General features: G+C 61.3%; 210 protein-coding genes, 1 tRNA gene and 1 pseudogene (2 of these 212 only partly in view). 124 read left to right on the forward strand and 88 right to left on the reverse strand.

Annotated features, from left to right (window positions below; genetic code table 11):
• The 4 genes from V6607_RS04970 to V6607_RS04985 all read left to right on the forward strand — a co-directional run.
• On the forward strand, positions 1 to 741 hold the 3' portion of the coding sequence (locus V6607_RS04970) for an SDR family oxidoreductase (protein ID WP_338743331.1). Its footprint begins 171 nt before the window's first position; the window shows 741 of its 912 coding nt (coding positions 172–912); its start codon lies beyond the left edge, outside the window; its stop codon occupies positions 739 to 741.
• A gap of 485 nt (positions 742 to 1226) precedes the next feature.
• The gene (locus V6607_RS04975; RefSeq protein WP_023659149.1) at positions 1227 to 3017 is read left to right on the forward strand and encodes a DUF1302 domain-containing protein; all 1791 of its coding nucleotides are present in this window, start codon (positions 1227 to 1229) and stop codon (positions 3015 to 3017) included.
• A 26-nt stretch (positions 3018 to 3043) separates the two neighbouring features.
• Positions 3044 to 4411: a DUF1329 domain-containing protein gene (locus tag V6607_RS04980; protein WP_003212808.1), complete on the forward strand. Its 1368-nt coding sequence runs from the start codon at positions 3044 to 3046 to the stop codon at positions 4409 to 4411.
• 272 nt (positions 4412 to 4683) lie between these two features.
• Complete coding sequence (locus tag V6607_RS04985; RefSeq protein ID WP_134325763.1) at positions 4684 to 7173, forward strand: LuxR C-terminal-related transcriptional regulator; 2490 nt, start codon at positions 4684 to 4686, stop codon at positions 7171 to 7173.
• A 155-nt stretch (positions 7174 to 7328) separates the two neighbouring features.
• On the opposite strand, the gene V6607_RS04990 is transcribed toward V6607_RS04985, so the two are convergent.
• Positions 7329 to 8117 (reverse strand): IclR family transcriptional regulator, encoded by a 789-nt coding sequence (locus V6607_RS04990; protein ID WP_008438587.1) that lies wholly within the window; start codon positions 8115 to 8117, stop codon positions 7329 to 7331.
• A gap of 119 nt (positions 8118 to 8236) precedes the next feature.
• Between V6607_RS04990 and hmgA the strand changes: the two genes are divergently transcribed.
• The 4 genes from hmgA to V6607_RS05010 all read left to right on the forward strand — a co-directional run bounded on the left by hmgA (position 8237) and on the right by V6607_RS05010 (position 12991).
• Entirely contained in the window at positions 8237 to 9520 is a 1284-nt protein-coding gene (hmgA, locus tag V6607_RS04995; RefSeq protein ID WP_134325764.1) for a homogentisate 1,2-dioxygenase, read from the forward strand.
• Between the two features lie 3 nt (positions 9521 to 9523).
• A complete protein-coding gene (fahA, locus tag V6607_RS05000) occupies positions 9524 to 10810 on the forward strand; it encodes a fumarylacetoacetase (RefSeq protein WP_008438582.1) in 1287 nt (428 codons plus the stop codon).
• A gap of 12 nt (positions 10811 to 10822) precedes the next feature.
• Entirely contained in the window at positions 10823 to 11458 is a 636-nt protein-coding gene (gene maiA, locus V6607_RS05005) for a maleylacetoacetate isomerase (RefSeq protein ID WP_134325765.1), read from the forward strand.
• A gap of 165 nt (positions 11459 to 11623) precedes the next feature.
• Positions 11624 to 12991 carry an aromatic acid/H+ symport family MFS transporter gene (locus tag V6607_RS05010; protein ID WP_134325766.1) on the forward strand — a complete coding sequence of 456 codons (1368 nt, stop codon included), beginning with the start codon at positions 11624 to 11626 and terminating at the stop codon, positions 12989 to 12991.
• On the opposite strand, the gene V6607_RS05015 is transcribed toward V6607_RS05010, so the two are convergent.
• On the reverse strand, positions 12962 to 13786 hold the full coding sequence (locus V6607_RS05015; protein WP_008438574.1) for a class I SAM-dependent methyltransferase: 825 nt from the start codon (positions 13784 to 13786) through the stop codon (positions 12962 to 12964). The two genes, V6607_RS05010 and V6607_RS05015, sit on opposite strands and share 30 nt — an antisense overlap.
• Before the next feature lie 42 nt (positions 13787 to 13828).
• Positions 13829 to 14632: a transglutaminase family protein gene (locus V6607_RS05020; RefSeq protein WP_003212796.1), complete on the reverse strand. Its 804-nt coding sequence runs from the start codon at positions 14630 to 14632 to the stop codon at positions 13829 to 13831.
• A gap of 186 nt (positions 14633 to 14818) precedes the next feature.
• Between V6607_RS05020 and V6607_RS05025 the strand changes: the two genes are divergently transcribed.
• Positions 14819 to 15838, forward strand: coding sequence for a Glu/Leu/Phe/Val dehydrogenase dimerization domain-containing protein (locus tag V6607_RS05025; protein WP_338743344.1), 1020 nt, complete (start codon positions 14819 to 14821; stop codon positions 15836 to 15838).
• A 6-nt stretch (positions 15839 to 15844) separates the two neighbouring features.
• On the opposite strand, the gene V6607_RS05030 is transcribed toward V6607_RS05025, so the two are convergent.
• Positions 15845 to 17152, reverse strand: a complete 1308-nt coding sequence (locus tag V6607_RS05030) for an acetamidase/formamidase family protein (protein WP_134325767.1) — start codon at positions 17150 to 17152, stop codon at positions 15845 to 15847.
• A 217-nt stretch (positions 17153 to 17369) separates the two neighbouring features.
• On the opposite strand from V6607_RS05030, the gene V6607_RS05035 reads away from it, so the two are divergent.
• Positions 17370 to 18095 (forward strand): dienelactone hydrolase family protein, encoded by a 726-nt coding sequence (locus V6607_RS05035; protein WP_087695180.1) that lies wholly within the window; start codon positions 17370 to 17372, stop codon positions 18093 to 18095.
• Between the two features lie 100 nt (positions 18096 to 18195).
• Here V6607_RS05035 and V6607_RS05040 read toward each other — a convergent pair whose 3' ends face one another.
• Entirely contained in the window at positions 18196 to 18456 is a 261-nt protein-coding gene (locus tag V6607_RS05040) for a YebG family protein (protein ID WP_134325768.1), read from the reverse strand.
• Positions 18457 to 18761: 305 nt separating this feature from the next.
• Here V6607_RS05040 and V6607_RS05045 point away from each other — a divergent pair, with 305 nt between their 5' ends.
• On the forward strand, positions 18762 to 19019 hold the full coding sequence (locus V6607_RS05045) for a DUF6124 family protein (protein ID WP_134325769.1): 258 nt from the start codon (positions 18762 to 18764) through the stop codon (positions 19017 to 19019).
• Between the two features lie 283 nt (positions 19020 to 19302).
• Positions 19303 to 19791 (forward strand): phosphate-starvation-inducible PsiE family protein, encoded by a 489-nt coding sequence (locus V6607_RS05050; RefSeq protein WP_003212783.1) that lies wholly within the window; start codon positions 19303 to 19305, stop codon positions 19789 to 19791.
• Here the strand turns inward: V6607_RS05050 and V6607_RS05055 are convergent.
• From V6607_RS05055 to V6607_RS05065, 3 genes are all read right to left on the reverse strand, one after another.
• On the reverse strand, positions 19788 to 20105 hold the full coding sequence (locus V6607_RS05055; protein WP_003212781.1) for a DUF3509 domain-containing protein: 318 nt from the start codon (positions 20103 to 20105) through the stop codon (positions 19788 to 19790). The genes V6607_RS05050 and V6607_RS05055 overlap by 4 nt on opposite strands.
• Before the next feature lie 300 nt (positions 20106 to 20405).
• The gene (locus V6607_RS05060) at positions 20406 to 21701 is read right to left on the reverse strand and encodes a serine/threonine transporter (RefSeq protein ID WP_134325770.1); all 1296 of its coding nucleotides are present in this window, start codon (positions 21699 to 21701) and stop codon (positions 20406 to 20408) included.
• A 60-nt stretch (positions 21702 to 21761) separates the two neighbouring features.
• Complete coding sequence (locus tag V6607_RS05065) at positions 21762 to 23138, reverse strand: L-serine ammonia-lyase (RefSeq protein WP_134325771.1); 1377 nt, start codon at positions 23136 to 23138, stop codon at positions 21762 to 21764.
• Between the two features lie 137 nt (positions 23139 to 23275).
• Between V6607_RS05065 and V6607_RS05070 the strand changes: the two genes are divergently transcribed.
• A complete protein-coding gene (locus V6607_RS05070; protein ID WP_003212775.1) occupies positions 23276 to 24223 on the forward strand; it encodes a LysR substrate-binding domain-containing protein in 948 nt (315 codons plus the stop codon).
• Between the two features lie 211 nt (positions 24224 to 24434).
• Complete coding sequence (locus V6607_RS05075) at positions 24435 to 24845, forward strand: HPF/RaiA family ribosome-associated protein (RefSeq protein WP_003212772.1); 411 nt, start codon at positions 24435 to 24437, stop codon at positions 24843 to 24845.
• 71 nt (positions 24846 to 24916) lie between these two features.
• Here V6607_RS05075 and V6607_RS05080 read toward each other — a convergent pair whose 3' ends face one another.
• Entirely contained in the window at positions 24917 to 26425 is a 1509-nt protein-coding gene (locus V6607_RS05080; RefSeq protein WP_134325772.1) for an MFS transporter, read from the reverse strand.
• A gap of 104 nt (positions 26426 to 26529) precedes the next feature.
• Between V6607_RS05080 and V6607_RS05085 the strand changes: the two genes are divergently transcribed.
• The gene (locus tag V6607_RS05085) at positions 26530 to 27402 is read left to right on the forward strand and encodes a LysR family transcriptional regulator (protein WP_008438547.1); all 873 of its coding nucleotides are present in this window, start codon (positions 26530 to 26532) and stop codon (positions 27400 to 27402) included.
• Here the strand turns inward: V6607_RS05085 and fecA are convergent, their stop codons facing one another.
• The 3 genes from fecA to V6607_RS05100 form a co-directional block, all read right to left on the reverse strand.
• Positions 27403 to 29748 (reverse strand): TonB-dependent Fe(3+) dicitrate receptor FecA, encoded by a 2346-nt coding sequence (fecA, locus tag V6607_RS05090; RefSeq protein WP_134325773.1) that lies wholly within the window; start codon positions 29746 to 29748, stop codon positions 27403 to 27405.
• Between the two features lie 90 nt (positions 29749 to 29838).
• Positions 29839 to 30780: a FecR domain-containing protein gene (locus V6607_RS05095; protein WP_134325774.1), complete on the reverse strand. Its 942-nt coding sequence runs from the start codon at positions 30778 to 30780 to the stop codon at positions 29839 to 29841.
• Positions 30777 to 31265 (reverse strand): sigma-70 family RNA polymerase sigma factor, encoded by a 489-nt coding sequence (locus V6607_RS05100; RefSeq protein WP_134325775.1) that lies wholly within the window; start codon positions 31263 to 31265, stop codon positions 30777 to 30779. The genes V6607_RS05095 and V6607_RS05100 overlap by 4 nt, the downstream gene beginning before the upstream one ends.
• Positions 31266 to 31424: 159 nt before the next feature.
• Here V6607_RS05100 and V6607_RS05105 point away from each other — a divergent pair, with 159 nt between their 5' ends.
• From V6607_RS05105 to V6607_RS05130, 6 genes are all read left to right on the forward strand, one after another.
• A complete protein-coding gene (locus tag V6607_RS05105; RefSeq protein WP_003212759.1) occupies positions 31425 to 31727 on the forward strand; it encodes a DUF3649 domain-containing protein in 303 nt (100 codons plus the stop codon).
• A complete protein-coding gene (locus tag V6607_RS05110; RefSeq protein WP_134325776.1) occupies positions 31724 to 33298 on the forward strand; it encodes a PepSY-associated TM helix domain-containing protein in 1575 nt (524 codons plus the stop codon). Before V6607_RS05105 ends, V6607_RS05110 begins: the two co-directional genes overlap by 4 nt.
• Positions 33299 to 33625, forward strand: coding sequence for a DUF3325 domain-containing protein (locus V6607_RS05115; protein WP_003212755.1), 327 nt, complete (start codon positions 33299 to 33301; stop codon positions 33623 to 33625).
• A gap of 11 nt (positions 33626 to 33636) precedes the next feature.
• Entirely contained in the window at positions 33637 to 34197 is a 561-nt protein-coding gene (locus V6607_RS05120; RefSeq protein WP_003212753.1) for an RNA polymerase sigma factor, read from the forward strand.
• Positions 34194 to 35183: a FecR family protein gene (locus V6607_RS05125; RefSeq protein ID WP_003212751.1), complete on the forward strand. Its 990-nt coding sequence runs from the start codon at positions 34194 to 34196 to the stop codon at positions 35181 to 35183. Before V6607_RS05120 ends, V6607_RS05125 begins: the two co-directional genes overlap by 4 nt.
• A 273-nt stretch (positions 35184 to 35456) precedes the next feature.
• Positions 35457 to 37697 (forward strand): TonB-dependent receptor, encoded by a 2241-nt coding sequence (locus V6607_RS05130; protein WP_008438524.1) that lies wholly within the window; start codon positions 35457 to 35459, stop codon positions 37695 to 37697.
• A 135-nt stretch (positions 37698 to 37832) separates the two neighbouring features.
• On the opposite strand, the gene V6607_RS05135 is transcribed toward V6607_RS05130, so the two are convergent.
• Both V6607_RS05135 and yejK read right to left on the reverse strand, forming a co-directional pair.
• Positions 37833 to 38183, reverse strand: coding sequence for a glutaredoxin family protein (locus V6607_RS05135; protein WP_003212747.1), 351 nt, complete (start codon positions 38181 to 38183; stop codon positions 37833 to 37835).
• A complete protein-coding gene (yejK, locus tag V6607_RS05140) occupies positions 38183 to 39187 on the reverse strand; it encodes a nucleoid-associated protein YejK (protein ID WP_003212745.1) in 1005 nt (334 codons plus the stop codon). The genes V6607_RS05135 and yejK overlap by 1 nt, the downstream gene beginning before the upstream one ends.
• A 397-nt stretch (positions 39188 to 39584) precedes the next feature.
• On the opposite strand from yejK, the gene V6607_RS05145 reads away from it, so the two are divergent.
• Positions 39585 to 39866: an HU family DNA-binding protein gene (locus V6607_RS05145; RefSeq protein ID WP_003212743.1), complete on the forward strand. Its 282-nt coding sequence runs from the start codon at positions 39585 to 39587 to the stop codon at positions 39864 to 39866.
• A 64-nt stretch (positions 39867 to 39930) separates the two neighbouring features.
• On the opposite strand, the gene rlmF is transcribed toward V6607_RS05145, so the two are convergent.
• From rlmF to V6607_RS05170, 5 genes are all read right to left on the reverse strand, one after another.
• Positions 39931 to 40953 (reverse strand): 23S rRNA (adenine(1618)-N(6))-methyltransferase RlmF, encoded by a 1023-nt coding sequence (gene rlmF, locus V6607_RS05150; protein WP_087695168.1) that lies wholly within the window; start codon positions 40951 to 40953, stop codon positions 39931 to 39933.
• A 248-nt stretch (positions 40954 to 41201) separates the two neighbouring features.
• Positions 41202 to 44048: a valine--tRNA ligase gene (locus tag V6607_RS05155; RefSeq protein ID WP_134325778.1), complete on the reverse strand. Its 2847-nt coding sequence runs from the start codon at positions 44046 to 44048 to the stop codon at positions 41202 to 41204.
• A 185-nt stretch (positions 44049 to 44233) separates the two neighbouring features.
• Positions 44234 to 44638: a hypothetical protein gene (locus V6607_RS05160; RefSeq protein WP_008438517.1), complete on the reverse strand. Its 405-nt coding sequence runs from the start codon at positions 44636 to 44638 to the stop codon at positions 44234 to 44236.
• Between the two features lie 7 nt (positions 44639 to 44645).
• Complete coding sequence (locus tag V6607_RS05165; protein WP_008438516.1) at positions 44646 to 45074, reverse strand: DNA polymerase III subunit chi; 429 nt, start codon at positions 45072 to 45074, stop codon at positions 44646 to 44648.
• A gap of 51 nt (positions 45075 to 45125) precedes the next feature.
• Positions 45126 to 46616, reverse strand: a complete 1491-nt coding sequence (locus V6607_RS05170; RefSeq protein WP_134325779.1) for a leucyl aminopeptidase — start codon at positions 46614 to 46616, stop codon at positions 45126 to 45128.
• A 282-nt stretch (positions 46617 to 46898) separates the two neighbouring features.
• On the opposite strand from V6607_RS05170, the gene lptF reads away from it, so the two are divergent.
• From lptF to tadA, 10 genes are all read left to right on the forward strand, one after another.
• The gene (gene lptF / locus V6607_RS05175; protein ID WP_134325780.1) at positions 46899 to 48017 is read left to right on the forward strand and encodes an LPS export ABC transporter permease LptF; all 1119 of its coding nucleotides are present in this window, start codon (positions 46899 to 46901) and stop codon (positions 48015 to 48017) included.
• Entirely contained in the window at positions 48010 to 49089 is a 1080-nt protein-coding gene (gene lptG, locus V6607_RS05180) for an LPS export ABC transporter permease LptG (protein ID WP_003210440.1), read from the forward strand. The genes lptF and lptG overlap by 8 nt, the downstream gene beginning before the upstream one ends.
• Positions 49090 to 49241: 152 nt before the next feature.
• Complete coding sequence (gene lepA, locus V6607_RS05185; RefSeq protein WP_003210439.1) at positions 49242 to 51041, forward strand: translation elongation factor 4; 1800 nt, start codon at positions 49242 to 49244, stop codon at positions 51039 to 51041.
• A gap of 5 nt (positions 51042 to 51046) precedes the next feature.
• On the forward strand, positions 51047 to 51901 hold the full coding sequence (gene lepB, locus V6607_RS05190) for a signal peptidase I (RefSeq protein ID WP_003210437.1): 855 nt from the start codon (positions 51047 to 51049) through the stop codon (positions 51899 to 51901).
• Between the two features lie 147 nt (positions 51902 to 52048).
• Positions 52049 to 52738 carry a ribonuclease III gene (gene rnc / locus V6607_RS05195; RefSeq protein WP_003210434.1) on the forward strand — a complete coding sequence of 230 codons (690 nt, stop codon included), beginning with the start codon at positions 52049 to 52051 and terminating at the stop codon, positions 52736 to 52738.
• Entirely contained in the window at positions 52731 to 53633 is a 903-nt protein-coding gene (gene era / locus V6607_RS05200) for a GTPase Era (RefSeq protein ID WP_003210432.1), read from the forward strand. The genes rnc and era overlap by 8 nt, the downstream gene beginning before the upstream one ends.
• A 164-nt stretch (positions 53634 to 53797) precedes the next feature.
• Positions 53798 to 54487, forward strand: a complete 690-nt coding sequence (gene recO, locus V6607_RS05205; RefSeq protein ID WP_003210428.1) for a DNA repair protein RecO — start codon at positions 53798 to 53800, stop codon at positions 54485 to 54487.
• 52 nt (positions 54488 to 54539) lie between these two features.
• The gene (gene pdxJ, locus V6607_RS05210; RefSeq protein WP_003210427.1) at positions 54540 to 55283 is read left to right on the forward strand and encodes a pyridoxine 5'-phosphate synthase; all 744 of its coding nucleotides are present in this window, start codon (positions 54540 to 54542) and stop codon (positions 55281 to 55283) included.
• A 218-nt stretch (positions 55284 to 55501) separates the two neighbouring features.
• Positions 55502 to 56881, forward strand: coding sequence for a multicopper oxidase family protein (locus tag V6607_RS05215; protein ID WP_087695164.1), 1380 nt, complete (start codon positions 55502 to 55504; stop codon positions 56879 to 56881).
• Complete coding sequence (gene tadA / locus V6607_RS05220; RefSeq protein ID WP_003210422.1) at positions 56881 to 57372, forward strand: tRNA adenosine(34) deaminase TadA; 492 nt, start codon at positions 56881 to 56883, stop codon at positions 57370 to 57372. The genes V6607_RS05215 and tadA overlap by 1 nt, the downstream gene beginning before the upstream one ends.
• A gap of 138 nt (positions 57373 to 57510) precedes the next feature.
• Here tadA and cmoB read toward each other — a convergent pair whose 3' ends face one another.
• The 6 genes from cmoB to V6607_RS05250 all read right to left on the reverse strand — a co-directional run bounded on the left by cmoB (position 57511) and on the right by V6607_RS05250 (position 64214).
• Complete coding sequence (gene cmoB / locus V6607_RS05225) at positions 57511 to 58467, reverse strand: tRNA 5-methoxyuridine(34)/uridine 5-oxyacetic acid(34) synthase CmoB (protein ID WP_003210420.1); 957 nt, start codon at positions 58465 to 58467, stop codon at positions 57511 to 57513.
• Positions 58464 to 59207, reverse strand: a complete 744-nt coding sequence (gene cmoA, locus V6607_RS05230; RefSeq protein WP_003210418.1) for a carboxy-S-adenosyl-L-methionine synthase CmoA — start codon at positions 59205 to 59207, stop codon at positions 58464 to 58466. The genes cmoB and cmoA overlap by 4 nt, the downstream gene beginning before the upstream one ends.
• Positions 59208 to 59343: 136 nt before the next feature.
• The gene (locus V6607_RS05235) at positions 59344 to 59988 is read right to left on the reverse strand and encodes a lysoplasmalogenase (protein ID WP_003210415.1); all 645 of its coding nucleotides are present in this window, start codon (positions 59986 to 59988) and stop codon (positions 59344 to 59346) included.
• Between the two features lies 1 nt (position 59989).
• Positions 59990 to 60382: a protease inhibitor I42 family protein gene (locus V6607_RS05240; protein WP_003210413.1), complete on the reverse strand. Its 393-nt coding sequence runs from the start codon at positions 60380 to 60382 to the stop codon at positions 59990 to 59992.
• A 199-nt stretch (positions 60383 to 60581) separates the two neighbouring features.
• Positions 60582 to 63002 (reverse strand): endopeptidase La, encoded by a 2421-nt coding sequence (gene lon, locus V6607_RS05245; protein WP_003210412.1) that lies wholly within the window; start codon positions 63000 to 63002, stop codon positions 60582 to 60584.
• A gap of 222 nt (positions 63003 to 63224) precedes the next feature.
• Complete coding sequence (locus V6607_RS05250; RefSeq protein WP_003210410.1) at positions 63225 to 64214, reverse strand: GntR family transcriptional regulator; 990 nt, start codon at positions 64212 to 64214, stop codon at positions 63225 to 63227.
• 336 nt (positions 64215 to 64550) lie between these two features.
• On the opposite strand from V6607_RS05250, the gene V6607_RS05255 reads away from it, so the two are divergent.
• The 9 genes from V6607_RS05255 (at position 64551) to V6607_RS05295 (ending at position 74944) form a co-directional block, all read left to right on the forward strand.
• On the forward strand, positions 64551 to 65894 hold the full coding sequence (locus V6607_RS05255) for an amidase (RefSeq protein WP_134325781.1): 1344 nt from the start codon (positions 64551 to 64553) through the stop codon (positions 65892 to 65894).
• An 11-nt stretch (positions 65895 to 65905) separates the two neighbouring features.
• On the forward strand, positions 65906 to 66784 hold the full coding sequence (locus tag V6607_RS05260; RefSeq protein ID WP_003210406.1) for a polysaccharide deacetylase: 879 nt from the start codon (positions 65906 to 65908) through the stop codon (positions 66782 to 66784).
• A 42-nt stretch (positions 66785 to 66826) separates the two neighbouring features.
• Positions 66827 to 68167, forward strand: coding sequence for an MFS transporter (locus tag V6607_RS05265; RefSeq protein ID WP_003210404.1), 1341 nt, complete (start codon positions 66827 to 66829; stop codon positions 68165 to 68167).
• Positions 68168 to 68179: 12 nt separating this feature from the next.
• Positions 68180 to 68941: an SDR family NAD(P)-dependent oxidoreductase gene (locus V6607_RS05270; protein ID WP_003210402.1), complete on the forward strand. Its 762-nt coding sequence runs from the start codon at positions 68180 to 68182 to the stop codon at positions 68939 to 68941.
• 176 nt (positions 68942 to 69117) lie between these two features.
• Entirely contained in the window at positions 69118 to 69867 is a 750-nt protein-coding gene (locus V6607_RS05275) for an SDR family NAD(P)-dependent oxidoreductase (protein ID WP_134325782.1), read from the forward strand.
• Positions 69868 to 69880: 13 nt separating this feature from the next.
• On the forward strand, positions 69881 to 70174 hold the full coding sequence (locus V6607_RS05280) for a hypothetical protein (protein WP_003210398.1): 294 nt from the start codon (positions 69881 to 69883) through the stop codon (positions 70172 to 70174).
• A gap of 85 nt (positions 70175 to 70259) precedes the next feature.
• Positions 70260 to 71234 carry a GTP-binding protein gene (locus tag V6607_RS05285; RefSeq protein WP_134325783.1) on the forward strand — a complete coding sequence of 325 codons (975 nt, stop codon included), beginning with the start codon at positions 70260 to 70262 and terminating at the stop codon, positions 71232 to 71234.
• Complete coding sequence (locus V6607_RS05290) at positions 71231 to 72406, forward strand: PotD/PotF family extracellular solute-binding protein (protein ID WP_134325784.1); 1176 nt, start codon at positions 71231 to 71233, stop codon at positions 72404 to 72406. Before V6607_RS05285 ends, V6607_RS05290 begins: the two co-directional genes overlap by 4 nt.
• 201 nt (positions 72407 to 72607) lie before the next feature.
• Positions 72608 to 74944, forward strand: coding sequence for an EAL domain-containing protein (locus tag V6607_RS05295; RefSeq protein WP_008438502.1), 2337 nt, complete (start codon positions 72608 to 72610; stop codon positions 74942 to 74944).
• A 30-nt stretch (positions 74945 to 74974) separates the two neighbouring features.
• On the opposite strand, the gene V6607_RS05300 is transcribed toward V6607_RS05295, so the two are convergent.
• The 4 genes from V6607_RS05300 to V6607_RS05315 all read right to left on the reverse strand — a co-directional run bounded on the left by V6607_RS05300 (position 74975) and on the right by V6607_RS05315 (position 81404).
• Entirely contained in the window at positions 74975 to 76399 is a 1425-nt protein-coding gene (locus V6607_RS05300; RefSeq protein ID WP_134325785.1) for a pyridoxal-dependent decarboxylase, read from the reverse strand.
• A gap of 34 nt (positions 76400 to 76433) precedes the next feature.
• Positions 76434 to 77291: a 2OG-Fe(II) oxygenase gene (locus V6607_RS05305; RefSeq protein WP_102368166.1), complete on the reverse strand. Its 858-nt coding sequence runs from the start codon at positions 77289 to 77291 to the stop codon at positions 76434 to 76436.
• 244 nt (positions 77292 to 77535) lie between these two features.
• A complete protein-coding gene (locus tag V6607_RS05310) occupies positions 77536 to 79953 on the reverse strand; it encodes a glucose/quinate/shikimate family membrane-bound PQQ-dependent dehydrogenase (RefSeq protein WP_008438499.1) in 2418 nt (805 codons plus the stop codon).
• A gap of 113 nt (positions 79954 to 80066) precedes the next feature.
• Positions 80067 to 81404: a carbohydrate porin gene (locus tag V6607_RS05315; RefSeq protein WP_134325786.1), complete on the reverse strand. Its 1338-nt coding sequence runs from the start codon at positions 81402 to 81404 to the stop codon at positions 80067 to 80069.
• Positions 81405 to 81493: 89 nt separating this feature from the next.
• Between V6607_RS05315 and V6607_RS05320 the strand changes: the two genes are divergently transcribed.
• Positions 81494 to 81955 (forward strand): hypothetical protein, encoded by a 462-nt coding sequence (locus V6607_RS05320; RefSeq protein ID WP_177437392.1) that lies wholly within the window; start codon positions 81494 to 81496, stop codon positions 81953 to 81955.
• Position 81956: 1 nt separating this feature from the next.
• Positions 81957 to 82340 carry a DUF1640 domain-containing protein gene (locus V6607_RS05325; RefSeq protein ID WP_134325787.1) on the forward strand — a complete coding sequence of 128 codons (384 nt, stop codon included), beginning with the start codon at positions 81957 to 81959 and terminating at the stop codon, positions 82338 to 82340.
• 44 nt (positions 82341 to 82384) lie between these two features.
• On the opposite strand, the gene V6607_RS05330 is transcribed toward V6607_RS05325, so the two are convergent.
• Both V6607_RS05330 and V6607_RS05335 read right to left on the reverse strand, forming a co-directional pair.
• Positions 82385 to 83635 (reverse strand): aspartate aminotransferase family protein, encoded by a 1251-nt coding sequence (locus tag V6607_RS05330; protein WP_134325788.1) that lies wholly within the window; start codon positions 83633 to 83635, stop codon positions 82385 to 82387.
• A gap of 106 nt (positions 83636 to 83741) precedes the next feature.
• On the reverse strand, positions 83742 to 84638 hold the full coding sequence (locus tag V6607_RS05335; RefSeq protein ID WP_003210377.1) for a LysR substrate-binding domain-containing protein: 897 nt from the start codon (positions 84636 to 84638) through the stop codon (positions 83742 to 83744).
• A 144-nt stretch (positions 84639 to 84782) separates the two neighbouring features.
• Here V6607_RS05335 and V6607_RS05340 point away from each other — a divergent pair, with 144 nt between their 5' ends.
• Positions 84783 to 85811, forward strand: coding sequence for an amino acid ABC transporter substrate-binding protein (locus tag V6607_RS05340; RefSeq protein WP_008438485.1), 1029 nt, complete (start codon positions 84783 to 84785; stop codon positions 85809 to 85811).
• A gap of 4 nt (positions 85812 to 85815) precedes the next feature.
• Here the strand turns inward: V6607_RS05340 and V6607_RS05345 are convergent, their stop codons facing one another.
• From V6607_RS05345 to V6607_RS05360, 4 genes are all read right to left on the reverse strand, one after another.
• Positions 85816 to 86829, reverse strand: a complete 1014-nt coding sequence (locus V6607_RS05345; RefSeq protein ID WP_023659140.1) for a diguanylate cyclase — start codon at positions 86827 to 86829, stop codon at positions 85816 to 85818.
• 137 nt (positions 86830 to 86966) lie between these two features.
• Positions 86967 to 88886 carry an alkaline phosphatase D family protein gene (locus V6607_RS05350; RefSeq protein WP_134325789.1) on the reverse strand — a complete coding sequence of 640 codons (1920 nt, stop codon included), beginning with the start codon at positions 88884 to 88886 and terminating at the stop codon, positions 86967 to 86969.
• Positions 88887 to 89023: 137 nt separating this feature from the next.
• Positions 89024 to 89269, reverse strand: coding sequence for a hypothetical protein (locus tag V6607_RS05355; protein ID WP_003210371.1), 246 nt, complete (start codon positions 89267 to 89269; stop codon positions 89024 to 89026).
• On the reverse strand, positions 89259 to 90047 hold the full coding sequence (locus V6607_RS05360) for a VacJ family lipoprotein (protein ID WP_003210369.1): 789 nt from the start codon (positions 90045 to 90047) through the stop codon (positions 89259 to 89261). The genes V6607_RS05355 and V6607_RS05360 overlap by 11 nt, the downstream gene beginning before the upstream one ends.
• 164 nt (positions 90048 to 90211) lie before the next feature.
• Here V6607_RS05360 and V6607_RS05365 point away from each other — a divergent pair, with 164 nt between their 5' ends.
• Positions 90212 to 90922: a response regulator gene (locus tag V6607_RS05365; protein ID WP_023659139.1), complete on the forward strand. Its 711-nt coding sequence runs from the start codon at positions 90212 to 90214 to the stop codon at positions 90920 to 90922.
• Complete coding sequence (locus tag V6607_RS05370; RefSeq protein ID WP_134325790.1) at positions 90919 to 92238, forward strand: ATP-binding protein; 1320 nt, start codon at positions 90919 to 90921, stop codon at positions 92236 to 92238. The genes V6607_RS05365 and V6607_RS05370 overlap by 4 nt, the downstream gene beginning before the upstream one ends.
• A gap of 356 nt (positions 92239 to 92594) precedes the next feature.
• Here the strand turns inward: V6607_RS05370 and V6607_RS05375 are convergent, their stop codons facing one another.
• The 4 genes from V6607_RS05375 to V6607_RS05390 all read right to left on the reverse strand — a co-directional run bounded on the left by V6607_RS05375 (position 92595) and on the right by V6607_RS05390 (position 96775).
• Positions 92595 to 94823 carry an ATP-binding protein gene (locus V6607_RS05375; RefSeq protein ID WP_134325791.1) on the reverse strand — a complete coding sequence of 743 codons (2229 nt, stop codon included), beginning with the start codon at positions 94821 to 94823 and terminating at the stop codon, positions 92595 to 92597.
• Entirely contained in the window at positions 94820 to 95434 is a 615-nt protein-coding gene (locus tag V6607_RS05380; RefSeq protein WP_003210363.1) for a biliverdin-producing heme oxygenase, read from the reverse strand. Before V6607_RS05380 ends, V6607_RS05375 begins: the two co-directional genes overlap by 4 nt.
• A 101-nt stretch (positions 95435 to 95535) precedes the next feature.
• The gene (locus V6607_RS05385; protein ID WP_003210361.1) at positions 95536 to 95913 is read right to left on the reverse strand and encodes a response regulator; all 378 of its coding nucleotides are present in this window, start codon (positions 95911 to 95913) and stop codon (positions 95536 to 95538) included.
• Between the two features lie 142 nt (positions 95914 to 96055).
• Positions 96056 to 96775: an SDR family oxidoreductase gene (locus tag V6607_RS05390; protein ID WP_003210358.1), complete on the reverse strand. Its 720-nt coding sequence runs from the start codon at positions 96773 to 96775 to the stop codon at positions 96056 to 96058.
• A 124-nt stretch (positions 96776 to 96899) separates the two neighbouring features.
• On the opposite strand from V6607_RS05390, the gene V6607_RS05395 reads away from it, so the two are divergent.
• The 4 genes from V6607_RS05395 to V6607_RS05410 are packed head-to-tail and all read left to right on the forward strand — an operon-like array spanning position 96900 to position 98739.
• Positions 96900 to 97424 (forward strand): GNAT family N-acetyltransferase, encoded by a 525-nt coding sequence (locus V6607_RS05395; RefSeq protein WP_134325792.1) that lies wholly within the window; start codon positions 96900 to 96902, stop codon positions 97422 to 97424.
• Between the two features lie 23 nt (positions 97425 to 97447).
• Entirely contained in the window at positions 97448 to 97882 is a 435-nt protein-coding gene (locus V6607_RS05400; RefSeq protein WP_087695151.1) for a VOC family protein, read from the forward strand.
• Positions 97879 to 98262 (forward strand): cytochrome c family protein, encoded by a 384-nt coding sequence (locus V6607_RS05405; protein WP_087695150.1) that lies wholly within the window; start codon positions 97879 to 97881, stop codon positions 98260 to 98262. Before V6607_RS05400 ends, V6607_RS05405 begins: the two co-directional genes overlap by 4 nt.
• Positions 98263 to 98292: 30 nt before the next feature.
• Positions 98293 to 98739, forward strand: a complete 447-nt coding sequence (locus tag V6607_RS05410; protein ID WP_087695149.1) for an NUDIX hydrolase — start codon at positions 98293 to 98295, stop codon at positions 98737 to 98739.
• On the opposite strand, the gene V6607_RS05415 is transcribed toward V6607_RS05410, so the two are convergent.
• Positions 98703 to 99665: an AraC family transcriptional regulator gene (locus tag V6607_RS05415; protein WP_256347040.1), complete on the reverse strand. Its 963-nt coding sequence runs from the start codon at positions 99663 to 99665 to the stop codon at positions 98703 to 98705. The genes V6607_RS05410 and V6607_RS05415 overlap by 37 nt on opposite strands.
• Before the next feature lie 79 nt (positions 99666 to 99744).
• On the opposite strand from V6607_RS05415, the gene V6607_RS05420 reads away from it, so the two are divergent.
• The gene (locus V6607_RS05420) at positions 99745 to 100710 is read left to right on the forward strand and encodes an oxidoreductase (RefSeq protein ID WP_134325793.1); all 966 of its coding nucleotides are present in this window, start codon (positions 99745 to 99747) and stop codon (positions 100708 to 100710) included.
• Positions 100711 to 100749: 39 nt separating this feature from the next.
• Here V6607_RS05420 and phnX read toward each other — a convergent pair whose 3' ends face one another.
• The 9 genes from phnX to V6607_RS05465 all read right to left on the reverse strand — a co-directional run bounded on the left by phnX (position 100750) and on the right by V6607_RS05465 (position 109902).
• Positions 100750 to 101577, reverse strand: a complete 828-nt coding sequence (phnX, locus tag V6607_RS05425; protein ID WP_003210349.1) for a phosphonoacetaldehyde hydrolase — start codon at positions 101575 to 101577, stop codon at positions 100750 to 100752.
• Between the two features lie 88 nt (positions 101578 to 101665).
• A complete protein-coding gene (locus V6607_RS05430; protein ID WP_087695146.1) occupies positions 101666 to 102538 on the reverse strand; it encodes a LysR substrate-binding domain-containing protein in 873 nt (290 codons plus the stop codon).
• Positions 102539 to 102574: 36 nt separating this feature from the next.
• Entirely contained in the window at positions 102575 to 103870 is a 1296-nt protein-coding gene (locus tag V6607_RS05435) for an MFS transporter (RefSeq protein ID WP_003210345.1), read from the reverse strand.
• A 93-nt stretch (positions 103871 to 103963) separates the two neighbouring features.
• A complete protein-coding gene (gene psrA / locus V6607_RS05440) occupies positions 103964 to 105055 on the reverse strand; it encodes an iron-containing alcohol dehydrogenase PsrA (protein ID WP_003210343.1) in 1092 nt (363 codons plus the stop codon).
• Between the two features lie 126 nt (positions 105056 to 105181).
• Positions 105182 to 107200 (reverse strand): LTA synthase family protein, encoded by a 2019-nt coding sequence (locus V6607_RS05445; protein ID WP_134325794.1) that lies wholly within the window; start codon positions 107198 to 107200, stop codon positions 105182 to 105184.
• On the reverse strand, positions 107200 to 107799 hold the full coding sequence (locus tag V6607_RS05450; RefSeq protein WP_087695143.1) for a hypothetical protein: 600 nt from the start codon (positions 107797 to 107799) through the stop codon (positions 107200 to 107202). The genes V6607_RS05445 and V6607_RS05450 overlap by 1 nt, the downstream gene beginning before the upstream one ends.
• On the reverse strand, positions 107799 to 109067 hold the full coding sequence (locus V6607_RS05455) for a sialidase family protein (protein ID WP_134325795.1): 1269 nt from the start codon (positions 109065 to 109067) through the stop codon (positions 107799 to 107801). The genes V6607_RS05450 and V6607_RS05455 overlap by 1 nt, the downstream gene beginning before the upstream one ends.
• Before the next feature lie 23 nt (positions 109068 to 109090).
• Complete coding sequence (locus V6607_RS05460) at positions 109091 to 109636, reverse strand: cytochrome b/b6 domain-containing protein (RefSeq protein ID WP_003210336.1); 546 nt, start codon at positions 109634 to 109636, stop codon at positions 109091 to 109093.
• Positions 109636 to 109902, reverse strand: coding sequence for a PepSY domain-containing protein (locus V6607_RS05465; RefSeq protein ID WP_003210334.1), 267 nt, complete (start codon positions 109900 to 109902; stop codon positions 109636 to 109638). The genes V6607_RS05460 and V6607_RS05465 overlap by 1 nt, the downstream gene beginning before the upstream one ends.
• Before the next feature lie 147 nt (positions 109903 to 110049).
• Here V6607_RS05465 and V6607_RS05470 point away from each other — a divergent pair, with 147 nt between their 5' ends.
• Both V6607_RS05470 and V6607_RS05475 read left to right on the forward strand, forming a co-directional pair.
• Positions 110050 to 110712 (forward strand): response regulator, encoded by a 663-nt coding sequence (locus V6607_RS05470; RefSeq protein ID WP_008438452.1) that lies wholly within the window; start codon positions 110050 to 110052, stop codon positions 110710 to 110712.
• Positions 110709 to 112106: a sensor histidine kinase gene (locus V6607_RS05475; protein WP_134325796.1), complete on the forward strand. Its 1398-nt coding sequence runs from the start codon at positions 110709 to 110711 to the stop codon at positions 112104 to 112106. The genes V6607_RS05470 and V6607_RS05475 overlap by 4 nt, the downstream gene beginning before the upstream one ends.
• Here the strand turns inward: V6607_RS05475 and V6607_RS05480 are convergent.
• From V6607_RS05480 to V6607_RS05490, 3 genes are read right to left on the reverse strand one after another with little or no spacing between them, the layout of a single operon-like run.
• Positions 112063 to 112533 (reverse strand): hypothetical protein, encoded by a 471-nt coding sequence (locus V6607_RS05480; protein WP_003210329.1) that lies wholly within the window; start codon positions 112531 to 112533, stop codon positions 112063 to 112065. The two genes, V6607_RS05475 and V6607_RS05480, sit on opposite strands and share 44 nt — an antisense overlap.
• Positions 112534 to 112542: 9 nt before the next feature.
• Positions 112543 to 112821: a colicin E3-like toxin immunity protein gene (locus V6607_RS05485; protein ID WP_134325797.1), complete on the reverse strand. Its 279-nt coding sequence runs from the start codon at positions 112819 to 112821 to the stop codon at positions 112543 to 112545.
• Between the two features lie 14 nt (positions 112822 to 112835).
• On the reverse strand, positions 112836 to 113984 hold the full coding sequence (locus V6607_RS05490; RefSeq protein WP_338743397.1) for an S-type pyocin domain-containing protein: 1149 nt from the start codon (positions 113982 to 113984) through the stop codon (positions 112836 to 112838).
• A 105-nt stretch (positions 113985 to 114089) separates the two neighbouring features.
• Between V6607_RS05490 and istA the strand changes: the two genes are divergently transcribed.
• A complete protein-coding gene (istA, locus tag V6607_RS05495) occupies positions 114090 to 115604 on the forward strand; it encodes an IS21 family transposase (protein WP_338741807.1) in 1515 nt (504 codons plus the stop codon).
• 20 nt (positions 115605 to 115624) lie between these two features.
• A complete protein-coding gene (gene istB, locus V6607_RS05500) occupies positions 115625 to 116380 on the forward strand; it encodes an IS21-like element ISPsy14 family helper ATPase IstB (protein WP_027976742.1) in 756 nt (251 codons plus the stop codon).
• 105 nt (positions 116381 to 116485) lie between these two features.
• Here the strand turns inward: istB and V6607_RS05505 are convergent.
• From V6607_RS05505 to V6607_RS05515, 3 genes and pseudogenes are all read right to left on the reverse strand, one after another.
• Positions 116486 to 116584 (reverse strand): annotated as a pseudogene (locus V6607_RS05505) (detoxification); the annotation flags it as partial.
• Between the two features lie 125 nt (positions 116585 to 116709).
• The gene (locus tag V6607_RS05510; protein WP_134325799.1) at positions 116710 to 117030 is read right to left on the reverse strand and encodes a hypothetical protein; all 321 of its coding nucleotides are present in this window, start codon (positions 117028 to 117030) and stop codon (positions 116710 to 116712) included.
• A 37-nt stretch (positions 117031 to 117067) separates the two neighbouring features.
• On the reverse strand, positions 117068 to 117436 hold the full coding sequence (locus V6607_RS05515; RefSeq protein ID WP_003210321.1) for a PH domain-containing protein: 369 nt from the start codon (positions 117434 to 117436) through the stop codon (positions 117068 to 117070).
• Positions 117437 to 117593: 157 nt separating this feature from the next.
• Between V6607_RS05515 and V6607_RS05520 the strand changes: the two genes are divergently transcribed.
• On the forward strand, positions 117594 to 118229 hold the full coding sequence (locus tag V6607_RS05520; RefSeq protein WP_134325800.1) for a LysE family translocator: 636 nt from the start codon (positions 117594 to 117596) through the stop codon (positions 118227 to 118229).
• 8 nt (positions 118230 to 118237) lie between these two features.
• Here the strand turns inward: V6607_RS05520 and V6607_RS05525 are convergent, their stop codons facing one another.
• Positions 118238 to 118567: a hypothetical protein gene (locus tag V6607_RS05525; RefSeq protein WP_134325801.1), complete on the reverse strand. Its 330-nt coding sequence runs from the start codon at positions 118565 to 118567 to the stop codon at positions 118238 to 118240.
• Positions 118568 to 118661: 94 nt separating this feature from the next.
• Positions 118662 to 118746: transfer RNA gene (locus V6607_RS05530), tRNA-Leu, on the reverse strand.
• Between the two features lie 108 nt (positions 118747 to 118854).
• Here V6607_RS05530 and queA point away from each other — a divergent pair.
• The 6 genes from queA (at position 118855) to V6607_RS05560 (ending at position 124934) form a co-directional block, all read left to right on the forward strand.
• Entirely contained in the window at positions 118855 to 119904 is a 1050-nt protein-coding gene (gene queA / locus V6607_RS05535) for a tRNA preQ1(34) S-adenosylmethionine ribosyltransferase-isomerase QueA (protein ID WP_008438293.1), read from the forward strand.
• A gap of 5 nt (positions 119905 to 119909) precedes the next feature.
• Positions 119910 to 121025: a tRNA guanosine(34) transglycosylase Tgt gene (tgt, locus tag V6607_RS05540; protein WP_166742186.1), complete on the forward strand. Its 1116-nt coding sequence runs from the start codon at positions 119910 to 119912 to the stop codon at positions 121023 to 121025.
• 43 nt (positions 121026 to 121068) lie between these two features.
• Entirely contained in the window at positions 121069 to 121407 is a 339-nt protein-coding gene (yajC, locus tag V6607_RS05545; RefSeq protein ID WP_003175975.1) for a preprotein translocase subunit YajC, read from the forward strand.
• Positions 121408 to 121469: 62 nt separating this feature from the next.
• A complete protein-coding gene (gene secD, locus V6607_RS05550) occupies positions 121470 to 123338 on the forward strand; it encodes a protein translocase subunit SecD (protein WP_003210312.1) in 1869 nt (622 codons plus the stop codon).
• A 9-nt stretch (positions 123339 to 123347) separates the two neighbouring features.
• Positions 123348 to 124262 carry a protein translocase subunit SecF gene (secF, locus tag V6607_RS05555; protein WP_003210311.1) on the forward strand — a complete coding sequence of 305 codons (915 nt, stop codon included), beginning with the start codon at positions 123348 to 123350 and terminating at the stop codon, positions 124260 to 124262.
• 123 nt (positions 124263 to 124385) lie between these two features.
• The gene (locus tag V6607_RS05560; protein ID WP_003210309.1) at positions 124386 to 124934 is read left to right on the forward strand and encodes a glycine zipper 2TM domain-containing protein; all 549 of its coding nucleotides are present in this window, start codon (positions 124386 to 124388) and stop codon (positions 124932 to 124934) included.
• A gap of 51 nt (positions 124935 to 124985) precedes the next feature.
• On the opposite strand, the gene suhB is transcribed toward V6607_RS05560, so the two are convergent.
• A complete protein-coding gene (suhB, locus tag V6607_RS05565; RefSeq protein ID WP_003175971.1) occupies positions 124986 to 125801 on the reverse strand; it encodes an inositol-phosphate phosphatase in 816 nt (271 codons plus the stop codon).
• Between the two features lie 145 nt (positions 125802 to 125946).
• On the opposite strand from suhB, the gene trmJ reads away from it, so the two are divergent.
• From trmJ to V6607_RS05670, 21 genes are all read left to right on the forward strand, one after another.
• Complete coding sequence (gene trmJ, locus V6607_RS05570; RefSeq protein ID WP_003210307.1) at positions 125947 to 126717, forward strand: tRNA (cytosine(32)/uridine(32)-2'-O)-methyltransferase TrmJ; 771 nt, start codon at positions 125947 to 125949, stop codon at positions 126715 to 126717.
• A gap of 2 nt (positions 126718 to 126719) precedes the next feature.
• The gene (gene cysE / locus V6607_RS05575; RefSeq protein ID WP_003210306.1) at positions 126720 to 127502 is read left to right on the forward strand and encodes a serine O-acetyltransferase; all 783 of its coding nucleotides are present in this window, start codon (positions 126720 to 126722) and stop codon (positions 127500 to 127502) included.
• A gap of 299 nt (positions 127503 to 127801) precedes the next feature.
• On the forward strand, positions 127802 to 128293 hold the full coding sequence (gene iscR / locus V6607_RS05580) for a Fe-S cluster assembly transcriptional regulator IscR (protein ID WP_003210305.1): 492 nt from the start codon (positions 127802 to 127804) through the stop codon (positions 128291 to 128293).
• Positions 128294 to 128343: 50 nt separating this feature from the next.
• Positions 128344 to 129558, forward strand: coding sequence for an IscS subfamily cysteine desulfurase (locus V6607_RS05585; RefSeq protein WP_008438290.1), 1215 nt, complete (start codon positions 128344 to 128346; stop codon positions 129556 to 129558).
• A 102-nt stretch (positions 129559 to 129660) separates the two neighbouring features.
• Positions 129661 to 130047: a Fe-S cluster assembly scaffold IscU gene (iscU, locus tag V6607_RS05590; RefSeq protein ID WP_003209682.1), complete on the forward strand. Its 387-nt coding sequence runs from the start codon at positions 129661 to 129663 to the stop codon at positions 130045 to 130047.
• Positions 130048 to 130075: 28 nt separating this feature from the next.
• Complete coding sequence (iscA, locus tag V6607_RS05595) at positions 130076 to 130399, forward strand: iron-sulfur cluster assembly protein IscA (protein ID WP_003209680.1); 324 nt, start codon at positions 130076 to 130078, stop codon at positions 130397 to 130399.
• An 8-nt stretch (positions 130400 to 130407) separates the two neighbouring features.
• Positions 130408 to 130929 carry a co-chaperone HscB gene (gene hscB / locus V6607_RS05600; RefSeq protein ID WP_008438289.1) on the forward strand — a complete coding sequence of 174 codons (522 nt, stop codon included), beginning with the start codon at positions 130408 to 130410 and terminating at the stop codon, positions 130927 to 130929.
• Between the two features lie 51 nt (positions 130930 to 130980).
• The gene (gene hscA, locus V6607_RS05605; protein WP_003209676.1) at positions 130981 to 132843 is read left to right on the forward strand and encodes a Fe-S protein assembly chaperone HscA; all 1863 of its coding nucleotides are present in this window, start codon (positions 130981 to 130983) and stop codon (positions 132841 to 132843) included.
• 3 nt (positions 132844 to 132846) lie between these two features.
• Positions 132847 to 133188 (forward strand): ISC system 2Fe-2S type ferredoxin, encoded by a 342-nt coding sequence (gene fdx, locus V6607_RS05610; RefSeq protein WP_003209674.1) that lies wholly within the window; start codon positions 132847 to 132849, stop codon positions 133186 to 133188.
• A gap of 14 nt (positions 133189 to 133202) precedes the next feature.
• Entirely contained in the window at positions 133203 to 133403 is a 201-nt protein-coding gene (gene iscX, locus V6607_RS05615; protein WP_003209673.1) for a Fe-S cluster assembly protein IscX, read from the forward strand.
• Positions 133404 to 133495: 92 nt separating this feature from the next.
• The gene (gene ndk, locus V6607_RS05620; protein WP_003175956.1) at positions 133496 to 133921 is read left to right on the forward strand and encodes a nucleoside-diphosphate kinase; all 426 of its coding nucleotides are present in this window, start codon (positions 133496 to 133498) and stop codon (positions 133919 to 133921) included.
• A gap of 30 nt (positions 133922 to 133951) precedes the next feature.
• Positions 133952 to 135100: a 23S rRNA (adenine(2503)-C(2))-methyltransferase RlmN gene (rlmN, locus tag V6607_RS05625; RefSeq protein WP_003209670.1), complete on the forward strand. Its 1149-nt coding sequence runs from the start codon at positions 133952 to 133954 to the stop codon at positions 135098 to 135100.
• A gap of 12 nt (positions 135101 to 135112) precedes the next feature.
• A complete protein-coding gene (gene pilW, locus V6607_RS05630; RefSeq protein ID WP_003209669.1) occupies positions 135113 to 135871 on the forward strand; it encodes a type IV pilus biogenesis/stability protein PilW in 759 nt (252 codons plus the stop codon).
• The gene (locus tag V6607_RS05635) at positions 135871 to 136863 is read left to right on the forward strand and encodes a RodZ family helix-turn-helix domain-containing protein (protein ID WP_003209667.1); all 993 of its coding nucleotides are present in this window, start codon (positions 135871 to 135873) and stop codon (positions 136861 to 136863) included. The genes pilW and V6607_RS05635 overlap by 1 nt, the downstream gene beginning before the upstream one ends.
• 4 nt (positions 136864 to 136867) lie before the next feature.
• A complete protein-coding gene (gene ispG, locus V6607_RS05640; protein WP_003209666.1) occupies positions 136868 to 137977 on the forward strand; it encodes a flavodoxin-dependent (E)-4-hydroxy-3-methylbut-2-enyl-diphosphate synthase in 1110 nt (369 codons plus the stop codon).
• A gap of 23 nt (positions 137978 to 138000) precedes the next feature.
• On the forward strand, positions 138001 to 139290 hold the full coding sequence (hisS, locus tag V6607_RS05645; RefSeq protein WP_003209664.1) for a histidine--tRNA ligase: 1290 nt from the start codon (positions 138001 to 138003) through the stop codon (positions 139288 to 139290).
• A gap of 40 nt (positions 139291 to 139330) precedes the next feature.
• Complete coding sequence (locus V6607_RS05650; protein ID WP_003209663.1) at positions 139331 to 139972, forward strand: tetratricopeptide repeat protein; 642 nt, start codon at positions 139331 to 139333, stop codon at positions 139970 to 139972.
• Positions 139965 to 141116, forward strand: coding sequence for an outer membrane protein assembly factor BamB (gene bamB / locus V6607_RS05655; RefSeq protein WP_003209662.1), 1152 nt, complete (start codon positions 139965 to 139967; stop codon positions 141114 to 141116). Before V6607_RS05650 ends, bamB begins: the two co-directional genes overlap by 8 nt.
• 139 nt (positions 141117 to 141255) lie before the next feature.
• Positions 141256 to 142725, forward strand: a complete 1470-nt coding sequence (der, locus tag V6607_RS05660) for a ribosome biogenesis GTPase Der (RefSeq protein WP_003209661.1) — start codon at positions 141256 to 141258, stop codon at positions 142723 to 142725.
• A gap of 108 nt (positions 142726 to 142833) precedes the next feature.
• Positions 142834 to 143982, forward strand: a complete 1149-nt coding sequence (locus V6607_RS05665) for a pyridoxal phosphate-dependent aminotransferase (protein WP_003209660.1) — start codon at positions 142834 to 142836, stop codon at positions 143980 to 143982.
• Positions 143970 to 144761, forward strand: coding sequence for an amidohydrolase (locus tag V6607_RS05670; RefSeq protein WP_008438274.1), 792 nt, complete (start codon positions 143970 to 143972; stop codon positions 144759 to 144761). The genes V6607_RS05665 and V6607_RS05670 overlap by 13 nt, the downstream gene beginning before the upstream one ends.
• A gap of 194 nt (positions 144762 to 144955) precedes the next feature.
• Here the strand turns inward: V6607_RS05670 and leuA are convergent, their stop codons facing one another.
• The 4 genes from leuA to V6607_RS05690 form a co-directional block, all read right to left on the reverse strand.
• Positions 144956 to 146635 carry a 2-isopropylmalate synthase gene (gene leuA, locus V6607_RS05675; protein ID WP_102605673.1) on the reverse strand — a complete coding sequence of 560 codons (1680 nt, stop codon included), beginning with the start codon at positions 146633 to 146635 and terminating at the stop codon, positions 144956 to 144958.
• A gap of 320 nt (positions 146636 to 146955) precedes the next feature.
• On the reverse strand, positions 146956 to 147777 hold the full coding sequence (locus V6607_RS05680) for a peptidoglycan DD-metalloendopeptidase family protein (RefSeq protein ID WP_134325803.1): 822 nt from the start codon (positions 147775 to 147777) through the stop codon (positions 146956 to 146958).
• A gap of 3 nt (positions 147778 to 147780) precedes the next feature.
• The gene (gene xseA, locus V6607_RS05685; RefSeq protein ID WP_003209653.1) at positions 147781 to 149160 is read right to left on the reverse strand and encodes an exodeoxyribonuclease VII large subunit; all 1380 of its coding nucleotides are present in this window, start codon (positions 149158 to 149160) and stop codon (positions 147781 to 147783) included.
• 10 nt (positions 149161 to 149170) lie between these two features.
• Positions 149171 to 150061, reverse strand: coding sequence for a LysR family transcriptional regulator (locus V6607_RS05690; RefSeq protein WP_003209651.1), 891 nt, complete (start codon positions 150059 to 150061; stop codon positions 149171 to 149173).
• 99 nt (positions 150062 to 150160) lie between these two features.
• Between V6607_RS05690 and V6607_RS05695 the strand changes: the two genes are divergently transcribed.
• The 4 genes from V6607_RS05695 (at position 150161) to guaA (ending at position 154903) form a co-directional block, all read left to right on the forward strand.
• Positions 150161 to 150928 carry a sulfite exporter TauE/SafE family protein gene (locus tag V6607_RS05695; protein ID WP_003209649.1) on the forward strand — a complete coding sequence of 256 codons (768 nt, stop codon included), beginning with the start codon at positions 150161 to 150163 and terminating at the stop codon, positions 150926 to 150928.
• Between the two features lie 137 nt (positions 150929 to 151065).
• Positions 151066 to 151614, forward strand: coding sequence for a hypothetical protein (locus tag V6607_RS05700; RefSeq protein WP_003209647.1), 549 nt, complete (start codon positions 151066 to 151068; stop codon positions 151612 to 151614).
• Between the two features lie 159 nt (positions 151615 to 151773).
• The gene (gene guaB, locus V6607_RS05705; RefSeq protein WP_003209646.1) at positions 151774 to 153243 is read left to right on the forward strand and encodes an IMP dehydrogenase; all 1470 of its coding nucleotides are present in this window, start codon (positions 151774 to 151776) and stop codon (positions 153241 to 153243) included.
• An 82-nt stretch (positions 153244 to 153325) separates the two neighbouring features.
• The gene (gene guaA, locus V6607_RS05710; protein ID WP_003209644.1) at positions 153326 to 154903 is read left to right on the forward strand and encodes a glutamine-hydrolyzing GMP synthase; all 1578 of its coding nucleotides are present in this window, start codon (positions 153326 to 153328) and stop codon (positions 154901 to 154903) included.
• 74 nt (positions 154904 to 154977) lie between these two features.
• On the opposite strand, the gene treR is transcribed toward guaA, so the two are convergent.
• On the reverse strand, positions 154978 to 155682 hold the full coding sequence (treR, locus tag V6607_RS05715) for a trehalose operon repressor (RefSeq protein ID WP_003209636.1): 705 nt from the start codon (positions 155680 to 155682) through the stop codon (positions 154978 to 154980).
• 235 nt (positions 155683 to 155917) lie between these two features.
• Between treR and treP the strand changes: the two genes are divergently transcribed.
• The 5 genes from treP (at position 155918) to V6607_RS05740 (ending at position 163247) form a co-directional block, all read left to right on the forward strand.
• Positions 155918 to 157360 (forward strand): PTS system trehalose-specific EIIBC component, encoded by a 1443-nt coding sequence (gene treP / locus V6607_RS05720; protein WP_003209632.1) that lies wholly within the window; start codon positions 155918 to 155920, stop codon positions 157358 to 157360.
• Positions 157361 to 157426: 66 nt separating this feature from the next.
• On the forward strand, positions 157427 to 159073 hold the full coding sequence (treC, locus tag V6607_RS05725) for an alpha,alpha-phosphotrehalase (RefSeq protein ID WP_134325804.1): 1647 nt from the start codon (positions 157427 to 157429) through the stop codon (positions 159071 to 159073).
• Positions 159074 to 159147: 74 nt separating this feature from the next.
• Positions 159148 to 160368 carry a carbohydrate porin gene (locus V6607_RS05730; RefSeq protein ID WP_087695126.1) on the forward strand — a complete coding sequence of 407 codons (1221 nt, stop codon included), beginning with the start codon at positions 159148 to 159150 and terminating at the stop codon, positions 160366 to 160368.
• Between the two features lie 49 nt (positions 160369 to 160417).
• Positions 160418 to 162949, forward strand: a complete 2532-nt coding sequence (gene ptsP / locus V6607_RS05735) for a phosphoenolpyruvate--protein phosphotransferase (RefSeq protein WP_134325805.1) — start codon at positions 160418 to 160420, stop codon at positions 162947 to 162949.
• 1 nt (position 162950) lies between these two features.
• Positions 162951 to 163247, forward strand: coding sequence for a PTS transporter subunit EIIB (locus tag V6607_RS05740; RefSeq protein WP_003209625.1), 297 nt, complete (start codon positions 162951 to 162953; stop codon positions 163245 to 163247).
• A 137-nt stretch (positions 163248 to 163384) separates the two neighbouring features.
• Here the strand turns inward: V6607_RS05740 and mltF are convergent, their stop codons facing one another.
• Complete coding sequence (mltF, locus tag V6607_RS05745; RefSeq protein WP_087695124.1) at positions 163385 to 164845, reverse strand: membrane-bound lytic murein transglycosylase MltF; 1461 nt, start codon at positions 164843 to 164845, stop codon at positions 163385 to 163387.
• 287 nt (positions 164846 to 165132) lie between these two features.
• Between mltF and purL the strand changes: the two genes are divergently transcribed.
• From purL to V6607_RS05760, 3 genes are all read left to right on the forward strand, one after another.
• Positions 165133 to 169029 carry a phosphoribosylformylglycinamidine synthase gene (gene purL, locus V6607_RS05750; RefSeq protein WP_134325806.1) on the forward strand — a complete coding sequence of 1299 codons (3897 nt, stop codon included), beginning with the start codon at positions 165133 to 165135 and terminating at the stop codon, positions 169027 to 169029.
• A 4-nt stretch (positions 169030 to 169033) separates the two neighbouring features.
• On the forward strand, positions 169034 to 169345 hold the full coding sequence (locus V6607_RS05755) for an NGG1p interacting factor NIF3 (protein WP_087695123.1): 312 nt from the start codon (positions 169034 to 169036) through the stop codon (positions 169343 to 169345).
• A gap of 294 nt (positions 169346 to 169639) precedes the next feature.
• Positions 169640 to 169933 (forward strand): DUF6124 family protein, encoded by a 294-nt coding sequence (locus V6607_RS05760; RefSeq protein WP_256662393.1) that lies wholly within the window; start codon positions 169640 to 169642, stop codon positions 169931 to 169933.
• A gap of 127 nt (positions 169934 to 170060) precedes the next feature.
• On the opposite strand, the gene nagE is transcribed toward V6607_RS05760, so the two are convergent.
• The 7 genes from nagE to V6607_RS05795 all read right to left on the reverse strand — a co-directional run bounded on the left by nagE (position 170061) and on the right by V6607_RS05795 (position 178574).
• The gene (gene nagE, locus V6607_RS05765) at positions 170061 to 171767 is read right to left on the reverse strand and encodes an N-acetylglucosamine-specific PTS transporter subunit IIBC (RefSeq protein WP_134325807.1); all 1707 of its coding nucleotides are present in this window, start codon (positions 171765 to 171767) and stop codon (positions 170061 to 170063) included.
• Positions 171768 to 171793: 26 nt separating this feature from the next.
• On the reverse strand, positions 171794 to 174301 hold the full coding sequence (ptsP, locus tag V6607_RS05770; protein ID WP_134325808.1) for a phosphoenolpyruvate--protein phosphotransferase: 2508 nt from the start codon (positions 174299 to 174301) through the stop codon (positions 171794 to 171796).
• Between the two features lie 36 nt (positions 174302 to 174337).
• Positions 174338 to 175360, reverse strand: a complete 1023-nt coding sequence (locus tag V6607_RS05775) for an SIS domain-containing protein (protein ID WP_023659131.1) — start codon at positions 175358 to 175360, stop codon at positions 174338 to 174340.
• Entirely contained in the window at positions 175341 to 176447 is a 1107-nt protein-coding gene (nagA, locus tag V6607_RS05780; RefSeq protein ID WP_087695120.1) for an N-acetylglucosamine-6-phosphate deacetylase, read from the reverse strand. The genes V6607_RS05775 and nagA overlap by 20 nt, the downstream gene beginning before the upstream one ends.
• A gap of 10 nt (positions 176448 to 176457) precedes the next feature.
• Positions 176458 to 177216 carry a GntR family transcriptional regulator gene (locus tag V6607_RS05785; protein ID WP_003209609.1) on the reverse strand — a complete coding sequence of 253 codons (759 nt, stop codon included), beginning with the start codon at positions 177214 to 177216 and terminating at the stop codon, positions 176458 to 176460.
• Positions 177217 to 177479: 263 nt separating this feature from the next.
• Positions 177480 to 177983, reverse strand: coding sequence for a L,D-transpeptidase family protein (locus V6607_RS05790; protein WP_003209608.1), 504 nt, complete (start codon positions 177981 to 177983; stop codon positions 177480 to 177482).
• A gap of 42 nt (positions 177984 to 178025) precedes the next feature.
• Positions 178026 to 178574, reverse strand: coding sequence for an NUDIX hydrolase (locus tag V6607_RS05795; protein ID WP_003209606.1), 549 nt, complete (start codon positions 178572 to 178574; stop codon positions 178026 to 178028).
• 146 nt (positions 178575 to 178720) lie between these two features.
• Here V6607_RS05795 and V6607_RS05800 point away from each other — a divergent pair, with 146 nt between their 5' ends.
• The 5 genes from V6607_RS05800 (at position 178721) to purT (ending at position 181982) form a co-directional block, all read left to right on the forward strand.
• The gene (locus V6607_RS05800) at positions 178721 to 179323 is read left to right on the forward strand and encodes a CoA pyrophosphatase (protein WP_003209605.1); all 603 of its coding nucleotides are present in this window, start codon (positions 178721 to 178723) and stop codon (positions 179321 to 179323) included.
• Positions 179324 to 179362: 39 nt separating this feature from the next.
• A complete protein-coding gene (locus tag V6607_RS05805) occupies positions 179363 to 179887 on the forward strand; it encodes a gamma carbonic anhydrase family protein (protein ID WP_134325809.1) in 525 nt (174 codons plus the stop codon).
• Positions 179884 to 180099: a DUF1289 domain-containing protein gene (locus tag V6607_RS05810; protein WP_008438244.1), complete on the forward strand. Its 216-nt coding sequence runs from the start codon at positions 179884 to 179886 to the stop codon at positions 180097 to 180099. The genes V6607_RS05805 and V6607_RS05810 overlap by 4 nt, the downstream gene beginning before the upstream one ends.
• Positions 180100 to 180263: 164 nt before the next feature.
• The gene (locus V6607_RS05815; protein WP_003209599.1) at positions 180264 to 180731 is read left to right on the forward strand and encodes a hypothetical protein; all 468 of its coding nucleotides are present in this window, start codon (positions 180264 to 180266) and stop codon (positions 180729 to 180731) included.
• Positions 180732 to 180800: 69 nt separating this feature from the next.
• Positions 180801 to 181982 carry a formate-dependent phosphoribosylglycinamide formyltransferase gene (gene purT, locus V6607_RS05820; RefSeq protein WP_023659130.1) on the forward strand — a complete coding sequence of 394 codons (1182 nt, stop codon included), beginning with the start codon at positions 180801 to 180803 and terminating at the stop codon, positions 181980 to 181982.
• A gap of 126 nt (positions 181983 to 182108) precedes the next feature.
• Here the strand turns inward: purT and V6607_RS05825 are convergent, their stop codons facing one another.
• The 3 genes from V6607_RS05825 to ccsA form a co-directional block, all read right to left on the reverse strand.
• A complete protein-coding gene (locus V6607_RS05825) occupies positions 182109 to 183419 on the reverse strand; it encodes an MFS transporter (protein WP_003209595.1) in 1311 nt (436 codons plus the stop codon).
• A gap of 221 nt (positions 183420 to 183640) precedes the next feature.
• Positions 183641 to 184879 carry a transporter associated domain-containing protein gene (locus V6607_RS05830; RefSeq protein WP_134325810.1) on the reverse strand — a complete coding sequence of 413 codons (1239 nt, stop codon included), beginning with the start codon at positions 184877 to 184879 and terminating at the stop codon, positions 183641 to 183643.
• 12 nt (positions 184880 to 184891) lie between these two features.
• Positions 184892 to 185695, reverse strand: a complete 804-nt coding sequence (ccsA, locus tag V6607_RS05835; protein WP_003209591.1) for a cytochrome c biogenesis protein CcsA — start codon at positions 185693 to 185695, stop codon at positions 184892 to 184894.
• Between the two features lie 243 nt (positions 185696 to 185938).
• Between ccsA and ffh the strand changes: the two genes are divergently transcribed.
• The 11 genes from ffh (at position 185939) to V6607_RS05890 (ending at position 199571) form a co-directional block, all read left to right on the forward strand.
• The gene (ffh, locus tag V6607_RS05840; protein WP_003209589.1) at positions 185939 to 187315 is read left to right on the forward strand and encodes a signal recognition particle protein; all 1377 of its coding nucleotides are present in this window, start codon (positions 185939 to 185941) and stop codon (positions 187313 to 187315) included.
• A gap of 250 nt (positions 187316 to 187565) precedes the next feature.
• Positions 187566 to 187817 carry a 30S ribosomal protein S16 gene (gene rpsP / locus V6607_RS05845; protein ID WP_003209587.1) on the forward strand — a complete coding sequence of 84 codons (252 nt, stop codon included), beginning with the start codon at positions 187566 to 187568 and terminating at the stop codon, positions 187815 to 187817.
• Positions 187818 to 187822: 5 nt separating this feature from the next.
• A complete protein-coding gene (gene rimM, locus V6607_RS05850; RefSeq protein WP_003175898.1) occupies positions 187823 to 188359 on the forward strand; it encodes a ribosome maturation factor RimM in 537 nt (178 codons plus the stop codon).
• A 43-nt stretch (positions 188360 to 188402) separates the two neighbouring features.
• Positions 188403 to 189113 carry a tRNA (guanosine(37)-N1)-methyltransferase TrmD gene (gene trmD / locus V6607_RS05855; protein WP_231988895.1) on the forward strand — a complete coding sequence of 237 codons (711 nt, stop codon included), beginning with the start codon at positions 188403 to 188405 and terminating at the stop codon, positions 189111 to 189113.
• Between the two features lie 45 nt (positions 189114 to 189158).
• Positions 189159 to 189509 carry a 50S ribosomal protein L19 gene (gene rplS, locus V6607_RS05860; RefSeq protein WP_003175895.1) on the forward strand — a complete coding sequence of 117 codons (351 nt, stop codon included), beginning with the start codon at positions 189159 to 189161 and terminating at the stop codon, positions 189507 to 189509.
• Between the two features lie 362 nt (positions 189510 to 189871).
• Positions 189872 to 190768, forward strand: coding sequence for a site-specific tyrosine recombinase XerD (xerD, locus tag V6607_RS05865; protein WP_134325812.1), 897 nt, complete (start codon positions 189872 to 189874; stop codon positions 190766 to 190768).
• Positions 190769 to 190922: 154 nt separating this feature from the next.
• Positions 190923 to 191654 (forward strand): bifunctional protein-disulfide isomerase/oxidoreductase DsbC, encoded by a 732-nt coding sequence (dsbC, locus tag V6607_RS05870; RefSeq protein ID WP_003209582.1) that lies wholly within the window; start codon positions 190923 to 190925, stop codon positions 191652 to 191654.
• Positions 191655 to 191780: 126 nt separating this feature from the next.
• Positions 191781 to 193085: a homoserine dehydrogenase gene (locus V6607_RS05875; protein ID WP_003209580.1), complete on the forward strand. Its 1305-nt coding sequence runs from the start codon at positions 191781 to 191783 to the stop codon at positions 193083 to 193085.
• A gap of 67 nt (positions 193086 to 193152) precedes the next feature.
• Positions 193153 to 194562 carry a threonine synthase gene (gene thrC, locus V6607_RS05880; RefSeq protein WP_003209579.1) on the forward strand — a complete coding sequence of 470 codons (1410 nt, stop codon included), beginning with the start codon at positions 193153 to 193155 and terminating at the stop codon, positions 194560 to 194562.
• A 109-nt stretch (positions 194563 to 194671) separates the two neighbouring features.
• Entirely contained in the window at positions 194672 to 198253 is a 3582-nt protein-coding gene (locus V6607_RS05885) for a transporter substrate-binding domain-containing protein (protein ID WP_134325813.1), read from the forward strand.
• Between the two features lie 73 nt (positions 198254 to 198326).
• Positions 198327 to 199571 carry an EAL domain-containing response regulator gene (locus V6607_RS05890; protein ID WP_134325814.1) on the forward strand — a complete coding sequence of 415 codons (1245 nt, stop codon included), beginning with the start codon at positions 198327 to 198329 and terminating at the stop codon, positions 199569 to 199571.
• On the opposite strand, the gene V6607_RS05895 is transcribed toward V6607_RS05890, so the two are convergent.
• A complete protein-coding gene (locus tag V6607_RS05895) occupies positions 199540 to 200193 on the reverse strand; it encodes a response regulator transcription factor (protein ID WP_003209573.1) in 654 nt (217 codons plus the stop codon). The two genes, V6607_RS05890 and V6607_RS05895, sit on opposite strands and share 32 nt — an antisense overlap.
• Before the next feature lie 150 nt (positions 200194 to 200343).
• Positions 200344 to 200544 (reverse strand): hypothetical protein, encoded by a 201-nt coding sequence (locus tag V6607_RS05900; protein WP_003209572.1) that lies wholly within the window; start codon positions 200542 to 200544, stop codon positions 200344 to 200346.
• A 302-nt stretch (positions 200545 to 200846) separates the two neighbouring features.
• Between V6607_RS05900 and V6607_RS05905 the strand changes: the two genes are divergently transcribed.
• Positions 200847 to 201131, forward strand: a complete 285-nt coding sequence (locus V6607_RS05905; protein WP_003209570.1) for a DUF3509 domain-containing protein — start codon at positions 200847 to 200849, stop codon at positions 201129 to 201131.
• A 171-nt stretch (positions 201132 to 201302) separates the two neighbouring features.
• Here V6607_RS05905 and V6607_RS05910 read toward each other — a convergent pair whose 3' ends face one another.
• Positions 201303 to 202181, reverse strand: coding sequence for a TIGR02285 family protein (locus V6607_RS05910; RefSeq protein ID WP_134325815.1), 879 nt, complete (start codon positions 202179 to 202181; stop codon positions 201303 to 201305).
• Positions 202181 to 203380, reverse strand: a complete 1200-nt coding sequence (locus V6607_RS05915; protein ID WP_134325816.1) for a CaiB/BaiF CoA-transferase family protein — start codon at positions 203378 to 203380, stop codon at positions 202181 to 202183. The genes V6607_RS05910 and V6607_RS05915 overlap by 1 nt, the downstream gene beginning before the upstream one ends.
• A gap of 145 nt (positions 203381 to 203525) precedes the next feature.
• On the opposite strand from V6607_RS05915, the gene V6607_RS05920 reads away from it, so the two are divergent.
• From V6607_RS05920 to V6607_RS05945, 6 genes are all read left to right on the forward strand, one after another.
• Positions 203526 to 204068, forward strand: coding sequence for a YaeQ family protein (locus V6607_RS05920; protein WP_003209567.1), 543 nt, complete (start codon positions 203526 to 203528; stop codon positions 204066 to 204068).
• A gap of 186 nt (positions 204069 to 204254) precedes the next feature.
• Complete coding sequence (gene recJ, locus V6607_RS05925; RefSeq protein WP_008438230.1) at positions 204255 to 205964, forward strand: single-stranded-DNA-specific exonuclease RecJ; 1710 nt, start codon at positions 204255 to 204257, stop codon at positions 205962 to 205964.
• Positions 205965 to 206115: 151 nt separating this feature from the next.
• Positions 206116 to 207222 (forward strand): NADH:flavin oxidoreductase/NADH oxidase, encoded by a 1107-nt coding sequence (locus V6607_RS05930; RefSeq protein WP_003209564.1) that lies wholly within the window; start codon positions 206116 to 206118, stop codon positions 207220 to 207222.
• 192 nt (positions 207223 to 207414) lie between these two features.
• Positions 207415 to 207915 carry an ATP-binding protein gene (locus tag V6607_RS05935; protein WP_032899788.1) on the forward strand — a complete coding sequence of 167 codons (501 nt, stop codon included), beginning with the start codon at positions 207415 to 207417 and terminating at the stop codon, positions 207913 to 207915.
• The gene (locus V6607_RS05940) at positions 207899 to 208435 is read left to right on the forward strand and encodes a GNAT family N-acetyltransferase (RefSeq protein ID WP_102605530.1); all 537 of its coding nucleotides are present in this window, start codon (positions 207899 to 207901) and stop codon (positions 208433 to 208435) included. Before V6607_RS05935 ends, V6607_RS05940 begins: the two co-directional genes overlap by 17 nt.
• Positions 208436 to 208632: 197 nt before the next feature.
• The gene (locus V6607_RS05945; RefSeq protein WP_003209560.1) at positions 208633 to 208818 is read left to right on the forward strand and encodes a hypothetical protein; all 186 of its coding nucleotides are present in this window, start codon (positions 208633 to 208635) and stop codon (positions 208816 to 208818) included.
• 45 nt (positions 208819 to 208863) lie between these two features.
• Here the strand turns inward: V6607_RS05945 and V6607_RS05950 are convergent, their stop codons facing one another.
• From V6607_RS05950 to V6607_RS05990, 9 genes are all read right to left on the reverse strand, one after another.
• Entirely contained in the window at positions 208864 to 210489 is a 1626-nt protein-coding gene (locus V6607_RS05950; protein ID WP_102368202.1) for a glucan biosynthesis protein D, read from the reverse strand.
• 361 nt (positions 210490 to 210850) lie between these two features.
• A complete protein-coding gene (locus V6607_RS05955) occupies positions 210851 to 212713 on the reverse strand; it encodes an NAD(P)/FAD-dependent oxidoreductase (protein ID WP_134325817.1) in 1863 nt (620 codons plus the stop codon).
• A gap of 174 nt (positions 212714 to 212887) precedes the next feature.
• The gene (locus V6607_RS05960) at positions 212888 to 214312 is read right to left on the reverse strand and encodes a gamma-aminobutyraldehyde dehydrogenase (protein ID WP_134325818.1); all 1425 of its coding nucleotides are present in this window, start codon (positions 214310 to 214312) and stop codon (positions 212888 to 212890) included.
• A 116-nt stretch (positions 214313 to 214428) separates the two neighbouring features.
• Positions 214429 to 215238: an ABC transporter permease gene (locus tag V6607_RS05965; protein WP_003209553.1), complete on the reverse strand. Its 810-nt coding sequence runs from the start codon at positions 215236 to 215238 to the stop codon at positions 214429 to 214431.
• Positions 215228 to 216157, reverse strand: a complete 930-nt coding sequence (locus V6607_RS05970; RefSeq protein ID WP_003209552.1) for an ABC transporter permease — start codon at positions 216155 to 216157, stop codon at positions 215228 to 215230. The genes V6607_RS05965 and V6607_RS05970 overlap by 11 nt, the downstream gene beginning before the upstream one ends.
• A gap of 1 nt (position 216158) precedes the next feature.
• Complete coding sequence (locus tag V6607_RS05975) at positions 216159 to 217193, reverse strand: ABC transporter ATP-binding protein (RefSeq protein WP_003209551.1); 1035 nt, start codon at positions 217191 to 217193, stop codon at positions 216159 to 216161.
• A 180-nt stretch (positions 217194 to 217373) separates the two neighbouring features.
• Positions 217374 to 218525 (reverse strand): putative ABC transporter substrate-binding protein YdcS, encoded by a 1152-nt coding sequence (gene ydcS, locus V6607_RS05980; protein WP_003209550.1) that lies wholly within the window; start codon positions 218523 to 218525, stop codon positions 217374 to 217376.
• A gap of 72 nt (positions 218526 to 218597) precedes the next feature.
• Complete coding sequence (locus V6607_RS05985) at positions 218598 to 220055, reverse strand: gamma-aminobutyraldehyde dehydrogenase (RefSeq protein WP_338743435.1); 1458 nt, start codon at positions 220053 to 220055, stop codon at positions 218598 to 218600.
• Positions 220056 to 220188: 133 nt separating this feature from the next.
• Positions 220189 to 221100 (reverse strand): LysR family transcriptional regulator, encoded by a 912-nt coding sequence (locus V6607_RS05990; protein ID WP_003209548.1) that lies wholly within the window; start codon positions 221098 to 221100, stop codon positions 220189 to 220191.
• 168 nt (positions 221101 to 221268) lie between these two features.
• On the opposite strand from V6607_RS05990, the gene V6607_RS05995 reads away from it, so the two are divergent.
• Positions 221269 to 221982, forward strand: coding sequence for a tellurite resistance TerB family protein (locus V6607_RS05995; RefSeq protein WP_134325819.1), 714 nt, complete (start codon positions 221269 to 221271; stop codon positions 221980 to 221982).
• A 125-nt stretch (positions 221983 to 222107) separates the two neighbouring features.
• On the opposite strand, the gene V6607_RS06000 is transcribed toward V6607_RS05995, so the two are convergent.
• Positions 222108 to 223235, reverse strand: coding sequence for an IS481 family transposase (locus V6607_RS06000; RefSeq protein WP_338739149.1), 1128 nt, complete (start codon positions 223233 to 223235; stop codon positions 222108 to 222110).
• Between the two features lie 943 nt (positions 223236 to 224178).
• Between V6607_RS06000 and V6607_RS06005 the strand changes: the two genes are divergently transcribed.
• The 5 genes in view from V6607_RS06005 to V6607_RS06025 are tightly spaced (each overlapping or abutting the next) and all read left to right on the forward strand, a layout consistent with a single transcriptional unit that may run on beyond the window.
• Positions 224179 to 225801: a methyl-accepting chemotaxis protein gene (locus V6607_RS06005; RefSeq protein ID WP_003219261.1), complete on the forward strand. Its 1623-nt coding sequence runs from the start codon at positions 224179 to 224181 to the stop codon at positions 225799 to 225801.
• Entirely contained in the window at positions 225801 to 226313 is a 513-nt protein-coding gene (locus tag V6607_RS06010; protein ID WP_102368206.1) for a chemotaxis protein CheW, read from the forward strand. The genes V6607_RS06005 and V6607_RS06010 overlap by 1 nt, the downstream gene beginning before the upstream one ends.
• Positions 226313 to 227575 carry a protein-glutamate O-methyltransferase CheR gene (locus V6607_RS06015; protein WP_134325821.1) on the forward strand — a complete coding sequence of 421 codons (1263 nt, stop codon included), beginning with the start codon at positions 226313 to 226315 and terminating at the stop codon, positions 227573 to 227575. Before V6607_RS06010 ends, V6607_RS06015 begins: the two co-directional genes overlap by 1 nt.
• The gene (locus tag V6607_RS06020) at positions 227572 to 228258 is read left to right on the forward strand and encodes a chemotaxis protein CheW (protein WP_008431115.1); all 687 of its coding nucleotides are present in this window, start codon (positions 227572 to 227574) and stop codon (positions 228256 to 228258) included. Before V6607_RS06015 ends, V6607_RS06020 begins: the two co-directional genes overlap by 4 nt.
• On the forward strand, positions 228255 to 228377 hold the 5' end (the start) of the coding sequence (locus tag V6607_RS06025) for a hybrid sensor histidine kinase/response regulator (RefSeq protein WP_134325822.1). It continues 2181 nt past the right edge of the window; only the first 123 of its 2304 coding nucleotides appear in the window; the start codon lies at positions 228255 to 228257; the stop codon falls past the right edge of the window. The genes V6607_RS06020 and V6607_RS06025 overlap by 4 nt, the downstream gene beginning before the upstream one ends.

A 228377-nucleotide genomic window follows, 5' to 3' on the forward strand; every position in this document is an offset into this window, starting at 1 on the left:
GTAGTGGCCGAAATCCGCGAAGCCGGCGGCATCGCCGAGGCCAACCACGACTCCGTCACCGACGGTGACAAGATCGTCCAGAACGCCCTCGACGCCTTCGGCCGCATCGACGTCGTGGTCAACAACGCCGGGATCCTGCGGGACAAAACCTTCCACAAAATGGAAGACAGCGACTGGGACCTGGTCTACCGCGTACACGTCGAAGGCGCCTACAAAGTAACCCGCGCCGCCTGGCCCCACCTGCGTGAACAAGCCTACGGCCGGGTGATCTTCACCGCCTCCACCTCCGGTGTCTACGGCAACTTCGGCCAGTCCAACTACGGCATGGCCAAGCTCGGCCTGTACGGCCTGACCCGCACCCTGGCGCTGGAAGGCCGCAAGAACAACATCCTGGTCAACGCCATCGCCCCCACCGGCGGTACACGCATGACCGAAGGCCTGATCCCGCCGCAAGTCTTCGAACGCCTCAAGCCGGAATTGATCAGCCCGCTGGTGGTGTACCTTGGCAGCGAGGCGTGTCAGGAAACCTCCGGGCTGTTTGAGGTGGGCGGCGGCTGGATCGGCAAGACCCGCTGGGAGCGCAGCCTGGGGGTGGGGTTCGACCCTGAAGCCGGGTTCTCCCCGGATGATGTCGCCGCCCACTGGCAGCAAATCTGTGACTTCGACGGGGCCGCTCACCCCAAGGACAACATCGAGGCCTTGAAGGAGATGATGGCCAACCTGCAGAAGTACAGCCTGTGATCATTACGTGAAAAAGTTTTAATCAAGCGGGGCGCCATGGCGCCCCGCTTTATTTCAGGCATAAAAAAAGCCGCTGCAAAGGCAGCGGCTGAAGTAAGACGTTTGATCAAGGAGCAATAAATCAACGTCAGTGAACACCGGTAACAGATTGAAAATATTGATCAATCCATAAAAAACTGGCTGTTCTTCCAGACTCTGGAAGCGGGCGGTTTGCCCTGAAAGCCAGGCAAGAATAGGCTTTTGTTACAAAATGAAAAATAGCGATTCGAGACAAGGACTGTTACCAAACCCGCAACAGTGGCAATAACACCTCATCCATCCTCCTGATAATCCTTCATCCATCTCGTCCATGGCCTCTCCAAAACCCCGGCCAGAGCGCCCTCTCATCCTTTCGAGCGACAACACGAATACCTCCTTGGTGCGCTTATCGCTCCTGATCGCGGGCAGTAGGGTGGGGCCTTCTGTCACACCACCGGGGAAGACGCATGACAAAAACAACAATGCGCGCCATCTTCAGGCCACAGGCGCTGGCCGCTGCGGTTGCTTTGGGTTGCTGTGCCCAGGCGCAGGCTGTTTCGTTCAACATCGGCGAGATCGAAGGGCAATTCGATTCCTCGCTGTCGGTCGGTGCCAGCTGGGGCATGCGCGATGCCGACAAGAAGCTGGTGGGCATTCCCAACGGCGGAACGGGCCAGGCTTCCACCGGCGATGATGGTCGCCTGAACTTCAAGAAGGGCGAGACCTTCTCCAAGATCTTCAAGGGCATCCACGACCTGGAACTCAAGTACGGCGACAGCGGCGTGTTCGTGCGCGGCAAGTACTGGTACGACTTCGAACTGCAGGACGAAGACCGCGAATTCAAGCAGATCAGCAATAACCACCGCGACGAAGGCGCGCGCTCTTCCGGCTACGAATTACTCGATGCATTTGTCTATCACAACTATTCCATCGGCGATTTGCCGGGCAACGTGCGCGTCGGTAAACAGGTGGTCAGTTGGGGGGAAAGTACGTTCATCGGCAACTCCATCAACAGCATCAACCCCATCGACGTTTCCGCGTTCCGCCGCCCTGGCGCCGAGATCAAGGAGGGCCTGATTCCGGTCAACATGGTGTTCGCCTCCCAAAGCCTCACCAACCAGTTGAGCGTGGAAGGTTTCTACCAGTTGAACTGGGAAAACACCGTGGTGGACAACTGCGGCACCTTCTTCGGTAACGACGTGGTGGCCCACGGCTGCAACGGCAACTACACCGTCGGCAGCCCGGCGATTGCACCATTGCAACCGGTAGCGGCGGCGTTTGGCCAGGGCTTCCAGGTTACGAAAGAAGGCGTAGTGGTGCAGCGTGCAAAAGACCGCGAGGCGCGCGATGGCGGCCAGTTCGGCATGGCGTTGCGCTGGCTGGGGGATGACACCGAGTACGGCCTGTACTTCATGAACTATCACAGCCGCACGCCCACCGTCGGTACCATCACCGCCAACACCAACCTGGCAACCATTGGCGCTATTGCCAACGCGGCCAACGGGATTGCACCGGGTACCGGGGCCGGCCTGGCGCAAAGCACGATGCTCGGTCGCGGCCAGTATTACCTCGACTACCCGGAAAATATCCGCCTGTTCGGTGCCAGTTTCTCCACCACCTTGCCCACCGGCACCGCCTGGACCGGCGAAATCAGCTACCGCCCGAATGCTCCCGTACAACTCAACACCACCGACCTGACGCTGGCCCTGGTCAACCCGATTGCCGGCAACGCCGCTTCACCGATCAGCAGTTCCTTCGGTGCCGACAACGCCGGCTACCGCCGCAAGGAAATCACCCAGATCCAGAGCACCATGACCCAATTCTTCGACCAGGTACTGGGCGCCGAACGCCTGACCCTGGTGGGCGAGGCGGCCTTTGTGCACGTCGGCGGGCTGGAGGCGAAATCCAAGCTGCGTTATGGCCGTGACTCGGTCTACGGCCAGTACGGCTTCGGCGGCGACACTGATGGGTTTGTCACGGCCAACTCCTGGGGTTATCGCGCCCGGGCCATCCTCGATTACAACAACGTATTCGCCGGGGTCAACCTCAAGCCCAACGTGTCGTGGTCCCAGGACGTCAGCGGCTACGGCCCCAACGGCCTGTTCAACGAAGGCGCCAAGGCCATCAGCGTCGGCGTGGATGCGGACTACCGCAACACCTACACCGCGAGCCTGAGCTACACCGACTTTTTTGGCGGTGACTACAACACCCTCACCGACCGCGACTTCATCGCCCTCAGCTTTGGCGTGAACTTCTGATTTGGCTTAAGTAAGGACAAGAGACTATGCGCAAAATGATTCTGCAATGCGGGGTGTTGGCCCTGAGCCTGTTGGCCGCCAACGTGATGGCCGCAGTGTCGCCGGAAGAAGCGGCCAAGCTCGGCACTACCCTGACCCCGGTGGGCGCCGAGAAGGCCGGTAACGCCGATGGTTCGATCCCGGCATGGACCGGTGGTATCCCGAAAAACGCCGGGGCGGTGGACAGCAAGGGTTTCCTCGCTGACCCGTTCGCCAATGAAAAGCCGCTGTTCGTGATCACCGCCGCCACGGTCGACAAGTACAAGGACAAACTGTCCGAAGGCCAGGTGGCGATGTTCAAGCGCTACCCGCAAACCTACAAGATCCCCGTGTACCCGACCCACCGCACGGTCAACCTGCCGCCGGAGATCTACGAGTCGATCAAGCGCAGCGCGCTCAACGTGCATGCGATCAACGACGGCAATGGCCTGGAGAACTTCACCGGCAACCGCTACTACGCGTTCCCGATTCCGAAGAACGGCGTTGAGGTGCTGTGGAACCACATCACGCGTTACCACGGCGGCAACCTGCGCCGCATCATCACCCAAGCCACGCCGCAGACCAACGGCAGCTACACGCCGATCCGTTTCGAGGAAGAAGTGGCCGTGCCGCAACTGATCCCGGATATGGATCCGGTCAAGGGCGCCAACGTACTGACCTTCTTCAAGCAATCGGTGACCGCCCCGGCGCGCCTGGCCGGCAACGTACTGTTGGTGCATGAGACGCTCGACCAGGTGAAGGAACCGCGCCTGGCCTGGGTCTACAACGCCGGCCAGCGCCGGGTACGCCGTGCGCCGCAAGTGGCCTACGACGGGCCGGGCACTGCGGCCGACGGCCTGCGCACCTCGGATAACTTCGACATGTTCTCCGGCGCCCCCGACCGCTACGACTGGAAGCTGGTGGGCAAGAAGGAGATGTACATTCCCTACAACAGCTACAAGCTCGATTCGCCGACTCTCAAGTACGACGACATCATCAAGGCCGGCCACATCAACCAGGACCTGACCCGCTACGAGCTGCACCGGGTCTGGGAAGTGATCGGCACGGTCAAGCCGAGCGAGCGGCACATCTACGCCAAGCGCCACATGTACATCGACGAAGACAGCTGGCAGGTGGCGCTGGTGGACCACTACGACGGCCGCGGCCAGCTGTGGCGTGTTGCTGAAGGTCACGCGCAGTTCTACTACGACCATCAGGTGCCGGCCTACACCGTCGAAACCCTGTACGACATCATCGCCGGGCGCTACATCGCCCTGGGCATGAAGAACGAAGAGAAGAGCAGCTTTGTGTTCGGCTTTGCGGCCAAGGCGGCCGACTACACGCCGGCAGCATTGCGCTCGGAAGGCGTGCGCTAAAACCTGATTGAAATGCGATGAAACTGTGGGAGCGGGCTTGCTCGCGAAGGCGGTCTGTCAGTTAAAGCATCAGTGACTGATACACCGCCTTCGCGAGCAAGCCCGCTCCCACATTTACGGTGTTCCACCTTTAGAACGAGTGCCGGGTGGCCTTTTGGCTCCCGGCTTTTTTATGCCCGCCAATCAGCCTGCTGAATACTCCTCAACAACCGCCAGCCACAGGACTAGGGTAGGGCGCACGCCGCCTAATAATAAAAAACAGGGACGCAGTAATGACCGCCATGACCCGTTGTCTGGATCGTCCTGGATTCATGCCACGCTTGTCTCCCCATCATCTGTTGCGCCCGCGCCTGGCCGTGCCGCTGCTCAACGCCACCGCGCGGGTGAAGTTGCTCTGCGCCCCGGCCGGCAGTGGCAAGAGTGCATTGCTCGCCGAGTGCGCGTTGCAGGCGCCTTCGCAGTGCCAGGTGTACTGGTTGCCGCTGAATGGCGTGGCCTCGGATTTGTGTCAGCGCCTGGCGCAAAGCCTTGGCCTCGACTTTGTTGATGAGCCCACCTTGCTGCTGGCCCTGAACCGCTGGCAAGCGCCGGCCTGGTTGTTTCTCGATGACTTCTGCCGCGTGCCGGCGCCTGAACTGGATGGGTTGCTTGACCGCATTCTGGCCGCCAGCAGCCCGGCCTTGACCTGGTGGATCGGCGCGCGGCGGCGGCCGGCCTGCAACTGGCCCCGGCTGTTGCTTGATGATGAACTGTGGGAATGCAGCGCTGCCGAGTTGGCGTTTGACCCCAGCGAAATCCAGCACTTGGCCGGGCCCAGCGCCGACAAGGTATTGCAGTTCAGCGCCGGCTGGTGCGCCGGAGTGCGTATCGGATTGCTTGAAGGCGACGGGCACCCGGACAAAACCTTGCTCGACTACCTGCAACACGAACTGTTCACGGGCCTGGCGCCGGAATTGGCTGAGGCCTGGCGCGTGCTCGCGCACCTGCCACGCTTCAACCCGAGCTTGTGTGACCACCTGTTCGGCTTTGGTGACGGTGGCGACTACCTGCGAGACTTGCAGACGCTGGGCGCCTTTATCGAGCCCTGGGAAGAGTCCACCGACTGGCTGCAAGTCTTCCCGCCACTGGCCCAACTGATGCGCGCCGAACCCTGGCCAGCCAGGCGCTCCTGGCACCGGCGCGCGTGCCAATGGTTTACCGCCGCCGAGGACTGGCAAGCAGCGTTTGAGCAAGCGTTGCAGGCCGAAGAGTACGAAGTGGCTGTAAGCCTGTTGCAGCATTTCAGTTTTGAAGACCTGTTCCGCCAGCAAAATGCGGTGCTGTTGTTGCGCCTGCATGAGCAGCATGGCGATGAATTGATGCTGGGCTCGGCGCAACTGGTGGGCTTGGTAACGGCGGCGTTGCTGTTTGCCGGGCGTTTCGACCAGGCGGCGTTGTGCATTGACCAACTGGCGCGTTTCACTCCGCAACCGACCGCGCACCTGCAGCGTTATCTGCTGGCCCGCTGGCAGGCGCAATGGGGCTGGCTGTTGCATCTGGGCGGCGAAGCCGCACGGGCCCGGGAACATTTTCTCGAAGCCCTGCAAGACTTGCCCGAGAGCGCCTGGACGTCGCGCCTGATGTGCCTGTCGGGCCTGACCCAGCAAGCCTTGCTGCGTGGCGAGCTGGATGTGGCCCAGGCGCTGAACCGCGAGGCGTTGTGCCTGGCGCGCTCCCACGGCTCACTGCTGTTGGAGGCATTGTTGGAGCTCGATCATGCGCAGTTGCTGGAGCAGCGCGGCGCGCCGTATCGGGCCCAAAGCCTGCTGGAGAATGTGCAGCGCATGCTGGTGCAACAGCGGCTTAAAGCCGGGCCGTTGATGGGACGGATTTGCTTGCGACGTGGGCACCTGGCGCTGCGCCAGGGCCACGACGCCGTGGCCGCCGAATGCTTCGAATCCGGCCTGGGCATGTGCCTGCACAGCCAGGACAAACGCGTGCTCTACGGCTACCTGGGACTGGCGCTATTGGCCGCCAACAAGGGCGATTACGCCCAGGCGTTTATCCAGTTGCGCGACGCTGAACGCCTGATGCAGCAACGCCAGGTGCCCGACACCGTCTATCGCGCCGTATTGCTGTTGCTCAGCGGGCATTTCTGGCTGCAACAGGGTCGCGCCGAACTGACCCTGGAGGCGGTGACCCGGGTGCTGCGGCACTACCGTGGCCCCAAGGCGAAACAAGCACCGCCGGCCACCCTGGAGTTGATCCCCAGGCTTGAATATTTGCAGGTGCTGGCCGAAGTGAAATTGCATCGCGCCGAAGAGCCTGTCGCCCGCCTGAGTGCGTTACTGGAGGCCGCCCGTCAGCGGGGCATGCTGTGCCTGGAAGCGGAGTTGCACTTGGTGCTGGGGGAAGTGGCCTGGCAAGTCGGCGATCGCCCGTTGGCCGTGCGCTCGCTGGAAGCCGGATTGGAACTGGCGGGGCGTTGCCAGGTACAGCAGGCGATTCGCGAGCTGCGCCTCAGGCAGCCGGGGTTGTTGAGTGCATTGGGGCTGGAACCGCAGGAATGCCCGGCGGCGGCGGGGGAAAATCCCCTGAGCCAGCGCGAACTTGAGGTGCTGCAACTGATTGCCCAGGGCAATTCCAATCTGGAAATTGCCAGCCAATTGTTTATCTCGCTGCACACGGTAAAAACCCATGCGCGGAGGATTCACAGCAAATTGGGGGTGGAGCGGCGCACCCAGGCAGTGGCCAAGGCCAAGACGCTGGGCTTGATGGCTTGAAGCCATGCACTATTCGTCAAACAATGACGATCAAATGTGGGAGCGGGCTTGCTCGCGAATGCGGTGTATCAGTCACTGATGCTTTAACTGACAGACTGCATTCGCGAGCAAGCCCGCTCCCACATTTTGTTCTGTTGGGTGCCTGATACTGAGCGTTACGGCTGATAACCCATGCGCCAACTCACCGCCTGGGTCGCCGCCAGCAAACGCTTCGCCGCCGGGCCGTCTTCATCGGCATGGAACAGCGACGTCGGCCCCACCACGGTCAACACCGCCGCCACTTGCCCGACCGCGTTGAACACCGGCGCCGACAACGCGTCCACACCCGGCATCAGCAAGCCATGCACAAAGTGCAAGCCGCGCTGGCGGATCTGCTCACAGGTGGTCGCGTATTCCTGGTCATCCGCCAACGCATGGGCAACGCCCGCCTGAATCTCCCGCTCGCGCAACTCCACGGTTTCCCGCGACGGCAGGAACGCACTGAACACCAGCCCGGTGGACGAACTGAGCAACGGCAACACCGAGCCCAATTGCGTGACCACCGTCACCGCGCGCACCGCCGGCTCGATATGCACCACCGTCGCGCCCTGGTTACCCCAGACGGCCAGGAAGCAGGTTTCATTCAACTCATCCCGCAGTTCCGCCAGGGGCAGGGCGGCGACTTTCAGCACGTCCATGCTGCCCAGCGCGGCAAGGCCCACGCGCAAGGCTTCGCGGCCCAGGCCGTAATGGTTGGTGGCGGTGTTCTGTTCGGCAAAACCGGAGGCAATCAGTGCCTGCAAATAGCGGTGGACCTTGCTTGCCGGCATTTGCACATGTTCGGCCAGGCGCGACAACGAGGTGGCCGGCGACAGTTCTGCCAGGGCCTTGAGGATGTCGGTGCCCACTTCAGCCGAGCGGACTTTCTGTTTACCGGTGTCGCGAGGGGCGGGCGGCTTTTCCATGGAAGGCATGAATCCGAAAGACGAATGGGCGTCTTTATAGCTTGACGGTCAACAGGTATCAAATTACGTTATGCGTAACTGGATTACGATAAAAACAACTTCCGCTCAGAGGACGATCCATGACCCTCGAATACCAATCAGGCTTCGGCAATGAATTTGCCAGCGAAGCCTTGCCCGGCGCACTGCCGGTCGGCCAGAACGCTCCGCAAAAAGCGCCCTACGGGCTGTACACCGAACTCTTCTCCGGCACTGCCTTCACCATGGCCCGCAGCGAAGCCCGGCGCACCTGGTTGTACCGCATCCAGCCGTCGGCCAATCACCCGGCGTTCGTCAAGCTGGAACGGCAATTGGCCGGTGGACCGCTGGGCGCTGTGACGCCCAACCGCCTGCGCTGGAACCCGCTGGATATTCCGGGTGAGCCGACAGATTTCATCGATGGCCTTGTAGGCATGGTCGCCAATTCCGGATCGGAAAAACCCTCGGGCATCAGCATCTACAACTACCGCGCCAACCGTTCGATGGACCGCGTGTTCTTCAACGCGGACGGCGAACTGTTGATCGTTCCCGAGCAGGGCCGCCTGCGCATTGCGACCGAACTGGGTGTGCTGGAAGTCGAGCCACTGGAAATCGTCGTGCTGCCCCGCGGCCTGAAATTCCGCGTCGAACTGCTGGATGCCCTGGCCCGCGGTTACGTCGCCGAGAACCATGGCGCGCCACTGCGCCTGCCGGACCTTGGTCCTATCGGCAGTAACGGCCTGGCCAACCCACGGGATTTCCTCACGCCCGTCGCCCATTACGAAGACCTCAAGCAACCGACCACGCTGGTGCAGAAATTCCTCGGTGAACTGTGGGGCTGCCAGCTCGACCATTCGCCGCTGAACGTGGTGGCGTGGCACGGCAACAACGTGCCGTACAAATACGACCTGCGTCGTTTCAACACCATCGGCACCGTGAGCTTCGATCACCCGGACCCGTCGATCTTCACCGTATTGACCTCGCCCACCAGCGTGCACGGCCTGGCCAACCTCGACTTCGTGATCTTCCCGCCCCGCTGGATGGTCGCCGAAAACACCTTCCGGCCACCGTGGTTCCACCGCAACCTGATGAACGAATACATGGGCCTGATCCAGGGTGCCTACGACGCCAAGGCCGAAGGCTTCGTGCCCGGCGGCGCGTCGTTGCACAGCTGCATGAGCGCCCACGGCCCGGATGGCGAGACTTGCACCAAAGCCATCAACGCGACGCTTGAGCCCCACAAGATTGATAACACCATGGCGTTCATGTTCGAGACCAGCCAAGTGCTGCGTCCTACACAGTTCGCGCTGGAATGCCCGCAACTGCAACCTTCCTACGACGCTTGCTGGGCCTCGCTCCCTGCAACCTTCAACCCGAATCGGAGATAACCCATGACTCAGCCTAATCTCACCCGCAGTTGGGTGGCTTCCGCCAACGGTCACCGGGATTTCCCGCTGCAAAACCTGCCATTGGGTGTGTTCAGCGTTGACGGCGCTACGCCGCGCAGTGGCGTGGCGATTGGCGACCATGTTTTCGATCTGCAGGCCGCGTTGGAGTTTTTTGACGGCGAAGCCCGCCGTGCCGTTGAAGCCACCGCTGGCGGCCAACTGAACGCGTTTTTCGAGCTGGGTCGCGGCTCGCGTGTGGCCCTGCGTGAACGCCTGCTGGAGCTGCTGGCGGAAGGCAGCGACCTGCAAGGCAAACTGCAATCAGCGCTGCACCCGGCTGCCGATTGCCAGATGCACCTGCCGGCCAAAATCAATGATTACACCGACTTCTACGTCGGCATCGAGCACGCACAAAACGTCGGCAAACTGTTCCGTCCCGATAACCCGCTGCTGCCCAACTACAAATATGTGCCGATCGGTTATCACGGCCGTGCGTCGACCATTCGCCCATCGGGCACCGACGTGCGCCGCCCTAAAGGCCAGACGCTGCCAGCCGGTCAAACCGAGCCGACCTTCGGCCCCTGCGCACGCCTGGACTACGAGCTGGAGCTGGGCATCTGGATCGGCCAGGGCAATGCCATGGGCGACTCGATTGCCATCGGCGACGCGGCTGATCACATCGCCGGTTTCTGCCTGCTCAACGACTGGTCGGCGCGGGATATCCAGGCCTGGGAATACCAGCCGCTGGGCCCGTTCCTGTCGAAGAGTTTCATCACCAGCATTTCGCCATGGGTGGTGACGGCTGAAGCCCTGGAACCGTTCCGCAAGGCACAGCCGGCGCGCCCTGAAGGCGACCCGCAACCACTGCCATACCTGCTGGACAAGCGCGACCAGGCTGCCGGTGGTTTTGATATCGAACTGGAAGTGCTGCTGACCACCGCCTCGATGCGTGAGCAGAACCTGCCGGCCCATCGCTTGACCCTGAGCAACACCCAACACATGTACTGGACCGTCGCGCAGATGGTTGCGCACCACAGCGTCAATGGCTGCCAGTTGCAGGCGGGTGACCTGTTTGGTTCGGGCACCTTGTCGGGGCCTGAAGCCGGACAATTCGGCAGTCTGCTGGAAATCACCGAGGGCGGTAAAAAGCCGATCGAACTGGCCTCCGGCGAGGTGCGGAAATTCCTTGAAGATGGCGACGAAATCATCCTGCGTGCCCGCTGCACCCGCGACGGTTTTGCCTCCATCGGCTTCGGCGAATGCCGGGGTACCGTGGTCGCGGCGCGCTGAGAGGGCAGGGCCATGGAACTCTATACCTACTACCGCTCCACTTCGTCCTACCGGGTGCGGATCGCGCTGGCCCTCAAGGGCCTGGACTTCACCGCCGTGCCGGTCAACCTGCTGGTGCCCAAGGGCGGCGCCAACCATCAGCCGGAGTATCTGGCGATCAACCCGCAAGGTCGCGTGCCGGCCTTGCGCACCGATGAGGGTGATGTGTTGATTCAGTCGCCGGCGATCATCGAGTACCTGGAGGAACGTTATCCACAGGTGCCGTTGCTCTCCACGGATCTGGCAACCCGCGCCCATGAGCGCGCGGTGGCGTCGGTCATCGGTTGCGACATCCACCCGCTGCACAACTCCAGTACCCAGAATCTGCTCAAGCAATGGGGGCACGATGAAGCGCAGGTGCTGGAGTGGATCGGGCACTGGATCAGCCAGGGGCTGGCGGCGGTTGAGCAGTTGATCGGTGATCAGGGTTACTGCTTTGGCGAGCAGCCGGGGATGGCGGATACGTTCTTGATTCCTCAGTTGTATGCGGCCGAGCGGTTCAAGGTGTCGCTGGCGGCATACCCGCGCATTCAGCGGGTGGCGGGGTTGGCGGCGCAGCATCCGGCGTTCATGGCGGCTCATCCCGCCAACCAACCGGATACCCCATAAATCTCCAGGCTCACACCGGCCAAATGTGGGAGCGGGCTTGCTCGCGAATACGGTGTATCAGTCAGCAGATGTATTGACTGGCGTACCGCTTTCGCGAGCAAGCCCGCTCCCACATGTGATCTTCAGCGTGTCCAAAATATATAAAAACAATACAGGTCCCTTGCGATGCACAATCAGATTGCCAGCTTTCGTGCGGCACTCGACGCCCGTCCGGTGTCGCGCTATCAGTGGTTGATTCTCCTGTTGCTGGCACTGTTGCTGGTCACCGATGGCTACGACGCCCAGGTCCTGGGCTACGTAGTACCGGCGCTGGCCAAGGACTGGGGCCTTGAAAAAGCCGCGTTCGGCCCGGTGTTCAGCGCCAACCTGTTGGGGCTGACGCTGGGCTCCCTGGCCGTCACGCCGCTGGCGGATCGCTTCGGGGTGCGACGCATCCTGCTGTGCTGTGTGTTGATCTACGCCAGCCTCACGGTGCTGATGGTGTTCGCCAATTCCCTGAATACCCTCATGGCCGCGCGCTTTATCTGCGGCATCGGCATGGGCGGCGCGATGCCCAGCGCCATGGCCCTCATGTCGGAATACTCACCACCCCGCCTGCGAACATTGATGGTGACGCTCGCCGCCTGTGGCTTCTCTTTCGGCGGTGCGGCCGGTGGTTTTGTCGCGGCCGGGTTTATCGACAGTTTCGGCTGGCAGGCGGTGTTCCTCGCCGGTGGTGTGACGCCATTGCTGTTGTTTCCGTTTCTTGCCTGGATGTTGCCCGAATCCCTGCCACGCCTGCTGCGTGATGCACCGCCGTATGCGCGCCTGCAAAAAGTCACCGCGCGAATGCTGCCAGGCTGGCAACCGCCGCCAGCGAGCGAGGCAGAAAACCGCCAGGAGCAAGGCAGCAAACTGACGGTGGTGGAGCTGTTCCGCCATGGTTATGCGCGCCCGACATTACTGCTGTGGGCGACGTTTTTTGTCAGCCTGATCCTGCTGTATTTCATGATCAGCTGGCTGCCTTCGCTGTTGCTGGAAAGCGGCCTGGGCCTGAATGAGGCCAACCTGGTGACCTCGATGTTCCTGTTCGCCGGGACACTGGGCGCCATCGGCATGGCCTGGTTTGCCGACCGGCTCAAAAGCAAAGTGCGCCTACTGTCCGGCGTGCTGGCAGCGGCTGCGGTGTGCACCATCCTGCTGGGGCTGAATCACGACAATCCGCGCTATCTGGTGGCCTGCGTGTTTGCGGCGGGCTTCTGCATCATCGGCGGTCAACTGACCCTGAACGCGTTCGCCAGTAACTTCTACCCGGCTCACGTACGGGCGACCGGTACTGGCTGGGCGTTGGGCGTCGGGCGGTTCGGTTCGATCCTGGGGCCGTTGTTCGGCAGCCTGTTGCTGGCGATGCACATTCCGGTGCAGCAGATTTTCTTCTTCTGCGCGATTCCGGCGGTGATTGCGGCGTTGTTGATTATCCAAGTGCGCTCGCCCAAGGGCGCAGCACCACAAGGCCCTGATGCGTTATTGGCGCCGGGCGCTGATAACGCGTAATCCCCAGCCGGTGGACACGCTGCCATCACTCTGCTGAAGGTGAGCGATGGCGGCCAGGAAGCGTTCTTTCAGGCGGGCCTTGGCAGGGATTGTCAGCCGGTCGATATCGTAGGTTTCTTTCAATGACGTCCACAGTGCGGCTGGCTGAGGCTGCCAGTGGACGTCGATGTCTTCGAAGCGGATGTCAGTGAAATGATCTGCCAGCAAGGTTCGCCAGCCGTCTTCGGTGCGCGTGCGCGGGTCGCCCATTGGCAAGTGGGGCAGTTGGTCTTGCTTGGCGATTGGACGAAACGCGTCCAGAAACGCGTCGCCGACAGGGCCGAGTAGAAACGTCCTGCCGATCAGCACCGCCAACGTGCCGCCGCTGCGCAATACCCGCTGTACCTCTTGCAGTACCTGTTCAAGATCATCCATCAGCATGATTGCCATGTGCGACAGCAGCACGTCGACGCTGCCCGTGGCCATACTCAATGCCTGGGCGCGTTCCTTGAGCAGCGTTACATCAGATGGGAGACGCAAGCGGGCGGCGTCCAGCTCCGCCTGGCTCATGTCGACACCGGTCAGTTGCAAGCCGGGTTGCTGGCGGGCAGCCAGCAATTTGAGCAGATAACCATCGCCGCAGGCCAGGTCCAGCACGTTCATCGGGCTTTGTGCGGTGGGCACGTGCGCAGTCAAGGCAGCATAGGATGAGCTGTATTTCACCGCCGGCAGTTCGGCGAATGCCGCGCTGGTGGTGCCGGGCTGGCGCTGGTGAAAATCTTCGAGGTAACGTTCGGCGGGGGAGCGCAGGGGCATGACAACCTCATCCATGGGGCGGTACAGCTTACGCCAAGCGGGTCAATGCACCACAGAGTTCGGCGGCAAATGGCCCAGCCGTTCGGTCAGGCGTAGACGCTGGATCGGGTCTTCGCTGAGCATCAACGCGTGTTCCAGGTCAAAACGCTCGGCGTTCGGGCAATCCAGGCGCTGATACAAACTGGCCCGGGCCAGGTAATCGGCGGCGCTGGCATTGCCCAGCTCCAGCACGCGTTCGGCGTCCACCAGAGCGGCCAGGTGGTCGTCGTTGGACAGGTGCAACTGGCGCAGATTACGCGACAGCCGTTGCAGGATCGATCGCGGCTCGGCGGTGTGCAGGTGGTCGGCCTGCAACTTGAGATTGGGCCCGTACTGGCGGGTCAGCAGGTCGCGGCAATCGTTGGGGTACAGGCGTCGGCCGCCGCAGGGGTCGAGCAGGTGATCGGCGCCCGGCACGCGCAACAGGAAGTGCCCCGGGAAGTTGACGCCGACCAAGGGGATGTCCAGGCGCCGCGCCAGCTCCAGGGCAATCAGCCCCAATGCCAGTGGCTGGCCGCGTTTACGCTTCAACACCTTGTCCAGCAGCGCGGCGGCGGGGCGCAGCGGGGTGTGGTCATCCTGGGCGAACCCCAGGTCGTTCATGCGCCGCAACAACGGTTGTCCGAGTTCATCCGCCGGCAGCATCGGCATGCTGAGGCTGACCAATTGCTGCAGTACCTTGAAGTCCTGCAGGATGGCCAAGGGGTCCACCGCCGGGTCGTGCTCGGCCGCCATCCACAGCGCGGCTTCAAACAGCGCGGGCGGTGAGCGTTCCAGGCAGGCAAAAAAGGCGTCGCGGGGCTTCATTGGGTTCTCCGGCGGATGTCTCGTTTTAGCCTTGCTGTGAACTTTCGTCCAGTGCCTTAAGACAGGTCCTACCTGTTTATGTCGCAAACCCTTTAAAACCGGTGGTCTTATTCCTGCGCGCTTCAGCAGGGTTTCGCTGGCAGTCCTATACTTGGCGCCTACCAGAAGTGATTCGGGAGCTTGACGATGTTTGCGCTCATGCACAGCACCCGCCTTGAATCGCTGCACCTGAGCGTTGACCCGGCCACCGGGTTGAAGGCGGTCATTGCCATCCACAACAGCCGCCTGGGTCCCGCCCTTGGAGGCTGCCGCTACCTCTCTTACCCCGACGATGAAAGTGCCGTGGCGGATGCCGCGCGCCTGGCGCAGGGCATGAGCTACAAGGCCGCGCTGGCCGGTTTGCCGGTGGGTGGCGGCAACGCGGTGATCATCCGCCCCGCCCATGTGGAAAGCCGCGCGGCATTGTTTGAAGCCTTCGGCCGCTGCATCGAGCAGTTGGATGGCCGCTACATCACCGCCATCGACAGCGGCACCTCGGTGGCCGACATGGATTGCATCGCCCAGCAGACCCGCTATGTCACCAGCACCACGGCGGCCGGCGATCCCTCGCCCCACGCGGCGATGGGCGTGTTCGCCGGCATCCGCACCACCGCGATGGCTCGCCTGGGCAGCGATAACCTGGAAGGTCTGCGCGTGGCGATCCAGGGCCTGGGCAACGTCGGTTATGCCCTGGCCGAGCAACTGCACGCCGCCGGGGCTGAATTGCTGGTGAGCGACATCGACCACGGCAAGGTGCAACTGGCGATGGAACAACTGGGTGCGCACCCGATTGCCAACGAAGCCTTGCTCATCACCCCATGCGATATCCTTGCGCCCTGCGGTGTGGGCGCGGTGTTCAACCGCTACACGGTCGCGCAGTTGCGATGCGCAGCGGTGGCCGGCTCCGCCAGTGCGCAACTGACCAACCTGCAAGTGGCCGATCAGTTGGAAGGGCGTGGGATTCTTTACGCGCCGGACTACGTGATCAACTCCGGTGGGCTGATCTACGTGGCCCTCAAGCACGGCGGCGCGGAGCTGGAAACCATCACCGCGCACCTGTCGAACATCGGCACGCGCCTGACCGAAATCTTCGCCCATGCCCAGGCTGAAAAACGCTCACCCGCGCGGGTAGCGGATGAGCTGGCGGAGCGCTTGCTGTACCGCTGAGGCGGGTCAAAGCTGATATTTCTCCCGGGCCAGTTGGCCCACGCCCATACGATCAAGGATGTGCATCGGGCACAGAATCGTGACCCGCACGGTTCCCGGCAGGCGGCTGATTTCAATCGAGCCGTTGATGGTCGCGCGGTTGCGCACTTCGTCGAGCGGCAGCCCGGTCACGGCGGCTGCGCGTTCCAGTCCGTTGTCTGTCGCGACGTTGAGATTGGTCCCACTGCCGATGAAGGTGATAGGCGCGTTCTCCTCGATCTCCACCTGGCCCCAGCGCTCCCCCAGTGCCTTCACTCGCAGGCGTTGTTCCGCGGTCATCGGGCGCGCCATGGGCGGCAGGTCATCGAGGTTTTGCAGCAGGATCGGCCCGTCCAGGCTCAGGCCCTTGATCACCTGCACCGTCAGTTCGGTTTCCCCCGACACATCGGTGGCATGCCCGGCAATTTCGCCATTGCCCTGTTGAGCATGCATATCGCCCATGTACACCCCGGCGCCGGGGACCTTCACCGGGCAGATCAGGATGCAGCCTTCGCGCACGGAATTGGTGTCCATGTGGCCATCGGTTTTCGCGGCGTGCAGTTCATCGTGGGTCATGCTGTAGCGATGGGGCGCGCCCACCAGGTACTGGCCGAAGTCGCCGCAGTTGTGGGAATCCGGCAGATCCCGTGAAGGCGTGGTGCCGATGTTGCCCAGGAATGGGCGCATATGCGCGGCCAGGCCCGGGATATCGGCGCGGGCCAGGGACAGGATCGAGTGCTGGGCAGACAATTCGGGCAGCGCCGACATGTCCGATGCCTTGCCGGCCAGGCGATCCGCCACGGCCTGGTTGACCGTCAGGCTCACCTGATGCTCGGCATCCAGAACGATCACGTAACCATTGCTGAAGCGAAACGCACTGACCTCGGCGCCACAGGCATCGCAACGAATGGCGTCATCGCCAATGCCTTCGACGTGGCTGGCGGGATGCTCTTGCCCGCAGTTGGAGCAGAACTTCGCGACGAACGGGTCGCCGTGGTAACGCCCTTCGACAAAACTCATGACCCCCGAGGACGTGGCCAGGGAGGTGACGCGCATGCGCTTGATCTTCAGCGCCACCGCGTCGCCGATTTCGGCGCCGGCGATGAACACGGGCTGGGTCACTTCATGGCCACCCTCAAAGGCCGGCGTGATCATCGGGCCCCAGCAACCGGGCGGGGTGCCGGTGATCAAGGTGCCACCGTCGGCCAGCGGGCCGAGCATTTTCTGGCTGGGGCCGAGCAGCCCATTGGTGTAGGAGGTGACGGTGAGACGGTCGACAGAAGGGAGGTTATTCATTTTATTTTCCGGGCCCTGGGTGATTGAATGTTGAACAGGCTTCATCACTTAAGCGCCGATGTGTATCTGTCGTGTGTCGCGCTGCCGCGATTGCCGGTACGTGTGTATCTCAGGGGCATCCATACACACTCTGATACACCCGCAGTGGCGGACACGTGCAAATACAGATATCTCTGTTATCGGCTTATTTTTTCAAACCCATCAGAACGAGGTTGGCATGTCCAAACAAACAGCAGGGCGCTCCAGCGGGCGCATGATTACCTTCAAACGCCCGGATGGCGCTGACGTCAACGGCTACCTGGCCAGCCCGGCGGTACTCGAAGGCGCGCCGGCGATCGTGGTGATCCAGGAATGGTGGGGCGTAAACGATCAGATCAAGGGCGTGGCCAATCGACTGGCCGAATGCGGTTACCGCGTGTTGGTGCCGGACCTTTATCGCGGCGCGTCGACCGTGGAAGAGGAAGAGGCTCACCACCTGATGGATGGGCTGGATTTTGGTGACGCGGTTTCCCAGGACATCAAGGGTGCTGTGCAGTACTTGCAGGCAGATTCGAAAAAAGTCGGTGTGACCGGTTACTGCATGGGCGGGGCGTTGACGTTGCTGGCGTTGAACGCGATTCCGGAAGTGGCTGCGGGCGTGGTGTGGTACGGCTTCCCGCCGCTGGAGTATCTGGATGCTTCGAAGATCAAGGCGCCGCTGATCGGGCATTGGGGCACGCAGGATGCCTTCTTCAATATCGACACCGTGGCGGAGCTGGAGTCAAAACTGCATGCTGCGGGTGTAGACGCGACTTTCCATCGCTACCTGGCGCGCCATGCGTTTGCCAACGAGACGGCGATTGGTGATGGTCGGATTGCAGACACGCAATACGATGCCGCCTGGTCGCAACTGGCGTGGGACCGCACGTTGACGTTCTTCGGCAAGACCTTGTGGCAGGCATGACACATGTGAAAGGCATCAACGCATAACCTGTGGCGAGGGAGCTTGCTCAAAGCAAGCTCCCTCGGCCACAGCAAGCCCTTTCGCCACTACAGGCACTGCATCACTCAGCCGTTGGCTGCCCAATCTCCGCCAATGCACTCGCATTGTTCTTGAACGCCGCCGCAAACGCCGCGCGGTTCTTGGCCATGAAAATACCGGCATCTTCAGCCTGCTTCTCGCTCAAGCCTTCGACGTTTTTCAACAGCACTTCCATCAGGGACTCTGCCAGTTCAAGCATCTGGTCGTGTGCGTCGGCAAGTTTGCGATCCACGAATGTAGTCTCCAGGTCACGGGTACTGCGATACAGGGTTTCAACAGCCATTTTTCGGCCTCGTCATCGGTGCAGTATTGAAGGGAGTTGCCCTTGGTTCGAGTGTCGCCAAGCGTTTTTGCGACTACTGTATTTATATACAGCTAAAAGCATAAGCCAATCCATGGGGTTTGGGTAGTGGCTTTTTAATGTAGCTGGCAAATGCTGGTTTGCCCTATCGGAAACTTCTCACAGGTTGGTGGGGTTGCAGGAGCGTCATTCAGTGGCTTACCTTCTCCGGGCTTCGCTTATGCGGTACACGAGTTTGGCGGCTCGAATTTAAGGAGCAAACATCTTGTAAATCCAAGGAATGCACCATGGTAAAAATGACTGCCTGTTTTTCTGAATCGCCTATAAAGCCGCCTACCGCGCTTTTCGCTGTGACCCCAAATACTGACACTGAAACATTACTCGCCAATGCCAGCGAAACCTTGAACAGTGCCCGTGAAATGGCCTGTAGCCTTGCTTTTGAGCTTGAGGGGCCACAGCGCAGCTTGTTGCTGGCGATCCATCAACTGCTGGAAATGAGTGGTTTATTGGTCGATCAAGCGTTGGATCAAGTCGCCCCGACCTGACCTGAATCACCCGGTCACCTGGATCGTTCCCACGCTCTGCGTGGGAATGCATACCGTGACGCTCCGCGTCACCTCTACCCGAAACCCTGGGGCATGGGACGCGGAGCGTCCGGGGCGGCATTCCCACGCGGAGCGTGGGAACGATCATCAAGCAGCAAGATAAGTGCCTCATATCACCCCGCCACCATCTCACTTCCTGTTCCCTGGCCTTTTTTCTGCATGCAGAGAAACCGTCACGTCCAACCCGCATTATCCGGTCGAGCCGACCTAAGGAAGCATCATCGTGAAAATCAACTGGGCTGAAAACCTGCGCAAGACCGTGCACCAACTGGCCGAGTCCTTGGGAAATCTGTTCGTCGAGACGTTCCACTACCTGGCGTTGTTCGCCATTGGTGCGGTGACCGCCTATGCCGCGGTGATGGAATTTCTGGGGATGCTGGAGACGGGGCACATCAAGATCGATGACATCTTGCTGCTGTTCATCTACCTGGAACTGGGGGCGATGGTCGGGATTTATTTCAAGACCAACCACATGCCGGTGCGTTTCCTGATCTACGTGGCGATCACGGCGCTGACCCGTCTGCTGATTTCCAACGTGTCCCACCACAACCCGCCCGACATCGGCATCATCTACCTGTGCGGTGGGATTCTGCTGCTGGCGTTCGCGATTCTGGTGGTGCGGTATGCGTCGTCGGCATTTCCGTCGGTGAAGGTCGAAGGCCCGCGCCGCAAGGGTGAAGCGAGCCTTGAAACAGAGAAGGGCGAGCTCTAGAACCCTGCGTTGAGCGGCGGCCTGCTGACCGGCGGCCGCTGCAGTACCTGGTGGCTGTCCCCATCGGTCATCACCGCCAATATCTCCATCGCGCTGTGCCCCTGCTCGATCGCAATCCCGAATTGCACACTCTGCACCAGCCGTTTCAGGCGCTGGGGGTCGTTGCGTTGTTCGGCGCTGATCATGCGTTTGGCCACGACGCCGTCTTCATCGGACAGGGTCAGCATGATGCTGCCGTCCAGCCGCTGGATGCTTAAATTGACCCGGTATTTCGGGGCGAAGGTGTCGGTGATGATCTGAAAAGGGTTGTCCATGGTGCGTTACCGCCTGATAAGAACATGCAGTCATTGACGACCGGTGTCGGGATTAGTTCGCGTTTCCTGACCACTGGCCATTCGCTCGCTGAGGTTTTCACAAGGTCCGTTTTCCTCAAGTGCTGTACAGCAAGGGGCGTGCCGTACAGCAATCTGCCTGCCATCGAATGACCTTTGTGGGAGCGGGCTTGCTCGCGAATACGATGTGTCAGCCAATGATTATTCAGCTGAAGGGCCGTTTTCGCGAGCAAGCCCGCTCCCACATTGGGTGGGTGGTGTTTTTGAGTTCGGTGATCCGTTTCAGGGCATGACCGAAAAAACGATCGCAGACAGCGCAATCAAACCGATCAACACCACAAACACGTTGGACGCTTGGCCCGAGTACTGGTGCAAAGATGGCACTCGGCGGATGGCGTACATCGGCATCAGGAACAACAAGCAGGCGATGATCGGCCCACCCATGGTTTCGATCATGCCGAGGATGCTCGGGTTGAAGGTGGCCACGGCCCAGCAGGTCAGGACCATGAACAGCGCGGTGCAGCGCTCCAGCCACTTGGCGGACATCGAACGGTTACGCCCTCGCAGGGATTTGACGATCAGGCCCTGGAAGCCTTCGCTGGCGCCGATGTAGTGGCCCAGGAAGGATTTGGTGATTGCCACCAGCGCGATCAGCGGTGCGGCGTAGGCGATGACCGGGGTCTGGAAGTGGTTCGCCAGGTACGACAGGATCGAGATGTTCTGCGCCTTGGCAGCGGCCAGGTCAGCCGGCGACAGGGCCAGCACGCAGCTGAAGCAGAAGAACATCACCGTCAGCACCATCATGCTGTGGGCCATGGCCAGGATGCCGCTGCTTTTGCGTTCGGCTTGCGGGCCGTACACGCGTTTCTGGTCGACGGCGAAGGCGGAGATGATCGGCGAGTGGTTGAAGGAAAACACCATCACCGGGATCGCCAGCCACAAGGTCTTGAAGAAGGCCGGCAGGGGCATGCCTTCGCTGGCGGAGGCGAAGAATGCGCCGTTCCAGTTGGGGATCAGGCTCACCGCCAACAGCAGCAGGGCGGCGACGAAGGGGTACACCAGCACGCTCATGGCCTTGACGATCACGCCCTGGCCGCAGCGCACAATGGCCATCAGGCCGAGGATCAGCACCAGCGACAGGATTGCCCGGGGCGGTGCTGCCTGGTGCAGTTGGTGTTCCATAAAGCTGGTCAGGGTGTTGGTCAGCGCCACGCTGTACACCAGCAAAATCGGGAAGATCGCGAAGAAGTACAGCAGGGTGATCAGCTTGCCGGCGCCGATGCCGAAGTGTTCTTCCACCACTTCGGTGATGTCGCCGGATTTGCCCGACAACACAAAGCGCGTCAGCCCACGGTGGGCGAAGAAGGTCATAGGGAAGGCCAGCAGCGCCAGCACGATCAACGGCCAGAAGCCGCCCACGCCAGCGTTGATCGGCAGGAACAAGGTGCCGGCACCGATGGCGGTGCCGTAGAGGCCGAGCATCCAGGTGGTGTCGTGTTTGTTCCAGCCTTGTGTAACGGTGGTCGGCGTCAGGTCTACAGCGGGATTTTCGGCAGCAGGTGTACGTACATCGGTCATCGTTATTGCCTCGTTATTATTTTTGCGCGGGCTCACGTTGGGGCGATCAGGGAATGCTCCTCAGCACTCCACCCAGCTGACGGCCAGGCCGCCCCGTGAAGTTTCTTTGTATTTGTCGTGCATGTCGGCGCCGGTGTCGCGCATGGTGCGGATCACGCGGTCCAGGGAGATGAAGTGTTTGCCGTCGCCGCGCAGGGCCATTTGCGTGGCGTTGATCGCCTTGACCGCGGCGATGGCGTTGCGCTCGATGCACGGCACTTGGACCAACCCGCCAACCGGGTCGCAGGTCAACCCCAGGTTATGTTCCAGGCCGATTTCGGCGGCGTTTTCCAGTTGCTCCGGGGATGCGCCGAGCACGTCCGCAAGGCCGGCAGCGGCCATGGCGCAGGCGGAACCCACTTCGCCCTGGCAGCCGACTTCGGCGCCGGAGATCGAGGCGTTTTTCTTGCAGAGGATGCCGACGGCGGCGGCAGCCAGGAAGAAATTCACCACGTCATCGTCGGACGCGTCCGGGTTGAACTTCATGTAGTAGTGCAGCACCGCCGGGATGATTCCCGCCGCGCCATTGGTCGGCGCCGTCACCATGCGCCCGCCGGCGGCGTTTTCTTCGTTGACGGCGAGGGCGAACAGGTTGACCCATTCCATGGCCGACAGGGTCGATGTGATGACGTTGGGTTTGCCGATTTCCAGCAGGCTGCGGTGCAATTTCGCGGCGCGCCGTGGCACATCCAGACCGCCGGGCAGGATGCCTTCGTGGCGCAGGCCTTGTTCGACGCATTCACGCATCACCGACCAGATATGCAGCAGGCCGCTGCGGATCTCGGCATCGCTGCGCCAGGCCCGCTCGTTGGCCATCATCAGCTCGGAAACCCGCAGGCCGTGCTTGTTGCACAAGGCCAGCAGTTCGACGGCGCTCGAAAAGTCGTAGGGCAATTGCACTTCGTTGGTAGGCGCGATGCCGGACTCGGCTTCTGCCGCTTCGATGATGAAACCGCCGCCCACCGAGTAGTACGTTTGCTCGCTTAACGGGCCGTTTTCGCCGTAGGCATGCAGGGACATGGCGTTGGGGTGGTAGGGCAGGCTTTCGTCCAGCAGCAGGAGGTCGTGTTGCCAATTGAAGGCAATCGACATGCGGCCGCCGAGCAGCAATTGGCCGGACTCGCGCAGTTGCTGGGTGCGTGGGCCGATGCTGGTGGGGTCGATGCTGTCTGGCCATTCGCCCATCAGGCCCATCACACAGGCGCGGTCGGTGGCGTGGCCGACACCGGTGGCGGACAGCGAGCCGTACAAACGCACTTCTACCCGACGGGTTTCGTCGAGCAATTGCTGGTCGATCAGCGCTTGGACGAAGGTCGCCGCGGCCCGCATCGGGCCGACGGTATGGGAGCTGGAAGGACCGATGCCCACTTTGAATAGATCGAAAACACTGATAGCCATGCTAAACCCTTACAAGCAATGGAGTAGGAATCGCTGCCATGTTTTGTAGGACAAGCGGAATTGGCGCGATACTGAGCTTCTGGATCGGCACTGACCAACGAATTATCCTAAGACACCCTTTAGCAGGACTAAACCCTATGGCTCGCCCGCTTCATGGCCAGACCTACGTCTGGCTGCACGTTTTTTCCTGCGCGGCACGGCATTTGTCGTTCACCCGCTGCGCCGAGGAACTGCACATCACCCCGGGCGCAGTCAGCCAGCAAATCCGTCAGTTGGAGGAGCGCCTGGGCTTTCGCCTGTTCCATCGGCGCGCACGCGGGGTTGAGCTGAGCGCAGAGGGCCAGCGGTTGGCGATCACCGTGGGCGAGGCCTATGGCAGCATCGATGCCGAGTTGCAGCGGCTGGACGCCGGGATGATCAGCGGCACCTTGCGCCTGCGCTCGATCCCGTCGTTTCTCGGCAAATGGCTGACCCCGCGTTTGCCGCGTTTGCAGCAGCGCTTCCCGGATATCCAGCTGCGCATGGTTGCCGAAGACAGCAGCGTCGCCCTGCACGAGGGCGACTTCGACCTGGCCATCGACCTTAACGACGGCAGCTATCCCGGCTTGTTGTCCACAGCCTTGCTGGACGAGCAGATTTTCCCGGTGTGCGCACCGAGCCTGCTGCGGGGGCGACCGCCACTGCATGGCCCCGCTGACCTGGTGCATTTCCCGCTGCTGCACGACATCACTGCCTGGCGTGGGAGTTATGAGTACGCAGAGTGGGAGTTCTACCTGAATGCCATCGGCTATGACGCCGCCGACGTACGGCGCGGGCATACCTTCAACCGCAACCACCTGACTATCGAGGCGGCGATTGCGGGCATGGGCGTGGCGATTGCCCGGCGAACCTTGCTCAATGACGAACTGGAACGCGGCACCTTGATCGTGCCATTCGGCCTCGCCGTTCCCAACCACAAACGCTATGTGCTGCTGTACGCGCCGGGTGCGTTGAGCCATCCGGGCGTGCGGGCGGTGCATGACTGGCTGGTGGAGGAAGCGGAGATTTTTCGCGGATTGCACCCGTTGGGAGAGGGGCAATTGTAAGGAAGTTGGCGGTAAGAAGATGTAACCAACTCCCCACCCTAACAGCGTTTTTGGTTGTAGTCAGAGTTAATTTGTAATGTGGGATTTATCTTTGCAAAGGGGTTGAAATGTTCCTCTGTCTGCTCAATTGTGTAATCAGGAGGTCATGGTTTTCACCCATCCGGTGAAGCAGGAATGGCCTTCGGCGAGCTAGCTGAAATAAGGGAAAACTATGCAAATCCAAGTCAATAGCGATAACCATATTGAAAGCAGCATCCGACTGGAGGAGTGGGTACGTACCACCATTGAGAGCACGCTCGAACGTTACGAAGAAGATCTGACCCGCGTCGAGGTTTACCTGCGGGACGAGAACGGTGACAAGCCCGGCCCACACGATCTGAGTTGCCGACTGGAAGCACGGCCAAAAGGCCATCAACCGCTTTCGGTCCTCCATAAAGCCGATACGCTGGAACAGGCGATCGATGGCGCAGCGACCAAGCTGGAGCATGCCCTGGAGCATCTGTACGGCAAACTGCGCGGCAAACCACGCGCCGCGGGTCAGAGCCTGCCCAATACCAAGGCCGACGAGGCCGAGCTAGAAGAGGAATTCCTGGAAAACGAACAGGCTGCGCTTAACGGCTGATAGCTGATACTTTTTCAACCCCACTGAAAACGGGCCTGCAGATGCAGGCCCGTTTTTTTATGCGCAAAAGGTCAGCGCGGGCTGCGCCGGAAAAAACAGGCGCTCAAGGCCGCCAGTGCGCACGCTCCAACGCCGGCATACAACATGGCCCAGCCCGCACCGTTGCGCAGCGCGGCCTGGGCGATCAGTGGGCCCTGCGGCAACACGTCCAGCTTGCCGGCGGCGATGTCCTGACTGAGGGTGGCCAACTGTGCCGTGCCAGGCAATATGCCAGCCAGGTAGTGAGCGATCCCGAGTATCAACACCAACCCCATCAACGCGATATTCAGCGCCAGGGTGATCAGCCGTGCACTGAAGTCGATGCCCGAGGCCATCCCCGCGCGGTCGGATGAAACTGATCCGGTGGTGGTGTTGGTGGTGGGCGAGTTGGTAAACGCCAAGCCGCTGCCGGCAATCCCACAGGCGATCAGGACCCATACCACACTGGGCTGGCCGCTATGATTGATCGCCGCCATTGTCACAAACCCCACGCCCATCAGGCCCAGGCCCAATGGAATGATGCGTTCGGCGCCATAGCGCAGGGCCAGGCGTTCAGCCAGCGGCGGCACCACCAACGTGGGCAGGGTATAGGCGAGCAGGGCGAGCCCGGTGAGCATGGTGTCGTAGCCCAGGCCGGCCTGGAAATACAGCGGCAGGTAGATCATGAAGGGCCAGAAGCTGAAGTTCATGCCGATCGAGCCCATCAGCGCGCCGTTGAAGCGCGGGATGCGAAACACCGAGAAGTCGAACATCGGATGAGGGCTGCGCTGCTCGATAACCACGAACAACAGCAGGCTGCCCACCGACAACCCGGCCCAACCGAGCATGGCCGGGGTGGCAAAGCCGCTCTCGGTGCCCTGGGTGATGAAATAGACCAGGGCGAACACTGCCAGGGTGAGGGTGACCATACCGGCTATATCGAGGCGATGGGCCGCCGGGTCACGGGATTCCTGCACGCTGATGCGCAGCAGCACCAGGGTGAACAAGGTCAACGGCACATGCACCAGGAACACCCAGCGCCAATCCGCCACCGCCAGGATCAATGCCCCCACCATCGGCCCGAAACCCAGGCCCACCCCGGCGATCACGCCCCACACCGCAAAGGCCCGGGCCCGGGTCGCCGGCTCGCGGAACTGGTGCGACAGGATCGCGAACTGGCAGATCATCATCGCCCCGCCACCCACGCCCTGGACAAAACGCGCCGCGATCAGCGTGGACGCATCGTTCGCCAGCCCACAGGCCAGCGAAGCCAGCCCGAATACCCACAGGCACAGCACCAGCATGCGTCGGCGGCCAAAACGATCGGCCAATGTGCCGGCGGCCATCAGCACGCTGGTGCAGGCCAGGGTGTAGGCGTTCATGATCCATTGGGCGTCCTGGAAGCCGGTGCCCAGTTGCTGCTCGAGGGTGGGCAGGATGACCGGCACGCTGGAAATCTCCAGCCCGAACATCAGCGCCACCAGGCACACGGCGGTGAGCGCAAGGCCGTCCCGGGCGGTACGTGGCGGGTTGATGGCGGATACAACGGCGTCGGGTGGCATGGCCTCTTCCTTTCAATGGGGGAAGATGTCATTTTCACGGGAATCTGATTCTTTATTAGCGATACTTCTTCCTGTGATAAGGGAATATAGGGCGACAAACGACCATGGCCACTCCGCGTTTTGATGGTGTTGAACTGTTTTTGCAGATCGTCGAGAGCGGCAATCTGACGGAGGCCGCCGAACGGCTGAACCTCACGCGCTCGGCGGTGGGCAAAGGCCTGGCGCGGCTGGAGGCGCGGTTGGGGACGTCGCTGTTGCAACGCTCCACCCGGCGTCAGCGTTTGACCGAGGACGGGCAGGCCTATTACGAGCATTGCCTGCGTGCGCTGGCGGAACTGGAAGCCGCCGAATCCGTGCTGGAAAGTGGCCGTCAGCAGCCACGTGGACGGTTAAGGGCCAGCTTGCCTTTGGCGTTCGGTCATCACTATGCGGCGCCGGCGTTGTGGGGGCTCATGGACCGTTTTCCGCAACTGGAGATTGAAATTTCCTTCTCCGACCGACTGATCGACCTGGCCCAGGAAGGCTTCGACCTGGCGGTGCGCATTGGCGCATTGCCTGACACCGACCGCTTGAGTGCACGTCGCCTCGGCGAACAGGCGATTGCCCTGGCGGCGTCACCCGCGTACTTGCAGCGCACACCTCGTATTGACTCCATCGACGACCTGGCCGGGCACCGGGGCATTGCCTATCGCAGCAATGCCCCGCACCGCGAGCGAGTCGCCTCGCCGTTGATCCTCGATGACCTGCAGGCCGTGGCCGATGCCGCCATCGCCGGGGTCGGCCTGGCCTGGTTGCCCAGTTGGCTGATCGCCCACTACGTGTTGCGCGGGCAATTGCAGGCGGTGCTGCCGGGCCACCGCGAGCAACCGATGCCGATCCATGTCATCTGGCCCACGGCGACGCACATGCCGGCCAAGACCCGATGCGCCATCGACGCGTTGGTGGCCGGCACACCGTCGTGCCTTGCGGGTAGCTGATCAGAACGCGATGGACGTCTGCACATACAGCGTGCGCGGCTCGCCGACGTATTTGCCCTTGTTGTTATCGTCAAACGAGCGGGTGTAGTACTGCTTGTTGAAGATGTTTTTCACACCCACCGCCACGTTCAAATCCGACAGCTGCGGGCCAAAGTCGTACGCCGCGCGGCTGCTGAACAGCATGTAGCCAGGAATGCGTCCGGTGCTGCCATCAGCACTTTCTGCTTCAGTGTTGGCGTTGTCGGCAAACTGGCTGCTCTGGTAGCTGCTGTCCACGTTCAACTTCCAGCGACCTTCGGTGTAACCCACACCCAGCGTGCCCTTGTGCTTGGAGGAGAAGGGTACGCGGTTGCCTTTGTTCGGGCCGTCTTCGCGGATGGTGGCGTCGACGTAGGCGTAGGTGGCGTACACATCAAAACCTGCGAGCGCCGGGCTCAAGCCGTCGAGGGCGTAGTTGATGCTGGACTCGATGCCCTGATGGCGGGTTTCGCCGCGGGCGATCACGGTGTCGTTGGTCTGGTTGCTGTCGTACTGGTTGTCGAAGTTGATCAGGAACGCGCCGATTTCGGCCCGCAGGGTGCCATTGTCGTAACGGGTACCGAGTTCCCAGGTGCGGGCTTTTTCCGGCTTCACTTCGCCACTGGTCACGCGGTTGGGCATCTGGCTGTACTGCACGCTGCCGAACGACCCTTCGGTGTTGGCGTAGAGGTTCCAGTCGTCGGTCAGGTGGTAGAGCACGTTCAGCGCCGGCAGGGCGGTGTTGTAGTCGCCTTTGTATTTGACGTTGCTGAGGTTGTTGGTCTGCTGGGACTCGATCATCTCGTAGCGGATGCCCGGGGTGATGGTCCACTTGCCGATATCTATCCGGTCGTCGACGAAGAACGCATTGGCTTCGGTGCTGCCCCGGGTGTCGCGGTCGTTGCGGCTGTCGGTGGTCGGCAGTTGCTGATTGGCGGAAATCGGCGTGCGGTAGCGCAGTTCGTGGCCGGCCTCGTTGACGTAGCGGTAGCCCACGCCGACTTCGTGGCTGGTTGGGCCGAGGTCGAAGCCTTGGGCGAAACGGGTTTCCAGGCCGCGTACCCAATACTCGCGGGGCGACAGGGAGAGGAAGTTGCCCTGGTCCAGGTAACCGCTGCGCAGGGTGGTGGTGAAGAAGCTGTTGACCGTGAATTCCCGGCGATCTTCCTGGTAGCGATAGCCCGCGTTGAACATGGTACGCCGGCCCCAGAACTGGTCGTAGGGGCGGGTGGACTGATACGGGTCGGCCTTGTAGGCCGCAGTGCTCAAACCACCGGGCATATCCGCCTTGCCTTCGTAGTACTGCGCCATGGCGTTGAAGCTGTTGGCGTCGTCCAGCTGGTATTTGCCCTTGAGGATCAGGTCGTCGATGCGGGTGTCGCTGTTCTCGCGCCAATCACCACCACGGGTGCCGGAATACAGGATCGCGCCGCCCAGGCCGTTGTCCGCCGTGCCGCCGGCCAGCAGGTTGCCGGTGGTCTTGAAGCCATCGTGGCTGGAAGACGGGCTGGTTTCGGTTTGCAGGCCGCCTTTCACCGTTGGCGCATCGGGAATCGCGCGCGTGACGAAGTTGACGATGCCGCCGACGTTCTGCGGGCCATAACGCACTGCGCCGCCGCCGCGTACCACGTCCACGGCATCCATGTTGCCCATGCTGATGGGCGCGAACGACAACTGCGGCTGGCCATACGGCGCGAACGGCACCGGGATGCCGTCCATCAAGACCGTGGAGCGCGAGGCCAGGCGTGGGTTGAGCCCGCGAATGCCGAAGTTCAGCGCCATGTCGTGGCTGCCGGTGCCGTTGTTTTCCGGGGCGTTGACCCCGGGAATGCGGTTGAGCACGTCGCGGGCCTGGGTGGCGCCCTGGCGTTCGAATTCTTCGCGGCGGATCACGTCCCGGGCGCCCGGGTGCTCGAAGACGTTGGTTTGCGCCGCGTCCCCCAGCCAGTCGCCGACCACGTTGGAGGTGCCCAATTCGAGGGTGGCCGGAGCATTCGCCGGTTGCAGGCTGAAGGCGTTGTTGCCCTCGGCACGGGCTTGCAGGCCGGTGCCTTTGAGCAACGCATTCAAGCCTTCTTCAGCGGTGTAGTTGCCCGACAGGCCGTGGCTTTGCACGCCGGCGGTCACGTCCGAGCCAAATGAAATCAGCACGCCGGCTTCCCGGCCAAATTGATTCAGCGCCGCTTCCAGTGACGTAGGGGCGATGCGGTAGGGCTTGGCGTCGGCCGCCATTACGTAGGGAACGGTGCTGAAACTGAGGCTGGCCCCCAGCAACAAGTGGCGCAGGGTGCGGGCGAGTGGCGTCAGGCGAGTCGGTTGCTGGGGCATGAAGTGCGGTCCTGAGAAGGAAGGATCAAGGTGGCTTTCCTTCTCTGTCACGCGAGGTGCGGAAAACGGCTCACGGGGTTTGAAAATATTTCAGGCACGGGCTTCGACGGTGACCCAGTAGCGGGTAAACCGCCGAACCCTGACCGGCAGGCTGACTTGCAGCAGGTCCAGGATTCGTTCGCTGTCGTCCAGCGGGTAGCTGCCGGAAATCAGCAGGTTGGCCACCTGCGGGTCGCAATTGAGCTGGCCACGGCGATAACGGCTCAATTCGGCGAGGAAATCTTCCAGGCGCATGTGGGCCGCCACCAGCATGCCGTCGGCCCAGGCGCCGCTGCCGGCGTCGGTGGGGCGGGCGGTGTCCCAGCCTTTGCGGGTGAAATTGACCTGATGGGCTTTCTCCACCGACAACGGCAAACCGCTATAGGTGTTGGGCATCACGTCAACGTGCCCATCAAACACCGCCAGTTGTGTGTGATCGTTGAATTGCCGCACGTTCAGCCGCGCGGCCTGGGCGCTGAGCAGGCCCTGGGAAGTGATGACCCGCAGCGGGGCGTTGCCGGGTTTGGCGGTCAGCAGGATTTCGCCTTCGAGCAGGCGGATCAAGCGTTGCTGGCCATCAAAATGCACATCCACCGCACTGCCGGTGTTGAGCTGCAACTGGCTGCCATCCGCCAGCTGGAACTTGCGCCGTTGGCCGATGGGGCTGCGGTAGTCGGCACTCAACGGCGGCAATATATGTTGCTGGCGCAAACCCCAGGCCGCTGCCGACCCGGCGCCGAGTATCAGCAACAACTTCAGGGCCTGACGACGACTGCTGGATTTCGGTGCATTCAAGGCGGCGTGGGCCAGGGGTGATGGCATCCCGCGCAAGCGCTGGTTCACTCGCTGGATGTGCTCCCAGGCCCGCTGATGTTCGCTGTGGGCGTCCAGCCACTGTTGCCAGGCCGCCTGTTTACGTGGGTTGAGCGGGCCCTGCTGCATTTCCATCAGCCAGTGCACCGCTTGTTCGGCGACTTGCGTTGAGAAACTCATAGGGCGAAGTAGCAGCGCATCGCCGCTTTATGCAGGTGACGCTTGACCGTGGCGATGGAGATCCCCAGTTCCGCGCCGATTTGCGCGTAGGTCAGGCCGTCGAGCTGGGCCAGCAGGAACGCGCGTTTAACCAGCGGCGCCAAGCCATCCAGCAACTGGTCCAGCTCCATCAGGGTTTGCAGGATGATTGCCCGCTCTTCCTCCGACGGCGCCACGTGTTCGGGCATCTGCGCCAGGGCGTCGAGGTAGGCGCGCTCCAGGTCCTGGCGGCGGTAATGGTTGAACAGCACGCGCTTGGCGATGGTGGTAAGAAAGGCGCGGGGTTCGATCAGCGCCGGGGTTTCCCGTGCGGTGAGCACGCGAACGAAGGTGTCCTGGGCCAGGTCGGCGGCGCTTTCCGGGCAGCCGAGCTTGCGTCGCAACCAGCCGGTAAGCCAGTGGTGATGGTCGTGGTACAGGACTTCGACGGTGTTGGACGGCTGCAACGCGCACACTCCGGCAGCATGGGCATGCTTTAGAGAACAAGAATTGTTCGCATTGTAGGGCGCGCAGACGGGTTCGGCAATTGCCAGTGATGCGTTCTCTTTTGCTTATGAGAACCTTTATCATTAATATTGCGCCCTGACGAACCTGGCGCCTTGTGCATGAAACGCAAAACCTCACTTCCCGTTTCCTACCGTCTTGCCGTGACTTCGCGGGTGCTGGCGGCTGTGGTCGGCGGTTACCTGCTGGCCTCGCTGGCCAGCGTGTGCATGACGCTGTGGCTGCCCACCAGCCGCGCCGATGCGGTGATCAGCGGCATGCTGAGTTCGTTTGTGTTCTACCTGTTGGCGGTCATCTGGTGCTTCGCCTGCCGCACGGCCTGGCGCGCCTGGTTTGGCGTGTTGCTGCCCAGCGCGATAATGGCCACGTTCGCCGGGTTGGCGTACTGGATGGCGCGCACATGAAAGAGGGCTTCCGCCAGGCCATGGCCTGGTTGCACACCTGGGCCGGGCTGATCTTTGGCTGGCTGCTGTTTGCGATTTTCCTGACGGGCACCCTGTCGTATTTCAAGGACGAAATTACCCACTGGATGCAGCCCGAAGTGCAGGCGCATCCCGTCGATGACGCCCGTAGCCTGGCCGCCGCCCAAACCTATCTGCAACACCAGGCGCCCAATGCCGCGCGCTGGTTTATCACCTTGCCGAGCAGCCGTGAGCCGGGCCTGTCGGTGATGTGGCAAGACAAGGTCGACCCGGGCAAACGCGGCAATTTCGTCGAAAAACTCCTCGATCCCGTCAGCGGCCAGCAGGTCCAGGCCCGGGAAAGCATGGGCGGCGAATTCTTCTATCGTTTCCACTTCCAGCTGCAAATGCCGTATCCCTGGGGGCGCTGGCTGTCGACCATCGCCGCGATGGTGATGTTCGTGGCGTTGATCACCGGGATCATCACCCACAAGAAAATCTTCAAGGACTTCTTCACCTTCCGCCCGCGCAAGGGCCAGCGGTCCTGGCTCGACGGGCACAACGCCGTGGGCGTGCTGGTGTTGCCGTTCCACTTGATGATCACCTACAGCAGCCTGGTGATTTTCATGAGCATGGTAATGCCGGCGAGCATCCTCGCTTCCTACGGCAACGATACCCGTGCGTTCTTCAACGATGTGTTTCCGGCCACCGATAATGCGCCGGCCCTCGGCCAGCCGGGGCAATTGCTGCCACTGGGCCCGATGTACGAGCAGGCGCGCGAGCAATGGGCCGGCGGGCATGTCGGACGGCTGGTGGTGAATAATCCAAGCGATGTAAACGCCTCGGTCAATGTGTTCCGCGCCGGGTCGGATCGAGTGGTGCATGACTTTGGCAGCACCGTCTCATTCAACGGCACTACCGGCGAACTGTTGCGGGTGAGCGGCGAGCAGTCGCTGCCGGCGGCGATTGGTGGCAGCTTCTACGGTTTGCACATGGGCCATTTCGCCGGCCCGGTATTGCGCTGGCTGTATTTCATCTGCGGCCTCGCGGGCACGGCAATGATCGGCACCGGGCTGGTGATGTGGCTGGGCAAGCGTCAGCTCAAGCACACCAAAACCGGTGTGATGCCCTTTGAGCTGCGGCTGGTGGAAGTGCTGAACATCGCCAGCATGTCCGGCTTGATGATCGCCATCGCTGCATTCTTCTGGGCCAACCGCCTGTTACCAGCCAGCTTTGCCGGGCGCTCGGACTGGGAAGTACAAGCCTTCTTTATTGCCTGGGGCTTGAGCGTCGTGCACGCGATTGTTCGCCAGGGGCGCCGCGGCTGGGTTGAGCAATTGAGTGTGGGCGCGCTGCTGTTTATCGGCGTGCCGGTGCTCAACGCGCTGACCACGACCCAGCATTTGGGTGTGACCCTGGCCAACGGCGACTGGGCCATGGCCGGCTTCGACCTGACGTGCCTGGGCAGCGGTGTGTTCCTCGCCTGGGCTGCCTGGAAAATGCAGCACCGCCGCGTCCCTCAGCCCAAGGCCGAACGTGCCCGGCCATTGACCCTCAAGGGCGAGGTGAACTGAATGCTCCTGGCGCTATTGCTGTGTTACGCAGGGTTTACCGCGTTGTGCCTGTCCATGGACCGGCACCATGGCGAACTGCTGCACAGTAAACCTTCGCCTCGTCGGCGCCTGGGTTTGCGCGTGGGCGGCTGGCTGCTGTTGATTGTCTCGATCTGGCCGGCGGTGCTCGCGACCGGGTGGAGCCAGGGGTTGGTGGAGTGGTGCGCGGTCTTGATGCTCAGCGGGTTGTTGCTGGTGTTGCTGTTGCCGTATCGGCCAAGGCTGGCCTTGATCCTGGCGGGCCTCGGCCTGCTGGCCAGCCCGGTTGCGGCCTTCGCGACCCTTTGAGTCCACCGTTGATGATCACCACGCCTCCCGAACACCCAGAGCAGCACGCAGACGCGGCGGGCGGACGGGCGCATTTCCTGCAAGTGTTCCTGTCCCAGCGCTCGCAGATGGAAGCGCTGGTCAGCCGCCGCGTGGGCTGCCGTGCGACGGCGGCGGACCTGGTGCAGGATTTGTTCCTGCGCTTCTGGCGCCGGCCGCTGGTGCAGGTCGAGGAGCTCAGCACCTACCTGCTGCGCTGCGCCGGCAATATCGCCATCGACCACCTGCGCAGCGAAGGCGCCCGGGTGCGCAGCAGCGAAGGCTGGCTGCCGGAACAACAGGATAACCAGGGCTGCGAACCCCAGGCCGCGCTGGAGGCGGGCAATGATCTGCGTCACGTTGAAGCAGCCTTGCGCAGCCTGCCGGAACGTACCCGGCAGATTTTCCTGCTCAACCGCATCCATGGCCGCAAGTACGCGGAAATCGCCAAGGCCATGGGCCTGTCCCAAAGCGCCGTGGAAAAACATATGATGCGTGCCCTCGAAGCCTGCAAGGCCAGCCTTCGTGAACCATCGCCAAGGAAAGCCCCGTGAACGCCACTGCCCGCGTCACCCCGACGCCCGACCAGGAACAGGCCGCACTGGCCTGGTTGAGCCTGTTGCATGACCAACCCAGCAGTGGCGACCAGGCCACGTTCAGCCGTTGGCTGCGGGCCGATCCTGCGCATGTGGAAGCCTACGCCCAGGCCCAGGTGCTGTGGGAATTGAGTGAAGTACCGGCCAGAACGTTGGCGGATGAGGATGCCCTGGCGCTGCAGGGTTACTTGAACGCGATGAATACCTCGAAACGCTCCAGCGTGCGGCGCTGGTCTGGTGCCCTGGCCATGGCCGCCTGCCTGCTGGTGATGATCTCGATGGGCGCCGGCTGGCAGCCGTCACGCTGGGTCGATGACTTCGGCGCGGATTACGTCACCGCGCCGGGTGAGGTGAAGACCGTGACCCTGGCCGATCAAAGCCAGGTCACCCTGGACGCCGACAGTGCGATCGCAGTGGATTTCAAGCATGGCGAGCGCCATATCCAGCTACGCCGTGGCGCCGGTTTTTTCAGTGTGACCCACACTGGCGAATCCTTTGTGGTCGAGGCCGGCAGCGGCGAAGCACGGGTGCTCGGCACGCAGTTTGAGGTGCGCCTGCAACCGGCAGGTGCGCAGGTGACGGTGTTGTCCGGTCGGGTTGGGGTAACGCCGTCGAAGTATGCTCAGCAACAGATTCTGACGGCCGGCCAGCAAGTGGCCTACGCCGACGGTGTCGCCGATGAGCTGCACGCGGTCGACAGCGAGTCGCGCTTGGCCTGGCGCGATGGTTGGCTCAACTACTACAAGGCGCCGCTGGCCGATGTGGTGCAAGACCTCGGCCGCTACTATCCGGGGCGCATTCTGCTGCTCAACGAAGACCTCGGCGCCCGGCGTGTCAGCGGCAGTTTCCCGAGCAAGGACCCCCAGGCGGTGCTCAATGCGTTGCAGGCGGTCTTGGGGTTTGAACAACACTCGCTGCTCGGTCGGATGATCGTATTGCGCTAGATACAGAGCGCTACGCCGCAATGGCGTGGCGCTGTCATTACTTGCACCACCTTCCCTTGAAAATCCCCATGCCTTGGCACATCCGTGTGTGTGGACCTTTCATTTAACCTTCATCGCAATCGCCAAAACCTGTAACCAAATCGTTACGTGATGCACGGATGATCCTCGGATTCCTGAGCAGGTGGTCAGGAAGATTGGCGGCGCTGTTCACCCAGCCGAGATCGCCAATACCTCCCCCATAACAACAGATAGATGCATGTAAGGGATCTACTCGTGACCTACAACAAACTCTATGCCCTGCTTTTAGCATCGGGCCTGGGCGGCTTTGCGCCGCTGGTTCTGGCAGACGATTCCCAGGATGTCGGTTCGGTGCACGTCGCCGGCGAACGCACCCTGGGCACCGGCCACATGATTCAGGAAGAAAGTGCCAAGGCCCGGTCCACCGTGACCAAGGAAGCCATGGATGAAATGTCCCCGACGGCCAACGCCATCGACAAGCTCAAGTACACCCCGGGCATCAACGTTTCCAACGACGACGCCAGCGGCATGAGCGGCACCAGCTTCACCATGCGCGGCATGAACTCCGATCAGGTCGGGGTTTCCATGGACGGCGTGCCGATCAACGACTCCGGCAGCTACGGTGTTTACGCCAACCAATTGGGCGACCCGGAAAACGTCGGCGAAGTATTTGTCACCCAGGGCTCCTCGGAAGCGGACGGCCCGCACATTGGTTCCAGCGGCGGTAACATCGGCATGGTCACCATTCGGCCGACCAAGGAGCCGGGGCTGTTCGTCAAGCAATCCATGGGTTCGAACAACCTGACAAAGTCCTTCGCCCGCATCAACACCGGCGACCTCGGCGGCTTCAAGACCTGGGTGTCGGCCTCTCACACGGAGGGCGACAAGTGGCGCGGCAAGGGCACCTTGCGGGGCGACAAGGTGGAGTGGAGCACGCTGTTCGAAGACGACAACGGCAACACCAGCAACTTCACCATGAAGTACAACACCCAGGAAAACTACAACTACAACACGCTGAGCAAGAGCCAGTTCCAGCAACAGGGCCGCCGCCTGGATTACGCGGAAACGCCGGTCTACAAGAACGGCTTGCTGTCGTCTTCCTACAAGCTCAACCGCAACCCTTTCGAAAGTGTCATGACCACCTTCACCCAGCGCTGGCGCCTGCGTGATGACCTGGCCCTGACGGTTGCGCCTTACTACTACTGGGGCAACGGCGGCAGTTTCAGCGGCCAGACCGCGACCAACCTGGGGCCGAAGTCCGACAAGAGTGGCAACTACGACCTGAGCAACCTCAAGTCGGCCAACTACTATCGCCCCTCGTGGACCGAAACCTGGCGCCCTGGCGTGACGGTCAAAATGAAATGGGACATCAACGAGGAGCACAGCCTGGATTACGGCTACTGGTACGAGCGCGCTCGCCAGCGCCAGACCCAGCCGTATATCGGGATCAACAGCGAAGGTGCACCGGACGACGTCTGGGGCGATTACAACAGCGGCGGCCAGGTGGTCGACAAGAACGGCAAGACTGTCCAGGGGCGCCACCAGTACACCGTGACCCCGGCCCAGAAGCTGTGGGTGCAGGACAGCTGGCAAGCCACGCCAGACCTGAGCTTTGTCGGCGGCCTGGCGTACCAGTACGTCGAACGGGACGGCGACAACCTCGGTAGCCTGTACGACAAGCCGGAAAAGCGTAACGCCCGCTACCATCAGTTCCTGCCGAACTTCAGTGCCAAGTACCAGGTCGACGAGAGCAACCAGGCGTTCTACAACGTCACTCGCAACATGCGCACACCGCAGAACTACGTGCTGTACAACAAGGGTGACTCGCTCAACCTCAACCCCGAGCTGAGCTGGAACCAGGAACTGGGCTGGCGCTACACCGAAGAGAAAATGGCCCTGAGCGCCACCCTGTTCTACATCACCTTCAAGGACCGTCAGCTGTCGACCACCGACTTGAACGGTGACTACGTGATGGCCAACGTCGGTGACGTGACCAACAAAGGCCTGGAGTTGGAGTGGAGCGGCCTGCTGCCGTACAACTTCAACTACTACGCGTCGTACACCTATACCAAGTCCGAGCAGCAGGACGACTTTGTCAGCAAGAACGTGTTGTTGCCGACCAAGGGCAACCAGTTGGCCAACGTGCCGGAAAACATGCTCAACCTGGTGTTTGGTTACGACGACAAGCGCTACTACGGCAACATTGCCGGCAAGTATGTCGGGGCGTTCTACGGTGATTTGACCAACAACGAGAAAATCTCCGGGCGCACCGTGTTTGATCTCAACGCCGGTATCTACCTGCCGGTGGACAAGAAGGTCTTCAAGTCGGCCGCGCTGCGCTTCTCGATGCTCAATGTGTTCGACAAGGAATACCTGAGCTCGGCGCGTACCGTGTCGTTCAACTCGGCGCCGGTGAATGGCCTGGCGGCCAGCTCGGCGTATTACAACGTAGGTGAAGAGCGTACGGCGATGGTTTCCCTGGAGGCCAATTTCTAACGCGTACGCAAACCCAATGTGGGAGCGGGCTTGCTCGCGAAAGCGGTGGGTCAGTCGCCAGATGTATTGACTGAACCAGCGCATTCGCGAGCAAGCCCGCTCCCACATTTGATCTGCGGTATTTTACAGAGTGAGTTACTTCAGCGCCGCCATGATCGCTTCCGGGTTGTAGTCGCGAATCAGCGTGCCGTTCACGTCCACAAACGGAATCCCGCCGCCCCCCAACGCCTCGTACGCCTTGCGCGCCTGGGCGTCCTTCTCGATATCAAACGCCTGGTAGGGAATCCCCTTGGAATCCAGAAAACGCCGGATCTGTTTGCAGTAGCCGCACCACTCGGTGGAATACAGCACCACGCGCGCTGCCGCGCGTGTCTGCTCCGGCACCACCTGGGAGGGGTTGAACAACCGCTCGATCTTGCCCCAGTTCTGGAAAACCACCACCACCAGCAACACCAGCAGGACTTTCTTCAGAACCCCGCCCAGCATCAGTTGCGACGCTTGAGCTGGTCGGTCAGCTGGGTCGGCAGGCCCTTGATGATCAAGGTGCCGGCGGCTTCGTCGTATTCGATCTTGTCGCCCAGCAGGTGCGCTTCAAAGCTGATGGACAAGCCTTCGGCACGCCCGGTGAAACGGCGGAACTGGTTGAGGGTGCGTTTATCCGCCGGGATTTCCGGCGACAGGCCGTAGTCCTTGTTGCGGATGTGATCGTAGAAGGCTTTTGGCCGATCTTCATCGATCAACCCGGACAGCTCTTCCAGGCCCATCGGCTCGCCGAGCTTGGCCTGGCTGCTGGCGTAGTCCACCAGGGTCTTGGTTTTCTCGCGGGCGGATTCGTCCGGCAGGTCTTCGCTCTCGACGAAATCGCTGAAGGCCTTGAGCAGGGTGCGGGTCTCGCCTGGGCCGTCGACGCCTTCCTGGCAGCCGATAAAGTCGCGGAAGTACTCCGAGACCTTCTTGCCGTTCTTGCCCTTGATAAACGAGATGTACTGCTTGGATTGCTTGTTGTTCTGCCACTCGGACACGTTGATGCGCGCGGCGAGGTGCAGTTGGCCAAGATCCAGATGGCGCGACGGCGTCACGTCCAGCTGGTCGGTCACGGCCACGCCTTCACTGTGGTGCAGCAGGGCGATCGCCAGGTAATCGGTCATGCCCTGTTGATAGTGGGCAAACAGTACGTGGCCGCCGGTGGAGAGGTTGGACTCCTCCATCAGCTTCTGCAGGTGTTCCACCGCAATGCGGCTGAAGGCGGTGAAATCCTTGCCGCCGTCGAAATACTCCTTCAACCAGCCGCTGAACGGGTGCGCGCCGGACTCGGCATGGAAAAAGCCCCAGGCCTTGCCTTGTTTGGCGTTGTAGCTCTCGTTGAGGTCGGCGAGCATGTTCTCGATCGCGGCCGACTCGGCAAGCTCGGAGTCGCGGGCGTGGAGAACTGCGGGTGTGCCGTCGGGTTTTTTGTCGATCAGGTGGACGATGCAATGACGGATCGGCATGGGCTTCTCGGCTGGTTGAAGGGGAGGGGTGGGGCTCCCGGAAAAAGTCGCCAGTGTACCGCACCCGCTGGGGATGGCGCTGTTCGGAGGGCGTTTTGAGCGCCATCCGACGGGCCATATGCCTTTTTTTCACGGTTTAGAGCGATAAAGCTGACCAAATGGGTATGTTGAGGCGGATATTTCCCCGTCTCTGTGCTAGTTTTGCCCCGTCTTACGCGCAGTCTGGGCGTTAAGCGTGCATTCAGCATTTGTCAGGTCGAACCAAACCCGGTTTCAGGTATCTATAACCCCGATCTTCGTGGTTATAGCCCTTGGGTGCCAGGCCTTGATGGCAGGGCTCGATGGCTGACACTGCACTCTGCAATCCAAATGAATTTGATAGGGAAGGAACACCACAATGGCTATTACTAAAGACCAACTGATCGCTGATCTGGCTGAAGCTGTAGACGCACCGAAAACCACCGTGCGTGCTCTGCTGGACCAACTGAGCCAGATCGTTGCTGATCAGCTGGAAAACGGCGGCGAAATCACTCTGCCAGGCGTTGGCAAACTGAAAGTGACCGAGCGTCCTGCCCGTACTGGCCGTAACCCTTCGACTGGCGCTGCCATCGAAATCGCTGCCAAGAAAGTTATCAAGCTGGTTGTGGCCAAAGGCCTGACCGACGCTGTTAACAAGTAAGACGCAGCAAAAAAAACCGTGCTCCGGAGCGATCCGGGCACGGTTTTTTGTTGCCTGCGATTTATCAGTCCTTACGGGCCCAACGCTGGCGCCACACCTGTTGCTCGCTCGGGGTCTGGAACGTCCAGGCGACGAAGCGGCTCTGCTTCTGGCCCTGGGACATCTCCACTACCTGGCTTTCCAGCACACCGGCCTTTTTCAGCGCTGTCTGAATGGCCGGCAGGTTTGACGCTTTCGACACCAGGGTGCTGAACCACAGCACTTTATGTTGGAAATGCGCGCTTTCAGCGATCAACTGCGTCACAAACCGCGCTTCACCGCCTTCACACCACAATTCCGCCGACTGGCCACCGAAGTTCAGCACCGGCAGCTTGCGTTTCGGATCAGCCTTGCCCAGTGCACGCCATTTACGCTCGCTGCCCTTGGTCGCCTCATCCATGGACGCGTGGAAGGGCGGGTTGCACATGGTCAGGTCAAACCGCTCGCCTGGCTCCAGCAAGCCCAGCAGGATCTGCTTGGGGTTGGTTTGCTGGCGCAGTTGGATGGCCTTGTTCAGCCCGTTGGACTGCACGATCGCCTTGGCGGCGGCCACGGCGGTCGGGTCGACTTCCGAACCGAGGAAATTCCAGCGGTACTCGCTGTAACCGATCAACGGATAGACGCAGTTGGCGCCCATGCCGATGTCCAGCACCTTCACCGGCGCGCCACGGGGGATCACGCCTTCGTTGACGCTGGCGAGCAGGTCGGCGAGGAAGTGCACGTAGTCGGCACGCCCCGGTACCGGTGGGCACAGGTAGTCAGCCGGGATGTCCCAGTGATTGATGCCGTAGAACGCCTTGAGCAACGCCCGGTTGAACACCCGCACCGCGTCTGGGCTGGCAAAGTCGATGCTTTCCTTGCCGTACGGGTTGATGATCACGAATTGCGCCAGTTCGGGCGTGGTCTTGATCAGCGCCTGGAAGTCGTAACGGCCCTGGTGGCGGTTACGCGGGTGCAAGGTGGCCTCTTTGCGCGGAACGACGGGCTTGGCCGGCGTATTGGATTTTGGCTTCTTTCGCGGTGCTTTGGGTGTGCTGGGGGCGGTCATGGGCTGCGTCGATTCTGCGTTTGTTTCAAAAGTGGCGGGTATTGTCACACATTCCTTGGTCGAACTCGGTCAAATGTGGGAGCTGGCTTGCCTGCGACGCAGGTGACTCGGTGTATCTGCCAGACCGAGGCGATGCCATCGCAGGCAAGCCAGCTCCCACATTGGTCGGGTTTCCAAAGAGAAATAGCGGTGTTTTTCCAAGCAAAAAAAAGAGACCCGAAGGTCTCTTTTTCCGCACGGGCAGCCTCTTACAGGCTGGAAATCCGTGCGTGTTGCTCCGCCAGCTTGCCCAAAGCCTGTTCAGCTTCAGCCAGTTTGGCGCGTTCTTTCTCGATCACTTCAGCCGGAGCCTTGTCGACGAACGCCGCGTTGGACAGCTTGCCGCCCACCCGCTGCACTTCGCCTTGCAGGCGCAGGATTTCCTTGTCCAGGCGCGCCAGTTCGGCAGCCTTGTCGATCAGGCCGGCCATCGGCACCAGCACTTCCATCTCGCCCACCAGTGCGGTGGCGGACAGCGGTGCTTCTTCGCCCGGTGCCAATACAGTGATCGACTCCAGTTTCGCCAGCTTCTTGAGCAGCGCGTCGTTCTCGGTGAGGCGACGCAGGTCTTCGCTGCTGGCGTTCTTCACGAACACGGCCAGTGGCTTGCCCGGACCGATATTCATCTCGGCGCGGATGTTGCGCGTACCCATCATCAGGGTCTTGAGCCACTCGATATCGCTTTCGGCCGCCTCATCAATGCGGGCTTCGTTGGCCACCGGCCAAGGTTGCAGCATGATGGTCTTGCCGTCTTTGCCGGCCAGCGGCGCGATGCGCTGCCAGATTTCTTCGGTGATGAAGGGCATGAACGGATGCGCCAGGCGCAACGCCACTTCCAGTACGCGCACCAGGGTTTGACGGGTGCCGCGCTGACGTTCGATCGGCGAGTTCTCGTCCCACAGCACGGGCTTGGACAGTTCCAGGTACCAGTCGCAATACTGGTTCCAGATGAACTCGTACAGGGCCTGCGCCGCCAGGTCGAAGCGGAACTGGTCGAGTTGACGGGTCACTTCGGCTTCGGTGCGCTGCAGCTGGGAGATGATCCAGCGGTCTGCCAGGGACAGCTCGATGGCCTCGCCGTTCTGGCCGCAGTCTTCGCCTTTATCCAGTACGTAGCGCGCGGCATTCCAGATCTTGTTGCAGAAGTTGCGATAGCCTTCGACGCGGCCCATGTCGAACTTGATGTCGCGACCGGTGGACGCCAGCGAGCAGAAGGTAAAGCGCAGGGCGTCGGTGCCGTAGCTGGCGATGCCATCGGCGAACTCGTCGCGGGTCTGCTTCTCGATCTTCTTCGCCAGTTTCGGCTGCATCAGGCCCGAGGTGCGTTTCTGCACCAGGGTTTCCAGGTCGATGCCGTCGATGATGTCCAGCGGGTCCAGGACGTTGCCCTTGGACTTGGACATCTTCTGGCCCTGGCCATCACGCACCAGGCCGTGCACGTACACGGTCTTGAACGGTACCTGCGGGGTGCCGTCTTCGTTCTTCACCAAGTGCATGGTGAGCATGATCATCCGGGCAACCCAGAAGAAAATGATGTCGAAGCCGGTGACCAGCACGTCGGTGGAGTGGAATTTCTTCAGGAACTCGGTCTGTTGCGGCCAGCCGAGGGTGGAGAACGTCCACAGGCCCGAGCTGAACCAGGTGTCCAGTACGTCGTTGTCCTGTTGCAGCGTCACGTCCGCGCCAAGGTTGTGCTTGGCACGTACTTCGGCTTCGTCGCGGCCCACATAGACCTTGCCCGACTCGTCGTACCAGGCCGGAATCCGGTGGCCCCACCACAGCTGGCGGCTGATGCACCAATCCTGGATGTCACGCATCCACGAGAAGTACATGTTTTCGTACTGTTTCGGCACGAACGCGATGCGGCCGTCTTCCACGGCAGCGATCGCCGGCTCAGCCAAAGGCTTGGTGGACACGTACCACTGGTCGGTCAGCCAGGGCTCGATGATGGTGCCGGAGCGGTCGCCCTTCGGCACTTTCAGGCCGTGGTCGTCAACGCTCACCAGCAGGCCGGCGGCGTCGAAGGCGGCAACGATCTGCTTGCGCGCTTCAAAACGGTCGAGGCCCGCGTATTCAGCCGGGATCTTGCCGTCGATGCTCTCGTTCAGCGTGCCGTCGAGGTTGAACACCTGGCAGGCCGGCAGAACGGCGGCGTTTTTATCGAAGATGTTCAGCAGCGGCAGGTTGTGGCGCTTGCCGACTTCGTAGTCGTTGAAATCGTGAGCCGGGGTGATTTTCACGCAGCCGGTGCCGAATTCAGGGTCGCAGTAGTCATCCGCGATAATCGGGATGCGACGGCCAACCAGCGGCAGCTCGACGAACTTGCCGATCAGCGCCTGGTAGCGTTCGTCGTTCGGGTTGACCGCGACGGCGGCGTCGCCAAGCATGGTTTCCGGACGGGTGGTGGCGACGATCAGGTAATCATTGCCTTCGGCGGTCTTGGCGCCGTCAGCCAACGGGTACTTGAGGTTCCACAGGAAACCTTTCTCGTCGTGGTTTTCCACTTCAAGGTCGGAAATCGCCGTGTGCAGCTTGGTGTCCCAGTTGACCAGGCGCTTGCCGCGGTAGATCAGGCCGTCTTCATGCAGGCGCACGAAGGCTTCCTTCACGGCTTCCGACAGGCCGTCGTCCATGGTGAAGCGCTCGCGGCTCCAGTCGACGGACGAGCCCAGGCGACGGATCTGACGGCTGATATTGCCGCCGGACTGATCCTTCCATTCCCAGATTTTCTCGAGGAATTTCTCGCGGCCCAGGTCGTGACGGTTCTGGCCGGTGGCTTCCAGTTGGCGTTCCACCAGCATCTGGGTGGCGATACCGGCGTGGTCTGTACCTGGTTGCCATAGGGTATTGCGACCCTGCATGCGGCGGAAACGAATCAGGGCATCCATGATCGCATTGTTGAAGCCATGGCCCATGTGCAGGCTGCCAGTGACGTTCGGTGGCGGAATCATGATGGTGTAGGCATCGCCCGCGCCTTGCGGAGCGAAATAATTCTCGGACTCCCAGGTCTGGTACCAGGAAGTTTCAATAGCGTGCGGCTGGTAGGTCTTATCCATGCGCGGCGGGACCCTAGTTGGCATTAATTCAGGAAAGCCGACAAGTATAACGGGGGATAGGGGAGAGGGGTAGGAGCGAGCTTGCTCGCGAAAAACCTGAGGGCGGCGCGTTCATTCAGGATGTACGCGTTATCGTTCACGCCCTTCGCGAGCAAGCCCGCTCCCACAGGGGATATGTGTCAGCCTTAGTTCTGGTACTGGCTCAACAACCGCTCCATGCGCGCATCCAGCCGGCGCTTGATCTCGGTTTCGATATGCGGGGCAAAATCGTCGATCACGTCTTGCATGATCAGTTGCGCGGCGGCGCGCAGTTCGTTGTCCAGGTGCAGCAGCAGGGCGTCGGGGGCTTTTTCGGCGGCAGGTACGGCAACAGCCGCAGCCGGCGCAGCTTGTGCCACGGGCGTTTCGACAGGTTCCGGCGTAACCGGCTTGCCACCCACCATATCGAACAGCAGGGGAATTTGTACGTCACCGTTGACCGCATCGGTCAGCAATGGCGGTTGCAGGTCATCATCACCGAGCAGCTTGCGGATCGACTCGAGGTCGTCCAGCAGGTGGTCAGGGTCTTTTAGCGGGTTTGGAGTGTCCATCGTGTGCTCAAAGTCGTTGTAGCCGGTGATCTTGCAGAGAATAGCCCTGTTCGCGGTAGAAACGGAAACTCTCCCGCGCGGCCTGACGAATAGCCGGGTCTTCCACCACCACTTCCGCCACGCGGGCGAAACCCTTGGCGAAGGCCGGTACTTTCAGGTCAAGGTTGACCAGCAGGTCTGTGTGATCGCCGCAGCTGTCGCCCAAACCCAGTACTACCAGGCCTTCCGGTTCTGATTCGGCGGGACCGTGGGGCACGAAGCTTTCGCCCTTGAAGCGCCACAGGCGGGCGTCGAGGTCGTCACGCTGGGCGGCATTGCTGCAATGCAGGTAGATACGGTGGCCCATGCGCCAGGCTTTTTCGGTGAGCTTGCAGGCAAAGTCCAGGCGCGCGGAAGGATCGGCGCTGGGCAATATATAGAAGTCGACTTGGGTCATTGCGGTTCCTGAGCCCCGGGCGGCTTTACAGGCGCCCGGGGATCTTCATTTTCAGGCTTTGGCGCGGTCCAGCAGGTACTGGGTCAGCAATGGAACCGGACGGCCAGTGGCGCCCTTGTCCTTGCCGCCGCTGGTCCAGGCGGTGCCGGCGATGTCCAGGTGGGCCCAGTTGAAGTTCTTGGCGAAACGCGACAGGAAGCACGCCGCAGTGATGGTGCCGGCTTTCGGGCCGCCAATGTTGGCGATGTCGGCGAACGGGCTGTCCAGCTGTTCCTGGTACTCATCGAACAGCGGCAGTTGCCAGGCGCGATCGTCTGCAGCCTGGCCGGCGCTGAGCAGTTGGCCGATCAGTTCGTCGCTGTTGCCCAGCAGGCCCGACGTGTGGGCGCCCAGGGCAACCACGCAGGCACCGGTCAGGGTGGCGATGTCGATCACGGCTTGCGGCTTGAAGCGCTCGGCGTAGGTCAGGGCGTCGCACAGCACCAGGCGGCCTTCGGCGTCGGTGTTGAGGATTTCCACGGTCTGGCCGCTGAGGGTGGTGACGATATCGCCCGGACGGGTCGCGCCGCCGCTCGGCATGTTCTCGGCGCAGGCCAGGATGCACACCAGGTTGATCGGCAGCTTGAGTTCCAGCACGGCACGCAGGGTGCCGAACACGCTGGCGGCGCCGCCCATGTCGTACTTCATCTCGTCCATGCCCAGGCCCGGCTTGAGGCTGATGCCGCCGGTGTCGAAGGTGATGCCTTTACCGACCAGGGCAAATGGCTTCTCGGACTTCTTGCCGCCGTTGTATTGCATCACGATCAGGCGTGGCGGCTGGTCGCTGCCCTGGCCCACGGCATAGAACGAGCCCATGCCCAGTTCCTTGATCTTCTTCTCATCCAGGACTTCGACTTTCAGGCCCTTGAATTCCTTGCCCAGCGCCTTGGCTTGCTCGCCCAGGTAGGTTGGGTGGCAGATGTTCGGTGGCAGGTTGCCCAGGTCACGGGTGAACGCCATGCCGCCGGCGATGGCCTGGGCGTGGGTCACGGCGCGTTCGACTTCAGCCTGGGCCGCCTTGATGGTCAGCAGGGTGACTTTCTTCAGGGCGCGGGGTTCGGCCTTGGTGCTCTTGAACTGGTCGAAGACGTAGCCGCCGTCCAGCAGGCTTTCGGCCAGCAGGCGGGTCTTGCCGTAGCTGTCGCGGCCCTTGACCACGACTTCGTCCAGCGCCAGGGCCGCGTCGATGCCGCCCAGGCCCTTGAGGGTGTTGAGGATGCCGGCGATGATCTTGCGGAACGGACGGTCGCCCAGTTCGGCGTCTTTACCAACGCCCACCAGCAATACACGGTCGGCTTTAAGGTTAGGCAGGCTTTGCAGCAGCAGGCTTTGGCCAACCTTGCCGGCCAGGTCACCGCGCTTGAGGACTGCGCTGATGGCGCCGCCGCTCAGTTCGTCCAGTTGCTTGGCGGCAACGCCCAGCTTGCGGCCTTCGCCGACAGCGACCACGAGGGTGGCGGTTTTCAACGTTTCGGGGCTAACGCTTTTTACAACCAGTTCCATTTTCGGGTCCCTTATAAAGGTCAGTGAGCCAGGAGTCTGTACTCCGGCTTGTAAGCTTGGCAGCCTGTAGGCCGCCCGCGACAAAGGCCGCAGTTTGAACCTCGCCGCCCGAGCCTGACAACCCTTGCGGGCAGCTTTGTGCACGCGTATGAGCAAGCTCCGTGACAGGTGCGGTCAATCACAGGATAATGCGCCATCTTTTTAGCCGGCCTGCAGCAATGGGTCGACTCGATATGCTTGCTTGTTTGGCCGCCTTAGCCTGACAACCCTGGAGTGTCTGGTTTGATCGTCTTCCGTTATCTGTCCCGCGAAGTCCTGTTGACCCTGAGTGCCGTAAGTGCGGTATTGCTGGTCATCATCATGAGTGGTCGCTTCGTCAAATACCTCGCCCAGGCTGCCTCGGGTGCCCTGGATCCGGGTTCGCTGTTCCTGATCATGGGCTTTCGCCTGCCGGGCTTCCTGCAGCTGATTCTGCCATTGGGCCTGTTTCTCGGGATTCTGCTGGCCTACGGCCGCTTGTACCTTGAAAGCGAAATGACCGTGTTGTCGGCCACCGGCATGAGCCAGCAACGTTTGCTGGCCATGACCATGGTTCCGGCCACCGGTATCGCGCTGGTGGTGGCCTGGCTGAGCTTGAGCCTGGCACCCCAGGGTGCCCTGCAGTTCCAGCTGGTGCTGAACAAACAGGACGCCATGACCGAATTCGACACCCTGGAGCCGGGCCGCTTCCAAGCGCTCAACGATGGCACCCGGGTGACCTATACCGAGCAAATGACGGATGACCGTGCCAACCTGGGAGGGGTGTTCATCTCCCAGAAAAACCTCGGGCAGAACCAGAAAGACCGTGGTATTTCGATTCTGGTGGCCGACAAGGGGCGCCAGGAAGTGCGCCCGGATGGCAGCCGTTACCTGATCCTGGAAGATGGCTATCGCTATGACGGCAGCCCCGGTCAGGCCGATTACCGCGCAATCAAGTACGACACCTATGGCGTGATGCTGGCCCGGCCGGATGTCAGCGATGAGGTCACCGACCGCGACGCGATCCCGACCCCAGACCTGATCGGCAGCAAGGAACTGCGTTCGATCGCCGAGCTGCAATGGCGGATTTCCCTGCCGCTGCTGGTGTTCATCGTGACCTTGATGGCCGTGCCGCTGTCCCGGGTCAACCCGCGCCAGGGCCGCTTCCTCAAGCTGCTGCCGGCCATCCTGCTTTATATGGCTTACCTGACCATCCTGATTTCCGCCCGCGGCTCCCTGGAGAAGGGCAAACTGCCGCCGGCCCTCGGGTTGTGGTGGGTCCACGGGGTCTTCCTGGCCATTGGCCTGGGGCTGCTTTATTGGGAACCGATGCGGTTGAAGATGCGGAGTCGTCGCAGCGTGAAGGAGATGGCCCGTGGTTAAGCTCGACCGCTACATTGGTAGCAGCGTCCTGGTCGCAATCCTTGCGGTATTGGGCATTATTCTGGGGCTGGCCTCGTTGTTCGCCTTCATTGATGAAGTCGGCAACGTCAGCGATACCTACACCGTCACCGACGTCCTGAGCTACGTGGCGCTGACGGCGCCCCGTCGCCTGTACGACATGATGCCGATGGCTGCGCTGATCGGCTGCCTGATCGGCCTGGGCAGCCTGGCCAGCAACAGCGAGCTGACCATCATGCGCGCGGCGGGTGTTTCCATCGGTCGCATCGTGTGGGCGGTCATGAAGCCCATGCTGTTGCTGATGGTGGTCAGCGTGCTGATCGGTGAATACGTGGCGCCTCCAGCCGAGTCCACGGCCCAGGCCAATCGTGCCCTGGCCCAGGGTTCGGGCGATGCCCAGAGCTCCAAGCATGGCCTGTGGCACCGCCAGGGTGAGGAGTTTATCCACATCAACGCCGTGCAGCCGGGTGGCTTGCTGGTGGGTGTCACCCGCTACCACTTCGACAAGGAACGTCACCTGCTGTCGTCGAGCTTCGCCAAACGTGCACAGTACGCCGACGAAAAGTGGCAACTGAGCGATGTGACCACCACCTATTTCCGTGATATCGGCAAGGGTGCGGCATCGACCACCGAAGTGATCAATGTGCCGACGGAGCAGTGGGATATTTCCCTCAAGCCCGAATTGCTGAATACCGTGGTGATGATCCCGGAAAGCCTGCCTATCTCCGGCCTGTGGGGGTATATCCATTACCTCAAGGACCAGGGCTTGAACAACGGCCGTTACTGGCTGGCGTTTTGGGTCAAGGTGTTGCAGCCGGTGGTGACGGCTGCGCTGGTGCTGATGGCGATCTCGTTCATCTTTGGCCCGTTGCGTTCCGTGACCCTCGGCCAGCGCGTGTTTACCGGCGTACTGGTGGGTTTCACCTTCCGTATCGCCCAGGACCTGCTGGGGCCGTCCAGCCTGGTATTCGGTTTCTCGCCGCTGTTTGCGGTGCTGGTGCCGACCGCCATCTGCGCCGTGGCCGGCTTCTGGCTGTTGCGTCGGGCCGGTTGAGCCCGCGCTTATGAACAAAAAATGCCCCGTTCGAACGACCGGGGCATTTTTGTTCTTGGTCGCCATGGATGACGTCTGGTCTGCGCATCAGGTACAATTCCCGGCTATTTTTCAGCGGGCAGTCTGCCTGCAGCCTTTTTGAGTGTTGATCCGTGAGTGATTTGAGTCATATCCGCAATTTCTCCATCATCGCCCACATTGACCATGGCAAGTCGACGCTGGCCGATCGATTCATCCAGATGTGCGGCGGCCTTGCCGAGCGTGAAATGGAAGCCCAGGTGCTGGACTCCATGGACCTCGAGCGCGAGCGCGGGATCACCATCAAGGCCCACAGCGTAACCCTGTACTACACCGCCAAAGACGGTATCAAGTACCAGCTCAACTTCATCGACACCCCGGGCCACGTCGACTTCACCTATGAAGTCAGCCGTTCCCTGGCGGCCTGCGAAGGTGCGTTGCTGGTAGTGGACGCGGGCCAGGGCGTTGAAGCCCAGTCCGTGGCCAACTGCTACACCGCCATCGAGCAAGGCCTGGAAGTGATGCCGGTGCTGAACAAGATCGACCTGCCTCAGGCCGATCCGGACCGCGTCAAGGAAGAGATCGAGAAGATCATCGGCATTGACGCCACCGACGCCGTCGAGTGCAGCGCCAAGACCGGCCTGGGCGTCGACGAAGTGCTCGAGCGCCTGGTCAAGACCATTCCAGCCCCCACCGGCAACTACGAAGATCCGCTGCAAGCGTTGATCATCGACTCCTGGTTCGACAACTACCTGGGCGTTGTTTCCCTGGTACGCGTGCGCCACGGCCGTGTGAAGAAGGGCGACAAGATCCTGGTCAAGTCCACCGGCAAGATCCACCTGGTGGACAGCGTCGGTGTATTCAACCCGAAGCACACGGCTACCACTGATCTGAAAGCCGGCGAAGTAGGCTTCATCATCGCCGGTATCAAGGACATCCACGGTGCACCGGTAGGTGACACCCTGACCTTGAGCTCCACCCCTGACGTCGACGTGCTGCCGGGCTTCAAACGCATCCAGCCGCAGGTTTACGCCGGCCTGTTCCCGGTCAGCTCCGATGACTTCGAGGACTTCCGCGAAGCCCTGCAGAAGCTGACCCTCAACGACTCGTCGTTGCAGTACACCCCGGAAAGCTCCGACGCCCTCGGGTTCGGCTTCCGCTGCGGGTTCCTGGGCATGCTGCACATGGAAATCATCCAGGAGCGCCTCGAGCGCGAATACGACCTGGACCTGATCACCACCGCGCCGACGGTTATTTTTGAACTGGCGCTGAAAACCGGTGAAACGATTTACGTCGACAACCCGTCCAAGCTTCCGGATCTGTCTTCCATCGAAGACATGCGCGAACCGATCGTGCGGGCCAATATTCTTGTGCCACAAGAGCATCTGGGCAACGTCATTACCCTGTGTATCGAAAAGCGTGGCGTACAGCACGACATGCTGTTCCTCGGTACCCAGGTGCAAGTGACCTACGATTTGCCGATGAACGAAGTGGTCCTGGACTTCTTCGACCGTCTCAAATCCACCAGCCGCGGCTATGCTTCGCTGGATTACCATTTTGACCGTTACCAATCAGCTAATCTGGTGAAGCTGGATGTACTGATCAACGGCGACAAGGTGGATGCCCTGGCGCTGATCGTGCACAAGGACAACGCGCACTACAAAGGTCGCCAGTTGACCGAAAAGATGAAAGAACTGATTCCGCGCCAGATGTTCGACGTCGCGATCCAGGCCGCCATCGGCGGGCAGATCATTGCACGGACTTCCGTCAAGGCACTCAGAAAGAACGTACTGGCCAAATGCTATGGCGGCGACGTCAGCCGTAAGCGCAAGCTGCTCGAGAAGCAAAAGGCCGGTAAAAAACGCATGAAGCAAGTGGGTAACGTGGAAATTCCACAAGAAGCCTTCCTTGCGGTGCTCAGGTTGGATAGTTAGGTCCTATGTCACTAAATTTCCCGCTGTTGCTGGTCATCGCCGTTGCCGTTTGCGGTCTATTGGCGTTGCTCGATCTGGTGTTCTTCGCCCCGCGTCGCCGGGCAGCCATCGCGTCCTATCAGGGCAGCGTCAGCCAGCCCGATGTGGCGGTGATCGAGAAACTGAACAAAGAGCCGATGCTGGTTGAATACGGCAAGTCGTTCTTCCCGGTGTTGTTCATCGTGCTGGTGCTGCGTTCGTTCCTGGTGGAACCGTTTCAGATCCCTTCGGGCTCGATGAAACCTACCCTGGACGTGGGCGACTTCATCCTGGTGAACAAGTTTTCCTACGGGATCCGCTTGCCGGTGATCGACAAGAAAGTGATCGAGATCGGTGACCCGCAGCGCGGCGATGTGATGGTGTTTCGCTACCCAAGCGACCCGAACGTCAACTACATCAAGCGTGTAGTGGGCCTGCCGGGCGACGTGATTCGCTACACCAGCGACAAGCGCCTGTTCGTCAACGGCGAGTCGGTGGCAGAAAAACTGATCGGCTCCGAGCCGAACACCCTGGGCAGCGCCGAGCTGTACCAGGAAAAACTCGGGGCGGTAGAGCACGAAATCCGCAAGGAGATGAGCCGCTACCGTTCGCCGCCTGACAACCAGTGGACAGTGCCTGCCGGGCACTACTTCATGATGGGCGACAACCGCGACAACTCCAACGACAGCCGCTACTGGGATGACCCGAATATTCCCAAGGACCTGCTGGGCATGGTCCCCGACCAGAATATCGTCGGCAAGGCCTTCGCGGTCTGGATGAGTTGGCCGGAACCCAAGCTCAGCCACCTGCCGAACTTCTCGCGGGTCGGGCTGATCAAGTAATCCATGCGGCGCTGTGAACACAGCGCCGAATGCTTTTCTGGGGCTTGGACAAAACCAGGCTCCATGCAGCAACCACCAGGATTTGAATTTGAACACAGCGTTAATCGTCGCAGGCCACCGGTGCCTCGAACTGAATGTGGGTAAACCGTGAGCGTTTCTCTAAGCCGTCTCGAGCGCCAGCTCGGCTACACCTTCAAGGATCAGGAATTGATGATCCTTGCCCTCACACACCGCAGTTTTGCCGGGCGTAACAACGAGCGCCTGGAATTCCTCGGTGATGCCATCCTCAATTTCGTCGCCGGCGAAGCCCTGTTCAATCGCTTCCCGCTGGCCCGCGAAGGCCAGTTGTCGCGCTTGCGTGCGCGCCTGGTGAAAGGCGAGACCCTGGCTGTACTGGCCCGTGGTTTCGACCTGGGTGATTACCTGCGCCTGGGCTCCGGCGAGCTGAAGAGCGGCGGTTTCCGTCGCGAGTCGATCCTGGCCGACGCCCTTGAGGCACTGATCGGCGCGATCTACCTCGACGCGGGCATGGAAGCGGCCAAGGAGCGCGTCGTCGCCTGGCTGTCGACCGAAATCGAAAGCCTGACGCTGGTAGACACCAACAAAGATCCAAAGACCCGCCTGCAGGAATTCCTGCAGTCCCGTGGTTGCGACCTGCCGCGTTACGAAGTGGTGGATATCCAGGGTGAGCCGCATTGCCGAGTGTTCTTCGTCGAATGCGAAATCACCTTACTGAATGAAAAAAGCCGAGGTCAGGGTGTGAGCCGTCGTATTGCCGAACAGGTAGCGGCCGCTGCAGCACTGATTGCCCTGGGCGTGGAGAATGGCCATGACTGATTCAACCGCAACTCGCTGTGGCTATGTTGCCATCGTCGGCCGTCCGAACGTGGGCAAGTCCACGTTGCTGAACCACATCCTGGGACAGAAGCTGGCGATCACCTCGCGCAAGCCCCAGACCACCCGCCACAACATGCTGGGCATCAAGACCGAAGGCGCCGTACAGGCTGTCTACGTTGATACCCCGGGCATGCACAAAGGCGGCGAAAAGGCCCTCAACCGCTACATGAACAAAACCGCTTCGGCCGCGTTGAAAGACGTCGACGTGGTGATCTTCGTGGTCGACCGTACCAAGTGGACCGACGAAGACCAGATGGTTCTGGAGCGCGTGCAGTACGTCACCGGCCCGTTGATCGTCGCGTTGAACAAGACTGACCGCATCGAAGACAAGGCCGAGCTGATGCCGCACCTGAGCTGGCTGCAGGAACAACTGCCGAACGCCCAGATCATGCCGATCTCGGCTCAGCACGGGCACAACCTTGAAGCCCTGGAACGTGTGATTGCTGGCTACCTGCCGGAGAACGAACACTTCTTCCCGGAAGACCAGATCACCGATCGCAGCAGCCGTTTCCTCGCCGCCGAACTGGTACGCGAGAAAATCATGCGCCAGATGGGTGCCGAGCTGCCGTACCAGATCACCGTCGAAATCGAAGAGTTCAAGCAGCAGGGCAAGACCCTGCATATCCACGCGTTGATCCTCGTCGAGCGTGACGGCCAGAAGAAAATCATCATTGGCGACAAGGGCGAGCGCATCAAGCGCATCGGCACCGAAGCGCGCAAGGACATGGAATTGCTGTTTGATTCCAAGATCATGCTCAACCTGTGGGTGAAGGTTAAGGGTGGTTGGTCCGATGATGAGCGTGCGTTGCGTTCGTTGGGTTACGGCGACCTGTAACAGGTCTCCGGAACACCGCAGGACAAATGTGGGAGCGGGCTTGCTCGCAAATGCAGGGTGTCAGTCACCAGCTCTGTTGACTGACACCCTGCATTCGCGAGCAAGCCCGCTCCCACATTGGATAGTCGTTGTTTTCCAGACCGTGTTCCCGCAGCGAGAACCCCATGTCTCAAACCCCACCCACCGGCCAACCCGCCTACGTCTTGCACAGCCGCGCCTACCGCGAGACCAGCGCCCTGGTGGATTTCCTCACGCCCCAAGGCCGCCTGCGCGCGGTCTTGCGCAGTGCGCGCGGCAAGGCCGGCACCCTGGCGCGGCCCTTCGTGGCCCTGGAAGTGGAGTTTCGTGGACGCGGCGAGCTGAAGAACGTCGGCCGCATGGAAGCTGCCGGCGCCTCCAACTGGCTCAACGGTGAGGCGCTGTTCAGCGGCCTTTACCTCAACGAATTGCTGATCCGCCTGCTCCCCGCCGAAGACCCGCACCCCGGCGTCTTCGATCACTACGCCGCCACCTTGCTCGCCCTCGCCGAAGGCCGTCCCCTGGAGCCGCTGCTGCGCGCATTCGAATGGCGCCTGCTGGATGACTTGGGCTACGGCTTCGAACTGAGCAACGACCTGCACGGCGAGCCCATCGCCGCCGACGGCATGTATCGCCTGCAAGTGGACGCAGGCCTGGAGCGGGTCTACCTGCTGCAACCCGGCTTGTTCCAGGGCACCGAATTGCTCGCCATGAGTGAAGCCGACTGGACCGCCCCCGGCGCCCTGTCCGCCGCCAAGCGCCTGATGCGCCAAGCCCTGGCCGTGCATCTGGGCGGTCGGCCACTGGTCAGCCGCGAGTTGTTTCGAAAGCCCTGACATCCCCGTGTATGCTGTGCAGCGATTCCTTCCCTCTTCAGGAGCGCTTTTCGTGACCACCAGCAATCGCATTCTTCTCGGCGTGAACATCGACCACGTAGCCACCCTGCGCCAGGCCCGGGGCACCCGTTACCCGGACCCGGTCAAGGCCGCGCTGGACGCCGAAGAAGCGGGCGCCGACGGCATCACCGTGCACCTGCGCGAAGACCGGCGCCACATCCAGGAGCGCGACGTGCTGCTGCTCAAGGACGTGCTGCAAACCCGCATGAACTTCGAAATGGGCGTCACCGAGGAAATGATGGCGTTCGCCGAGCGCATCCGCCCGGCGCATATCTGCCTGGTGCCGGAAACCCGCCAGGAACTGACCACCGAAGGCGGCCTCGATGTGGCTGGCCAGGAAGCGCGGATCAAGGCCGCCGTGGAGCGCCTGTCGAAGATCGGCAGTGAAGTCTCGCTGTTCATTGATGCCGACGAGCGCCAGATCGAAGCTTCGCGCCGTGTCGGTGCCCCGGCCATCGAACTGCACACCGGCCGTTATGCCGACGCGACCACGCCGACCGAAGTTGCCGACGAATTACAGCGCATCATCGACGGCGTCAACTGCGGCCTGGGCGAAGGCCTGATCGTCAACGCCGGCCACGGCCTGCACTACCATAACGTCGAAGCCGTGGCTGCGATCAAGGGCATCAACGAGCTGAACATCGGCCATGCGCTGGTGGCGCACGCGCTGTTCGTCGGCTTCAAAGGCGCCGTCGCCGAGATGAAGGCCTTGATTCTGGCCGCCGCCAAACATTAAAAGAGCGCTGAAGATCCAATGTGGGAGCGGGCTTGCTCGCGAAGGCGGTGGGTCTGTTACTCATGCATCGTCTGACACGCCGCTTTCGCGAGCAAGCCCGCTCCCACACAAGCCCGCTCCCACATGTGGCAATGCGAACCCTTACTGTTTAGGTGATGCCGGTGTATGGTATCTGCCCTTTGCGGGTCTCGGACCCGCGGCAGATACGTGAGGTTGTTGTGTCCCAATCGTTTTCCCGTCGACAAATCCTGGGTGGTCTTGCCGGTCTCGCGGTGGTGGGCGTCGGTGCCGGTGGCGCCTATCGCTACTGGCTCGGGAAGGTGGCCGAGGCCGAGGCGGGGCACGATTACGAGCTGATCGCCGCGCCGCTGGACGTGGAGCTGGTGCCGGGGCACAAGACCCAGGCCTGGGCCTTCGGCCCTTCGGCGCCGGGCACCGAGTTGCGAGTGCGCCAGGGTGAATGGCTGCGGGTACGCTTTATCAACCACCTGCCGGTCGCCACTACCATCCACTGGCATGGCATTCGCCTGCCGCTGGAAATGGACGGCGTGCCGTATGTCTCGCAATTGCCGGTACTGCCGGGCGAATACTTCGACTACAAATTCCGCGTGCCCGATGCCGGCAGCTATTGGTATCACCCCCACGTGAACAGCAGCGAAGAACTGGGCCGTGGCCTGGTGGGCCCGCTGATCATCGAGGAGCGCGAACCCACCGGTTTCAAGCACGAACGCACCCTGAGCCTGAAAAGCTGGCACGTGGACGAAGAGGGCGCTTTTGTCGCCTTCAGCATTCCCCGCGAAGCGGCCCGGGGCGGCACCGCCGGACGCCTGTCGACCATCAATGGCGTGTCCCAGGCGGTGATTGATTTGCCGGCCGGGCAGATCACCCGTGTGCGCCTGCTCAACCTCGATAACACCCTGACCTATCGCATCAACATCCCCGACGTTGAAGCGCAGATCTATGCCCTGGACGGCAACCCCATCGAACCGCGCCCGCTGGGCAAGGAATACTGGCTCGGCCCTGGCATGCGCATCTGCCTGGCGATCAAGGCGCCGCCCGCCGGTGAAGAATTGTCGATCCGCAACGGCCCGGTACGCCTGGGCACCTTCCGCTCGGTGGCCAGCACCGACACGGCGACCGAATGGCCGCCTGCGTTGCCGGCGAACCCGATTGCCGAGCCGGACCTGGCCAATGCCGAGAAACTCAACTTCAATTTCGAATGGGTTGGATCGGTCTCGGTGAACGTGGACAATAAGCCACCGAGCCTGTGGCAGATCAACGGCCAGGCCTGGGACATCACCGACAAGACCTGCGCCGACCGCCCGATTGCCAAGCTTGCAAAGGGCAAGAGCTACATTTTCGAATTGAAGAACATGACCCAGTACCAACACCCGATCCACCTGCACGGCATGAGTTTCAAGGTCATCGCCTCGAACCGCCACAAGGTGATTCCGTACTTCACCGACACCTACCTGCTGGGCAAGAACGAGCGTGCCCGCGTGGCGCTGGTGGCGGATAACCCGGGTGTCTGGATGTTCCACTGCCATGTGATCGACCACATGGAAACCGGCCTGATGGCCGCCATCGAGGTGGCGTGATGCGCCAGTTTCGCCCCACGGCGATTATCGACCGCAGCCGCGACCAGGACTTCATGCGTGAAGCGCTGGCCCTGGCTGCCCAGGGTGCCGCGCTGGGCGAAGTGCCGGTGGGCGCGGTGCTGGTGCAGGATGGCGAAGTGATCGGGCGCGGCTTCAACTGCCCCATCAGCGGCAACGACCCCAGTGCGCATGCCGAGATGGTCGCGATTCGGGCCGCTGCTCAGGCCGTCAGCAATTACCGGCTGCCGGGCAGCACGCTCTACGTCACGCTGGAGCCGTGCAGCATGTGCGCCGGGCTGATCGTGCATTCACGGATTGCCCGGGTGGTGTACGGCGCGCTGGAGCCCAAAGCCGGGATCGTACAAAGCCAGGGGCAGTTTTTTACCCAGGGCTTTCTCAACCATCGGGTGCTGTATGAAGGCGGGGTGTTGGCCGAGGAGTGCGGGACGGTGTTGAGCGAGTTCTTCAAGGCGCGAAGAGCCAAAGGCTGACACGACGCCCTGTGGCGAGGGAGCTTGCTCCCGCTGGGCTGCGTAGCGGCCCCAAAATCTGGGGAGCGCTGCGCACTCCAGCGGGAGCAAGCTCCCTCGCCACAACAGCAGTCTTATTTCTTCAACACAACAGCAGTCTTATTTCTTCGCGACAATCACCGCCCGCATCGGCGCCGGCAGCCCTTCGATGGTCTTGCTGTGATCTTCAGGGTCCAGGAAGTCGCTGAGGGACTGATACTTCATCCACTCCGTGCCGCGCTGTTCCTCGACCGTGGTCACGCTCACATCCACACAGCGCACCTCACTGAAGCCCGCACGCCGCAGCCACAGCATCAGCGCCGGCACCGACGGCAGGAACCAAACGTTGCGCATCTGCGCGTAGCGGTCTTCCGGCACCAGCACTTGCTGCTGATCGCCTTCAACCACCAGCGTCTCCAGCACCAGCTCCCCACCCTTGACCAGGCAATCCTTCAGCGCCAGCAAATGCTCGATGGGCGAGCGGCGATGGTAGAACACACCCATGGAAAATACCGTGTCGAAGCCTTCCATGTTCGACGGCAGGTCTTCAAACGGGAACGGCAGGTGCCAGGCCTTGGGCGTCGGCAGATAACGCTGCACCGCCTGGAACTGGCAGAAGAACAACCAGTTCGGGTCGACGCCAATCACACTGTCGGCGCCGGCGCCGAGCATGCGCCACATGTAATAGCCGTTGCCGCAACCCACATCGAGGATGCGTTTGCCCTTGAGGTCCAGGTGCGGCGCGACCCGTGACCACTTCCAGTCCGAGCGCCATTCGGTGTCCACGTGCACGCCGAACAGATCGAACGGCCCCTTGCGCCACGGGCAAAGGCCCATCAGCGCAGTACGCATTTGCGCACGGGTGTCGTCGTCGCAATCGGTATCCAGCACCAGGCCGTTCAGCAGGTCGATTTCACTGGGCATGATCTTCGGCAGCGCATCCAGCGCGCTCTGCCAGCGTTCCAGGTCGCCATGGCCTTTTTCCATCTTCGCATCGAGTTGCGCTTGCAGGCCCTGGGCCCAGACGGCCAGGGGAGTGCCGACCAGGTGGCGGGCGAGGGGAGACAGATCAATCATGGCAAGGCAATCAACGAGGCAAAGTTAAGACACTGGAACCACGGCACGACTTTCGAGAACCCGGCCGCCAGCAGGCGTTCGCGGTGTTCTTCGAGGCTGTCGGGCTTCATGACGTTTTCGATGGCGCTGCGCTTCTGGGCGATTTCCAGTTCGCTGTAGCCGTTGGCACGCTTGAAGGCGATGTGCAAATCGGTGAGCAGCGCATGTTCTTCCGGGTCATTGAAGCGCAGCTTTTCCGAAAGGATCAGCGCTCCGCCCGGCAGCAGCGATTGGCGAATGCGCGAGAGCAACGCCTGGCGTTGTTCGGGGGCGATAAATTGCAGGGTGAAGTTCAGCGCCACCACCGAAGCCGGCTGGAATTGCAGGGCAAGGATATCGCCCTCGATCACCTCCACCGGCAGCAACTCCTGGAACATCGAGTCCTGGCCGTTGAGGTATTCGCGGCAACGCTCGACCATCGCCGCCGAGTTATCCACCGCGATTACCCGGCAACCGTCGGTGCGCACGTGACGGCGCAGGGCCTGGGTCACCGCGCCGAGGGATGAACCGAGGTCGTAGAGCACGCTATTGGGCTGGGCAAATTGCGCCGCGAGCACGCCGAGGTTTTCGACGATGGTCGGGTAGCCGGGCACCGAGCGCTTGATCATGTCCGGGAAAACCCGCACCACGTCTTCGTTGAAGGCGAAGTCCGGCACCTGGGGCAGGGGCTGGGCGAATAGGCGATCGGGTTCTTTGCTCACGGCTGTTCCGGCGACGAAGGGGGAAAGCCGGGCATTTTAGCGTAGGAGCTGGCTTGCCGGCGATGTTCGTTAACGATGACGCGGACTTTCTGGATGAACGCGGCAACTGTGGGTTTTTTCGCTGGCAAGCCAGCTCCTACAGGTTGACGGTTTTTTTCTGAGGAAAGGAAGAGGCCGTAATGCCCCACTGCCCCAGCCAGTAGCTGACAATCAGCAAATACGGCGCCGCTTCAAACGCCACCACAAACCGATTGATCCCGATCAGCGTGTCGGAAAACACGAACGACGCCGCACCTGCGGCCGCCAGGTATGCCGAGCGCTTGGGCACGCCGCTGCCCAACCGCGCAAGCGCTCGCCACAGCATCGCGCTGATCACCAGCGCATACACCACCACCGGCACCAGCAATGGGCCCAGGCCATGGGAAATCAGAATGCTCAGCAAGATCGCGCCCACCACCAGCGCCAGTACCAGCGGCAAAATCGCCGGGCGGCGGCAGTCGCTCAAGTAGGCTTTCAGGTACGCCAGGTGCGCGAACAAAAACGCACCGAGGCCGAAGATGAACAGGTCGCCGGGCCAGGCCAGCAGCACGTCGCCCACCAGGGAAAAAATCAGCCCCAGGCTGATCCAGCGTCGATAGTCAGTGGGCGGCGCATCATGCAGCCAGCCCAGCAGCGCCAGTACCGGCAATGGCTTTACCAACAGGCAGAGCAGGGTGGCGTGGGTGCTCAGGCCGTAGATAAAGGTTACCGCCCCCATCAACGCAAGGATCATCCATGGCATATCAGTTCACCGTAATGGCGCAGTCGAAGGTTTCGGCCGGTTCAGCTTCCGGCTCCCAGGGTTGTTGTGAGGTGAGGCGCAAACGGCCCTGGCCGGCGTTGAAGGCCTGGAAGCGCCAGGTGGATTGGCCGCCACTGCCGACCACGCCGGTGTCGTCGGTGTTGCTGTAGACCTCGGGGCTCAGGCTGCGCAGCACGCCGCCGGCCGAGTCCTGGATGGCCCAGCGGTAACCGGTGGTGGGATTGCTGGGCAGGGTCAGGATCAGGTTTTGCCCGGTCTTGAGTTGCAGCGGGCAGGCGCTCTGTTTTTCCACGGTGACGTTTTGCTTCGGCGCACTGGCGCAGGCGGCGAGCAGGCAAAGGCTCAGGGGGAGAAGCAGGCGGGCAGCGGTCATGGGGGCTCCGTTGTTTGGCGACGAAGGGCGAGCATAACCGAAGATGAGACAAGGTGTGACAGATGGCGTTGTGTTGGCTGCACCGGCCTCTTCGCGAGCAAGCCCGCTCCCACATTCGACCGCATTCCAAAGCATGGACTCGGTCAAGTGTGGGAGCGGGCTTGCTCGCGAAGAGGCCAGCTCAGGCGCTACATAACTATCAGAACAACACCTTCGCCACATCCGCAAAGCGCTTGGCAAAGTGCACCGTCATCCCTTCCTTCAGGTACTCCGGCAGCTCTTCAAAGCTCCCCCGGTTAGGCTCCGGCAAGATCAACTCGTGAATCTTCTGGCGCCGCGCCGCAATCACCTTCTCGCGCACCCCGCCAATCGGCAGCACATGCCCGGTCAGCGTCAGTTCACCGGTCATGGCCACGCCTTTTTTCGGCGGCTGGTTACGCGCCAGCGACAGCAGCGCACTGGCCATGGTCACGCCCGCGCTCGGGCCGTCTTTCGGCGTGGCGCCTTCCGGCACGTGCAGGTGCACGAAGGCTTCATCGAAGAACTTCGGGTCACCGCCAAACGACTTCAGGTTCGAGCTGATGTAGCTGTAGGCAATCTCGGCCGACTCCTTCATCACTTCACCCAGTTGCCCGGTGAGCTTGAAGCCACGGTTCAGCGTGTGGATGCGCGTCGCCTCGATCGGCAGGGTCGCGCCGCCCATGCTGGTCCAGGCCAGGCCGGTGATCACACCGGTGCCCGACAGCACTTGCTCGTTACGGAACACCGGCATGCCCAGGGAGGCTTCCAGGTCCTTGTTGCCGATCTTGATCACCGAGTCCGGCTCATCCAGCAGCTTGACCACCGCCTTGCGCACCAGTTTGCCCAGCTGTTTCTCCAACTGACGCACCCCGGCTTCGCGAGCGTAACCATCGATCAGGGCGCGCAGGGCGCCGTCGCTGATGGACAGGCTGTTTTTCGACACGCCGGCTTTTTCCAGCTGCTTTGGCCACAGGTGACGCTTGGCAATCGCGACCTTTTCTTCGGTGATGTAGCCCGACAGGCGAATCACTTCCATCCGGTCCAGCAACGGGCCGGGGATCGAATCCAGGGTGTTGGCGGTGCACACGAACAGCACTTTGGACAGGTCCAGGCGCAGGTCCAGGTAGTGGTCGAGGAATTCGACGTTCTGTTCCGGGTCGAGGGTTTCGAGCAGGGCCGAGGCCGGGTCGCCCTGGTAGCTCTGGCCCATCTTGTCGATCTCGTCGAGCATGATCACCGGGTTCATCACTTCCACATCTTTGAGGGCTTGCACCAACTTGCCCGGCATCGCACCGATGTAGGTGCGGCGATGGCCCTTGATCTCGGCCTCGTCACGCATGCCGCCGACGCTGAAGCGGTAGAACGGCCGGCCGAGTGATTCGGCAATCGATTTGCCGACACTGGTCTTGCCCACGCCTGGCGGGCCCACCAGCAACACGATGGAGCCGGCGACTTCGCCCTTATAGGCGCCCACGGCGAGGAACTCGAGGATGCGACTCTTGATGTCATCCAGGCCGGCGTGGTGTTTGTCGAGCACCTTGCGAGCGTGCTTGAGGTCGAGTTTGTCCTCGCCATACACGCCCCACGGCACCGAGGTGGCCCAGTCCAGGTAGTTGCGGGTGACCGCGTACTCCGGCGAACCGGTTTCCAGGATCGACAGCTTGTTCATTTCTTCGCTGATGCGTTTCTGCGCCTGGGTCGGCAGGACCTTGTCCACCAGGCGTTGTTCGAATTGCTCGACGTCGGCGCTGCGATCGTCCTTGGTCAGCCCCAGCTCTTGCTGGATGACCTTGAGTTGTTCCTTGAGGAAGAACTCGCGCTGGTGTTCGCCGATCTTGCGGTTCACTTCGGCGGAGATTTCTTTTTGCAGGCGCGCGACTTCGACTTCCTTGCGCAGCATCGGCAGGACTTTTTCCATGCGCTTGAGCATGGGCACGCAGTCCAGCACTTGCTGCAGTTCAGTGCCGGTGGCCGAGGTGAGGGCGGCGGCGAAGTCGGTCAGCGGCGACGGGTCGTTGGGGCTGAAGCGGTTGAGGTAGTTCTTCAGTTCTTCGCTGTACAGCGGGTTGAGCGGCAGCAGTTCCTTGATCGCATTGATCAGCGCCATGCCGTAGGCCTTGACCTCGTCGGTCGGCTGGGTCGGCTGGTGCGGGTATTCGACTTCCACCAGGTACGGTGGGCGGTGGTGCTTGAGCCAGGTCTTGATCCGCACGCGGGTCAGGCCCTGGGCGACGAATTGCAGCTTGCCGTTTTCGCGGCTGGCGTGGTGCACCTTCACCAGGGTGCCGTACAGCGGCAGGCTGGAGGTGTCGAAGTGGCGCGGATCTTCGGGCGGGGTTTCCATGAAGAACAGGGCAAGGGAGTGGTGGTCGGACTTGCTCACCAGCTCCAGGGTTTCGGCCCACGGCTCTTCATTGACGATCACCGGCAACACTTGCGCCGGGAAGAAAGGCCGGTTGTGGATCGGGATGATGTAGACCTTGTCGGGCAGGTTTTGCCCTGGGAGGGCCAAGCCAGTGTTTGCGGAAGTGTGTTCAGCGTTTTCCGGGTCGGCGTAGTCGTTGAGGTCGATGTCCGGGAATTCTTGCTGGTCGCTCATGGGGCACCTGCATAGGGAAGTATGCAAGTTAGATGGGGCGGGTCGGCAGTGGTTTCAATGGGGGGGGTGAGATAGCAACATATTGCACAATATTTTCAAAAGCACCGCTGAACAAATGTGGGAGCGGGCTTGCTCGCGAAGGCGGTCTGTCAGTCGATGCATCTGTGACTGATGCGCCGCCTTCGCGAGCAAGCCCGCGCCCACATTTTCGATTGTATTTCGTCAGCTGAGTTTGTGCAGGTAGGCCGGTAAAGGTTGTTCAGGCAGCACCGACAGCACTTTCAAGCGCTGCAACATCCGCTGCCGGGCCCGTTGCAGGTGCTCGCGCAGGTTCAGGGCGGCGGCGTCGAAGGCGCCATGCAGCAACAGCTCAAGGATCAGCCGGTGCTCGGCCAGCATCGCCGGATCGGCACCGATGCCCAGCAGCCGGTAGAAAATCCGGCTGATGATCATCGGGCTCTGCCCCTGGCGAATCAGCGCGGCGATCTTGCGATTTTGCAGGCCGGCGAGGCAGTGCTGGTGCAGGTCTTCCTCGATCTGCTCGATCTCTTCCAGGCTGCAATGGGCGCTGTTTTGCGCATCGAGCACGCGCTGCAACATGGCGTGCAGCAGGTCGCGGTCGAGGTTCGGCGCGCTCTGGCGCAGGGCTTCGGGCTCCAGGCAGGCGCGCAGTTCGTAGTCTTCGGTGACTTCCCGGGCAGTCAGTGGCCCGGCCAGCCATTGGGAATAGGGTTCCTTTTCTACCAGGCCACGGTCCCGCAGGCGCATCAGCGCTTCACGCACCACCGCGCGGCTGACGTTGTAGTGCTCGGCGGCGGCCTGTTCATCGAGGCGATAATGCCCGAAGGCGATACAGGTCGAGAGCGCTGCGCCGATTTCCTCGACGATGCGCTCCCCCAGTGGCCGGGTGTCCACCAATTCATCTTCACCGTTGAGGCCCAGGTGCGCATGGCTCAGGGGCAGGCGCAGCGGCTCCATGTCCAGGCCGTCGGGGTTGATCAGGTAACCCCGGCCATCGAAGCGGCAGATCAACCCTTCGTCATGCAACAGGTTCAGCGCCTTGCGCACCGGCACCCGGCTGGTGCCGAACAATTCGGCCAGCGGCGCTTCCAGCAACACCAGGCCATGGCGGGCGGTGCCGTGGGTGATGGCGTCGCGCAGAACCTGGTGAATCATCGCGTAACGGGAAGCCGAGGCTGACACTGCTTTCATCGGGCTCTCTGGAGCAAACGGGTCGGTGGCCGGGGATTCTCTCATAGTTGCGCCTGTCACTCTGCGCCACGTCGGTGGCACTTTTTTGGGGCCTTCAGAGGGCTGATGTTACTTTTCTGCACCAAAATGTATTTATTAATAAAAGATACATTATTTCATTCCAGGCGAGCCTTAAACTCCAGCCGATATTTCTTTTAATGCCTGAAACCCATCTAGCCCGTGGATCTGCTCCAAAGTGCCAGGTGTGGCAACCGAGCTGTCCACAAGACTGGCACGAAAGCTGCCTTTGTAAAATGTACATTTTATTAATATGTACATTTTTCAAAGGTCATTCCTATGTCAGACGCCACTTCAATGGCCGAGGATTTCGCCAGCGGTCGCAGCGACCCGGTGCAGGTCCTGGAACAGGCACTTGCCCACGCGAGCATGGCCCCCGGCGTGTTCATCTCCCTGACCGCCGAGCGCGCCCGCCGTGAGGCCGAAGCGTCGGCTGCCCGTTGGCGTGCCGGCCAGCCGTTGAGCGTGTTCGACGGGGTGCCACTGGCCTGGAAAGATCTGTTCGATGTGGCCGGCAGCATTACCACGGCGGGCGCGGCCTATCGCCGCAATGCGCCGGCTGTCTTGCTGGACGCACCAAGTGTGGGCCTGTTGTGCCGCGCCGGAATGGTCAGCGTCGGCAAGACCAACCTCAGCGAGCTGGCCTATTCCGGCCTGGGCCTGAACCCGCATTTCGGCACGCCGCACAACCCGGCCAGCGTCGATCAACCGCGGATTCCCGGCGGCTCGTCGTCGGGCTCGGCGGTCGCCGTGGCAGCCGGCATCGTGCCGATCGCCATGGGTACCGACACCGCCGGCTCCATCCGTATTCCGGCTGCGCTGAATGGCGTGGTCGGTTATCGCAGCAGTTGCCGGCGCTACAGCCGCGACGGCGTTTTCCCGCTGGCTCACACCCTCGACAGCCTCGGCCCGCTGACCCGCAGCGTGCGCGATGCACTGGCCATCGACGACCTGCTCAATGGTCGCGAGCAGCGCCCGCCACGCCCGCCCCGCAGCCTCAATGGCCAGCGGTTCTGGGTCGAGCAAAGTGTGCTGGAAGACGCACGGGTTGAACCTGCGGTGCGCGACAACCTGCAACGTTGTGTGGACCGATTGAAGGCAGATGGCGCGCTGATTGACGTGCGCCCCTCGAAGACCTTCCAGGCCACCCTCGACCTGATCCTGCACCAGGGCTGGCTCGGCGCCTTCGAAGCCTTCGCCCTCCACGAAGCCCTGCTCGACAGCCCTGATGCCGAGCAACTCGACCCCCGCGTTCGCCGTCGCCTTGAAGCGGCCCGCACACTGCCGGCCAGCCAACTGCTGGCGCTGTACGACGCCCGTCGCCGCCTGCAACAGCAGCTTGTCGACGAACTCGACGGCGCGATCCTCATCACCCCCACCGTGGCCCATGTGGCCCCGGCCCTGGCGCCGTTGGAAGCCGACTTTGAGCTGTTCGTCAGCACCAATCTCGCCACCCTGCGCCTGACCATGCCCGGCAGCCTGCTGGACATGCCCGGCGTCAGCCTGCCCAGCGGCCGCGATGCCCTGGGCCTGCCCACCGGCCTGCTGCTCAGCGCCCCCAGCGGCGAAGACGCGCGCCTGCTTCGGGCCGCGCTGTCAGTAGAAACCGCACTCACTTTTTAAGGAGACACATCATGGCTAAAGACATCCTCTGTGCATTTGGCGTCGACGTCGACGCGGTCGCCGGCTGGCTCGGTTCCTATGGCGGCGAAGATTCCCCGGACGACATTTCCCGCGGCCTGTTCGCCGGTGAAATCGGTGCGCCACGCCTGCTCAAATTGTTCGAGCGCTACGGCCTGCGCACCACCTGGTTTATTCCCGGCCACTCGATGGAAACCTTCCCCGAGCAGATGAAGGCGGTGGCCGACGCCGGTCACGAAATCGGTGTGCACGGCTACAGCCACGAAAACCCGATTGCGATGACGGCCGAGCAGGAAGAAATCGTCCTCGACAAGTCCATCGAGCTGATCACCCAGGTCACCGGCAAACGCCCCACCGGCTACGTCGCGCCGTGGTGGGAATTCAGCAAGGTCACCAACGAACTGCTGCTGAAAAAAGGCATCAAGTACGACCACAGCCTGATGCACAACGACTTCCACCCGTACTACGTGCGCAAGGGCGACACCTGGACCAAGATCGACTACAGCCAGCACCCCGACACCTGGATGAAACCCCTGGTGCGCGGCGAAGAAACCGACCTGGTGGAGATCCCGGCCAACTGGTACCTAGACGACCTGCCGCCGATGATGTTCATCAAGAAAGCCCCCAACAGCCATGGCTTCGTCAACCCGCGTCACCTCGAAGAAATGTGGCGCGACCAGTTCGACTGGGTCTACCGCGAGCACGAACACGCGGTGTTCACCATGACCATCCACCCCGACGTGTCCGGCCGCCCGCAAGTTCTGCTGATGCTTGAGCGGCTGATCGAACACATCCAGAGCCATGCCGGCGTGCGCTTCGTCACTTTCGACGAAATCGCCGATGACTTTATCCGCCGCCAACCGCGTACCTGACACCCGTACCTAAACCCTGGCCAACCTCCCGAGGCGCGATTCATGTCTATCTACAACAAGCTTGATCTGACTGGCTGGAAACCCCGGCAACTGACGCCCAAGGAAGTGCGTTTCGCCACCTGGATCGCGTTTTTCGCCTGGGTGTTTGCGGTGTATGACTTCATCCTTTTCGGCACCTTGCTGCCGGAAATCGGGCGGCACTTTAACTGGGGTGAAGTGGAGCAGGCGGAGATTGCGACATGGGTGGCGGTAGGCACCGCCGTGGTCGCGCTGGCCATCGGTCCGATCGTGGACAAACTGGGTCGGCGCAAAGGGATTATTTTCACCGTGGCCGGTTCGGCGATCTGCTCGGCGCTCACCGCCATTGGTGGTGCGTGGGGCAAGTCTTCGCTGATCCTGATCCGTTCGCTGGGCGGCCTGGGGTATGCCGAGGAAACCGTCAACGCGACTTACTTGAGCGAACTGTACGCGGCTTCCGATGATCCAAAACTGGCCAAGCGTCGCGGCTTTATCTACAGCCTGGTGCAGGGCGGCTGGCCGGTGGGCGCGTTGATCGCGGCGGGTTTGACCGCGCTGTTGCTGCCGGTGATTGGCTGGCAGGGGTGCTTCGTGTTTGCGGCGATCCCGGCGATTGTCATCGCGGTCATGGCGCGCAAGCTCAAGGAAAGCCCGCAGTTCCAGATTCACCAGCGCATCAGCGAGCTGCGTAAAAGCGGCGCGGTGAAAGAAGCGCAAAACGTCGCTGTGACCTACGGCGTGGACTATGACGAACACAGCAAGGCCGGCCTCAAGGCCGCATTCCGTGGCCCGGCCCGCCGTGCAACCCTGGTGATCGGTGCGGCGCTGCTGCTCAACTGGGCGGCGATCCAGGTGTTCAGCGTGCTGGGTACGTCGGTGATCGTCAGCGTGCACCACATCTCGTTCGAGAACTCGCTGATCATCCTCGTGCTGTCGAACCTGGTGGGTTACTGCGGCTACCTCAGCCACGGCTGGATGGGCGACAAGATCGGCCGGCGCAATGTCATCGGCCTCGGCTGGATGCTCGGCGGGCTGTCGTTTGCCGGGATGCTGTTTGGCCCGAGCAACATGGCGATGGTGGTGGGGCTGTACAGCCTGGGCCTGTTCTTCCTGATCGGGCCGTACTCGGCGGCGCTGTTTTTCATCAGTGAAAGTTTCCCCACCAGCATCCGGGCTACCGGTGGCGCGATCATCCATGCCATGGGGCCGATTGGTGCGGTGGTTGCCGGGTTCGGCGCGACCCAGGTGTTGTCGGCCGGGAGTGACTGGCAGACCGCTGCGCTGTGGTTTGGCGCAGTGCCGTGCTTCCTCTCCGGTGCGTTGATGTTTGCCGCGCGCCATGTGCGTCCGGAAACCGTCCAGTAAGGAGTTGATTCGATGAGTCGTAAAGTTGCATTGATTACCGGTGCCGCCAGCGGCATCGGCCAGGCCCTCGCGGTGGCGTACGCCCGCAGCGGCGTGGCGGTGGTGGGTGGGTATTACCCGGCCGATCCCCATGACCCGCATCACACGGTTGCGCTGGTGGAAGAGGCGGGCGGTGAATGCCTGATGTTGCCGCTGGACGTGGGCGATACAACCTCGGTGGATAACCTGGCGGCGCAGGCGGTCCAGCACTTCGGTCGCCTCGATTACGCGGTGGCCAACGCCGGTTTGTTACGCCGTGCGCCACTGCTGGAGATGACCGACGAGCTCTGGAACGAGATGCTCAACGTCGACCTGACCGGGGTGATGCGCACCTTCCGGGCGGCAACCCGGCACATGCATGAAGGCGGTGCGCTGGTGGCGATTTCGTCGATTGCCGGTGGCGTGTATGGCTGGCAGGAGCACGCGCACTATGCGGCGGCCAAGGCCGGCGTGCCGGGGTTGTGTCGGTCGCTGGCGGTGGAATTGGCGCCGTTGGGGATTCGTTGCAACGCGGTGATTCCGGGGTTGATCGAGACGCCGCAGTCGCTGGACGCGAAGAACTCCCTCGGGCCGGAAGGGCTGGCGAAAGCCGCGCGGGCGATTCCGTTGGGCCGGGTCGGGCGGGCGGATGAAGTGGCGTCCCTGGTGCGGTTTTTGACCAGTGAGGAATCGAGCTACCTGACCGGGCAGAGCATCGTGATTGATGGTGGCTTGACCGTGCGCTGGCCGGACTAACCCCCAGTTTTAAGCCGGACTCGCTCCAAATGTGGGAGCGGGCTTGCTCGCGAAAGCGGAGTGCCAGCCAATACATGTGGAACTGATCCACCGCATTCGCGAGCAAGTCGAATCGTCGCACCGCCGCTCCCACATTTTTGACCGCGTTCGCCGTTTGATTATTTCAGGAGTTCACCATGCCCCAACTCGCTAACCGCCGTGCCGTGATCACCGGTGCCGGCAGCGGCATCGGCGCCGCCATCGCCCGCGCCTACGCCGTCGAAGGCGCGCGCCTGTTGCTGGCCGACCGCGATGCCGCCACCCTCGCCGAAACCGCCATCACCTGCCGCAACCTCGGCGCCGAAGTCCTCGAGTGCGTGGCCGATGTCGGCACCGTCGACGGCGCCCGGGCCAGCGTCGATGCCTGCGTCACCCACTACGGCGGCATCGACATCCTGGTCAACAACGCCGGCATGCTGACCCAGGCCCGTTGCGTCGACCTGACCCTGGACATGTGGAACGACATGCTGCGCGTCGACCTCACCAGCGTGTTCGTCGCCAGCCAGCGCGCCTTGCCTCACATGATCGCCCAGCGCTGGGGCCGGATCATCAACGTCGCCTCGCAACTGGGGATCAAGGGCGGCGCCGAGTTGACGCACTATGCGGCGGCCAAGGCCGGCGTGATCGGCTTCACTAAATCCCTGGCCCTGGAAGTGGCCAAGGACAACGTACTGGTCAACGCCATCGCACCCGGGCCCATCGAAACGCCATTGGTAGGCGGCATCAGCGACACCTGGAAACGCGCCAAGGCCGCCGAGTTGCCCCTGGGTCGTTTCGGCCTGGCGGACGAAGTCGCGCCGACTGCCGTGCTGCTGGCCAGCGAGCTGGGCGGCAATCTGTTCGTCGGCCAGACCCTTGGCCCGAACTCCGGCGACGTCATGCCATGAGCGGGTACTAAGCATGTGCGGACTTTGCGGCCTGCTGGGCGAAGACCTGCACTGGAGCGACCCTTTGGGCGATGAATTGCCGCGCCGACGCGAACGCCTGCGCCGCATCGCGGCGATCAACCAGGTGCTGGCGGTGTTCCGGCTCAAGGTCGAAGACTTCCAGGGCGCGTCCTATCTGCTGCTGGGCGCCACCGGCAAACAGGAACTGGCCAGCGGCCTGGATCAACTGTGGCAGGCGGCAGAGACCATGCTCGGTCGACCGCTGGACCCGTTGGACCCGCGCCTGCTCGATCATCTGGAACTGTAGGAGCCCGGCTTGCCGGCGATGGCGTCCTTGATATCGCCATCGCCGGCAAGCCGGACTCCTGCAGGGGCATCATTGAGGTAGAACTATGAGCATCGCGCTAAACGTCATCACCGGCTTCCTCGGCAGCGGCAAGACCACCTTGCTCAAGCGCCTGCTGCAAGGTGAAAGCCTCGGCGACACGGCGTTGCTGATCAATGAGTTCGGCGACGTCGGCATCGACCACCTGCTGGTGGAGGAAGTCGCGCCGGACACGGTGCTGCTGCCCAGCGGCTGCGTGTGCTGTTCGATTCGCGGCGAGTTGAAAGACGCCTTGCTCGGCCTGTTGCAGCGTCGTGAGCGGGGTGAGATTCCGGCTTTCAAGCGGGTGATCCTGGAAACCACCGGCCTGGCCGACCCGGCGCCAATCCTCGCGACCTTGAACAACGACGTGCAACTGCGCGGGCGCTTTCATATCGGCCTGGTGGTGACGCTGGTGGACGCCAGCCATGCCGCTTTGCAAGAGCGCCTGCACCCGGAATGGCTGGCGCAAGTGGCCGCTGCCGATCGCCTGCTGTTGAGCAAGACCGACCTCGTCGAAGACTGTGGCCCGTTGCGCTTGCACTTGCAGGCACTGAACGCCGGTACGCCGATCCTCAATACCTGCGATATCGACAGCGGTGAACAACTGCTGCTTGGCGAAGGCCTGCGCAGTGCCGAGCCCGTTGCAGAAGTCAGCCGCTGGAAACTCCATCAAACCACCGCCGCCAACCACGGCGCTGCACAAGTCTGTTGCCTGACCTTCGATCAGCCGCTGGATTGGGTCGGTTTCGGGGTCTGGTTATCGATGCTGTTAAGATGCCACGGCGAACGTATTCTTCGCGTCAAAGGACTGCTCAACGTGAACGCCAGTAACGCTCCCATCGTCATTCATGGCGTGCAGCATTGCCTGCATGCCCCGGTTCACCTGCCTGCCTGGCCGGGGACCGATCGGCAATCGCGCCTGGTGTTTATCCTGCGCGGGCTCGACCCGGCTCTGCTGCGGCGCTCCTTTGAAGTGTTCTCCAGAAGGTTCGCCGCATGATCACGCTTCGCGTCCTCGGCACCTCGGTGACCTTGCTCGAAACCTTGCGTGTGCGAGCGGAAAAAGAGCTGGGCATTCGCCTGGTGTACCAGGTGCATGATGTCGAGCAGGCCCAGCGCATTGCGGTGATGCAACCTGACAGCTACGACCTCTACGACCAGTGGTTTCACAACGTCGACTTCGTGTGGCCGGCGCGGGCGATCCAGCCGATCGACACCCGGCGCATTGCGCTGTGGCACGAGATCAACGACCTGCCCAAGCGCGGACGCTTGTCCGCCAACGACCGTCTGGGCAGCGGCAGTGTGCCCAGCGAGCGCCTCTTCGTGCAGCACGACGGCAGCCTCGGCAGCACCGTCACCGAACGCATCAGCATGCTGCCCCTGACCCACAACGCCGACAGTTTCGCCTACCGCCCCGAGCGCTTGCCCGAAGGGTTCAACCGCGCCAACGAGAGTTGGGGCTGGTTGCTGGACCCGGCCTGGGGCGCACGCACTGCGTTGCAGAGCGACGCCGCCATCGGCGCCCTGGACGCGGCGCTGGCCGTGCAAGGCGCGGGCCTCGCGAGCTTCAAGGACATCGGCAACATGAGCATCGAAGAGATCGATGTACTGGCCGATATCCTGGTGCGTAAACAGAAGGAAGGCCACTTCGCGGCGTTCTGGTCCGATGACGAGGAAGCCGCGCAACTGATGCTCAGCCCGAGCATCGATATCCAGAGCCTGTGGTCACCGACCCTGATGCGCCTGCATCGGGCCGGGGTCAAATACCGCCTGGCGGTGCCCCGTGAAGGCTATCGCGCCTGGTTCGGCGGGTTGTCGCTGTCGCGCCATGCCAAGGGCCCGGTGCTGGATGCGGCCTATGCCTACCTCAACTGGTGGCTGTCCGGCTGGCCGGGTGCGGTGATGGCGCGCCAGGGTTATTACATCGGCAACCCGGCTCGCAGCCGAGATCACCTGAGCAGCGCCGAATGGGACTACTGGTACGCCGGCCTGCCCGCCCGGGAAGAGCTGTTGGGCAGCGATGGCTTACCGCTGATCGATGTGGGTGACGTGCGCGACGGCGGTTCCTATGAACAGCGCATGGGGCATATCGCGGTGTGGAACTCGGTGATGGATGAGCACAACTATCTCGTGCGGCGTTGGGGGGACTTCATGCGGGCGCGAACGTCGTAACGGCAGCCTGTCGCCAAATTAATGACATATAAACTCCCGTATTTATTGGGTGCACTTCTTCTCTTGCGCAGCTAATCTGGATAATTCAAATATCCCTGTAAAAAGGATATTTATTTGACGCCGGTTCAGCTGTCGCGAGGGACGCGTATGACGAAGGGACGTTTCGGCTGGAGGGGGCAGGCGCTGCCAGAGGGCAACAGAATGAGGTGGCGCCATACGTTTCAAACCCGGATTGCCGGGGTGCTGGCGCTGCTGTTGCTGGTGGTCGTGGCGGCGGTGTATTTCGCGGTGAAAACCGCCACCAATCGCGCCGTGGAAAACCAGGCTCAGGTGCAGTTGGAAACCGGCAGCCAGGTGTTCGAACGCCTGCTCGACCTGCGTGGCCGGCGCCTGCAATACGGCTTGAACTGGCTGACGGCGGACCTGCCGTTTCGCCAGGCTGTCGCCGATGGCGAGCCCGACGCGATTCTCGCGACCCTGCGCCGGCATGGCACCGGCCTGAGTTCCAGCGAGGTATTTGTGCTGGGGCTCGACGGCCGCGTGATGGTCAGCACGTTACCGGCGCTGACGTCCGGCCAGGCCTTTCCCTATAACGATGCCTTGCGCCAGGCCCGGCGCAGCGGCCTGCAAATGTTGATCGTGGCCCTGGATGGCCGGCCTTTCCTGCTGGTGCAACAGGAAGTCGTCGACCCCGCGCCGATCGCCCGTGTCGCCATGGGCTTTCCGATGGACGAAATCTTTGCCAGTGAATTGCGCTCCATGAGCAACCTGGAAGTGTCGTTCATCAGCGCGCAGCATGGTCAGCCCGGCGAATTGTTCAGTACTCAGCCCGAGGCGCTACAGGCGTCGATTGCCAGCGACCTGCAGGGCGCGTACATCACTCCGGTGGCGCAATTGAACCTGTTCCACGGCCAGCGCTATCTCAGCCAGGTGCTGCCGTTGGGCAACACGGCAGACGGTGGCGAGGTCCGGGTGCTGCTGCAAAGCCCGCTGGACCACGCCCTTGAATCCTTCGCGCCGCTGGACCGGCAATTTCTCGCGATCGCCCTGGTGGTGCTGCTGGTGTCGCTCGCGGGTGCGTTGTTTCTGGCGCGGCGGGTTTCACGCCCACTCAATGCGTTGGTGCAGGCGGCCGAACGCATCGGGGCCGGTGACTACCGCACACCGGTACAGGTGCGCAGCCACGATGAATTCGGCCTGCTGGCCCAGGCCTTCAACGCCATGCAAACGGGGATCGCGGTACGCGAGCGACAACTGGCCCACAACGCCTTGCACGACCCGCTCACCGGCCTGCCTAACCGCGCGCTGGCCATGGAACGCCTGGGCAGCGCCATCAGCGCCGGCCGGCCGGTGGTGTTGCTGTACCTGGGGATTGAAAACTACCGGGTGATCAACGAAGGCTACGGCCCGGAAGGCGTGGAAGAAATGCTCCGCGAAGCCAGCCGCTGCCTGCTGTCGAGCCTGTCGGCCAGCGACACCGCCGCGCGCATCACCGGCAGCGAGTTTTTGCTGCTGCTGGAAAACACCGCGATCGACCGCGCGGTGGCCCTGGCTGACCGCTTGTATGGGCTGCTCACCGAACCCCAGCGCATTGGTGGCGATGAATTGCGCCACGAAGTGAGCATCGGCATCGCCGCCTACCCGGCCGACGGCCAGCAGGTTGAAGAGCTGATCAGCCGCGCCGCGATTGCCCGCCACGATGCGGCAGCGTTCCCGGGTTACTTACAGATCTACCAGCAGGACCGCGACCTCGCCCATCAACGCCAAATCAGCCTGATTCGTGACCTGCGCCGGGCGCCGACGGAGGGCGAGTTGTACCTGTGTTACCAGCCCAAGCTCGACCTGCACCATGGCCATGTGCGCCAGGCCGAAGCGCTGTTGCGCTGGCAGCACCCGACCCTGGGCCTGGTGTCGCCGGCCGAGTTCATTCCCCTGGCCGAGCGCACCGGCAGCATGGGCAGCCTGACCCAGTGGGTGATCGAAGAAGCCATTCGCCAACTGGCCGAGTGGGCGGTGCGCGGGTTGGAGGTGCAGTTGTCGGTGAACATCTCGGTGGATGACCTGGCCGATGACGGCCTGGCCCCGCGGGTGACCGAGTTGCTGGCGCACTACCGGGTATCGGCCCGGCAACTGATTTTCGAAATCACCGAAAGCGCGATCATGCACAACCCGGCCCAGGCCCTCAGCGTGCTGGAGCAACTGCGCGCTTGTGGCATCAGCCTGTCGGTGGATGACTTCGGCACCGGCTATTCATCCCTGGCGCAACTGCAACGCCTGCCGGTGCAGGAATTGAAGATCGACCAGTCGTTTGTGCGCAACCTCGACAGCACTTCCGGCGACGGCGTGATCGTGCGCTCGACCATCGAAATGAGCCACAACCTGGGGCTCAAGGTGGTGGCCGAAGGGGTGGAGTTCGAGCCCAGCCTCAAGCTGCTCAAGCTCTGGAAGTGCGACACGGCCCAGGGCTATCTGATCAGCCGGCCGTTGAATGCCATGGCGTTTGAGATGTGGATGCGCCGCGAGCGCGTGCCGGTCTAGGGCGTCGGTGGCTGCACCGACGCCGGTCTTTCAGTGTTCCACCGTTGCATCGACCAGGCTTTGCAACCGTTCCCACAAGCCTTCGACGTGGTGGCGCTCCGTCCCCAGCGCGCCAATGGACACGCGTACCATCCAGCGCTCGTCGAGCACGGCGGGGGTGACGTAGGCGCTGCCTGAATGGTTGAGCTTTTCCGCCCAGGCCCGGGTGTAGTTATCCAGCGCCTCACCATCAAGGCCTGGTGGCTCGTGGCGAATGCACAAGGTTTGCAGGGTGACGGCGGCTACCAGTTTCCAGTGTTTGCTGCCTTCAATCTGTTCTGCCAGCCAGCGGGCATTCGCCAGGTCACGCCGCAGCCGTGCCTGCAGGCCGCTGACGCCTTGCTCGCGGATCAGGAACCACAGCTTCAGCGCGCGGAACCGGCTGCCCAGGGAGATCCGCCAGTCGCGGTAGTTCCTGACCTGGCCGTCAGCCTTGGACTGTAGATAGCTGGGGTTGGTGGTCATGATGCGAATCAAGTGCTCGGGGTCGCGTACAAAGTACACCGAGCAATCAAACGCCGCCCCCAGCCATTTGTGAGGGTTGAGGACCAGCGAGTCGGCGTTCTCGATGCCGTGCCACAGCGCGCGGCATTCCGGGAGGATCATCGCGGCCCCGGCCATGGCTGAGTCGACATGCAACCACAGGCCGTGGCGTTGCGTCAGGGCGCCGATGGCTTCCAGGGGGTCGATGGCCATGGCTGCCGTTGTGCCGGTGGTCGCAATCACCACACAGGGTCTGTTCCCGGCAGCCAGGTCTTGTTCGATTGCCCGCTCCAATGCGTGCGGTGACATTGCATTGTGTTCGTCGGTTGCCACGGTACGGATATTGTTCTGGCCGAACCCCGCCAGGATCGCGGCCTTGTTCACTGAACTATGGGCGTGGGCCGAGGTGTAGACGATCAAGGGGGCGCCGCTGTTTTGCAGGCCATCGTGCATCAGCGCGTAGTTGGAGCTGCGTTCGCGGGCGCTGATCAGCGCCACCAGGGTGGAGGTCGAGGCCGAGTCCTGGATCACTCCGCTCCAGTTGGCGCTCAGGCCGATCATGTCGCGCAGCCAATCGGTGGTGACTTCCTCGATTTCGGTCAGGGCCGGGCTCGATTGCCACGACAATCCCACCACGCCCAGGCCGGTACTCAAGCAATCGCCGAGGACGGAGGACAGTTCCACATTCGACGGGAAGAACCCGAAGAAACTTGGATGCTGCCAATGCAACAGACCGGGCATGATCAGTGTTTCGACGTCGCCCATGATCTGTTCGAACGGTTCGGCTGTCTCAGGCGGGCTGGCCGGCAATGCGGACCTGATTTCTCCCGGGGCCGTGGTGGGTTGCACACCGCGTTGCTCGATGTTTTGTCGATAGTCTGCAATCAGGTCGATCATGGCGTGGCCATGTCGGCGGAATTCTTCAGGTGTCATATCAGGGTGTCCGTCAGGAAGAGAAATAAAGGCGTTAGCACCAGAAGTAAAACGGCTGGCCAGTGGTATAGCCGATAAACGACTGGATGCTGATGCGCTTGCCTGAATCGAAACCGCAAATGGCATGGGGACGGCGAGTATTGATAATCACCAGTTCGTTTTTCTGCGGCTGGATGCGCAGCGGTTTTTGCAAACGATCTTCGGGCAGTTCCGCCCCTTCGAAACGGATGACCTCGTCGTAGGTAAACGCCTCGGTATCCCAAATGACCAGTTCACCTCCGGAAGGGGGTACTTCGAGGTAAATATTCGCGCTGAATTGATGTTCCAGTTCGGCAATCGACAAGGGCAGGCAATCGACATGGGGGACTGTTTCGGAGAGGTGGGCTGTCTCCGGGAACATGGCGCGGATAATGCCGCAGAACATCGGCTGGCCCTGGAACGCCGCGGTTGTCGCACCTTCTGGCCACACCTGCCGGATATGCTCCATCAGTAGATGGATGGGTGGTTTGCGCGGGGCACAGAGGTCATCGATCACGCAGCGCATGTGGGTGGCGTCTGCGTAGTATTTCTGCTGCGAATAGCTGTCTGCGGCCTTGCCGTAGGTGGAGTTGAACGGTGTTCCCCAGCGATGGACACCATAGAAATGCTGGACAACTTTTCCGTGCTCATAGGTCTCGTGGTTATATTCCTGGAGCGTCGCCGTTTCGTTGATATGTTTATTTAGTACTTCGCTGGTTTGTTCATTCGCGTAGTCAGGTACCCGGATGGCAAGTATTTCTCCGCGAATAAGTTTTTCCAGGCTGAGTGTGTCGAGTTGCTCAAGCGCCAGGATCCCGGGCGCCTGGCTATGCGGGACTGCAGGTATTGATTCAACGCTGTTGAGGTCCGTCATGATGAAAACTCCATGTTAGTTACAGCACGTCATATAGATAACGTTTGTTTGGCTGGGGATTTACTGGCGACAGTGAGCGTCGGATGGCGCAGGGCCAAAGTTGAGGGAAAGACTTTTGGGGAGGTATAGGACTTTTCCGAGTAAACTTTTAAATACATCGGCGCTATCGGATCGCTTTATTTCACGCATAAAAAAAGGCGGCTACCCACTTAGGTAGCCGCCTTTTTCTTACTGCCGGTTTTGCTTAATCCGGCAGTTTGAACGCCATCACATAGTCACCCTGCTTGGTGCCCAGGGAACCATGACCGCCGGCCATGACCAGCACGTACTGCTTGCCGTCCTTGCCGGTGTAGGTCATTGGTGTGGTTTGCGCGCCTGCTGGCAGGCGGCCTTCCCACAACTGCTTGCCGTTTTTCACGTCATAGGCACGCAGGTACTGGTCAAGGGTACCGCTGAGGAAGGACACGCCACCGGCGGTGGTGAAAGTCCCGCCCAGGCTTGGCACGCCCATGGTCAGTGGAATCGGAACCGGCGAGCTGTCACGCACGGTGCCGTTCTTGTGCATCCAGATGGTCTGGTGGTTGGTCAGGTCGACCGCGGCCACATAACCCCACGCCGGCGCCTGGCACGGCAGGCCCAGTGGCGACAGCATGGCTTCGAGGATCACACCGTATGGCGCGCCTTTGTTCGGCTGCACGCCTTCGGTTTCGCTGACACGCGGACCTTGCTTGGCAATGTCGGCGGCCGGGATCAGTTTCGATTTGAACGCCATGTAGCTTGGGTTCACGAACGCGATCTGGCGAACCGGGTCGACGGAAATGCCACCCCAGTCGAACACGCCGAAGTTACCTGGGTAAACGATCGAGCCCTGCAGCGATGGCGGGGTGAACGGACCGTCGTAGCGCATGGATTTGAAGTCAATCCGGCACAGCATCTGGTCGAACGGCGTCACGCCCCACATGTCACGCTCCTTGAGGGGCGGTGGCATGAAGTTCAGGTCGGACTTCGGTTGGGTCGGTGCGGTGTGATCGCCGGCCACTGCGCCTTGCGGTACAGGGATTTCATTGATCGGCACTACAGGCTGACCGTTCGAGCGGTCGATCACGTAGATGCTGCCTTGCTTGGTCGACGCCATCACCGCTTGCTTCACGCCGTCAGCGGTCTTGATGTCGATCAGCGAAGGCTGGCCGCCCACGTCCATGTCCCACAGGTCATGGTGAGTGAACTGGAAGGTCCACTTCACGTGGCCGCTGTCGATGTCCAGGGCAGTCAGGCCGGCGCTGTACTTCTCGGAGTCCGGAGTCCGGTCGCCGCCGTACTGGTCGGGCATCTGGTTACCCATCGGCAGGTAGAGCATGCCGAGTTTTTCGTCCACCGCGAACATCGACCACATGTTTGGCGAGTTGCGGGTGTAAGTCTTGCCCTCGGCCAACGGGGTGGTGTCGTCCGGGTTGCCGCTGTCCCAGTTCCACACCAGCTTGCCGGTGTGCACGTCGAACGCACGGATCACGCCGCTAGGCTCGTCGGTGGAGACGTTGTCGGTCACGTGACCGCCGATTACCACCAGGTTCTTGGTGACGGCCGGTGGCGAGGTGGAGTAGTAACCGCCCGGGGCGAAGGTGCCGATGTTGGCACGCAAGTCGATCTGGCCTTTGTCACCGAAGTCTTCGCACATCTTGCCGGTGTCGGCGTTCAGGGCGATCAGACGGGTGTCGGCGGTAGGGACGAAGATGCGTTTCGGGCAGGCATTCGGCGCGGCGGCCGGGCTGGCGCTGCCAGTCGGGCTCTGTTCCGAGGCATAGACCGCGTCATCGTGATACGACACGCCACGGCAGGTCATGTGCGCCCAACCCTTGAAGTTGGCAGCACCTTCGCTGCTGATCTTCGGGTCGAAACGCCAGATTTCCTTGCCGGTGTCCGGGTCCAGGGCAATCACCTGGCTGTGGGGCGTGCACACGTAGAGCATGCCGTTGACTTTCAGCGGGGTGTTTTCCGCGGTGGTTTCACCGGGATCGCCTGGGCCAGGGATGTCGCCAGTACGGAAGGTCCAGGCTGGAACCAGCTTGTGGGCGTTTTCCGGAGTGATCTGTGCGAGTGGCGAGTAACGATCACCGAAGGCCGAACGGCCATAGGAGTTCCAGTCACCATCAGCCTGGGCTGGCGCAGTGCTGGCCATGCCCGGTACCGCATCGCGGTCCAGCTGGCCTTTCTTGACCATGGCGCCCGGGTCGGTGAATTGGCTGGCCAATGCAGCGGCGCCGGCCAGTACGACCGCGACGCTCAGCGCGCCAGTGCCCAGCGGCGAGGCTTGGCCACGCAGCAACGGACGGCGGAACCACGGGAGCAGCATGACGATGCCGAGGGCAAACAGCAGGGCCAGGCGCGGTACCAGTTGCCACCAGTCCAGGCCGACTTCCCACAGCGCCCATACGGTGCTGGCAAACAGCACCAGTGCGTACAAGCCCAGCGCCGCACGGCGTGTTGCCAGCAGCAACAGGCCTGTGACGGTGATGCCGAGACCGGCCAGCAGGTAATACAGCGACCCGCCGAGCATGCTCAGCTTGATCCCCCCGGCCAACAAGGCCAGGCCCATTATCAGCAGCAAGATCCCCAGCAGCCTGGGCAGCAGGCGACTTGGACTTGAAGCACCATCAGTGCTCATAGTGTGGTTCTCCGTTACGTTTTGAATTGATTGCGCACAGTTCACTGTAGATGACGTTCCGGCGCAGGCTTGGTTCAGGGCTAATTCGTTTTCTTCAGAATTTACTTACAACGTCAGAATGAGCTTTGCAGCTTGATCCCGCCGATGAGCGCGTCATCCACCTGGGCCACGGCTCCGGGGTGACGGATGTATTGCAGGTTCGGGCGCACCGTCAGCCACTGGGTGACATGGATGCCGTAATAGAGCTCAGCGCTGTATTCCGTGTGTTGAATCGGCAGGTAGGACGGGTCATCGAAGTCGTATACCGCGTGGGCCTGGTTGCTTGCCTCGGCATTCTTGCGGTAGGCCGGGTTGACGTGCACCCGGGCCACGGCGAAACCGATATCGTCCTTGGCGCGGGCGTCGAACAGGCCCTTGTAGACCACGCCGGCTTGCACGTAGTTATCCACAGCGTTGGTTTTCTTGTCGTGCATCGTGCCGTTGGCGAACACGTTCAAGCCCCGCGAATGGTCGCTGGCCAGGCTGGTGACTTGCTGCTGCACCCCCAGCCACACCCCGTGCTTGCTGGAGGCGCTGCGATAGGCCTCGCCGCTGAGGGCTGCCGGCTGGTCGTTGCGGTCTTTATACACATCGCTGGCCTTGGCGCTGCTGTAGTAGTAGCCGGCGCGGTATTCGCCGGGCAGGCCGTTCAGCGTAGGCGTCCACACCAGCTCAACCGGGAGCAGGGCGCCTTGGGTGCCGCTGCCGCTGAGCTTGAAGCCGTTGCCGCGATCGAGGTTGGACGGGTTCTGTTCGTAGGCGCCGACCTGGGTGTACAACTCGGGCGTCAGGTGATATTTGACCCGCAACGCCCACTGGCTCACCGGCCAGTTGTACCAGATGCTGCCAACCCAGTTACCGACCTGCGAGCCGCAGAATGCGAGGTTCTGGAAGTCGCAGGGGAAGCTGTTGAAGTCTTCACCTTCGCCAAAGCGCCCGGCCTTGATGTCGAGCTTTTGGTCGAAGAATTTCTGCTGGTACCACATCTGCGTCAGGCGCCAGGTCTGGCCACGGCCCCAGACTTCCTGGGACGAGGTAAAACCGCCCACACGCGGATCGTTGACCCGGTCATTGGTGATGTTGTTGCCGCTGCGCTCGGTTACCGTCAACTGGAACTCGGCGTCGTGCCAGCCGAGGATCTTCTGCAGATCCAGGTGCGTGCCCAGGCCGAATTGGTCGCTGTAGCGCGCAGTGCGGTCGTGATCCGAGCCGCCGTGCAGGTTGCTGCCCATTTCGCCGGTGTAGTCGAATTTGAAGTCGTAGCCTTGTTGAGACAGCGCTGTCCGAGTGCCGCCGAAATCACCCAGCATCCACGGTGATTCAGCGTCAAAGGCAGGTGCGGCCTGGGCACAGTTGATCAGGCCGAACGGTAACAGCGCAGCGCACAGGCGCAGGTTTGGGAAAGCAGGCATAGGCAAAATGGGGTCTTAATATTTTATGGTTTTGAAACGCAAACAGCGGCCTGGCGCGTTCGCACAAGGGCGTTGAACACGGGCGGTCGATGGTTTGGTGGAATGATGAAACGTTTCAGTTTGTTGCTGACAAGGATAAAGCCCTGGCGCGGGGAGAGAAAGGGCTAAACGGAAGATGGATTCTTTCGGATTTGGTAATAGTGCGCTGGATCGTCGGATTTGGTAGCAATCTGTGCGTTGGTTTGTGTTTGAGGGCGTGGTTATCTGCGTCACCAAAACAGATGGGGGTCGACATGGAAGGCGACGACAACGTGGGTGAGGCAAAGGCCGTAACAGCCGGGGAACTAGTCATTATTCTCGGTCAGTATCACAGTGCAATTGCTAGGCTCGGCTCCGGCATCATTAGCTTGTCCGGTGCGCTCAAACATAGTGAAGACGTGGATGTAAAACAGGCGGCAGATGAAGCATGGGTGAAGCTGAATGAGTTTATCGACTGCATGGAAGGTGTAGCTGATGGACTGAATGCTTTGACCCAAAAGAAGGAGGCCTGAAATGGCGAATGACCTCAAGGATAATGTGAGCTATCTTCGCCAGGAGTACCGTCAAGGTTCGTCATCAGGCTACGACCGCAAAGGCGGCGCAGGCGGTGGGGGCAACGGAGGAGAAAACGATTTGGAAAAGCGTATTTCACAAGTTGAGGCAAGATTGGAGCGCATCGAGACGAAGCTGGATGGCATGCAGGAGCACATGGCCACCAAGTCCGATCTGATGCAGACCAAAATCGACCTGCTCGAAGCAACCTCCAGGTTGGATCTCTCAATCGCCAATTTCAGAACGGATATGCAATCGTTGGAAACCCGCCTGCTGAAATGGTTTGTCGGAACAGCTGGCGCCTTGTCTGCCATCGCCTTTGGCGTCGCCCGACTCGTCCACTGACGTTTTCCGTTCGAAGCCCGGCTTCCCGCCGGGCTTTCTGGTTTTTAAGCCAACTTCGCCAAACACTCTTCAAGAATATCCAGCCCTTCCTCCAGCACCGCCGCTTCAATCGTCAACGGCGCCAGCAGGCGGATGATATGCCGCGATTTGCCGCTGGGCATCAGCAACAAACCCGCCTCGCGGGCCAGTGCCAGCAGCTGGGTCAGTTGTTGTGGCGCCGGGCTGCCGTCGGCGTTGGCCAGTTCGATGCCACGCATGGCGCCCACGCCGGTCAAGCGGCCGAGGTAGGGGGAGAGCCTTTTCGAACACCATGATTCATAGCGACTGACGATCGCTTCTTCCTGCTGCGTGCCCCAACCTTGCAGGTGCTCGTCCGTCATTTCGTCCAGGGTGGCCAAGGCCGCCGCGCAGGCAATCGGGTTACCGGAGTAGGTGCCGCCGAGGCCGCCTTTGGGCAGGTTGTCGAGCAATGTCTTGCGACCCACCACCGCACCCAACGGCACACCGCCGGCGATGCTTTTGCCCAGCAGGATCAGGTCCGGTTCGATGCCCAGGCGTGAGAAGGCGAAGCGCTGGCCGGTGCGGCCGAAGCCGGACTGGATTTCATCGGCAATCAACAGGATGTTTTTCTCATCGCAGAAGCGTCGCAGGGCCTGGGCAAATTCCACGTCCAGCGCCAGGAAACCACCTTCGCCCTGCACGGGTTCGATGATGAAACAGGCCACGTCGTCGACGTCGATTTCCACGCTGAACAGGCGGTCCATCGCCTTGAGTGCTTCGCCGCAGGTCACGCCGTTGTCGCGGCTGGGGTAGGGCAGGTGGAACACCGGCCCCGGCAATACGCCGACTTTTTGCTTGTAGGGCGCGACCTTGCCGTTGAGATTGAGCGTCGCCAGCGTGCGCCCGTGAAACGCACCGTCAAAGGCGATGACGGCGGTGCGGCCAGTGGCGCCGCGGACAATTTTCAGGGCGTTTTCCGCCGCTTCCGCACCACTGTTGGTGAGCATGCCACTGACCGGGTAATCCACCGGGATGAATGCAGTAAGACGGTCCATCAGTTCGATGTAGGGCGCGTGAGGCGCAGCATTGAAGGCGTAGTGGGTGAGCCTGGTGGCCTGGTCGCGGATCGCCTCCACCACACGCGGGTGGCAGTGGCCCAGGTTGAGCACGCCGATGCCGCCGACGAAATCGATGAAGCGCTTGCCGGTGGTGTCCCAGACTTCGGCGTTCCGGCCATGGCTGAGGCTGATGGGGTGGACGATGGAAATCGACTGGCTGATGGTTTCGCGGCTCATGGATCCGGGACTCAAGAATAGGATGCGTCCTTTTATCTAAGCCGTGAGCCGCCTTGCCCCGCAAACGAAATAAAGTCGCCGGGTCATTATTAAAAGTCGGGATGTGCTATGGCGAGGGAGCAAGCTCCCTCGCCACATCCACCATCCAGTTCAGGAACGCCTTCACTTTCGGGATCTCCCCGGCATGTTCGGCATGGGCGATAAAGTGCGCGCCGGCACTCGGCATTCTGTAATCCCAGGGGATCATCAGGCTGGCGTTCGCCAATTCCTCGGCCACCAGATACTGTGGCACCAACGCCACGCCGTACCCCGATTGCGCGGCGCGGATGCACATGTAGAACGTGTCGAAACGCGGCCCGTGGTAGCTGTTTTGCGAGTGCAGGCCCTGTTCCAGAAACCACTCGTGCCAGGCTTCCGGGCGCGAGGTGCATTGCAGCAAGGTGTGGCGGGACGAGGCGTCGCTGCCAGCGGCAACAAACCCGGGGGCACAGACCGGCACCACGGCTTCGCGAAACAACTCGATGCAAGTCGCCCCCGGCCACGCTCCCTGGCCGAAGAAAAACGCGATATCCGCCTTGGCCTGCAACACGTCGAACGGCTCCAGTTCGTTGCGCACGTCCAGGTGGATATTGGGATGGCGCGCGGCAAAATCCTTGAGCTTGGGCACCAGCCAGCGGTCACCGAAGGTCGGCTGGGTGGCGATGCGCAGCACTTCGGTCTCGCCACCGTAGGTGAGGATGTAGCGGCTGGAAATATCCACCTGGTTGAGGATCTTGCGTACTTCCTCCAGGTACAGCGAGCCCGCCGGCGACAGGTACAAACGCTGGCGTACCCGCTGGAACAGCGGGTGGCAGAGCATCTCTTCGAGCTGTGCCACCTGCTTGCTCACCGCGCTCTGGGTCAGGTGCAGTTCTTCGGCAGCGCGGGTGAAACTCAGGTGGCGGGCGGCGGCTTCGAAGCACTGCAGGGCGGTCATCGAAGGGGTCAAGCGTTTCGAGATCATGAGAAGTTCATTCCAAATCGGAAGGAGCCTTTGCCTAAACGTCGTTTGTGGCCAAGGTGTAAAGCCGTTGATACTGACCGGCAACACTATAAACGGCGCGGGTTTGTGGCGCCGAATAATAAAGACCGACAGGGAGCGCCTTGCATGAAGCACATGAAATCCACGTTGGCGGCATTCACCGCCGCAGCACTATTGGGGCTGGCCGCAAGCGCACACGCGGGGGCGACCCTGGATGCGATCCAGAAGAAGGGTTTTATCCAGTGTGGGGTCAGTGATGGGTTACCGGGTTTTGGCGTGCCGGACGCCAACGGCAAGATGACCGGCATTGATGTGGACGTGTGCCACGCCGTCGCCGCAGCACTCTTTGGTGACGCGTCGAAAGTGAAGTTCAGCCAGTTGACCGCCAAGGAGCGTTTCACTGCGTTGCAATCCGGCGAGATCGACCTGATTTCCCGCAACACCACCTGGACCAGTTCCCGTGACGCGGGCATGGGCATGGTGTTCACCGGCGTGACCTACTACGACGGCATCGGGTTCCTGGTGAACACCAAGCTCGGTGTGAAGAGCGCCAAGGACCTGGACGGCGCGACCATCTGCATCCAGGCCGGCACCACCACCGAGCTGAACGTCTCGGATTACTTCCGCGCCAACGGCCTGAAGTACACGCCGATTACCTTCGACACTGCTGACGAAAGTGCCAAGGGCCTCGAAGCGGGCCGCTGCGACGTGCTTACTACCGACCAGTCGGGGCTGTACGCCCAGCGGATCAAGATGGCTCACCCGGATGAGTTCGTGGTGTTGCCGGAAGTGATTTCCAAGGAGCCATTGGGCCCGCTGGTGCGCAAGGGCGACGACGAGTGGTTCAGCATCGTCAAATGGACGTTGTTCGCCATGCTCAATGCCGAGGAAATGGGCATCACTTCGCAGAACGTTGAAGAGCAAGCCAAGTCCAGCAAGAACCCGGACGTCGCCCGTTTGCTCGGCGCAGACGGTGACTACGGCAAGGACCTGAAACTGCGCAAGGACTGGGTCGTGCAGATCGTCAAGCAAGTGGGCAACTACAGCGAGGTGTTCGAGCGCAACATCGGCCAGGGCAGCGTGCTGAAGATCAAGCGCGGCCTTAATGCCCTGTGGAGCAACGGCGGGATCCAGTACGCGCCGCCGGTTCGCTGAGGTTTCACGAAGAAACCGTGTCCTTGCCCGCCGCCTTGGAGCGATACAACGCCTGATCGGCCCTGGCCATCAGGCAGGCGGGTGACTCATCGTTGCGTCGCTCTACCACGCCGAGGCTCAACGTCACTTTGAAGCTGCCCACGGCGGGCAAGTCCTTGAGCGCACAGCGCATCCGCTCGGCCAATTCCCGCGCGGTCTCCAACGTGCTTTTGGGCACGATGACCATGAATTCATCGCCGCCCCAGCGGGCCAGCAAGTCGCCGTGGCGAATGCAGGCCTCCAGGCATTCCACCACGCGCACCAGGGTTTCATCGCCTACGGCATGGCCGTGCTGATCGTTGATGGGCTTGAAGTCGTCAATGTCCATGGCGATCAGCGACAGCGGCAGGCGAAACCGTTGGGCGCGAGCGCACTCTTCCAGCAGGACGCGTTCAAGGCGGTAACGATTGGCCACGCGAGTCAAGGCGTCGCGTTCGGCCAGGGAGCGATTCTCGTCCAGTTGCAACTGCAGTTGTTGATTGACCCGCGACAGCTCGCGGGTGCGCTCGGCCACCAGGGCTTCAAGGGATTGATTGCGGCGCTCCAGCTGTTCGATGGACTGTTTGCGCGCCTGGATACTGCGGTGGGCGCCGACCATGCGTGCCACCGAGCCGTCGTCGTTACGTGCGATCACGTAGCCGCGGTCTTCGATCCACAGGTAGGAGCCGTCTTTCTTGCGGCAGCGGTATTCGGCTTGATAGTGAGTGGTGCGGCGGTTGATGTAGTTATCAAACAGCACCATCACTTGGGGATAGTCATCGGGATGAATCACGTTTTCCCAGGTGAATACGCTGTTTTCCAGGGAGTGATGGGCATAGCCGAGCATTTCGTACCAGCCGGGGTTGCGGTAGACGAACCCGGTGTTGGCGTTCCAGTCCCAGATCCCGTCGCTGACCAGCTCCATGATGGCATGCAGCATGTCGGCGTTAAGGTCGCAAAAGTCCTTCCTTGACGGTTCGCTGCCGGATGTATCGTCCATTGCGCACTCCCTGCGTGGACTGGCTCCTGGGGCCAGCCAAAATTGATGCCGATACTCCGTGGCTGGCGGTACTGTACAACGGCGCCTTGGCGCTTAGAAGGGGGTCTTTGGTCTAGTGAGAGTGTGGCTAAAAGCCACTACTTGCTTGGGTTCAGCTTCTGATCAGGCGCCGCCATCCTGGTCCTGGGCGCCCCATTGGCATTGTGCTGATAAATCGCCTCAGGCTGCCCCTGCCGGTTAAAAAACACCTGCCCGATCCCGGCAGAATTCCAGAGCCGTTCGCCCGCTTCAGCGTGTTCCGGAATATGCGGCACTACCTGCATGAGTCGGCGACGGGTGAACCAGTTCAGCGGTGAGCGCGGTGAGTAGAGCCATCGATTGAGACGGTCGAACCATTCCAGCAAGCGCGGCGGGAATTCGTTCTTGATGCCGCTGCTGGTGATCTGCCAGATTTTTGGACCGGCATTGCGGTGGCGAATCAGCACTTCATAGACGAACGAGTAGTGCACGTCTCCCGAGAGGATCACGTAGTTGCCCGGTGTGCGGGAGTGACGAAAGATGTTGAGGATCACCTGTGCTGCGCCGCGGTGGGCCATCCAGTTTTCCGCGTCCACCAGCAGCGGGTAGCCGCACCAGCTGAAGGCCTTCTGCACGGTTTCGATCAGTTTGACGCCGAAGATCGGCGCCGGTGAAACGATTATCGCGCAAGGGTGATCCAGCAGCTCCTGTTGCAGTTCGCTCAGTGCTTCCCAGTCCAGCAGGCCGGAGGGTTGCTTGAGGTTGAACTCGCTGCGCCAGCGCCGGGTACGGGTGTCGAGCACTACCAGTGCGGGGGTGGTGGGCAGCACGTAATGCCATTGCTGGAACTTCAGCAGGTCATCCACCAGCTCATCTTGAGCGTCAGGCTGCAGGTAGTTGTCGTGGGCCTGTGTGGTGAGCGCCAGGGTTTTGCCGATCACCGTATCGAACGCATCCGGGTTATTGCCCCAGCCCTGGCACAGCATGTAGGCCAGCAGTGCGTTGCCGATGATGCGCTTGGAGAACGGATGCCCGTAGGCGGTTTCTTCCCATTGGGCGCTGAGGTTCCAGTCGTCGGTGATGTCGTGATCGTCGAAGATCATCAGGCAGGAGAGGTGGGCGAACACCCTGGCCACGCCACCCAGGCCGCCACGGAACGTGTCGATCTGCACTTGCTCGTGCCCATAGCGTACGTGCCCTTCGGCGCGCAGTTGCGGCGCTTGCGGTGTGATCAGCTGCCACGGTACGGGCGACCACGCCAGCAGGTACATCGCCATGACTTCGGCAAAAGTCACCAGGTGGTTGTCGGCGCTGCTGCTGGTGAAAATAGGCTTCTTCACCCCGCCAAAAAAACGCTCGCGCAGGGTCTCGTTGCTCTTCAGGGCGGGCAACAGGTCGGCTCGATGGTAGTAGCTGGCGGCATGCTCATAAAGCGCGGCGCTGTTGTCGACGACGGCACCGTCGAGGTGTTCGTCGAACAGGCCGAGGCGCGTGATCAGCGCATGAATGGCCCGCAGCATCGGCCCCGCGACATCGTCGGCGTAGACCTGGTCGCCACTCATCATCAACAAGGCCGGGCGTTCCTCCAGGGTGTTCGATGCGGCCAGCAGCCGGTCGACACACAGCAAACCGTCGGCTGCGCTGTGATGGGGCTTGCGGCAGGAACCGTGGACCAATTGGTGGATGCGGCTGTGCAGGACGAAATGCGGGCCTTGTGCGCCCGGGTAGAGCAGGTGCGGCGCCCATTCGGCGATACCGGCACGGTTTACCAGCAGGTCGTAGCCTATGCTCACGTCCTGGGGCAGGGCTTCCGCCAGCGGTACGTCGATCAGGTGGATAAAGGCCTGGCGCCCGACGGGCACCACCTTGCATTGGCTGGCGTCCAACTCGATATCGAGCGCCGCGCCTTGGGCGACTTGCAGCCTCAGGGTCAATGCCAGGGGACGACTTCCCACCAGCCACATCACCAGGCGCCGCGGTTCCAGGCGTCGCAGCAACGGGCCGGCGAGTACAGCGGGAAGTGTGTCGGGGTGAGGCATCAAGGCAACGGCTCTGGGCAAGGTTGGGCCGAAAAGGTAACGCATTGAATGTCAGCGTTTTGTTAAGGCGCGATACCCGGGCGAGCCGCAAATTACCCGGCGCCCACTGGCCCGGGCTATAAACCTTTCATCTCAAATCATGACTGCGTGGCGCAGGTCTCGCCTTCGGCAATCATCCAGCGCAGCACTTCGGCCAGGGCCACACTGTGCTGGCGCTCGACCCAGCGCACACCCTGCGGGCTGTACCGTTCGACATAGCGGCTCAGCACCAGGCGGCCCTGCTCCGACGACAGGCTCAGGCGGGTCTCCCGGCAGAGCAGGGCGCTGGTCCCGCGTTTACGAACCTGACGTTGCAGGACCAGTGAGCTTGATTCAGAAATCATCGCCGGCTCCCTGTGCACAATTATCGGCCTGAGGCGACGTCGCCCCCTGCTTGCCCTCCAGCACAAAGGCCGCGCGGTGTTCGGCCACCACGTTACGCAAGGCACTGTAGTAGTCCGGCAGCTTTTGCAGGCTGTCGGTCAGCGGCAGCAACGAGGCGCGCGTGTCCACTGTGCCACCCACCAGGCTGATGGTGCCCAGGGTTTGCACAGTATCGCTGTCGCCCAGCGGCGCCACCAGGAAGTTCAGGACCTTGCCCGCCGCATCGCGGCTGTTGCCGGTGCCCAGCAACGGCAGTTCGACAATCGGCCCGTTGCCAATCCCCCACACGCCAAAGGTCTGGCCGAAGTCGGCGGTGTGGCGAGGGATGCCCAGCGGGTCCGAGACATCAATCAAGCCGACGATCCCCACGGTGGTGTTCACCGCAAAACGTCCCAGGGTGTTGATCGAGCGCCGTGGGTTGCCTTGCAGCAGGTCGTTGATGAAGACCTTGGGCTCGCTGAAGTTGCTGGCGAAGTTATGCACACCCTGCTGGAAAAACTCCGGCATGTATCGGTAGCCTCGGGCTACAGGCGCCAGGGCGTAGTCATCCACCGCGCGGTTGAAGGCGAACACGCCCCGGTTGACTGGTTCGGCGGGGTCATACACCGGGTAGGAAACCTGTGCGCAGCGTGTGGTACTCGTTACGTTGGCCGGGCTCGCGCAGCCTGTGAGGTAAGACACAGTCAGCAACAACACCGCCTGGCGAGCCAGGTGCTGGGGGTACGTCAGTGAGCGCATGGGGTCAGTCTCCGGGAAAAGGAAGCCGATGCTGGCAGCCGCAGCTTGCGCAAAGATGTCTGCTTTATTGCGCCGTTGACGCTTTATTGCACGATTGAAATATATGACGGGCCGCGTCGAATGGTTTTAGATGGTGCATCGACAAGACCAAGTGATGCCCATCGGTGAGCCATCTTTTAATCGTGGACGATGACCTCGAGGTCCTCGCCCTGCTGAAGAAATTCTTCCTGCAACATGGCTACACGGTCGAGACCGCCGCCAATGGCGCCGAGCTGTGGGCGGCCATGGAGCGTACACCTGCCGACCTGATCATCCTCGACCTGATGCTGCCGGGGGATAACGGCCTGTTGCTGTGCCAGCGCCTGCGCCAGCAATACGCAACACCGGTGATCATGCTGACCGCCATGGGCGAACTGAGTGATCGCGTGGTGGGCCTGGAAATGGGCGCCGATGATTACCTGAGCAAACCTTTCGATGCCCGTGAATTACTTGCCCGGGTGCGCGCCGTACTGCGTCGGGCGGGTGAAAACCGGCCGACGTTGGGCGACGTGTCGCGCCCGCTGATTCGTTTCGCCGGCTGGCAACTGGACCTGACGCGCCGTGAGTTGCGCTCGCCGGACCAGGTGATGATCCCGTTGTCGTCCGGGGAGTTCGACCTGCTGCTGGTGTTCGTCGAACACCCGCAGCGCGTGCTCACCCGCGAGCAATTGCTGAACCTGGCGCGGGGCCATAGCCACGACGCGTTCGACCGCAGCATCGACGTGCAGGTCAGCCGCCTGCGACGCAAGCTGGAGTTCGACACCAAGCGCCCGGCGATGATTCGTACCGTGCGCAACGGTGGTTACCAGTTCACCGTCGCGGTGACCCGCTCATGAGCCGCTTCAAACCTCGGGACACCGTGGCCCGCTGGATTGCCCTGACCATCCTGATTGCGATGCTCACAGCGCTGGCCTTCAATGCGCTGTTTGTGCAACTGGCTGGCGTTTGGGCCAGGCCGCCGTTGGGTGAAACCGGCCTGTTGGAGAAGGTCGCGGTGATCGTGCGGATGATCGAAGCGGCGGAGCCGTCCCAGCGCGCGCAACTGACTCGGGCAGTGGCCGATGACAGCTTCAATGTGAGTTGGTCGGCCACCCGCACAGGCATTGATGTGCCGGTTCTGGAAGACCCGGGGTTTCACTCCGACCAGGTGTTCAAACAGCTGCTCAAGGGGCCGGAGCGGCGAATGGAAGCCTACGAACCGTCCGACTGGCCTGGCCCCGGCGGGCGCTATGCGCTGGTGGTGCAACTGGTGGATGAATCCTGGCTGATGTTCAGCGCGCCGTCGCGCAGCTGGGGCCTGGCGGAAGGCCCGCGAAGCCTGATCGTGCTGATGCTCGTACTGATTTCCACCGCGCTGGTCACGCTGATCGCCACCCGGCGCCTGGCCCGGCCGCTGCAGTATTTCGCCCAGGGTGTGCGACGTTTCGGCGCCGACTTTCGTGCGCCGCCTATCGAGCCGGTCGGCCCCCAGGAAATCCGCCAGGCGATTCTCGCGTTCAACGGCATGCAGGCGCAGTTGCAGCACTTCATCCAGGACCGCACCCAGATGCTCGCCGCGATTTCCCATGACCTGCGTGCGCCGCTGACCCGCCTGCGCCTGCGGGGGGAATTCATCGAAGATGCCGACCAGCAGCACCGCCTGTTCCGGGATGTCGACGAGATGCAGGCGATGATCAACACCGCGCTGGAATTCTTTCGCGACGATGCGCGTCTGGAACAGGCTACCCAACTTGACCTCGCTGAGTTGCTGCAAACGGTGATTGACGATTACCGCGACCAGTCCATCGACATCACCTTCAATGGCCCGCCACGGCTGGTGTATTTCGGTCGCCCGCTGGGGCTCAAGCGAGTGATGACCAACCTGATGGACAATGCGATCCACTACGGGCGGGCGCCGGAAATCGAACTGCAACAGAGTCCGGGCGTGGTGACGATACGGGTACTGGACCGTGGCCCGGGCATCCCGCAGGAGCAGCATGAGCAGGTGTTCCTGCCGTTCTTTCGGCTGGAAGGCTCACGCAATAAAAGTACCGGCGGGGTCGGTTTGGGCCTTTCCACGGCACGGGCGATTGTCCTGGAACACGGTGGAACGCTGACGTTGGAGAATCGCCCGTGTGGCGGGTTGGCCGCCGTGGTGGTGTTGCCGGTTTAGGAAGGCTTAACGGTCAGAGCAAATTGGGTCCCAAACCGCTCAGATTACTGCTGTTCGACTGAAAACTTTGCTGGTTGGAACTGCTACGCGAGGGCTCATCGTTTGGTTTGGGGGCCGGCTGAACAGGTTGGACGGGTTGAGTGGCTTGAGGCGAATGAGTGGGTCCATTGAAGGATTGGATATGGAAAGCGCTGCCAATGATTGGAAAGGACATAGATGTTGGCTCTCATTAGAAAGGACGTGAAGTGTGCGCATTCACCTCCCTTTGAGTGCGTCCTGATCAGTGGCCCTGGCCCGGTCCGGCGTTCCGGGCCTTTGGGTTTCCATATGCTTCGCCGTCTCGATGAGGCGCCGTTTCAAGCCGGCTTGGGCACCGTAAACCGAAACTCGCTGCCTCGCCCCAACTCACTCTCAGCCTCGATCCGCCCGCCGTGGGCCTGCACGATGCCTTGGGTGATGTACAAGCCCAGGCCGCTGCCGGTGGGATTGTTTTCGGTTTGCGTCCAGTAGCGATCAAACACGTGAGGCAACTGATCAGGGGCGATCCCTTCGCCGGAGTCACGCACCGAAAACACGATCTCTTCGCCATTGCTCAACGCACTGATGCCGATATTGCCCTGGCGCGGGGTGAACTTGATGGCGTTGCCGATCAGGTTCGACAGCACCTGGAACAACCGTTCCGGGTCGGCATGGATTTGCAGCCCGGGTTCGGCATTGAAGGACAGGTCGATGCCCTTTTCCATCGCCAGGGGCGCGAGCAGTGAATAGGCCTCCTCGAACATCTGGCTCACGTCCAGGGCCACCGGCTTGACGGTGTAGCGCCCGGCTTCGATCTTCGAGGTGTCGAGCAAATCTTCCAGCAGCACATTCATGCGCCCGGCGGCTTGTTGCATGGTATCGATGGCCGAGGAAATCCGTCGCGAGGTGTGTGGGCCATCGGAACTGAAGGCCTTTTGCATCATGCCGCAGAGCATCGAGATCACCGTCATCGGGTTGCGCAGGTCGTGGGAAACCACCGCCACCAGTTCATCTCGGGCGCGCACCGCCTGTTGTTCACGCAGCACCTGGCGGGCCAGGTCATTTTCCAGGGCCGAGCGGCGCAGGTCGTTGGCGGCGAAGCGGTCACCGTGGCTCCATTTGGTGGAAATGCCGGCCATCTCCACCTTCCAGATTTCAAACGAGGTGCGTGGGCGAAGGTGCAGGCCCGCGTCGGTGCTTTCCAGGTCCAGGGGTTTGTTCGGGTCGCCGCTCCAGTTGATGTTTTCCTTCACTTCGGGACGAAACCACAACACGCCGTTGTCCACCGGCTTGGGCAAGCTCATGGCCAGCACGCCACTGGCTACGTGCTGGTATTCAGCCGCCGGCGGGTAAACCGAGGCCAGGTTATGGCTGGCAAACACCGGCTGCCCGGCCTCTTGCAGCCACTTGTGCAGGGCGCGAATCTGCTTAGGTTCCGGGCAATTGCCGTAACGGTGCAGTTGCTTGTCTTCGATGATTGCCACACCGCCTGCGAGGGTCAGGTCCATCAGCAATTGCGGACGCTGCGCCAGGCCATCGAAGACGTTTGCGGGCGAGGCCTGCATGGCCTGGCTGAGCAAGGCCAGGGCCTCGACTTTTTCTTCGCGCTGGCGGCTTAGGTCCAGGGCCTCCATGGCGCTGATCTGCAACGACAGCACCTGGCCGATGGTCTGGCACGCGGTGCGCAAATCATTGGGCACCAGCAGCGGCTGGCGGTTGCCGCAACTGATCAGGCCCCAGAGTTTGTCGCCGGCCATCAGGGAGATGCTCATGGACGACAGCACCCCCATGTTTTTCATGTACTGGCAGTGAATCGGCGACACGCTGCGCAGGGTGGCGAAGCTCAGGTCCAGGGGCTGGCCGGTGTCCGGGCGCAACCTGGGCACCAGCGGCACTGCCTCATAATCGGCATTGGGGATGATCCGCAGCCAATTGGTGCGGTACAGCTCCCGGGCTTGTTCGGGGATGTCAGACGCCGGGAAGAACAGGCCGTTGAACAATTCCATCGACGGGGCGGACGCTTCGGCGATCACCTGGCCGTGGCCTTCCTCTTCGAAACGATAAATCAGCACCCGGTCGTAGCCGGTCATGGCCTGGATTTCGTTGACGCTGATTTCATACAAGGCTTGCAGGGTTTTCGCTGCCTGCAGGCGTTGCAGCATCTTGCCCAGGTTGCTGGTCCGACCATTGAGTGCCCGCGGCTGGAAGTCCTTGAGCCGTGGTTCGAACTCCAGCACCAGCACATCCTGATGGCGGTGCAGCAAGCCTTCGAACTCGGCGCCGTTGAGGGTCATGTGCAGCGGTGCGGCGTCGAAAAAGCTGTTTTGCGTGACCATGGCCCGGACGGCTTCGGCATGTTCAATGCCGATCAATGTGTGCAGCGGCTGGCCCAGCAGGGATTCCGGTGAGTGGTTGAACAGTTCGGCTACGTTGGCGCTCACCTGCACGATATGCAGGTCCGGCTCGGACAGGGTCAGCAGCGCACCGTGGGGCTGGATGGCCCCCGGGAAGCGGATGGGTTCGTCTGCACAGTTGGCAAGCAACTCTTCAAAATCTTCGGGTTTCATAGCAGTACCTCCTGGCTGTCGAGCCATTGCTCAAAGCAGCTGAATGTCGAGCGGGCCGCGTTCACGGCGCGCAGTTTGGCGTGCGCATCGAGGGGCACATGGCTCAGGTAGTCGAGAAAGTCTTTCCAGCGCCGACCGGTTTCAGCGCCGTACACGTTGAGAAACGCGCCGCCGTTGTCGGCATCCAGTCCCAGGCGCTGGGCCATTTCCCGGCGCAGGATTTGCCCGCCCAGGGTGGCGCCTTCCAACACATACAGCGCGCCCAGGCAGGCGGCCGGCGTGTCGAGGAGCGGTAGCGACATGCAATGGGGAAGGGCGGCGATGGCTCGGGCGTCCAGGCCCAGGGCGTGAAGATCCGTCAGCAAGGTGGGAGTTTTGCGACGCAGCATCTGATCAAACCCCACGGGGATCAAGCCGCTGTCGTTCAGCGTCGTTTCCAGAGGGTTGTAGAACCCGTAATAGGCCTGGAGCAGGCGTTTATACCGAGTGTGATCGAGCTGCGGGGAGAAAAACGGCAAGCGCTTTTCCAGGGCGACGTGCAGTAAAGCGGTACCCGACCGCAGGGCTTCAAGTACAGGGGGCGCACTAACGTCATGGGCCTGTGAATGCATTCAGTAAACTCGAACTGGGGGCCTGCTGGCCATGTAAGGTTGCTTAATAACTGACCGCAGGAGTCGCCGTGAAGTTCGCCTTGGCTGATATCGCGATGCTATCAGTGCATGGGCGAACCCTGCACCAGGGCCGACTGCACGCAGTCGATCAGGCGCTTGGTGGTCCATGGCTTGGGCAGGAACCGCACGGTGCTGCCCAACTGCGAGGCCATTGCGGTGTTGCCCGAGGTCAGCACCACCGGCAGCGTCGGCCAGCGATGGGCGACCACCTTGCTCAAGTCGTAGCCATTGAGCAGGCCGGGCATCTGGATATCGCTGACAATCAAGTCTACCGGATCACTGGCCCGTTCAAGAAAAATCATTCCTTCGTCTGCGGACGGGAACGAGGTCACCACCGCGCCGAAATCCTCCAGTACATCTACCATCAACGAGCGAATGATTTCGTCGTCTTCCAGCACCAATATCGATGGCTGAGCCATGATCCTTACTCCACCATCCGGGTTAAGTAAGGTGGAGTGGGGCGCCGTTGAATAGGTTCGATTGGATGTTTTTTTTGCGATGGGTGGTCATTTGGTTGCCTTTGAATTGCGTCAGGGCAGGGCGCTCCACTGGCGAAACCTGCTAGAAGCGTTCATCCAGCAGCGCCGGCAATGTCAGCTCCTTGACGAAACTGGCGCCGGACAGGCTCAAGACCATACGCACCACCTGCACCACGTCATGCACCGGAATCAATTGGCCCTCACCGCGCTGTTCGGCCTGGGTGCGTGAGGTGCTCAAGGAATCTTCGGTATTCAGATAGCCCAGGTTCAGGCAAGTGACACCCAGGCGTTGCTGGCGATAGCCTTCACGCAGCGCATCGGCGATGCCGCGCAAGGCGAATTTCGAGGCGCCGAACGCCACTTCGGGCCGGCCGCTCTGGGGCAGTCCCGAGGTCGAGCCGGTGAGGATGATGCGCGGCTGAGGGCTCTTCAATAACACCGGCAGCAGCCGCTTGATCAACAACAGCGGTGCGGTGATGTTGCAACTGACGATGGCTTCCAGTTGCGTGTCCTCGTCGGTGAGAAAGCTGTACGCCGGATCAAACGCCCGCGCCTCCCAGATGCCCAGGTTATAGATCAGTGTGTCCAGCCCGCCTGCCGCCACCGCCTGCTCGATGACGTGCGCCGCTTGGCCAGGCATGCCAAGGTCTGCTTCCACCCAGCGCACCTCGGCGCCAGTGCTGCACATCAAGGGATCAGGGCGACTGCGGGACACCCCGATCAGCGTATCCCCAACCCCGCCCAGCCCTTCCATCAAGGCCCTGCCCAATCCTTTGCTTGCACCGACCACCATGGTTTTCATCGCTTGTCTCCTGAACCGCTGTGCCGAGAGGAGCGGGCATGCAAGCAGAGTGGTGGGGTGATATCAATTGAGTGGCTGTTTCCAGATGTTAATCTCAGGTGTTTCAACGATCCCGGGTTGCCTCATGCTGACTGTTATCCGCCTTGCCGCCGCACCCGACGCAGTGTGTTTACCTGCAATAGAGCGCAGTGCGGCCCAGTCCTTTCGTGCGATCGAATCCTTGAGCTGGCTGGCCGATGCCGAGGTCATGAGTGTTGAACGTCATCTGCAGTTGATCGCGTTGGGTACGTGTTGGGTGGCGGTGGATACTGCTGGCCAGGTCCAGGGTTTTCTCAGTGCACAGATGTTTGATGACGACCTGCACATCCATGAACTGTCGGTGGCGCAGGTCATGCAGGGCCGTGGCGCAGGGCGGCAATTGCTTGAGGCCGTGATGAATGAGGCTCGCTCGCGCCGGTTGCGGGCAGTCACCTTGACCACATTTTGCGACGTGCCCTGGAACAGCCCGTTTTATCAGCGGCTGGGATTTGAGCAAGCACATTCGCTGGCGCCGGATCATCGTTTGGCAGAGGCTCTGCGCGAGGAGTATCGTCACGGTTTTGCGCCGGGCAGTCGCTGTGCCATGTCATGGCAGGTCGTAGCGCGTTAAGTAAAGGCACCCCAAGGATTCTCATGTTTATCCGAAACCCCCTCGTCCCCGAACTCATCGTGACGGCCCTCACGAGCAGCCTCGACTTCTGGGTCACCCAGTTGGGATTCGACATTGGTTATCAGCGCTCCGAAGAAGGCTTTGCCTACCTCGACCTGCAAGGCGCGCAAATCATGCTGGAGCAATACGATCCGGATGCCGGCCAGTGGCTGACCGCACCCTTGGAAAAACCCTTGGGACGAGGCATTAACCTGCAAATCGATGTGCCTGCCGTGGCGCCTGTTCTGCAGCGTCTGGCTGCCATCGGCTGGCCGCTGTTCCGCGACGTTGAGGACGCTTGGTACCGGGCGGGTGAGGTGGAAGCGGGGCAGCGGCAGTTCATCGTGCAAGACCCGGACGGCTACCTGGTGCGTCTGGTGCAGCGGTTGGGCGAACGACCTGTGGGGACTCATTCATGAAATACGCCGCTTTACTGGCCATTGCCTTGATCGGTGGGGCCTTCAGTCTCCAGGCTCTCGCAGAAGGCGATGCCCAAGCCGGTGAAAAGCTGTTCAGCAAAACCTGTGGCGGTTGCCATAGCGTCGGCGAAAATGCACGGGGCGGTTTCGGGCCGCAACTCAACGGCATCATTGGTCGACCGGCTGGCACCACCACTGACTATCAGTATTCAGATGCGATGAAAAATTCAGGCGTGGTCTGGACGCGGGACAAGCTGGCCGCCTATATCGAGGCGCCGAAAAAGGTGGTGAGCGGCACCCGGATGATTTTCTGGGGGATCAGCGATCAGGAGAAAATCGACAACTTGCTGGCGTACCTTGCGACATTTCAGGCGCAATAAACACCGATCCCAAGACAAGGATTTCACTCCATGGTCGCACCGCGTATCCGGGCGCTTGCCCTTTGTATCTTTCACCGCAACGGTCGAATTCTGGTTCACGAATTCCAGGATGCGGTGAAACAGCAGACAGTCTTTCGCCCCATCGGTGGTGGCATCGAATTCGGTGAACACAGCGCCGAGGCCATCGTGCGAGAAGTCCAGGAGGAACTGGCGCAGCCGATTCACAGCCTGCGCCTGCTCGGCACGCTTGAAAGCATCTTTACCTACGACGGCCACCCCGGACACGAGATCGTCCAGGTCTACGATGGTCAATTTGCGGATCAGAGCCTATACGAGCAGCCGTATCTTGACGGTGCTGAAAGCAACGGTTTTGCGTTCAAGGTGAGTTGGAAGGGCAGCTCAAGCTTCACCGCGCAGTCGCCACTGGTACCGGAAGGGCTTTACGCGCTGCTCAAGGGCGCCGCGCTACTGGATTGACGGCACGCGTCCCGATAATGCCTCGGGGCCTTTCCTGTCACTCGCTTGAAGGCGTTGCTGAACGCACTTTCAGAACCGTACCCCAACGACTGCGCTAACACGCCCACTGACAGATTCCCCTCGCGCAACGCTCGTTGCGCAAGGCGCATGCGCCACTCGGTCAGGTACGCCAACGGTGGTACCCCGGCAACGCTCTTGAAGTAGTGCGAAAACGTGGTGCGCGACATCGCAGCCGCCGTAGCCAGGTCTTCCAGTGTCCAGGCACGCCCCGGCTCGCTGTGTATCAAGCGCAGCGCGGGGGCCAGGCGCTTGTCGCTGACCGTGCGCAGCCAGCCTTCGGGTAATACGCCCGAGGTCTCGACATAGGCCCGCAGGATCTGGATAAACATCAACTGCGCCAGTTGCGCCGACGCCAAGCTTGCCCCGAGCAAATTGGCTTGCCCCTCATGTGCCAACTGGCCGAGTAGCCATTGCACGATTGTCGCTTGCGGCGACGTGGCTCGCACGTGGATCAGGGGCGGCAGCGCGTTGGCCAGCAGGCCGCCACTCTCCGGGTCCAGTTGCACGTAGCCGCCGATTTGCACACAGCCCTGGCCGTCACCGATTTGCGGGAAGCGGCCGGCGTCAGCGAATAATTGCCGCGCTTCCAAAGGCGCGACCGACACATCGCCTGCAAGCACAAACGAGCGTTGCGCACACAGCAGGAACACATCGCCCGCCTCAATCAACACCGGCGCCAGTTCGCCATCCATCCACAACCAGCACTGCCCCTTCACCACCCCGAAAAACTTGATCTTGTCCGGCGCGGGAAAACGCAGGGCCCAGGCGCCGCCCGCGCTGAAGCCGCCGGTCATCACCGATTGGGCATTCACGAACGTGAGAATCTCGGAAAACGGGTCGCTGGGCATATTCGTACTTTTACGCATGTAAACGGGATGTTCGAGTATTCAGAGTACGGCTTTCGAGGGGTAGCGTGTTAACCACACGTCCAATGGAGACTCTGTCATGCCCACAGTACAAAAACCGATCCACAGCGGCTATGGAGCAGCAACCACCGCCGCCGAAGTCATCCGGGGCGTCGATCTCTCGGGCAAGGTGGCGATTGTCACGGGCGGCTACTCCGGCATTGGCCTGGTCACCGCCCGTACCCTGGCTGCCGCGGGCGCCCGCGTGATCATCCCGGCCCGTGACCTGGCCAAGGCACGCGCCGCACTCAAACCTTACCCACAGCTGCAACTTGAACCCCTGGACTTGATGGACGCCCAGTCCATCGAACAGTTTGCCGAGCGCTTTCTGGCGACAGGCTGCCCGCTGCACCTGCTGATCAATAACGCGGGCATCATGGCGCCGCCGTTGAGCCGCAATGCCCAGGGCTACGAATCTCAGTTTGCGACCAACCATCTCGGGCATTTCCTGCTTACCCAGCGCCTGTGGCCGGCCTTGCAGCGCGCCGAAGGTGCACGGGTGGTGACGCTGTCCTCACGGGGGCATGTGCACGGCGCCGTCGACTTTGACGACTGGAATTTCGAGCGCCAGGCCTACGATCCATGGAGGGCCTACGGTCAGTCCAAGACTGCCAATGCGCTGTTCGCCGTGCATCTGGATACGCTCGGTGCGGCGAGTGGGGTAAAGGCTTTTGCGGTGCATCCCGGTGGAATCATTACCGATCTGGTGCGGCACATGAAGCCTGAAGTCTTGCAGGCATCAGGCTATGTCGACGAGCACGGGAAACCGGTGATCGACCCTGAGCGGAACATGAAAACCCCGGAGCAAGGCGCGGCCACCAGTGTGTGGTGCGCGGTGAGTGGGCAGTTGGCGGGAATGGGCGGGGTCTATTGCGAGAACTGTGATGTGGCGACGGCAGTGAGTGCGGAATCGGAAGAGCAGTTGGGTGTCAGGCCGTGGGCGGTGGATACCGGGTTGGCGCAGCGGCTGTGGATACTTAGCGAGCAGCTTGTCGCAGGGCGATAGGCCGCAGTGTGGGGTCAGCTCACTGACCCCATCGGCCCATCAAGAACCCTGCGGCGTTTCTCCGCGCGCCAAACGCGCATTGATATCGTCGATCACCGCCGGCAGTTCGACGATGGTGTCGATCAGGTAATGCGGCCGCGAGCCCTCGAACATCTGTGTAATGCGCGCACGCTCCAGCGCCAGCTCAGCAGCAGGCAGGGCCTTGTATTGCTCGTAGGTCAAACCCAGTGCGTTGCCGGAACAGGTCAACGCCACCGTCCACATGCCGGCGCTACGGCCTTCCAGGATCCCCGGCCAGGTGTCGTCGACCTTCACGCACGCGGCCACATCGCTGACCCCCAGGGCAATCACGTTGGCCAGTGCCTGCGCCGGATGCGGGCGCCCGTTGGGCACTTCGTCGGTCGCCACCACATGGTCGGCGACGTAGCCGTTCTGTCGCGCCAGCTCGACCACCTTGGCCATCACCACCGCGGGGTACCCGGAGCAGGAGCCAATCTTCAAGCCCTGCCCGCGCAGGGTGTTGATCGCCTCAAGGGCGCCGGGAATGACCGCCGAATGCAGCGCAATTTTCTCGATCTGCAACGGCATGAAGCGCTCATACAGTGCGGTGACATCCTCGTCAGTCGGCAAGCGATCAAATACCGCCCGATAACGCTCGGCAATCTGCGGCAGGTTGCACAAGGTGCGGATGTGATCCCACTTGCCCATGCCCATCGGGCCGCGGGCTTCCTCCAGGGAAACGGCGACGCCGAACTCGCCGAACGCCTCGACAAAAATCTGCGTGGGGGCGAAGGAACCGAAGTCGACGACGGTGCCGGCCCAGTCCAGGACCACGGCTTGCAGCTTGGAAGGTTGTTGGTAGTGCATGGCAAGTCTCCATTTTCAGGTGTGAGCAGGCCGTCCCTCTCTCAAAGAAGAGGTAAGCGCCTGGTGAGGGTTTAAACGGTCAAGACGATCAGGTGGCCGGGATCGGGCTGGCCTCGAATAGCTCGGCGATCATCGGTCGGTTGCGGCGGATGCCCAGGCAACACAAGTGGTAGTCGATGAAAAACGGATGGTCGACGAAGGTGATCGGCGTGGTGCCCGGGGTTTCGGCGTATTCCACGGCAGACACAAAGCCGATGCCGATGCCCTTGGTGATCGCGTGCACAATGGCTTCGCGACTGTTCAGCTGCATCACGCAGTTCACGGCGATGCCCTGGCGCTTGCAGCTTTCTTCCACCAGTTGCCGGGTGCGTGAGCTTTTCTCGCGCATCACCCACTTTTCGCGGCTGATCTGTTCCACGTGCACCTCTTTCTGCCGGGCCCACGGGTGGTCATCGCGCACCACCGCAATAATCGGATAGCGCCGGTACAGCTGGGTATCGAAGCGCTGGTCGAACTCCGAAAGGGCCAGGATCGCCACGTCGATATCGAAGTTGAAGAGCCGGTCCAGGGTTTCCTTTTCCGGGGAAAACGAGGTTTCCAGTTCGATGTCCGGGTGGCGCTGCATCAGCTCGTAGGTCAGGTTCATCGCGATCGGCGGCGACACCGCGCCCAGGCGCAGCAGCCCGGTCTTGCGCTGCTTGAAACTCTGCAACAGTTGCATGGCTTCATCCTCCTGGCCGAACAGCCCCTGGGTGATCCCGTAAAGGGCGTGCCCGGCGGCACTCATCTCGATAAACCGCCCGCGACGGTGGAACAGCTCCACCGAGAACTGCTTCTCCAGCCCGTTGACCTGCTCGCTGACCGTCGGCTGGCCGACGCTCAGGTATTCGGCGGCGAGGGTGAAACTGCCGGTCTTCGCCACCGCATGAAACGAGCGCAGCCACTTGTGGTACTGGTACATAACGAGTCCTGTTCCTGAGGTCCGCCGGGCCGGTCATCAACGTCGGATAAACAACGCCACCGCTGCGCTGCACAGGCAGGCCGAGGTCACGACGATGAAGATCAGCGAGGTATTGCCGGTACTGTCGAGCATACTGCCGATCAGCGGTTCCGCCAGGCCGGCGAACAGATAGGATGAGAAATTCATCACGCCCGTGGCCGTACCCGCACGCTTGGCGCCGACCAGGTCCGGGCACAGCGCCCAGAAACTCGACGCCGGGCCATACACGAAGAACCCGCAGAGGAACAACGCTACCAGGCCGATTGCGCTGTGGGGCGGCAAACTCCACATCCACAGGCTGGTGGCGGCGCCGAGGAACATGTAGAGCATGATCGCCAGGTAGCGTTTGGAGCCGAACAGCTTGTCCGAGACCCAGCCGTTGCTCAGGGCGCCGATGGCCATGCCCACCGGCAGGGCCACGGTGATCCACTTGGGGTCGATCATGCTGTCGCCGCTTTTCCAGTTGGCCCCGAGGAAGTGCACCGGCACCCAGACGATCAGGCCGTAGCGGGCGGCGTTCTGGAAACCCAGGGAGATCGCGGCGATGATCAGCCGCGGATTTTTCAGCACCGCCTTGTAGCGCTGCGCCGAGGATTCGACTTCGCCGTGGGCCACTTCATGATTCTTGTCTTCGGCATTCGCCACGCCAGTATCGGCCAGGGGCTCGAAGCCCATGTCTTGAGGCCGCTCGCGGGCCACCAGGTAGAAAATAATGCCGCCCGCCAACATCAACAGCACCGGCAGGCGGAAGATCCAGCGCCATTCCAGTTGGAACACTTCCAGCACCACGATGGAGGTGACGTACGACAGGACCGAGGCGCACCCGGCCGCGAACACATAAAAGCCATACACCTTGCCGCGCTCGCCGGCGCTCCACCAATTGGAAATCAGCCGGCTGCCGGGTGCCCAGCCGAGGGCCTGGAAGTAACCGTTGATGCCCCACGGCAGGATCAGCCCGGCAAAGCCGCTGGCGAAACTGGTGACCCAGTTGGCCGCGCAGGACAGCACCGCACCCAGGGTCATGATGCGGCGGCCGCCGAACTTGTCGGCGAGGTTGCCGTTGATCGCCTGGCCAATCGCGTAGGCCCAAAGCATCGCCGCGGAGGCCCAGCCGAGGGTTTCCTTGGTCAGGCCGAACTCGGCCTGGATCCCGGGGATGGCAAAGCCGAAGGTCTGGCGGCCGGTGTAGAAAAACAGATAACAAAACATCGCCGCCAGCAGCATGCGCCACTGGGCTACGCGAAACGATGAGGTACGGACGGCAGGAACAGGCAGCACGTGTGCACGATTCATGATGTTTTCCTTATTGTTATTCGCCCCGGCGACCGCAGCCGCTGGGGGGCACTCTTGATAGGTGCAACAGGAAACGACTGAATTACGGTGAGTCTAGGCCGCTTGCGCGCCGATGAAATTCTTGCCGCGTGCGCCTTGCAGGGCGAAGCGGATCATCGCCTCGGCCTCGGTGGCATTCACGCCGTAGTCGGCAAATTCGGTCTTCACGTCCAGGCTGTGGAGGAAGTCGCGCAGCTGCGCCTGGGCCTGCTGCAGGTCGGTGCCGAATACCCGTTGCAGAGTGCGGTCCCGCGCGGCGTCGTGCCCCCATGCCAGGCCCAGTACCAGCGGCAAAGTGAAGGAACAGGCGATGCCATGGGGCAGGCCGTGGTGCAGAGTCATCTCATAAGAGATGGAGTGGGCGAGGGCGGTCTTGGTGTTGGAAAAAGCCAGGCCGGCTTTCAGCGCCGCCAAGGCCATGCGCGAGCGCAATTCCTGGTTGCCGAGGTCACGCCGCAAGCGCGGCAGGCATTCCAGGATGTCTTCGATGGCGGAGATGGCGAAGGTGTCCGAGACCGGGTTGGCGTTGACGTTCCAGATCGATTCCAGCGCATGGGACAAGGCATCCAGCCCGGTGGACACCGTGACCCCGGCCGGCACCGTCAGCATCAACTGCGGGTCGATGATCGCCACTGTCGGCCAGGTGCAGTCCAGGTGCAGCGAATACTTCTTGAGGCTGGCGGAGTCCCAGATCGTCGCCCATGGCGTGACTTCGCTGCCGGTGCCGGCGGTGGTCGGTGCGGCAATCAACAGCTTGTGGCGGGCCGGCGCGAAAGGTTTACCGGTGGCCAGCAACGCCAGCAGCTCGTCGAAATCCCCGGAATCTGTGCCGACGATCAAGGCCTTTGCCGTATCAATTGCACTGCCACCGCCGACGGCGACCACCACCTGGCAGTCACCGGCCTGCAGCCAGAAACGCTCGTAGGTGTCGCGCAGTTGGGCCACGTCAGGGTTGGGCTGTACGTCTTCGATGACGTACACCAGGCGTTCGCCCAGCAGGGCCTGGATGCGGTCTACCAAACCGAGCCCGCGGGCTTCGGGAAAGGTCACGAGGGCGACGCTCTGGCCTTCGGTAAGAGCGGCGAGTTCTTGCAGGCAGCCCCAGCCGAAGCGGGTGTCTACCGGGTTGTGGAAGCGGGCAGTCATGGCGGGTTCCTGGTTTTTGTTATTGGAAGTGCCGCCATAGTCGGGGAGGGTGAGGTGGACCTCAAATCGATAGATTGTGGGGATGGATTGGCTGGGCCGATAGTACAGCCCGACCGTCAGGTGACTTCAGCGCACGTTCCGGAACAACATCAATCGCGCACTCTCATGCAGGCCACGGGTCAGCCCCTGCAACCGCTCAAACTCCTCGGGATACTGCTGAGCCACATTGTCCCTCGGCGTTTGCGACGCCAGGTCATGCAGGGTCGGCGAGCTGCCGTCGTGCTCCATTTGCAGCAGGAAGTCCTTGGTCACGCCGCCGATCAGCGGGAACGTGCCCTCGCGCAATACCAGCGGCACCACGCGCTCGCCTTCCGGCGCAGGTTGCTGGATATCCCGGCCCATCGCGCCATTGCGGAACGGTATGCCCGCCATGCCGGCCACGGTAGGCAGCAGGTCCGCCAGGCCGACGGCTTCTTCGATCACCCGGGGTTGCAGGCCGGGCGCGTGGATCATCATCGGCACGTTGTTGCTTTCCAGCCCAAGCTGCTCGAATGCCGGCGCCATGTGCGGAATCTGGCTGATTCGGGTGTTGTGGTCGCCGAAAAACACGAAGATGGTGTTGTCGTAGTAACCGCCAGCCTTGGCGATTTCCATCAGGCGGCCGATGTTGAAGTCCAGCAGGCGCACGGCGTTGTACTGCTCGACGCTGCGGCTGCCTGCGGCCTGGACTTGTTCCACGGTGAGGTCATGCACCTTGAAGCCATCGTTGGTCTTGGGGATGGTGAACGGGCGGTGATTGCCGGAGGTTTGCAGGTAGGCGAAGAACGGTTGGTCCTTGGGGATGGCCCGCAGGAGTTCGTCGCCTTCCTTGAACAGGTCCAGATCCGAAACGCCCCACACGTCCACCCGTGGCGAGCGCCAGTGGCTTTCGTCATACAGCTTCACGCCGTCGATGCTCTGGCGGATCAAGGCGTTGATATTCGCCCAGCCGGCATTGCCGCCGATCATGTAGAGCTTCTGGTAGTCCTCGAACGCATTGATCAAGGTGTGTTGCCGGGTGATCAGCGGGTTGCGGGTTGCCGTCTCCTGGCGGGTAACGTCGGGCACGCCGGTGATGCTCGCCCACACGGTTTTGGCGGTGCCGGTGACGGGCACGTAGAAGTGTTTGAAGAACCAGCTTTCCTTCGCCAGCTTGTCGAGGTTCGGCGTGGGGTTCAGCGGGTTGCCATAGGCGCCCACGGCGCTGGTGCCGAGGGACTCGAGCATCACGAAGATCACGTTCGGCGGGCGCTCGCCCTTGAGCCGATAAGGCTGCACGGCTTGTTCACGGGCGAAGTTCAACTGCTCGGGGTCGGGCTGGCTGACCCCCAGATAATTCGCGACTTGCGGGTAATGCTCTCGCACCCGCGCCTCATCGAATTGCGACTGGCCGACCTTGAGGGTGTCGTACAGAAACAGCACCGGGTTGAGGCCCGCGGCGGCGATCTGGTTGTTGCCGGAAAAGAACGCGTCGCTCCAGCGCAGGGGCACGGGATTTTCGATATTGAGGTTGGCGACGCGGCCGAGCAGGGCCAGCAATACCGCGATCACGCCGACGGTGGCCACGGATGCGATGGCCAGCTTGCCAATGGGTTTGCGTTCGCCATCCAGGGTGATGCGTTCAAGGCGAACCAGGGCGTAGGTCCATAGGCCGACGGCGGCAAGCCAACTCAAGGTTATCCACAGCACCGGGTAGGTTTCCCACACCATCTGTTGTGAAATCTGCGCGTCTTCCAGGTAACGCAGCACCGTGGCGTTGATGCGCACACCGAGGTAGGCGTAGTGGCCGAAGTCGATGATGTACACCAGCCCGACGATGGCCAGCGCCAGCAGCAGATAACCCCGTGCCAGCCAGCGCAGGGCGGGGACAGTCACCAGGTTCCAGCGTGGCAGCCAGGCGAGCAGTGCCAGGGGCAACAGGATCAGCACCGCCAGGCGCAGGTCGAAACGCAGGCCGATGCCCACGGTTTCCAGCAGTGCGGGCTCCCTCAGGTCGACCCCGGAAAATCCCCATACAAACACCAGCCGCAGTGCCGCCAGCAACGCAAATACCAAACCGATCGCGCCCACGCCGTAGCGCAGGCGGCGCGAGTGCAACCATCCCATCATTGACCTCTGTGCAATTTTAAAAGAGGGCGCCAGGCAGCCATCGCCAGCATCCACAACCCGGCCACCAGGCAGTAGCCCGTCAGCAGTGGGTCGATCAGATAGTCCCAGTAGTTTTCCGAGGCCTTGAGCCGCAGCGCGAACGCCAGGGTGCCCGCCGCGAGCATCCACACCGCCAGCGTATTACGCAGCCAGAGCATCAACAGTGCTGCCGCGCCTATCAGCACGATCATCGGCCGAGGGTTGAAACCCCAGCGGTAGGGGTCAAAGTACGTCAGGCCCATCGTTGCCGGGTACAGCACCAAGCTCAGGATGCCAAACAGCAGCAGCACCTGGACCTTCAGCGGGCGCTGGAGCGGCTGCACCACACCCAACCGGCACAGGCTGACCCACGCCAGCAACACCAGGGTGCTGATGGCCAGGTCATCGGTGAAGCTGCGCACATACGCCGCCAACGGCAGTTCGTTGACCGGGATAAAACTCACCACCACCAACACCGGCAGCAGCCAGGGGCGCCAGGGTGTTGTGACGCGCAACAGGCTGAGCAGCACAAAACCCAACAGCACAAAACTCAAATGCGCTTGCCATACAGAAACCATCACAGGCGCTCCGACAGCCAGGCTTCGTTGAAGCTGACATGTTTGATAAAGGTGTTATTCCACGAGTACACCAGGTGGTACATGCCGTCCGGGCTGCGGCTGAAGTACGGGTACTCGTATTCGAAATCGCAGCCACGGGGCTTGCACACCCGGTAATCCAGGTTGCTGAGAAAGCGTTGTTCCAGCGGCAGGCGCAGCGCACCGCTGGAGGCGCGGAAGCCTTCACCGATGATTTCCTTGTAGGCCTCGGGGGAGAACGGTTGGCCCAAGGGGTCGGGGGATTGGTCCAGTTCCACCACGGTGCGCCACTGATTGAGCTTGGCATCGGTGCCGTACAGGCTGAGCTTGAAGCGGCCGTCCTGCAGGTCGTTGAGGGCCACGAGCAAACCGTCGCCTTCAGTGCTGACGGCTGCCAGCGAGGAGTTGGGATTGGACGGTTCCAGTGGGTAAGGCTCGCTCCAGGTTTGGCCGGCGTCTTCGGTGCGGCTGGCGAGGACTCGGTGATGGGTTTCGCCGGCGTAACGCAGCATGGCGATGGCGCGTTGGCCGTCCTGCGGGACGATGGTCGGCTGCAGCGAGTTCTTCCCACGGCTGATACGGAATTTGTCGACCACCGCACCGTCGGGGCTCAAGTACAGGTACTCGGCGAATTTGCCCATGAACTCGTGGTACACCGGCAGGCCGATGGAACCGTCAGCGTGGAATACCGGTGCGGCGCGCACCAGCGTGCTGATATTGAAGAAAGGCGAGGTGATCAGTTGCCGAGGGGCCGACCAGTTCGTCCCCAGGTCATCCGAGACCATCACGTTGATCGCGCTGGTGGCCCAGCCGCCTACCGACACCGAAACGTAGAACATCCACAGGCGATTGTCCGGTGCCAGGGCGATCACCGGGTTGCCCAGCTTGCGGATGTAGCGGTGCGTGCCGTCGCGCGTGCTTTCGCGGGTGGCCAATACGTGCTCCGGGCCCCACTCGGCACTTTTCGCGTCAAAGCGCGCGGTGCGCACCTGCACATCGGCGGCGCCCTCGCGGGAACCGGCAAACCACACGGCCATCAGGTCGCCGCCGGGCAGGGCGGTGACCGAGGAGGAATGCACAAAGTCATTGAGCTGCGAGGAGACAAAGCGGCTGCTGTATTGCGGGGCGGCCTCTGTTGGCGAGCTGTCCTTGGGGCCTTGGGCAAACGGCGCCAATACGTGGGGCGGATGACTTTGCCAGGCAGCGAAAAACACCACCAGCAGACTGCAGATCATTAAAAGCGGGCGCATAGAGAACCTGTCGGGAAAAAGGATTACTGCGCACGGTCATCCGGCAGGCGCCTCCTGCGGCCGGTGAGCATGGATAACGGCAGGTTGTCCCGCACCTGGATACTTTCAAACAACGCCGCCAGCACATGCACGCCTACCAGGCCGGCCAGTACATTGGCGGCAGTTTCGTGCAACAGCAGCGGCCAATCGGCGCCCCACAGGGCGTCGACTTCCTGCATCAAAAAGCCACTGGCACCGATAGCCAGCAGCGCCAGCAACATCAGAATCATCACCAGCGCGCCAATGGGCGAATGGCCCAGGCGGTGCTGCGGCCGGCGGTTGAGCAGTGAACGCACATGGCCCATGAGCCGTTCCGGCGTTGGCCAGAAGTCCGCCCAGCGCGCGCTGCGCGGACCGACAAATCCCCACACCAACCGCACCAGCAACCAGGCCATGGCGTAATAGCCCAGCCATACGTGCCAGTCGTCGCCTGCTTCGTTGAAGAAGTAATTGGCCACAAAGACGCCGGCGATGGAGAGGTGAAACACCCTCACCACCGGGTCCCAGAGGCGCAGGGAGGTTGCTGGCATCAGCCCTTGATCTCTGTCTTCACGGCCTTGCCGGTGACTGGATCGTGGTAGATCTCGACCTTGCGCTTGTCCTTGTCAAAGCCATAGATCTCGTAGCAGTTGCCGTCAGTAACCTTGAACTTGCTGATCTCGTAGCCCTGGGCCTTGAGTTGCTCCTGAAAGGCCTTCTGGTCCTGCCATTGCGAGCGCTCGGCAGTGGTGCATTGCGGGCCGGCGAAGGCCATGGGGCTGGCGATAATCAGCGACAGCAAGAGAATTTTGCGCATGGAAGCACTCTCAGCAGATGTGGGAGATTTCACTGTGCAAAACCAACCTTAGCGAAAGCTTAGTTGGCAACGGCCCGTAACATCTTTCCCGAAATAGCCTCGACGGTTACACGGCATCATGCCGCCGGTTACTCCAGAGAATCAGTTATGCGCCTGCTCCTTGTCGAAGATGATCGTGCCCTTGGCCAAGGGATCCGCGTGGCCCTGGGCGCCGAAGGCTACACCCTGGACTGGTTGCAGGATGGCGTCAGCGCCTTGCACGCGTTGCGCACCGAAAGCTTCGACCTGCTGCTGCTCGACCTCGGCCTGCCGCGCCTTGACGGCCTCACACTCCTGCAAACCCTGCGCGCCGAGCAATACGACCTGCCGGTGCTGATCCTTACCGCCCGCGACGGCACCGCCGAGCGCATCGCCGGCCTGGACGCCGGCGCCGACGACTACCTGGTCAAACCCTTCGACGTCGAAGAGTTCAAGGCCCGTGTGCGCGCCCTGTTGCGCCGCAGCCAGGGCCGCGCGCAACCATTGCTGGAACATGCGGGCGTGAGCCTGGACCCGGTGACCCAACAGGTCAGTTATCAAGGCGAGGACGTTGTGGTCACGCCGATGGAATACCAACTGCTGCACCAACTGATGGTGCGCCCCGGCAAAGTCGTCACCCGCGAGCGGTTGTCCCGCGCGCTGTACGGCTGGCAGGACCGCGTCGAAAGCAACACCCTCGAAGTCCTTATCCACAACCTGCGCAAAAAACTCTCCACCGAACTGATCCGCACCGTGCGTGGCGTGGGCTACGTGGTGGAACTCAAACCATGAATTCGGTCCGCGCGCGCATCCTCATTCCGGTACTGGTGCTGATCCTGCTGGGTGATGGCCTGATCAGTTGGCTCGTGCTGCGGGACAGCCACCACGAAATCGAAGAAGTCTACGACGCCCAACTCGCCCAAAGCGCCCGTTTGCTGCAAGGCGTACTGCGCCAGCGCGATCCCGGCGATGCCGACTGGGACCGCCTCTACCAGGCTTTCGATCAAGCCATGAGCCGTGTCGGCGAAGACGGCGCCGCGCACCCCTACGAAACCCGCCTGACCTTCCAGGTATGGCGCGCCGACGGCCAACTGCTGGTGCGCTCCACCGACGCGCCGATCCTCAACGCACCGCCCACCACCCTCGGGCCTCACGACCTGATGGAAAACGGCAATGACTGGTGCGCGTTCATGCTCGCCGACATGCAACAAGGCCTGCTGATCTGGGTGGGCGAGCGCGACGACATTCGCCAGGACGTGATCCAGCGCATCATCCGCCACACCCTCTGGCCCATCCTGATTGGCGTGCCGCTGCTGGCGTTGTTGATCTGGCTGACCATCGGCTGGGGCCTCAAGCCCCTGCGCGCCATGGCCCAGGCCATTCGCGGGCGGGACAGCAATACGTTGCGACCGCTGCAACTTGAACCGTTGCCGGCGGACCTGGAACCGATGCAAACCGCGCTGAACCGCCTGCTGGTGCAGGTGGATGACCTGCTGGAGCGGGAGCGTCGGTTTATCGCGGACGCGGCGCATGAACTGCGCACGCCGTTGGCGATATTGCGCATTCACGCGCAGAACGCCCAGAGCGCGGAAACCGAGGAGCAGCGGCGAGAGGCGTTGGACTTCCTGGTGAATGGCGTGGACCGGGCGACGCGTATTGGCAGCCAACTGCTGACCATGGCGCGCATCGAGCCGCAGTTGAACAACACCGTACGAGTGCGTGTGCCGTTGACGGAGTTGGTGCGCGAAGAACTTGCGGAACTGACGCCCCTGGCGATGGAGAAAGGCGTTGAGTTGGTGCTGGAAGGGGATGAGGAATGCTGGATTGAAACGGACCCGATAGCGTTGGCGATTGCGCTGCAGAACCTGGTGACCAATGCGCTGAATTTCTCGCCGGCGGGGAGTGAGGTGCGGGTGATGGTGCGGGGGGCGGATTCGGGCGTGGTCCAGCTGTGTGTGGAGGATGCGGGGCCGGGGATTGATGAGGGGGAGATTGGGCGGTTGTTCGAGCGGTTTTATAGCCGCGGGAATGCAAATGGGGCGGGGTTGGGGTTGGCGATTGTGCAGATGATCGTGGGGAAAATCGGGGGGCGGTTGGAGTTGTATAACCGGGAGGTGGGTGGATTGTGTGCGCGGTTGAGTTTTAGCGCCTGTGGGGTGGAACCGGTGGGAATACCACACCGTTGAAGGTGTGGGTGCAGCAGTCGCAAAACGGCTTCATGAACGCGGGTGTCAGTTGTGGGTTAACTTTTTGCAGTAGACCAGTCTCGTCGACGTATAAGCCGCTGTAATAGGTAGACTCGTCCGTTCGTACGTATTCGCTTTTTTCGCTTTCATGTAGAGCCACCATCCAGAACACAGGATCCGGGCGGTCCAAGCGGGAGTTGGCTTCGCTGAAAATCGCATCCCATTGGTGGCCGACCTTGGACAGAAGAAACCGGAATAGTGGCGTGTAATCGAAGCCGTGCCGGTGATGGCTGTGCATCGAACCGCGGCCCAGCATGGAGGTCTTTTCGCTTTTGCTATGGCGTTGTTGCCTATAGGTGCGGCAACTTCCGTGACGCACGTTGTGCGTTCGGGTATTGACTGAACGGTAGAGAGGGGGCTTTTTCATTGGAGTCCTTTATGGTTTTTTGGAGGATTGTGGCGGCCATGTGCCTTGGTAGCTGAAAGAGATTTGGTAATCGAAGTTCACGGGTTCAATTACGTGCTGGAAATGCGGTTGGATAGTCGCTATCCAGCTTGGGCGAACGTTGAACACGTCCGCATATATCGCCGTTTCTTGACTCAACCCTAGTGTTTCAAAAAAGCTCTCCGCGTCATCAATATCTGCCGAGTATTCATCTGCCTTCACGTAATTGCTTTGCTTGTCGTACCAACGCAATCTGACTTTTATAACCATGATGTGTTTTCCACTTATCTGTATATGCGGCGTTCGGGTTTTGCTCGACCTCGGCGCTCACCGGTGTAGGGATCGAATGCGTCTAGGTGGGCAAGGTCACTGTTTCGATAGACTTCTAATTCGCCTTTCTTGGAATCCCACTCAAATATTTTCCTCCCTTTGGCATCTATCCAGCGCTCGCGTAAGCCGCTACCGCCTTTTCTAGGTGTCACGGGTCTTTGGTCTATCAGACCTGGAAAGCCTGTTATGTCTGCAGCGTTGGGGGCCGGGAAATAATCATGGTCCGGGTTTTTAAGCCCCTTTCGTGGTTCGTTAACCACCACATACAGCGGCCGAACCCCCGACTCCACCGAAAAAACCAGAATAAAATCCCGATACTCCGGCGGATAAATCGGGTTCACCAGCATCTGTTTGGCCGCCTCCGTCGGCGGATAAATCCACATCACCGGTGCTTGCGGTGCAGCCTCCAATGCCGGAATGCCAAGGGTGTCGCCAGGATCAATGGCCGGCGTCCAAGTAAGCTCCACACCCTCGCCAAGATCCGCCACGAACTGACTGTCACGACTCTGAAACTGCACCACATCGATCATCTGCCAGTCGGTATTTTTACCGGTGTAAAACCCATATCCCTTCAGCGTCCCATCGGCGCGTTGCTCGATATGCAACCGCATCCGCGAACGGGCTTTTTGCAGGTGACGAAGCTGCTCTTCGCTATAGAGCCCACTGTCGCCAAGCTCCGACGGCCAGGCCAGCGCCACCAGCCCTGCAAGCAAACCCCCAGCGGCGGCACCGACCGCCGCAGCCGCGGACTCCAACGCGGATGTGCGCAGCACAAGCTGGCCAAGCCCAACGGGTAGGGCACTACCGCTGATTTTCCTGAGGGAAACGCCGCCTTGGCTGTCCACTTCCCGTCCGCCTAACAGCGTGAAGTGGCCGTAATCCTTGATCAGCTCAAGCGGCACATAACCGGTGGGGTTGTTGTAGCTGATGATCCCGTCGGGCAACTGGCACGACTTGGCGAATACATGGCCTGGAATCCTCGCGGGTTCAGGCGTGGGCGCAGGAGGTGCTTCATACAAATCAATGATGCGGATTCCACGGCCATCCGGCCACCCATTCCATGAACATCCGGCCACTGATTCCACGTTGATCCGGCCACCCATTCCACGGCTATCCGGCCGCCCATAAGGCAGGCGGCAACGCAGGATTAATTCACTACCATCGACCTCTTTTATCGAAGCAGAGAGGTCGTCGTGGAGCGGTTATCCATGCGTAAGATTCGAGAAGTGCTACGTCTCAAATTCGAGGTCGGCCTATCTGCCCGCCAAGTTGCTGCCAGCTTGCAAGTAGGTCGAGCCAGCGTCGGTGAATACCTCAATCGCTTTGCTGCCAGCGGCCTGAGCTGGCCGTCGGTGCTGACCGACTCCGAGCTGCAACGGCATCTTTTTCCGCCGCCGCCCGCTGTGCCCAGTGATCAACGTCCGATGCCTGACTGGGCTCATTTCCATGCCGAGTTGCGCCGTCCCGGCGTAACCCTGGCTCTGCTCTGGCAGGAATATCGGCTCGCTCACCCGCAAGGCTTCCAGTACAGCTGGTTCTGCGAGCACTACCGCCTCTGGGCCGCCAAGGTCGATGTGGTGATGCGCCAGGAACACCGTGCTGGCGAAAAGCTCTTCGTCGATTACGCCGGGCAGACCGTGCCGGTCATTGACCGGCGAACCGGCGAGATCCGTCAGGCTCAGATCTTCGTCGCCGTGCTTGGCGCGTCCAGCTACACCTTTGCCGAGGCCACCTGGTCGCAAAAGCTGCCTGACTGGCTAGGCTCGCACGTGCGCTGCTTCGCTTTTCTCGGCGGCACAACGCAGATACTGGTGCCGGATAACCTACGCAGCGGCGTCACCAAAGCTCATCGCTACGAACCCGACATCAACCCCAGCTACCGCGACCTGGCCGAGCATTACGGCGTAGCCGTATTACCCGCTCGCTCGCGCAAGCCAAGGGACAAAGCCAAGGTCGAAGTCGGCGTGCAAGTGGTCGAACGCTGGATCCTGGCGGTGCTGCGCAACCGCCAGTTTTTCTCGCTCGGCGAACTCAATACCGCCATCGCACTGCTGCTGGATCGCGTCAATCACAAGCCCTTCAAAAAGCTGCCCGGCTCCCGCCGGTCAGCCTTCGAGGCCCTCGACCAACCGGCGCTGCACCCGCTGCCGGAACACCCTTACGTCTACGCCGAATGGAAAAAGGTACGCGTCCATATCGACTACCACATCGAGGTCGATGGCCACTTCTACTCGGTGCCGTACCAGCTGGTGAAGCACCAACTCGAAGTACGACTCACCGCCCAGACCGTCGAGTGCTTCCACGCCAACCAGCGCGTGGCCAGCCACTTGCGCTCGCTGCACAAAGGCCGCCACACCACCCAAACCGAGCACATGCCCAAGAGCCACCGCGAACACGCCGAGTGGACACCGCAACGGCTGATCCGCTGGGCAGAGCAGACCGGGCCAAACACCGCTGGCGTCATCGCCTACATCCTCGAACGCCGAATCCACCCTCAGCACGGCTTCCGCGCCTGCCTGGGCATCCTGCGCCTGAGTAAACAGCACGGCGAAGCGCGGCTGGAAGCCGCGTGCCAGCGGGCGCTGGCACTGGGCGCATGCAGCTACAAAAGCCTCGAATCGATCCTGCGCCAAGGGCTGGAACGCCTGCCGCTGGCCCAGCAGAACCTGCCGCTACTGCCCGACGAGCACATCAACCTGCGTGGCCCGGGCTACTACCACTGACCTGAAAAAGGAGCTTCGAAATGCTACCGAACCCGACCCTGGACAAGCTACAAACCCTGCGCCTGCACGGCATGATCAAGTCGCTGGGCGAGCAACACGCAACGCCCGATATCAATGATCTGAGCTTCGATGAACGCCTCGGCCTGATGGTCGACCGTGAGGTGACCGAGCGCGAAGACGCCCGCCTGACCACTCGCCTCAAAGCGGCGCGGTTGCGCCACAACGCCTGCCTGGAAGACATCGACTACCGCAGCCCGCGTGGCCTGGACAAGGCCATGATCCTGCAGCTGGGCAGTGGCCAGTGGCTGCGTGATGGCCTGAACTTGATCATCGGCGGGCCAACTGGCGTAGGCAAAACCTGGCTCGCCTGCGCGCTGGCCCACAAGGCCTGCCGCGACGGCTACAGCGTGCGCTACCTGCGCCTGCCGCGCTTGATGGAGGAACTAGGCCTGGCCCACGGCGACGGCCGCTTCGCCAAACTGATGGCCGGTTACGCCAAGACCGACCTGCTGATCTTGGACGATTGGGGCTTGGCGCCGTTTACCGCCGCGCAACGGCGCGACATGCTTGAGCTGCTGGACGACCGCTACGGCAACCGCTCGACACTGGTCACCAGCCAGATGCCGGTGGACAAATGGCATGCGCTGATCGGTGATCCGACCTTGGGCGACGCGATCCTCGACCGGCTGGTGCACAACGCTTATCGGATCGAACTGAAGGGCGAGTCGATGCGCAGACGCGCGACGAAATTGACGACGGCAGGGACTTCAGACTAACAATGCGAACCTGCGTCGCTGCGCTCCGACTGCCTGGCCGGATGAGCGTGGAATAGGTGGCCGGATGTTGGCGGGCTGGGTGGCCGGATGGCGTGGAATGCGCAAATCAATGAACGGTGAATACGGAATCTGCTTAGGTTGCGGAGTCAGGATTCGCCGCTTCAGCTGCTCTTCTTCGGTAATTGGATACGCGCGCTCTGTCATGACGACTCACTTCCCTGTGCAAGGAAGCGAGCCTATGAGAGCGGAGAAGAACCTGAAATTCTCGTTGTTCGATGGGAGGTGCGGGAAAAGTCACTTTAGCAATCGCTACATTGATTCAAGCACGCTTACTCTGCCTGAGAGCGCTGTATCTGCGCGCCCAACTGCGCGGCTTTATTACGTAACCCGTCCAACCGGTCGTTCAACTCCTTGTATCCAGGCTTCCAGAAAAAAACGCCGTCTTCGCTGCTTTGTCCAAGAACGAGGTCATTGAACGAGCCCATTCCGCCGTATGCAGAGCGCAAATAGGTGATTCCGGAGTAATCGGATGCTTGCAATAAGGTTTTGGCCTTACGCATCCATCGGCTCCAGTGATTGTCCCTATCGCTTTCCAGCAGGATGGCAAGTTCCTCAAGCACATCGATTAGCTCTGCGGTTTTTGGGCCCATAGTGGGAAATCCTTAAAAGCGGAGTTTTCGTAACGGTTCAAAGCACATGCCTGGAAATCACCCTCGATATCTCAACAATCGACGTCTTTCCCGTGAATTCAAACTTCACTTTCCCCACCGCCGAAAAGTAAATCTCCAACTCCGAATCCAGGTCAAAGGTCCCCGAGGTTTCCACCGAATACGCGACGATATTTTTATACGGCAGGGACGTGAAATCCTTTTTGCTGCCGGTAATTCCCTGCACGTTCACGGCGATGATGCGCTTGGTGGTGAACACCACCCCATCGCGCATGGCCTTGTAGGAATCGATGACCTGCTCATCATCCAGCAGCAATGACGAAACGCGCTCGGCGTATTCGTTGTTTTGCTTGAGCTTGAAGAAGCCTTTGTTGTTGAAGTCGATCATGTGCCTTTCCTTGGGTGAGTGGTGCAGCAGACGCCGGTACCGGTGTATGACGTTTTGCTCGCGGATCTGTATCTAACGGCGTTCCTTTTATCGACCTACCATGGCGCCAACAACCCGCCGGCCATTACAAGGTTTTACGTCGTCAAGGAGCCACACCATGCCCGAACTCTCCAGCGTGCTTGCCTACGGCCTGATCTCGCTCGGCATGGTGCTGACGCCCGGCCCGAACATGATTTACCTCATTTCGCGGTCGATCTGCCAGGGGCGAGTGGCCGGGCTGATTTCCCTGGGCGGCGTTGCGATGGGTTTTGTCGTCTATATGTTCTGCGCGGCATTGGGTATCACCGCGTTGGTGATGGCGGTTCCCTATGCCTACGACGCGTTGCGGCTCGGCGGGGCGCTGTATCTGGTTTACCTGGCCTGGCAGGCGGTGAAGCCGGGTGGCCGGTCGCCGTTCCAGGTGCGGGACTTGCCCAAGGACAGCCCGCGCAAGCTGTTCATGATGGGCTTTGTCACCAACCTGCTGAATCCCAAAGTGGCAGTGATGTATCTGTCGTTGCTGCCCCAGTTTATCGACCCCAACGGGCACGCCAGTGTGCTCTCGCAATCGCTGGTACTGGGCTTTACGCAGATCATGATCAGCGTGAGCGTCAACGGGCTGATCGCTCTGATGGCGGGCTCGATCGCGGGGTTCTTCATCCGCAAACCGGTCTGGCAAACCGTACAGCGCTGGTTAATGGGCTCGGTGCTGATGGGCCTGGCTGTGCGCATGGCGGTCGAAGGGCGGCGGTAAGTCGCGCATTACAGGATGGCTTTCAGGTAATCCTTGAGTGCGTTGAGCGGGGCATCGAGTGCTTCGAGTGTCGTCGCTTGGCGTACATCCAGCGCAAGCCGTTGCAGCTCGCGGCCCATCACGGTGTGTGCACCGCCCAGGGATTCGAGGGCCAATGCCAGGCACTCGTCGATCTTATGCTGGATGGCGTTGATATCGCCCTTGCGCACCAGCAAGCCAAACACCTCCCGCTCATAGCCGTCCATGACCAGGTCGTCCCGCAGAATCGGGCTCGCGCCTTCGGTCTCATGCACCAGCTTGAGCGCAAAAAGCGCTACAGCTTCCAGCGTCTGTTCCATGGCCAAGGTTCCTCTTTTCTCGCGTTCGCCCGCTGATCATCACTTTCCTGCAGGCGAAAAAAAAGACCTTGAATTTCAAGGTCTTTTTTTAAGATGGTGCCCCGAGGGAGACTCGAACTCCCACTCCTTTCGAAAACGGATTTTGAATCCGCCGCGTCTACCAATTCCGCCATCAGGGCTCAATGGCGGCGAAGTATAGAGATGAGATTACCGTTGGTCAATCACGTTTCATGGTCAATTTTCACTATTTCCGCTAGACTTCCCGGCCCTGCTAGACGAACCCCATCATGCGCGTTGCTGACTTTACTTTTGAGCTCCCTGATTCGCTGATCGCTCGCCATCCTTTGGCCGAGCGTCGCGCCAGTCGACTGCTGACCCTGGACGGGGTCAGCGGTGCCCTCGCACACCGTCAATTCACTGATTTGCTTGAGCATTTACGCCCAGGCGACTTGATGGTTTTCAACAATACCCGGGTGATTCCGGCTCGCCTTTTTGGCCAGAAAGCATCCGGCGGCAAGCTGGAAATTCTGGTGGAGCGGGTGCTGGACAGCCATCGCGTGCTGGCCCATGTGCGCTCCAGCAAGTCGCCGAAACCGGGTTCGAAGATCCTTATCGATGGCGGTGGCGAAGCAGAAATGCTGGCCCGTCATGATGCGTTGTTCGAGCTTGGGTTTGCCGAGGAAGTGTTGCCGCTGCTGGAACGCGTCGGCCATATGCCGTTGCCTCCTTATATAGACCGCCCGGATGAAGACTCGGACCGCGAGCGTTATCAGACGGTGTATTCCCAGCGACTGGGCGCGGTGGCTGCACCGACGGCGGGGCTGCATTTCGACCAGCCGCTTCTGGATGCGATTGCCGCCAAAGGCGTTGAAACGGCCTATGTGACCCTGCACGTGGGGGCCGGCACGTTTCAGCCGGTGCGTGTGGATAACATCGAAGACCACCATATGCACAGCGAGTGGCTGGAAGTCAGCCAGGACGTCGTGGATGCGGTTGAAGCGTGCAAGGCGCGCGGCGGGCGGGTGGTGGCGGTCGGTACGACCAGCGTGCGCTCGCTGGAAAGCGCGGCGCGCGATGGCGTGCTCAAGCCGTTCAGTGGCGACACAGACATCTTTATCTACCCGGGCCGGCCGTTTCATGTGGTCGATGCCCTGGTGACCAATTTCCATTTGCCGGAATCCACGCTGTTGATGCTGGTGTCGGCATTTGCCGGTTATCCCGAGACCATGGCCGCTTATCAAGCCGCCATCGATAACGGATACCGTTTTTTCAGCTACGGTGATGCGATGTTTATCACCCGTAATCCGGCGCCGCGCGGCCCAGAGGAACAATCATGAGTCGTATGTCGTTTGAATTGCTGGCCACGGATGGTAAAGCTCGCCGCGGCCGTTTGACTTTCCCTCGCGGTACCGTCGAGACCCCGGCTTTTATGCCGGTCGGTACCTACGGCACGGTAAAAGGCATGCTGCCGCGTGACATCGTCGCCACGGGCGCCGAGATCATCCTCGGCAACACCTTCCACCTGTGGCTGCGCCCGGGCACCGAAGTGATCAAGAAGCATGGCGACCTGCATGACTTCATGAAGTGGCAAGGCCCGATCCTCACTGACTCCGGTGGTTTCCAGGTGTTCAGCCTGGGCGCCATGCGCAAGATCAAGGAGGAGGGCGTGACCTTCGCCTCCCCGGTGGACGGCGCCAAAGTGTTCATGGGCCCGGAAGAGTCGATGCAGGTGCAACGTGACCTGGGCTCCGACATCGTGATGATTTTCGACGAGTGCACGCCGTACCCGGCCGATGAAGACGTCGCGCGGATTTCCATGGAACTGTCGTTGCGTTGGGCCCAGCGCTCGAAAAACGCCCATGGCGATAACACCGCTGCCCTGTTCGGTATTGTGCAGGGCGGCATGCATGAAAGCTTGCGCAAGCGCTCGCTGGACGGCCTGGACAAGATCGGCTTCGACGGCTTGGCCATCGGCGGCCTGTCGGTGGGCGAGCCCAAGCACGAGATGATCAAGGTGCTGGATTACCTGCCGGGCCTGATGCCGGCTGACAAACCTCGTTACCTTATGGGCGTTGGCAAACCGGAGGATCTCGTAGAGGGTGTGCGCCGCGGTGTGGACATGTTCGATTGCGTGATGCCAACCCGTAATGCCCGCAATGGGCATCTGTTCATCGATACAGGCGTGCTGAAGATCCGTAACGCGTTCCATCGCCATGATGAATCGCCGCTGGATCCTACCTGTGACTGCTACACCTGCCAGAACTTCTCGCGCGCTTATCTGCACCATCTGGACAAGTGTGGGGAAATGCTGGGTAGCATGTTGAATACCATCCACAATTTGCGTCACTACCAAGTCCTGATGGCTGGTTTGCGCGAGGCTATTCAACAGGGTACATTGGCCGCCTTCGTCGATGCCTTCTATGCCAAGCGCGGGCTGCCTGTGCCGCCCTTGGACTGAGTTTTCCGACCCTAAGATTCACTATTTGCAACTGGAGTGCTAAATGAGCTTTTTTATCTCTAATGCCATGGCTGATGCCGCTGCACCGGCCGCTGCCGGTCCTATGGGCGGTGGTTTTGAGTGGATTTTCCTGGTCGGCTTCCTGGTCATCTTCTACCTGATGATCTGGCGTCCACAGGCCAAGCGCGCCAAAGAGCAGAAGAACCTGCTGGGCAGCTTGCAGAAAGGCGACGAAGTCGTGACCACTGGCGGCATCGCCGGCAAGATCACTAAAGTGTCCGACGCTTTCGTGGTTCTGGAAGTCTCCGACACCGTAGAAATGAAGTTCCAGAAGGGCGCCATCGCTGCCACGCTGCCAAAAGGCACGCTCAAAGCGATCTAAGTAACAACCTTTACCAATCGACGGGGCGCGCAAGGCGCCCCGCGTTATAAGCGGGCGGCGTGATGCTGAACAAATACCCTCTGTGGAAATACGTACTGATCCTGGCGGTGCTGGCGATCGGTTTTATTTATTCCGCTCCCAATCTCTATCCTGATGACCCGGCTATCCAGATCACTGGCGCCAGCACTGCGCTGCAGGTCAATCAGGCTGATCTGGACCGTGCGAGCAAAGCGCTCACCGACGCGGGTATCCAGGTTAAAGCGGCAAGTTTGGCTGCTGATGCGAAGGGCGGCTTGTTGCGCCTGACCAAGCAAGAAGACCAATTGCCGGCAAAAGACGTTGTGCGCAAGGTCATGGGTGATGACTACGTCGTCGCACTGAACCTGGCACAGACCACGCCAAAATGGCTGCGCGCGATCGGCGCACACCCGATGAAGCTGGGTCTGGACTTGTCCGGTGGTGTGCACTTCCTGCTGGAAGTGGACATGGACAAGGCCCTCGACGCTCGCCTGAAAGTCTACGAAGGCGATGTGAAGAGCCTGCTGCGTAAAGAGCGCCTGCGTTATCGCAGCCTGCCGCAGCTCAACGGTGCCATCCAACTGGGCTTTGCTGACGAAGCAACCCGCGAACAGGCCCGTGCGCTGATCCGCAAGAACTTCAACGATTTCGACATTGTTCCGGCCGACCTCAATGGTCAGGCGGTACTGCGTCTGGCGATGACCCCGGCCAAGCTGGCGGAAATCCGTGAATACTCGATCAAGCAGAACTTGACCACGGTACGTAACCGCGTCAACGAGCTGGGTGTGGCCGAGCCGATCGTTCAGCGCCAGGGTGCCAACCGCATCGTGGTTGAACTGCCGGGCGTGCAGGACACCGCTGAAGCCAAGCGTATCCTGGGTAAAACAGCCAACCTGGAATTCCGCCTGGCGGCTGAGCCGGGTGCTACCCGTGCTACTGCAGAAGAGTTCGAGTTCCGTGAAGGCAATCGTCCACCTGCACTGATCGAGCGTGGCTTGATCATTACGGGTGACCAGGTGACCGACGCCAAGGCTGGTTTCGGCGAGCACGGTACGCCTGAAGTGAACATCCGCCTGGATGGCCACGGCGGCGAACTGATGAGCCGCGCAACCCGCAGCAACGTCGGTCGCAGCATGGCGGTGATCTTCATCGAGCAGCGTCCTGTCACCACCTACACCAAGCAAGTGGTCGACGGCGTCGAGAAAGACGTACCGGTACAGACCTTTAAAGAAGAGAAGAAGATCATCAGCCTGGCGACCATCCAGTCGCCGCTGGGTGCTCAATTCCGCATCACCGGCCTGAACGGCCAGGGTGAGTCATCCGAACTGGCGCTGCTGCTGCGTGCCGGTGGCCTGGCCGCCCCGATGTACTTCGCTGAAGAACGTACCATCGGCCCGAGCCTGGGTGCTGACAACATCACCAAGGGTATCGACGCTGCACTGTGGGGCATGCTGTTCGTCTCCCTGTTCATCATCGCCATCTATCGCTTCTTCGGCGTCATCGCCACCGTCGCGCTGGCGGGCAACATGGTGATGCTGCTGGCCCTGATGTCGCTGCTGGGTGCAACGCTGACCCTGCCAGGTATCGCCGGTATCGTACTCACCATGGGTATGGCGGTTGACGCCAACGTACTGATCTTCTCGCGGATTCGTGAAGAGATTGCTGCGGGCATGACCGTGCAACGGGCAATCAACGAAGGCTTCGGCCGGGCATTTACTGCAATTCTCGACTCCAACCTGACCACCCTGTTGGTCGGCGGGATTCTCTTTGCCATGGGCACCGGCCCGGTCAAAGGTTTTGCGGTGACCATGTCCCTCGGTATCTTTACCTCGATGTTCACGGCCATCATGGTGACCCGCGCAATGGTCAACCTGATCTTTGGCGGACGTGACTTCAAGAAGTTGTGGATTTAAGGGGCTGCCATGTTACGTACAATCAACTTCATGGGCGTTCGCAACGTTGCGTTCGGCTTCACCATGCTCCTGACCGTTCTGGCGTTGTTCAGCTGGTTCCATAAGGGCCTGAACTACGGTCTGGACTTCACCGGCGGTACGCTCATCGAGCTGACCTACGAGAAGCCGGCCGACGTTAGCCTGGTGCGCAACGAGCTGGTCAAGGCCGGCTATCACGAAGCCATCGTCCAGAGCTTTGGTGCAACCACTGACCTGCTGGTGCGTATGCCGGGCGAAGACCCGCAACTGGGTCACCAGGTAGCCGAGGCCTTGCAGAAGGTCGGCGGCGACAACCCGGCGTCGGTCAAGCGCGTCGAGTTCGTGGGCCCGCAGGTAGGTGAAGAACTGCGTGACCAAGGCGGCCTCGGCATGCTGATGGCGCTGGTCGGCATCATGATCTACCTGGCTTTCCGCTTTCAGTGGAAGTTCGGTGTCGGCGCCATTGTGTCGCTGATCCACGACGTGATCGTGACCGTGGGTATCCTGGCCTACTTCCAGATCACCTTCGACCTGACGGTATTGGCGGCGGTGCTGGCAATCATTGGCTACTCCCTCAACGACACCATCGTGGTATTCGACCGGGTTCGTGAGAACTTCCGGGTGCTGCGCAAGGCGACGTTGATCGAGAACATCAACATCTCCACCACCCAGACCCTGCTGCGCACCATGGCGACTTCGATCTCCACCTTGCTGGCGATTGCCGCACTGATGGTGTTCGGTGGCGACAACCTGTGGGGCTTCTCGCTGTCGCTGTTCATCGGCGTGCTGGCGGGTACCTACTCGTCGATCTACATCGCCAACGTGGTACTGATCTGGCTGAACCTCAACAGCGAAGACTTGATCCCTCCTGCCAGCACCGGCAAGGAGGTCGACGACCGCCCTTGATGGGTGATTGTTGATCTGCTGTTACAAATAAGGCGCGAGTATTGAACTCGCGCCTTTTTTTTTGCTCCAAGGCTGGGTATAGCGCGGATCGTTCGGTCCGTTTGTGATGGTCAGGAGGTTCACGTGAACAAGTCGTTACTGGTTGGTGCGGTATTGGGTGCTGTCGGTGTGACTGCCGGGGGTGCTGTTGCCACCTACAGCCTGGTAAAAAGCGGCCCTGAGTATGCGCAAGTGCTGGCGGTGCAGCCGGTGAAAACCCAGATTAAAACCCCGCGTGAAGTCTGCAAGGATGTTGCCGTAACCCGGCAGAAACCTGTGCAGGATCAGCATCAGATCGTCGGTACGGTGGTCGGTGCGCTGGCGGGCGGCCTGTTGGGTAATCAGGTCGGCGGCGGTAATGGCAAGAAGCTGGCCACCGTGGCCGGTGCGGTCGGTGGCGGTTACGCTGGTAACAAGGTTCAGGAAGGCATGCAGAACCGCGATACCTACACCACCACGCAAACTCGTTGTAATACCGTTAATGACATCAGCGACAAGGTTGTCGGGTACGACGTACGTTACACCCTGGACGGCAAGGAAGGCTCCGTGCGCATGGATCGTGATCCAGGCAACCAGATCCCCGTCGACAAGGAAGGGCGCCTGGTTATCGGTCAGAACCAGCCGCAGCAGTAATCCCAGGTATAAAAAAAGCACCCCGAGGGGTGCTTTTTTGTGCTCGCTCGCTTAGCGCTTCAGCGAAGCCGGCAGGTGCGGCTGGATCGCCGTCAGGACTGCCTTGAAGCATTTGGTGTTGCCGGCAACCACGTGACCCTTCTCCAGGAAGTCGTGACCACCGGTGAAGTCGCTCACCAGGCCGCCCGCTTCTTGAATCAGCAGTGCGCCTGCAGCCATGTCCCACTCGGACAGGCCCGACTCCCAAAACGCATCAAAACGACCGGCAGCGACATACGCCAGGTCCAGGCTGGCTGCGCCGGCGCGACGGATGCCGGCGGTCTGGCCAACCAGGGCGCGGAACATGCCCAGGTAGTTTTCCAGGTTGTCCATCTGGTCGTCACGGAACGGGAAGCCGGTACCCAGCAGGGCGCCGTCGAGGCTGGTGCGACCGCTGACGCGCAGGCGGCGACCGTTCAACTGGGCGCCACGGCCACGGCTGGCGGTGAATTCTTCCTGGCGAACCGGGTCCAGCACAACGGCGTGTTCCAGGCGGCCACGGTATTTGCAGGCAATGCTCACGGCAAAGTGCGGGATACCGCGCAGGAAGTTGGTGGTGCCATCCAGTGGGTCGATGATCCACAGGTAGTCTTCGCCTTCGCCGCTACCTTTGTGCAAACCGGTTTCTTCACCGAGGATGCCGTGGGTAGGGTAGGCCTTGCGCAGCGCGTCGATGATTTTCTGCTCGGCGGCGCGATCCACCTCGGATACGTAATCCTTGGCGTCTTTTTCGTCGACCTTGATGGTATCCAGGCGCTCGATGGAGCGGAAGATCAATTCACTGGCGCTGCGGGCGGCGCGCAGCGCGATATTCAGCATGGGCTGCATGGATGTGTCACCTAAGGTTGTTAAAGAAAGCCGAGCATTCTAGCAGAAACTTTCTTCAGGTGAAGGACGACGTTACCTTTCATGGCATAACCTTAGGCTGTTCTGTAAGATTTGCTCCCCTTTCCCGTGTCCGAGAGCGCCTCCCTTGCTGCAAAACATCCGTGTCGTCCTCGTCAATACCAGTCATCCCGGCAATATCGGCGGCGTGGCGCGAGCCATGAAGAACATGGGGCTGACGCGCCTGGTGCTGGTGGAGCCGCGGGTGTTCCCGCACCACGAGGCCGATGCGCGCGCGTCCGGCGCCAATGACATCCTCGAAAAAGCCCAGGTCGTTGCCACCCTGGAAGACGCCCTGGTCGGCTGCAACCTCGTGCTCGGCACCAGCGCTCGCGACCGTCGCATCCCCTGGCCGCTGCTGGATCCTCGCGAATGCGGGACCAAAGTCGTGGAAGAGGCCGCCGGCGGCGCTGAAATCGCCTTGGTATTCGGCCGTGAAGACTCCGGCCTGACCAATGAAGAGCTGCAGCGATGTCATTATCACGTGCACATCCCATCAGACCCCGAGTTCAGTTCGCTGAACCTCGGGGCAGCGGTGCAGGTGTTGAGCTATGAAGTGCGCATGGCCTGGCTGGCCGCTGAAGGCCAGCCAAGCAAGGTTGAAAAGGATGAGGTTGCATCGACCAAGAGTGGCGAACTGGCCACCATGGACGAGTTGGAGCGATTCTATGAGCACCTGGAGCAAACCCTGGTGGCCATCGAGTTCCTCGATCCGGAAAAACCGCGGCACTTGATGGCGCGTCTGCGCCGGCTATACGGACGCAGCTCGGTCAGCCGGGCAGAAATGAATATATTGCGTGGCATCCTCACGGAAACCCAGAAAGCGGCCCGTGGCGAGCTTCTTAAGCGGAAGGATTAAAAATGTTCGAGCGTTTGCGAGAAGATATCCAGAGTGTTTTCCACCGTGACCCGGCGGCGCGCAACGCCTTTGAAGTGCTGACCTGCTACCCGGGCATGCATGCGATCTGGATCCATCGCCTGTCCGGCGCCTTGTGGGGCATGGGCTGGAAATGGCTGGCGCGGCTGGTGTCGAACTTCGGCCGTTGGTTGACCGGGATTGAGATTCATCCGGGCGCCAAGGTCGGCCGCCGCTTTTTTATCGACCACGGCATGGGCATCGTTATTGGCGAGACCGCCGAGATTGGTGATGACGTGACCCTGTACCAGGGCGTGACCCTGGGTGGCACAACCTGGAACAAAGGCAAGCGCCACCCTACGCTGGAAGATGGCGTTGTAGTCGGGGCGGGCGCGAAGGTGCTCGGTCCGTTTACCGTGGGTGCGGGCGCCAAGGTCGGCTCCAATGCTGTGGTGACCAAGGCTGTACCGCCTGGCGCAACGGTTGTCGGTATTCCGGGGCGGATCATCGTCAAGCCGGAAGTGGGTGATGAGCAGGAAGCCAAGCGCAAGGCCATGGCCGAGAAGATCGGCTTCGATGCCTATGGCGTCAGCGAAGACATGCCTGACCCGGTAGCGCGTGCCATCGGTCAGTTGCTGGATCACCTGCAAGCGGTGGACGGCAAGCTGGACGGTATGTGCGGTGCCCTGAAAGACCTCGGCAGCAGCTACTGCGCCAAGGATCTGCCTGAGCTGCGCAAGGAAGACTTCGCCGAGATCAAGGACGAAAGCGCTACCAAAGCTGGCTGACTCTTGAGCCGGTAGCGATCCCAGTGGGAGCTGGCTTGCCTGCGATGGCGGCGAGTCAGTGCCGGAAAGGCTGGCTGGCAAACCGCTATCGCAGGCAAGCCAGCTCCCACATTTGATCTCCATTGGTCTTGAGGTTGGGGGCTTGGCCCTGTTCCCGCTGGTCCATCCCGTCCCGCCCTGCTATGATTCGCGCGCCCTTTTTACGGGTATTCCTGACTAAAGTACTAGGTCTTATAGTTGACTTAAATACTCGGGAATCGCATACTTGCTCCCATTCTGAAACACCTTGGTACTTGTCCATGAGACTGACTACAAAAGGCCGATACGCGGTGACCGCCATGCTTGACCTGGCCTTGCACGCGCAAAATGGGCCGGTGTCCCTGGCCGATATCTCCGAGCGCCAAGGCATTTCCCTGTCCTACCTCGAGCAGTTGTTCGCCAAGTTGCGCCGCAGCAATCTGGTTTCCAGCGTTCGTGGTCCAGGCGGCGGCTATCAATTGTCCCGCGACATGCAGGGCATCCAGGTCGCCCAGGTGATCGACGCGGTGAATGAATCCGTCGATGCCACCAAATGCCAGGGGCTGGGTGATTGCCACGCTGGTGACACCTGCCTCACGCACCACTTGTGGTGTGACCTGAGCCTGCAGATCCATGAGTTTTTGAGTGGTATCAGCTTGGCTGATCTTGTGACTCGCCGTGAGGTGCAAGAAGTAGCCCAGCGTCAGGACCAGCGCCGTTGCAACACCAAGGCGCCGCGTCTGGACAAGATTGAAGCGTCCGCCGTCGAGTGACAGCCGAAGAGCTAACGGCACGCCAGCCAGCCTGATTTAGGAGAAAGTCCATGAAATTGCCGATTTACCTTGATTACTCAGCGACCACCCCGGTTGATCCGCGTGTCGCGCAAAAGATGAGCGAATGCCTGCTGGTTGACGGAAACTTCGGTAACCCGGCGTCCCGTTCCCACGTTTTCGGCTGGAAAGCCGAAGAAGCAGTGGAAAACGCTCGTCGCCAGGTCGCTGACCTGGTGAATGCCGACCCACGTGAAATCGTCTGGACCTCCGGTGCCACCGAATCCGACAACCTGGCAATCAAGGGTGCGGCGCATTTCTACGCGACCAAAGGCAAACACCTGATCACCACCAAGATTGAGCACAAGGCTGTCCTCGACACCATGCGCCAACTGGAGCGTGAAGGTTTTGAGGTTACCTACCTCGAGCCAACCACCGACGGTATCGTGACCCCTGCGATGATCGAAGCCGCGATGCGTGAAGACACCATCCTGGTTTCCGTGATCCACGTGAACAACGAAATCGGCACCATCAACGACATCGCCGCCATCGGCGAGCTGACCCGCTCCAAGGGCGTGTTGCTGCACGTCGACGCTGCGCAGTCCACCGGCAAGGTCGATATTGACCTGTCGAAACTGAAAGTCGACCTGATGTCGTTCTCTGCCCACAAGACCTACGGCCCTAAAGGCATTGGCGCGCTCTACGTGAGCCGCAAGCCTCGCGTACGTATCGAAGCCACCATGCACGGCGGCGGTCACGAGCGCGGCATGCGTTCGGGCACCCTGGCGACCCACCAGATCGTCGGCATCGGCGAAGCGTTCCGTGTGGCCAAGGAAGACATGGCTGCCGAAAACGTGCGCATCAAGGCCCTGAGCGATCGCTTCTACAAGCAGGTCGAGCACCTTGAAGAGCTGTACATCAACGGCAGCATGACCGCCCGTGTACCGCACAACCTGAATTTGAGCTTCAACTACGTCGAAGGCGAGTCGCTGATCATGGCGCTCAAGGACCTGGCGGTTTCGTCCGGTTCGGCCTGCACCTCGGCTTCCCTTGAGCCGTCTTACGTCCTGCGCGCCCTGGGCCGCAACGACGAACTGGCTCACAGCTCGATCCGCTTTACATTCGGCCGTTTCACCACCGAAGAAGAAGTCGACTACGCCGCGCAGAAAGTCTGCGAGGCCGTCACCAAGCTGCGTACCTTGTCCCCGCTGTGGGACATGTACAAGGACGGTGTCGACATTTCCAAGATCGAGTGGGCGGCACACTAAATATAGAAGCCGCCACCCAAAAGGCTCTGTAAAGACGTGGCGGAAAACGCAGGCGTGTTTGCAGGGTTCCAGAGCGGCCCTGATGAGTGAGGATTCAGTACCATGGCTTACAGCGAAAAGGTCATCGACCACTACGAAAACCCGCGCAACGTCGGCAAGATGAACGCGGAAGACCCTGATGTCGGCACCGGCATGGTCGGCGCTCCGGCGTGCGGCGACGTTATGCGCCTGCAGATCAAGGTCAACGAAGCTGGCGTTATCGAAGACGCCAAGTTCAAGACCTACGGTTGCGGTTCGGCCATCGCCTCCAGCTCCCTGGCGACCGAATGGATGAAAGGCAAGACCCTGGATGAGGCTGTGACTATCAGCAACACCCAGCTGGCCGAAGAACTGGCCTTGCCGCCAGTGAAAATCCACTGCTCGGTACTCGCAGAAGACGCCATCAAGGCGGCCGTTCGCGACTACAAGCAGAAGAAAGGCTTGATCTAAGCAATTTGGCGACGAGTAAGGAGTCACGATGGCTATCAGCATGACAGAAGCGGCTGCGCAGCACATTCGCCGCTCCCTGAATGGGCGCGGTAAAGGTGAGGGGATTCGTCTGGGTGTTCGCACCACAGGCTGTTCCGGCCTTGCCTACGTGCTGGAGTTTGTCGACGAGGTGGTCGAGGAAGATCAGGTGTTCGAGAGTCACGGCGAAAAAGTGATCATCGACCCGAAAAGCCTGACCTACCTGGACGGCACCGAACTCGATTTCGTCAAGGAAGGGTTGAACGAAGGCTTCAAGTTCAACAACCCCAACGTACGCGGTGAATGTGGCTGCGGCGAAAGCTTCAACATCTGAGGCTGATCGTGGGTACTCCTTGTCATTTCGCTTTGTTCGAGCTGCAGCCGAGTTTTCGACTGGACCTTGAACAGCTTGCCACGCGCTACCGTGAACTGGCGCGTGGGGTGCATCCGGACCGCTTCGCTGACGCTTCCGAGCGTGAGCAACGCCTGGCGCTGGAGCAATCAGCCAGCCTCAACGAAGCCTATCAGACGCTCAAGAACCCTCCCAAACGCGCGCGCTACCTGCTCGCGATGGGCGGTCGCGAGCTGCCGCTTGAAGTCACGGTCCAGGACCCTGATTTCCTGATGCAGCAGATGCAATGGCGCGAGGAGCTTGAAGAACTGCAGGACGAGGCTGATCTGGCCGGAGTCGCAGTGTTCAAGCGCCGTCTGAAAGTGGCCCAGGATGAACTCAACGAAAGCTTCGCAGCCTGTTGGGATGATGCAGCGCAACGTGAACAGGCCGAACGCCTGATGCGGCGCATGCAGTTCCTCGACAAGCTCACCTACGAAGTGCGCCAGTTAGAAGAGCGCCTCGACGATTAACCCAGTGCCGCCCAGGTTGCACGCCTGATATACAGATAAGTCCTGATTACCATGGCCCTACTGCAGATCGCCGAACCCGGTCAAAGTCCTCAACCGCACCAGCGTCGTCTGGCGGTCGGGATTGACTTGGGCACTACCAATTCGCTGGTCGCTGCATTGCGCAGCGGTCTTTCCGAGCCGCTGCCCGACGCGGATGGCCAGGTCATCCTGCCGTCTGCCGTGCGTTATCACGCTGACCGCACCGAAGTGGGCGAGTCGGCCAGGCTGGCGGCGTCTACCGATCCTTTGAATACCGTGCTGTCGGTCAAGCGCTTGATGGGTCGTGGTTTGTCCGACGTCAAGCAGCTGGGCGACCAGCTTCCATACCGCTTTGTCGGCGGCGAATCACATATGCCGTTCATCGACACGATCCAGGGCCCGAAAAGCCCGGTGGAAGTGTCGGCCGATATCCTCAAGGTCTTGCGCCAGCGCGCCGAAACCACCTTGGGTGGCGAACTGGTAGGTGCGGTGATTACTGTTCCTGCATATTTCGATGACGCTCAGCGCCAGGCCACCAAGGATGCGGCGAAACTTGCCGGCCTGAACGTGCTGCGCCTGCTCAACGAGCCGACCGCAGCCGCTGTGGCTTACGGCCTGGATCAGCACGCCGAAGGCCTGGTGGCAATTTACGACCTGGGCGGCGGTACCTTTGATATTTCGATCCTGCGCCTGACCGGCGGTGTCTTCGAAGTGCTGGCTACCGGTGGCGATACCGCCCTGGGTGGCGATGACTTCGATCACGCCATTGCTGGCTGGATCATCACCAGCGCCGGCTTGTCTGCCGACCTGGACCCGGGTGCGCAACGTAATTTGCTGCAAACTGCCTGTGCCGCCAAAGAAGCGCTGACTGACGCTGCGTCGGTTGAAGTTTCCTACGGTAGCTGGTCGGCTCAACTGACCCGCGAAGCGTTCGATTCGTTGATCGAACCGATGGTCGCCCGCAGCCTGAAAGCCTGCCGCCGCGCCGTGCGTGATTCCGGTGTCGAGCTGGAAGACGTGGTCGCCGTGGTCATGGTGGGTGGTTCGACCCGCGTGCCGCGTGTTCGTGAGGCGGTCGCTGAAGCCTTCGGCCGTCAGCCGCTGACTGAAATCGACCCGGATCAAGTGGTGGCTATCGGTGCCGCGATCCAGGCCGATACCCTCGCCGGTAACAAGCGTGATGGTGGCGAACTGCTTCTGCTCGACGTGATCCCGTTGTCCCTGGGGCTGGAAACCATGGGCGGCCTGATGGAGAAGGTGATTCCACGCAACACCACCATCCCCGTTGCCCGCGCCCAGGACTTCACCACGTACAAAGATGGCCAGACGGCCATGATGATTCACGTGCTGCAAGGCGAGCGTGAGCTGATCAGCGACTGCCGTTCCCTGGCGCGCTTCGAATTGCGCGGCATTCCGGCGATGGTGGCTGGTGCGGCGAAGATTCGCGTGACCTTCCAGGTCGACGCCGACGGCTTGCTCAGCGTTGCCGCTCGCGAACTGGCCTCCGGCGTTGAAGCCAGCATCCAGGTCAAGCCGTCCTACGGCCTGACCGACGGTGAAATCGCCAAGATGCTCAAGGATTCGTTCCAGTACGCCGGTGACGACAAGGTCGCCCGCGTGCTGCGTGAGCAGCAAGTCGACGCCCAGCGCCTGCTCGAAGCGGTGCAGGGCGCCCTGGAAGCTGACGGCGAACGTCTGCTGGATGCCGAAGAGCGCATGGTCATCGACCTGCAAATGCAGGAACTGGCTGAATTGATGAAAGGCACCGATGGTTACGCCATCGAGCAACAGACCAAGCGCCTGTCGCAAGTGACCGATGCCTTTGCCGCCCGTCGTATGGACCAGACGGTAAAAGCCGCCCTGGCGGGCCGCAACTTGAATGAACTTGAGGATTAACTGATGCCGCAGATCATTTTTCTGCCACACGCCGAGCATTGCCCGGACGGTATGGTTGTGGAGGCTGAGACCGGCAAGTCCATTCTCGAAGTCGCTCACGATAACCACATCGAGATCGAAAGCGCCTGCGGCGGCGTTAACGCCTGTACCACGTGCCATTGCATCATCCGCGAAGGTTTCAATAGCCTGGAAGAGGCTGATGAGCTGGAAGAGGACTATCTTGATAGGGCGTGGGGCCTTGAGCCGACGTCGCGATTGAGCTGTCAGGCAAAAGTGGGAACAGAAGACCTCACCGTCGAGATTCCGAAGTATTCGCTCAACCATGCCGCCGAAGCGCCGCATTGATTCAAGGAAATGTCATGAGCCTGAAATGGGTTGATGTACAAGAAATCGCTATACAACTTGCTGAAGCTCACCCGGATGTCGATCCTCTGTCGGTGAACTTCGTCAAGTTGCGCAACCTGGTGATGCAGCTGCCGGAATTTGACGACATCCCGGATCGGGGTGGCGAAAAGGTTCTTGAGGCGATACAAGGCCTGTGGATCGAAGAAGCAGACTGAATCGCCTTTTTACGCAGTTAGGCAATACCCAAGAACCCGCGTATAATTCGCGGGTTTAATTTTTCGCAAATTACCGTTTCTGGAGTTACACCATGGCTGTTCAACGTACTTTCTCCATCATCAAGCCTGACGCTGTTGCAAAAAACGTCATCGGCGAGATCACCACTCGTTTCGAAAAAGCCGGCCTGAAGGTTGTAGCTTCGAAACTCAAGCAACTGTCCAAGGCTGAAGCTGAAGGCTTCTACGCTGAGCACAGCGCTCGTGGTTTCTTCGGCGACCTGGTTGCCTTCATGATCTCCGGCCCTGTTGTTGTTCAGGTTCTGGAAGGCGAAAACGCTATCGCTCTGAACCGTGAGCTGATGGGCGCTACCAACCCTAAAGAAGCTGCTGCCGGCACCATCCGTGCTGACTTCGCTGAATCGATCGACGCCAACGCCGTTCACGGTTCGGACTCCGAAGCCGCTGCTGCCCGCGAAATCTCGTACTTTTTCGCTGCTACTGAAGTAACCGCTCGCTAAGCATTGGCTTAAAAGAGCGAAGGTGAATCCATGACTACATTGACTGCAAAAACCAACCTGCTGGGTCTGACTCAACAGGAAATGGAAAAATTCTTCGACTCAATCGGGGAGAAGCGTTTTCGTGCCGCTCAGGTAATGAAGTGGATTCACCATCTTGGCGTCGATGATTTCGACGCCATGACGAACGTCAGCAAGGCCCTGCGCGACAAGCTCAAGGCCATTGCCGAAGTTCGCGGCCCCGAAGTGGTCAGCGAGGACATTTCCACCGACGGCACCCGTAAGTGGGTGGTGCGCGTGGCGTCCGGCAGCTGCGTCGAGACCGTGTACATTCCCCAGGGCAAACGCGGCACTCTGTGCGTTTCGTCCCAGGCAGGCTGTGCCCTGGACTGCAGTTTCTGCTCCACCGGCAAGCAAGGTTTCAACAGCAACCTCACCGCCGCCGAAGTCATCGGCCAGGTGTGGATTGCCAATAAATCGTTCGGCAGCATCCCGGCGACCGCCGACCGTGCCATCACCAACGTGGTGATGATGGGCATGGGCGAGCCGCTGCTGAACTTCGACAACGTTGTCGCGGCCATGCACCTGATGATGGACGACCTGGGCTACGGTATCTCCAAGCGCCGCGTGACCCTGTCGACCTCCGGCGTGGTACCGATGATCGATGAGCTGGCCAAGCACATCGACGTCTCCCTGGCGTTGTCGCTGCACGCACCGAATGACGCATTGCGTAACCAATTGGTGCCGATCAACAAGAAGTATCCGCTTAAGATGCTGCTCGAATCTTGCCAGCGTTACATGGCGACCTTGGGCGAAAAGCGTGTGTTGACCATTGAGTACACCATGCTCAAGGACATCAACGACAAGGTCGAGCACGCGGTCGAGATGATCGAGTTGCTCAAGAACGTACCGTGCAAGATCAACCTGATTCCGTTTAACCCGTTTCCCCATTCTGGCTATGAGCGGCCGAGCAACAACGCCATCCGCCGTTTCCAGGATCAACTGCACCATGCAGGCTTCAATGTCACCGTGCGCACCACCCGCGGCGAAGACATCGATGCGGCATGTGGCCAATTGGTAGGACAGGTGCTGGATCGCACCCGTCGCAGCGAACGTTATATCGCCGTGCGTGAATTGAGTGCCGCCGACGATATGCCGCAAAGCGCCGCGACTCGAACCTGAGAGAGGATCTCTATGCCCTTGCGCCTTGCGCTGCTTTTGCTTGTTGCCAGCCTCGCGGCTGGCTGTGTTTCATCGGGCCATGACAGCCCGTTGCAAACCGGCAAGGGCCGTGACGAAGCGCGAGCTGCCTATGTGCAGCTGGGCTTGGGGTACTTGCAGCAAGGGATGACCGAACAGGCCAAGGTGCCGCTGAAAAAAGCCCTCGAGCTGGATGGCAGCGACGCCGACGCCAATGCTGCGTTGGCCTTGGTGTTCCAGGCCCAGGCCGAGCCCGAATTGGCCGATCAATATTTCCAAAAGGCCCTGGCCACACGCCCTGGCGACCCAAGACTGCTGAATAACTACGGCAGTTTTTTGTTTGCGCAGAAACGTTATGCCCAGGCATCCGAATATTTCCAGCAGGCTGCGGCCGATACCCTCTATCCTGAGCGTTCGCGGGTTTTCGAGAACCTGGGGGTGACCTCAATGCTTCTCGGCCAGCGCGACACCGCACGCCAGCAACTGGAAAAAGCCCTGCACCTGAACCAGCGCCAGCCACGGGCCTTGCTCGAAATGGCTGAGTTGTCCTTCGAAGACAGGCATTATGTGCCGGCACGTGACTATTACGAGCGTTTTAGCCTGCTGAGCGGGCAAAATGCACGTAGTCTATTGCTCGGTGTGCGCCTGGCGACGGTTCATGAAGAACGCGACAAGGCCGCACGTTTTGGCCAGCAACTCGAACGACTCTATCCCGGTACGCCGGAATATCAGCAATACCTGTCGGAGCAATGATGAAAGCGGCGCACCCGGAAGTTGTAGCAGCTAATCGTGGAAACCCAGGCGAGACCTTGCGTCAGGCCCGCGAAAGCAATGGTTGGTCGCTGGCAGAAGTGGCCCTCAAGCTCAATTTGACCACGACTTCATTGGGCAACCTTGAAGCTGGCGCATTCGACAAGCTGCCAGGGCATACCTTTGCCCGCGGCTATATCCGCGCCTACGCCAAGTTGCTGGGTATCGACCAGGCTGCATTGGTCCAGGAATTCGACCAAATCACCGGTACCGATTCCCAGGGCAGCAATGTCCATGGTCTTGGCCGCATTGAAGAGCCTGTGCGGGTTTCCCACACCATTTTGCGCATTGTCAGCCTGTTGCTGCTCATCGCCGTGATCGGCGGTGGTTTTGTATGGTGGCAGGATCAGACCGCCCAGCGTGGCAAGGACTTGTCCAGCAACGCCATGGAGCACGTCGAAGTCGAAAGCGCCGACGGCACCACCCAGATTCATCCGTTGGATGAGCCGGAAGACCAGGCCGTGGCCCAGGGTCAGGCGGCGCCTGAGGCAGAGCCAAGCGCCGAGCAGCCTGCGCCCGAAGCAGGTACTGCCGCCGCAGTGGCACCCGTCGCACCCGCTCCAGCGGTTGCAGTGACGCCTGCTGCTCCAGCTCATACGCCAGCAACGCCAGCAGTACCGGCGCAGGCTCCGGCAACAACGGCTCCCGTCGCCCCGGCGATTTCCGCGCCAACCACCCCGGTATTGATCGCCGGTGATGGCCGAGTACAAATTACCTACGTCGCTGACTGCTGGACGCAAGTCTCCGATGGCAACGGCAAGGTGCTGTTCAGTGGTCTGAAGCGTAAGGGAGATACACTTGACCAGGGCGGCAAGCCTCCTTTGACGCTGCGTCTGGGCTTTGCCCGTGGCGCGCAAGTGGCCTACAACGGCCAGCCTGTGGACGTGGCGCCGTTCACCAGTGGCGAGACTGCTCGCCTCAAGTTGGGACAATAAAGTCATGCACGGCGAATCTCCAATCAAACGTCGCGTATCGCGCAAGATCTGGGTCGGCTCGGTGCCGGTGGGCGGCGATGCCCCCATCGCAGTACAGAGCATGACCAACAGCGACACCAATGATGTGGCGGCCACTGTCGCCCAGATCAACCGCCTGGAAGCGGCGGGCGTCGACATCGTGCGGGTTTCCGTACCGGACATGGACGCTGCCGAAGCCTTTGGCCGCATCAAGCAACTGGTCAAAGTGCCGCTGGTCGCCGATATCCACTTCGACTACAAGATCGCGTTGCGCGTGGCCGAGTTGGGCGTCGATTGCCTGCGGATCAACCCGGGCAACATCGGCCGTGAAGACCGGGTTCGCGCCGTGGTGGATGCCGCCCGTGATCGCGGGATTCCAATCCGCATCGGCGTCAACGCCGGCTCCCTGGAAAAAGACCTGCAAAAGAAGTACGGCGAGCCGACGCCGGCCGCACTGGTCGAGTCCGCGCTGCGCCACGTAGAACACCTTGAACGCCTGAATTTCCAGGACTTCAAGGTCAGCGTAAAGGCTTCCGACGTGTTCATGGCGGTAGAAGCGTACCGCCTGCTGGCCAAGGAAATCGTCCAGCCGCTGCACCTGGGTATCACCGAAGCCGGCGGTTTACGCTCAGGCACAGTGAAATCTGCGGTGGGTCTCGGTATGCTGCTGGCCGACGGGATTGGCGATACTATTCGCATCTCCCTCGCGGCAGACCCGGTAGAGGAAGTGAAAGTCGGTTACGACATTCTCAAATCCCTGCATTTGCGTTCCCGTGGCATCAACTTCATTGCCTGCCCGAGCTGCTCGCGGCAGAACTTCGACGTGGTGAAAACCATGAACGAACTGGAAGTACGCCTCGAAGACCTGCTGGTGCCGCTGGATGTCGCGGTGATCGGCTGTGTGGTCAACGGGCCGGGTGAGGCCAAAGAGGCCCATGTGGGCCTGACCGGTGGTACGCCAAACCTGATTTACATCGACGGCAAGCCGTCGCAGAAATTGACGAATGACAATCTGGTGGATGAGCTGGAACGGCTGATCCGCCAGAAAGCGGCCGAAAAGGTCGAAGCTGACGCAGCGGTTATCGCGCGCGGCTGATCGAACGAATTTAAGGATTTGATGTGAGCAAGTCTCTGCAAGCCATTCGTGGCATGAACGACATCCTGCCTGAGCAGACGCCCCTGTGGCGCTACTTCGAGGGCACAGTCGCGCGCCTGCTGGATAACTACGGTTACAAGCAGATCCGCATGCCGATCGTCGAGTTCACCGAGCTGTTCAAGCGCTCCATCGGTGAAGTGACCGACATCGTCGAAAAAGAGATGTACACCTTCGAAGACCGCAACGGTGACTCCCTGACCCTGCGTCCGGAAGGTACTGCCGCGTGTGTGCGTGCGGTGCTCGAACATGGCCTCACCGGCGGTGGCCAGCCGCAGAAGCTCTGGTACATCGGCCCGATGTTCCGCCACGAGCGTCCGCAGAAAGGCCGTTATCGCCAGTTTCACCAGATCGGCCTGGAAGTCTTCAACCTAGACGGTCCGGACATCGACGCCGAGCTGATCGTGCTGACCTGGCGCCTGTGGGGCATGCTGGGCATCCGCGATGCGGTCAAGCTTGAACTCAACAGCCTGGGCACCAGCGAATCCCGGGGCCGCTACCGCGAAGCCCTGGTGGAATTCCTGTCGGCCCACCTGGACAAGCTGGACGAAGACAGCCAGCGCCGCCTGAAAACCAACCCGCTGCGGGTACTGGACACCAAGAACGCCGAGACCCAGGCCGTACTGGTGGACGCGCCGAAAATGGCCGACTACCTTGACGACGAGTCCCGTATCCACTTCGAGGGCCTCAAGGCTCGCCTGGATGCAGCCGGTATTCCTTACGTCATCAACCCGAAACTGGTGCGTGGCCTCGATTACTACAGCAAGACCGTGTTCGAGTGGGTCACCGACAAGCTCGGCGCCCAGGGCACGGTGTGTGCCGGTGGTCGTTACGACGGCCTGGTCGAGCAGATGGGCGGCAAGCCGACCACCGGCGTAGGTTTTGCCATGGGCATCGAGCGGCTGATCCTGCTGCTGGAAACCCTGGAGCAGGTTCCCGAAGAAATCTCCCGTCAGGTGGACGTGTACTTCTGTGCCTTTGGCGAGGCGGCCGAACTGGCTGCCCTGGCCCTGAGCGAGAAACTGCGCGACCAACTGCCGAACCTGCGCCTGCAAGTCAATGCCGGCGCCGGCAGCTTCAAAAGCCAGTTCAAGAAAGCCGACAAGAGCGGTGCGTTGTATGCACTGATCCTGGGTGATGATGAATTGGCCCAGCAAGTGGTAAGTTTCAAACCCCTGCGTGGTCAGGGTGAACAACAAAGCATTGCCTTTGATGCGCTTGCAGCGCACCTGGCCACCTGCATCGTGCAGGGTTGAAGCTGTCAAACAGCCGATTTAGCGATTAAGGAGTATTGGGGTGTCGAGTACTGATGATGACCAGCTGGCCGAGTTCAAAGACTGGTGGCAGCGCAACGGCAAGCCCCTGGTCACTGGCGGCTTGCTGGCTTTAGTAGTGGTGTTCGGCTGGCAAGCCTGGCACAAGTATCAGGCTAACCAGTCGCAAGGCGCCTCGATTATCTATCAGCAACTGCTGGAAACCACGCTGACGCCAAACGGCAAGCCTGACCTGGCCCAGGTTGCAGACCTGGCCGGCAAGCTGAAGAGCGAATTCGGCGGTAGCACCTACGCGCAATACGGCAGCCTGTTCGTCGCAAAAGTTGCGGTCGACAACGGCAAGCTGGATGACGCTGCCTCCGAGCTGAAAGCCATCACCGACAAGCCGGCCAACCCGACACTGGGTGAAATCGCACGTCAGCGTCTGGCTCAGGTACTGGCGGCACAGAACAAGGCCGACGAAGCACTGAAACTGCTCGACGGCGATGCTGACAAGGCATTCCTGGCCACTCGTGAAGAGCTCAAGGGCGACCTCCTGGTCCAATTGGGTCGTACCGACGAAGCCAATGCTGCGTACCAAAAAGCCAAGGCGGCGCTGTCTGATGAAGCGGCGGTCGGTGGCTTACAAATCAAGCTCGACGACTTGGCCAAAGGGGATGCGTGACGTGATCCGTTGGAAACATGCAGCATTGCTGGCTCTGGCCGTTTTGGCCGCGGGTTGCAGCAGCAACAGCAAAAAAGAACTGCCTCCGGCCGAGCTGACCAGCTTCAAGGAAGAAGTGGTCCTGCAAAAGCAGTGGAGCCGCTCCATTGGTGACGGTCAGGGCGATCTGTACAACCTGATGGTCCCGGCGATCGACGGTGACACTATCTACGCCGCTGATTCCACCGGTGTTGTGGTCTCCATGGATCGCATGAACGGCGACGTCAAGTGGAAGAAAGACCTCGAACTGCCTGTGTCCGGCGCCGTTGGCGTGGGTTCTGGCCTGGTGATGCTCGGCACGCTGAAAGGCGACGTCGTGGCACTGGATTCGAGCACCGGTGAAGAGAAATGGCGCGCTCGCGTGACCAGTGAAGTGCTCTCGCCACCGGCTACCAACGGTGACGTGGTTGTCGTGCAGACCCAGGATGACCGTGTGATCGGCCTCGACGCCGCCACCGGTAACCAGCGCTGGTTGTATGACAGCACGCCGGCGGTCCTGACCTTGCGCGGTACCAGCGGTCCGGTTGTGACCAGCAACCTGGCACTGGCAGGCCTGTCGACCGGTAAAGTGGTCGCCCTGGACACCCAGAACGGCGTGCCGGCCTGGGAAACCCGGGTCGCGATTCCTCAAGGTCGTTCGGAACTGGACCGCGTAGTGGACATCGACGGTGGCTTGCTGCTGTCGGGTGATACCCTTTACGTCGCTACTTATCAGGGCCGTGTTGCGGCGCTGGACGTGCAGAGCGGCCGGATCAACTGGCAGCGTGATGCTTCCAGCTACGCCGGTGTCGCCCAAGGGTTTGGCAGCGTCTACGTAAGCCTGGCGTCCGGCACCGTTGAAAGTGTCGACGAGCGTTCCACCACTGCATTGTGGAGCAACGACTCCCTGGCCCGCCGTCAGTTGTCGGCACCGGAAGTGTTCTCCAGCTACGTAGCGGTAGGCGACTTTGAAGGTTACCTGCACCTGCTGAGCCAGGTGGACGGTCGCTTCGTGGGTCGCGAACGTATCGACAGCGACGGCCTGCGTGCCCGTCCGCTGGTGGTAGGTAACATGCTTTACGTGTATGGCAACAGCGGCAAACTGGAAGCGCTGACCATCAAGTAATGGTTTGACTATGCTTGGGGTAATTCCCAGGCGGCCCTGCTTCGGCAGGGCATGCGGCGCTTTCGAGCGCTGCCCCGAGCACCAGCCGCTGCCTTGCAGCGGCTTTTGTATTTTCTGAAATAACGAAGTGGAGAGCCGCATGGTTCCCGTAATCGCCCTGGTGGGCCGACCGAACGTCGGCAAGTCCACCTTGTTCAACCGCCTGACCAGGACTCGCGACGCCATCGTCGGCGACTTGTCCGGTCTGACCCGTGATCGCCAATACGGTGAGGCAAAGTGGCAAGGGCGCTCCTACATTATTGTCGACACCGGTGGTATCTCCGGTGACGAGCATGGCATGGACGAAAAGATGGCCGAGCAGTCGCTGCTGGCCATTGAAGAAGCTGATGTCGTGTTGTTCCTGGTGGACGCCCGCGCGGGCTACACCGCTGCAGACCAGATGATTGGCGAGCACCTGCGCAAGCGCAACAAGCGTTCCTACGTGGTGGCCAACAAGATCGACAATATCGATCCTGAAATGGCCCGGGCCGAGTTCAGCCCGATGGGCCTGGGCGATGCGATCCCGATCGCCGGTGCCCACGGTCGCGGCATCACCCAGATGCTGGAAATCGCCCTGCGCGACTTCCCGCGTGATGACGTGGATGAAGTCGAAGGCGAAGAAGAAATCGTTGCCGAAGGCGAGGAAGCCAAGCGCATTCCTGGCCCAAGCGAAAAAGACGGTATCAAGATCGCGATCATCGGCCGTCCGAACGTCGGCAAGTCGACCCTGGTCAACCGCATGCTCGGTGAAGACCGGGTAATCGTCTATGACGAGCCGGGCACCACTCGCGACAGCATCTACATCCCGTTCGAGCGTAACGACGAGAAGTACACGCTGATCGACACTGCCGGTGTGCGCAAGCGCGGCAAGATCCACGAAGAAGTTGAAAAGTTCTCCGTGGTGAAAACCCTGCAGGCGATCAAAGACGCCAACGTAGTGATCTTCGTCATGGACGCCCGCGAAGGCGTGGTAGACCACGACCTGAACTTGCTGGGCTTTGCCCTGGAAGCCGGTCGCGCCCTGGTGATTGCGATCAACAAGTGGGACGGCATGACGCCGAGCGAGCGCGACTACGTCAAGGTCGAGCTGCAGCGTCGCCTGTTCTTCGTCGAGTTTGCCGATATCCACTTTATCTCGGCACTGCACGGTACCGGCGTGGGTAACCTCTACGCCTCGGTGCAGAACTCGTTCAAGTCCGCGGTTACCCGCTGGCCGACCAACCGCCTGACCCAGATTCTTGAAGATGCGGTCAGCGAGCACGCGCCGCCGATGGTCAACAACCGTCGGATCAAGCTGCGCTACGCTCACTTGGGTGGTGCCAACCCGCCGATTATCGTGATTCACGGTAACCAGCTGGAGAAGGTGCCGAAGTCCTACGTGCGTTACCTGGAAAATACCTACCGCCGTGTCTTGAAACTGGTCGGTACGCCGATCCGTATCGAGTTCAAGGGTGGCGAGAACCCGTACGAAGGTAACAAGAACAGCCTCACCGACCGCCAGGTAAACAAAAAGCGCCGGATGATGACGCACCACAAGAAGGCCGACAAAAAGCGCCGCGACAAGCGCTGATCCTGATCGGTTGAAAAAGGGCTCTTTCGGAGCCCTTTTTTGTGCCTGGCGGTTGACCCTTCGCGGCATGCAGCTTAAAACTTGGGGCTCACCGCAAGGGGCGCACCGATGATCACCAGTAAGCTGCCGAATGTCGGCACCACCATCTTCACCACCATGTCGCAACTCGCTGCCGAAACCGGTGCGCTCAACCTGTCCCAGGGCTTTCCCGACTTTAACGGGCCCCAGGAGTTGCTCGATGGAGTGGGCAGACACATTGCCCTGGGCCATAACCAATACGCCCCCATGACCGGCCTGCCGGTACTGCGCCAGCAAGTGGCGGCCAAGATCGCCCGCAGCTATGGCGCAACGGTGAATGCCGACAGCGAAGTGACCATCACCCCAGGCGCCACTGAAGCGATCTTCTGTGCGATCCAGGCGGTGATCCGCAGCGGTGATGAAGTCATCGTGTTCGATCCGGCCTACGACAGCTACGAGCCTTCTGTGGAACTGGCAGGCGGTCGCTGCGTACACGTGCAACTGGGCCTGGATGATTTCGCCCTGGACTTCGAGCAACTGCGCGCTGCGCTGTCGCCGCGCACCCGCATGATCATCCTCAACAGCCCGCATAACCCCACCGGTGCCCTGATCAGCCGTGCCGAGCTGGACCAGTTGGCCGAGTTGATCCGCGACCGCGACATATACCTTGTCAGCGACGAGGTCTACGAGCACCTGGTGTTCGACGGTGTGCCCCACGTCAGCGTGTTGGCCCACGAAGAGCTGTATCAGCGTGCGTTTGTGGTCAGTTCGTTCGGCAAGACCTACCACGTCACCGGCTGGAAAACCGGCTACGTGGTCGCGCCGCCAGCCCTCAGCGCCGAGCTGCGCAAGGTGCATCAATATGTCAACTTTTGCGGCGTGACCCCGTTGCAGTACGCTTTGGCAGACTTCATGGCCGAACACCCGGAACACGTCGAGGAGCTGCCGGCTTTTTATCAAGCCAAGCGCGACCTGTTCTGCGACCTGCTGGAACCGTCGCGTTTCAGCTTTACCCGGGTGGCCGGTACCTACTTTCAATTGGTGGATTACTCACAGATTCGCCCGGACCTGGATGACGTCGCCATGTCGCTGTGGATGACCCGCGAACACGGCGTTGCGACCATCCCGGTCTCGGTGTTCTACCGGAACCCACCGCAAGGCCAGCGCCTGGTGCGACTGTGCTTTGCCAAACGCGAGGAGACGCTGCGTCAAGCAGCCGAGAAACTATGCGTGATCTGAGTGCACTGCCCAACCTGAACATCGCCCTGGTGCAAACCACCCTGGCCTGGCACGACCGCCAGGCCAACCTGGAGCATTTTGAACTGCTGCTGGAACAGGCCAAGGGTGCCGACCTGATCGTGCTACCGGAGATGTTCACCACCGGTTTCTCGATGGAATCGGAAACCCTCGCCGAGCCTGAAAACGGCCCCACCCATCAATGGCTGCAGGCCCAGGCGAAGAAGTACAACGCGGTGATCACCGGCAGCGTGATCATCCAGGCCGCCGACCGCAGTCACCGCAACCGCCTGCTGTGGGCGCGACCGGATGGTGAGGTGTTGCACTACGACAAGCGTCACCTGTTCCGTATGGCCGGTGAACACGACCACTACACCCCCGGCGAGCGCCAGGTGCAGTTCGAACTCAAGGGGTGGCGGATTCGTCCGTTGATCTGCTACGACCTGCGATTCCCGGTGTGGAGTCGTGACGCCCAGGACACTGACTTGCTGCTGTACACCGCCAACTGGCCGGGCGCACGTCGCCAGCACTGGAACCGTCTGCTGCCGGCACGGGCCATTGAAAACCTGTGCTACGTGGCGGCGGTGAATCGGGTGGGCACGGACGGCAAGGGCTTTGCCTACACCGGCGACAGCCAGGTCGTGGACTTCCAGGGCGAAAGCCTGCTGAGCGCAGGGGAGGCGGACGGGGTGTTCCAGGTGTGCCTGGACGCAGCGGAATTGGCGGAGTACCGCACACGCTTCCCGGCGAACCTGGATGCGGACAGCTTCGAGTTCACCTGAAGGATTTTCGCCGCCTTATAGATTGCCTTCGCGAGCAAGCCCGCTCCCACATTCGTCCTGCGCTACCTGAAAGAACGCGGTCAAAATGTGGGAGCGGGCTTGCTCGCGAAGAGGCCCTGAAAATCACCACAAATTCCAATAAAAAGGCCCCTGGATTCTCATCCCGGGGCCTTTCGCATTTCAGCGGTCAGTGTTTATGCCGCTTTCGCTTCCAGCTGGCTCAACGAGCGGTTCAGCGCGCTGAACACCGCCTTGAAGCTCGCCGTGGTGATGTTTTCATCAATGCCCACGCCGTGCACCGGACGCTCACCGTTCACTCGCAGCTCGATGTAGGCCGCCGCCTTGGCATTGGTGCCGGCGCCAATCGCATGTTCGTTGTAATCCATGATCTCCACACCAATCGGCAGCCCGGCCACCAGCGCTTCCAGGGCGCCGTTGCCCTTGCCGTGCCAGCGCAGGTTGGTTTCGCCCTGGCCTTTGCCGGAGACTTCAACTTCCACCGAGCTGTTGCCGTTCTCTTCCTGCAAGCGATGGCTGACCAGCGCGTAAGGAATGTTGGCTTGCAGGTATTCACGCTGCAACAAGCTGTAGATCTGCGCGGCCGTCATCTCCAGGCCCACTCGGTCGGTTTCGGCCTGTACCACCTGGCTGAACTCGATCTGCATGCGGCGCGGCAAGCTGATGCCGTATTCCTGCTCCAGCAGGTAGGCGATGCCGCCTTTGCCCGACTGGCTGTTGACGCGGATCACCGCCTCGTAGCTGCGGCCGATGTCGGCCGGGTCGATCGGCAAGTACGGCACTTCCCACAAGGCGTCGTCTTTCTGCTGGGTAAAGCCCTTGCGGATCGCGTCCTGGTGGGAGCCGGAGAAGGCGGTGTGAACCAGGTCGCCGACGTACGGGTGACGCGGGTGCACCGGGATCTGGTTGCACTCTTCGACAACTTTGCGAATACCGTCGATGTCGGAGAAGTCCAGCTGAGGGTCGAGGCCCTGGGTGTACATGTTCAAGGCCACGGTGACCAGGTCGACGTTACCGGTACGCTCGCCGTTGCCGAACAGGCAGCCTTCGACACGGTCGGCGCCGGCCATCAGGCCCAACTCGGTAGCGGCTACGCCGGTGCCACGGTCGTTGTGGGTGTGCAGGCTGATGATCACGCTGTCGCGACGGTTGATATGACGACCGAACCACTCGATCTGGTCGGCATAAATGTTCGGGGTGGCGCACTCGACGGTGGCTGGCAGGTTGAGGATCACCTTGTGCTCAGGCGTCGGGTTCCAGACCTCGATCACCGCGTCACAGACTTCCTTGGCGAACTCAAGCTCAGTGGCGCTGAACGTCTCTGGCGAGTATTCGAAGGTCCACTGGGTTTCCGGTTGCTGGGCGGCGTATTTGACGAACAGCTTGGCCGCGTTGACCGCGATCGCCTTGATGCCATCCTTGTCCTGGTTGAACACGATGCGGCGGAACGACGGCGAGGTGGCGTTGTACAAGTGAACGATGGCTTTCTTCGCCCCGCGCAGGGATTCGAAGGTGCGTGCGATCAAGTCTTCACGGCCCTGGGTCAACACCTGGATGGTGGTGTCCGCGGGGATGTGATTGTCTTCGATCAGGGTGCGCACGAAGTCGAAATCGGTTTGCGATGCGGCCGGGAAGGAGGCTTCGATTTCCTTCACACCGACGGCGACCAGGGTCTTCCAGAAACGCAGCTTTTTCACCGCGTCCATCGGTTCGATCAGCGACTGGTTGCCGTCGCGCAGGTCGGAACTGCACCAGATCGGCGCGGTGGTGATGGTTTTCGAAGGCCAGGTGCGGTCCGGGATATCAATGGTCGGGAACGCGCGGTACTTCGAAGACGGGTCTTTGAGCATGCTCATCGGGAAATCCTTTGTCTAGGGGCCGAGAAAAGGCGGCCTGCCGTAAAACTGTTATTGGGGATAAAGCAGAAGACGAGGCAGATCGATTCAGCCTGGCAGTCGTGCGCTGACTAGGCACAGGCTGCGGTGCTGGCGGAGCTGAATGAGGGTGTGAGAGGTTTTCATAGGTCCAACCCTAACCGCCGGGGTGAAAGATGGCAAGCAGTCGGAAAAAATTGAGAGAAGTTCTGCTATTGCTGAGGAAAACGAGATTTTATGGTTAAGAATTGTGCGCGGGGTTGTTTTGTTTGCGCACCCGTTGCCGGGTGCGCAATTGAGCGTCAGGGCTGAAACGCGCCGATAAAGATCGCCGGATCCACCCGTGCGTCGTTCAGGCTGATGTTCCAATGCATATGCGGCCCGGTCGCCCTGCCGGTGGAACCGACCTTGCCCACCACTGCACCACGAGCCAGTTGCTGGCCCACGCTCACATCAATCTTCGACATATGGCAGAACATGCTGATAAAGCCCTGGCCATGGTCGACAAACACGGTGTTGCCGTTGAAGAAGTAGTTGTCGGTCAGGATCACCTTGCCCGCTGCCGGGGTCTTGATCGGCGTGCCGGCGCCCACGGCAAAGTCCAGGCCGGAATGCGGATTCCGCTCCTCGCCATTGAAGAAACGTCGTACGCCGAACTTGCTCGACAGCGGCCCGTTCACCGGCTTGTCCAGCAGCAGGTTGCTCGGCGTGTTCGGGCTGAAACTGCGATACGCCTTGAGCTGGACCGCCAGCTCGCCTTCGATGCGCTTGAGTTGCGCCGGGTCCGGGTTCACCTGGCTCTTGTTCTTCAGGGTGATGTGCTGCTCGGGGTATTTCTTGAAGCCCACGACAAACGGCAGGTTCTGGCTGCCGCTGGTGATGCGTTGGGTGCCGGGCTTGACCGTCAGCGGGATGCCCACAATCGCCAGCCAGCTGTTTTGCTCCTTCACCACCAGCACTGGGCGGTTCATGTAGGTGGCTTTGGGCGCCGTGGCCGAAGTGCCGAGGTCGACCACCGCCACGCCACCGGGCACCGGCTTGTTCAGCAGGCGGGTGATGTAGCTGTCGGCATGGGCGTTAAAGGTCAGGCACAGCAGCATCAACAAACTTAAAAAGCGTGGCATCAATCAATCCAGTAACGAGAGGGTGACGGGCGTCAGGTGGTTGTCTTCCACCCGTACCTGCAATTGGCCTTCACCGAGGCGCGCGGTCAGGCGCTGGCCGGTGTGGGTTTGCGCGGCGTTGCGAATCGCCTGGCCGCGTTCGTCGAGCAAGATGCTGTAGCCGCGTCCAAGCGTCGCCAGCGGGCTGACCACGTGCAGCGTCTGCACCTGGCTTTGCAGTTGCAGGCGACGGGCCTTGAGGCCTTCGCGCATGGCGCGGGGCAGGCGTTCGGCAAGGCTGTCCAGGCGCTGGCGCAGCAGCGCCAGTTGGCGGCCGGGGTGTTGGCCGGCGAGGCGGGTTTCCAGGCGGATCAAACGCTCGCGACGGGTGTTGAGGCTGCGCTCGAAGGCACGCCGCAGGCGCATGTCCAGGTCATCCAGGCGCTGGGCCTGTTGGCGCAGGCGCTCGCCCGGGTGACGCAGGCGACGAGCCATGCCTTCCAGGCGCAGGCGGTCGTGGGTCAGGCGGTTGCGCATCAGCATCACCAGGCGGCGGTGCAGGTTCTCTACCTGGCGAGTCAGGTGGCTGGAGTCCGGCGCCAACAGCTCGGCAGCGGCGGAAGGCGTTGGGGCGCGTACGTCGGCGACAAAGTCGCTGATCGACACATCGGTCTCATGGCCAACGGCGCTGACGATGGGCGTCACGCAGGCGTCCACGGCACGCGCCACGGCTTCTTCGTTGAAGCACCAGAGGTCTTCCAGCGACCCGCCGCCACGGGCCAGGATCAGCGCGTCGAAGCCGCGTGCATCGGCCAGCTTCAGTGCGCGGACGATCTGCGCCACGGCTTCACGACCTTGTACGGCTGTCGGGATCAACGTCAGTTCCACGTTGGGCGCCCGGCGACGGAACACGCTGATGATGTCGCGAATCACCGCACCGGTGGGCGAGCTGATAATCCCGATGCGCCGTGGGTGTGCGGGCAGCGGCACCTTGCGCTCGGCACTGAACAGGCCTTCGGCGCTGAGTTTTTCCTTCAGCGCGTCGAAGGCCAGGCGCAGTGCGCCGTCACCGGCCGGCTCCACCGTGTCGAGAATCAGCTGATAGTCGCCACGGCCCTCAAACAGCGAGACCTTGCCCCGCACCTTCACCGCCAGGCCGTCTTTCAACGCCTGGCGCACCCGTGCGGCGTTCTGCCGGAACAGCGCACAACGCACCTGGGCGCCACTGTCCTTGAGGGTGAAATACACGTGGCCGGAGGCCGGGCGGGCGAGGTTGGAGATCTCGCCTTCGACCCAGATATTGGTGAACACGTCTTCCAGCAACACCCGCGCGCGGCCGTTGAGCTGGCTGACAGTCAGGACTTCGCGGTCCAGGCCCAGACGGGCAAAGGGATCTTTAATCATGGGCGGCAGTTTATAGGCATTCGTGCAGGGTTTGACAGAACTGCTCCACCAGCGCGCTCGGCGTTTGCTGGCAGGCGAGGGCGACGGTGCTTTGGCAATCGGGATCGGCCAGGGGTAAAAAATGAATGTTGGCCGGCGCAATGTCCTGCATCGACTCCGGCAGCAAGGCGATCCCGAATCCGGCCTGGATCAGCTGTAGCTGCGTGGTCTTGCGCGACATCACCCGCGCCGCCTTGGGGAAAAATCCTGCACGCATGCACAACTCGGCTGACAGGTAACTCAGCCCTCCGCGCTGGGGGTGAGGGATCGAGATAAACGCTTCGTTCTTCAGTTGCGCCAAATCGATACCGGATGTGTGCCCGGCCAACCGGTGGTTCGGCGGCACGGCCAGCAACAGCCTTTCGCTATATAAAGGCACGATGCGCACGCCTTCGCGCTGGCGCAACACCGGTAAGCGCAACAGCCCGACCTCCAGTCGGCCGTCGGCGATTTCTTCCAACTGGGCTTCGGAGGACAGTTTGGCGATGTCCATCGACACGCCCGGGCATCGTTCCAGCCAGGCACCGATGCCGCGCAGCAGGCGGCCACTCATCGGCACCGTGCTCGAATGGCTCATTCGCAGCGTGCCGAGCTGTCCATTGCCCACTTGCGTCGCCATCTCACTGGCCTTGAGCAGTTCGCCCAGCAGGTTGCGTGCCCGCGGATAAAAAGCCTCGCCCGCAGCCGTCAGCCGTGGCTGGCGCGCAGTGCGTTCAAACAGCGGCGTTTGCAGCAGGTTTTCCAGCTCCTTGATCTGCCGGCTCAGTGCCGATTGCGCCACAAACAGCCGCTCGGCCGCTGCGCTGAAGCTGCCGCTCTCGGCGATTTCGACGAAGTAACGCAATTGCCGGGTGGAAATCACAAGTCATGCCTTTTCGAGATGAGTGATGGGCTTTGAAGATATTAGTCGCAACGCTTGCCAATGGCTAAAGTGATGGCCATCTCTAATAAGGAATACGTCATGAGTCCGGTCGAGCTGTTGAGTCATTGGTCGTTTGGCGGTGTGGACTGGCTGGTGATAGGCGTGGCGATTGCCCTGGCGTATATCGTGTTCGGCATTGCAGGCTTTGGTACCGCATTGGTGGCGGGGCCGATCCTGATTCTGTTCATGCCGCTGTCGAAGATCATCCCCTTGCTGGTGCTGCTGGATTTTGTCGCGGCCTTCGGCAACCTTCTGCAATCGCGCCGGGATGTGGTGAAACCGGAGTTGTTCAGGCTACTGCCGTGCATGGCGATTGGCTGCACCCTTGGGGTGATCTTCCTGCTCAACCTGCACTCTGATTTATTGCTGCTGTTGATGGGGCTGTTTATCAGCGCCTATGCGATCTACAGCCTGGCGGTGAAGGCCAAGCCCACGCAGATGGCAGCCGGCTGGGCGATTCCCATGGGGGTTGTCGGCGGGCTGTTTGGCGCGTTGTTTGGCAGTGGCGGCTTTCTGTATGCGATCTACCTCAACAGCCGATTGCCCAAGGATGGCGCGCGGGCGACCCAGAGTGCGTTGATCAGTTGCAGCACGGTGGTGCGCCTGAGCCTGTTTCTGATCGCGGGCGTGTATGCCGAGCTACCCTTGTTGATGTTGGCGGTGTGCCTGTTGCCGGCCATGGCGCTCGGGCTGTGGGCGGGGCGGCGGTTGACCCTGCGCATGTCCCGCGAGGCGTTTGTGCGGTTGGTGACCTGGCTGGTGCTGGCCAGTGGCATTGCCTTGATTGCCCGTTACTTGAGTACTTGACCTGATTGTTTCAGGGATTAAGCTGCCAGCCTTCAGGGCCTCTTCGCGAGCAAGCCCGCTCCCACATTTGGAACGCATTCCCCCTGTGGGAGCGGGCTTGCTCGCGAAGGCGCCAGTAGCCACGCCGCAGGACTCCCATGAATTCCCAAAGCATCCTTGTCCCGAAAATCTCCACGCTACCCGTCCACGAACCCCGCGCCCGGGCGATCGTGCGCTGGCTGGTGCGCAAGAACATCGTCAAGGAAGAACTCACCACCTGCGGGCGCACCGGCAACCGCATGGGCTATGCCCTGGCCGACGGTGCCCGCGCCGTGGTGCTGCACCCCGACGCGCTGCCGTTCAACGAGCCGATCAACGGCCTGGAGATCATCTACAAGCGCTGCATCTACACCCCGGCCAAAGGCTTCCTGGAAGAGGCCGGCTGTCCCGAGTGCCTCAAGGAAGTCGGCGAAGCCCTGTTCGAAAGCCTGGAAGACTGGATGCCCGGCCACACCGATAACTTCACCTGCCCGCTGTGTGGGCATGAGGACGACATCAACGGTTTCCTGTTCCTGCAGGAATGCGGCTTTTCCAACCTGGGATTCATCTTCAATAACTGGGCGGAGGCGGGGTTCAAGCAGAGTTTTATCGACGAATTTGCCGACTGGCTGGACCAGAAGATGAGTTGGGTCAAAGTCGAACTTTAATCCGATGTGATCGTTACCACGCAGAGCGTGGGAACGATCAGTGCTGCAAAAATCATCCATCTATCAGTATTACCAAGTTTGTCAGAGTTTTACATTGAACCCGAGGGGGTGTCTGACTATAATGGCGCGCTTCCATTTTCCCGCTCGGGAGCCCCCGCGATGCTGCGTATCAGCCAAGAAGCTCTGACATTCGACGACATTCTCCTAGTGCCCGGTTATTCCGAGGTGCTTCCTAACGAAGTCAGTCTCAAGACCCGCCTAACCCGTGGCATCGAGCTGAATATTCCTCTGGTTTCCGCTGCCATGGACACCGTCACTGAAGCCCGTTTGGCAATCGCCATGGCTCAGGAAGGCGGCATCGGCATCATCCACAAGAACATGACCATCGAGCAGCAAGCTGCCGAAGTTCGCAAGGTCAAGCGTTACGAAGCCGGTGTGGTCAAGGACCCGATCACCATCGAGGCCGATGCCACCGTTCGTGACCTGTTCGACCTGACCCGCCTGCACAACATCTCCGGCGTTCCGGTGCTGCACGATGGCGACCTGGTCGGCATCGTCACTTCCCGTGACGTGCGTTTCGAGAACCGCCTTGAAGTCACCGTCCGTGAAGTGATGACGCCTAAAGAGCGCCTCGTTACTGTCAAGGAAGGCGCCGACAAGAACGATGTGCGCGAGCTGCTGCACAAGCACCGCATCGAACGCGTACTGATCGTCGACGACAAATTCGCCCTCAAGGGCATGATGACCGTCAACGACATCGAAAAAGCCAAGGCTTACCCGCTGGCCAGCAAGGACGATCAGGGTCGTCTGCGCGTAGGCGCTGCGGTCGGTACCGGCAAAGACACCGGTGACCGTGTAGCGGCCCTGGTGGCTGCCGGTGTTGACGTGGTGGTGGTCGACACTGCCCACGGTCACTCCAAAGGCGTGATCGACCGCGTTCGCTGGGTCAAACAGAATTTCCCTGACGTGCAAGTGATCGGCGGCAACATTGCCACCGGCGCTGCCGCCAAGGCCCTGGCCGAAGCCGGTGCTGATGCGGTCAAGGTCGGTATCGGCCCTGGCTCGATCTGCACCACCCGTATCGTGGCCGGTGTAGGCGTGCCGCAAATCAGCGCCATCGCCAACGTCGCCGCGGCCCTTGAAGGCACTGGCGTACCGTTGATCGCCGACGGCGGCATCCGTTTCTCCGGTGACCTGTCCAAGGCCATCGTCGCCGGTGCTTCCTGCGTGATGATGGGCTCGATGTTCGCCGGTACTGAAGAAGCGCCGGGCGAGATCGAACTGTTCCAGGGTCGTTCGTACAAGGCTTACCGTGGCATGGGTTCCCTGGGCGCCATGTCCCAGGCTCAAGGCTCTTCCGACCGCTACTTCCAGGACTCCTCCGCGGGCGCCGAGAAGCTGGTACCGGAAGGCATTGAAGGGCGTGTTCCGTACAAGGGCACCCTGAGCGCCATCATCCATCAACTGATGGGCGGCCTGCGTTCCTCGATGGGCTACACCGGCAGCGCCGACATCGAAGAAATGCGCACCAAGCCTGAGTTCGTGCGGATCACCGGTGCCGGCATGGCCGAGTCCCACGTCCACGACGTACAGATCACCAAGGAAGCGCCAAACTACCGCGTAGGTTGATGCTTCCAGCAAATAGTTAAGTAACCGGGGCTGTCTTATTCAGCCCCGAGTTGTTTCTGATTCATTAGACGAGACTGATCTCATGGCCCTCGACATTCACGCCCACCGCATCCTGATCCTCGACTTCGGTTCCCAGTACACTCAGCTGATCGCCCGCCGCGTGCGTGAAATCGGCGTGTACTGCGAACTGCATCCGTTCGACATGGACGACGAAGCGATTCGCGAATTCGCTCCAAAAGGCGTCATTCTCGCCGGCGGCCCCGAGTCCGTGCACGAAGCCAACAGCCCGCGTTGCCCGCAGGCGGTGTTTGACCTGGGCGTGCCGGTCTTCGGTATCTGCTACGGCATGCAGACCATGGCCGAGCAACTGGGCGGCAAGGTTGAAGGTTCCGAGCTGCGTGAATTCGGTTACGCCCGTGTCGACGTAGTCGGCAAGAGCCGCCTGCTGGACGGCATCGAAGACCACATCGACGCCGACGGCCTGTTTGGCCTCGACGTATGGATGAGCCACGGTGACAAGGTCACCCGGATGCCGGAAGACTTCCACATCCTGGCCAGCACCCCGAGCTGCCCGATTGCCGGCATGTTCAACGACGAGCGCGGCTACTACGGCGTGCAGTTCCACCCGGAAGTGACCCACACCAAGCAAGGCGGTCGCATCCTGTCGCGCTTTATCCTCGACATCTGCCAGTGCGAAGCCCTGTGGACCCCGTCGAAGATCGCTGAAGACGCCATCGCCAACGTACGTGCCCAGGTCGGCACCGACAACGTCCTGCTGGGCCTGTCCGGCGGCGTTGACTCCTCCGTGGTTGCGGCGCTGCTGCACAAGGCCATCGGCGACCAACTGACCTGTGTCTTCGTCGACAACGGCCTGCTGCGCCTGCACGAAGGCGAGCAAGTGATGGCCATGTTCGCCGAGAACATGGGCGTCAAGGTGATCCGCGCCAACGCTGAAGATCAGTTCCTGAACAACCTGGCCGGCGAGTCCGACCCGGAGAAGAAGCGCAAGATCATCGGTCGCACCTTCATCGACGTATTCGATGCCCAGTCCAACAAACTGGACAACATCAAGTACCTCGCCCAGGGCACCATCTACCCGGACGTGATCGAGTCGGCCGGCGCCAAGAGCGGCAAGGCCCACGTGATCAAGTCCCACCACAACGTGGGCGGCCTGCCTGAGGAAATGAACCTCAAGCTGGTAGAACCACTGCGCGAACTGTTCAAGGACGAAGTCCGTCGTCTGGGCCTGGAATTGGGCCTGCCGTACGACATGGTCTACCGCCACCCCTTCCCGGGCCCGGGCCTGGGCGTGCGGATCCTCGGTGAAGTGAAGAAGGAATACGCCGACCTGCTGCGTCGCGCCGACCACATCTTCATCGAAGAACTGCGCAAGGCCGACTGGTATCACAAGGTCAGTCAGGCGTTCGTAGTGTTCCAGCCGGTGAAATCGGTTGGCGTGGTTGGCGATGGCCGTCGTTACGCCTGGGTTGTGGCCCTGCGTGCGGTGGAAACCATCGACTTCATGACCGCCCGTTGGGCGCACCTGCCGTACGAACTGCTGGAGACTGTCAGCGGCCGTATCATCAATGAGATCGAAGGTATTTCGCGCGTGACTTATGACGTGTCGAGCAAGCCGCCGGCGACGATTGAGTGGGAATGATCCTGCCGTAGCAGGTGAGCGCTGAATAACAAAACCCCGGCCTGGTGCCGGGGTTTTGTGTTTCTGGCGTTTGTCTACCGCCGCGCAATATCCGAAAAGTAAAACTTATCCAGCGTATGCCGCGACTCGGTGTACTCGAACTGCCGTCCATCCTGCAAAAACGTCTGGTTGCTCACCACGATCACATGGCTCTGACCTTCGAGGTCCAGGTGTGTCTGATCGTCCTTTCCCCGTGGCAGCGCTTCGATGGTGCGCTGGGCATAGCTGATCTGCAGCTGCAAGGTCTGTTCGATAAACGCATAGATCGACTGCTCGGCAATCTCCCGATCCAGCCCCGGTATCAGGTCGGCGACGAAGTGGTTGATGTCGAGGATCACTCGTTTGCCATCGATCCGCCGCACCCGTTTGACCCGGGTGATGAGGCTGCCAGCTTCGGCCTCAATGTGCTGCATCAACGGGCCTTCCAGCGGGAACTGGCTGAACTCCACCACTTCGGTACTGACGTCGTCGCCGAGGGCGGCATGGGTCTCGCGAAAGCTGACGATACCGCCGAGCTGGAACTCGATGGGGTTGGGTGACAGCACGAAGGTGCCCTTGCCGTGGATCTTTTGCGCGAAGCCGCGCTCCTGCAATTGCTCAATCGCCCGGCGTACCGTGCCACGGCTGGCCTGGTAGGCGTCCATCAATTCGGTTTCGGAGGGCAGGCGCGTGCCGCGTTGCAGGCGTTCGGTAGTGATGCTGGCAAGCAGATCGGTATAGATCTGGTTGTATTTACTCATGGGGAAGGGCTCTGTGCCGCGTTGGCGTTCAAGGCAGGAACCTTAGTGGCAGCGATGGGGTTTGTCCATGCAACCCATTGTAGAACTCGGAAATTTCTGACTCAAAAAACAGAAAATTAATCATTTTCAAACTCGTACATACGAGTTATTGCTTTAACTCGTACAGACGAGTACTTTTGGCTTCGGCGTGCTGCCTATGACCGCCCAATAAAAAAAACCAGAGTGGATACCAAGCATGAGCCACGACTATCCGAATATTGCCCGCGAGATTCTCAAGAACCTCGGCGGCAGCGACAACCTTGAGCAAGCTGCCCACTGCGTGACCCGCTTGCGCCTGGCCCTCAAGGACCCGAGCCTGGCCAGCAGCGGCGAGCTGAACCAGGTCGATCTGGTCAAGGGTTCGTTCTTCACCGGCGGCCTGTTCCAGATCGTGATCGGCCCCGGCGAAGTGGAAAAGGTCTACGCCGCCCTGCGTGAGCAAACGGGCCTCGCCGCGTCGACCATCGCGGACGTGAAACAGAAAAGCGCCGACAAAATAAACCCGATGCAGCGCCTGGTGCGGGTGTTCTCCGACGTGTTCATGCCGATTTTGCCGGCGCTGATCATTGCCGGTTTGCTCATGGGGGTGAACAACCTGATGGGCGCCAAGGGCATGTTCATCGCGGACAAGACCTTGCTCGACGCCTATCCGAACCTGGATGGCCTGTGGAGCCTGATCAACCTGATGGCCAACACCTCGTTCGTGTTCCTGCCGGCACTGGTGGGCTGGTCGGCGGCCAAGCGCTTTGGTGGCAGTGAAATCCTCGGCATTGTCCTCGGCCTGATGCTGGTGCACCCCGATCTGCTCAACGCCTGGAACTACGGCAAGGCGGTCGCCGGCCTCGACGGCCAGAGCCTGCCGTACTTCGATATTTTCGGCTGGTTCAAGATCGAGAAGGTCGGCTACCAGGGCCAGATCCTGCCGATCCTGCTGGCCGCCTACGTGATGAGCGTGATTGAGAAATGGCTGCGGGCACGGGTGCCGAATGCCATTCAGTTGCTGGTGGTGCCGATCACTACCATCGTCGTCACCGGCGTACTGGCGCTGGCGATCATCGGCCCGGTGACCCGCCACCTGGGCATCCTGATCACCGAAGGCGTGGTCACCCTGTTTGACCTGGCGCCGATGGTCGGCGGCGCAATCTTCGGCCTGCTGTATGCACCGCTGGTGATCACCGGCATGCACCACATGTTCCTCGCCGTGGACCTGCAACTGATCTCCACCCAGGGCGGCACCTTTATCTGGCCGATGATCGTCATGTCCAACCTGGCCCAGGGCAGCGCGGCGCTCGGCGTGTTCTACATGAGCCGCAATGCGCGGGACAAGAGCATGGCGTCCACCTCGGCGATTTCCGCCTACTTCGGCATCACCGAGCCGGCGATGTTCGGGGTCAACCTGCGCTTCAAGTTTCCGTTCTACGCGGCGCTGACCGGCTCGGCGCTGGGCAGTATTTTCCTCTCGCTGAACAAGGTGCAGGCCTCGGCCATCGGCGTCGGTGGCTTGCCCGGGTTCATCTCGATCATCCCGCAGTACATCCCAAGTTTTGTCATCGGCATGGTCGTCGCGATTGTCGTGCCGTTTGTTTTGACCTGTGTGTTGAGCATGAAAATTGTCCGGCCCGGATACCGGGTCGCCTGATCTACCGCTATCGCAGGCAAGCCAGCTCCCACAGTTGATCGCATTTCCAGATTGAAGGAACCCGTCATGCAAAACTGGCAACATTCGGTGATCTACCAGATCTACCCCAAAAGCTTCCACAGCCACGCGGGTAACGCCACCGGTGACCTGCTGGGCATCGTGGACAAGCTCGATTACCTGAAGTGGCTGGGCGTCGATTGCCTGTGGATCACCCCGTTCCTGCGTTCGCCCCAGCGCGACAACGGCTACGACATCAGTGACTACTACGCCATCGACCCGAGCTACGGGACCATGGCCGATTGCGACTTGCTGATCAGCGAAGCCGCCAAGCGCGGCATCACGCTGATGCTCGACATCGTGGTCAACCACACTTCCATCGAACACGAGTGGTTCCAGCAGGCCCGCAGCAGCCTCGACAACCCGTACCGCGACTTCTACATCTGGCGCGACCAGCCGAACAACTGGGAGTCCAAGTTCGGCGGCTCGGCCTGGGAATACGAGGCGCAGACCGGCCAGTACTTCCTGCACCTGTTCGACCACACCCAGGCCGACCTGAACTGGGACAACCCCAAGGTGCGCGCCGAAGTGTTCAAGCTGATGCGCTTCTGGCGCGACAAGGGTGTGGGCGGTTTCCGCCTGGACGTGATCAACCTGATCTCCAAGCCGGCGGATTTTCCGGAAGACAACAGCGACGGTCGGCGCTTCTACACCGACGGCCCGAACGTGCATGAATACCTGAAGGAAATGCACCGCGAAGTGTTCGAGGGGCATGACCTGATCAACGTCGGCGAGATGTCGTCCACCAGCCTTGAGCACTGCATTCGTTATTCGAATCCACAGTCGAAAGAGCTGTCGATGACCTTCAACTTTCACCACCTGAAAGTCGATTATCCGAACCTGCAGAAGTGGGTCGCGGCCGACTTCGACTTCCTGCAACTCAAGCAGATTCTGTCCGACTGGCAACTCGGCATGCAGGCCGGTGGCGGCTGGAATGCGCTGTTCTGGTGTAACCACGACCAGCCGCGGGTGGTCTCGCGTTTTGGTGACGACGGCGAGCACCGCGTGGTCTCGGCGAAGATGCTCGCCACTGCGCTGCACTTCCTCCAGGGCACGCCTTTCGTGTACCAGGGTGAAGAGTTGGGCATGACCAATCCGGGCTTCGACACCATCGACCAATACCGGGATGTCGAGACGCTGAACATCTATCGGCTCAAGCGTGAGGCCGGTGAGTCCGAGGCATCGAGCATGGCGGCGATCATGCAGAAGTCCCGCGATAACAGCCGCACACCGATGCAATGGAATGCCGAGCAAAACGCTGGCTTCAGTCGCGGCGAACCGTGGATCGGCATCCCGGCCAACGCCGCGCAGATCAACGTGCAAAGCGAGCTGGATGACCCGCAATCGGTACTGCATCACTACCGTGCGCTGATCAAGCTGCGTCGGCATGAGCCGCTGATTCAGGAAGGCGTTTACCGCCAACTGCTGCCACAGCACACCCAGGTCTGGGCGTACCTGCGCGAAGGCCACGGCGAACGCCTGCTGGTGCTGAACAACTTCTACGGCACGCCATGCCAGATCGAACTGCCCGATGGCCTGCTGACGGCGGCGAGTGAGCAACGCCTGCTGATCAGCAACTACAACGACTGCCCACAGCGCTCGAGCCAGGTCTCGCTGCGCCCGTATGAATCGTTTGTGCTGCACCTCAAGGACTGAGACCCGCTTTACCTCCCCCGGTGTGGGAGCGCCGGGGCGCTTTAAAAAACATAATAAAAATATCGGAGTGCTTCATGAAAACAACAATAAAGCTGGGCCTCGTTGCATCCTGCCTGACCTTGCCGATGGCAGCCCAGGCGTTGGAATTTGCCGGCTACTTGCGTAGCGGTGCGGGGACTTCAACCGGCAGTGGCAAGCAGCAGTGCTTCCAGTTGCCGGGTGCACAATCCAAATACCGCCTGGGCAACGAGTGCGAGCAGTACGCCGAACTCGAATTGCGCCAGGACCTGCTGACCCTCGACGACGGCTCGGTGTTCAGCGTCGACGCCATGGCTTCGCTGTACAACAAGTACGACCGGGCGCTGAAGTTCCAGGGCGAAGACAACGGCTCGGCACGCATGCCGCAGATGTATGCGCAGTGGTCGAACATCCCCAGCCTCAACGGCGGTTCGCTGTGGGCCGGCCGGCGCTACTACAAACGAAACGATATCCATATCTCCGACTTCTACTACTGGAACCAGAGCGCCACGGGCGGCGGTATCGAGGACGTGAAAATCGGCGACCTGAAATACAGCTACGCGCTTTCCCGCAAGGACAACCTGTACCAGAAGGAATACGCCACCCGTCACGACTTCAACGTGGCCGGCTTCAAGACCAATCCCGGCGGCGAGCTGGAACTGGGCTTGAGCTACATCGAAAAAGCCGGTGGCCGTGACACCAACAGCGGCTGGGCCATTACCGCCCAGCATGTGCAGAAACCCTTCCTCGGCGGGCGCAACAAATTTGCCCTGCAGTACGGCGAAGGCCCCGGCACCGGCCTCGGTTATACCGGCGATACCTTCCTCGATAAAAGCAGCAAGAGCTACCGCGCAGTGGAGTTCTTCGACTGGCAAGTGACGCCACGGTTTGGCGGGCAGATCGAGGCCGTGTACCAGAAGGATATTCGCCCGGGCAGCCAGGATCAGACCTGGATGTCGCTGGGCGTGCGCCCGGCCTATGCGATTTCCGAACAGTTCAAGCTGGTCACCGAACTCGGTCATGATCAGGTCGAGGCTACCGGTGGCACGCGCAAGCTGAGCAAATTTACGTTCGCCCCGACCTGGTCGCCCAAAGGCCCGGATTTCTGGGCACGACCGGAAGTGCGCCTGTATTACACCTACGCGACCTGGAACGAAGCGGCCAAGCGTGCGGCCAATGAACTGGCGGCAGGTTCGGCGTTGTCCGACACCGGCAGTTATGGCTCGGCGTTGCATGGCTCCAACTTTGGTGTGCAGGTTGAGTACTGGTGGAAATAAAGCCGTCGATGCCCAATGATTTTTACAGAACCAAACAGCAGGTGAAGTCATGACCACAACCCATTCCCTGGAATTGCTGGCGCCATTGTCCGGGGTGCTGCTCGCCCTGGACCAGGTGCCTGATCCGGTGTTCTCCAGTCGCCTTATCGGCGATGGCCTGTGCATCGATCCGACCTCGCAGACCCTCTGCGCGCCACTGGCCGGGGTGATCAGCAATATCCAGGACAGTGGTCATGCGGTGAGCATCACCGATGACAACGGCGTCCAGGTGCTGATGCACATCGGCCTGGACACCGTGAACCTGGCGGGCAAGGGTTTCACCCGATTGGTCGAGGAAGGCCAGCGGGTGGAAGCCGGACAACCGCTGATTGAATTCGATGCCGACTACGTGGCGCTCAATGCCCGTAGTTTGCTGACCCTGATGCTGGTGGTCAGTGGCGAGCCCTTCAAGCTGCTGACGCCCGAGCAGGGCCTGGTAGACGTGGGGCAGCCACTGCTGCGAGTCACGCCGCAAGCCGTTGCCGACGAGGTGAAAGACGAGGAGGGTGACGCCCTGTTCTCCAGGCCACTGACCTTGCCCAACGCCAACGGCCTGCATGCGCGCCCGGCGGCGGTGCTGGCGCAGGCGGCCAAAGGCTTCAAGGCGAGTATTTACCTGCACAAGCAAACCGAGAGCGCCAACGCCAAGTCGCTGGTACGGATCATGGCGTTGCAAACGGTGCAGGGTGACACCTTGCAAGTCAGCGCGGCCGGCGAGGATGCCGAAGCGGCGATCCAGGCGCTGGTGACCTTGCTGGCCGAAGGCTGCGGCGAAACCGTCGCGGCTCATCAACCTGACGCTGCACCCGTGGCGCCTGATTCATCGGCGACCTTGCTGCGCGGCGTGTGCGCCTCGCCCGGTTCGGCGTTTGGCCAAGTGGTGCAGGTCAAGGAGCCGGCACTGACGTTCGTAGAGACCGGCAAAGGTGAAGCGCTGGAACGTGCGGCCCTGACCCATGCCCTGAACAACGCCAATCAGGCGCTGCAAGCCCTGCAGGAAAAGGCCGTCGGCACTGCCCAGTCCGAGATCTTCCGCGCCCATCAGGAGTTGCTGGACGATCCGGCCCTGCTGGAACAAACCCGCGACCTGCTGGACCAGGGCAAGAGCGCGGCCTTCGCCTGGAACAGCGCCACCGAGGCCACCGCCACGCTCTTCCAGGGCCTGGGCAACGCCTTGCTTGCCGAGCGCGCTGCCGACCTGGCAGACGTTGGCCAGCGGGTGCTGAAATTGATCCTCGGGGTTCAGGACAGCGCCTGGGATTTGCCGGAGCAGGCAATCCTGATTGCCGAACAACTGACTCCCTCGCAAACCGCCAGCCTCGACACGCGCAAGGTGCTGGGTTTTGTGACGGTGGGCGGCGGCGCTACCAGCCACGTCGCCATTCTCGCCCGCGCCCTTGGCTTGCCGGCCATCTGCGGGGTGCCGGCGCAGGTGCTGGAACTGGCCAACGGCAAGCAAGTGCTGCTGGATGCCGACAAGGGCGAGTTGCACCTGGACCCGGACCTGGCCGAGATCGAACACTTGCAAGCCAGCCGCCAACAACAAGTGCTGCGCCGCCAGCGGGAAGTGGAGCAGGCGTCGTTGCCCGCTACGACCCGCGACGGTCATCACGTCGAAGTGACGGCCAACGTCGCATCGTTGCAGGAGGTGGAGCAGGCATTGTCCCTGGGGGGCGAAGGCGTTGGTTTGCTGCGTTCCGAGTTCCTCTACCTGGACCGCAACCGCGCGCCGAGCCCCGAAGAGCAGGCGGGCACCTACAGCGCCATCGCCCGTGCATTGGGCCCGCAGCGCAATCTGGTGGTGCGCACCCTCGACGTTGGTGGCGACAAGCCGTTGGCCTATGTGCCGATGGACAGCGAGACCAACCCGTTCCTTGGCCTGCGCGGGATTCGCCTGTGCCTGGAGCGCCCGGAACTGTTGCGTGAACAATTCCGTGCAATTCTCGCCAGTGCCGGTTTCGCCCGGCTGCACATCATGTTGCCGATGGTCAGCCTGCTCTCGGAGCTGCGCCTGGCGCGGCAGATTCTTGAAGAGGAAGCGCTGGCCCTGGGGCTGACGGAACTGCCGAAGCTGGGAATCATGATCGAAGTGCCATCGGCGGCATTGATGGCCGATCTGTTTGCGCCGGAGGTGGATTTCTTCTCCATCGGCACCAACGACCTGACCCAATACACCCTGGCCATGGACCGCGATCACCCGCGCCTCGCCAGCCAGGCCGACAGCTTTCACCCGGCGGTGCTGCGCCTGATCGCCGCCACCGTCAAGGCGGCCCATGCCCATGGCAAGTGGGTCGGCGTGTGTGGGGCGTTGGCGTCTGAAGCGCTGGCGGTGCCGGTGCTGATCGGGCTGGGGGTGGATGAGTTGTCGGTCAGCGTGCCGCTGATCCCGACCATCAAGGCTACCGTGCGCGAGCTGGACCTGGCGGATTGCCAATCCATCGCCCGCCAGGTGCTGGGCCTGGAAGAAGCGTCGCAGGTTCGCGAGGCCTTGCGCCTGTATCACGCGGCTACCGTTGAAACTTCATTGGTTGTGGAGAACTGACATGTTCGAGAAATTTCAGCGGGCGTTCTGGAAGGCCCTGACGCCGGATCTGGTGCTTGAAACGCCGCAGGCAGCTCCAGTGAGCGAAACACTGTTGGCCCCGGCAGTGCTGAATGCGCTGGGAGGCGCGGAGAATCTCAAGTCGCAGCAGCGGGTAGCACTGACCCGGGTGCGGGTGCAGTTGCAGGATGCGGGGCGGTTGGATGCGCAGGCGCTCAAGGCGGCAGGCGTGCCGGGCGTGATGGTGTTGGCGGGTGGGGTGGTGCACCTGCTTACCGGCCTGAACACCGCTCTATAAATCAAAGAAGATCAAATGTGGGAGCGGGCTTGCTCGCGAAGACGGTGTGTCAGTCAATCCATGTGCTGGCTGAACCATCGCCTTCGCGAGCAAGCCCGCTCCCACATTGGTTTTGTGGTGTTTGGAGAATCGGGGGATTACAGCGGCGGGGTTTCTTCCGTCGGCTTGGTCTTGTCCACACCCGGCACATGCAGGTTGCCTTCGACCACCTGGTTGCCTTCCAGCTGCGGCTGCGTCACCCACGTCAGAATGTCGTAGTAACGCCGGATGTTCGCCACAAAATGCACGGGCTCACCGCCACGGGCATAGCCATAACGCGTCTTGCTGTACCACTGCTTCTGCGACAGGCGCGGCAGCATCTTCTTCACGTCCAGCCACTTGTTCGGGTTCAGGCCTTCTTTTTCGGCCAGCTTGCGCGCGTCGTCCAAATGCCCGGTGCCGACGTTGTACGCCGCCAGGGCAAACCAGGTGCGGTCCGGCTCGGCAATCTTGTCGTCCAGCTCATCCTTGATCTTGGCCAGGTACTTGGCGCCGCCCATGATGCTCTGCTTGGCGTCCAGGCGGTTGGACACGCCCATGGCCTGCGCCGTGTTCTGGGTCAGCATCATCAGGCCGCGCACGCCGGTCTTGGAGGTCACCGCCGGCTGCCAGAGTGATTCCTGATAGCCGATGGCCGCCAGCAGGCGCCAGTCGACCTTTTCTTCCTTGGCATAGGCCCGGAAGTGTTTCTCGTATTTGGGCAGGCGCTGCTGCAGATGCTGGGCGAAGGTGTAGGCGCCCATGTAGCCGAGTACATCGACGTGCCCGTAATAGCGATCTTTCAGGCGTTGCAGCGTGCCGTTCTTTTCCACCTTGTCGAGGTAGTTGTTGACCTCGTTGAGCAGGCTGTTGTCTTCACCGGCGGCAACCGCCCAGGCTTGATGGCTGGCGTCACCGAGGTCAAAGGCCACCCGCACGTTGGGGAAGTACACCTGGTTCATCGCCACTTCGTTGGAGTCCACCAGCGTCAGGTCGATCTGGCCCTCATCCACCATGCGCAGCAGGTCGACCACCTCAACGGCGTCGGACTCTTCGTATTCAATCCCGGGAAACTGTTTTTTCAGCTGCGCCAGTTGCTCGGCGTGGGTGCTGCCCTTGAGCACCATGATCTTCTTGCCCACCAGGTCTGCCGCGGTGGTCGGCCGGGACTGGCCGTTGCGGTAGATGATCTGCGGGGTGACTTCCAGATAAGGGTGGGAGAAACGCACTTGCTGGCGACGCTGCTCACTGCTGACCAGGCCGGCGGCGGCCAGTACCGGGCCGTTGGGTTTGCCGATCTGCGAGAACAGGTCATCCAGGTTGTCGGCCGCCTCGATCTCGAGCTTTACCCCTAACTCGTCGGCAAAACGTTTCACCAGTTCGTATTCGAAGCCGGTTTCGCCGTTACGGTCCTGGAAATAAGTGGCCGGACTGTTTCGGGTGACCACCCGCAATACGCCATCCTCCTTGATTCGCTCGAGCGTGTTGGGTTTATCCACACACGCACTGAGCAGCAGGAAGAGTCCGGTAACGAAGAGCCATTTGGCGCATCGCGGGCGTAAAGCAGTAGGGGAGAACATCTGCGCAGTATACGCAAAGGACCCTCGGCGCCATATCTCGACAGCGGGGCACTTGTCTGCTAGCGCCCGTAAACCTTGGCTGCAGCACGCAGAAACGGGGCTTGGCAGCCGATTGTGACGGTTAAAATAACTGCCCGGAATAGCCTATATGGCCATATGATATCGTGCGATTTATGCCAACTGACGTCCGGCTGCGGCCACTGGTGCCGTTTCGGGTGCCGTTGGCGACGGTTTACGCTAGAATGCACGGCCTCAAAGCACACCCCCTTCCCGAGGCTGTCCCGAAGATGTTGATCCTGCGCGGCGCTCCTGCCCTTTCTGCCTTTCGCCACAGCAAACTCCTTGAGCAACTGAGCCAGAAGGTACCTTCTGTCAGTGGCTTGTATGCTGAATTTGCTCACTTCGCCGACGTTACTGGCGTTTTGACCGCCGACGAACAGCAAGTGCTGGCGCGCCTTCTGAAGTACGGTCCCAGCGTTCCTGTCCAAGAGCCTAACGGCCGCTTGTTCCTGGTCCTGCCACGGTTCGGCACCATCTCGCCCTGGTCGAGCAAGGCCAGCGACATCGCCCGCAACTGCGGCCTGGACAAAATCCAGCGCCTGGAACGCGGGATTGCCTTCTATGTAGCAGGCCAGTTCAGCGAGGCCGAGGCCGAGCTGATCGCCAGCAGCCTGCACGACCGCATGACCCAGATCATCGTCAGCCAGCTGGAACAGGCCGCCGGTCTGTTCAGCCACGCCGAGCCCAAGCCGCTGACCGCGATTGACGTGCTCGGTGGCGGTCGCGCCGCCCTGGAAACCGCCAACACCGAACTGGGCCTGGCCCTGGCCGAAGACGAAATTGACTACCTGGTCAACGCCTTCATCGGCCTGAAGCGCAACCCCCACGACATCGAACTGATGATGTTCGCCCAGGCGAACTCCGAGCACTGCCGCCACAAGATCTTCAACGCCAGTTGGGACATCGACGGCCAGAGCCAGGAAAAAAGCCTGTTCGGCATGATCAAGAACACCTACGTGATGCACAGCGAAGGCGTTCTGTCGGCTTATAAGGACAACGCCTCGGTCATCGTCGGCTCTGTCGCCGGCCGTTTCTTCCCGGACCCTGAAACCCGCCAGTACGGCGCGGTGCAGGAGCCGGTGCACATCCTGATGAAAGTCGAGACCCACAACCACCCGACCGCGATTGCCCCGTTCCCGGGCGCAGCCACCGGTTCCGGCGGCGAGATTCGCGACGAAGGTGCAACCGGTCGTGGCGCCAAGCCAAAGGCTGGCCTCACCGGCTTCACCGTGTCCAACCTGCAGATCCCGGGCTTCGAACAGCCGTGGGAAGTGCCGTACGGCAAGCCTGAGCGCATCGTCACCGCGCTGGACATCATGATCGAAGGCCCGCTGGGCGGCGCTGCGTTCAACAACGAATTCGGGCGTCCGGCCCTGACCGGTTACTTCCGTACTTTCGAGCAATCCATCACCACCCCGCGTGGCGATGAAGTGCGCGGTTACCACAAGCCAATCATGTTGGCCGGCGGCATGGGCAACATCCGCGCCGAACACGTACAGAAAGGCGAGATTCTGGTCGGCTCCAAGCTGATCGTCCTCGGCGGCCCGGCGATGCTGATCGGCCTGGGCGGCGGCGCCGCTTCCTCCATGGCCACCGGCACCAGCTCGGCCGACCTGGACTTCGCTTCCGTACAGCGTGAAAACCCTGAGATGGAACGCCGTTGCCAGGAAGTCATCGACCGTTGCTGGCAACTGGGTGACAAGAACCCCATCAGCTTCATCCACGACGTCGGCGCAGGTGGCTTGTCCAACGCCTTTCCGGAACTGGTCAACGATGGCGACCGTGGCGGCCGTTTCGAACTGCGCAACATTCCAAACGACGAGCCGGGCATGGCCCCGCACGAAATCTGGAGCAACGAATCCCAGGAACGCTACGTGTTGGCGGTAGGTCCTGCAGACTTCGAACGCTTCCAGGCGATTTGCGAGCGCGAGCGCTGCCCGTTTGCGGTAGTCGGCGAAGCCACTGCCGAGCCGCAACTGACGGTCACCGACAGCCACTTCGGCAACAGCCCGGTGGACATGCCGCTGGAAGTGCTGCTGGGCAAAGCCCCGCGCATGCACCGTTCGGCCGTGCGTGAAAACGAACTGGGCGACGATTTCGACCCGTCGACCCTGGCCATCGCCGACTGCGTGGAGCGCGTCCTGCACCACCCGGCCGTTGCCAGCAAAAGCTTCCTGATCACCATCGGCGACCGCACCATCACCGGTCTGGTTGCCCGTGATCAAATGGTCGGCCCGTGGCAGGTCCCGGTGGCTGACGTTGCCGTCACCGCCACCAGCTTCGACGTGTACACCGGTGAAGCCATGGCCATGGGCGAGCGTACTCCGCTGGCGCTGCTGGACGCCCCGGCGTCGGGCCGCATGGCCATCGGCGAAACCCTGACCAACATCGCGGCTTCGCGTATTGCCAAGATCTCCGACATCAAGCTGTCGGCCAACTGGATGTCCGCTGCCGGTCACCCGGGTGAAGATGCGCGCCTGTACGACACCGTGAAAGCGGTCGGCATGGAGCTGTGCCCTGAGCTGGGCATCACCATTCCGGTGGGCAAGGACTCCATGTCCATGGCCACCCGCTGGAACGATGAAGGCGTGGACAAGAGCGTCACCTCGCCGCTGTCGCTGATCGTTACCGGCTTTGCGCCCGTCACCGACGTTCGCCAGACCCTGACCCCGCAACTGCGCATGGACAAGGGCACCACCGACCTGATCCTGATCGACCTCGGTCGCGGTCAGAACCGCATGGGCGCCTCGATCCTTGCCCAGGTGCACGGCAAGCTCGGCAAGCAGGCCCCGGACGTCGACGACGCCGAAGACCTGAAAGCTTTCTTCGCCGTGATCCAGGGCCTGAACGCCGACGGCCACCTGCTGGCTTACCACGACCGTTCCGACGGTGGTTTGCTGACCAGCGCCGTGGAAATGGCCTTCGCCGGTCACTGCGGCCTGAGCCTGAACCTCGATGGCCTGGCAGAAACTTCCGCCGACATCGCAGCAATCCTGTTCAACGAAGAGCTGGGCGCCGTTATCCAGGTTCGCCAGGACGCAACCCCGGACGTACTCGCACAGTTCAGCGCCGCTGGCCTGGGCGACTGCGTGGCCGTGATTGGCCAGCCGATCAACAACGGTGAAATCAACATCGTCTTCAACGGCGAAACCGTGTTTGAAGGCCAGCGCCGCCTGCTGCAACGCCAGTGGGCCGAGACCAGCTACCAGATCCAGCGCCTGCGCGACAACGCCGACTGCGCCGAGCAGGAATTCGACGTGATCCTGGAAGAAGACAATCCGGGCCTGAGCACCAAGCTCAGCTTCGACGTCAACCAGGACATCGCCGCGCCTTACATCAAGAAAGGCATCCGCCCACAAGTGGCCGTACTGCGTGAGCAGGGCGTCAACGGCCAGGTGGAAATGGCGGCAGCGTTCGACCGTGCCGGCTTCAATGCGATCGACGTGCACATGAGCGACATCCTCGCCGGTCGCGTCGACCTCAATGAGTTCAAAGGCCTGGTTGCCTGCGGTGGTTTCTCCTACGGCGACGTACTGGGTGCCGGTGAAGGCTGGGCCAAGTCGGCCCTGTTCAACAGCCGTGCCCGTGACGCGTTCCAGGGCTTCTTCGAGCGTAATGACAGCTTCACCCTGGGTGTGTGCAACGGTTGCCAGATGATGTCCAACCTCAGCGAACTGATCCCGGGCAGCGAGTTCTGGCCGCACTTTGTGCGTAACCGCTCCGAGCAGTTCGAAGCCCGTGTTGCGATGGTCCAGGTACAGGAATCCAACTCGATCTTCCTGCAGGGCATGGCCGGTTCGCGCATGCCAATCGCCATCGCCCACGGTGAAGGCCATGCGGAATTCGCCAGCGAAGAAGCACTGCTGGAAGCCGACCTGTCCGGTACTGTGGCCCTGCGTTTTGTCGACAACCACGGCAAGGTCACCGAAGGCTACCCGGCCAACCCGAACGGCTCGCCGCGCGGGATCACCGGGCTGACCAGCCGCGACGGTCGCGTCACCATCATGATGCCGCACCCGGAGCGTGTGTTCCGCGCCGTGCAGAACTCGTGGCGCCCGGAAGAGTGGAACGAAGACGGCGCGTGGATGCGCATGTTCCGTAACGCTCGTGTCTGGGTGAACTAAGTCGGTGTACAAGCTCAGCTTCTTTGTGCCCGACAGCCACGTGGAGACGGTGAAAACCGCCGTCTTCGCAGCCGGCGGCGGGCGCATCGGCAACTACGACAGCTGCGCCTGGCAGGTACTGGGCCAGGGCCAATTCCGCGCGATGGACGGCAGCCAGCCGTTTATCGGGCAGGTCGGGCAGGTTGAAGTGGTTGAAGAATGGAAGGTTGAGTTGGTGGTGGCGGATGAGTTGATCGTGGCTGTAGTGGCTGCGTTGAAACTGAGCCATCCGTACGAGACACCGGCGTATGAGGTGTGGCAGTTGGCGGATTTTTGATTCGCTGGCTGCAAAACAAGAAACCCGCTGGGCCAGTTTGGTCAGCGGGTTTTTTGTTGCCTGTAGGGCCTCATCGCGGGCAAGCCCGGCTCCCACATTGGACCGCGTTGCCATGCCTGGTGACGATCAAATGTGGGAGCTGGCTTGTCGGAGCGACTCGGATTTTTCTGACAAGTCTTTCAGGTTGTCCCTCGGAACCTGCCTCTCTAACCTTCCCCAGTCGCTGCCAATTCAGTGACCGGGACTGCAAGCTCGTAAACATCACTAGGAGCGTATTCTTCTCGGAGCTTCACGATGGTCAACGAAAACACTTCATCTTCCATAGCCTCGCTTCAAGCTGCAGCCCGTCAGGTGACGAGTCAACCTGCCGATCAGTTATTCACCCTTGTACCTAATCTGGATAGCGAAACCCTGCTGGCCAACGCCTCTCAGGACCTTGCCTCAGTGCAGGCGCTGACGGTTCATCTGGCGTTTGAAGTCGACGGTTCCCACCGTGATGTGGCGCTGGGGATTTGTCGGATGCTGGAGGGGATTCAAATGATGGTGGATCGGATGCTGGACTTGTATGAGGTGCCTGAGCCTGAGTAATTCGGCGCCTGTGAGGGCCATTCGCGAGCAAGCCCGCTCCCACATTTGACCGCGTTGCCATGACGGGCACCGATCAAAATGTGGGAGCGGGCTTGCTCGCGAAGAGGCCCTGATGCTCAGCAAAGATTCAGGCTTTTACCCCAACCTCACGGCCACTGACCAACCGCTCCAACGCCTCACCCAACCCCGAAGCCTTGTCACCAATCAGCAAGTGCCAAACCCCACTCTCAAGCTGGCTAACCCCCTGGCAACCCAGCGCAGTCAGTTGGGATTCCGACAACACCGAACCATCCCCCAGCTCCACTCGCAGCCGCGTCATCGCCACCGCATCCAGTTGCAATACATTGGCCCGACCGCCCAGCGCACTCAGCCATTTCTCGGCCTCATGCACATTCACCGGTGTGCTCTTCTCAACAGGCGCTACCACCACCGCAGGTGCCGCAACATACGAAGGCATCGCCAACCGAATCTCATCGGCAATGCTGTCCGCCATCGGCCCGACCACTACCTGCAAACTCCCGCCATTACCCGGTCGAACCACCGCCATCGCACCCAGCGCCTTCAACTCGGCATCCACCGCCTTGTTGCGGTCCACCATGTCCAGCCGCAGACGCGTCGTACAAGCCCCCACACTCAGCAAGTTCTCCGCACCACCCAGCGCCCGAATGTAAGCCCCGGCCCGCTGGTTATCGGTCATGGCCTCAGCCTGCACCACCTGAATATCCTCACGCCCGGGCGTCTTCAAATTGAAGCGACGGATGCAGTAGTTGAACACGCTGTAGTAGATCACCGCATACGCCAGCCCAACCGGGAATACCAGCCAGCCGTTGGTGGATTTACCCCAACCCAGCACCATGTCGATAAACCCACCGGAGAAGGTAAAGCCCAGGTGAATGTTGAGCATGTTGGTGATCGCCATCGACAATCCGGTCAGCAGCGCATGCACCAGGTACAGGAACGGCGCGAGGAACATGAAGGCGAATTCGATCGGCTCGGTGACCCCGGTCAGGAACGAGGTCAGCGCCATCGACAGGAAAATCCCGCCCATGATCTTGCGCCGCTCCGGCAGTGCATTGCGGTACATCGCCAGGCACGCCGCCGGCAGGCCGAACAGCATTACCGGGAACATGCCGGTCATGAACTGCCCACCTTTCGGGTCGCCGGCAAAATAGCGAGTCAGGTCGCCGGTCACTACCGCGCCGGTCGTCGGGTCGGTGAAGGTGCCGAACACAAACCACGCCATGTTGTTGAGGATATGGTGCAAGCCGGTGACGATCAGCAGGCGGTTGAACACGCCAAACACGAACGCACCAAAACTGCCGCTTTCCATCAGCAACACGCCGAAGCTGTTGATGCCTTGCTGCACGGGTGGCCATATCAAACCAAAGATCACCCCCAGCGCCACTGCGGAGAACCCAGTGACAATCGGCACAAACCGTCGCCCACCAAAGAATGCGAGGTACTCCGGCAGCTTGATGTCCTTGAAGCGGTTATAAAGGGCACCGGCCATCAAGCCGCTGGCGATGCCCGCGAGCATGCCCATGTTGATGCTGGCGTCCATCACCTTGAGGGTTGAGACCATCACCAGGTAACCGATGGCGCCTGCCAGGCCCGCCGTGCCGTTGTTGTCGCGGGCAAAACCCACGGCAATGCCGATGGCAAAGATCAGCGCCAGGTTGGCGAAGATCGCCTGCCCGGCGTCGTGCATCACCGCGATGTTCAGCAGGTCAGTGTCGCCCAGTCGCAGCAGGAGGCCGGCGATCGGCAGAATCGCGATCGGCAGCATCAGCGCACGGCCCAGGCGTTGCAGCCCTTCGATAAAATATTGGTACACGGCGTGTCTCCCTATTCTTGTTGTTTTCAGCTCAGCGGCCAGTGGTGTTGACAGGCTTGGCGAACGGCTTTGGCGCTGCTCAGGTTAAGCAGGCTTTGGCTCAGTTGCCGGCATTGGGCTGCGTCCAGGTGACGGACACGGTCCTTGATTTCTCCGATCTGCGGCGGGCTGACGGACAGCTCGCTGATGCCCAGACCGATCAGCACCGGCGTGGCCAGCGGGTCGGACGCCAGCGCCCCGCACACACCGACCCAGCGCCCATGCTTGGCTGCGCCGATGCACGTCTGGGCGATCAGCCGCAACAGCGCCGGGTGCATGGCATCGACCCGGGCGGCGAGGCCGGCGTGGTCGCGGTCCATGGCGAGGGTGTACTGCGATAGGTCATTGGTGCCGATGGACAGAAAGTCCGCGTGCTCGGCCAGTTGTTCGGCCATCAGCGCCGCCGCGGGCACTTCGATCATCACCCCCAGTTCCGGGCGTTGGGTCAGTTCCAGCTCGGCGCACAGTTCATCGAGGCGCTGGCGAATGTGCAGCAGTTCGTCGACTTCGCTGACCATTGGCAGCAGGATGCGGCAACGTTCCAGCGGGCTGACCTGGAGAAGGGCACGCAGTTGCTGGTCCAGCAGTTCCGGGCGTACCTGGGCCATGCGAATGCCCCGCAGGCCCAGCACCGGGTTGGTCTCGAACGGCAGCGGCAGGTAGTCGAGTTGCTTGTCGCCGCCGACGTCGATGGTGCGGATGATCACTGATTTGTCGCCCATGGCATCCAGTACGGCTTGGTAGGCCTGGCGCTGCTCTTGCTCGTCGGGCGCGGTGCGGCGGTCGACGAAGAGAAATTCTGTGCGCAGCAGGCCGACGCCATCGGCGCCATTCTCGAAGGCCAGTTGGGCTTCGACGCTGGAGGCGACATTCGCGGCCACTTCAATACGCACGCCATCCTGAGTGCTGGCGGTGCCTTGAGCCTGCGCGTGCTGCTGTTGGCGCCGCAGTTTCTGTGCATCGCGCAACTGGTGAACCTGGGCGTGGCGTGCATCATCCGGCGTCAGCTCCAGGCGGCCGTTGGCGGCATCCAGCACCACGCGCTGGCCTTGGGGCACATCAAGCAATTCAGTGCCCAGTGCAACCACGCACGGCAAGCCTTTACCCCGCGCCAGAATCGCCACATGAGACGTCGCGCCGCCTTCGGCCATGCAGATACCGGCGGCGTGTTGATTGCTCAGTTGCAGCAGATCCGATGGGGTCAGCTCATGGGCCGAGACGATAGCGCCGGCCGGCAAATCAAAATTCCAGGCCTCGCCCAGCAACGCCCGCAGCACGCGTTGCTGCAAGTCGCGCAGGTCGTTGGCGCGTTCGGCGAACAACGGTTTACCCAGTGCCAGCAGCACCGCGCATTGGGCCTGGATCGCATCGCGCCAGGCGTGAGTGGCGGCGCTGCCCTGTTCGATGGCGGCGGTGGCGGCCTCCAGCAACGTAGGGTCTTCCAGCAGGGCCAGGTGGGCGGCGAAGATCTCTTCTTCCTCCACATCCTTGCGCTGACGGGCCTGGTCCAGGGTGTGGCGGATTTCGCTACGCACCTGTTCCAGGGCACTGTCCAGGTGCTGCAGCTGCTCATCCGGGGCGTTGTTGCCCGGGTCCACCGGCAGCTCGATTCCGTTCAGGCGGAACAACGGGCCGCAGACCAACCCCGGCGCGGCACACACGCCTTGCAGTACTCCGGCTTCGGTATTCGCGCGGCGTGGGGCGACGGCCACTGGAGCGTGATGCGCTTCGCCAACTTCCACCGACAGCGCAGCGATCAGTGCTTGCAGCGCCGCTTCACAATCCTTGCCACGACAGGTGACCTGCACCTCGTCCTGCTCACCAATCCCCAGGCCCATCAAGCCGATCAGGCTGTCGCACGAAGCCGACTTGCCAGCGAAATGCAGCTGCGACTGGCTGCTGAATGCCTGTGCAGTCTTGCGGATCAAGGCAGCGGGGCGCGCATGCAGGCCGCCACGATGGGTGATGCGAATAGTCGCGCTGGCTTCGGTGACCGACTCATCAATCACTTTCGCTGCACCGGCCAACCGTGCAACCACATGCAGCAGCGGCTCGCCGACCTTCACTGTTTTCAAGGTGATCGGCCGTAGCTCAAACAGCTCGCTGTTGGTCAGGATGATCAAGCTGACCAGGCTTTTGCACTGCCGCGCAATCAGGTCCAGATCAAACTGCACCAGTGCCTGGCCCTTGCTGACGCGCGCACCTTGCTTGACCAGCAGCGCAAAGCCTTCGCCATTCAATTCCACCGTGTCGATGCCCACGTGCATCAGCAATTCAGCGCCGTTATCGGCGCGAATGGTCAGCGCATGCCCGGTGCGGGCGACGTGGATGATCACGCCATCACACGGCGCGTGCAGGCAATCGTTGAGCGGGTCGATGGCAATGCCGTCGCCCATGGCGCCACTGGCGAACACTTCGTCGGGAACGTCGCCCAGGGTCAGCACCGGCCCACTGAGGGGAGCGCTGAGGGTGAGGTCTTTATTATTGTGGGACATGGGCACGGTACTCATCAGGAAAACGCTGCAATCAACTCAGTGGGTGCGGGTCACTTTGCTCAAGTGACGCGGTTGGTCCGGGTCCATGCCCCGGGCCTCTGCCAAACCGGCGGCCATCACGTAGAAACTCTGGATCGCCAGGATCGGGTCCAGGGCCGGGTGTTCGGCGCGGCTCAGAGTCAGGTCGCGCTCGGCGATGTCATCGGGAGCGGCCAGCAGCACGCGGGCACCGCGCTGGCGCATATCTGCGGCCAGGCTCAGCAGGCCGGCTTGTTCGGCGCCGCGTGGGGCGAAGACCAGCAGCGGGTAGTTGTCATCGATCAGAGCCATCGGGCCATGGCGCACTTCGGCGCTGCTGAAGGCTTCGGCCTGGATCGCCGAGGTTTCCTTGAGCTTGAGCGCGGCTTCCTGGGCAATGGCAAAACCGGCGCCACGGCCGATCACCATCAGTTGCTGGCAGTCGCGCAGGGCGTCGATGGCCAGGCTCCAGTCTTGCCTGGCGGCTTCACGCAAACCTTCGGGCAGTGCCTTACAGGCTTGCAGCAACTCGTCTTCCTGATTCCAGTGGCCGATCAGCTGGGCGCTGGCGCTCAGGGTCGCGATAAAGCTTTTGGTGGCGGCGACGCTGCGTTCCGGCCCGGCGCACAGCGGCACATGGAATTCGCAGGCGGCTTCCAGTGGCGAGTCTTCGGCGTTGACCATCGAGATGCTCAAGGCGCCGCGCTTGCGCAACAGGCGCAGGCTGTTGACCAGGTCCGGGCTCTGTCCCGACTGGGAGAAACCGAACGCCACTTGCCCGCTGACCTTGAGCGGCGATTGCAGCATGGTCACCACCGACATCGGCAGCGACGCCACCGGAATCCCCAGATGTTGCATGGTCAGGTAGGCGAAGTAACTGGCGGCGTGGTCCGAGCTGCCACGGGCGATGGTCATCGCCACTTGCGGTGGCTGGCGACGCAGGCGGCCGGCGACTTCCACCAGCAGCGGGTCCAGGCGTTGCAGTTGAGCCTCGACGGCCTCACAGGAGGCCAGGGCCTCTTCAAGCATTTTTGAAGTCAATGGTTTCTCCTTCGACCATTACGTCGGTGAGGTGCAGGGAGCGGTCCAGGCGCACGCAGTCGGCAAAGCTGCCGGGTTGCAGGCGACCGCGTTCTTCGAGGCCCAGGTAGTCCGCAGGAAATTGCGACAGGCGTTGTGAGGCTTCGCTGATCGGCAGGCCGATCTTCACCAGGTTGCGCAGCGCCTGGTCCATGGTCAGGGTGCTGCCGGCCAGCGTTCCATCGGCCAGGCGGACGCCGCCCAGGCACTTGGTCACGGTGTGGCTGCCCAGCTTGTATTCGCCGTCGGGCATGCCGGCAGCGGCGGTGGAATCGGTGACGCAGTACAGGCACGGGATCGAGCGCAGCGCCACGCGCATGGCACCGGGGTGCACGTGCAGCAGGTCGGGAATCAACTCGGCGTATTTGGCGTGGGCCAGGGCCGCGCCGACGATGCCGGGCTCGCGGTGATGCAGCGGGCTCATGGCGTTGTACAAGTGGGTAAAGCTGGTGGCCCCGGCGGCGAGGGCGGCGACACCTTCTTCATAGCTGCCCAGGGTGTGGCCGATCTGCATGCGCACGCCACGTTCGCTGAGGGCGCGGATCAGGCCGTCATGGCCGGCGATTTCCGGAGCAATGGTGATCACCCGGATCGGCGCCAGGCGCAGGTATTCTTCGACTTCGGCCATCAAGGCGGTGTGGGCGAAGTTCGGTTGTGCGCCGAGTTTTCCCGGATTGATGTAGGGGCCTTCCAGGTGCACGCCCAGGACACGAGCGGTGCCGGTCGGGCGGCTTTCGCAATAGGTGCCGATTTCGCCGAGCACGCGGGAAATCTCATCCACTGGCGCGGTCATGGTGGTGGCCAGCAGCGAGGTGGTGCCAAACCGCACGTGGGTGCGGGTGATGGTGTGGAAGGCGTCGGTGCCTTCCATGATGTCTTTGCCGCCACCGCCGTGCACGTGCAGGTCGATAAAGCCTGGCAGCAGGTACGGCAGGTCGTTGTCAGCCGGGTTGCACGGGCTGCCTTCTACGGCAGTGACCTTGCCGTGCTGGTGCACCAGGCGGCCGCGAATCCAGCCGTGTGGCGTGAGGATATTGTCTTCGGACATGGGCAGTTCTCTAAATTCGCAGTTCAGCGGAATAGTCGTGGCGGCGCAGTTCTGCGACGAAGTCGTAGTAGTCGTTGCGGCAGTAGGTGTCGGTGATTTCAATCGGGGTGTTGTCGGCGGTGTAGCCCACCCGGGTCATCAGCAGCATGGCGGTGCCGGGGGCGATGCCCACCAGGGCTGCGAACTCATCCGAGGCGTTGATCGCCTGGATGTGTTGCAGGGCGCGCACGATGGGCTTGCCGATGCTTTCCAGGTATTCGTACAGCGAATTGCCGATGGCCTGCGGGTGGGGGAGGACGGAGGCGGGCATGGCGGTCATTTCAATCGCCATCACCGTGTCGTCGGCCTTACGCAAACGCTTGAGCCGCGCGACTTTGTCGCTGGGTGACAGGCCCAAGCGAATCAATTCTTCATGGGTCGGCGGGGTGATGTCGCGCTCCAGCCACTGGGACGTCGGCACAAAGCCCTTGAGCCGGAGCATTTCGCTGAAGCCCGAGAGGCGCGACAGCGGTTGTTCCAGGCGTGGCGTGATGAAGGTTCCGGAGCCTTGGCTGCGACGGATCAGGCCTTGTTCGAACAGCACTTCCAGCGCCTTGCGGGCGGTCACCCGGGAAATGCTCAGTTGCTCGCTGAGGGCACGTTCCGACGGCAATGCCTGCTCGGATTTCCACTGGCCGGCATGAATCGCGGCTTCGAGGTTGCGGGCCAGTTGCAGGTACAGCGGCGTCGATTGTTTATCGTCGGGGCGCAGGGCCAGGATGGGGTTCATCGTGTCGGTTTCCGATGCGGTTATTGGAGTGTTGTCGCCCGGTAGTGATCGCAAGCTAATACCACTTAAATACCATGTCAATGCAGCGAAAACGGTGCAGGCGAGCGTTTACGGGCGCCTTAATAGTGCGCCAGTTCAAGTGGTATTAGAGAGGTCTTTGTGTCGGGCAGAAGCACGCAGCTTGCCGGGGTGAACTGGTATTCACCGGCAAGCGCCGTGTGGGGCGGGATTTTTTTTCGAATTATTTTACGAGCGGCAGGAAATTACGGACGAATCTCGATCATCGTGCCGTCTTTCACCAGGTTCCAGACTTCGCGCATGTCGACATTGCGCATGCCGATGCAGCCGTCGGTCCAGTCCAGGGTGTGGAACAGCTCTTCGGGGTAGTCCTCGGCGTCGGGGGTGCCGTGGATCATGATCATGCTGCCGGGCTTGACCCCTTCGCGGCGGGCGCGCGCGGAATCGCTGATATTGGGGTAGGAGATGTGCATGGCCAGGTTGAAGCGGTCGCTGGTCTTGCGCCAGTCGATCCAGTAGAAACCTTCCGGGGTGCGGCGGTCGCCTTCCATCAGCTTGGTGCCCTTGGGGTTCTTGCCCAGGGAAATGCGGTAGGTCCTGAGGGGCTTGCCGTCATTGATCAGTTGCAACTGATGGGCAGACTTGAGCACCAGGATTTTCTCGACGGGTTTGCCCCCCAGGATCACTTGGGTGGAGGCTGGCGACAGCGTGGCAAACGACAGGCAGATCAGAGCAAGCAACCAACGCATTGAAACGGTATCCCCTGAAAAGACTACGTGCCGCCTGGATTGTTATTTGGCCAACTGGGTCAGCGGCGGCACCGATTCGCTGCGCACCGGATACGACTGTTGCCGGCGGTCAGCAAAAAAGCATTCTAAGGTACGCCCGACCGTGCGGAAAGCCAGCTCGGACCAAGGGATGTCGGCTTCATCGAATAAGCGCACTTCAAGGCTTTCGGGGCCGGCGGCAAAATCCAGGTCGATCAGTTCGGCCCGGTAGAAGATGTGCACCTGGCTGATGTGCGGCACGTCGATCAGGGTGTAGATGCTCAGGTTGCGCACCCGGGCGCAGGCTTCTTCCAGGGTTTCGCGCATCGCGGCCTGCTCGACGGTCTCGCCGTTCTCCATAAAGCCGGCGGGCAAGGTCCAGAAACCCAGGCGCGGCTCGATGGCGCGCCGGCACAGCAGCACCTGGTCGCCCCACACCGGTACGGTGCCCGCGACGATATTGGGGTTCTGGTAGTGAATGGTCTGACAGTGATCGCAGACATAACGCAGGCGTGCGTCGCCTTCGGGAATGCGCTGGGTGACCGGTTTACCGCACTGGCTGCAGAAGTTCATGCTGGGGTTCCTGGAGAGTGCGCCTATCTTGGCGTGACCGGGTATGGGCTGCAAGTTGTCGTTTAGCGACATGGCCAGGGTTTTGGGGTTGGGCGTGCGCAAGGTTTGGTGCATGATGCAAGGTAGCCAACAGACCGAGATGACTCATGCTGGACGAGCTACTTCGCCGGGTAAGCAATCATACGCCCCACACGCTGGAGACCGACGGTCGTTTCCCGGAAGCGGCGGTACTGGTGCCGATCACCCGCAGTGACGAACCCGAGCTGATCCTGACCTTGCGCGCCAGCGGGTTATCCACCCATGGCGGCGAAGTGGCGTTCCCTGGCGGGCGCCGCGACCCTGAAGATCCCGACCTGATATTCACCGCGCTGCGCGAAGCCGAAGAAGAAATCGGCCTGCCGCCGGGCCTGGTGGAAGTCATCGGCCCGTTGAGCCCGCTGATTTCCCTGCACGGTATCCGTGTCACGCCTTATGTAGGCGTTATCCCCGATTACGTCGAATACCTGGCCAATGACGCCGAGATCGCCGCTGTTTTCAGCGTGCCCCTGGAGTTTTTTCGCCAGGATCCCCGCGAACACACCCACCGTATCGATTACCAGGGCCGCAGTTGGTATGTGCCCAGTTATCGGTTTGGCGAATACAAGATCTGGGGCCTGACGGCGATTATGATCGTCGAGCTGATCAATCTGCTCTATGACGATGCCGACATCAGCCTGCATCGACCGCCGAAAAGCTTCATCAATACCTAAGAGCCAGATGGCCATCGTTCCTGCCGTGAGGATCCACCTATGAAATACCGCCTGGGCGACGCCCGAGTCGAAACCCATCCCAACAGCTGGGTGGCCCCCAATGCCACGCTGGTGGGCAAGGTCAAGCTGGAGGAGGGCGCCAACGTCTGGTTCAACGCGGTGTTGCGCGGCGACAACGAGCTGATCCTGATCGGCAAGAACAGCAACGTGCAGGACGGCAGCGTGATGCACACCGACATGGGTTACCCGCTGACCCTCGGCGCCGGCGTGACCATCGGCCATAACGCCATGTTGCATGGCTGCACCGTCGACGATTACAGCCTGATTGGCATCAATGCGGTGATTCTTAACGGGGCGAAGATCGGCAAGCACTGCATCATCGGCGCCAATTCGCTGATCGGCGAGGGCAAGGAAATTCCCGATGGTTCGTTGGTGATGGGCTCGCCGGGCAAGGTGGTGCGGGAACTGACCGACGTGCAGAAGAAAATGCTCGAGGCCAGCGCTGCGCACTATGTGCATAACGCCCAGCGGTATGCCCGTGATCTGGTTGAGCAGGAAGAATGAACCCGGTAGAACGACCCGTCGCCTCGCCGTGCGTGAGCATTTGTGCGCTGGATGACGATGATATCTGCACGGGATGCCAGCGGACGGTGGATGAAATCACCCGCTGGAGTCGCATGGACAATACCGAGCGCCGGGTAGTGCTGGGGTTGTGCCATGAGCGGGCGAAGGCGAGTGGGCTGGTGTGGATGATTCCGGGGAAGTCCGGCGCCTGATAGACCGCTTTCGCGAGCAAGCCCGCTCCCACATTTGATTGCGTTTATCTTGGAGGAATGCGTTCAAAATGTGGGAGCGGGCTTGCTCGCGAAAGGGCCCGCCCAGACGACATATTTCCAAATGTGAAGTACCCTGTGCCCCTTGTTCACAGGTCCCTCGCCCCATGTTCTTCCTGATTGCCTACATCAGCAGCGTCGTGCTGATCAACTTCGCCTTTTCTACCGCTCCGCACCTGGATGTGATCTGGTCTGCCTGGGGCGGTCTGGTATTTGTCCTGCGGGACATGGTGCAAACCCGTTTCGGCCATGGCGCGATCATCGCCATGCTGGCGGCGCTGGTGCTGTCCTATATCACCTCCGATCCGTCCATCGCCCTGGCCAGCGCCACGGCGTTCGCGGTGTCCGAATGCATTGACTGGCTGGTGTTCAGCATCACCAAGCGCCCACTCCACGACCGCCTGTGGATAAGTTCGGCGCTGAGTATCCCCCTCGATACCTTCATCTTTTTCGGCCTGATCGGCGCACTCACGCCCGCGGTCGCCGGCACTGCCCTGGTGTCGAAATTCGCCGGCGTTACCGTGGTGTGGCTGGCCATGGCCTGGCGTTTGCGCCGGCAGCGCGTCGCCAACTGAAGCCAATCTTTACAGTTCATGTAAAATGCCGGCCTTTCTCCCCACGATCCGCTCCCCTGAGGACCTGAGATGACCCGAATCGGAACTCCATTGTCGCCAACCGCGACCCGCGTAATGCTGTGTGGCTGCGGTGAGCTGGGCAAGGAAGTGGTAATCGAACTGCAACGCCTGGGCGTTGAAGTGATTGCCGTGGATCGCTACGCCAACGCGCCGGCCATGCAGGTTGCCCACCGCAGCCACGTGATCAACATGCTCGACGGTGCCGCGCTGCGTGCCGTGATCGAAGCCGAAAAGCCGCACTTCATCGTGCCGGAAATCGAAGCGATCGCCACCGCCACCCTCGTGGAGCTGGAAGCCGAAGGCTTCACCGTGATCCCGACCGCCCGCGCGACGTTGCTGACCATGAACCGCGAAGGCATCCGTCGCCTGGCCGCCGAAGAGCTGGACCTGCCGACCTCGCCGTACCACTTCGCCGACACCTTCGAGGACTACAGCAAGGCCGTCACCGACCTGGGCTTCCCGTGTGTGGTCAAGCCGGTGATGAGTTCGTCGGGCAAGGGCCAGAGCCTGCTGCGCAGCGCCGATGACGTGCAGAAGGCCTGGGATTACGCCCAGGAAGGCGGGCGTGCCGGCAAGGGCCGCGTGATCATCGAAGGCTTTATCGACTTCGACTACGAAATCACCTTGCTGACCGTGCGCCACATTGGCGGCACTACCTTCTGTGCGCCTGTCGGTCACCGTCAGGAGAAGGGCGACTATCAGGAATCCTGGCAGCCACAGGCCATGAGCCCGATTGCACTGGCGGAATCCGAGCGCGTTGCCAAGGCGGTAACCGAAGCGTTGGGTGGTCGTGGTCTGTTTGGCGTCGAGCTGTTTATCAAAGGCGATCAGGTGTGGTTCAGCGAAGTGTCGCCGCGCCCCCATGACACTGGCCTGGTGACCCTGATTTCCCAGGACTTGTCGCAGTTCGCCCTGCATGCGCGGGCAATTCTCGGCCTGCCGATCCCGTTGATCCGTCAGTTCGGGCCTTCGGCTTCGGCAGTGATCCTGGTGGAAGGCAAGTCGACCCAGACGGCGTTTTCCAACCTGGGTGCAGCCTTGAGCGAGCCGGATACGGCGTTGCGTCTGTTCGGCAAGCCGGAAGTGAATGGCCAGCGCCGTATGGGCGTGGCGTTGGCGCGGGATGAGTCGATTGAGGCAGCGCGGGCTAAAGCCACTCGTGCTTCGAAGGCTGTTGTTGTAGAGCTGTAACCCCCCGCCGATCGTTCCCACGCTCCGCGTGGGAATGCCGCGCTGGACGCTCCGCGTCCGCTCTTAAGGGCGTGACGCAGAGCGTCACCGGATGCATTCCCACGCAGAGCGTGGGAATGATCATCATCAGGCGACCTTGTTCAAATCGTTATTGCGCGTCTCTTTCAGGCACAACACAGCAATCAAGCTGATCACCGCTGCCGCCGACACATACCCGCCGACATAACTCAAACCGCCCATCGCCACCAGCTTGGTCGCGAAGAACGGTGCCGCCGACGCACCCACGATCCCACCCAGGTTATACGCCGCCGAAGCACCGGTATAACGCACGCGGGTCGGGAACAGTTCCGGCAACATCGCGCCCATCGGGGCAAACGTCACGCCCATCAGGAACAGCTCCAGCGCCAGGAACAGTGCCACGGCCCAGGTTGAACCGTGGGTCAGCAACGGCTCCATGGTGAAGCCGGAAAGGATGGTCAGGATCGCACCGACAATCAGCACCGGCTTACGCCCGTAACGGTCGCTGGCCCACGCCGCCAGCGGCGTTGCCGCGCCCATGAACAGCACCGCGAAGCACAACAGCCCGAGGAAGGTTTCACGGCTGTAACCCAGCGTAGACACGCCGTAGCTCAGGGAAAACGCGGTGGTGATATAGAACAGCGCATAACACACCACCATCGAGGCTGCACCCAGCAGTACTGGCAGCCAATGCTGGCTGAACAGTTCCACCAGCGGCACCTTCACCGGCGCTTCCTTGGCCACGGCGTTCGCGAACACCGGCGTTTCATGCAGTTTGAGCCGCGCATACAGCCCCACCATTACCAGCGCCGCGCTGAGAATGAACGGAATGCGCCAGCCCCAGCTGCGGAACTGTTCGTCGCTCAGGCTCATGGCCAGGATCAGGAACAGCCCGTTGGCCGCCAGAAAGCCAATCGACGGGCCCAGTTGCGGGAACATGCCGAACCAGGCGCGTTTGCCCTTCGGGGCGTTCTCGGTGGCCAGCAACGCCGCGCCGCCCCATTCGCCGCCAAGCCCGAGGCCCTGGCCGAAGCGCAGTACGCAGAGCAGGATCGGTGCCCAGGCGCCGATGCTGTCATATCCGGGCAGCAAGCCGATCAGCGTGGTGCACACGCCCATCAGCAGCAGGGAAGCCACCAGTGTCGACTTGCGGCCAATCCGGTCACCAAAGTGGCCGAACAGCGCCGAGCCCAGTGGCCGCGCGATAAACGCGATACCGAAGGTCAGGAACGAGGCGAGCATCTGCGCCGTGCCGGAGGTTTGCGGGAAGAACACCGGGCCGATCACCAGCGCGGCGGCAGTTGCGTAGATATAGAAGTCGTAGAACTCGATGGCGGTGCCGATGATGCTCGCGGTGGCGACCCGGGCCGTCGAGTTGGTCGGGGCGGCGGTCGCCGTCTCGTTATAGGTGGTGCTCATTGAGGTATCCCTGACGGTCATTGCGCGTTTGGACGCGGATTATTATTGGTCGAACACCCATGGATCAGGGTTGTGCGCGGGGCGGCTCGGGATGGGAGCAAACACCGGTCAGACACGGTAAAGCGGTGCCTGGACGCGCTCAGTGCGGGTAGCACGCGGTCGGGCGGGGCTTGGGTAAGCCGCCCGATTATAGGAAGGGGTTTGCGGATCCAACAAGGGGCTTAAGCGGCGACCGGCACCGTGCTGGTGTGCCAGATCAGTACCTTGGCGACGCGGTTGTCCTCGGTCTCGAGGATTTCCAGGCGATAACGGCCGATTTTCAGGCACACGGCGCAGTCCGGGATGGTCTCCAGCGCTTCGGTCACCAGGCCGTTGAGGGTCTTGGGGCCGTCGCTGGGCAGGTGCCAGCCGAGGGTTTTGTTCAAGTCACGGATCGAGGCGGCGCCGTCGATCACGTAGCGGCCATCCAGTTGGGGCTGGATGTGCGGGTTGTCGAGGTGCTGCTCGTTTTCGAACTCACCGACGATTTCTTCAAGAATGTCTTCCAGGGTCACAATGCCCAGCACTTCGCCGTATTCATCCACCACCATGCCGAGGCGGCGCTGTTGCTTGTGGAAGTTCAGCAATTGCAGTTGCAGCGGTGTGCTTTCCGGGACGAAGTAGGGCTCGTGACAGGCCTCCAGCAGCGCTTCCTTGGTCAGGCTGGCGTCCGGCAGCAGGTGGCGGATCTGCCGGGTGTTGAGCACCGCCTCGACCTGGTTGATGTCGCTGTGGAACACCGGCAGCCGGGTTCGGGTGGAAACCCGCAGTTGCTCGATGATTTCCTCTACCGAATCATCCAGGTTGATGCCGTCCACTTCGCTGCGGGGCACCAGGATGTCGTTGACGGTGATGTTGTCCAGGGCGTGGATGCCCGGCATGCCCGGCGCGCGGGTGTTGGGGATTTCGGCTTCCGGCTCGTCGTCCTGGTCCGGCTGCGGCTCGTCGCTCTTCTTGACCAGCCCGGGCTTGCGGGTGAACGGGCGCAGCAGCAACAGGCTGACACCGTTGAGCAGCCAGGCCAGCGGATAAAGGATTTTCAGCGGCACGCTCAGCAAGGTATTGCCGAAGCCAAGGATGGTTTGCGGGTGGCGAGTGGCCAGGGCACGCGGAAGATAGTCGGCCAGCACCAGCAGCACCGCGCTGGAGATCACCCAGCCGAGCCACGGGCCGTTTTGCGCCCAGGCGTAGATCGCCAGCAGGGTGCAGAGAATCACCACCACGGCGCGGCACAGGGTGTTGCAGAGGATCAGGCTGTTGCGCGGGAAGTTCAGGCGGGCGGCGGCTTTGTCACCCTGGCGGGTGCCGGGGCGCAGGGCCAGCAAATGTTGCTGGGCGGCTTCGATGGCGGTAAACAGCGCCGACCATAAAACCAGCAAGGCTACTACCGCAAGCATCGGCCCCAAGGGCAAGTTGTCCATGTCGGCTGCCCGTCAGATATGCAGGATGTATTCGCGAACCAGCTTGCTGCCGAAATAGGCCAGCATCAGCAGGCAGAAACCGGCCAGGGTCCAGCGGATCGCCTTGTGCCCGCGCCAGCCGAGACGGTTGCGGCCCCACAGCAGCACGCTGAACACCACCCAGGCCAGGCACGCCAGCAGGGTTTTATGCACAAGGTGCTGGGCAAACAGGTTCTCGACGAACAGCCAGCCGGAGATCAGCGACAGCGACAGCAGCGTCCAGCCGGCCCAGAGGAAGCCGAACAGCAGGCTTTCCATGGTTTGCAGCGGCGGGAAGTTCTTGATCAGCCCGGACGGGTGCTTGTGCTTGAGCTGGTGGTCTTGCAACAGCAGCAGCAAGGCCTGGAACACCGCGATGGTGAACATGCCGTAGGCGAGGATCGACAGCAGGATGTGGGCGAGGATGCCCGGCTCTTCATCAATGACCTGCACGGTGCCGGTCGGTGTGAATTGCGCCAGCAGCACCGTCAGCATTCCGAGCGGGAACAACAGCACCAGCAGGTTCTCCACCGGGATCCGGTAGCAGGCCATCAGGGTCAGCGCGATCACCGCGGCGGCAATCAGGCTGGCAGCGCTGAAGAAATCCAGGCCCAGGCCGACCGGCGTCATCAAGTGCGTGAACAGGCTGGCGGCGTGAGCCAGCAGGGCGAGGACGCCAAGGCCTACCAGCAGGCGTTTGTCGGCCTTGGCGCCTTGGGCCAGACGAGTGCCCTGATAGAGGGTCGCAGCGGCATACAAGATGGCGGCGGCGAGGCTGGGTAGCAAACTGGGTGACAAAGGGAGCATAAATCCTGTTAAGCAGGCCCGAAAGGCGCTGAGTTTGGCATACACCTGCGTAACACGAAAGACTCTCAGGCCAGACAGCGGGTGTGCATGGCGACAGTCTTCGCTATAATCCGCGACCTGCCCACGCCGCAGGCTCGCCGAGCGCTGTTTTTAATAGCGATTTACCACAGCCTGGGCCGCCATTACCTCGGTCTAACAATGCATTTCGATGAATAGGGCCTGAAAGGATCGCGCATGTTTGAAAATCTGACTGACCGTCTCTCGCAGACGCTGCGCCATGTCACCGGCAAGGCCAAGCTGACCGAGGACAATATTAAAGACACCCTGCGTGAAGTGCGCATGGCGTTGCTGGAAGCCGACGTCGCCTTGCCGGTGGTGAAGGACTTCGTCAACTCGGTCAAAGAGCGCGCGGTCGGCACCGAAGTGTCCCGCAGCCTGACGCCGGGCCAGGCCTTTGTGAAGATCGTCCAGGCCGAACTCGAAAGCCTGATGGGCGCGGCCAACGAAGATTTGAACCTCAGCGCCGTGCCGCCAGCCGTTGTGCTGATGGCCGGTCTGCAAGGTGCGGGCAAGACCACCACCGCCGGCAAACTGGCGCGCTTCCTTAAAGAGCGCAAGAAGAAGTCGGTGATGGTGGTGTCTGCCGACGTTTACCGCCCGGCGGCTATTAAACAGCTGGAAATGCTCGCGGGCGAAGTGGGCGTGACCTTCTTCCCGTCCGACCTGAGCCAGAAACCGGTCGATATCGCCCAGGCGGCTATTAAAGAAGCCAAGCTGAAATTCATCGACGTGGTCATCGTCGATACCGCCGGTCGCCTGCACATCGACGAAGAGATGATGGGCGAGATCAAGGCGCTGCATGCCGCGATCAACCCGGTAGAAACCCTGTTCGTGGTCGATGCCATGACCGGCCAGGATGCGGCCAATACCGCCAAGGCCTTTGGTGATGCACTGCCGCTGACCGGTGTGATCCTGACCAAGGTCGACGGCGATGCCCGTGGCGGTGCCGCCTTGTCGGTACGCGCCATTACCGGCAAGCCGATCAAGTTCATCGGTATGGGCGAGAAGAGCGAAGCGCTCGAGCCGTTCCACCCTGAGCGGATCGCCTCGCGTATCCTCGGCATGGGCGACGTGCTCAGCCTGATCGAGCAAGCGGAAGCGACCCTCGACAAGGACAAGGCCGACAAGCTGGCTAAAAAGCTGAAGAAGGGCAAGGGCTTCGACCTCGAAGACTTCCGCGACCAGCTGCAGCAGATGAAGAACATGGGCGGCCTCGGCGGCCTGATGGACAAGCTGCCGAACATCGGCGGCGTGAACCTGGCGCAAATGGGCAATGCCCAGGGCGCGGCAGAGAAGCAATTCAAGCAGATGGAAGCCATCATCAATTCCATGACCCCGGCCGAGCGCCGCGACCCTGAGCTGATCAGCGGTTCGCGCAAACGTCGGATCGCCATGGGTTCCGGCACCCAGGTGCAGGACATCGGTCGCTTGATCAAGCAACACAAGCAGATGCAGAAGATGATGAAGAAATTCTCCGCAAAAGGCGGAATGGCCAAGATGATGCGCGGCATGGGCGGTATGTTGCCCGGCGGCGGCATGCCGAAAATGTAAAGAATTCGAGCAGAAGTTCGCTTCTGCTCCGACCCGCAGGGATGCGGGATCTCCAGCAAACCCGCCATTGGCGGGAGCTGACTTGCCGTTTTAACCGACGGCTCTATAGCAGATCTGAATGGCACGCTGATAGGCGCCAGAAAAAGACATTTGCAAAAGTCCGGATATTCCTTAGAATATGCGGCCTTTCGGGCACCTATGCCCGCTGTGCATTTAGATTTGCAGCACCGACTACAGGAACGATGTTCACATGCTAACAATCCGTCTTGCCCTTGGCGGCTCCAAAAAGCGCCCGTTTTACCACTTGACCGTAACTGACAGCCGCAACCCACGTGACGGCTCTCACAAGGAACAAGTTGGCTTCTTCAACCCGATCGCTCGTGGTCAAGAAGTCCGTCTGTCCGTGAACCAAGAGCGCGTAGCCTACTGGCTGAGCGTTGGTGCACAACCTTCTGAGCGCGTTGCTCAGTTGTTGAAGGATGCATCTAAGGCTGCGGCCTGAGCAATATGAACGCGACGCCAGCGGTAGCTGATGATTTGATCGTTATCGGCAAGATTTATTCTGTTCATGGCGTTCGCGGCGAAGTGAAGGTGTATTCCTTTACTGATCCGACTGAAAACCTGTTGCAGTACAAGACCTGGACGCTCAAGCGCGAAGGTAGTGTGAAACAGGTAGAGCTGGTCAGTGGACGCGGGAGCGACAAGTTCCTGGTCGCAAAGCTCAAGGGTCTTGATGATCGTGAAGAAGCTCGTCTTCTGGCCGGTTATGAGATCTGCGTGCCGCGCAACCTGTTCCCTGAATTGACCGACGGCGAGTACTACTGGTACCAGCTGGAAGGTCTGAAGGTCATTGATCAACTCGGGCAATTGCTCGGGAAAATCGATCATCTTCTGGAAACCGGCGCCAATGATGTAATGGTGGTCAAGCCTTGCGCTGGCAGCCTGGATGATCGCGAACGCCTGTTGCCCTATACCGAGCAATGCGTGTTGGCCGTCGACCTGGCAGCGGGCGAGATGAAGGTGGAATGGGACGCGGACTTCTAACGTGGCTAACCTGCGCGTTGAAGTGATCAGTTTGTTTCCCGAGATGTTTTCCGCCATCAGCGAGTACGGCATCACCAGTCGGGCGGTGAAACAGGGGCTCTTGCAGCTCACCTGTTGGAACCCGCGAGACTACACGACGGATCGACATCACACTGTGGACGATCGCCCATTTGGCGGTGGTCCGGGCATGGTGATGAAGATCAAGCCCCTGGAAGATGCGTTGGTTCAGGCCAAGGCAGCCGCCGGGGAGAAGGCGAAGGTAATTTACCTGTCCCCTCAAGGCCGTCAGCTGAATCAGTCGGCGGTACGCGAGTTGGCGAATCTGGAAGCATTAATCCTGATTGCCGGTCGCTATGAAGGCATTGACGAGCGGTTTATTGAAGCTCATGTCGATGAAGAGTGGTCGATTGGGGACTATGTCCTGTCTGGCGGCGAGCTGCCGGCGATGGTCCTGATAGATGCGGTTACACGACTGCTGCCTGGAGCTTTAGGGCATGCGGACTCCGCGGAGGAAGATTCCTTCACGGATGGTTTGCTGGATTGCCCGCACTACACCCGACCGGAGGTGTATGCGGATCAGCGTGTTCCCGACGTATTGCTAAGTGGCAATCACGCACACATCCGGCGTTGGCGTTTACAGCAGTCCCTCGGGCGGACCTATGAACGACGCGCCGATCTTCTGGAAAGCCGCTCGCTTTCTGGAGAAGAGAAGAAGCTGCTCGAGGAATACATCCTCGGGCGGGACGATAGTTAACAACGTATCGATGGTAGGTCCGACGACTTACCTTAGGAGCACAGCATGACTAACAAAATCATCCTTGCACTCGAAGCAGAGCAGATGACCAAAGAGATCCCTACCTTTGCCCCGGGCGACACCATTGTCGTTCAGGTGAAAGTGAAGGAAGGCGACCGTTCGCGTCTGCAAGCGTTCGAAGGCGTGGTAATTGCCAAGCGTAACCGTGGTGTGAACAGTGCTTTCACTGTTCGTAAAATCTCCAACGGTGTTGGCGTAGAGCGTACTTTCCAGACCTACAGCCCGCAAATCGACAGCATGGCCGTTAAACGTCGCGGTGACGTACGTAAAGCCAAGCTGTACTACCTGCGTGACCTGTCCGGTAAAGCAGCTCGCATCAAGGAAAAACTGGCTTAAGTCCAGCTTCCCGATGCAGAAAAAAGCAGCCTACGGGCTGCTTTTTTGTTGCCTGAAATTTGTCTATTTCCCCGGTACTTATTCATGACTACTCGCCTCGAAGAAATTCAGCGTCGTACTGACCTTAAAGCCGTTTTCCGCTTTTGTGGCGCGGGAGCTTGCTCCCGTTGGGCTGCGCAGCGGCCCTGAAACCGGCAATAGAAGTCTCTCTGTTGGACCTCAATGGTCAATCAGGGCCGCTTCGCGCCCCAGCGGGAGCAAGCTCCCTCGCCACAGATTATTTGCCCGCTTTCATTGATGTGTAGCGGCCCGTGCTGCGATAGGATCTACCCGACATCGCCATTTTCCCTGCTTGAGCCCTCATGTCCGCCATCGACCACCCGCAGATAGATCGCTTCCTTGACGCCCTCTGGCTGGAAAAAGGCCTGTCGGACAACACCCGCCAGGCTTACCGCAGCGACCTCACGTTGTTCAATGGCTGGCTGCAGGAGAAAAACCTCGAGCTGCTCGACGCCGGTCGTGAGCTGATTCTCGACCACCTGGCCTGGCGCCTGGAGCAAAACTACAAGCCTCGCTCTACTGCGCGTTTTCTCTCAGGCGTGCGTGGCTTCTATCGCTACCTGCTGCGGGAAAAGCTGATCGCCATCGACCCAACCCTGCAAATCGACATGCCGCAGCTGGGCCGGCCACTGCCCAAATCCCTGTCGGAAGCCGACGTCGAAGCCCTGCTCGCAGCCCCCGACCTGAGCGAAGCCATCGGCCAGCGCGACCGTGCCATGCTGGAAGTGCTGTATGCCTGCGGCCTGCGCGTCACCGAGCTGATCAGCCTGACCCTGGAACAGGTCAACCTGCGCCAGGGCGTATTGCGCGTAATGGGCAAGGGCAGCAAGGAGCGCCTGGTGCCCATGGGCGAAGAGGCGATCGTGTGGATCGAACGCTACATGCGCGACGCCCGAGCCGAGTTGCTCAACGGTCGGCCCAGCGATGTGCTGTTTCCCAGCCAGCGCGGCGAACAGATGACCCGCCAGACCTTCTGGCATCGCATCAAGCACCAGGCCAAGGTTGCCGGCATCGGCAAGTCGCTGTCGCCCCACACCCTGCGTCACGCGTTCGCCACGCATTTGCTCAACCACGGCGCAGATTTGCGCGTGGTTCAAATGCTCCTGGGCCACAGCGACTTATCCACCACCCAGATCTACACCCATGTGGCGCGGGCACGTTTGCAGGAGATGCACGCCAAGCACCATCCCCGTGGATGAAAAACACTTCGGAAAAAGCCCAATTTCCCCGCGACTGGCTGCCCTGCGGCCCAACTGTGGTAGGCTTTGCCGGTTCGCAAAGGGGACGGCCCAAACCCGTGTTTGAAGATCGGTGTTCCTGCTCCCGTCCCTGCATCTGCCTTCAGGAGTTCCCATGCGCTTGACCCAGATTTTTGCCATCGCAGCCATTGCGTTGGTCTCAACCTTTGCCGTCGCCGACGACGCCGCAGAGAAGACAATCCGCAAGAGCCTGGAAGCCCTCCAGCTCGACACCCCGATTGAAAGCATCAACGCCAGCCCGATGGCCGGCCTGTACGAAGTCAAGCTCAAGGGCAGCCGTGTGCTGTACGCCAGTGCCGATGGCCAGTACATCGTCCAGGGCTACCTGTTCCAGCTCAAAGACGGCAAGCCGGTGAACCTCACCGAGAAAGCCGAGCGCCTGGGCGTGTCCAAGCTGATCAACGGTATTCCGGTGGCTGAAACCGTGGTTTACCCGGCCATCGGCGAAACCAAGACCCACATCACCGTGTTCACCGACACCACCTGCCCGTACTGCCACAAGCTGCATGCCGAAGTGCCTGAGCTAAACAAGCTCGGCGTTGAAGTGCGCTACGTGGCGTTCCCGCGCCAGGGCCTGGGTTCGCCGGGTGACGAGCAGTTGCAAGCCGTCTGGTGTTCGGCCGACAAGAAAGCGGCCATGGACAAGATGGTCGATGGCAAGGAAATCAAGGCCGCCAAGTGCGCCAACCCGGTTTCCAAGCAGTTCGCCCTCGGCCAGTCGATTGGTGTGAACGGTACGCCGGCCATCGTTTTGGCTGACGGCCAGGTGATTCCGGGCTACCAGCCTGCGCCGCAAGTTGCCAAACTGGCACTGAACGCAAAGTAAGCACTATCGTCGAGCCTTGACGATCATGATCCGCCGACAGTTCGGCGGGTCATTAATAGAGAGCCGCAGTTGTGCGGCTGTTTTCACGGCCGACCTTGAGTCGGCCGTTTCATGGGGAGTTCTTCAGTGAAACCGGTCAAAGTAGGCATCTGTGGGTTAGGGACCGTCGGTGGCGGCACCTTCAACGTACTTCAGCGTAACGCTGAAGAAATTTCCCGCCGTGCAGGGCGTGGGATTGAAGTGGCACAAATTGCCACGCGTACGCCAAAGCCTCAGTTCCAAACGACCGGTATTGCGATTACCAACGATGTCTTCGAAGTCGCCACCAACCCTGAAATCGATATCGTCATCGAGCTGGTAGGCGGCTACACCGTGGCCCGCGAGCTGGTGCTCAAGGCCATCGAAAACGGCAAGCATGTGGTCACTGCCAACAAGGCGCTGATTGCCGTGCACGGTAACGAAATCTTCGCCAAGGCCCGCGAGAAGGGCGTGATCGTGGCGTTCGAAGCCGCCGTGGCCGGTGGTATCCCGGTGATCAAGGCGATCCGTGAAGGCCTGTCCGCCAACCGCATCAACTGGGTGGCCGGCATCATCAACGGCACCGGTAACTTCATCCTCACCGAAATGCGCGAGAAGGGCCGTACCTTCGAAGACGTGCTGGCCGAAGCCCAGGCCCTGGGTTACGCCGAAGCCGATCCGACCTTCGACGTGGAAGGCATCGACGCTGCCCACAAGCTGACCATCCTGGCGTCCATCGCCTTTGGTATCCCGCTGCAGTTCGACAAGGCCTATACCGAAGGCATCACCAAGCTGACCACCGCCGACGTGAACTACGCCGAAGCCCTGGGCTACCGCATCAAGCACCTCGGTGTGGCGCGCAGCACCCCGGCCGGTATCGAGCTGCGTGTGCACCCGACACTGATCCCGGCCGACCGCCTGATCGCCAACGTCAATGGCGTGATGAACGCCGTGATGGTCAACGGTGACGCTGCCGGTTCCACCCTGTTCTACGGCGCCGGCGCCGGCATGGAGCCGACCGCTTCCTCGGTGATCGCCGACCTGGTGGACGTGGTTCGTGCCATGACCAGCGACCCGGAAAACCGCGTACCACACCTGGCCTTCCAGCCGGACTCGCTGTCGGCCCACCCGATCCTGCCGATCGAAGCCTGCGAAAGTGCCTACTACCTGCGCATCCAGGCCAAGGATCATCCGGGCGTGCTCGCCCAGGTGGCCAGCATCCTGTCGGAGCGCGGCATCAACATTGAATCGATCATGCAGAAGGAAGTCGAAGAACAGGACGGCCTGGTGCCCATGATCCTGCTGACCCACCGTGTGCTGGAGCAGCACATCAACGACGCCATCGCCGCGCTTGAAGCGTTGCAGGGCGTGGTTGGGCCGGTGGTGCGGATTCGCGTCGAACACCTGAACTAATCGTTTTGCGGCAAGGGCCCCACGCGTTCGGCGGCCCTTGTTCAAGCATGCTCTAGAGGAGCCAGTCATGCGTTATATCAGCACCCGCGGCCAGGCACCGGCCCTGAATTTCGAAGACGTTCTGCTGGCCGGTCTGGCCACTGACGGCGGCCTGTACGTGCCGGAAAACCTGCCACGCTTTACCCAGGAAGAAATCGCTTCGTGGGCCGGCCTGCCGTACCACGAGCTGGCGTTCCGGGTCATGCGCCCGTTCGTCACCGGCAGCATCCCGGATGCGGATTTCAAGAAGATCCTGGAAGAAACCTACGGCGTGTTTTCCCACAGCGCCATTGCCCCGTTGCGCCAACTGAACGGCAACGAATGGGTCCTGGAGCTGTTCCACGGCCCGACCCTGGCGTTCAAGGATTTCGCCCTGCAACTGCTGGGTCGCCTGCTGGACTATGTGTTGGAAAAACGCGGTGAGCGCGTGGTGATCATCGGCGCTACTTCCGGTGATACCGGCTCGGCGGCGATCGAAGGCTGCAAGCACTGCGAAAACGTCGACATCTTCATCCTGCACCCGCACAACCGCGTGTCGGAAGTGCAGCGTCGGCAGATGACCACGATCTTCGGCGAGAACATCCACAACATCGCCATCGAAGGCAACTTCGATGACTGCCAGGAAATGGTCAAGGCCAGCTTCGCCGACCAGAGCTTCCTCAAGGGCACGCGCCTGGTGGCGGTGAACTCGATCAACTGGGCGCGGATCATGGCCCAGATCGTCTACTACTTCCATGCTTCCCTGCAGTTGGGCGGCCCGGCGCGTTCGGTGTCGTTCTCGGTGCCAACCGGCAACTTCGGCGACATCTTCGCCGGTTACCTGGCACGCAACATGGGCCTGCCGATCAACCAGTTGATCGTCGCCACCAACCGCAACGACATCCTGCACCGCTTCATGAGCGGCAACCAGTACGTCAAGGAAACCCTGCACGCCACACTGTCGCCGTCGATGGACATCATGGTCTCGTCGAACTTCGAACGCCTGCTGTTCGACATGCACGGTCGCAACGGTGCTGCCCTGGCCGGCCTGATGGACAGCTTCAAGCAAGGTGGCGGTTTCAGCGTCGAGCAGGAGCGCTGGACCGAAACCCGCAAGCTGTTCGACTCCCTGGCGGTGGACGACGCAGAAACCTGCGAGACCATCGCCGAAGTCTACGCCCAGACCGGCGAGCTGCTGGACCCGCACACCGCCATTGGCGTCAAGGCCGCGCGCGAATGCCGCCGCAGCCTGGACATCCCGATGGTGATTCTCGGCACCGCGCACCCGGTCAAATTCCCGGAAGCGGTAGAGAAGGCCGGGGTTGGCAAGGCGCTGGAATTGCCGCCGCACCTCACCGACCTGTTTGAGCGTGAAGAGCGTTGCACGGTATTGGCCAATGACCTGAAAGCGGTACAGGCGTTTGTCAGCCAGCATGGCAATCGCGGCAAGCCACTCTGAGCCAACGGCTTTGCGTGGTGGATCAAGCCCGTCTTCGTGACGGGCTTTTTCATTCTGGCGAGCCATACTTGCGCGGCGACCAACAAGAATAATCAAGGAAACCCAACCGGTGTATTTATCGACCCGAGCACACGCGTGGCTGGCATGTGTGCTGCTGCTTGGCCATGGTTCGGCAAGCCTCGCGGCTGTCAGCCTGCCGTTCAAGCTGGTGCCGGCGTTCATTGCCCTGGAGCCCATGCCCCTGACGGTCAGCGAGCAGCAATGGCTGGCGGCCCATCGGCCACTGAGAGTGGGCATTTCGATTGATGACTATCAGCCGATCGATATCACCCGCGACCGCAATCGCTACCAGGGCATCAGCGCCGATTACCTGAGCCTGATCGGCGCGCGTCTGCATGCACCGATGCAAGTCCTGGGTTTTGCCGAGCGGGCGCAGGCGGTGGAGGCCCTGCGGAGCGGCGCCATCGATATTCTCACCAGTGCCAACGGTTACGAGCGTGATGTGTCGGGGTTGCGCTTTACCGAAGACTACATGCCGGACCGCTCGGTGGTGGTCGTGCGCCGGGATGACAGCACCCAGAACGAGGACCTCAAGGACAAGAAGCTGGTGTTGCTGGACGGTTACGCCAACGTCAAGAACGTCCATCAGGCGTATCCCGGCAGCCACATCATGCTGGCACCGAATCTCTACAGTGGCCTCGAAGCGCTGAAGCAAGGTGATGCCGATGCGTTTATCGGCAACGAAGTGATCGTGCGCGCCTATAAATCGCTACGGCCCTACCTGGGCTTGCAGATCAAGGTGGAAAGCCGGCTGGCGCCCATCGGCTTTGCCTTTGCCACGCGGGAGGCCGACCCGCTGTTGGGGACGCTGATGGACCGGGCGCTGGCGAGTATTGATGAGTCTGTGCGGCGGGAGATCCTTGCGCGCTGGACCACCGGACTGGGGGTGGGCATTGCCGCCGAGCGCATCGCCTTGTCGGCCCCGGAGCGGGCCTGGGTACTTCAGCATCCGCATGTGGTGGTGGCGTCCCAGCAACTGTCTCCCTATGTATTCAAGGACAAGGACGGCCAGTGGGTGGGGCTGAATGTGGACTTGCTCAACCGCATTTCACGCATGACCGGCCTGCAGTTCGTGATGGAGGAAGTGTCCTCCACGGCACAGACCCTGGGGTTGCTGGAAACGGGCAGGGCGGACATGAACACCACCCTGGCCGAAAATCAGGAGCGCAAGGCCTTTCTCGATTTCAGCCATGGGTTCGGGGGCTCAGGCTGGGTGTTTATCCAGCGCGCTGACGCACCGCCAGTGGCCAGTTTGAGCGAGCTTTCAGGCAAGGTGCTGGCGCTGCCGGCACGCCATGTCCTGGAGGGGTACATTCGTCGCGAGCACCCCGGGATCAAGCTGCAATCGGTGGATAACTACGTCCAGGCCCGGGAGCTGGTAACGCAGGGGCGCGCGGCGGCGACTATCCAGAGTGAAGTGGAAGTGCAGAGTTACCCGGCCGATGAGTTGCGCATCGGCCGCAGTGTCGAGGGCAAGTGGTCGGCCAACAGCCTGTCGGTGCGCAAGGATCAACCGGAACTGCTGAGCATTTTGAACAAGGCGCTGGAAGCGCTGCCGGTCGCGGAGCTGAGCGCCCTGCGTTTGCGTTGGCTGGGGAGCGTACCCGTCCCGGTGCCGGCCTGGCAGCGTGTGCCGCCATGGGCCTACTGGACGGTCGCCATGGCGCTGCTGTTTGTGCTGGTGTCCCTGGCCTGGAACAGCCGGCTCAAGCGCCAGATTCGCCAGCGCCTCCAGGCCGAGCAGCGGCTCAACGACCAGTTGGCGTTCAAGCGCGCGCTGCTGGACGGCATGCCCAACCCGGTATTCGTGCGTGATCTGGAAGGACGCCTGGTGACCTGCAACACCAGCTATGAACAACAGTTGAACACCCGGCGCGAGCAGATCCAGGGCCTGACGCTGATGGAAAGCGGGCTGATGCCTGACGCTACGGCCGCGCGCCTGCATGCCGGCCACATGGAGCAATTGGCGAGCCAGCAGTCGCTGTTCGTCGACCGGCAGCTGGAGTTCAATGGCGGGGCGTTTCATGTGTATCAGTGGACGGTGCCGTTCTTCGACGCCAAGGGCCAGCTCCAGGGTTTGCTCGGTGGCTGGGTCGATATCAACGAGCGCAAGGTCCTGGAGCTCCAGCTGATGGATGCGCGGCAGGCCGCTGACGAAGCGAACTACGCAAAAAGCGCGTTTCTCTCGACCCTGAGCCACGAGATTCGCACGCCGATGACCGCCATTATCGGTCTGCTCGAGCTGGAGCAGGAGCGTGCCCAGGCTGAAGGCAAGCCAGTGTCTGAAGCCCTGCGAGTGGCCCATCGCTCGGCGCGTGAGTTGATCGCCCTGATGGGCGACAGCCTCGACCTGGCCAAGATTGAAGCCGGTCATCTGCAACTGGCGCCGCAGGCCACTGACTTGAAAGGTTTTTTCGAGGGCATACAGCGCTTGTTCGAACCCATGGCGCAGAAAAAGGGCCTTCACCTGACCCTGGCATTCGACCCGAGCGCGCAAGGGTATTACTGGTTCGACCCGCTGCGCCTGCGTCAGGTTATCCATAACCTGTTGGGCAACGCGCTCAAGTTCACCTCGCGCGGCGAGGTTCGGGTCAGTGTTGTGCGCAAGCTTGACCCGGCGGGGGCCGAATATTTGCACCTGTGTGTGGAGGACAGCGGGCCGGGCATTGGCGTCGAGCAGCAGGCGCGAGTGTTCAAGCCGTTTATCCAGGTCAGCGCGCGGACGGCTGCCGAGCACGGCGGCACGGGACTGGGCTTGAGCATCTGCCAGCAACTGGTGGAATTGATGGGAGGCAGCATCACCCTGAGCAGCGTGGTGGGAGAGGGCACGGTGGTGTGCATCGACCTGTACCTGGATCGGGTCAGCAGCGACGACGTGCCAGCATCTGCCGGTGTACCGCTGCTGGTGGCCGGCCGCAACCTGTCGGTGTTGGTGGTGGATGACCTGCCGGCCAATCGGCTGGTGCTGGTTCAGCAGTTGCAGTTCCTGGGTCATCAAGTAGTGGCCGTCGACTCGGCCGAAGCGGCCTTGCAGCGTTGGCATCATGAGGTGTTTGACGTCATGGTCACCGATTGCAATATGCCGGGCATGTCCGGCTACGCCTTGAGTGAGGCCATCCGCCGGCTTGAAGCACAGGAGCAACGGCCACGCCTGGCGCTGGTGGGTTGCACGGCGAATGCCCTGGATGATGAACAGCAGCGCTGCCGGGAGTCGGGAATGGATGAACTGCTGGTCAAGCCCGTGACCCTTGAGCACTGGACGCGTGTGCTCGCCCGCGTCGTGCCTGCACGCTCTTTCAGCATCCAGACCCTGCGCACCATGACCCAGGCCGACGGACCGGTTTTGCAGCGGATGCTGCAGGAGCTGGCGAGGAGCCTTGAGCAGGAGCATAACCTGATGGCCTCCGCCATGGCGGACCACGACCAGGTCCGGCTGGCCGCCTCGCTGCACCGCCTGAAGGGCATATGCTGCCTGGTGGATGCGCTGCCGCTGGCCAAGGCCTGTGTGGCGCTGGAAGGGTGTATTCGGGAGCAGCGCAACGCTGAGGTTGAACTGCATTGGTTAGCGCTGCGCGAAGCATTGATCGAATTCCAGGTCGAGCTTGAGGCTTATCTGGACCCGTCCGAATAAGACATGTCCTATGGGGAAGGCGCGGGGTTTTTATTAGTCTGTGCACCCTCGCTTCTCCCCGGTAACGTTTTTCATGCGCTCCCTCAACGTCCTGATCCTCGAAGATAACCCGTTCCAACTGATGGCCCTGCATCAGATGCTCAACGCCAACGGCGTATTCAATGTACGCACGGCCGAAACGGTCGACGCCGCTCGCCAGTCACTGGAGAGCAAGGGCGCGGTGGACATCGCGATTTGCGATCTGTACCTGGAGCAGGGTGATGGCCTTGAGCTGATTCGGGAAATGGCCGAGCGCCGCCAGGCTCAGGTATTGATCCTGCTGAGCAACGCCGAGCCGGATGTGCTGGAAGGCGTGGCGCACATGGCCCGACAGTTGGGACTCAACGTGCTCGGCTGCCTGCCCAAACCGGCGTCGGCAACGCTGATCGGGAAAGTCCTCGAGGCGTGCCGGGAACGCTTGCGGCCCGGGCCGCCGGTGGTGTCCTGGGAGCGGGTGCGCCAGTTGCTGGACTTGAGCGAATCCGAGCAGTTGCCGCCTTCGGCGGATCTGAGCCAGGTCGCTATCGCCCGCTGCGGCACGGTCTGGTATCAGCCCATTGTCAGCCAGGCGGGCGTGTTGCAAGGTGTCGAAGCGCTGGCCCGCTGGCAGCTTCCTGACGGCGAGTTGCTGTTGCCTGACGCGTTTCTGCCGGTGCTGGAGTTTGCCGGAATGGAAGAGGCGTTTACCTGGCACGTGCTGGAACAAGCGCTGGGCCAGGCGGCACACGTCATGCGCGAAACCGGGCAGGTGCTGCCGGTGGCGGTGAATATCCCGGGGCGGATGCTGGAGCGTCCGCACTTTCCCCAAGTGCTGCAAGGCTTGCTGCAACTTCACGGCGTGCCCGCCCGTGGCCTGACCCTGGAACTGGTGGAAACCTCGCGCCTGAACACCGACAGCGCCCACGTCACCGGCTTGCTGCGTTTGCGGATGATGGGGTGCAAGCTGTCCATCGGTGATTTCGGCGTGGGCGGCACCAGCCTGCAACGCTTGCTGGAATTGCCCTTCAGCGAATTGAAGATCCCGCCGGCGTTTGCCAGCGGCATGGCCAGGGACGATCGCAAGGCGGCAGTGGTTGCTGGCGCCATGAGCATGGCGAGGCGACTGGGTGTGGGTGTGGTGGTGACCGGGGTTGAAAGCGCCGCCGACTATCACGCGGTAAGTGAACTGGGGGCTGCGTGGTTGCAAGGCTGCTTTATCGCCGGCCCCATGGACGCCGAGGCGCTGAAGCAGTGGATCGCGTTTCAGGCTAGGCCAGCCCGTGTTCCTGCACATAGATAAACAGCGCGGCGTCGTTGCTCAGGCCCAGCTTGCGCATGGCGCTGACCTTTTGTGCACTGACGGTTTGCTTGCTGCGATGAAGATTCGCGGCGATCTCGCCTACCGTCAGGCCGCCGGCCAGCAGGCGGATGACTTCCAGTTCACGGGGTGATAGTTGATCCTGGGAGTGCACACGCTCGACGCCTGCCAGGTTCAGTGACTGACTGATGGTCTGGGCCACATAACGTCGCTGCTGGCGCACCTGACGGATTGCTTCAGGCAATTCGTCTGCGAGACTGGCCTTGCTCAGCAGGCCCATGACACCCAACTCCAGGATGGCGTGGAACAGGCCGGCGTTGTTCAGCATGGTCACCACCACGATGGGCAGGCCCGGGTGATGCCGGCGCAGTTGTTCGATCAGGCGCAAGCCGTCGGCCTGGGGCTCGGCGGGCATCATGAAGTCGGTCACCAGAATGTCGCAGGCACAACGTTGCAGCAGTTCGCCAAGGGCCTGGGGTGAGTTGGCTTCACCGACGATGGTTAGCCTCTCGTCACGTTCCAGGACCGCCCGCAGACCGATGAGGAAAATCGGGTGGTCGTCGGCGAGGACGATGCGCAATGGCTTGTCAGACGTTTCGTTCAATACAGGCTCCCGGGGTAATTCGGGGATTCTAGCCTGTTAACGCAGGAGAGAGTCTGAAGGTGCGGTTTACAAAGGTGTAAAAAACGCCGCGTCCCCGTCCGTGGGGCAGCGGCGTTTTTCGTTTCTGGCAGGCCCGGCCGGAGTGATCGTTTAGGCGAGTAGTTTCTGAGCCACTGCCATTACGGTTCCGACAGCCGTGAAGAAGCCGATGGCGATACCAACGGGATACCAGAAATTCTCTCGGGTTATCTTGTGGGATTCTGCGTTTAGCTTGCGTTGCTCAGCATAAATTCTGGATATGTCGGCGTGAATCTTCTCTAGTATTGCCTGCTCTTTTTCGTGTTCCAGCATGGTCTTCGTCCTTCGCAACGGGGCCTTTTGGTATGCGCTGTTTATCGATGTGCCGGCATGATCAGCACTCACCGAGTATAGGATTCACCCTCGGCATCAGCGCCAAAACGGCAACTCATTGAGTAAGCAGTTATGTGCTGCCGTTTTTTGCTTGTCATGTTGCAAGCGCATGCTGGACACGTCATCCCCCGGCAACCCTTGAAAGACGAAAAAGCGAACTTTCCTACGACGCAAATAGTCACTTAGGATAGATGCAGCTCCCGTTTACACGATTGTTTCCGAACTATTGAGTGGTGATCGAGATGGAAAGTATCAGCCTATTGCTCGGTGAAGCACTGAGCCCTTATCAGGTCACGCTGACCACTTCGGGTGTGCAGGGCGAATGCCTGGTGACCGTAAAGAATCCGGCCGGTGCCATCGTGGTCGAACGAGAAGTCGACCAGGCACAATTGACCGACAAGCGTGCATTGGTGGATGTGGTGGACTGTTTGCACCGCGACTTGATGATTGCCGAAGGACGCCTGGAACCCTCGGTCATGGCGGCCCTGCGCAATGCGGCCCTGACTCGGCCGATTGCCTGCGCATGAAGATTTATTTTTGTTGGGAACCTTCCTACGGCAAGGTGAGTCAGATTTTGTAACAGCGAGATCAAGCATTGTGCTCCGGTGCTTGTGGCTCGTTGTTACTGGTCTTTTTAGGCCCTTATTAACCCCGAGTTGTCTCCCCACTGCTCGGGGTTTCTTTTTGCCTGCGATTTGTCATGGGCTCGGGGCATCCTGGAAAAACGTCGGGTGGTCTTGCAGGTATTGCTCACGCATGACCGGGTCGAGCCATGAGGCGTAGGACTGTCGCAGTTGCTCCTGCGGGATCTCGCGCAGCACCTGATTGATCCGCTCGATAGCCGTGCGGCCTGAGGCGTTATCCGTGCAGGCAATCCGGGTCAGTTGATAGGGCGGGGTGCCTTTGATGGGGTAGAAGATCAGCTCCTGTGGATCAATGCCTTGTTGCAGCGCCTGGTAGCGCACTTCTGTCCAGTAACCCAGCACCGCTTCCAGCCGCCCCTTTCGTTGCATCTGCAGCAGGCTGCCGAGGGCGTCATTGCCGTAATGTGGCGCCAGTTTGTGAGCACTGGTGTGCTTCAGCGCTTCATCGATGATGGCGCCGTAGCTGCGTTCGGCGATGATGCCAAGGCGCGCATCCCGTGCATTCAAAAATGCCTCCAGGTCGAACAGTCCATCCACCACAAACGGCGCCAGCAGCGCCCGCTGACCCTGGCGGATCGTCACCCCGTTGCTCACGGCCGCGAAGGCCTGGGCGGAAAACACGATGGTTTTAGCGCGCTCCGCCGTCCACAGCAGGGACGGGTCGCAGGTAAGCGTGCCGGGGTCGCGGAGCATCTGCATGCCGCGCGCGCGGTTCACGTGGAGGATCTGATGTCGATACTCCGGCATGTGTTCGGCGAGTATCGGCAGCAGTTGGTCGAGTGCGCCCTGGCCTTTTTGCGGGCCTTCGAAAATCGTCACTGGCGGCAGGTCACGCAACAGCCAGGTCAGGGTTTCCTGGGCCTGGCTCGACAGTGGCCAAGTCCCGAGCAGTGAACCCAGGAGGCAGAGTCGAATGATGAAGCGCCGGCCCATCAGATCGCGCCGTTCTCACGCAGGCGGGCAACGGCGGCCGCGTCGTAGCCCAATTCAGCGAGCACCACGCTGTTGTGCTCGCCCAGCTGCGGTCCGACCCACTCACAGCTGCCCGGTGTGTCCGACAGTTTGGGCACGATGCCGGGCATCTTGAAGTCCTTGCCGCCGGGGAGCTGCGCCTTGAGGAACATCTCGCGGGCGAGAAATTGCGGGTCTCCCAGCATGTCTTGCGCGCTGTAGATACGGCTGGCGGGCACTTCGGCCTTGTTCAACTGTTCCACCACTTGCTCAAGCGGCAGCGAGTTGACCCAGCGATCAATCACCCCGTACAACTCATCGCGCCGGCTGTCGCGGCCATCGTTGCTGGCCAGTGCCGGGTCGTTGGCCAGGTCGTCGCGACCAATGGCCGACATGAAGCGCTTGAAGATCGCGTCGCCATTGGCGCCGATCTGCACATGCTTGCCATCTTTGCTGGTGTGGATCGAGGAGGGCGTGATGCCGGGCATGATGTTGCCGGTGCGCTCGCGGATAAAGCCGAACACGTCGAACTCCGGGATCATGCTCTCCATCATCGCGAAGATCGCCTCATACAGCGCCACATCCACCACCTGGCCGAGCCCGCCATTCACTTCACGATGACGCAGGGCCATCAGCGCCCCGATCACGGCCCACAACGCCGCGATCGAGTCCCCGATGGAAATCCCGGTGCGCACCGGCGGGCGGTCCTCGAAACCGGTGATGTAACGCAGGCCCCCCATGGATTCGCCCACCGCGCCAAACCCAGGCTGGTCCTTCATCGGCCCGGTCTGGCCAAAGCCTGAGAGGCGCACCATCACCAGTTTCGGGTTCAGGGCGTGCAAGGTTTCCCAGCTCAGGCCGAGCTTTTCCAGCACGCCAGGGCGAAAGTTCTCAATCAAAATGTCGGCATCCGCCAACAGTTGCTTGAGGATTGCCAGGCCGTCCGGGTGTTTCAGGTTCAGGGTCAGGGATTTCTTGTTGCGCGCCTGCACAAACCACCACAGCGAGGTGCCTTCATACAGCTTGCGCCACTTGCGCAGCGGGTCGCCGCCATCCGGGGATTCGATCTTGATCACCTCGGCGCCGAACTCGGCGCAGATGCGCGACGCAAACGGGCCGGCGATCAAGGTGCCGAGTTCGATGACTTTCAGGCCGGCAAGTGGTTTGGCGGTAAACGACATGAGGAACCTTTCGGGCAGGGCAGGGATGTGAGCCTTTTAACATAGGCGAGTGGCGCAGTGATAAGGATGATGCAGCGCAGTATTCGTTGAATCACCTCGCCATCGGTTAGACTTGCCGCCTTTCCCTGTCTCTAGAAGTCCGTTCATGGCCCAGCCGTCCACGACCTACAAGTTTGAACTCAACCTCACCGACCTTGACCGTTCGGTGTACGAGAGCGTCAAGCAGACCATCGCCCGCCACCCTTCGGAAACCGAAGAGCGCATGACCGTGCGTTTGCTGGCCTACGCGCTTTTCTACAACGAGCAGCTGTCTTTCGGTCGTGGCCTGTCAGATGTAGACGAGCCGGCGCTGTGGGAAAAAAGCCTGGATGATCGCGTCCTGCACTGGATCGAAGTCGGCCAGCCGGACGCGGACCGCCTGACCTGGTGTTCCCGCCGTACCGAACGCACGACCTTGCTGGCCTACGGCAGCTTGCGCGTCTGGGAAGGCAAAGTGGTGCCGGTGGCGAAGAACCTGAAAAACGTGAGCATCGCCGCCGTCCCCCAGGAAATCCTGGAAGTCCTGGCCAAGGACATGCCACGAGTGATCAAGTGGGACGTGATGATCAGCGAAGGCACGATCTTCGTGACCGATGACCGTGGCCAGCACGAAGTCCAGCTGGAATGGCTGGCTGGCGAGCGCGGCTGAAACGTCGATAACTGATTGGACGCTGGTCGAGTGTGGGAGCTGTCGAGCTTCAGCGAGGCTGCGATGCAGGCGCTGCGGTCTGACAGGTACACCGAGGTGATCCCATCGCAGCCTCGCTGGGGCTCGACAGCTCCTACAAGGGATCACCGCTAATTTTCAACATTAAAGAGAAGCTTCCGTCACCCCATGCGTATCGATCCTCGCCCGTTGCCCGCCGTCCTGCCATTCCTCGGTGAATTGCCACCGTTGTTGACCCGTCTCTACGCCGCACGCGGGGTGCAATCGGAAGCCGAGCTGGATAAAAGCCTGGCGCGGCTGATCCCGTATCAGCAGCTCAAGGGCATCGATGCTGCGGTGGACTTGCTGGTGACGGCCCTGGAGCAGCGCCAGCGGATCCTGATCGTGGGTGACTTCGACGCCGACGGCGCCACCGCCAGCACCGTGGGCACCCTGGGCCTGCGCTTGTTGGGTGCTGCCCACGTCGACTACCTGGTGCCCAACCGTTTCGAATACGGCTACGGCCTGACCCCGGAAATCGTCGCCGTGGCCCTGCAGCGCCAGCCACAGCTGCTGATCACCGTGGACAACGGTATCTCCAGCGTCGAAGGCGTGGCGGCCGCGAAAGCGGCGGGGCTCAAGGTGCTGGTTACCGACCACCACTTGCCGGGCGACGAACTGCCCGCAGCCGACGCCATCGTCAACCCGAACCAGCCGGGCTGTGAATTCCCCAGCAAGGCCCTGGCCGGTGTGGGCGTGATCTTCTACGTGCTGATGGCCCTGCGCGCGCGCTTGCGCAGCTTGGGTTGGTACGAGAACAAGCCGCAGCCGAATATCGGCGAACTGCTGGACCTGGTGGCCCTGGGCAGCGTGGCCGACGTGGTCCCGCTGGACGCCAACAATCGCATCCTGGTCTACCAGGGCCTGGAACGCATTCGCGCCGGTCGTGCCCGGCCGGGGATCAAGGCGATCCTCGAAGTAGCCAAGCGCGATCACGCCCGCATCACCTCCACCGACCTTGGTTTTATCCTCGGCCCGCGCCTGAACGCCGCCGGTCGCCTGGATGACATGAGCTTGGGCATCGAGTGCCTGCTCACCTCGGATTTCGCCGCCGCCCGGGAAATGGCCGCGCAACTGGACGGCATGAACCAGGACCGCAAGTCCATCGAACAAGGCATGCAGCGCGAGGCCCTGGCCCAGCTCAAGGACTTGCCGGTGGAGTCGATGCCGTATGGCTTGTGCCTGTTCGACCCGGAATGGCACCAGGGCGTGATCGGCATCCTTGCCTCGCGCATGAAAGAGCGTTACTTCCGCCCGACCATCGCCTTTGCCGACGCCGGTGACGGCCTGCTCAAGGGCTCCGGGCGCTCCGTGCCGGGTTTTCATATTCGTGACGCGCTGGCCGTGGTGGCCAGCCAGCACCCAACGCTGATCGCCAAGTACGGCGGCCACGCCATGGCGGCAGGTCTTACCTTGCCCGAGGCCAACTTCCCACTGTTCGCCGAGGCCTTTGACGCCGAAGTGCGTCGGCAACTGCGCGAAGAAGACCTGACGGGCCGGCTGCTGTCCGACGGCACCCTGGCGGTTGAAGAGTTTCACCTGGAACTGGCCCGCGCCCTGCGCAACGCCGGGCCGTGGGGCCAGCATTTCCCAGAGCCGTTGTTTCACGGGGTGTTCCAACTGGTGGAGCAGCGCGTCGTCGGCGAGCGCCATCTGAAGGTGGTGCTCAAGAGCGAGTGTGGATCGGTGAAGCTCGATGGCATTGCTTTCGGCATCGACCGTGAGATCTGGCCCAACCCCACCATTCGTTGGGTGGAACTGGCCTACAAGCTCGACGTGAACGAGTTCCGTGGCCAGGAAACCGTGCAACTGATGATCGCGCATATCGAGCCGCGCTGAACCCTGTGCAATCCTCTGTTGTCGACTAGTCTCTAAGCACTGTGTGATCGGTCTTGTGACCTTGTCTTATTTCAGCCCGCCGGGGACGGGTTTTTCGTCGACCTTTCAAACAGAACCCTGGAGCCTGCCCACTGCATAAAAGAGGTGCCCCATGAGTCTGCTGCTTGAACCCTATACCCTGCGCCAACTGACCCTGCTCAACCGCATCGCCGTTTCGCCGATGTGCCAGTATTCCAGCGTCGATGGCCTGGCCAATGACTGGCACCTGGTGCACCTCGGCAGCCGTGCCGTCGGTGGCGCCGGGCTGATCTTTACCGAAGCCACCGCCGTGACTGCCGATGGCCGCATCACCGCCCAGGACCTGGGCCTGTGGAACGACGAACAGATCGAACCGCTGCAACGCATCACGCGCTTTATCAATGCCCAGGGCGCGGTGGCGGGCATTCAACTGGCCCACGCCGGGCGCAAGGCCAGCACGCACCGGCCATGGATCGGCAAGCACGGCAGCGTCAAGCCGGAAGATGGCGGCTGGGTGCCGGTGGGCCCCTCGCCGATTGCCTTCGATCCGCAGCACACTTCACCCAAGCAACTCGATGAAGGGCAGATCCAGCAAGTGATCGCTGACTTCGTCGCTGCCGCCAAGCGCGCGTTGACCGCCGGTTTCAAAGTGGCGGAAATCCATGCCGCCCATGGCTACCTGTTGCATCAATTTCTTTCGCCCCTGAGCAACCAGCGCCAGGACCAGTACGGCGGCTCGTTCGAAAACCGCATCCGCCTGGTGCTGCAAGTGACCACGGCGGTGCGTGAGGCCTGGCCGCAAGAGCTGCCGCTGTTTGTACGGGTCTCGGCCACCGATTGGGTCGAGGACGGCTGGAACCCGGATGAAACCGTCGAACTGGCGCGCCGCCTGAAAGACCTGGGCGTCGACCTGATCGACGTCTCCTCGGGTGGCACCGCGGCCAATGCGGAAATTCCTACCGGGCCCGGCTACCAGACCCGCTTTGCCGAGCGTGTGCGCAAAGAGTCGGGAATCGCCACCGGCACCGTGGGCATGATTACCGAGCCCGCCCAGGCCGAGCACATCTTGCGTACCTGTCAGGCCGATATCATTTTCCTCGCCCGTGAACTGTTGCGTGACCCGTACTGGCCACTGCATGCCGACGATGACCTGGGCGGGCGCAAAGCGACCTGGCCGGCGCAGTATCAGCGGGCTACGCATCGCGACCAGCCGATTCATGAGTCGGACTTGCGGGATTAACCTTGCGTAGGAAAACGCCTGAAGCTAATGTCGAAACTATGACTCTATTACTGAACGCCTCGATTATTCCCACCCTCCAGGAGAGGGTGGGCTGACGCGTGCTGGAAAAGCATGAAAAACCCGCCCTTGATCCGGCGGGTTTTTTATTGCCCGCCGATCACCGGCCAAGCCCTGCGACACAAGGAGAAGCTCATGTTGCACCTGATCTGCGGCAAAATCGCAGCCGGTAAATCGACCCTGACCCAGCAGTTGTCGCAAGCCCCACAGACGGTATTGATCAGCGAGGATGAGTGGCTGTCACGCCTTTATCCCGGACAGATCCAGGCTCTGGGCGACTACGTGCGCTGCACCGGCCACCTGCGCGATGCGTTGACGGCCCATATCATCTCGTTGCTCAAAGCCGGCGTCTCGGTGGTGCTGGATTTTCCCGCCAACACCCTGGCCAGTCGCCGCTGGATGCGCTCACTGTTCGAAGGCGCAGGCGCTGACCACCAATTGCATTACCTGGACGTACCGGACGAGGTCTGCAAGGCACGCCTGCGTGCGCGCAACGCGGAGGGTACCCACGCGTTCGAAACCAGTGACGCCCAGTTCGACTTGATCACCGGCTATTTCGAAGCACCGACACCTGCGGAAGGCTTCAACCTTGTTCACCATCAACCCTTGGAAGCACAGCATGTTGATCAAGCGTGACCTGACCGAAAAGGACCTGCCGTTGCTGGCGCTGATTGACCGTACCGAACGGATCGAGGCGTGCTATCGCGTGGAGCACGGGGAGTTGCTGCTGTACCCCGAGCACCACGACATGCGCGGCTGGCCCGAAGGCGAAGCGGAGCAGGATGCCGTGGCCTTGCAGGCGTGCCTGAAGCGCGGCGGGTGGCTGCACGGTGTGTTTGACGATGCAAAGCTGCTGGCGGCCGTGGTAGTGGACAACCGGGTTATCCTCAACCAGGGCCTGCGTATGCGCCAGCTCAAATTCCTGCATGTGAGCCATGGGGCCCGTGGCCTGGGCCTGGGTGGCCAGCTGTTTGCCCTGGCCTGTGAACACGCCCGCGCAGCCGGGGCCGAGGCGTTGTACGTATCGGCCACGGAATCGCGCAATACGGTGGAGTTCTATCTGCGGCTCGGCTGCCGGTTGCTCAAGCAGCCGGATCCCGAGCTGTTTCAACAGGAGCCGCACGACATCCACCTGTACCGGCCGCTTGTGGGATAACGCTGTAGGTCATTGCCCTGCAAGCGTTTTTTTAAGTGATTACTCTAAAAAAGTCCCACGCCTGGCAAGATAGTTTCTACGCTTAAGGTAAGCATGATTTCTGGCCCAGGAAATCGGCTTGTTGATCCTCGCAGGTCGCATCGCGGGATGGGGTTATGGGCAACCAGGAGCAGTTGATTGATACGAGGAGACAGTCCATGGCCAAGTCTTATGGTGTAGCGGGGGTGTTGTCGTCTTTTCTGGCCCGCAGGATGTCGCTGCGCAGCCGGCGCCTGAGTTCGGACGAAGAGCAATTGCTGGAACAGTACCGCGCCCTGACCGAGAGTGATCAGGTGGCGATGCGGTACTTGATTGGGGCGATGAAGAGTATTTCGCGGTTCTGAAGATCCCGAAGGGGCGTTCCCACGCAAGCGTGGGAACGTTCGGTATCAGGTGTACTTGCGCTTGTCTGGTGCAGGTGGGAAGTATTGGTACAGCCAGGTTTCGCTCAAGGTGCGGTCCTGGGTGCGGATGAACAGCCGCAGTTCAACCGGCTCGACGCTGTCGCTGGTCGGGTACCAGTCAAACAGAATTCGATAGCCCTTGATGGCATCCAGTACCAACACGCTGAAGTCTTTGACCTCACCATGGGAGCAGGTCACCACCGGCTCGATCCCGGTGCCTTCAGGCAGGCGATCCAGCCCGCCGCCGTTGAAGTCCACGGCAAAGCGCCGCGCCCAGACTTCGGGGTAGTGCTCGCCCGGCGCCCAACCTTCGGTGAAACCGCCCATGCCCGAACGGGTGGCATTGACCTGCGCCAGTGGCGTGCTGACCGGCGGCAGGGCGCTCCAGTAGAGCTTGTAGCCGTAGTTCAGGGATTCGCCGGCAGCGACGGGCTTCTTCGGGGTCCAGAAGGCCACGATGTTGTCCAGGGTCTCGCCGGTTGTAGGAATTTCCAGCAGATCGATAGAGCCTTCGCCCCACGCGGTTGTAGGTTCTACCCACAGGCTTGGGCGTTTGCTGTACCAGTCCACCGTGTCCTGATAGCTGGCGAACTCATGATCGGTCTGCACCAGGCCGAAGCCTTTCGGGTCGGTGTCGGCAAACGCGTTGAATTGCAGGGTAGCCGGGTTGTTCAGCGGGCGGCAGATCCACTCGCCATTGCCGCGCCACATGGCCAGGCGATCCGAGTCGTGGATTTGCGGGTGAATGGTGTCGCACATCCGCCGCTCAACGGTGCCGCAGCTGAACATGCTGGTCATCGGTGCGATGCCCAGTTGCTCGATGGCGGTACGCGCATTGATATGGGCGTCTATGGCCATTACCACCTGGTTGGCCTGGCAGTCGATATCGAAGCGATAGGCACCAGTGGCGCTCGGCGAATCCAGCAGGGCGTAGACCACGAAGCGGGTGCTGTCCTTGTCCGGGGTTTCGAACCAGAACTTGGTGAAGTCCGGGAATTCCTCGCGCTTTTTCGCGTAGGTGTCGATGGCCAGGCCGCGTGCGGAAAGGCCGTACTGGCCGGTGGAATCCACCGCACGGAAGTAGCTGGCGCCGAGGAAGGACAGCACGTCGTGGCGGTCCAGTTCCGGGGCCTTGAACAGCTTGAAGCCGGAGAAACCCAGGTCGCCGGTCAACTGCTTGGTGTCTACCGTGGTTTTTTCATAGTTGAACAGCGAAGGGCGGAAGTGCACCTCGCGGGCCTGGCGGGTTTTCGGGTCGACGCTGTACATGCGCACCGGCGTCTTGAAGCCCATGCCGACGTGGAAGAACTGCACGTCCAGTTGGCCGTTCAATTCTTTCCACAGCGAATGCTTGCCGTCGTAGCCGATGGCGTTGAAATTCTGCGGGGTCATGGTCGCCAGGGTCGGCGGCAATACCTGCTTGGTGTCCTGGTAGCGATTGCTTGCCAACTGCTTGGCCTGGATCTTCAGGGCCTCGAAATCGAAGGCCTGGGCCTCGCCATCAGCGGCGCGGTTGCCCGCCCAGGCCTGGGCGGCCAGCAGGCCACTGGCCGACAGACCGGTGTAAGCCGCGATGGCCATGGACGCTTTGAGCAAATTCCTGCGGTGCATAAATACAACCTGTCGTGAACAATCCCGCGCCGTTCCTGGCACGTGCTGGATCAAGGAAAACGGTTCGGACATGCCTTCGGCCAAACGCAACGGACATTAAACAGATGCCAAATAGCTTAAGCGGTTCGGTGCGGAAGGAAAAATGATTGATGGCGGGTTGATGGCGCTGCATATGAAACAAGACGTTTCTGTGGAAACCGTGTGGTAAGGGAGCTTGCTCCCGTTGGGGCGCGAAGCGACCCCAGCTCAGGCGATGGAGATCCTTCAGGGATATCTCGATCGCCTGGTTTGGGGCTGCTGCGCAGCCCAGCGGGAGCAAGCTCCCTCGCCACAATAATCTCTTCCTTCAGGAATGCCGGGATCAGCCCACTTCGCCTACCGCTCGATATGCCTCATCAATCGCCGCATGGGCATACGCGCTCCACGCGGCATCCGAGTTGGCGATGCTCACATGTCCCACCGGCTGGCGCGCCAGGTCCTTCAGTTTTTCGCTTTCATCGGCATCGTCAAACAAGCTGTTGGAGAAGGTCGCATAGCCGTGTGACCAACGGTTGACAGTGATCGCCAGAATGTCGGTCTGGTGGTTGAAACCGCCCGGGCCGAGCATGCGCTGCAGTTGGTCGCGCAGTTGCGCTTCCAGTTGTTCAAATGTCTGCCCGTACAACTTGCCCCGCCCGGCGCGGGCCTGGTCGCGGCCGTTCATGCCGCTGTTGGGGCTGGTGGGCACGTAGACCATGTGCAAACCAATCGGCTGCGTCGGGTCGCGCGGGTGCTCGTAGCCGCCCATGCTCACCGGGTAATCCAGCTTGATCCGGCTGTAAGGCTGGGTCGCCGCATAAATCTCGTGCACCCCCAGCTTCTGGAACGACGTCCAGTTGCGCACCACCACTTTGGTGTAGACCAGCGGGTACTTCACGTTCTGGCTCAGGGCCTGGGCTTGTTCTGCCGGCAGATCGCGCAGCAGGTACGGGATCATCATGTTGTAGCAGGCCAGGATGCAGCGTTTGCCGCGTACCTGTGCGAGTTGGCCGCCACGGCTGTAGCCGATGTGCACACCGTCACCGACGTTACGCACACTGACCGCAGTGCTGTTCAAACGCACCCGCACCGGCGTCCTGGGCTGATCAAGCCTGGCGTAGTCAAACGGCGCCAGCACGATGTCATCCATGGTGTGCCCCGGTGCCACTGCCGGAATCAGGCTGCGCACCAGCAAGCGTGCCAGCGAGGCGTTGCCGTCGGGGAAGTGGTAGATGTAGGGTTCTTCCATTTCTGCGGCGGCTTCTTCGCTGATCGGTGCCAGGTTCATTCCGCCGAAGCCAGGGAAACCCACGCTATAGGCGTCAGCCGACGCCACCGCGTCGATACTCAAGGCCATGAAGTCGTTGGTGCGGCTTTGGAAGTACTTCACCGCGCCTTCCGAGAGTCCTACGTTCTTGAGCAGGAAATCGCGGTAGCTGGTGGTCGCGAGGTACTCGGCCTTTTCCTCGGCAGTCTTGCCCGGCAGGTAATCCTTGGGCGCGACGTGCAAGGCAATCAGCGCCTGACGGTCGGTTTCCGGCAGCGGGAAATCATTGATGAAGTCGCTGATGGAGCGCGCATGCAACTGGTCCGGGGCGATGTCGTCGGCGACCATCGGCGTCGGGTCGCCGGTCACCAGTTTGTCTTCGCCAAAGTTTTCCTTGTCGAAGAACACCCCACGGGACAAACCCAGGCCCGGGTAGAACTGGCGGTCGAAGGCGGTCTCGAAGCGCTTGATGTTCACCCCGAGTTTTTTCAACAGCCCGTTTACTTCCTTGCTGTAAAGATGATTCGGTGACTGGAACGCTTCGCTGCCGCCGTAGCCGATGATCAGCCGGCCACCGGCCTGGAACTCATTGCGCTTGGCATGGCCGCCGAAGTCGTCGTGGTTCTCCAGGATCAGGATCTTCGCCTTCGGGTGCTTCTCACGGTAGAACCACGCCGCCGACAAACCGCTCAAGCCACCGCCGACCACCACCAGGTCGTAGTCTTCGGTGATCGGCAGTTTATCGGTGTCGAAGGCCTTCTTTTCCCAGCCCATCTGGTGGGCAACTTCGAATGAGCCGACATGGCTGCCGCGCAAGCCGGTGAGGGCGGGCGGGTAGTAGCGCCCATCGGGAGCGGCCTGGAGGATTTGCAGCGGGGTCATACCGGCGGCAATCGTGATAGCGACGCCGTTGAGGAAGTCGCGGCGGGTGATGTCCATGGGAACCTGCGAATTATTTATTGTTATGAGATCCCTGCAGGAGCCGGCTGTTGTGGCGAGGGAGCTTGCTCCCGCTGGGCTGCGTAGCGGCCCCAAAAAACCTGGGAGCACCTCGCACTCCAGCGGGAGCAAGCTCCCTCGCCACAGTGAGCTCGCTTCGACAGGAGTAAAGGGTCAGTGCTTGAACATCACATGGCGAACCGTGGTGTAGTCCTCCAGGCCGTACATGGACATGTCCTTGCCGTAGCCGGACAGTTTCTGACCGCCGTGGGGCATTTCGCTGACCAGCATGAAGTGGGTGTTCACCCAGGTGCAGCCGTACTGCAACCGTGCAGCCAGGCGATGGGCGCGGCCGACATCGGCGGTCCACACGGAAGAGGCCAGGCCGTAGTCCGAATCGTTGGCCCAGGCCAATACCTGGGCCTCGTCGGTGAATTTGGTTACCGACACTACTGGCCCGAACACTTCGCGGCGCACGATTTCATCGTCCTGCTGCGCGTCGGCCAACACCGTCGGCTCAAAGAAAAACCCGTTGCCTTCCACCGCCTTGCCACCCGTGATCAGGCGGATATGGGATTGCGCCACGGCACGCTCCACAAACCCGGCCACACGGTCACGGTGCTGTGCGGTGATCAGCGGGCCCAGCTCGGTGGCCGGGTCATCCTGCAAACCGTATTTGATGCTGGCAACCGCCGCGCCGAGCTTCTCGACGAACGCGTCGTAGATATCGGCCTGTGCATAAATCCGGCACGCAGCGGTGCAATCCTGCCCGGCGTTGTAGAAGCCGAAGGTGCGAATGCCTTCCACCGCCGCGTCGATATCGGCGTCGTTGAAGATGATCACCGGCGCCTTGCCGCCCAGTTCCATGTGCATGCGTTTGACGCTGTCGGCAGTGCTGGAAATGATATTGGCCCCGGTGGCAATCGAACCCGTCAGCGACACCATGCGCACTTTCGGGTGATTCACCAGCGGGCTGCCCACGGTTGGCCCACGGCCAAACACCAGGTTGAGTACACCGGCCGGGAAAATTTCAGCGGCCAGTTCCACCAGGCGCAGCGCGGTCAGCGGGGTTTGTTCCGAAGGCTTGAGCACCACGGTATTACCGGCGGCCAGGGCCGGGGCGATTTTCCAGGCGACCATCATCAGCGGGTAGTTCCACGGCGCGATGGAGGCAATTACGCCCACCGGGTCACGGCGGATCATCGAGGTGTGGCCCGGCAGGTACTCGCCGCCGGCCGAACCGCTCATGCAGCGGCTGGCGCCGGCGAAGAAGCGGAACACATCGGCCACCGCCGGGATCTCGTCGTTCAGCGCCGCGCTGTAGGGTTTGCCGCAGTTGTCCGACTCAAGCTTTGCCAGCTCTGCGCCGTGGGCTTCGATGGCGTCGGCGAGTTTGAGCAGCAGCAGCGAGCGATCCTTCGGTGGCGTTTGCGACCAGCCTTCAAAAGCGCTGTCGGCAGCACGCACCGCGGCGTCGACCTGGGCTTCGCTGGCTTCCTTGATTTCCACCAGTACCCGACCCAACGCCGGGTTGAACACCGGCTGCGCCGGGCCTTCGCCTTCGACCAGATGGCCGTTGATCAGCAGTTTGGTTTGCATGGTTCAGTCCTCTTAAAGCTGCATCGTTTCCCCTGCCGAAACCGGTTCAAGTGTGGGAGCGGGCAAGCCCGCTCCCACATTTGAATCTCATTCCTTCAGTGGCAATGTGTTGTCAGTTATTTACCGCCACTACCGGCCACGCTTTCGCCGCCGCGGGTCAGGTAATAGGCACCCAGGATCGGGAACATCGTCACGATCATCACCAGCATCGCCACCACGTTGGTCACCGGCACATCCCGTGGCCGGCTCAACTGGTTGAGCAGCCACAGCGGCAAGGTGCGCTCGTGGCCGGCGGTGAAGGTGGTGACGATGATTTCGTCGAACGACAGCGCGAACGCCAGCATGCCGCCGGCCAGCAACGCCGAGCCGAGGTTGGGCATGATGATGTAGCGGAAGGTCTGCCAGCCGTCGGCGCCGAGGTCCATCGAGGCTTCGATCAGGCTGTGGGAAGTGCGGCGCAAACGGGCGATCACGTTGTTGTAGACGATCACCACGCAGAAGGTCGCGTGGCCGACGATGATGGTGAACATCCCCGGCTCAATCCCCAGGGTCTTGAAGGTCGCCAGCAACGCGATACCGGTGATGATCCCCGGCAGTGCAATCGGCAGGATCAGCATCAGCGAGATGCCTTGCTTGCCGAAGAACTCCCGGCGATACAACGCCGCCGAGGCCAGGGTGCCGAGCACCATCGCAATCAGCGTGGCGATGGCCGCGATTTGCAGCGACAGCTTGATCGCTTCCAATACGTCCGGCCGCGAGAAGGCCACGCTGAACCACTTCAGGGTGAAGCCCTGGGGTGGAAAGCTGAACGCCGCCTCTTCGGTGTTGAAGGCGTAGAGGAAGATGATCAGGATCGGGAAGTGCAGGAAAACCAACCCGCCCCAGGCCGCGATTTTTAGACTGAGTGAGGCTTTTTCAGAGTGCATCGAAGGCCCCCAGACGTTTGACGATGGACAGGTAAACCGCGATCAGCACGATCGGCACCAGGGTGAACGCCGCGGCCATGGGCATGTTGCCGATAGCGCCTTGTTGCGCGTACACCATGCCGCCGACGAAGTAACCCGGCGGGCCCACCAGTTGCGGCACGATGAAGTCGCCCAGGGTCAGCGAGAACGTAAAGATCGAACCCGCCGCGATCCCCGGCACCGACAGCGGCAGAATCACCTGCATGAAGGTCTGGCGCGGCTTGGCGCCGAGGTCTGCCGAGGCCTGCAGCAACGATGGCGGCAAACGCTCCAGCGAGGCCTGGATCGGCAGAATCATGAACGGCAGCCAGATGTACACAAACACCATGAACCGCCCCAGGTGCGAGGTGCTCAAGGTGCTGCCGCCCACGCCGGGAATGCCCATGATGAATTGCAGCGCCGGCTCCAGGCCCAGGTGCTGCACGAACCACTGCGCCACGCCGCCCTTGGCCAGCAGCAGGGTCCAGGCGTAGGCCTTGACGATGTAGCTGGCCCACATCGGCATCATCACCGCGATGTAGAAAAACGCCTTGGTCTTGCCGGTGGTGTAGCGCGCCATGTAGTAGGCGATCGGGAACGCGACGATGGCACTGGCGATGGACACCACCACCGCCATGCTCAAGGTGCGCACGATGATGTCGAAGTTCGACGGCTGGAACAGCGCGGCAAAGTTGGCCAGGGTCAGGTCCGGGGTGACCGCCATGGTGAAGTCATCGAACGTATAGAAGCCTTGCCACAGCAAGGTCAGCAGCGACCCCAAATAGATCGCGCCGAACCAGATCAGCGGCGGCACCAGCAGCAGCGACAGGTACAGGTTGGGCTTCTTGTACAGCAGGTTGGAAAACCTGCGCATCGGGGGTTGGGACAGGGCCAGGCTCATGTCACACCTCGCCTGCGATGTCGGTCAACGGCGTCATGGCTTCCCGCGCCCAGCGCGCGGTGATGGACTGGCCGACTTGATGCCCGGCGGTGGTGTCCAGCCATTGGTTGTTGGCCTGGCTGATGTTCAGGGCCTGGCCGTTTTCCAGTTTCAGTTCGTAGCGGGTGGCGCTGCCCTGGTACTGGATGTCATGCAGCAGGCCGCTGACTTCCACCTCGCCGCTGCCCAGCGGGCCTTCGGCGAAACGCACGTGTTCCGGGCGGATCGAGAACGGCTGCGGGTTACCGCTCAAGCGTTGCGCCAATTCGCCGCGAATCACGTTGGAGGTGCCGACGAATTCCGCGACGAAGGTGGTGGCGGGCTTCATGTACAGGTTGCGCGGGGTGTCGACCTGTTCGATGCGGCCCTTGTTGAATACGGCCACACGGTCGGACATCGACAGTGCTTCGGTCTGGTCGTGGGTGACGAAGATGAAGGTGATGCCAAGTTGGCGTTGCAGTTTCTTCAGCTCGCTTTGCATCTGTTCGCGCAGCTTCAGGTCGAGAGCGCCGAGGGGCTCATCCAGCAGCAATACGCGCGGACGATTGACCAGTGCGCGGGCCAGGGCCACACGTTGACGCTGGCCGCCGGAGAGTTGCACCGGCTTGCGGTCGCCGTAACCGCCGAGGGCGACCATACCCAGGGCTTCTTCGGCGCGGTTGAGGCGTTCGGTCTTGCCCACGCCTTTGACTTTCAGGCCGTAGGCCACGTTGTCCCGCACGTTCATGTGGGGGAACAGCGCGTAATCCTGGAACACAGTGTTCACGTCGCGCTGATACGGCGGCAAGCCGGCGGCTTCCTCACCGTGGATGCGGATGGAGCCGGCACTTGGTTGCTCGAACCCGGCGATCAGGCGCAGGCACGTGGTTTTGCCCGAGCCGGAAGGGCCGAGCATGGAAAAGAACTCGCCGTCCTGGATATCGATGGAAACCCGGTCAACGGCTTTCACTTCGCCGAACTGACGGGAAACGTGGGTGAATTGGACTGCAAGCGTCATGGTGCGGTGCTCCAAAAAGGCGCGTCTTGTAAAAATTAAATCGGAGGTAGAGGTGATCGTTCCCACGCTCTGCGTGGGAATGCAGCGCTGGACGCTCCGCGTCCGCCCTTAAAGTCGTGACGCGGAGCGTCACAGGAGGCATTCCCACGCGGAGCGTGGGAACGATCAACTAGGGAGTGCTTAGCGCCCGCCCATGATCGCGATGTAATCCTGGGTCCAGCGGCTGTACGGCACGAACTTGCCGCCTTCAGCCTGCGGGGTTTTCCAGAAGGCGATCTTCTCGAACTGGTCGAAACCGTTGGTCTTGCAACCCTCGGCGCCCAGCAGTTCGCTTTCCTTGCACGCCGCGGGAACCGCCGGCAACGAACCGAACCACGAGGCCACATCACCCTGGACCTTCGGCTGCAGCGACCAGTCCATCCACTTGTAGGCGCAGTTCGGGTGCTTGGCATCGGTGTGCAGCATGGTGGTATCCGCCCAGCCGGTGGCGCCTTCCTTCGGAATGGTCGAGGCAATCGGCTGTTTCTCGTTCACCAGGCCGTTGACCTGATACGGCCATGCGCTGGAGGCCACCACGCCTTCGTTCTTGAAGTCGCTCATTTGCACGGTGGTGTCATGCCAGTAGCGGTGGATCAACGGCTGCTGGGCGCGCAACAGGTCGAGCACGGCCTTGTACTGGGTTTCGGTCAGCTCGTACGGGCTCTGGATGCCCAGTTCCGGCTTGGTGGCCTTGAGGTACAGCGCCGCATCGGCGATGTAGATCGGGCCGTCATAGGCCTGCACGCGGCCTTTGTTCGGCTTGCCGTCCGGCAGGTTCTGCGCATCGAACACTACGTTCCAGCTGGTGGGCGCGGTTTTGAACACGTTGGTGTTGTACATCAACACGTTCGGGCCCCACTGGTACGGCGTGCCGTACGTTTGCTGGCCGACCACGTACCACGGCGCATCTTTCAGGCGCGGGTCGATGTTCTTCCAGTTGGGAATCAGCGAGGTGTTGATCGGCTGTACGCGCTTGCCGACGATCAACCGCAGCGAGGCATCGCCCGACGCGGTGACCAGGTCGTAGCCGCCCTTGGCCATCAAGCTCACCATCTCGTCGGAGGTGGCGGCGGTCTTGACGTTGACCTTGCAGCCGGTCTCTTTCTCGAAACCGGTGACCCAGTCGTAGTTCTTGTCGCTTTCGCCACGTTCGATATAGCCGGGCCAGGCGACAATATCCAACTGGCCTTCACCGGCACCCACCGCCTTCAGCGGTTCGGCGGCCTGGATGCTGACACTGGCCAGCAGCGCGGTGGTCAGGGCACTGAGCAGAGCGGTCTTGTGCGCAGACATGGGGGTTCCCTCTTCTTTAATTATGGTCGGGGCAGTTTTTGCAGCAGGTGGTGCGTGAGCGTAGTTGTTGTTTTAAAGATGCTGGCCGTGGCGCGCCATGATGTGCCGCACCACGCTGTAGTCCTGTAGCGAATCGCTGGACAGATCTTTGCCATACCCCGAGCGCTTCAAGCCGCCGTGGGGCATTTCGCTGACCAGCATGAAATGACTGTTGATCCAGGTGCAGCCGTATTGCAGGCGCGACGCCACTTGCATCGCCTTGTCCAGGTTCTGGGTCCACACGGAGGAGGCCAGGCCGTATTCCGAGTCGTTGGCCCAGTCCACCGCCTGTTCCAGCTCGTCGAAGCGGGTCACGGTGACCACCGGGCCGAACACTTCGCGCTGCACGATTTCATCATTCTGTTTACAACCGGCCAGCAAGGTTGGCTGGTAGAAGAAGCCAGCACCGGAATGCACGGCGGCGCCGGTGATGCGTTCGATATGCGGCTGGCCGAGGGCGCGTTCGACAAAACTGGCGACGCGGTCGCGCTGGCGGGTGCTGATCAGCGGGCCGAGTTCGTTGTCGGCATCGCGCTTGCCGGCAAACCGCAGGCTGCTGACGGCGGCGCCGAGCTCGGCCACCAATTTGTCGTGGATGCCGGCCTGGGCGTAGATGCGGCACGCGGCGGTGCAGTCCTGGCCGGCGTTGTAGTAACCGTAGGCGCGCACGCCTTCGATCACGGCTTGCAGGTCGGCGTCGTTGCACACGATCACCGGGGCCTTGCCGCCGAGTTCCAGGTGCGTGCGCTTGAGTGTCTTGGAGGCGGCCTGGAGGATCTTCTGCCCGGTGACGATATCGCCGGTCAACGAGACCATGCGCACCTTCGGGTGGCTGACCAAATGGCTGCCGACCCCTTCGCCGCCGCCACACAGGATGTTGATCACCCCGCGCGGCAACAACTGGCTCAGTACGGGCGCCAGGGCCAGGATCGACAGCGGGGTATGTTCCGACGGCTTGAACACCAGGGTATTACCGGCCGCCAGGGCCGGGGCGATTTTCCAGGCGGCCATCATCAGCGGGTAATTCCACGGCGCAATGGAGGCCACCACGCCAATCGGATCGCGACGCACCATGCTGGTGTAGCCCGGCAGGTATTCACCGCTCAGTTGCCCGGTCTGGCAGCGCACGGCGCCGGCGAAGAAACGGAACACATCGACGGTCGCGCTCAAATCGTCCTGACGTGCCAGGTGCAGCGGCTTGCCGCAATTCAGCGATTCCAGGCGGGCGAGGTAGTCGGCTTGTTTTTCGATTGTCTCGGCGATGCCCAGGAGGATGTTCGAACGCTGCTGGGGCGTGGTCCGCGACCAACCGGCAAAGGCCCGGTGGGCGGCGAGGATTGCGGCTTCGACCTGCTCGGTACTGGCTTCGGCGATATGGGTGAGGATTTCACCGGTGGCCGGGTTGATGATCGGCTCGACAAACCCCTGGCCCGGGACCAGTTCGCCGTCGATCAGCAACGCAGTGAGCAGCGGTGTGGGCGCGCCAGACATTTTTCGCGATCTCTTTTCTTGTGTGGTCATGGCTGTTCTCGTGCGAGGCGCCTGACCTTCTCTTATGGGATGAGCAGAGACTAGAGGTCAGGCGCGAGGTCAACAAATACTAAATACTGAAAGCAGCATTCGATTAAATAGATGGCTTGCGTGGGTGGGGCTGTTCGCGGGCCACCGTCAGGAATGGGTCCACCAGTGCTGGGCGCGCCGTGCCCCGGCGCCAGGCCAGGCCCACGTCTAGGGTCTGGCTGAGGTCGGCAATCGGCCGGGCCTCGATGATGTCGCCTTCCAGGGACCAGGGGCGGTAGGTCATGTCCGGCTGGATCGACACGCCCAGGCCGGCGGCGACCAGGCTTCGCACGGCTTCCGTCGAGGCGGTGCGCAAGGTGACGCGAGGTTGCAGCCCGGCGCCGGTCCACATGCGTTGGGCGTTGTGGCCCATTTCGTCGACGTTCAGCTGAATCAGCGGCTCGCGCGCCACATCCGCCAGGTTGATGCTGTCGTGTTCCAGCAGCGGGTGCTGGGCGGGCAGCCATAAACGGTGGGGCGAGTGGGTGAGCACTTCGGTTTGCAGGGCGTGGCGGTCTTCGAGGTTGGAGAGGATCAGCACGCCGACGTCGATTTCACCGCTGACCAGCAGGTGTTCGATGTAGGGGCGTTCGTCCTCCATCACGCGGATTTCGACATTGGGGTAGGCGCGCTGGAAGCGGGTAAGCAAGTCCGCCAGGTAGTAGCCGGCGACCAGGCTGGTCACGCCGATGATCAACTGCCCGGCCACCTGGTCGGTGCTCTGTTGCAGGCTGCGCTTGGCGTTGTCGACGGTGGCGAGGATGAGGTGCGCCTGGCGCAGGAACTGGTGGCCCTGGTGGGTCAGGGTCATGCCCTTGGCGTGGCGGTTGAACAGGTTGACGCCGATTTCCTGTTCCAGTTGCTGGATCGCCAGGGTCAGGGTGGACTGGGAGATGAAGGCGGTCTGGGCAGCGGCGGAGATCGAGCCGGTCTCGGCCACGGCGATGAAGTGACGGATCTGACGCAAGGTCATCATGCTGGAATTACCAGTGGGGTGTTTTTATAGATTTGTTCGAGTGTATATCGTTTTAATTGAGGGGTAGGCGCGTTACATCTGGAAGCACTCTAGATCGGGGGTTTTTGGCACTTAGTTTTACGCTGGGGGCCTATTGGTCCTGTGAACTTGAGTTTCTGGAGGTTGTGAATGAATACCCGTGGATTGCTCGATCAACTGCTCAAATCCGGCCAGGACATGTTGCAGAACAAGGCTGGCGGGCAGCGCAAGTCAGATGACAAGGGGGCCATTGGCGGACTGCTGGGTGGCGGCGGATTGGGTAGCTTGCTTGGCGGTGCCGGTGGTGGGGCCCTCGCGGCCGGCGCCATGGGTCTGTTGCTGGGCAACAAGAAAGCCCGCAAGTTTGGCGGCAAGGCGCTGACCTATGGCGGGTTGGCTGCTTTGGGGGTGATTGCCTACAAGGCCTACGGTAATTGGCAGGCGCAGCAGGCCAGTGCGCCTCAAGGGGAGCCGCAGACCATTGATCGGTTGCCGCCGGCCCAGGTCGAACAGCACAGCCAGGGGATTTTGAAGGCGCTGGTGGCTGCGGCCAAGGCTGACGGGCATGTGGATGAGCGTGAGCGGGCGTTGATCGAAGGGGAGTTTGTGAAGCTGGATAACGATCGTGAGTTGCAGCAGTGGTTACATGCCGAGCTGAACAAGCCGCTGGATCCGGCAGATGTGGCTCGGGCTGCCAGTACTCCGGAATTGGCCGCCGAGATGTATATCGCCAGTGTGATGTTGGTGGATGAGGAGAACTTCATGGAGAAGGCTTACCTCGATGAGTTGGCGCGGCAGCTTAAGTTGGAGCCTGGGTTGAAGGCTGAACTGGAGAAGCAGGTGCGGCAGGCGGTGATGGTTTGATTGTGTACATATCCGTTTCTGCGGTAACGGCTACTTATGGTTTCTCTCTTACAGCGAGTCACTTTGCAAAAGCGTGTACGGACCGGACACATGGTGGACACATGTGCGGGGACATGGTTGACACATTATGAACCGTAATCAGGCTGTTTCACGTCGATCGTTCGCAAAAAATGATGGCAGAAATAGACGTCAAATAGCCCGTCACTCTCAGTGTTGGGACGTAGTGCGATGTGATGTCCGGCCAGGCCTTTGGCGATCCTGAAATAGCGCTTCTGAAACTTAAATCGGCTGTGATAAACCTTGGCCTTTAAATCGTCCGGCCCGTACTCAAACGCCAAAAGCGTCTCCGGATAAGCCCAGGGGCTTTCTCGGTATCGGTCCATTGGAACCTTGTAATCCAGGGCTTGATGAGGGCGTTGATGGTTATAAACCTCTCGCCATTGATCAAGATTTGTTTGCGCTTCTGCAAGCGTCCGAAAATGGCGGCCGTTGAGCACTTCAGCCTTGAGTGACCGATGAAATCGTTCGATTTTCCCATTGGTTTGAGGGTGGAAAGGCCGACTGAAACTTACTCTGATACCTAGGCGAACGAGCCAGATACTCAGTTCCGTGATCTCCCCCGGATTACGCGGAGAGCCCCATGGGGGCCCGTTATCGACGTTGATACGAGCTGGTAAACCGTAGCGCCGAAAAACCGCGATCAACTGCTCCTGTACCGTGGCTGTGCGCTCGTTGGCACAGGCTTTGATTGCCAAGTTGAAACGAGAATGGTCGTCCAAAACAGTTAGCGGATGGCATCGGCCTTGTTGCGTTGGGAAATGCCCTTTGAAATCCATCTGCCAAAGATCATTGGGCGCGTCGTGTTCAAACCTCAACCTTGCTGCCTGTAACTCTTTTGGGACCGTTTGAACCAAACCATGGCGATGTAAGACATTGGTGACAGTGCTAGGAGCGATACGCTTATCTAACAGATTGCTGATCGTGCGGCCGCCCCAGGCTGGATGCTCCCGCCTAATTGCCAAGACTTCAGTCTCCAGCGCGGGCTCGGTAAGTTTTGGGCTAGTGGCTGGCCTGCGGGATTTCTCCAGCAGACCTTGCTGGCCTTGTTCTTCGTAGCGACCGAGCCACTTGTACGCGGTTTGGGGACTGATACCGAACCGTCGACACAGTTCTCGTTTATTGCTGCCGGGTTGCCGGGCTAAGGCAACGAACTCTTTTTTCAGGCTCATGGCGTCTCTCGTATTCCAGGGCATGATGGTTTTCCGGCGTAGTTAGCTCGCCGAAAAGTGTCAACCATGTCCCCGTACACCCGTCAACCATGTGTCCGGTCCGTACAAAAAGCGCAAAAGTAACCAAAACGCTCTGCCCCGCCTGTCGGCACCTCGCCTAGGCTCGGTGTTCCCTCACTCCGGCATTGCTCCGCGGGCCGCCGCGACGGGCCATCCATGGCCCGGCGCGGCTAAACCGGCGTCCTGCCGGTTTACCCGCTCCGCAATACCTGCGTTCGGCCTCGGGCTTATTGGGGCAGTCAGATCAAGATCAAGATCAAAAGCAAGAGCACGGCGGCCTGAAAGCCGACCTGAGTGTTAAAAGCCAAAGCAAGATCCAGAGCGAAAGCAGAGCTGCTTTTCTGTAGGAGCTGGCTTGCCGGCGATGCAGATACCTCGGTGTATCAGGTGCACCCAGTTGATGCCATCGCCGGCAAGCCAGCTCCCACATTTGACCGTGCCCGCTTTTGATTTGGCTTTTGCTTTTGCTCTTCAACACTCAAGCCGGCCGGGAGGCCGCTGTGCTGTTGATCTGCTTTTGATCTTGATCTTAGGCGCCCCGTTAAACCACGCTGGCCGAACGCAGGCTTTGGAGCGTGGGTAACCTGGCAGGACGCCAGGTTAGCCGTCCTGGGCCAAGGATGGCCCATGACGGCGGCCCACGGTCCAAAGCCGGAGTGAGGGCACACCGAGCCTGGGCGAGGTGCCGAGTGGTGGGGCAAGAGCGTTTTGCTTACTTTTGCGCTGTTCAAAAGTGAGCCGCTGTAAGAGCGGAACCAATAGCAGCCGTTACCGCAGCAACGGATATGCCCCCCCCCAAGAAAACTTTCCTCCCCCGAGCGTGACCCAGATCCCACAACCCGTTGATTAATGATGGCATCCGCTCAGCTATACTCCTCTCCATTTGAATGGCCCTCGAGGAATTACTGTGAAGAACTGGACCTTGCGCCAACGGATTTTGGCGAGCTTTGCGGTCATCATCGCGATCATGCTGCTGATGGTAGTGGTCTCGTATTCACGCCTGTTGAAGATCGAGGCTGGCGAAGAGTCAGTCCGCGATGACGCAGTCCCCGGGGTCTACCTAAGCTCCATGATCCGCAGCGCATGGGTCGACAGCTACCTCGACACCCTCGACATCATCGGCCTGCGCAAAGACAAGACACTCACCGAAGCCGACAAGGCCGACTACAAGTCCTTCGAAGCGCGCATCATCACGCAAATGGCCAATTACAAGGCAACTATCAACGGCGCTGAGGATCAGGCCGAGTTCGATAAGTTCGAAGCCCTGCACCAGGCCTACAACAAGGCTTTGGCCGCAGTCACTGAAAACCTGCAACGCAATGACGTCGCCGCCGCCCGCAAAGTGTTCGACGAAGAGCTGACCCCGACCTGGACCGCAGGCCGCATGAAGCTCAACGACATCATCACCGAAAACAAAAACGTCGCGGACCGCGCCACCAACGCTATCGACGACGCCGTGTCCGCTGCAAAAATCAGCATGGGCGTCTCGCTGATCCTCGCGATCCTCGCCGCCGGCCTCTGCGGACTGCTGCTGATGCGCGCGATCATGGCGCCGATGAAACGCATCGTCGACATCCTCGAAACCATGCGCACCGGCGACTTGAGCAAACGCCTGAACCTCGAACGCAAGGACGAATTCGGCGCAGTAGAGACCGGCTTCAACGACATGATGACCGAGCTCACCGCCCTGGTGTCCCAGGCACAGCGCTCTTCGGTACAGGTCACTACCTCGGTCACCGAGATTGCCGCGACTTCCAAGCAACAACAGGCCACGGCCACTGAAACCGCCGCGACGACCACCGAGATCGGCGCTACTTCGCGGGAGATCGCTGCTACTTCCAAGGACTTGGTCCGTACCATGACCGAAGTCTCCACCGCCGCCGACCAGGCCTCGGTGGCCGCCGGCTCCGGCCAGCAAGGCCTGGCGCGCATGGAAGAAACCATGCACTCGGTGATGGGCGCAGCTGACCTGGTAAACGCCAAGCTGGCGATCCTCAATGAGAAGGCCGGCAACATCAACCAGGTGGTGGTGACCATCGTCAAGGTCGCCGACCAGACCAACCTGTTGTCCCTCAACGCTGCCATCGAGGCCGAGAAGGCCGGTGAGTACGGTCGCGGGTTTGCCGTGGTAGCCACCGAAGTGCGGCGCCTGGCCGACCAGACCGCCGTGGCCACCTACGACATCGAGCAGATGGTGCGCGAGATCCAGTCGGCGGTGTCGGCCGGGGTGATGGGCATGGACAAGTTCTCTGAAGAAGTGCGCCGTGGCATGTTCGAGGTGCAGCAGGTGGGCGAGCAGTTGTCGCAGATCATCCATCAGGTGCAGGCCCTGGCGCCACGGGTGTTGATGGTCAACGAAGGCATGCAGGCCCAGGCCACCGGCGCCGAGCAGATCAACCATGCGCTGGTGCAGTTGGGCGATGCCAGCAGCCAGACCGTGGAGTCCCTGCGTCAGGCCAGCTTTGCCATCGACGAGCTGAGCCAGGTCGCCGTCGGCCTGCGCAGCGGCGTGTCGCGTTTTAAAGTCTGATGAACGACCTCGCGGCTAAACGCGGTGCCGTTGCGGCAGTGAAGAAAGCACTGTTCCTGGTGTTTCACATCGGTAATGAACGGTATGCCCTCAAGGCCACGGAAGTGGCCGAGGTGCTGCCGCGCCTGCCGCTCAAGCCCATTGCCCATGCGCCTGCGTGGGTCGCCGGGATCTTTGCCCATCGCGGGGCGATGGTGCCGGTGATCGATCTCAGTGCCTTGACCTTCGGTACGCCGGCCCAGGCCCGCACCAGCACGCGCCTGGTGTTGGTCAATTATCAGCCGGATGCACTCACTCCGGCACGCTGGCTGGGGCTGATCCTCGAACAGGCCACCGATACCCTGCGCTGTGACCCGGCGGAGTTCCAGCCCTACGGCCTGGACAACCGCCAGGCACGTTACCTGGGCCCGGTGCGCGAAGACGAGCGTGGCTTGATGCAGTGGATCGGCGTGGCGGACCTGCTGACGGCTGACGTGCAGGCGCTGCTGTTTGCCGCGGGCGAGGAGGGTTGATGAGCAGTGATCAACGCTTCTTCGACTTCCTTAAGGAGCGCATTGGCCTGGACGTTGCCTCGGTGGGCGAAGCGATCATCGAGCGTGCCGTACGCCAGCGCAGCATGGCGCTCAGCGCGCAGACCGCAGATCAATACTGGCAGCAATTGCAGGCCTCCACCGACGAACAGCAAGCGCTGATCGAAGCGGTGATCGTCCCCGAAACCTGGTTTTTCCGTTACCCCGAATCCTTCGCCACCCTGGGCCGGCTGGCGGTCGCCCGCCTGGCCGAAATCAAGCAGATGCGCGCCCTGCGGATCCTCAGCCTGCCGTGTTCCACCGGCGAAGAACCCTATTCGATTGCCATGGCCTTGCTCGACGCCGGGCTGGCACCGCATCAGTTCAAGGTGCAGGGCATGGACGTCAGCCCGCTGTCGGTGGAGCGCGCCCGCCGTGGGGTGTACGGCAAGAATTCGTTTCGCGGCCAGGACCTCGAGTTCCGCGATCGCCACTTCACCGAGCAAACCGACGGCTACCGGATTGCCGACCGGGTACGCGAACAAGTGCGCCTGCAGGTGGGCAACCTGCTGGACCCCACGCTGCTGGCCAACGAGCCCACCTACGATTTTGTGTTCTGCCGCAACCTGCTGATCTACTTCGACCAGCCGACCCAGAAGCAGGTGTTTGAAGTGCTCAAGGGCCTGACCCACGTCGATGGCGTGCTGTTTATCGGTCCTGCCGAAGGCAGCCTGCTGGGGCGCCTGGGCATGCGTTCGATTGGCGTGCCGCAGTCGTTTGCCTTCAGCCGGCATGCGGAGCCCGCGCCTGAACCGGTATTTGTGCCGATGCCCGCGCCGATTCCTCAGCGCAGTGCCGCGCCTATCCCGACCAGGCCCCGGCCGTTCAGCACCGTCAGTGCCCAAGTGGTACCGATCAAGCCGCCGCCCCCGCAGTCGGACGCCGCCGATCTGCTCAGTCAGATTGCGACCCTGGCCAATGAAGGCAAGAGCCTGGAAGCCCGTGCTGCCTGCGAGCGTTATTTGCAGAGCCATCCGCCGGCGGCCCAGGTGTTTTATTGGCTGGGCCTGCTCAGCGATGTGGCCGGCAGCGCCCTGGAAGCCCAGGGTTATTACAGAAAAGCCTTGTACCTGGAACCCCAGCACCCGCAGGCCTTGATGCACCTGGCCGCGTTGCTCGAGTCCCAGGGCGATGTCGCCGGCGCCCGGCGTTTGCAGGCTCGTGCCGCGCGCAGCGAGCGAGCTGACAGTGAGCGTAAATCATGACCCTGGATCCCGACCTGAACCTGACCCTGGCCGATACCCAGGCCATCGATGACTGCTGGAACCGCATCGGCATCCACGGTGACAAGTCCTGCCCGTTGCTGGCCGAGCACATTCACTGTCGCAATTGCTCGGTGTATTCCGCCGCCGCCACGCGCCTGCTCGACCGTTATGCCTTGCAGCAGGACGATCACCGCCCCGTCGCGACGCCGGAAGTCGAGGGTGATGTCCTCACCCGTTCGCTGCTGATGTTCCGCCTCGGCGAAGAATGGCTGGGCATCGCCACTCGCTGCCTGGTGGAAGTGGCGCCGTTGCAGCCGATCCATTCCTTGCCCCATCAGCGTTCCCGCGCCTTGCTGGGCGTGGCCAACGTGCGTGGCGCACTGGTGGCGTGCCTGTCACTGGTGGAATTGCTGGGGCTGGACAGCACCGGCAGCGGCCCCAGTGGCGCACGAATCATGCCGCGCATGCTGATCATCGCGGCGCAGGACGGCCCCGTGGTGGTGCCGGTGGACGAAGTGGACGGTATCCATGCCATTGATGAACGCACCTTGAATGCGGCATCTGCGTCGGGCACCCAGGCCAGCGCCCGCTATACCCAAGGGGTGTTGCAGTGGAAAGGCCGCAGCCTGCGCTGGCTGGACGAGGCGCAATTGTTGTCTGCCGTGACCCGGAGCCTCACATGACCCCCGACCAGATGCGCGATGCCTCGCTGCTGGAGCTGTTCAGCCTGGAAGCCGACGCCCAGACCCAGGTGCTCAGCGCCGGCCTGCTGGCCCTGGAGCGCAACCCGACCCAGGCCGAC

The organism is Pseudomonas sp. KK18, assembly GCF_037094675.1.
In the GTDB taxonomy this organism is placed as follows: Bacteria; Pseudomonadota; Gammaproteobacteria; order Pseudomonadales; family Pseudomonadaceae; genus Aquipseudomonas.

Excerpts from the sequence above, each read along its gene's own strand:
- V6607_RS04975 (WP_023659149.1), top strand. The coding sequence starts at position 1,227 with ATGACAAAAACAACAATGCGCGCCATCTTCAGGCCACAGGCGCTGGCC.
- V6607_RS04980 (WP_003212808.1), top strand. The coding sequence starts at position 3,044 with ATGCGCAAAATGATTCTGCAATGCGGGGTGTTGGCCCTGAGCCTGTTG.
- V6607_RS04985 (WP_134325763.1), top strand. The coding sequence starts at position 4,684 with ATGACCGCCATGACCCGTTGTCTGGATCGTCCTGGATTCATGCCACGC.
- V6607_RS04990 (WP_008438587.1), bottom strand. The coding sequence starts at position 8,117 with ATGGAAAAGCCGCCCGCCCCTCGCGACACCGGTAAACAGAAAGTCCGC.
- hmgA (WP_134325764.1), top strand. The coding sequence starts at position 8,237 with ATGACCCTCGAATACCAATCAGGCTTCGGCAATGAATTTGCCAGCGAA.
- fahA (WP_008438582.1), top strand. The coding sequence starts at position 9,524 with ATGACTCAGCCTAATCTCACCCGCAGTTGGGTGGCTTCCGCCAACGGT.
- maiA (WP_134325765.1), top strand. The coding sequence starts at position 10,823 with ATGGAACTCTATACCTACTACCGCTCCACTTCGTCCTACCGGGTGCGG.
- V6607_RS05010 (WP_134325766.1), top strand. The coding sequence starts at position 11,624 with ATGCACAATCAGATTGCCAGCTTTCGTGCGGCACTCGACGCCCGTCCG.
- V6607_RS05015 (WP_008438574.1), bottom strand. The coding sequence starts at position 13,786 with ATGCCCCTGCGCTCCCCCGCCGAACGTTACCTCGAAGATTTTCACCAG.
- V6607_RS05020 (WP_003212796.1), bottom strand. The coding sequence starts at position 14,632 with ATGAAGCCCCGCGACGCCTTTTTTGCCTGCCTGGAACGCTCACCGCCC.
- V6607_RS05025 (WP_338743344.1), top strand. The coding sequence starts at position 14,819 with ATGTTTGCGCTCATGCACAGCACCCGCCTTGAATCGCTGCACCTGAGC.
- V6607_RS05030 (WP_134325767.1), bottom strand. The coding sequence starts at position 17,152 with ATGAATAACCTCCCTTCTGTCGACCGTCTCACCGTCACCTCCTACACC.
- V6607_RS05035 (WP_087695180.1), top strand. The coding sequence starts at position 17,370 with ATGTCCAAACAAACAGCAGGGCGCTCCAGCGGGCGCATGATTACCTTC.
- V6607_RS05040 (WP_134325768.1), bottom strand. The coding sequence starts at position 18,456 with ATGGCTGTTGAAACCCTGTATCGCAGTACCCGTGACCTGGAGACTACA.
- V6607_RS05045 (WP_134325769.1), top strand. The coding sequence starts at position 18,762 with ATGGTAAAAATGACTGCCTGTTTTTCTGAATCGCCTATAAAGCCGCCT.
- V6607_RS05055 (WP_003212781.1), bottom strand. The coding sequence starts at position 20,105 with ATGGACAACCCTTTTCAGATCATCACCGACACCTTCGCCCCGAAATAC.
- V6607_RS05060 (WP_134325770.1), bottom strand. The coding sequence starts at position 21,701 with ATGACCGATGTACGTACACCTGCTGCCGAAAATCCCGCTGTAGACCTG.
- V6607_RS05065 (WP_134325771.1), bottom strand. The coding sequence starts at position 23,138 with ATGGCTATCAGTGTTTTCGATCTATTCAAAGTGGGCATCGGTCCTTCC.
- V6607_RS05070 (WP_003212775.1), top strand. The coding sequence starts at position 23,276 with ATGGCTCGCCCGCTTCATGGCCAGACCTACGTCTGGCTGCACGTTTTT.
- V6607_RS05075 (WP_003212772.1), top strand. The coding sequence starts at position 24,435 with ATGCAAATCCAAGTCAATAGCGATAACCATATTGAAAGCAGCATCCGA.
- V6607_RS05080 (WP_134325772.1), bottom strand. The coding sequence starts at position 26,425 with ATGCCACCCGACGCCGTTGTATCCGCCATCAACCCGCCACGTACCGCC.
- V6607_RS05085 (WP_008438547.1), top strand. The coding sequence starts at position 26,530 with ATGGCCACTCCGCGTTTTGATGGTGTTGAACTGTTTTTGCAGATCGTC.
- fecA (WP_134325773.1), bottom strand. The coding sequence starts at position 29,748 with ATGCCCCAGCAACCGACTCGCCTGACGCCACTCGCCCGCACCCTGCGC.
- V6607_RS05095 (WP_134325774.1), bottom strand. The coding sequence starts at position 30,780 with ATGAGTTTCTCAACGCAAGTCGCCGAACAAGCGGTGCACTGGCTGATG.
- V6607_RS05105 (WP_003212759.1), top strand. The coding sequence starts at position 31,425 with ATGAAACGCAAAACCTCACTTCCCGTTTCCTACCGTCTTGCCGTGACT.
- V6607_RS05110 (WP_134325776.1), top strand. The coding sequence starts at position 31,724 with ATGAAAGAGGGCTTCCGCCAGGCCATGGCCTGGTTGCACACCTGGGCC.
- V6607_RS05115 (WP_003212755.1), top strand. The coding sequence starts at position 33,299 with ATGCTCCTGGCGCTATTGCTGTGTTACGCAGGGTTTACCGCGTTGTGC.
- V6607_RS05120 (WP_003212753.1), top strand. The coding sequence starts at position 33,637 with ATGATCACCACGCCTCCCGAACACCCAGAGCAGCACGCAGACGCGGCG.
- V6607_RS05135 (WP_003212747.1), bottom strand. The coding sequence starts at position 38,183 with ATGCTGGGCGGGGTTCTGAAGAAAGTCCTGCTGGTGTTGCTGGTGGTG.
- yejK (WP_003212745.1), bottom strand. The coding sequence starts at position 39,187 with ATGCCGATCCGTCATTGCATCGTCCACCTGATCGACAAAAAACCCGAC.
- V6607_RS05145 (WP_003212743.1), top strand. The coding sequence starts at position 39,585 with ATGGCTATTACTAAAGACCAACTGATCGCTGATCTGGCTGAAGCTGTA.
- rlmF (WP_087695168.1), bottom strand. The coding sequence starts at position 40,953 with ATGACCGCCCCCAGCACACCCAAAGCACCGCGAAAGAAGCCAAAATCC.
- V6607_RS05155 (WP_134325778.1), bottom strand. The coding sequence starts at position 44,048 with ATGGATAAGACCTACCAGCCGCACGCTATTGAAACTTCCTGGTACCAG.
- V6607_RS05160 (WP_008438517.1), bottom strand. The coding sequence starts at position 44,638 with ATGGACACTCCAAACCCGCTAAAAGACCCTGACCACCTGCTGGACGAC.
- V6607_RS05165 (WP_008438516.1), bottom strand. The coding sequence starts at position 45,074 with ATGACCCAAGTCGACTTCTATATATTGCCCAGCGCCGATCCTTCCGCG.
- V6607_RS05170 (WP_134325779.1), bottom strand. The coding sequence starts at position 46,616 with ATGGAACTGGTTGTAAAAAGCGTTAGCCCCGAAACGTTGAAAACCGCC.
- lepB (WP_003210437.1), top strand. The coding sequence starts at position 51,047 with ATGTCACTAAATTTCCCGCTGTTGCTGGTCATCGCCGTTGCCGTTTGC.
- era (WP_003210432.1), top strand. The coding sequence starts at position 52,731 with ATGACTGATTCAACCGCAACTCGCTGTGGCTATGTTGCCATCGTCGGC.
- recO (WP_003210428.1), top strand. The coding sequence starts at position 53,798 with ATGTCTCAAACCCCACCCACCGGCCAACCCGCCTACGTCTTGCACAGC.
- tadA (WP_003210422.1), top strand. The coding sequence starts at position 56,881 with ATGCGCCAGTTTCGCCCCACGGCGATTATCGACCGCAGCCGCGACCAG.
- cmoB (WP_003210420.1), bottom strand. The coding sequence starts at position 58,467 with ATGATTGATCTGTCTCCCCTCGCCCGCCACCTGGTCGGCACTCCCCTG.
- V6607_RS05235 (WP_003210415.1), bottom strand. The coding sequence starts at position 59,988 with ATGCCATGGATGATCCTTGCGTTGATGGGGGCGGTAACCTTTATCTAC.
- V6607_RS05240 (WP_003210413.1), bottom strand. The coding sequence starts at position 60,382 with ATGACCGCTGCCCGCCTGCTTCTCCCCCTGAGCCTTTGCCTGCTCGCC.
- lon (WP_003210412.1), bottom strand. The coding sequence starts at position 63,002 with ATGAGCGACCAGCAAGAATTCCCGGACATCGACCTCAACGACTACGCC.
- V6607_RS05250 (WP_003210410.1), bottom strand. The coding sequence starts at position 64,214 with ATGAAAGCAGTGTCAGCCTCGGCTTCCCGTTACGCGATGATTCACCAG.
- V6607_RS05255 (WP_134325781.1), top strand. The coding sequence starts at position 64,551 with ATGTCAGACGCCACTTCAATGGCCGAGGATTTCGCCAGCGGTCGCAGC.
- V6607_RS05260 (WP_003210406.1), top strand. The coding sequence starts at position 65,906 with ATGGCTAAAGACATCCTCTGTGCATTTGGCGTCGACGTCGACGCGGTC.
- V6607_RS05265 (WP_003210404.1), top strand. The coding sequence starts at position 66,827 with ATGTCTATCTACAACAAGCTTGATCTGACTGGCTGGAAACCCCGGCAA.
- V6607_RS05270 (WP_003210402.1), top strand. The coding sequence starts at position 68,180 with ATGAGTCGTAAAGTTGCATTGATTACCGGTGCCGCCAGCGGCATCGGC.
- V6607_RS05275 (WP_134325782.1), top strand. The coding sequence starts at position 69,118 with ATGCCCCAACTCGCTAACCGCCGTGCCGTGATCACCGGTGCCGGCAGC.
- V6607_RS05280 (WP_003210398.1), top strand. The coding sequence starts at position 69,881 with ATGTGCGGACTTTGCGGCCTGCTGGGCGAAGACCTGCACTGGAGCGAC.
- V6607_RS05285 (WP_134325783.1), top strand. The coding sequence starts at position 70,260 with ATGAGCATCGCGCTAAACGTCATCACCGGCTTCCTCGGCAGCGGCAAG.
- V6607_RS05290 (WP_134325784.1), top strand. The coding sequence starts at position 71,231 with ATGATCACGCTTCGCGTCCTCGGCACCTCGGTGACCTTGCTCGAAACC.
- V6607_RS05295 (WP_008438502.1), top strand. The coding sequence starts at position 72,608 with ATGAGGTGGCGCCATACGTTTCAAACCCGGATTGCCGGGGTGCTGGCG.
- V6607_RS05300 (WP_134325785.1), bottom strand. The coding sequence starts at position 76,399 with ATGACACCTGAAGAATTCCGCCGACATGGCCACGCCATGATCGACCTG.
- V6607_RS05305 (WP_102368166.1), bottom strand. The coding sequence starts at position 77,291 with ATGACGGACCTCAACAGCGTTGAATCAATACCTGCAGTCCCGCATAGC.
- V6607_RS05310 (WP_008438499.1), bottom strand. The coding sequence starts at position 79,953 with ATGAGCACTGATGGTGCTTCAAGTCCAAGTCGCCTGCTGCCCAGGCTG.
- V6607_RS05315 (WP_134325786.1), bottom strand. The coding sequence starts at position 81,404 with ATGCCTGCTTTCCCAAACCTGCGCCTGTGCGCTGCGCTGTTACCGTTC.
- V6607_RS05320 (WP_177437392.1), top strand. The coding sequence starts at position 81,494 with ATGGTTTGGTGGAATGATGAAACGTTTCAGTTTGTTGCTGACAAGGAT.
- V6607_RS05325 (WP_134325787.1), top strand. The coding sequence starts at position 81,957 with ATGGCGAATGACCTCAAGGATAATGTGAGCTATCTTCGCCAGGAGTAC.
- V6607_RS05330 (WP_134325788.1), bottom strand. The coding sequence starts at position 83,635 with ATGAGCCGCGAAACCATCAGCCAGTCGATTTCCATCGTCCACCCCATC.
- V6607_RS05335 (WP_003210377.1), bottom strand. The coding sequence starts at position 84,638 with ATGATCTCGAAACGCTTGACCCCTTCGATGACCGCCCTGCAGTGCTTC.
- V6607_RS05340 (WP_008438485.1), top strand. The coding sequence starts at position 84,783 with ATGAAGCACATGAAATCCACGTTGGCGGCATTCACCGCCGCAGCACTA.
- V6607_RS05345 (WP_023659140.1), bottom strand. The coding sequence starts at position 86,829 with ATGGACGATACATCCGGCAGCGAACCGTCAAGGAAGGACTTTTGCGAC.
- V6607_RS05350 (WP_134325789.1), bottom strand. The coding sequence starts at position 88,886 with ATGCCTCACCCCGACACACTTCCCGCTGTACTCGCCGGCCCGTTGCTG.
- V6607_RS05355 (WP_003210371.1), bottom strand. The coding sequence starts at position 89,269 with ATGATTTCTGAATCAAGCTCACTGGTCCTGCAACGTCAGGTTCGTAAA.
- V6607_RS05360 (WP_003210369.1), bottom strand. The coding sequence starts at position 90,047 with ATGCGCTCACTGACGTACCCCCAGCACCTGGCTCGCCAGGCGGTGTTG.
- V6607_RS05370 (WP_134325790.1), top strand. The coding sequence starts at position 90,919 with ATGAGCCGCTTCAAACCTCGGGACACCGTGGCCCGCTGGATTGCCCTG.
- V6607_RS05375 (WP_134325791.1), bottom strand. The coding sequence starts at position 94,823 with ATGAAACCCGAAGATTTTGAAGAGTTGCTTGCCAACTGTGCAGACGAA.
- V6607_RS05380 (WP_003210363.1), bottom strand. The coding sequence starts at position 95,434 with ATGCATTCACAGGCCCATGACGTTAGTGCGCCCCCTGTACTTGAAGCC.
- V6607_RS05385 (WP_003210361.1), bottom strand. The coding sequence starts at position 95,913 with ATGGCTCAGCCATCGATATTGGTGCTGGAAGACGACGAAATCATTCGC.
- V6607_RS05390 (WP_003210358.1), bottom strand. The coding sequence starts at position 96,775 with ATGAAAACCATGGTGGTCGGTGCAAGCAAAGGATTGGGCAGGGCCTTG.
- V6607_RS05395 (WP_134325792.1), top strand. The coding sequence starts at position 96,900 with ATGCTGACTGTTATCCGCCTTGCCGCCGCACCCGACGCAGTGTGTTTA.
- V6607_RS05400 (WP_087695151.1), top strand. The coding sequence starts at position 97,448 with ATGTTTATCCGAAACCCCCTCGTCCCCGAACTCATCGTGACGGCCCTC.
- V6607_RS05405 (WP_087695150.1), top strand. The coding sequence starts at position 97,879 with ATGAAATACGCCGCTTTACTGGCCATTGCCTTGATCGGTGGGGCCTTC.
- V6607_RS05410 (WP_087695149.1), top strand. The coding sequence starts at position 98,293 with ATGGTCGCACCGCGTATCCGGGCGCTTGCCCTTTGTATCTTTCACCGC.
- V6607_RS05415 (WP_256347040.1), bottom strand. The coding sequence starts at position 99,665 with ATGCGTAAAAGTACGAATATGCCCAGCGACCCGTTTTCCGAGATTCTC.
- V6607_RS05420 (WP_134325793.1), top strand. The coding sequence starts at position 99,745 with ATGCCCACAGTACAAAAACCGATCCACAGCGGCTATGGAGCAGCAACC.
- phnX (WP_003210349.1), bottom strand. The coding sequence starts at position 101,577 with ATGCACTACCAACAACCTTCCAAGCTGCAAGCCGTGGTCCTGGACTGG.
- V6607_RS05430 (WP_087695146.1), bottom strand. The coding sequence starts at position 102,538 with ATGTACCAGTACCACAAGTGGCTGCGCTCGTTTCATGCGGTGGCGAAG.
- V6607_RS05435 (WP_003210345.1), bottom strand. The coding sequence starts at position 103,870 with ATGAATCGTGCACACGTGCTGCCTGTTCCTGCCGTCCGTACCTCATCG.
- psrA (WP_003210343.1), bottom strand. The coding sequence starts at position 105,055 with ATGACTGCCCGCTTCCACAACCCGGTAGACACCCGCTTCGGCTGGGGC.
- V6607_RS05445 (WP_134325794.1), bottom strand. The coding sequence starts at position 107,200 with ATGGGATGGTTGCACTCGCGCCGCCTGCGCTACGGCGTGGGCGCGATC.
- V6607_RS05450 (WP_087695143.1), bottom strand. The coding sequence starts at position 107,799 with ATGGTTTCTGTATGGCAAGCGCATTTGAGTTTTGTGCTGTTGGGTTTT.
- V6607_RS05455 (WP_134325795.1), bottom strand. The coding sequence starts at position 109,067 with ATGCGCCCGCTTTTAATGATCTGCAGTCTGCTGGTGGTGTTTTTCGCT.
- V6607_RS05460 (WP_003210336.1), bottom strand. The coding sequence starts at position 109,636 with ATGCCAGCAACCTCCCTGCGCCTCTGGGACCCGGTGGTGAGGGTGTTT.
- V6607_RS05465 (WP_003210334.1), bottom strand. The coding sequence starts at position 109,902 with ATGCGCAAAATTCTCTTGCTGTCGCTGATTATCGCCAGCCCCATGGCC.
- V6607_RS05470 (WP_008438452.1), top strand. The coding sequence starts at position 110,050 with ATGCGCCTGCTCCTTGTCGAAGATGATCGTGCCCTTGGCCAAGGGATC.
- V6607_RS05475 (WP_134325796.1), top strand. The coding sequence starts at position 110,709 with ATGAATTCGGTCCGCGCGCGCATCCTCATTCCGGTACTGGTGCTGATC.
- V6607_RS05480 (WP_003210329.1), bottom strand. The coding sequence starts at position 112,533 with ATGAAAAAGCCCCCTCTCTACCGTTCAGTCAATACCCGAACGCACAAC.
- V6607_RS05485 (WP_134325797.1), bottom strand. The coding sequence starts at position 112,821 with ATGGTTATAAAAGTCAGATTGCGTTGGTACGACAAGCAAAGCAATTAC.
- V6607_RS05490 (WP_338743397.1), bottom strand. The coding sequence starts at position 113,984 with ATGGGTGGCCGGATCAACGTGGAATCAGTGGCCGGATGTTCATGGAAT.
- istA (WP_338741807.1), top strand. The coding sequence starts at position 114,090 with ATGCGTAAGATTCGAGAAGTGCTACGTCTCAAATTCGAGGTCGGCCTA.
- istB (WP_027976742.1), top strand. The coding sequence starts at position 115,625 with ATGCTACCGAACCCGACCCTGGACAAGCTACAAACCCTGCGCCTGCAC.
- V6607_RS05510 (WP_134325799.1), bottom strand. The coding sequence starts at position 117,030 with ATGGGCCCAAAAACCGCAGAGCTAATCGATGTGCTTGAGGAACTTGCC.
- V6607_RS05515 (WP_003210321.1), bottom strand. The coding sequence starts at position 117,436 with ATGATCGACTTCAACAACAAAGGCTTCTTCAAGCTCAAGCAAAACAAC.
- V6607_RS05520 (WP_134325800.1), top strand. The coding sequence starts at position 117,594 with ATGCCCGAACTCTCCAGCGTGCTTGCCTACGGCCTGATCTCGCTCGGC.
- V6607_RS05525 (WP_134325801.1), bottom strand. The coding sequence starts at position 118,567 with ATGGAACAGACGCTGGAAGCTGTAGCGCTTTTTGCGCTCAAGCTGGTG.
- queA (WP_008438293.1), top strand. The coding sequence starts at position 118,855 with ATGCGCGTTGCTGACTTTACTTTTGAGCTCCCTGATTCGCTGATCGCT.
- tgt (WP_166742186.1), top strand. The coding sequence starts at position 119,910 with ATGTCGTTTGAATTGCTGGCCACGGATGGTAAAGCTCGCCGCGGCCGT.
- yajC (WP_003175975.1), top strand. The coding sequence starts at position 121,069 with ATGAGCTTTTTTATCTCTAATGCCATGGCTGATGCCGCTGCACCGGCC.
- secD (WP_003210312.1), top strand. The coding sequence starts at position 121,470 with ATGCTGAACAAATACCCTCTGTGGAAATACGTACTGATCCTGGCGGTG.
- secF (WP_003210311.1), top strand. The coding sequence starts at position 123,348 with ATGTTACGTACAATCAACTTCATGGGCGTTCGCAACGTTGCGTTCGGC.
- suhB (WP_003175971.1), bottom strand. The coding sequence starts at position 125,801 with ATGCAGCCCATGCTGAATATCGCGCTGCGCGCCGCCCGCAGCGCCAGT.
- cysE (WP_003210306.1), top strand. The coding sequence starts at position 126,720 with ATGTTCGAGCGTTTGCGAGAAGATATCCAGAGTGTTTTCCACCGTGAC.
- iscR (WP_003210305.1), top strand. The coding sequence starts at position 127,802 with ATGAGACTGACTACAAAAGGCCGATACGCGGTGACCGCCATGCTTGAC.
- V6607_RS05585 (WP_008438290.1), top strand. The coding sequence starts at position 128,344 with ATGAAATTGCCGATTTACCTTGATTACTCAGCGACCACCCCGGTTGAT.
- iscU (WP_003209682.1), top strand. The coding sequence starts at position 129,661 with ATGGCTTACAGCGAAAAGGTCATCGACCACTACGAAAACCCGCGCAAC.
- iscA (WP_003209680.1), top strand. The coding sequence starts at position 130,076 with ATGGCTATCAGCATGACAGAAGCGGCTGCGCAGCACATTCGCCGCTCC.
- hscA (WP_003209676.1), top strand. The coding sequence starts at position 130,981 with ATGGCCCTACTGCAGATCGCCGAACCCGGTCAAAGTCCTCAACCGCAC.
- fdx (WP_003209674.1), top strand. The coding sequence starts at position 132,847 with ATGCCGCAGATCATTTTTCTGCCACACGCCGAGCATTGCCCGGACGGT.
- iscX (WP_003209673.1), top strand. The coding sequence starts at position 133,203 with ATGAGCCTGAAATGGGTTGATGTACAAGAAATCGCTATACAACTTGCT.
- ndk (WP_003175956.1), top strand. The coding sequence starts at position 133,496 with ATGGCTGTTCAACGTACTTTCTCCATCATCAAGCCTGACGCTGTTGCA.
- rlmN (WP_003209670.1), top strand. The coding sequence starts at position 133,952 with ATGACTACATTGACTGCAAAAACCAACCTGCTGGGTCTGACTCAACAG.
- pilW (WP_003209669.1), top strand. The coding sequence starts at position 135,113 with ATGCCCTTGCGCCTTGCGCTGCTTTTGCTTGTTGCCAGCCTCGCGGCT.
- V6607_RS05635 (WP_003209667.1), top strand. The coding sequence starts at position 135,871 with ATGAAAGCGGCGCACCCGGAAGTTGTAGCAGCTAATCGTGGAAACCCA.
- ispG (WP_003209666.1), top strand. The coding sequence starts at position 136,868 with ATGCACGGCGAATCTCCAATCAAACGTCGCGTATCGCGCAAGATCTGG.
- bamB (WP_003209662.1), top strand. The coding sequence starts at position 139,965 with ATGCGTGACGTGATCCGTTGGAAACATGCAGCATTGCTGGCTCTGGCC.
- der (WP_003209661.1), top strand. The coding sequence starts at position 141,256 with ATGGTTCCCGTAATCGCCCTGGTGGGCCGACCGAACGTCGGCAAGTCC.
- V6607_RS05665 (WP_003209660.1), top strand. The coding sequence starts at position 142,834 with ATGATCACCAGTAAGCTGCCGAATGTCGGCACCACCATCTTCACCACC.
- V6607_RS05670 (WP_008438274.1), top strand. The coding sequence starts at position 143,970 with ATGCGTGATCTGAGTGCACTGCCCAACCTGAACATCGCCCTGGTGCAA.
- leuA (WP_102605673.1), bottom strand. The coding sequence starts at position 146,635 with ATGAGCATGCTCAAAGACCCGTCTTCGAAGTACCGCGCGTTCCCGACC.
- V6607_RS05680 (WP_134325803.1), bottom strand. The coding sequence starts at position 147,777 with ATGCCACGCTTTTTAAGTTTGTTGATGCTGCTGTGCCTGACCTTTAAC.
- xseA (WP_003209653.1), bottom strand. The coding sequence starts at position 149,160 with ATGATTAAAGATCCCTTTGCCCGTCTGGGCCTGGACCGCGAAGTCCTG.
- V6607_RS05695 (WP_003209649.1), top strand. The coding sequence starts at position 150,161 with ATGAGTCCGGTCGAGCTGTTGAGTCATTGGTCGTTTGGCGGTGTGGAC.
- V6607_RS05700 (WP_003209647.1), top strand. The coding sequence starts at position 151,066 with ATGAATTCCCAAAGCATCCTTGTCCCGAAAATCTCCACGCTACCCGTC.
- guaB (WP_003209646.1), top strand. The coding sequence starts at position 151,774 with ATGCTGCGTATCAGCCAAGAAGCTCTGACATTCGACGACATTCTCCTA.
- guaA (WP_003209644.1), top strand. The coding sequence starts at position 153,326 with ATGGCCCTCGACATTCACGCCCACCGCATCCTGATCCTCGACTTCGGT.
- treR (WP_003209636.1), bottom strand. The coding sequence starts at position 155,682 with ATGAGTAAATACAACCAGATCTATACCGATCTGCTTGCCAGCATCACT.
- treP (WP_003209632.1), top strand. The coding sequence starts at position 155,918 with ATGAGCCACGACTATCCGAATATTGCCCGCGAGATTCTCAAGAACCTC.
- treC (WP_134325804.1), top strand. The coding sequence starts at position 157,427 with ATGCAAAACTGGCAACATTCGGTGATCTACCAGATCTACCCCAAAAGC.
- V6607_RS05730 (WP_087695126.1), top strand. The coding sequence starts at position 159,148 with ATGAAAACAACAATAAAGCTGGGCCTCGTTGCATCCTGCCTGACCTTG.
- ptsP (WP_134325805.1), top strand. The coding sequence starts at position 160,418 with ATGACCACAACCCATTCCCTGGAATTGCTGGCGCCATTGTCCGGGGTG.
- V6607_RS05740 (WP_003209625.1), top strand. The coding sequence starts at position 162,951 with ATGTTCGAGAAATTTCAGCGGGCGTTCTGGAAGGCCCTGACGCCGGAT.
- mltF (WP_087695124.1), bottom strand. The coding sequence starts at position 164,845 with ATGTTCTCCCCTACTGCTTTACGCCCGCGATGCGCCAAATGGCTCTTC.
- purL (WP_134325806.1), top strand. The coding sequence starts at position 165,133 with ATGTTGATCCTGCGCGGCGCTCCTGCCCTTTCTGCCTTTCGCCACAGC.
- V6607_RS05760 (WP_256662393.1), top strand. The coding sequence starts at position 169,640 with ATGGTCAACGAAAACACTTCATCTTCCATAGCCTCGCTTCAAGCTGCA.
- ptsP (WP_134325808.1), bottom strand. The coding sequence starts at position 174,301 with ATGTCCCACAATAATAAAGACCTCACCCTCAGCGCTCCCCTCAGTGGG.
- nagA (WP_087695120.1), bottom strand. The coding sequence starts at position 176,447 with ATGTCCGAAGACAATATCCTCACGCCACACGGCTGGATTCGCGGCCGC.
- V6607_RS05785 (WP_003209609.1), bottom strand. The coding sequence starts at position 177,216 with ATGAACCCCATCCTGGCCCTGCGCCCCGACGATAAACAATCGACGCCG.
- V6607_RS05790 (WP_003209608.1), bottom strand. The coding sequence starts at position 177,983 with ATGCGTTGGTTGCTTGCTCTGATCTGCCTGTCGTTTGCCACGCTGTCG.
- V6607_RS05795 (WP_003209606.1), bottom strand. The coding sequence starts at position 178,574 with ATGAACTTCTGCAGCCAGTGCGGTAAACCGGTCACCCAGCGCATTCCC.
- V6607_RS05800 (WP_003209605.1), top strand. The coding sequence starts at position 178,721 with ATGCTGGACGAGCTACTTCGCCGGGTAAGCAATCATACGCCCCACACG.
- V6607_RS05805 (WP_134325809.1), top strand. The coding sequence starts at position 179,363 with ATGAAATACCGCCTGGGCGACGCCCGAGTCGAAACCCATCCCAACAGC.
- V6607_RS05810 (WP_008438244.1), top strand. The coding sequence starts at position 179,884 with ATGAACCCGGTAGAACGACCCGTCGCCTCGCCGTGCGTGAGCATTTGT.
- V6607_RS05815 (WP_003209599.1), top strand. The coding sequence starts at position 180,264 with ATGTTCTTCCTGATTGCCTACATCAGCAGCGTCGTGCTGATCAACTTC.
- purT (WP_023659130.1), top strand. The coding sequence starts at position 180,801 with ATGACCCGAATCGGAACTCCATTGTCGCCAACCGCGACCCGCGTAATG.
- V6607_RS05825 (WP_003209595.1), bottom strand. The coding sequence starts at position 183,419 with ATGAGCACCACCTATAACGAGACGGCGACCGCCGCCCCGACCAACTCG.
- V6607_RS05830 (WP_134325810.1), bottom strand. The coding sequence starts at position 184,879 with ATGGACAACTTGCCCTTGGGGCCGATGCTTGCGGTAGTAGCCTTGCTG.
- ffh (WP_003209589.1), top strand. The coding sequence starts at position 185,939 with ATGTTTGAAAATCTGACTGACCGTCTCTCGCAGACGCTGCGCCATGTC.
- rpsP (WP_003209587.1), top strand. The coding sequence starts at position 187,566 with ATGCTAACAATCCGTCTTGCCCTTGGCGGCTCCAAAAAGCGCCCGTTT.
- rimM (WP_003175898.1), top strand. The coding sequence starts at position 187,823 with ATGAACGCGACGCCAGCGGTAGCTGATGATTTGATCGTTATCGGCAAG.
- trmD (WP_231988895.1), top strand. The coding sequence starts at position 188,403 with ATGTTTTCCGCCATCAGCGAGTACGGCATCACCAGTCGGGCGGTGAAA.
- rplS (WP_003175895.1), top strand. The coding sequence starts at position 189,159 with ATGACTAACAAAATCATCCTTGCACTCGAAGCAGAGCAGATGACCAAA.
- xerD (WP_134325812.1), top strand. The coding sequence starts at position 189,872 with ATGTCCGCCATCGACCACCCGCAGATAGATCGCTTCCTTGACGCCCTC.
- dsbC (WP_003209582.1), top strand. The coding sequence starts at position 190,923 with ATGCGCTTGACCCAGATTTTTGCCATCGCAGCCATTGCGTTGGTCTCA.
- thrC (WP_003209579.1), top strand. The coding sequence starts at position 193,153 with ATGCGTTATATCAGCACCCGCGGCCAGGCACCGGCCCTGAATTTCGAA.
- V6607_RS05890 (WP_134325814.1), top strand. The coding sequence starts at position 198,327 with ATGCGCTCCCTCAACGTCCTGATCCTCGAAGATAACCCGTTCCAACTG.
- V6607_RS05900 (WP_003209572.1), bottom strand. The coding sequence starts at position 200,544 with ATGCTGGAACACGAAAAAGAGCAGGCAATACTAGAGAAGATTCACGCC.
- V6607_RS05905 (WP_003209570.1), top strand. The coding sequence starts at position 200,847 with ATGGAAAGTATCAGCCTATTGCTCGGTGAAGCACTGAGCCCTTATCAG.
- V6607_RS05910 (WP_134325815.1), bottom strand. The coding sequence starts at position 202,181 with ATGGGCCGGCGCTTCATCATTCGACTCTGCCTCCTGGGTTCACTGCTC.
- V6607_RS05915 (WP_134325816.1), bottom strand. The coding sequence starts at position 203,380 with ATGTCGTTTACCGCCAAACCACTTGCCGGCCTGAAAGTCATCGAACTC.
- V6607_RS05920 (WP_003209567.1), top strand. The coding sequence starts at position 203,526 with ATGGCCCAGCCGTCCACGACCTACAAGTTTGAACTCAACCTCACCGAC.
- recJ (WP_008438230.1), top strand. The coding sequence starts at position 204,255 with ATGCGTATCGATCCTCGCCCGTTGCCCGCCGTCCTGCCATTCCTCGGT.
- V6607_RS05930 (WP_003209564.1), top strand. The coding sequence starts at position 206,116 with ATGAGTCTGCTGCTTGAACCCTATACCCTGCGCCAACTGACCCTGCTC.
- V6607_RS05935 (WP_032899788.1), top strand. The coding sequence starts at position 207,415 with ATGTTGCACCTGATCTGCGGCAAAATCGCAGCCGGTAAATCGACCCTG.
- V6607_RS05940 (WP_102605530.1), top strand. The coding sequence starts at position 207,899 with ATGTTGATCAAGCGTGACCTGACCGAAAAGGACCTGCCGTTGCTGGCG.
- V6607_RS05945 (WP_003209560.1), top strand. The coding sequence starts at position 208,633 with ATGGCCAAGTCTTATGGTGTAGCGGGGGTGTTGTCGTCTTTTCTGGCC.
- V6607_RS05950 (WP_102368202.1), bottom strand. The coding sequence starts at position 210,489 with ATGCACCGCAGGAATTTGCTCAAAGCGTCCATGGCCATCGCGGCTTAC.
- V6607_RS05955 (WP_134325817.1), bottom strand. The coding sequence starts at position 212,713 with ATGGACATCACCCGCCGCGACTTCCTCAACGGCGTCGCTATCACGATT.
- V6607_RS05960 (WP_134325818.1), bottom strand. The coding sequence starts at position 214,312 with ATGCAAACCAAACTGCTGATCAACGGCCATCTGGTCGAAGGCGAAGGC.
- V6607_RS05965 (WP_003209553.1), bottom strand. The coding sequence starts at position 215,238 with ATGCACTCTGAAAAAGCCTCACTCAGTCTAAAAATCGCGGCCTGGGGC.
- V6607_RS05970 (WP_003209552.1), bottom strand. The coding sequence starts at position 216,157 with ATGAGCCTGGCCCTGTCCCAACCCCCGATGCGCAGGTTTTCCAACCTG.
- V6607_RS05975 (WP_003209551.1), bottom strand. The coding sequence starts at position 217,193 with ATGACGCTTGCAGTCCAATTCACCCACGTTTCCCGTCAGTTCGGCGAA.
- ydcS (WP_003209550.1), bottom strand. The coding sequence starts at position 218,525 with ATGTCTGCGCACAAGACCGCTCTGCTCAGTGCCCTGACCACCGCGCTG.
- V6607_RS05985 (WP_338743435.1), bottom strand. The coding sequence starts at position 220,055 with ATGTCTGGCGCGCCCACACCGCTGCTCACTGCGTTGCTGATCGACGGC.
- V6607_RS05990 (WP_003209548.1), bottom strand. The coding sequence starts at position 221,100 with ATGATGACCTTGCGTCAGATCCGTCACTTCATCGCCGTGGCCGAGACC.
- V6607_RS05995 (WP_134325819.1), top strand. The coding sequence starts at position 221,269 with ATGAATACCCGTGGATTGCTCGATCAACTGCTCAAATCCGGCCAGGAC.
- V6607_RS06000 (WP_338739149.1), bottom strand. The coding sequence starts at position 223,235 with ATGCCCTGGAATACGAGAGACGCCATGAGCCTGAAAAAAGAGTTCGTT.
- V6607_RS06010 (WP_102368206.1), top strand. The coding sequence starts at position 225,801 with ATGAACGACCTCGCGGCTAAACGCGGTGCCGTTGCGGCAGTGAAGAAA.
- V6607_RS06015 (WP_134325821.1), top strand. The coding sequence starts at position 226,313 with ATGAGCAGTGATCAACGCTTCTTCGACTTCCTTAAGGAGCGCATTGGC.
- V6607_RS06020 (WP_008431115.1), top strand. The coding sequence starts at position 227,572 with ATGACCCTGGATCCCGACCTGAACCTGACCCTGGCCGATACCCAGGCC.